The sequence below is a fragment of the Streptomyces sp. NPDC053048 genome (genome assembly GCF_044547045.1).
Taxonomy (GTDB): Bacteria; Actinomycetota; Actinomycetes; order Streptomycetales; family Streptomycetaceae; genus Streptomyces.
Window position 1 is genome coordinate 173014 of sequence record NZ_JBITZS010000007.1, and the last position, 227354, is coordinate 400367.

Below are 227354 nucleotides of genomic sequence, written 5' to 3' on the forward strand. Positions count from 1 at the left end.
TCGTCGACATGACGGCGGGCAGCGACTCCTTCGCCTCCGGGATGTTCACCCGCTTCGACATGACCTTCCTGGTCGCCGAGCCGACCCGCAAGGGCGTCTCGGTCTACCGTCAGTACAAGGAATACGCCCGGGACTTCGGCGTCGGCCTGAAGGTCGTGGGCAACAAGGTCCAGGGCCCCGACGACCTCGACTTCCTGCGCGCCGAGGTCGGTGACGACCTGCTGACGACGTTCGGCCACTCCGACTGGGTGCGCGCCATGGAGAAGGGGCGCCCGCCCCGCTTCGAGCTCCTGGAGGAGGCCAACCGTCAGGCGCTGCACACCCTGCGCGGCACGGCGGACCGCTCGTACGAGGAGCGGGACTGGCACCGCTACACCCGCCAGATGGTCCACTTCCACCTCAAGAACGCGGAGAGCTGGGGCAACGCGAAGACGGGCGCCGACCTGGCGGCCCAGGTCGATCCCGCCTTCGTCCTGGACGAACGACTGCTGGCCGCACCCCAGCCGGCCTGACCGCCCGCTTCGGTCGCCTCGACAGACCCGACCGCCTCGACGGACCCGACCAGCCGGTCGCCCCGGTCACCACGTACCTGCAGGACGAACAAGCCCCAAGGGGGCCAAGCAGACAAGAAGACGTATTCACTCGATGGAGGGAAGCCTCTCCCTCGCCCCTCGGTCGTTTCTTTACTCTCCATTACGATTCATTTACCGAGAGTTGAGAAAGCCCCGCCTCGCAGCCACGAAGACGGGAAACGACCATGCACGCTCAGCCCACCCGGACGGCCCCGGCACGACAGGCCTGGCGGCAGCACCTCACCGCCTCCGCCGCCGTCCTCCTGACCGCCGTTCCCCTCTCCCTGGGGATCGCGCTCGCCTGCGGCGCGCCGCTGTGGGCCGGGCTGGTCGCGGCGGCCGTCGGCGGCCTCGTCGCCGGCGGGCTGGGCGGCGCGCCGCTCAGGGCGAGCGGCGCGGCCGCGGGGCTGACCGTGGTGACGGCGGAGCTGGTGCAGCGCTACGGCTGGCGGGCCACCTGCGCGATCACCGTGCTGGCCGGCGCGACCCAACTCGCCCTCGGCGCGGCCCGTATGGCGCGTACTCCCTGGGTCACCAGAGCGGTCACGGAGAACGGCCCGCCGATCGCGCGGGGAATGCTCGCCGGGATCGGCGCGACGATCGCCGTCAGCCGGCTGCATGTCGTCCTGGGCGGCCGTCCGGGCGACTCGGCCCTGGAGGATCTGGCGGCAGTGCCTTCGCAGCTGATCCATCCGAACGTGCCAGTGCTGGTGGTCGGCGCGGCCACTGTGGCGGTGCTGCTCGCCTGGCCGCGTCTGCCCGTACCCGTGGCCCGCTGGGTCCGGCCGGTCCCCGCGCCCTTCGCGGCAGTGGCCGTCGCCTGCGCGGTGGGCCTTGCCGTGGGCGCGCCCCGAGTGTCGTTCACCCCATGGGAGTTGCAGCCGGTTCCCACGCTCCCGCACGGGCCGGTCGCGGAGGTGCTCGCGGCCGTGGCCACGATCACGCTCGTCGCGAGCGTGGAAACGGCCGCGATGCCGGCTCGCGCACTGGCCGCTCAGGGTGCGGCGAACATGGCGTCCGGCCTCCTGGGCGGGCTGCCGGTCGCAGGTGGCACGAACGACCGTTGGCGTCCCGACCGCCCCTTGCCCGAGGGCGACGCGGCGGCAGAGGGCGGCTCCCCACTGCCGGCCGTCCTCTACGGGACGGGAGCGCTGCTGTGCGCGGCGCTGTTCATGGCGGCCTTCACGGTCGTCCCGGCCGCCGCCCTGGCCGCGTTGGTCATGGCGGTCGGTGTGGAGATGGTGCGCCACGCGCACCGCGCGCGACCGCAGGGCCAGGGCGAGTTGGTGGTGTACGCGGCCACGCTGGGGGCCGTGGTGCTGTTCGGCGTTCTGGAGGGGGTCACCGTGGGCATCTCGATCACAGCGTTCCTCGAGCTGCGGAAGCGCTGGTCCGGCCTGCGCGGCCGGTACGCACAGGCCGTCACCGAGGCCGTCGGCACCCACAGATGCCTTCCCTGGACACCGTGGCGCGACCATCACTGCACGCGCCCCACCGAGACGACGCAGGACGACGCGGCGGCGGGCGGCAGCGGGCGGCAATTGCTGGGTGGGGTGAGCGCCTTCCAGCGCAACACCGCCCCGCTCGTCCGTGACGAGCTGGCCCGGCTCGCCCGCGAGGGCCAGCGGCCCAGCCAGCTCTTTCTCACCTGCGCAGACTCCCGCCTGGTCACCAGCATGATCACCTCCAGCGGGCCGGGCGATCTGTTCACGGTGCGCAACGTCGGCAATCTGATGCCGCCGCCCGGCAGCGACAGCAGCTGCGATTCGGTCGGCGCGGCCGTGGAGTACGCGGTCGACGTGCTGAAGGTCGGCAGCATCACCGTGTGCGGGCACTCCGGGTGCGGTGCGATGCAGGCGCTGCTGGACCTCGCCGCCTCCCCCGCCGGCCACGGCCTCACGGCCGGCGAACAGACCCCGCTCACCCGCTGGCTGCGGCACGGCCGCCCCAGCCTGGCCCGTATGCAGCGGATCGGGCGGCTGGGGCGCGGCGAGGTGGCCCTGGCGGAACGGCTCGTCACGGACGACGTGGAGCGGCTGGCGCTCGTCAACGTGGTGCAACAGCTCGACAACCTGATGGCCCACGCCTGTGTCGCCCGACGAGTGGCGGAAGGATCACTTCAGCTGCAGGGCATGTACTTCCATGTGGGCGAGGCCCAGGCCTATGTCCTGGACCGCCGCTCGCGTACGTTCTCCGCCGTCCGGCCCGAAGTCCTCGACGCCGTCTGACCGGTACGCCACACGCCGGACCGGTACGCCACACGCCGGACGCACTGCCCCGCCCGGACGGCCCAGCGCACGGACGCGGCCGCACCACCCCCTCTGACCTCGTTCAACCACCGGCGCAAAGGTCTAAACCAGTTTTTACCAACACCCCTTGTCAGGGTGTGCCCCGGACTGATGAGCTATGGCCGGGACGCAACGGACCCCCTGGGAAAGGGAGATGTCGTGAGCAACGAAAGCCTGGCCAACCTCCTGAAGGAGGAGCGCCGCTTCGCACCGCCTGCCGGTCTGGCCGCCGAGGCCAACGTCACCGCGGAGGCGTACGAGCAGGCGAAGGCTGATCGGCTGGGCTTCTGGGCCGCGCAGGCCCGCCGCCTGAGCTGGGAGACCGAGCCCACCGAGACCCTCGACTGGTCGAACCCGCCGTTCGCCAAGTGGTTCGCCGACGGCCGGCTCAACGTGGCGTACAACTGCGTCGACCGCCACGTGGAGAACGGCCTGGGCGACCGGGTGGCCCTGCACTTCGAGGGCGAGCCGGGCGACAGCCGGTCCATCACCTACGCCGAGCTCCAGCGCGAGGTCTCCAGGGCCGCCAACGCCCTGATCGAGCTGGGCGTCCAGGCCGGCGACCGGGTCGCCATCTACCTGCCGATGATCCCCGAAGCGGTCGTCTCGATGCTGGCCTGCGCCCGCATCGGCGCTCCGCACTCGCTCGTCTTCGGCGGCTTCTCCGCGGACGCCCTCGCGACCCGCATCAACGACGCCGACGCCCGCGTGGTGATCACCGCCGACGGCGGCTACCGCCGCGGCAAGCCCTCCGCCCTCAAGCCCGCCGTCGACGAGGCCCTCACCCGGCCCGGCACGGAGAACGTGCGCAGCGTGCTCGTGGTCCGCCGCACCGGCCAGGAGGACATCGCCTGGACCGAGGGCCGCGACGTCTGGTGGCACGACCTGGTCGAGCGGCAGTCCGACCAGCACACCCCCGAGGCGTTCGACGCCGAGCACCCGCTGTTCATCCTCTACACCTCGGGCACCACGGGTAAGCCGAAGGGCATCCTGCACACCACCGGCGGCTACCTCACCCAGGCCTCGTACACCCACCACGCCGTCTTCGACCTCAAGCCGGAGACGGACGTCTTCTGGTGCACCGCCGACGTCGGCTGGGTGACCGGCCACTCGTACATCGTCTACGGGCCGCTGAGCAACGGCGCGACCGAAGTGCTCTACGAGGGCACCCCCGACAGCCCCCACCAGGGCCGCTGGTGGGAGATCGTCCAGAAGTACGGCGTGACGATCCTCTACACCGCCCCCACCGCGATCCGCGCCGCCATGAAGTGGGGTGACGACATCCCCGCCAAGTTCGACCTGTCCAGCCTGCGCATCCTCGGCTCGGTGGGCGAGCCCATCAACCCCGAGGCCTGGGTCTGGTACCGCAAGCACATCGGCGCCGATGCCACACCCGTCGTGGACACCTGGTGGCAGACCGAGACCGGCGCCATGATGATCAGCCCGCTGCCGGGCGTGACCGAGACCAAGCCGGGCTCGGCCCAGGTGCCGCTGCCCGGCATCGCCGCCACCGTGGTGGACGACGACGGCCACGAGGTGCCCAACGGCTCCGGCGGCTACCTCGTCCTGACCGAGCCGTGGCCGTCCATGCTCCGCACCATCTGGGGCGACGACCAGCGCTACATCGACACCTACTGGTCGCGCTTCGAGAACACCTACTTCGCGGGCGACGGCGCCAAGAAGGACGAGGACGGCGACATCTGGCTGCTGGGCCGCGTGGACGACGTCATGCTCGTCTCCGGTCACAACATCTCCACCACCGAGGTGGAGTCCGCCCTCGTCTCGCACCCCAAGGTCGCCGAGGCGGCGGTCGTCGGCGCGACCGACCCGCAGACCACCCAGGCCATCTGCGCCTTCGTCATCCTGCGCAGCGGCGTCGACGCCGAGGAGGAGGGCCTGACGGAGGAGCTGCGGGCGCACGTCGCCAAGCAGCTCGGCCCGATCGCCAAGCCCAAGCGGATCCTGCCGGTCGCGGAGCTGCCCAAGACCCGGTCCGGCAAGATCATGCGCCGCCTGCTGCGCGACGTGGCCGAAAACCGCACCCTCGGCGACGTCACCACCCTGACCGACTCCTCGGTCATGGACCTCATCCAGGCCAAGCTCCCGGCCGCCCCCAGCGAGGACTGACCCGGACGAGAACCCCCTGCGAGTGAAAGGCACCCGGCATCCCACCGGGTGCCTTTCACTCTTTCCGGCTAAAGTAAGTAGATGTCGCGTAAAGATCGCGACAAGAATCAAGGGCGCGCCGGGAAGTCTGGTCGGCACACAGCACACGTGTACCCACGTGTTTTCAGTCGACTGCCCAGGAGGTCCACCACCGTGGCCGCGCCCAAGAACCGCCGTTCCGTCTTCCTCGGCAGGCTTCCGCTGCCCGAGCGGAACTATCTCGCGGACGCGCTGCGTACCGAGACCGTCGGCGGTGTGCTGCTGCTCTTCGCCGCCGTCGCGGCACTGGTGTGGGCGAACACCCCCCTGCGCGACAGCTACGAGTCCGTCCGTTCCTTCCACCTCGGACCGGGCAGCCTCGGCCTGGACCTCTCCCTGCAGCACTGGGCGGCCGACGGCCTCCTCGCCGTCTTCTTCTTCGTCGCCGGCATCGAGCTCAAGCGCGAACTGGTCGCCGGCGAGCTGCGCGACCCCAAGGCCGCGATCCTCCCCGTCGTCGCCGCCGTCTGCGGCATGGCCGTCCCCGCGCTCGTCTACTTCACCGTCGCCTCCAGCGGCGGCGGCTCACTGGCGGGCTGGGCCGTGCCCACCGCCACCGACATCGCCTTCGCCCTCGCCGTGCTCGCCGTCATCGGCACCGCCCTGCCGTCGGCCCTGCGCGCGTTCCTGCTGACCCTCGCCGTCGTCGACGACCTCTTCGCGATCCTGATCATCGCGGTCTTCTTCACCTCCGAGCTGAACTTCACCGCCCTCGGCTTCGCCGTCCTGGGCCTGGCCGTCTTCTGGCTGCTGCTGCGCAAGGGCGTCCGCGGCTGGTACGTCTACGTGCCGCTGGCGGTCGTCAACTGGGCGCTGATGTACAACAGCGGCGTGCACGCCACGATCGCGGGCGTCGCCATGGGCCTGATGCTGCGCTGCACCCGCCGTGACGCCGAGGAGCGTTCCCCCGGCGAGCACATCGAGCACCTCGTGCGCCCCCTGTCGGCGGGCCTGGCCGTTCCCCTGTTCGCGCTGTTCTCCGCGGGCGTCGCCGTCACCGGCGGCGCGCTGTCGGACGTCTTCACCCGGCCCGAGACGCTCGGCGTCGTCCTCGGCCTGGTCCTGGGCAAGGCGGTCGGCGTCTTCGGCGGCACCTGGACGGCGGCCCGCTTCACCCGGGCGGAGCTGAACCCGGACCTCAAATGGCCGGACGTCCTGGCCGTGGCCTCACTGGCCGGCATCGGCTTCACCGTCTCGCTGCTGATCGGGGAACTCGCCTTCGACGGCGACCCCGTCCTGGTCGGCGAGATCAAGGCCGCCGTGCTGGTGGGTTCGCTGATGGCGGCCATCATCGCCGCCACCCTCCTCAAACTGCGCGACAACAAGTACAAGAGGCTGTGCGCGGAGGAGGAGCGGGACGACGACGAGGACGGCATCCCGGACATCTACGAGCAGGACAACCCCGACTACCACCTGCGCATGGCCGCGCGGTACGAGGCGAAGGCCGCCGCACACCGCAAAATGGCGCAAGTCGCCTCGGAGCGCACCACCCTGGACGAGGGTCCGGCATGATCTGAGAGTCTTTACACCTGAGCTGATGACGATGAGGGAGCAGCCGATGAGCGCAGCCGACGACGGCGCGAACCGCAGCCTCGGCCAGCTGGTGGCGACGGCGACCACCGAGCTGTCCGCGCTGGTGCACGACGAGATCGCGCTGGCCAAGGCCGAGCTGCGGCAGGACGCCCGGCGGCTGGGCATCGGCGGCGGCGCCATCGCCGCGGCGGGTGTCCTGGCGCTCTTCTCGCTGCCGGTCCTGAGCTTCGCGGCCGCGTACGGGATCCACAACCTGGGTCTCGGCCTCGCCTGGTCCTTCCTGATCACCGGCGGCGCGTACCTGCTGCTCGCGGGCATGCTCGGGCTGATGGCCATCGCCAAGTTCAAGAAGATCAAGAAGCCCGAGAAGAGCATCGCCTCGGCGAAGGAGACCGCGGCCGTGCTGGGCACCGTCAAGCCGCACCCGCGTCCGGTGGCCGACACGAGCCCCGCGGACGCATCTGTGACACGCTCGTCCGTATGACGGTGCCCGAGACTCCCGCAGCGCCCGCGTCCCCCGACCCCGACCGGCCCGGAACCTCCCCGGCGCCCCCGGCCCCGGGCGCGCCGGGAGTCTCGTCGGCCGCGGTCGTACGACCGGACGGCCCCTGGACGCACCGGGAGGTCGCGGCGAACGGGGCGCGGTTCCACATCGCCGAGATGGGCGAGGGGCCGCTGGTACTGCTGTTGCACGGCTTCCCCCAGTTCTGGTGGACGTGGCGGCACCAGATGCCCGCGCTCGCGGAGGCCGGATTCCGGGCCGTGGCCATGGACCTGCGCGGAGTGGGCGGCAGCGACCGCACCCCCCGGGGCTACGACCCGGCGAACCTCGCCCTCGACATCACCGGCGTCGTCCGTTCCCTCGGCGAGCCGGACGCCGCGCTGGTCGGCCACGACCTGGGCGGCTACCTCGCCTGGACCGCGGCCGTCATGCGCCCCAAGCTCGTGCGCCGCCTGGCGGTGTCCTCGATGCCGCACCCGCGCCGCTGGCGCTCGGCGATGCTCGCCGACGTCAAGCAGAGCGCGGCGGGCTCCCACATCTGGGGCTTCCAGCGGCCCTGGCTGCCCGAGCGCCGGCTGGTCGCGGACGACGCGGCGCTGGTCGGACGGCTGATCCGGGACTGGTCGGGCCCCAGGCTGCCCGACGACGAGGTCGTCGAGGTCTACCGGCGGGCCATGTCGATCCCCTCCACCGCGCACTGCTCGATCGAGCCCTACCGCTGGATGGTGCGGTCGATGGCGCGCCCGGACGGCATCCAGTTCAACCGTCGGATGAAACGACCGGTCCGGGTGCCGACGCTGCACCTGCACGGATCCCTCGATCCGGTGATGCGGACGCGCAGCGCCGCGGGCTCCGGCGAATACGTCGAGGCGCCGTACCGCTGGCGGCTCTTCGACGGGCTGGGGCACTTCCCCCACGAGGAGGATCCGGCGGCCTTCTCGGCGGAGCTGATCAGCTGGCTGAAGGACCCGGAGCCCGACCGCTAGACCGTCCCCCTACCCGGCCGCGCGGATCGTCCCTCTGCCCCAGCCGCGCGCCCGTGCCGCACCGGTCAGCGGGTCGACGTGTCCGCCCACCGGACGGCCACTTGCCCCGCGCATAGGCCAATTGCCGGACCCACGGGCGATTACCGACCTTTGGGCACGGGCAGAGCTTTTGGTATGGGCTGGACGCACGACTACCGCGACGTGACCGACGTGACTCAGGAGCGCGGCGAGGGTGATGCCGCGCTGGCCGTGACGGGCGTACCCGCGCGGGGCGAACACCGGCCGCCGGCCGGCCCCGGCCCCCGCATCGGCATCCCGCGGATCATCCGCCGTCGCGCCCGCTGGGTGTCGGCCCGGCTGCGGCACCCCCGCGGCCGCTGACCGCCCGGGGCCGGGTCACAGGGCGCACCCCTGGGTGTCGGCCCGGCCCGTGGCCGTACGGCCGTACAGGGCGTCCTCACGCACCTCGTCGGCCGTCAGGGCGTATCCCGTGTCGGCGTCGTCGAGGGACTTGGCGAACACCACCCCGTAGACCTTGCCGTCCGGTGTGAGCAGTGGTCCGCCGGAGTTGCCCTGACGCACGGTCGCGTAGAGCGAGTAGACGTCACGGCGGACGTTGCCCCGGTGGTAGATGTCGGGCCCGTTGGCCTGGACCCGGCTGCGGACGCGGGCGGCGCGCACGTCGTACGAGCCGTTCTCGGGGAAGCCCGCGACGATCGCGCTCTTGCCGCTCTCCGCGTCGGGGCCGGCGAACTGCAGGGCGGGCGCGTCGAGCGTGGGCGCCTCGAGCACGGCGATGTCGCGCTTCCAGTCGTAGAGCACGACCTTGGCGTCGTGCAGCCTGCCCTGGCCGCCGATCTGCACGGTGGGCTCGTCGACCCCGCCGACGACGTGGGCGTTGGTCATCACCCGGTTGGGCGCGAAGACGAAGCCGGTGCCCTCCAGGACCTTGCCGCAGGCGGGGGCGTTGCCCACGACCTTGACGATGCTGCGTTGGGCGGCCACCGCGACCGGGCTGCCGGCGAGCTCCGGGTCGGGCGCGGGCACCGAGGTGATGGGCTCGTTGGAGAACGGGGCGAAGACCTGCGGGAAGCCGTTCTGGGCGAGGACGCTGCTGAAGTCCGCGAACCAGGTGTTGGCCTGCGCGGGGACCACGCGGGCGACGCCGAGCAGCACCTTGGAGCTGCGGACCTCCTTGCCGAGCGTCGGCAGGGTCGTACCGGCGAGGGCCGAACCGATCAGCCAGGCCACCAGCAGCATCGCCACGACGTTGACGAGCGCGCCGCCCGTCGCGTCGAGCGCGCGCGCCGGGGACCAGGTGATGTGGCGGCGGAGCTTGTTGCCGAGGTGGGTGGTGGCCGCCTGGCCCACGGAGGCGCAGACGATGACGATGGCGACGGCCAGGATGGCCGCGATGGTGCCGGGCTCGGCGTCGCCGGTGGCGGCACCCCAGATCACGGGCAGCGCGTAGACGGCGGCGAGGCCGCCGCCGAGAAAGCCGATCACCGAGAGCACGCCGACGACGAAGCCCTGGCGGTAGCCGATGACCGCGAACCACACGGCGGCGATCAACAGCACGATGTCCAGCACGTTCACCGAAAGATGCCTCGCATTGCAGTCGTCGTGGCCCGCGGGGGCCACCGTCTCATGCCGGTCAGGACCGCCAGCTCAGCGGTACCTCCCGCTCGCGGTCCCAGGGCCGCTCCCACCCGGCGTAATGCAGGATGCGGTCGATCACCCCGGCGGTGAAACCCCACACCAGCGCCGGGCCCACCTGGAAGGCGGGGCCCCGGTGACCGCTGGGGTGCACGGCCGTCGCCCGCTTCTCCGGGTCGGTGAGATCGGCGACCGGAACGGTGAAGACCCGGGCCGTCTCCTGCTCGGAGACCGGAGCGACCGGGCTGGGCTCGCGCCACCAGCCGAGCACGGGCGTCACCACGAAGCCGCTGACGGGGATGTAGAGCCGGGGCAGCACCCCGAAGACCTGCACGCCGGAGGGGTCGAGACCGGTCTCCTCCTCGGCCTCGCGCAGCGCCGCCCGGACCGGACCACCGCCCTCCGGGTCGCCGTCCTCGGGGTCGAGGGCGCCGCCGGGGAAGGACGGCTGCCCGGCGTGCGAGCGCAGCGTGCCGGCCCGCTCGAGGAGGAGCAGCTCGGGGCCCCGGTCGCCGTCGCCGAAGAGGACCAGGACGGCGGACTGCCGACCGCCGGACTCGGGCGGCAGAAAGCGGCTGAGCTGGTGCGGCTCGACCGTCCGCGAGGCGCGCGCGACCGGCTCGAGCCACCGCGGCAGCCCGTCGGCACTCACCGCGATCTCCCCGGCCGCCCCGCCGTGGGTCCTCGTCATCCGTTCCCCCTGCTCTTCGTCGGCGTGCTCTTCCTCGGCCCGGTCGTTTTCGGCCAGGTATTCCCCGTCCGGCGTGCGGTCGTTCGGCGTGCGGTCGGTCCGCGGGCGGTCGGTCACTCGGCTCCCAGGGGACGCGCGGGCAGGCCCGGGTAGTCCGGCGGGGGCTTGAGCCGCTGGCCCGGCTGACCGCCCATCTCGTACTTGAGCAGCTTCTTCGCCTTCTCCGGGTCCGTCTCGCCCTCCCCGTACGACGGGCAGAGCGGGGCGATCGGGCAGGCGCCGCAGGCGGGCCTGCGCGAGTGGCACACGCGCCGGCCGTGGAATATCACGCGGTGCGAGAGCATCGTCCACTCGCTCTTGGGGAAGAGCGCGCAGACCTCCGCCTCGATCTTCTCCGGGTCCTCCGCGGTGGTCCACTTCCAGCGCCGCACGAGCCGGCCGAAGTGGGTGTCGACGGTGATGCCGGGAACGCCGAAGGCGTTGCCCAGCACAACGTTGGCCGTCTTGCGGCCGACGCCGGGCAGGGTGACCAGGTCGGCTATGCGGCCGGGCACCTCACCGCCGAAGCGGTCGCGCAGCGCGGCCGAGAGGCCGATCAGCGACTTGGCCTTGGCGCGGAAGAAGCCGGTCGGCCGGATCAACTGCTCCAGCGTCTCCGGGTCGGCCGCCGCCATGTCCTCGGGCGTCGGGTAGGCGGCGAACAGCGCGGGGGTGGTCTGATTGACCCGCAGGTCGGTGGTCTGGGCGGAGAGGACCGTGGCCACCAGCAGCTGGAACGGATTGTCGAAGTCCAGCTCGGGGTGCGCGTACGGGTAGACCTCGGCGAGCTCCCGGTTGATCCGTCGCGCACGACGGACGAGCGCGGTACGCGTCTCCGCCTTCGCGGCCGCCCCAACCCCCTCCGGGGATTTCTTCCTATTTGCCGCTTTCGTCTTCTTCGCCGCAGGGCGTTCGCCCACAGCGGAATTACCGTTCGACGTCACCCTCCCGGCCCCCTTGCCCTGTGCTCTCACCGGCGTATTGGACACCCGGCCAGACTAAAGCCCAGCACTGACATCCGCCCCGACCGCAGGAAAACCACAGCCCAATCGGACCCCTGCCGTAGGGCTCCGGGCGACGATGCGCCACACTTGTGTTTGATCACACAGTTTTACCGACGGGCATCATGGGGACCACGGTCCTCTGTGCATGTCGACAAGGAGAGAACTCGTGGACGACGTTCTGCGGCGCGCCCCGCTTTTCGCGGCGCTCGATGACGAGCAGGCCGCTGAGCTGCGCGCCTCCATGGGCGAGGTCACCCTCGCGAGGGGCGACGCCCTGTTCCACGAAGGCGACCCGGGCGACCGCCTCTACGTGGTGACCGAGGGCAAGGTGAAGCTCCACCGCACCTCCCCCGACGGCCGCGAGAACATGCTGGCGGTCCTGGGCCCCGGTGAGCTCATCGGCGAGCTGTCCCTCTTCGACCCGGGGCCGCGCACCGCCACCGCCACCGCGCTCACCGAGGTCAAGCTGCTCGGCCTCGGCCACGGCGACCTCCAGCCCTGGCTCAACGCCCGCCCGGAGGTGGCCACCGCCCTGCTGCGCGCCGTCGCCCGCCGGCTGCGCCGCACCAACGACTCGATGTCGGACCTCGTCTTCTCCGACGTGCCCGGCCGCGTCGCCAAGGCCCTGCTCGACCTGTCCCGCCGCTTCGGCGTGCAGTCCGAAGAGGGCATCCACGTCGTGCACGACCTCACCCAGGAGGAGCTCGCCCAGCTCGTCGGCGCCTCCCGGGAGACCGTCAACAAGGCGCTCGCCGACTTCGCCGGCCGCGGCTGGCTCCGCCTGGAGGCCCGCGCCGTGATCCTCCTCGACGTGGAGCGCCTCGCCAAGCGCTCCCGCTGACGCGGACGCACCGACGTCAGGGCCCCGCCTGCGCGCCACAACGCGCGAGCGGGGCCCTGACGCGTACCGGCCGCGGACACGGACCGGACGCTGACGGTCGTACCGGACGCCCGTACCGGACCGGCCTCAGATCAGCCCGTGCTCGTCCAGGTAGTCCAGCTGCGCCCGTACCGACAGTTCCGCCGCCGGCCACAGGGCGCGGTCGACGTCCGCGTAGACGGCCGCCACGACCTCCTCGGCCGTGCGGTGGCCGTTCTCGACGGCCGTCTCGACCTGGGCCAGGCGCTTGGCGCGGTGGGCGAGGTAGTACTCGATGGCGCCCCGGGCGTCGTCCAGCACTGGCCCGTGACCGGGCAGCACCACCGTCACGTCCTCGTCGACCGTGAGGGCGCGCAGCCGGCGCAGCGAGTCGAGGTAGTCGCCGAGCCTGCCGTCCGGGTGGGCGACGATCGTGGTGCCACGGCCCAGCACCGTGTCGCCCGTCAGCAGCGCGCCGTCCGCCGGAAGGTGGAAGCACAGGGAGTCCGCGGTGTGGCCGGGCGTGGAGATCACGTGCAGCTCCAGCCCGCCGGTGGTCACCACGTCGCCCACGCCCAGCCCCTCGCCGCCCAGCCGCAGCGCCGGGTCCAGCGCCCGTACGCGTGTACCCGTCAGCTCGGCGAAGCGGGCAGCACCCGCGCTGTGGTCGACGTGGCCGTGCGTCAGCAGGGTCAGGGCGACACGCTTGCCCGCCGCCTCGGCCGTGGCGACGACGTTCGCCAGGTGGGCCTCGTCCAGCGGACCGGGATCGACGACGACGGCGGCGTCGGAGCCGGGCTCGGCCAGGATCCAGGTGTTGGTGCCCTCCAGCGTCATCACGGACGGGTTGGGGGCCAGCACACAGGTGGCACGGGCGGTGGCGGGTCCGCCGGCGGCGCCCGGCCGCGGCCGTCCGGGCAGATCGGTGGGGTACGTCATGCGTCGGCTCCAGCGGGTCCTGAGGCGTGAGAGGCGATGTGCTTGGTGAACTCGTCGTGTCCCGGCCAGCTCAGCACGATTTCTTCCCCGTCGAGCCTGGCCTGTGCGAGGACGGGCGTGAGATCCCGCTCACCCGAGGCCGCCAGGGCCTCGGCGGGGGTGGCGTACGGGGACAGGGAGCGCAGGGTCGAGATGGTCGGCGGCATCATCAGCAGCTCACCCCGGTCGTAGCCCGCGGCGGCCTCGGCGGGCGCCGTCCACACCGTCCGGTCGGCCTCCGTGGAGGCGTTACGGGTGCGCTGGCCCTCGGGGAGGGCGGCCACGAAGAACCAGGTGTCGTAACGGCGCGGCTCGAATTCGGGGGTGATCCAGCGGGCCCAGGCGCCCAGCAAGTCGCTGCGCAGCAGCAGGCCGCGCCGGTCGAGGAAGTCGGCGAAGGACAGCTCACGGCCGACGAGCGCGGCCCGGTCGGCCTCCCACTGCGCGCCCGTGGTGTCGGCGACGACGGTGTCCGGGGACGGCCCGGCCAGCAGCACGCCCGCTTCCTCGAACGTCTCGCGGACGGCCGCGCAGACGATGGCCTGCGCCGCGGTGGCGTCCGTCCCCAGCCGCGCCGCCCAGTCGGCCCGGCTGGGCCCCGCCCAGGGGACGTCGCGCTCGTCGCGCGGGTCCACGGATCCGCCCGGATACGCGTACGCGCCTCCGGCGAAGGCCATGGAGGCGCGTCTGCGCAGCATATGGACGTGGAGCCCGCCGCCCGTCCCGGCGCGCAGCAGCAGGACGGTGGCGGCACGCCGGGTCGCCACCGGCCGCAGCTCGCCGCGCGAGAGCGCTCTGATCCGGTCCGGCCACTCCGGCGGATACCACTGACCGTTCGCAGTCGACATGGCCGGATGCTATGCGCTCACGCGCGGATGTTCGAGAGGACCAGGCCAGGAGCGCGGCTCACCGGGACGGCACCCGGCGTGACGGACCCGCCGGGGCGGCGGCGGTCAGTCCCGGACCTCCACCAGGATCTCGACCTCGACCGGCGCGTCCAGCGGCAGCACCGTGACGCCCACGGCCGAACGGGCGTGCACGCCCCTGTCGCCGAGCACCTCGCCCAGCAGCTCGCTGGCGCCGTTGAGGACGCCCGGCTGACCTGTGAAGTCCGGGGCGGAGGCCACGAAGCCCACGACCTTGACGACCCGCTCGATCCTGTCGAGGTCACCGATGACGGACTTCACGGCCGCCAGCGCGTTGAGCGCGCAGATCCGCGCCAGCTCCTTGGCCGTCTCCGGGCTGACCTCGGCACCGACCTTGCCGGTCTCGGAGATCGAACCCTGCACCATGGGCAGCTGGCCGGCGGTGTACACGTACGCGCCACTGCGTACGGCCGGCTGGTAGGCGGCGATCGGCGGCACGACGTCCGGCAGGGTCAGCCCGAGCTCGGCGAGCTTCTCCTCGACCGTGCTCACGGCTTCTCCCGCTTGAGGTAGGCCACCAGCTGCTCGGGGTTGTTCGGACCCGGCACGACCTGGACGAGCTCCCAGCCGTCCTCGCCCCAGGTGTCCAGAATCTGCTTGGTCGCGTGCACCAGAAGCGGCACCGTCGCGTATTCCCACTTGGTCATGGGCCCGACTGTAATGCCTCCCACCGACAGCCTCGTGCGTAGCCCGCGCGGGGACTGGTTAGGCTCCGAATCATGAGCAGGCTCCATGTCGTCAGCGGCAAGGGCGGTACCGGCAAGACCACGGTCGCCGCGGCCCTCGCGCTTGCCCTCGCCGCCGAGGGCAAACGCGCCCTGCTGGTCGAGGTCGAAGGCCGGCAGGGCATCGCGCAGCTCTTCGAGACCGAAGCGCTGCCCTACGAGGAACGGAAGATCGCCGTCGCCCCGGGCGGTGGCGAGGTGTACGCGCTCGCCATCGACGCGGAGCGGGCGCTCCTGGACTACCTCCACATGTTCTACAAGCTCGGCAGCGCCGGACGGGCCCTGAAGAAGCTGGGCGCGATCGACTTCGCGACGACCATCGCGCCCGGCCTGCGGGACGTGCTGCTGACCGGCAAGGCGTGCGAGGCGGTGCGCAGGAAGGACCGTACGGGCCGCTTCGCCTACGACTACGTCGTCATGGACGCGCCGCCCACCGGCCGCCTCACGCGCTTCCTCAACGTCAACGACGAGGTGGCGGGGCTGGCCAGGATCGGTCCGATCCACAATCAGGCGCAGGCCGTCATGCGGGTGCTCAAGTCACCGGAGACGGCGGTGCACTTCGTGACGCTCCTGGAGGAGATGCCGGTCCAGGAGACCGCCGACGGCATCGCCGAGCTGCGGGCGGCCGGACTGCCGGTGGGCGGGGTCGTCATCAACATGGTGCGGCCCGAGATACTCGACGAGGCGGCCGTCGAGGCCGCCTCGAACGGCCGGCGCGCGGATGTGGCGCGCGCCCTCGAACACGCCCTGGAGCGCACGGCCGTCGGCGGCGCACGGCGCGCGGGCCTCGCCGACCAGCTCGTCGGCCCCCTGCTGCAGCAGGCACGCGAACACACCGAGCGGCTCGCGCTCGAGCACCGCGGCCGCGCCGAGGTGGCCCGCTTCGGCCTGCCCACCTACGAACTGCGGCTGCTCGGCGACGGCGTGGACCTGGCGGGGCTGTACCGCATGGCACGCGCACTGCGGAAGCAATTCACCGACCAAGGAGTGTCCGCGTGACCCTCGATCCGGCGGAACCACTCGACATAGACCCGATCCTGGACAACCCCCGCACCCGCATCGTGGTGTGCTGCGGCTCCGGCGGCGTCGGCAAGACGACGACCGCGGCCGCCCTGGGCGTACGGGCCGCCGAGCGCGGCCGGAAGGTCGTCGTGCTGACCATCGACCCGGCGCGCCGCCTCGCGCAGTCGATGGGCATCGACGAGCTCGACAACGTGCCGCGCCGGGTACCCGGCATCGACGGCTCCGCGGGCGGCGAGCTGCACGCCATGATGCTCGACATGAAGCGGACCTTCGACGAGATCGTCGAGGCGCACGCCGACAAGGAACGCGCGCGGGCGATCCTGGAGAACCCCTTCTACCAGTCCCTGTCGGCCGGCTTCGCCGGCACGCAGGAGTACATGGCCATGGAGAAGCTCGGCCAGCTCCGCGCCCGCGACGAGTGGGACCTGATCGTCGTCGACACCCCGCCGAGCCGGTCCGCGCTGGACTTCCTGGACGCGCCGGGGCGCCTCGGCTCATTCCTGGACGGCAAGTTCATCAAGGTGCTGATGGCACCGGCGAAGATCGGCGGCCGGGCCGGGATGAAGTTCCTGGGCGTCGGCATGTCGGTGATGAGCGGCCCCCTGAACAAACTGATGGGCGCACAGCTGCTGCGCGACGTACAGACGTTCGTCGCAGCGATGGACACCATGTTCGGCGGCTTCCGTACCCGCGCCGACGCCACCTACCGGCTGCTGCAGGCGCCGGGCACGGCCTTTCTGGTCGTCGCCGCACCCGAGCGGGACGCGCTGCGGGAGGCCGCCTACTTCGTGGAGCGGCTGGCAGCGGAGCGGATGCCGCTGGCCGGGCTCGTACTGAATCGGGTGCACGGCAGTGGGGCGGCGGAGCTGTCGGCGGAGCGCGCGCTGGCCGCGGCCGAGGCACTGTCGAGCGGAACATCCGAATACACAGAAAATCTTGACGGCACCGGCATTGTGGATCGTGGCAGCGGGCAGGCTGGCTCACGTACCGCTGACGACCCTGGCATCGTCACTCCCACGGACACGTCCTCTCCCGAGAGCGGCTTCCCCCGGCCCGCGTCCTCCGGAGCGACAGCCTCGGACGCCACAGCGGAAACCTCCGCACGGCTCACCGCCGGGCTGCTGCGGCTGCACGCCGAGCGTATGCAGGTGCTGGCCCGCGAGCGGCGCACGCGTGACCGCTTCACCGCGCTGCACCCCGAGGTACCGGTGGCGGAAGTGGCCGCACTGCCCGGCGATGTGCACGACCTCGCGGGACTGCGCGCGATCGGTGACCGTCTCGCCGACCGGACGTACGGCACAGGGGACGAGGCCGGCGCCGCGGAGGCGGAGGGCATGGAGGCGACGGATGGCGGGGACGAGAGCCGCGCCGTGCGGGCTGCGGCGAAGGGCGCCGAGGGCTGACATCGAAGCCGTCGAGGGCTGACATCGAAGCGTGACATCGCGGCCTGACGCCGTGGTCTGGCATCGCGGCCTGGCATCGCGGCGTGACGCACGAACTCGCGAGGGATGGCCACGAAGAATCATCGAAGAGTCATCGCGAAGGACGCGCGGAAACAACCGTGCCGACGAGCCCGAGTACTGCGAGTACGGCTCGTGCTCCGGCGCTCCGGCCGTCGGCCGGCCCGGCTAGCCCACGGCCGCGTACTCGTCGTACTCCGGCTCGCCCAGCGGCAGGAGCCCCGCACCGCGCTCGTACTCCGTCCGCGCGGTCTCCAGGAGCCTGCGCCAGGACGTCACCGTCGGACGGCGCCGCAGCAGTGCCCGGCGCTCGCGCTCGGTCATTCCGCCCCAGACACCGAACTCGACGCGGTTGTCGAGCGCGTCGGCGAGGCACTCGGTACGCACCGGGCAGCCGGTGCAGACCGCTTTCGCCCTGTTCTGCGCTGCGCCCTGAACGAATAGTTCATCCGGATCGGTCGTGCGGCAGGCGGCCTGCGCACTCCAGTCGGTTACCCAGCCCATGCTGGCGCCGTCCTCTCCCGAATCGAGGCTCCCCCACGGCGGCAGCGGCATATTCACCGTTGCCAGTTGAGGACGTTACGGAAGGCGGACAGGGGGCAACACCCCCTTCGGGCCCAATCTTGAATGGCCCGAACGGACTATGCGTACGCGGCAGATCACCCAACGGAGTGAGCTGACGACATCACGGACCTTCCCCTCCATAGAGGGGCACTTCGCCCGCGCCGCGACGACCAGTCAGTAACAGAGGCGGCAATACGGACACATCTCATCACTCACAAGAGTGATGACAGAGGTGATGCGGAAAGGCATCGCAGTGACTGGCGTGAAACAGCGTAGGCGAACACACCTGCGCCTGTCCGCCGAATGAGAACGTAGGCTTCGCCTATGGCAATAAAGCGCTCCGGCGGGGGTCCCACGGCGACCCGGCAGGCCGCGAAGTTCCTTGGCGTCAGCGTCCTCTCCGGAGTGGTCCTGGCAGGTCTCGCCCTGCCGGGCATCGGCGCGTTCGGCCTGGTGGCCAAGGGGACGGTCGAGGGGTTCGACGAGATCCCCGCCAACCTCAAGACACCGCCGCTCAGCCAGCGCACCGTCATCCTGGACTCCGAGGGCGGCGAGATCGCCAAGGTCTACTCCCGTGACCGTACGGTGGTCCCGCTGGACGGGATCTCGCCGTACATGCGGAAGGCGATCATCGCAATCGAGGACGCGCGCTTCTACGAGCACGGCGCGATCGACCTCAAGGGCGTGCTGCGCGCGCTCAACAAGAACGCCCAGTCCGGCAGCGTCTCCGAAGGCGCCTCCACCCTCACCCAGCAGTACGTCAAGAACGTCTTCGTGGAGGAGGCCGGCGACGACCCCGACAAGGTTGCCGTGGCCCAGCAGCAGACCCTCGGCCGCAAGGTCAAGGAGCTCAAGTACGCGATCCAGGTCGAGAAGGAGCTCGGCAAGGACCGCATCCTCAACAATTATCTGAACATCACCTTCTTCGGGCAGCAGGCCTACGGCGTCGAGGCCGCCTCCCAGCGCTACTTCAGCAAGCACGCCAAGGACCTCACCCTCGGCGAGTCCGCGCTGCTGGCCGGCATCGTCCAGTCGCCGAGCCGCTACAACCCGGTGCTGGCCCCCAAGGAGGCCACCAAGCGGCGCAACACCGTGCTGGCGCGCATGGCGGAACTGAAGAACATCACGCCCGCCGAGGCCGCCGCCGAGCAGGCCAAGCCGCTCAAGCTGAACGTCAGCCGGCCCAAGAGCGGCTGCATCACCGCCGTCGACGGCGCCGGCTTCTTCTGCGACTACGTGCGCGAGACCTTCCTCAACGACCCGGTCTTCGGCAAGACGAAGGAGGCCCGCGCCAAGCGCTGGAACGAGGGCGGCATGACGATCCGCACCACCCTCGACCCGCAGACGCAGAAGTCCGTCCAGAAGTCGATCACCGATCACGTCAACCAGGACGACAAGGTGGCCACCGCCATCTCGATCGTCCAGCCCGGCAGCGGCAAGGTCCTCGGCATGGGCCAGTCGCGCCCGTACGGCTTCGGCCAGTACCAGACGCAGATCAACCTCTCCGCCGACAAGGCCATGGGCGGCTCCAACTACGGCTTCCAGGTCGGCTCGACCTTCAAGCCGATCGTCGCCGCGGCGGCCCTCGAGGGCGGCATGTCGCCGTACAAGTCGTACTCCTCGCCGTTCCGGATGCCGTATCCGGAGGAGGTCGAGACGTGCGGCAAGCCGTGGAAGAACAGCATCGGCGAGACGGTCAACAACGAGAACCGCAGCGAGGTCGGCCCCTACGGGATGCGGGAGGCGCTGGCGAAGTCGGTCAACACCTACTTCGTCCAGATGGTCGGTGACATCGGCCTCTGCCCGGTGATCAAGATGGCCGAGAAGATGGGCGTGAAGCCCGCGGCGGGCGGCGAGCTCGACGAGAACCCCTCGCTCACCCTCGGCGGGTCCGCGGCCGGCATGTCCCCGCTCACCATGGCCGCCGCCTACGCCACCTTCGCCAACCGCGGCACCTACTGCACCCCGGTCCTCATCGAGGAGGCCACCGGCCCCAACGGCAAGAAGCTGCGCGTCCCGAAGGCGAAGTGCTCGCGGGCGATGTCCGAGCAGACCGCCGACACCGTCAACACCCTGCTGCAGGGCGTCGTCGAGGACGGCACCGGCAAGGAGGCCGGACTGAGCGGGCGCGACAGCGCCGGCAAGACCGGTACGACGGACGAGCGGCGGGCCGCCTGGTTCGTCGGCTACACCCCGAACCTGGCCGGCGCGGTCTGGGTCGGCGGCCCCGGCGACAAGGTCGAGATGGAGAACATCACCATCGGCGGCGTCTACCACGACAAGGTCTACGGCGCCGACACCCCCGGCCCCATCTGGCGCGACGCCATGGCGGGCGCCCTGGAGGGCCGGGACGCCCCGTCCTTCGACACCGTGCCGGTCCCCGGCGCCGACAAGGGCTCCGGCAACAAGGGCGACAAGAACGGGACGGGCCGGGGCCAGCGCAAGCCCGGCAAGCCCGCCGGCGGCAAGCCGGGAACCAACAAGCCCGGCAACACCAAGCCGGACCCGGCCCTGCCCGGCGGCATCACCATCCCGGGCATCACGGGCGGGAACGAGCAGTAGCGCGGTAGGAAAGAGCAGTAGCGCGGTAAGAAAAAGGGGCGCCCGGACCGAAATGGTCCGGGCGCCCCTTTCCTGTACGCGCCGTGGGCGCCGTCCGCACTTGCGTGCCCCGTACGCGCTTGCGCGCCGCGCGTGGGGTCAGCCCGCGAGCAGGGACTTGACCGCGGCGGCCACCCGGCCGCCCTCGGCCCGGCCCGCCACCTTCGGGTTCACGATCTTCATGACGGCGCCCATGGCCTTCGGCCCCTCGGCGCCGCCGGCCTTGGCCTCGGCCACCGCCTCCGCGACGATCGCGGTCAGCTCCTCGTCCGACAGCTGCTTCGGCAGGTACTCGGCCAGCACCTCGCCCTCGGCACGCTCGCGCTCCGCGGAGTCGGCCCGGCCGCCCTTGTCGAAGGCGTCCGCGGCCTCACGGCGCTTCTTCGCCTCGCGCGTGATCACCTTCAGCACCTCGTCGTCCGAGAGCTCACGGGCGGCCTTGCCGGCGGTCTCCTCGTAACCGATGGCGGAAAGGGTGAGGCGCAGGGTGGAGGAGCGCAGTTCGTCGCGCGCCTTGATGGCGGCCGTGAGGTCGTCCTGGAGCTTGGACTTCAGCGTGGTCATGCCGCAATCTTCGCATCCCGCCCCGGCGCGCGCCCGGCATTAACCACCCGCACGACCCGCGGCCACCCCGGGCGGCGGCAACTCCCTTGCACGCGGCGGCCCGTACCTTCGCACCCCCCGCGGTCTGCGACGATGGACACCATGCGTGCGCGATACGGAGTACCCCTGGGAATCACCGCGGTCGGCGCGGCGGGCCTCGCCTATGCCGCCGGCTTCGAAGTCCGTTCCTTCCGGCTGCGACGGGTCACCGTGCCCGTGCTGCCGCCGGGCATGCGGCCGCTGCGGGTGCTCCAGGTCTCCGACATCCATATGGTCGGCGGACAGCGCAAGAAGCAGCGCTGGCTGCAGTCGCTGGCCGGGCTGCGACCCGACTTCGTCATCAACACCGGCGACAACCTCTCCGACCCGGAGGGCGTACCCGAGACGCTGGACGCCCTCGGCCCGCTGATGCGCTTCCCCGGCGCCTACGTCTTCGGCTCCAACGACTACTACGGGCCCAAGCTGCGCAACCCCGCCCGCTACCTGATCGAGAAGGCCACCGGGCGGCACGGCCTGAACGGGAACGCACCCGTCGTCGGCGCGATCCACAACCCGTGGGAGGAGCTGCGCGACGGCTTCGACACCGCGGGCTGGATCAACCTCACCAACACGCGCGGCTCCCTCAAGATCGACGGGATCGAGATCGCCCTCACCGGCCTCGACGACCCGCACATCAAACGCGACCGCTACGCCCATGTGGCCGGCGGCCCCCGTCACGACGCCGACTTCTCCCTCGCCGTCGTGCACGCCCCCTACCTGCGGGTTCTCGACGCCTTCACGGCCGACCGCTACCCGCTGATCCTCGCCGGGCACACCCACGGCGGCCAGCTGTGCATCCCCTTCTACGGCGCGCTGGTCACCAACTGCGACATCGACGCCAAGCGGGTGAAGGGCCTGTCCACCCACCGCGCGGGCGGCCACCAGTCCTACCTCCACGTCTCGGCGGGCTGCGGCACCAACCGCTACACCCCCGTCCGCTTCGCCTGCCCGCCGGAGGCCACCCTCCTCACCCTGGTCGCCCGCGACTGACGGGGTGGGGGCGTTTCCGGAGCCCACCCGTACGGTGGGGGGATGCTCGACCCGACCTCCCCCACCACCCGGCCCGGCACGTCCGACTCGACGGGCGCGCCCGCGTCCGCCGCCCCGGAAGGCCGCCGCCCCTTCGCGGCGGCCTTCCGCGCGCTCGTGGCCCTGGCCGCGCTCACCGGCATCGTCCTGGACACGATCGACTCCGACGACCTGGGCAGGCTCTTCAGCTACTTCACGATCCAGTCCAACATCCTGGTGGCGGTCACCTTCGCCTTCTCCGCCCACCGCGCCTGGACCGCACGCCCCGCCCTGTCCCCGCGCTTCACGGGCGCGGCGCTGCTCTTCATCAGCATCACGGGGCTCGTCTTTCACTTCGTCCTGTCGAACGACGCCAGCGGCTTCTCCATGACCAGCGAGCGCACGCCGCTCGAATCGATCGCCAACCAGCTCCTGCACACCGTGACCCCGCTCGCGGCCGCCTTCGACTGGCTCGTGATCACCGCGCCCGGCGGTTTCCTCCTGCGCCACGCCGTGCAGTGGCTGGTCTACCCCCTCCTCTACCTCCCCTTCGCCCTGATCCGCGGCGCCCTCCTCGACCCCGGCACCGACGGCCGCTACCCGTACCCCTTCCTGGACGTCGACCTCCACGGCTACGCCGGCATCGCCACCAACGCCGTCGTCTTCGGCCTGGCCTTCTTCGGCCTGGCCCTGTCCCTGGTCCTCCTCGACCGAGTACGGCCCCACCTGCGCGGCCCCTGGAACCGGATTTCGTCTACGGGCAGCAGTCCGCTAAAGTAGACCTCGTTGCGCCGGAAGCCTGCGAAACGCGGGAACACGGGGCACATCGGGGTGTAGCGCAGCTTGGCAGCGCGCTTCGTTCGGGACGAAGAGGTCGTGGGTTCAAATCCCGCCACCCCGACAGCGGTAACACCAGCTCAGGGCCGGTCTTCCTTCATGGAAGACCGGCCCTGAGGCGTTTCTGGATCTTTCGAGTGCCCCGCTTGGAGTGGGATTGGAGTGGATCTTGAAAAGCGGAATCTCGGAGGGGCCGCTACAGGCGGGCCTTCAGCAGCGCGTCGAGCGCACGCACAGGTGACGTAGGACACATCGCCCGCCGTGCGTCCAGCGCAGCTTCCCAGACCTCGGTGAGCCCCTCCATCAGGCGCCGACGCATCCCGGGGCTGATGTGGTCGTACCGGGCCTGCACCGAACCGTCCAGGTGGCCGAGACGCCGGAGCCCGTGCGGGGTCAGCCCCCTCACGATCGGCACCCAGCACACCTCGGCCCGGTCGGAAGCGTTCCTCCCCCGCGCCGGCACCCCCGGCCACGGCTCAGCCAGCAGCGGCACCGGCCGCGCCTCCTGGGGAGCCTTCTTCGGGTACCGCCCCGTGGCAGCCGGCTGGAACAGCCACGTCGCGAAGCCGGACCTGCGCCAGTGAGCCGCGTGTTCCGCCGGCGCTCTGCCCCGCACGTAGCCAAGCTCGGCCAGAGCCGCCTCGACCCGGATCCGCGTTTCCTCCCTCACGGCTCCTGGCCCGTTCAGCACGTTCGACGCCGGAGACGTCGGCGCGGCGTGCCGCGTCAGCCAGCGACTCGGCCGCTCCGGCATCAAGCAGATGGTGCGGCTGGAGTCGGCGGTGATCGCCCCGTTCGGCGCGGTGCTCGGGGTCGGCGTGAGGCACCGACCCTGACTCGTCGGCGAGTTGTTCCTGGTCACAGCTGTGCCGCGCTGGCGATGCCGACCGCCGCCATCGCCCGCTGCGCCAATCATCGCCGACCGTGTCGCGCCTCTGACTCGCCGTCAACTCGCCGAGCACACTGACCGGATCGCCCGGCCGGTCATGCCCGGACGGGTGCGCGCGTCCCGGCCCACACCCTCCACATAGGCGATGACATGTCCAAGCCATACGTATATGGTTTCGCCCATCGTTACCCGCAGTAAATCTGTGGCCAACGATAGTTCGTCGCAGCACCAGCACCCCTGGGCCCAGCGCCCTCAACCCCCCTCACAGCTCTGCCGGTGTGCACCGAAGTCGGTCGTGCGCGCCGCAGAAAGGCATGACCATGTCCCGAATACCCCTCCGGAGACCCGCGGTTCTGGCCGCGCTGGCAGGTATCGGCGCCTGTCTGGCGACCTTCGCCGCGCCCTCCGCGTCCGCGGGCACGTCGGCTCAGGCCGGCACCTGCACGATCCGCTCCGCGGACAAGAAGTCCGAGACCCCGCTCGGCTGTCTCGGCGTCACCGCATCTCTCGACCGTCTGCCTGCCGCCGGCGAGCAGGCCACCCTCACCGTGGACGTCACGGCGCAGACCGCCGTCAAGCGCGCCGGACTGTCCGTACAACTGCCGCCCGCGCTCCAGATGGCAGGCAAGGGCTCCGGTCTTGCCGCGCCCACGACGGACGCCTTCGGCCAGCGCACCAGCCGGACGCTCACCCTCACCCCCGGCACCCGCACCATCAAGCTCAAGGTCCAGGCCGTCGCCACCGGACCCGCCCAGATCCAGGCCGACATCAGCGACATCGACAGCCCCGACCCGCGCCGCGCCGGGCACGACTCGGTGGAGCTCACCATCGGCAGGAGCAAGGGGTCCTCCACCAAGGGCATCTCGGTCACCAAGGCCGGCACGACCCCGGCCACCAGCCCAGCGCCCGGCATCCGGCCTGCGCGCCCGGCCGCCCCCAAGGCCCCGGCCCCGGCCGCCTCCGGCCCGGCTTCCCCACACACCACCGCGCCGGGCGTCGCCTCCGCCCAGATCTGCGTCAGCGGCACCTACCGCAACCGCTTCCAGTCCGCCGAGGGCGGCAGCTGGAACGGCAAAGCCAACCGGGACGAGCCGGTCAGCAACGCCAACATCACCCTGTGGGGCAAGCCGACCGCCAACAGCGGTACACAGAAGCTCGCCACGGGGATGACCGGCAACGGCGACGGCAGGTTCAACCTCTGCTACACCCCGAGCACCTCCGTCACCTCCAAGCTCTGGGTGGAGTTCCAGACGCAGGCCGGTGCGATGTGGTCGGTGGTCGACGGCAGCGGTCGCTTCTACTCCACCGCCACGTACTCGCAGGACAACGTCTCGCGCAGCATCAGCTTGGGCAATGTGTACGCCAACAGTGGCCAGAGCCGTGCCTGGCACGCGCTCGACACCCTCAACAAGCTGTGGTGGAACCGCGGTTCGACGAGCTCTTGCTGGTCCAGCAACCAGAGCGGCGGCCGCTGCACCCCCATCACCGTGCAGTGGTACCCCGGCTCCACCGACGGCACGTACTGGACCACCAACGAGGACAAGATCCACCTCGCGGACAACGACCCCGACTCCGAGCACACCACGGTCCACGAGGCCGGGCACGCCCTCATGGGCAAGCTCTACAACGGGTGGTGGCCGAACGTGACCAACTGCTCGCCCCACTACGTCAACCGCGCTTCCTCCACCAGCTGCGGATGGACCGAGGGCTTCGCCAACGCGGTGTCGTTCCACACGTTCAACGACACCACCTACTACTGGGGCAACGGCAACTCCATGAACCTCGCCAATGACCGCACCACCACCGGCATCGACCGGGGCGACGCCTGCGAGGCCCGCGTCGCCACCGCACTGCTCGACCTGTGGTCCCAGGTCGACGGCGGCTGGACCAGGAGCAACACCATGATGTCCAAAACCTGGCAGTCCAGCTTCCGCGAGTACTTCCTCACCGACCGGCCCGATTACGGCCTGGACAGCGGCGCCAAGGCCCGGAACATCCTCTACAACCACACCATCCAGTACTGACCCTCCCGTCATCTGCCGTATGGAACGGGCCGGCCGACGACCGGCCCGTTCCGGCTACCCGCCTGCGCCACGGCCGCGCGCAGGGCCGGCAGTGGGGCTCCTGAAGGGGGGCCAGGTCACGCAACGCCGCTCCCCGACTCGTTGCCATGCCGGCCGTCACCCCGAAGGGTGACCGGGATATGCACAACCGGCCGGTAATCCACAGGCCGAGGCGCTCTCCGCCAGGGTGTCCGTCTTCCGGCGCAGAATGGGGGGCATGACTGAGAGCAACGGGCTCCTGCGGGGAGATACGGGCGTGCCGGCAGGGCGCTCCACCACGGCGATGCCGGACTGGGAGAAGCGCTTCCGTGCGCCACGAGTGGGACTGCCGAAGTGGGCCAAGGACGCGCCGGACCGGTCGCTGTTCACCTCGAACGCGACAGGGACCTTCGAGCTGTACGCCTGGGACCGCACCACCGGCAAACAGCGGCAGGTCACGAACCGGCCGAACGGAACGACGGGCGGGGCGCTCTCACCGGACGGCGAATGGATCTGGTGGTTCTCCGACACCGACGGCGACGAGTTCGGCGTCTGGGTCCGGCAGCCGTTCCACGGCGGCGAGGACCTGCCCGCGACACCGGGGCTGGAACCCTCGTACCCCGACGGGCTGGCGCTCGGCCGCGACGGCACGGCGGTGGTCGGCCGGTCCACGGACAAGGGCGGCTCCACCCTCCACGTCGTACGCCCCGGGCACGAGCCCGTGGAGATCTACCGGCACCAGCAGTCGGCGGGAGTGGGTGACCTCTCCCACGACGGCTCGCTGATCGCGATCGAGCACACCGAGCACGGCGACGCCATGCACTCCGCGATCCGGGTCGTGCGCACGGACGGCACCGTCGTCGGCGAGCTGGACGACACCCGGGGCGGAACGGAGGAGCTCGGCCTGGCGGTGATGGGCTTCGCACCTGTCGACGGCGACTCCCGGCTGCTCATAGGGCACCAGCGGCGCGGCCGCTGGGAGCCGATGCTGTGGAACCCGGTGACCGGTGAGGAGACCGCGCTCGCCATCGCCCTGCCCGGCGACCTCGACGCGGACTGGTTCCCGGACGGCGGCGCGCTGCTGATCGGCCACAGCTACCAGGCACGCAGCGAGCTGTGGCGGTACGAGCTGGACGGCGGCGGGCTGACCCGCCTCGACACGCCTCAGGGCACGGTGTCCGGGTCGCTGCCCCGCCCCGACGGGACGGTGGAGTTCCTCTGGTCGTCCGCCGCTGAACCGCCGGTGGTGCGGTCTACTGCCGGGCATGTCGTCCTGACCCCGCCCGCGGTGCCCTACGGGGTGACGCAGGCACCCGCGTCGGTGCCGGTGACCGACATATGGGTGGAGGGACCGGGCGGCAAGGTGCACGCGCTGGTGCAGAAGCCCGCGGGCGAAGGGCCGTTCCCGACGGTCTTCGACGTCCACGGCGGCCCGACCTGGCACGACAGCGACAGCTTCGCCGCCGGGCCGGCGGCCTGGGTGGACCACGGGTTCGCGGTCGTCCGGGTCAATTACCGAGGCTCCACCGGCTACGGGCGGGCCTGGACGGACGCGCTCAAGCACCGGGTGGGGCTGATCGAGCTGGAGGACATCGCGGCGGTGCGCGAGTGGGCCGTGGCCTCCGGGCTCGCCGACCCGGCGCGCCTGGTGCTGGCCGGCGGCTCATGGGGCGGCTATCTGACCCTGCTGGGTCTGGGCACCCAGCCCGAGGCGTGGGCCGTGGGTCTGGCCTCGGTGCCGGTCGCGGACTACGTCACGGCGTATCACGACGAGATGGAGGCGCTGAAGGCCCTGGACCGCACGCTGCTGGGCGGCACCCCGGAGGAGGTGCCGGAGCGCTTCGCCGCCTCGTCACCGCTGACGTACGTCGACCAGGTGCGGGCCCCGGTCTACATCTCCGCCGGGATGAACGACCCGCGTTGCCCGATACGCCAGGTGGAGAACTATGTGGAGCGGCTGGAGCGGCGCGGCCACACGCATGAGGTGTACCGGTACGACGCGGGGCACGGCTCCCTGGTGGTGGAGGAGCGGATCAAGCAGCTCCGGCAGGAGATCGCTTTCGCTGAGCGTCATCTGGGCCGTCCGGGCCCTCGGGGGTGATGCCGAGCGCCACGTCCCGGGCGGCCTCGGCCTCGCGACGGAAGAGCCGGAACCACATGAACAGGACGAAGCCCGCGAAGACGAACCACTCGCCGGTGTAGCCCAGGTTCTGGAAGGCCTTGAGGTCCAGGCCGCTGTTGGGAGGCGCGGCCGGGGGCACGGCGGTCAGCGGGCCGGTCGCCTTGGACACCGTGATCCACGCGTCGTACACCTCGAACGGCACGAGGTTGACCAGCGAGGCGGCGCTGATCACGCCGAGCTGGCCGGCCGGCAGGCCACCGGACGTCCGGACGCCCTTGGAGGAGGCGCTCTCCGAGGACTGCAGGGCTCCAGTCACGGTGATCTCGCCGGACGGTGGTGCGGGGATCCCGGCGGTGTCGGCCTTGGAGCCGGCGTCGCCGGGCAGCCAGCCGCGGACGACGGGCAGCGCCTTGCCTCCGTCGGTGCGCAGCAGGCTGAGGACGTAGAAGCCGTCGCGGTCGTCGAGACTCCGGTCGGGTACGAGCAGTTGGTGCTCGGTGTCGTAGCGGCCCGTGGCGGTGGCCTGGCGGCCGGTGGTCTTGGTGGTCACCGGGAGCAGGTCCCGCAGCGGCGTGGCATCCGCTGCCCTGGCCTCGTCGGCCTGGGTCTGCTGATCGCGGTGCGAGTCGACGCGCGTCTCGAAGCGGCCGAGCTGCCAGCTGCCCATGAACAGGCACACAGGGATGACCAGCACGGCGAACACGTTGATCCCCCACCACCGGGGAGTCAGCAGGAACCGATACACACCACCACGGTACGGGCACGGTGACGAACACCGTGCCCCGGGGCCGGGTGTGAGGCACGGCGGGTGGCGGCGGGGTGCGGGTGGGGTGGGCAGGGGGCGGGGAGGGGTGGGGGCGGGGCCCCCGGGGGGGCGGGGGGGGGAAGCCCCCCTAGGCAGTCGGTGCCGTAGACAGCGGCCCCGTGCGGTACACCGTCCCCGCGCACGCGTCCGGGATCGTGGCGTCGGCCGCCTTGGGTTCGCCCGAGTCCGGGGTGTGGCTCAGGGTGACGCTCGCCGGGGGCGGCTGGGGGGCGGTGTTCTCCTGGGCCGCCTGGGGCTTCGCCTCGGTCGTGGTGTCGGTCGTGCCGGGGGCCGCGGAGGGTGTGGGCTGCGGGCCGGTGGTGGGTTTGGTGGGCCTGGCGCAGCCGCTGGGGCCACCGTCGGCGGCCGGGATCCAGGCGAACTGGATCTCGTAGGCCTGGCCGGGCTGGAGGATCACTTGGCTGGGTTCGGTGGACGGGTCGGGCAGTCCGACAGCCGCGTCACCCGGTGTGTGGTCCACGACGGACACCCTGGAGCTCTCGGCTCCGCCCTGTGCGTGGGCGGCGACCTCGCCGGCGCCGGTCACCGCGCAGACGGTGCCGGAGACGTTGACGACCCGGAAGGCGCCGTAGACGCGGCCCTCCTTGTCGGCGGCGCCGACGGTGCCCACGCCCTTGCCGAGCTGGACGCGGTCGCAGGTGGGCGAGGACGCGGCCAGTGTGGGCGCGGAGGCGGGCGGTGTGCCGCCGGTCGAGCCCGTGGGGCCGGTGGTGCTGCCGTCCTTCCTGCCTCGCTCGTCCTTCCCCTGGTCCTTGTCCTTGCGTGCGTCCGGTCCGGCGGTGCCGCCGCGGGTGCTGCCGTTCTCGCCGCCTGCGTCACGCGGTCCGCCGGCGTTCTGGTCGTGGGTGCGCTGGCGGCTGCTGGCCGCGTTGGTGGAGCGCTCGTCGGCGGTGGTGTCGGCGGTGGCGACGTGGATCAGCAGAGGCAGGGCCGTGGCCCCGAGGATCACGGCCGCCGCGGCGCCCACGACGGCCTGACGCCTGCGGGTACGCCGGGCGGGCACGGCTCGGCGCAGGTGGTCCAGCGCGTCCGCGGAGGGCTCGAGGTCGCCGACGGCGCCGTGCAGCAGTCGCCGCAGCGCCTGCTCGTCGAGGGCTCCGTCGCCGTCGCCGTCCGGCATCCGCGAGGGGCCCTGCCCGAACACTCCGACCTCGCCGAACCGGTCGTCGTGACCATCTCGGCTGTTCTCCCCGAACCGGTCATCGTGACCGTCCCGGCTGTCCTGCCCGAACGCTCCGTCCTCGCCGAACCGCTCGCCGTGACCGTCCCGGCCTTTCCGGCCGTCCCGGCCATTCCGTCCGAACCGGTCGCCGTTGTGGTGGCTCATACCGGCGCCTCCATGGCGATCCGGAGCGCCGCGATCCCCCGCGAGCCGTACGCCTTCACCGAGCCCAGGGACAGGCCCAGGGTCTCGGCGACCTGGGCCTCGGTCATGTCGGCGAAGTAGCGGAGGACGAGGACCTCACGCTGGCGGCGCTGCAGTCCACGCATCGCTTTGATCAATTGGTCGCGCTCCAGCTGTTCGTACGCCCCTTCTTCCGCGCTCGCCATGTCGGGCATCGGCTTGGACAGCAGCTTGAGCCCGAGGATGCGGCGGCGGAGCGCGGAGCGGGACAGGTTGACCACGGTCTGCCGCAGGTAGGCGAGGGTCTTTTCGGGGTCACGGACCCGGCCGCGCGCGGAGTGCACGCGGATGAATGCTTCCTGCACCACGTCCTCGCAGGACGCGGTGTCGTCGAGAAGCAGGGCGGCGAGGCCGAGCAGGGACCGGTAGTGGGCCCGGTAGGTCTCGGTGAGGTGGTCGACGGTGGTGCCCGCTGCCATCGCCTCGTCAGCGTCCCCGCGCTGCGGCGGCGTCTGCGAGGGGAGCTGGGGCGGTATCTGTGCGGGGCGGGCGGCCGACCAGGGGGCTATCACCGGCATACCGCCCGGCGAGCCGGTACGCGGGCGTGCCGGGGCGCTGCCGCGCCTCGGGACGGTTGCGATGCTGATGACCTCTGCCACGCCTGTTGGACACGCTTCCCCCCGTCAGGGTTGTACGCGCGGGGCATGACGTGGGTCGGGGCGCCCGGTGTGATGCCCGAGTGGGCGTCCGGCGAGGCGTCCGGCGACACGTCCGCTGACACGTTCTTCGGCAACGCGCCACATGCCCTCATGCGTACCAACTCTTCCTCAATGCCCCTTTTTTGGTACCGCCGCGAGAGACGGCAACGAAGACGCTCCCCGCCTCAGCCGCGGTTGCGGTGGGCGGGGAGCGAATCGTCGAACAGTTCGTCTGCCCAGTTCAAGAGGTCCGTACCAATAAGTTGATCACAGCCGGATGGCAGATGATCACAGGACCTTCACACTTCTCCCAAGTATTGCGGAGCTGTCAGCTCCGCCGCCACGGATTCGGCGATCTGAGCGCTGTTCAGGGCCGCGCCCTTGCGTAGATTGTCGACACAGACGAAGAGTTCGAGCGCCCTGGGGTCGTCCAGCGAGCGCCGCACCCGCCCCACCCACGCCGGGTCGGTGCCCACCGCGTCGGCGGGCGTGGGGAACTCGCCGTGCGCCGGGCTGTCGCACAGCACCACCCCCGGCGCGTTCGCCAGGATCTCGTGGGCCCGCTCGACCGTCACCTCGTTCTCGAACCGCGCGTGCACGCTCACCGAGTGCGTCGTGACGACGGGTACGCGCACACAGGTGGCGTTCACCCGCAGGTCCGGCAGCCCCAGGATCTTGCGCGACTCGTCCCGCAGCCCGAGCTCCTCCGAGGACCACCCGCCGACCGCCGGCGAACCGGTCCACGGCACCACGTTCAGCGCCACCGGCGCCGGGAACGGGCCCGTGCCGTCGCCGACCGCGCGTCGTACGTCACCGGGCTGCGTGCCCAGTTCCGTGCCCACGACGGCCGCGAGCTGCGCGCGCAGCGCGCCGACGCCCCTGCGGCCCTCGGCCGACACCGCCTGGTAGGTCGAGAGCACCAGCTCGCTCAGCCCGAACTCGGCGTGCAGCGCGGCCACCGCGACGATCACCGACAGCGTCGTGCAGTGCGGGGTGGCGATGATCCCGCGCGGGCGCACCCGCGCCGCGGGCGCGTTCACCTCGGGCACCACCAGCGGAACGTCCGGGTCCATCCGGAACGCGGCGGAGGTGTCCACGACCACCGCGCCCTTGGCGGCGGCGATCGGCGCCCAGCGCGCGGCGATGTCGTCCGGCACGTCGAAGACCGCGACGTCGACGCCGTCGAACGACTCCTCGGTCAGCGCGACGACCTCGGTCTCCTCGCCCCGCACGGCCAGCCGCCGTCCCGCCGAGCGCGCGGACGCGACGAGACGGATCTCGCCCCAGATGTCCGCGTGCTGCGACAGGATCTCCAGCATCACCGCGCCCGCGGCGCCGGTGGCGCCGACGACGGCGAGGGTGGGCCCGGCGGTACGGGCGTCCGGTTCCGGACGGGCTCCCGTACCGCCGAGGCCCGCGGCCGTCATCGGCCGGTGCCTCCGTACACGACCGCTTCGTCGCTCTCGGTGTCCAGGCCGAAGGCCGTGTGGACGGCCCGGACGGACTCGTTGACGTCGTCGGCGCGGGTGACGACCGAGATGCGGATCTCGGAGGTCGAGATCAGCTCGATGTTCACGCCGGCGTTGGACAGCGCCTCGAAGAACGTCGCGGTGACGCCCGGGTTGGTCTTCATGCCCGCGCCGACCAGCGAGATCTTCGCGATCTGGTCGTCGTAGCGCAGCGAGTCGAAGCCCACGCCGGCCTTGGTCCGCTCCAGCGCCTCGATCGCCTTGTGGCCCTCGGTCTTGGGGAGGGTGAAGGAGATGTCGGTCAGACCGGTCGTCGCGGCGGACACGTTCTGGACGACCATGTCGATGTTGATCTCGGCGTCCGCGATCGCGCGGAAGATGGCCGCGGCCTCGCCCGGCTTGTCCGGTACGCCGACGACCGTGACCTTCGCCTCGGAGGTGTCGTGCGCGACGCCCGAGATGATCGCCTGCTCCATCGGCTGGTCCCCTTGCGGTTCGTTGCTGACCCAGGTGCCGCGCAGCCCGGAGAAGGACGAGCGGACGTGGATCGGGATGTTGTAACGGCGGGCGTACTCCACGCAGCGGTGGAGCAGCACCTTGGAGCCGGAGCTCGCCAGCTCCAGCATGTCCTCGAACGAGATCCAGTCGATCTTGCGGGCCTTCTTCACCACCCGCGGGTCGGCGGTGAAGACGCCGTCGACGTCGGTGTAGATCTCGCAGACCTCGGCGTCCAGCGCGGCCGCCAGCGCGACGGCGGTGGTGTCGCTGCCGCCCCGGCCCAGGGTGGTGATGTCCTTCTTGTCCTGGGACACGCCCTGGAAGCCGGCCACGATCGCGATGTTGCCCGCCTCGACGGACTGCTGGATGCGGCCCGGCGTGACATCGATGATGCGCGCCTTGTTGTGGACCGAGTCGGTGATGACTCCGGCCTGGCTGCCGGTGAACGACTGCGCCTCGTGACCGAGGTTTTTGATCGCCATCGCCAGCAGCGCCATGGAGATCCGCTCTCCGGCGGTCAGCAGCATGTCGAACTCACGCCCGGCAGGGATCGGCGAAACCTGCGCGGCGAGATCGATCAACTCGTCCGTCGTGTCGCCCATCGCGGAAACCACGACGACCACCTGGTGGCCGTTCTTCTTGGCTTCCACGACTCGCTTGGCGACCCGCTTGATGCCCTCGGCATCGGCAACGGAGGAGCCTCCGTACTTCTGCACGACAAGGCCCACGTGCGCTCCTCGCAGCTATACGTAATGCGGTCGGCTCAGTCTAACGAGGGACAGGAATCGGCCATGCCGGTATCACATGGTGAGACCGGCGGGCCTGCGGCGCGCTGCGGGTCCCGCCGGCGTGCCGGAGACTGGTCCTGCCGGGTCGCGCTCGTACCGGCGGTCGTACCGGCGTGCGCTCCCGGTCGCGCATCCGCACGCTCCCTCCGGTCCTCTCCGGTCGGAGGCCCGGCGGGAACGCTGACAGCAACAGCAGGGGGGCGGCTCGCGGGAGGCGACGTGTTCGATCGCAAGGCTGAGGCGGACATGCGGCTGTACTCGGAGAAGAAGGCCGCGGAACTCGCGCGCAAGCGCCGCGAGGAGGCCGCGAAGGCCGGAGAGACGGCCGAGGAGAGCGAGGAGAGCTCCGCCGAGGGCGCGGCGGACGCGGCCGACGCGACGGGCGAGACAGGCGCGACGGGCGCAACGGGCGCGAAGGACGCCGGGGAGCACTCCCGGGAGTCCTCCCGGGAGGACTCCCGCAAGGAGCGCTAGGGCGTGTCCGAGCCGCGCGCCGCCGGCCCGCCGCGGGGCCGGCCGCGGCTCAGGGCCCCAGGCTCCTGGTCCTGAGCCCCAGCGGGCCGGCGATCTCCGCCGCCATGACCCGTCCCGCCTCCTCGGCCAGCTGCTCGTCGGCCACCGCGTCCGTGTCCAGGCCGTCGAGCTCGTCCAGCGGCTGGTCGAGCCGGACGTGGGCGACGAGCGACTGCAGGGCGCGCAGGCAGGCCGAGGCGGTGGGGCCCCAGTTGGAGAGGTAGGAGAACTGCCACCACCACAGGGCCTCGCTGACGCGGCCGTCGCGGTAGTGGGCCATGCCGTGCCGCAGGTCGGTGATGATGTCGGCGAGGTCGTCGGAGATGCGGGAGGCGACGGGCGCGCTGCGGGGCACGTAGGGGTCGAAGACCTCGGAGTAGACGTCCACCGGGTCGAGCATCGCCGCGAACCGCTCGCGCAGCTCGTCGACGTCCGGCTCGGGGCCGACGTCCGGCTCGTAGCGCTCGTCCGGCACGAAGTCCTCGTGCGCGCCCAGCCGGCCCCCGGTGAGGAGGAGCTGGGAGACCTCCAGCAGCAGGAAGGGCACCGCGCTGTCGGGCTCGTCGCCGCGTGACACCTCGGCGACCGCCACGATGAAGCTCTCGATCGAGTCCGCGATCGATACGACGAACTCGTCGGGATCGCGCTTGGAGTCGTGCAGCGTTGCGTCAGACATCGAGAAGTCTTCTCCCTTCGAAGGCACGCCCCAGCGTGACCTCGTCGGCATATTCAAGATCCCCACCCACGGGCAGACCACTGGCCAGACGTGTGACCTTCATCCCCATGGGCTTCACCATGCGCGCGAGGTACGTGGCCGTGGCCTCGCCCTCGAGGTTGGGGTCGGTGGCCAGGATCAGCTCGGTGACCGTGCCGTCCGCGAGCCGCGCCAGCAGCTCGCGGATGCGCAGGTCGTCCGGGCCGACGCCTTCGATGGGGCTGATCGCCCCGCCGAGTACGTGGTAACGGCCGCGGAACTCTCGCGTCCGCTCGATGGCGACGACGTCCTTGGGCTCCTCCACCACACAGATGACGGAGGGGTCGCGGCGCGGGTCCTGGCAGACCCGGCACCGCTCCTCCTGCGCCACATTGCCGCAGACGGCGCAGAACCGGACCTTCTCCTTGACCTCGGTCAGCGCGTGCGCGAGCCGACGGACGTCGGCCGGCTCGGCCTGGAGGATGTGGAAGGCGATCCGCTGGGCGCTCTTGGGCCCGACACCGGGCAGCCTGCCCAGCTCGTCGATCAGGTCCTGGACCACGCCTTCATACACGGATCGGGTTCTCCTTCTGCGATGGTCGGTACGGCTTCTGCGATCGCCGGACCGGTTGCGTGCGTGACCGGTCGCCTACGTACCGGTCAGAACGGCAGGCCGGGGATGCCGCTGCCGCCGCCCAGGCCCTGGGCGAGCGGGCCGAGCTTCTGCTCCTGCATCTGCTGGGCACTGGCGTTGGCGTCGCGCACGGCGGCGAGCACCAGGTCGGCGAGGGTCTCGGTGTCCTCGGGATCGACCGCCTTGGGGTCGATGACCAGGCCCTGGAGCTCGCCGGCGCCGCTGACCGTGGCCTTCACCAGGCCGCCGCCCGCCGAGCCCTCGACGAGCGTGCGCGCCAGCTCCTCCTGGGCCCGCGCGAGGTCCTGCTGCATCTTCTGGGCCTGCTGAAGCAGCTGCTGCATGTTGGGCTGGCCACCACCGGGGATCACGGTTTCGCTCCTGGCTGTCGACAACGAATTGCTTCGGTAGCCCGAGCCTACGTGCTCGCCGCGCGGCGCGCCCTACGCCGCAGGAAGGAGACGGGAGGGAGAGGGGGAGCGCCCGGAAGCACCGGAGCTCCGGCCCTTCCGCCCTCTCCCCCGGGCTCCCCGCGCTCCCTCGCGCGTCATTCGTTGGCGATCTCCTCGATGACGGTCGCGCCCAGCTCGCGCACGATCAGGTCGTGCCCGGTCAGGGCGGTGTCGTCGAGGTCGGGGTCGTCCTCGGCGGGCACGTCGTCCTCGATGGAGACGGGCGGCGGCTCCGGCTCCCGGTACTGCTGGGCGGGGGCGGCGGGGGGCGCGGGCGGGCCCGCGGGGGACTGCTGGGGCTCCAGGGCGGGGGCGGGGGCGGGCGCGGCCGCAGGTACCGGCTGGGGGGCGGCGGGCGCGGGCGCGGGGGTGTGGGCCGGTGCGGGGGCGGCGGGCGGCTGGGGGCGGGCGTAGGCGGGGCCGCCGCCGAAGCCGCCGCCGGACGGGGCCTGGCCCGCGCCGCCGGACGGGTCGACCAGCAGCTCGGTCTTCCACTGCAGGCCGAGGTCGCCCAGGGCCTGGCGCAGGACGTCCTCGCTGCCGCTGTTGGCGAAGCTGTCGCGCGCTCCGGCGTTGGAGAAGCCCACCTGGAGGGTGGTGCCGTCGAGGCCGGCGACCTGGGCGTTCTGGCTCAGCAGGATCCAGGTGAAGCGGCGGCGGTTCTTGACCGCCTCCAGGATGTTCGGCCACAGCTGCCGGGCCTGGCCGGCGTCGCCGTGGGCCTGGGGGACGCCGGCTGCCGGGGCGTGGCCGGCGGGTGCGTAGGACGCGGCGGCCGGTGCGGGCGTGGCCGCGGCGGGTGCCGCCGGCGCCTGCGGGGGCGTGGCGGCGGTGGGCCAGGCGCCCGCCTTCGGCGCGGCGGCGGCCGCCGGGGAGCCGGGGGTGGCCGCGGTCGGCCACGCGCCGACGGCCGGGGCGGGAGCGGCGGGCGGGCCGGCGGGGGCGTGCGCGGCCGCGGGCTGGGGCTGTACGGGCTGGGGCTGTACGGGCTGGGGGGCCGGCGCGGCCGGGGCCGGGGCCGGCGGGGCCACGGGGGCGGGGGCCGCCGGGGCCGGGGCACCGGCGACCGCCGCGCGGGCGGCGGCGGGGCCGGCGGGGCCGGCGGCCGGGGCCGCGACGGGAGCGTGGCCCTGCGGGCCCGGTACGTACCCGGCGGCGGGCACACCGGCGGGCGGCCCGGCGGCGAAGCCGCCGCGCTCGAGGCGGTCGAGGCGGGCGCGCAGGGAACGTTCGTCGTCGAAGGCGGCGGGCAGCAGCACCCGGGCGCAGATCAGCTCCAGCTGCAGGCGCGGCGAGGTGGCGCCGCGCATCTCGGTCAGGCCCTCGTTGACCAGGTCGGCGGCCCGGCTGAGCTCTCCGGCGCCGAAGACGGAGGCCTGGGCCTGCATGCGCTCCACGACGTCGGCGGGGGCGTCGATGAGGCCCTTCTCGGCGGCGTCCGGGACGGCGGCGAGGATCACCAGGTCCCGCAGGCGCTCGAGCAGGTCGGCCACGAACCGGCGGGGGTCGTTGCCACCCTCGATGACGCGGTCGACGACCTCGAAGGCCGCGCCGCCGTCACCGGCCGCGAACGCGTCGACGACGGCGTCGAGGAGCGAGCCGTCGGTGTAGCCGAGGAGGGACGTCGCCATGGCGTACGTCACACCGCTCTCGGTGGCGCCGGCGAGCAGCTGATCCATGACGGACATCGAGTCACGCACGGAACCGGCGCCGGCGCGCACGACGAGCGGCAGCACGCCGTCCTCGACAGGGATGGCCTCGCGCTCGCACACCTCGCCCAGGTAGTCACGCAGGGTGCCCGGCGGCACCAGCCGGAACGGGTAGTGGTGGGTGCGCGAGCGGATGGTCCCGATGACCTTCTCGGGCTCGGTGGTGGCGAAGATGAACTTCAGGTGCTCCGGGGGCTCCTCGACCACCTTCAGCAGGGCGTTGAAGCCCGCCGAGGTGACCATGTGCGCCTCGTCGATGATGTAGATCTTGTAGCGGCTGGAGGCGGGCCCGAAGAAGGCCTTCTCGCGCAGCTCACGGGCGTCGTCGACGCCACCGTGCGAGGCGGCGTCGATCTCGATGACGTCGATGGACCCGCGTCCGTTGCGCGCGAGGTCGACGCAGGACTGGCAGGTGCCGCACGGGGTGGGTGTGGGGCCCTGCTCGCAGTTCAGGCAGCGCGCGAGGATGCGCGCGCTGGTCGTCTTTCCGCAGCCGCGCGGCCCGCTGAACAGGTACGCGTGGTTGACCCTGTTGTTGCGCAGCGCCTGCTGCAACGGGGTGGTGACATGCTCCTGCCCGATGACCTCGGCGAAGGACTCGGGGCGGTAGCGGCGGTAGAGCGCGAGGGACGACACACCTACGACGATATCGGGCCCCACTGACAAGTGGCCTCGCTCACAGTTTCCGGGCCCTCACCGGCCCCTGCCGGCCCGGCCGACCCCCGTCGGCCCGGGGAAACAGCCCCGGGAAACACAAGGGCCCCCCACGCACCCGCCAGAGCCCACTTACCCTTGCTGCCTTCCGGCCCTGGGGGAGTTGGGTGAGATAGCGCCACGTGAGGGGCTTGCCCCCACCCTAGCCGATGCCGGGGGGTGCGTGGCCACCCCCGACCCCGGGAACCCCCCGTCGTGATCTTCATTCGCGATCAAGGTCGCGAGCACTGCCCGGAGTCTTGTATTGTTTGCGGCGGAGGATTCGCCTAGAGGCCTAGGGCGCACGCTTGGAAAGCGTGTTGGGGGCAACCCCTCACGAGTTCGAATCTCGTATCCTCCGCCAGTGCCTCACCGGGCACGATGTCGAAGAGCCCCACCGCTTGCGGTGGGGCTCTTCGCGTTCCGTGGTTGCCGTTTTGGTTGCCGTTGCCGCCTGCGGTCGCGAGCGAACCGGGACGCACGGCCCGGATCAGAGGCCGGCCCAGGACGGTCCCTCCGGATGCACGGATCGGACGTGACGTGCGGCACGCCCGCCACGGAGTCTGATCGCGCCGTGGCCAAGGCCCATCGACGGGCGGGCGCGGACAGACAGCGCGTGACGCACCAAGAGCGGAGTGTCGGCGTCGGCGGGCCGCGCCCGCAGCCGGTCGCCCTCGGTACGACGGAGGCGACCTGATCGACGCGCCCCGTGGGCCTCGCTGGGCGAGAACGCCCCGGCGTCCACGGGTCATGCTGCGATCAGCCGGATTCGTCCCTGAGCCGTGGGGCGTCGAGTACGGTGATGCGTCCTCGGGCGAGGCGGAGCAGGCCGCGGTCGGCGAAGTCGTGCAGGACTTTGGTGGTGGTTTCGCGTGAGGTCCCCGCCAGGGCGGCGATCTGTTGATGCGTCAGGGCGATCTGCGGCCGGCGCGGCGCCAGAGGGCGCGGGCGGACTTCGGCCGCGAGGGTGATCAGGGTGGCCGCGATGCGCTGGGGCACGCTCTTGAAGATGCTGTCGGACAGGCGTTGCTCTATGTCGGCGAGGCGGCGGCCGAGGATTTCGGTGATGCGGGCGGCGACGCGAGAGTCGGACAGCAGCAGGCGGCGGACGTCGGCGCGGCTCATCACGCAGACGGTGACCTCGTCGAGGGCTTCGGCGAAGTTGTCGTACATGCGCTGCCCCAGCAGCACCATCTCTCCGAAAATCGTGCCGGGGGAGATGATCGCGGTGGTGAGCGCCCGGCCGTCGGCGGAGACGCGGAAGACGCGGACCCGGCCGCGCTTGAGGATGAAAATGGTCTCGCTGGGCTGGTGGGGCGAGTAGAGGACCTCGCCCGCCAGGTAGCCCTTCATGGGTGCCGCCGCGGCGATGGCGTCCATCTCCCGCTCGCTGAGGTCGCGGAAGATGTCGACATCGGAGATGCACCAGGTGCGGTCGTCGTCCGGACCGCCGGCGGCGTCGGTCACGCGGACGTCTCTTTCGATGCCGGGTCCGATGCCGGATCCGATGCTGGTGGAGGCTTCCCGTCGGCCCGGAGCCCACGGCGGCGGCGCCGTGCCCCAGGCCGGGTGGGCCAGGGCGTCGGCTCCTGCCGCCAGACAATAGGCGGCGGACCGGGTCACGGGTGTGTCGCCAGGCGGTCCGCCGCCCCCGCCCCGCTTTCCTCCCCTGTGGGGGCCGTCGCGCCGGCCCGGGTCATGAGTCGGCAGCCTGGCGGTCATGGTGGACGGCGTGGTGGACAGCGGCGTATGTCAGGCCCAGGAGACCCCGCCGCACCCTGGCCGCCCTCACCAGCCCCGCTCCTCCTCGACCTCGACCGGGCTCCGGAACGCGACGCGATTCTTGATCCGGCGGGCCGGCGGGCCGGGGTGCCGGCGGGCTGGGGTGCGGGTAGTACCACGCCGCACCTGGGATGCTCCGGGCACCGACACGGATCGTCGTTCCCGCGTCGCCGACTTCCCTCCCCGCCGGGGCGACTTGATCCGTTCCGGGGCACGGGGCGTCAGGAAGTGCGGCGTTCGGCCTACCGCAGTTGCACCGGCCGGGCGTGTGGTGCCTCATTGGTTCCAGCGGCCGTCGCCGGCCGGTAAGGAGACCAGGTATGCCACGGGTCGGAGTGAACGGCGTCGAACTCTTCTACGAGGCGGGCGGGGACGGCGATCCGCTGGTGCTGGTGCACGGCTCCTGGAGCGACCACGCCGGCTGGGCCCCGGTGCTGCACGCCCTCGCGCTGAGGTTTCGGGTGCTCGTCTACGACCGGCGGGGGCACAGCCAGAGCGAACGCCCGCCAGGGCAGGGATCCCGGTTCGAGGACGAGGAAGACCTGGCCGCTCTGATCGAGACCTTCGGGTTCGCGCCGGCGTACGTCGCGGGCAACTCCTTCGGCGCCTCGACCGCACTCGGCCTGGCGGCCCGGCGGCCCGAGCTCTTCCGGGGCCTCGTCGCCCACGAGCCACCGCTCATGGGCATCGTGGCCGATGATCCCGAGCTGCGGCCGCTGATGGCGGCCACCGGAGAGAGGATCGAATCCGTCCTCGCCCACCTGCGCGCGGACGAGACCCTCGCGGGTGCGCGCCAGTTCGCGGAGGAGATCGCCCTCGGGCCCGGGGCCTGGGAGCAACTGCCGGAACAGCTCCGCGAAACGTTCATCGCCAACGCCCCCACCTTCATGGACGAGCAGGCCGACCCGGGGTGGGCGGATCTCGACCTCAGCCGCCTCTCCAGCTATACCGGACCGGCCCTGCTGACGAAGGGAACGGAAAGCCCACCGTGGTTCTCCACGATCACCGCCCGGCTATCTCGAGCTCTGCCCCAGGCAGAGACGCACACCTTCGAGGGAGCCGGGCACATCCCCCACATCAGCCACCCGGACGCCTACGCGGAGCGCGTGACCAGCTTCATCGAAGGGAACAACCGGCGTTCATAGTCCCTGCGGTACCTGCCACCCCAGCAGAGGGGCGCGGCGGCGGGGAGGCGGTGCGGATGTCGTACGGATGGTCGGCCGCAGTCTCGAACTTACCCACCCAACCGGCCTGGCCAAGGTCTGGATGTCGTTTCCGATGAGCGTTCGCCTATTCGAGGGATGCGGCGAACACGGTGCCCGCGATGCGCACCATGCTGATGCCTCGGGGTCCCGTGCAGTGTCTCGGGGCCACGTCCAGCCACAGCGGTTGCTCTTCCACAGCGGGGTGTTCGGCATCAGTAAGTCCGAGGGATCAACACTGGCCGCTTGGCTGCACGGTCTCGAGGCCGCGCGGCTGGAGCGGATCCTTGTGATCCGCCCAGATGTTGCCTGTGCGCCGGAGCCGCAGTCGGTCAGCGAAGTGGCGGACCGTCTTCAGCGCTTCGGGTCGGTGGCGCTCGTGGTGCCCCGGCTCGCCCTGCCGCACTTACAGGTGACCGCGGCCCTCGCGGCGCTGGGGCCCGCGCCGCGCGATGCCCTGGCGGATCGGCTGGGGGCGGCGGCCGGGGAGCTCGCCGACGGGCTGGACGCGACGCTGGAGTCCCTGGCCGATCATGCGCTGGTCTGGCAGGACAGCAAGGGGCTGCTGCGCATGGTGGCTCCGCTGCGGGAGGCGTGGGGCGCCCCACCGGAGGTGGAGCCGCCGCCGGACCGGCTACCGGATGGCGCGGCATCGGACGAGCCGAGCCGGGCGCCGGTGGCGCCGGCGAGCAAGCCTGGTGGCAGCACGCGGCGGCGCCCGTTCCAGCCCACCCCACCCGCCGCGGCGTCGGTGTCCGTCACACCGGCGGACGTGGAGAGGGAGGCGGCCGCCGCGGCCATGGTCCTCGGCGCTCACGCCGCCTCGGTCCTGGCGGTGTGCGCCGCCTCTCCACCGGCCCTCCTGAAGGCCGGTGGAATCGGAGCACGCGAGCTGGCCAGGATCGGCAGGGCGGCGCGGTGCGACGACGTCGTGGTGCGCATCGTCCTGGAGACGGCGTACGCGGCCGGTCTGCTGGCCCGCGACGATGACAAGGTCGCGGCGACGGAGGGCTACGACGCCTGGGCCGGCCGGGAGCCTGCCGAGCGGGTCGCCGTGCTGCTTCAGGCGTGGCGGAAGCTGCCGCTCACCCCGACTCGGGCCCGCGACGAGGAGGGCAAGGCCCTGCCCGCCCTCGCCGGGACACCGCCCCGTGAAGGCTGCCTCCTGGCCCGGGACGGGCTCCTGGCCGCCGCGGCACGGCTCCCGGCGGGGCAGGGGGTGAAGAACGTCGCCGCGCTGGGGTCGTTGATCGCCTGGTACCGGCCGCTGGCCGAACAACTCTCTCAGGACGTCACACGGTTCGCCACCGTGATCCGCGAAGCGGAACTGCTCGGTGTGCTCGCCCGCGGCGCCCTGTCCCCCATCGGGACCGCTCTGCTGGACGATGAAGACGATGACACCGGCGCACTGGCCGCCGCCTGTCAGCGGCTGTTGCCCGCCGCCACCGCGGCTGCCCGCTTCGGCGCCGACCTCACGGCCGTCGTCTCGGGCACACCCTCCGCTCGCCTTGCCGCACTGCTGGATTCCGTCGCCGATCGGGAAGCGGTCGGTGCGGCGTCGGTGTGGCGGTTCAGCCCGGCCACCGTGCGCCGCGCCCTGGACACCGGTCGCGACCCCGGCTCGATCGTGGGCGATCTGGCCGCCGTCGCCGTCGAACCGCTGCCTCAGCCGTTGTCCTATCTGATCCATGACACGGCGCGCAGTCATGGCCGGTTGCGCGTCGCAGACGTTGCCTGCGTGATCCACGGCCACGAGCCCGCGCTGCTGGCCGAGTTGGCCGCCCACCGGGAACTCGCCGAGCTCGGACTGCGGCAGCTTGCGCCGACGGTACTGGTGAGTCGAACCCCGTGGGAACGGACCCTGGCGGCGCTGCGGACCGCCGGCTACGCCCCGGTAGCCGAGACGGCCGACGGGGCCGTACGCATCGAGCGTCCCCCGCGTCGCCGCGCGGCCGCCCCTGTCCCACCACAGCGTCCGCCCGGCGGCGCCGCCCTCCGGAGCGCGGGTGGCCGTGCGCCACAGGCTCCGGCGCCGGCCGATCCCAGCGCTCTGGCCGCCCGGCTGCGGGCCGCCCCGCTGGCCACCCCGCGGCCCGACCCGGACAACGACGTACCCTTCGCCACCGACACCGAAGAGATGATCGCCGGCGACGCGCTTCATCTGACCCTCACCGACGTCCGGCAACTGGCCCATGCCGTCAACAAGGGGCACACGGTCAGCATCGAGTACGTCACCGCCTCCGGCAACCGCACCGTACGCACCCTCAGCGGACTCGAACTCGACTGGCCCTACCTGTACGCCTGGTGCCACCTGCGCAACGACGAGCGCGTCTTCGCCCTCTCCCGGATCCACGAGGTCATGCCCGTCCTGTGATCAACGGTCGGACTGGAGGCCGCACGGGAAAGCGCGTTTGAGGGAACCCCTGTTCGGATTTCGTGCCCTCCACGCCACCCTCTGGAGCGCTGCGTCCATTTTGTCTGGATATGCTATGAACCGTGATCAAGCCTGGACGGCCACGGCTCCGTCGTCGCCACGGCCGGGGACCGCTGATTCTGCTGTCCCCGGTGATCCTGACCGTGGTCATCGCCGCCCTGGCGTACACCACTCCCCCGGACATGGCCTTCAGTCGCCTCCTGCCCGCCGCTCCCGCCCTCGCCGCCGCCATGTGGCCCGTGCTGCCCACCGCCCTGCTGGGGACGGTCTGCCTGTTCCTGATGATCGGCCTCGGCACCGTCTTCCCCGACCTGGGGACGGGGTACACGGCGGCGGGGATCGTCGCGGTCACCGTGGCGGCCGCGTACGGAAGCCACGTCCGGCTGCAACGGGAGCAGACCCTCTTCCAGGTCCGGCTCGTCGCCGACGCGGCGCAGCAGGTCGTCCTGAGCCCGATGCCGCGCCGGTTCGGGGGCATCGAGATCGAGTCGCTCTACCTCGCGGCCGCGGCGGAGGCCCGTATCGGCGGCGACTTCTACGAAGTGGTCGACACCCCGTCCGGGGTCCGGCTGCTCATCGGCGACGTGCGGGGCAAGGGCCTGCCGGCGGTGGGGTCGGCCGCGGCGATGGTCAACTGCTTCCGGGAGGCGGCCTACGACGAGGCCGACCTGGACGCCGTCGCGCGTCGCCTGGAGGTCAGCAGCACCCGCTACAGCGCCGCGTTTCCCCCCGAGGATCTGGTGGAGCGCTTCGCCACCGCGCTGCTCGTAGAGATCCCCCACGAGGGCAGCCGGATCAAGATCCTCAACTGTGGCCATCCCCCGCCGCTGCTGCTGAACCGCGGGGAACTGCGCGTCCTGGAGCCCACCGCTCCGTCGCCGATCCTCAACCTCGCGGAGCTGATCGGCGACTGCTACAGCATCGACACCTTCGGCTTCGCCCCCGGCGACCTGCTGCTGCTCTACACCGACGGCGTCACCGAGGCCCGCAACCGCGACGGCGAGTTCTTCCCGCTGGCGGCCTGGATGAGCCGGCAGCCCCCGGCCCGGCCCGGCGATCTCGTCGACTCCCTCCACCGTGATCTCCTCCACCACAGCAGGGGAGACCTCGACGACGACATCGCCGCTCTCGCCGTACGCCTGCGTGAGCCGTGAGGAGCCGTGAGGAGCCGTGAGGAGCCGTGAGGAGACGCACCTGTGCCGCACGCGCGCGTGCCCTGCCGGCCGTACGCGCGCGTGCCTGCCGGTCGTACGCGCCTACGGCCTACGGTCTACGCCGCCGTACGGGCGCCGGCCCCGCGGCTGAGGGCCAGGGCGAACACTCCGGCCGCCAGTGCGGCCACACCGCCGCAGGCGAGGACGCCCGCCCTGGCCCCGTAGTGCTCGACCACCCAGCCCACCACCGGGCCGCCGATGGGGGTGCCGCCCGTGTAGACCAGCATGTACAGGCCCATGACGCGCCCGCGCATCGCGGGGTCGGTCGCCAGCTGCACCAGCGAGTTGGCCATGGTGCTGAAGACGACGCTCAGCAGGCCCACCGCGACCAGCACCAGCCCGAACACCCACAGCGCGGGGGCGAGCGCGCTCAGCATCTCCAGGGCCCCGAAACCGGCCGCCGTGGCCACCAGGAGCCAGGGGCGGCCGCCGCGCCGCCGGGCCGACAGCAGCGCCCCGGTCAGGGCGCCGACGCCCACCGCGGTCGTCAGCCAGCCGTACTCCTTGGCGCCGCCGTCGAAGACGTTGTACGCGAAGCCCGACAGCAGGGTCGGGAAGTTGAAGCCGAAGGTGCAGACGAAGCCCACCAGGACGATCGGCCACAGCAGCCGCGGATGTTCCCGCACGTGCCGCAGGCCGGCCCGGATCTGGCCCTTCTCGCGCGGCTGCGGGCGCGAGGGGTGCAGCTCGGCGGTCCGTACGGCCAGCAGGGAGGCCAGCACGGCCACGTACGACAGGGCGTTGATCGCGAACGCCCAGCCGCTGCCGATCACCGCGATCAGCGGGCCCGCGACGGCCGGGCCGAGCAGCCGGGCGCTCTGGAAGTTCACGGCGCCCAGGCTGACCGCGTTGCTCAGCTTCTCCGGGCCCACCATCTCCACCACGAACGTCTGGATCGCGGGGTTGGTGAAGGTGTTCATCAGGCCGAGGAGGAAGGCGAAGCAGTAGACGTGGACGACGGAGACGACGTCCGTCAGCGTCAGGACCGCCAGCGCGGCGGCGAGGACGCCCATCGTGGTCTGCGTCGCGAGCAGGATCCGCCGCTTGGGGTACCGGTCGGCGGCCACGCCCCCGAACAGGCCGAAGAGCAGCACGGGCAGGAACTGCAGCGCGGTGGTGACGCCCACCGCGAACGTACTGCCGGTGAGGGAGAACACCAGCCAGTCCTGGGCGACGAACTGCATCCAGGTGCCGGAGTTGGACAGGAACTGCCCGATGAAGAAGTACCGGTAGTTCCGCACCCGCAAGGAGTCGAACATGGGACCGGCGCCGGCGGCCGTACCGGCGGAGGCCGGGGAGGCGGCCGCGGCGGTGCGCTGTCCCTTCGGTGCGTCGGTCATGGCGCCCGCCCTCAGGACTCGACGCGCCGCGCCAGCACCAGCAGGTAGGCCAGCCCTGGCAGTTCCCTGCGCACCAGGCGCGTCGTGGTGACGGCGAATCCGGCACCGGACAGCAGCTCCGCCGCCTCCTGCTCGTTGAACCAGCGCGAGAGGCGGCCGTCGTCGGCACGGTTGAGGACGCCTTCGGCGAGCTCCTCGGCGGTGGTGAACAGGCTGATGGCCAGCAGGCCGCCGGGGCGCAGCCGCCGGCGCACGCCCGCCAGGTACGCCGGGTAGTCGGCCGGGTCCTGGTGGTGCAGCACGCCGTTGTCGACCGCCGCGTCGAACACGGCGGGGCCCTCGCCCGGCTCCGGTTCCGATTTCGGTTCCGACTCCGGCCCCTGCCCCCGCTCCGACCCCGCCTCCGCCCCCGACTCCGTGAAGTTGCCGACGACGAACTCGACCCTGTCGCCCCAGCGTTCGGCGAGCGCGTCCCAGTCGGGCAGGCGGACGAGGTCGACGACGGTGACCCGGTGGCCGGCGGCGAGCAGCGCCTCGGCGTCCCGGCCGCGCCCCGCGCCGATGTCGATGACGTGGCTGCCGGGTGCCAGCTCGGCGGTGAGCATGGGCACCAGCAGCCGCATGGCGGGCTCCTCGCTCCACGAGTCCGCGCCGTCCTCGTAGCGCCGGCTGAAGGACTCCCGCAGGACCTCGCGGTAGCCGGGGCCGCCCGGCGTGGTGTTGTCGACGCCTGTGCTGCTGCTCGTCACGCGCTTCTCTTCCTTGTCACGTCCGTAGTTGTCACGCCGGTCGTTCCCTGCGGCACCACGACAGGCCTGTCCTTCTGCTGGACCTGGCTCTTGGCCGCCCACACCCGGCTGCCGGCCGGGACGTCGGAGGTGACCAGGGAGTGCGCGCCCACCATGCTGTCGTCGCCGACGCGCACGGGCCCCAGGACTGAGGCGTTGGCGCCGACCACGACGCGGTCGCCGAGCGTGGGGTGCCGGCGTTCGCCGGGCGCCCTGCGGCGGTCCCGCCACCAGCCGAGTGCGCCGAGGGTGACCTGGTGGTACAGCGTCACGTCGTCACCGATGACGGCGTCCTCGCCGATGACCACGGCCGCGCCGTGGTCGATGAACAGCCGCCGGCCGACGCGCGCGCCGGGGTGGATGTCGACCCCGCCGGACAGGAACCGGCCGACAAGTGACAGCACTCGTGCCGTCACCCGGTGTCCGCGCGCGTACAGGCCGGAGGCGATCCGGTGCAGCCACAGCGCCGGCAGATGCGGGGCGAGCAGGGCCTCGCCCCGGCTGCGGACGGCCGGGTCGCGCTCGACGACGACCTCGAGGTCCTCTCTCATGCGCCGCAGGGGGATGCTCACGCGGCCGCCTCCTCCTTCTTCTCCTCCTTCGGCCCCAGGCGCATGGCCCGGGTGAAGGCGGCCAGCTGGTCGGCCATGGCGGCGCAGCGGTCGTGGACCGCGCCGGCCGCCTCGAGCGCGGGCCGGCCGGCCGCGTCACCGGTGAAGTCCTGGGCGACCGTGCTGACCTGCGCCGGTACGGGCCAGCCGCCCAGCGCCTTGACCACCTGGCGCAGTTGCTCGCACGCGCCGGCGGAACCACGTGGTCCGCCGGCGTTGGCGGCGAGGCCGACGGCCTTGCCGTCGAAGGTGTCGTACGGCAGCAGGTCCAGGGCGTTCTTCAGCAGCCCCGAGTACCCGGCGTGGTACACGGGGGTGCCGAGCACCACCGCGTCGCACGCGCGCGCCGCCTCGAGGAAGCTCCGGGCCCGCGGTACGGGGTGGGGGGCGTCGCTCCAGTAGTGGTCCGGGTGGCTGGGCGGGAGGCCGGCCTCGGCCAGGTCGACGAGGGTGATCCCGAAGCCGCGCTGTTCCAGCAGGCCGGCGATGTGCTGGACGAGGGACCGGGTGTGGGAGCGTGGGCTGGGGCTGCCGACGACACACAGTGCGTGCATCAGCTCACCACTCCCTCCGGCTTCGCCACGTTCACCTCGGTGAGGTCGTGGGCCGCCTCGGCGGCCGCCCGTGCCTCGGGCGCGGTGGCGCCGGTGGTGATGACGAAGCCGAGTCGGTCGAAGTTGTCGCGGGCGGGCCGCACCCGCCGGCCCGGACGGGCGTGCAGCATGATCTCCGCGACGCCGGGGGCGCGCCGGGCGGCGTCGGCGTCGATGCCGGTCAGGACGCCGGTGGCGGGGGCGGTGAGCGCCCGGATGCAGCCGACGCCTTGTGTGGCGGGCGGGGTGGGGCTGCCGCCGAGGGCGAGCTCGATGACGTCGTGGTAGACGTTCCGGCCGAGCACGTAGTTCATCATCGTGGGCACGTAGCCGCCGATGAGCCGTCCGTTGATCTCGATGATCTGCGGGCCGTCGGGGCCGAGCACCACCTCGGTGTGGGTGTGCGAGCGGCGCACGCCGACGGCGTCCAGCGCCTGGGCGCACACCCGCACCACCGCGTCGCGCACCTCGTCGGTGAGCTCGGCGGGGAAGCAGCCGCCCAGCTCCACGGGGTACGGGGGCGGGCTGAGCATTTTGTCGACGCAGCCGTAGGCGTGGTGGACGCCGTCCACGGTCAGCATCTCGCAGCTGACCACGGGGCCGGGGACGTAGCGCTCGAGCAGCACCACGCCGGTGCCGGCGATGCCGCGCCCGTAGGCGCGGGTGCCGATGACGGCCTCGGCGAGCTCGGCCACCTGGCCGGGGCCCTCGGCCACGCCGACGTGGAGGGAGCCGAAGCCGTCGGCGGGCTTGACCACGACGGGGTAGCCCAGCTCGTCGGCGGCCGCCACGGCCTCCTCGGTGGTCAGCGCCTGGCGGAAGCCGGGCTGGGGGACGCCGGCCCGCTCGAGGTGGTGTCGCACCTCGTGCTTGTCGCGCAACCGTTTGGTGGTCTGCGGTGTTTCAAAAGGCAGACCGAGGGCGTGGGCGGCCTCCGCGATTGCGGGGAGGTGGCCTTCGCTGAGGGCGAGCATGCCGTGCACGGGGTGCTCGCGGTGGAGCTGCTCGAGCGTGCCGAGCAGGCTGCCGGCGTCGGCGGTGGTGATCCCGGTGAGCACCCGGGTGGCCGCCTTCAGCGCCTCCTCGCCGCCCTCGGCCGCGAGGTAGGGGTCGAGGGATTCGGCTACGAAGGTCACTTCGTGGCCGAGCGCCACGGCCTCCTGGGCGATCTTGAATCCGGCTGTGGGGGTGGTCTCGACAAGAACCAGATGCGCCATCTCACTCACCCCTGCCTATCCGCTCCCACTCCTCGGGCGTCCCGGCGTCGGGGAGCACGGTGACGACCGTGGCGGACGGCGGGAGGGTCGCCGCGACGGCCCTGGCCGTCAGCCAGTTGGCGGCGGCGGAGCTGCCGATACGGATGCCCGTGAGGTCGAAGAACTCCGCCATGCCCTCGAGGGCGCGGGGGTACGAGACCGTCCGGTGCTCGATCTCATCGTCGTGAAGCGTGACGAAAGGCTGCCTGATGCCATGTCCCATACCACCAGAACCACCGTATTTCGGCAGGCCGTTGGGCGGCTGCTCGCTGCCGTAGGGAAGTTCGTCCGGGGTGACCCCGACGGCCCGTACGCCGGGGAAGCTCGCGCGCAGTGCGCGCAGGACGCCGACGAGCGTGCCGCCGGTGCCGATGGAGGCCACCCAGACGTCCGGGCGGGGGCCGCCGGGCAGTTCGCCGAGCTGGCGGACGATCTCGGCGCCCGTGGTCCGCTCCTGCAGGAGGAGGTTGGCGGTGTTCCTGTGCTGATAGAGCAGCGTCCAGTCGCTGTCCTCGGCGGCGATGCGCAGCGCCGTGCGCACCACTTCGAGGAAGCCGCGTTCCTTGTCGACGAGGTCGACGTGGGCTCCTCGTGCGTCGAGGGTGTCCAGGAGGCTGCGCGGGCTCGCCGAGGACAGCACGAAGCGGGCGGTGACGCCCAGTTCGGCGCACAGGTGGGACAGGGCCTTGGCGAGGTTGCCGCCGGAGTACTCCAGGACGCGGAGTTCGTCCAACGGGCGGTCGCCGTGGGCGTGCAGCGCGCTGCCCAGCAGGGCGTACGCGACCCGGTCCTTGATCGAGCCGACGGGGTTGTGCCATTCGGCCTTGGCCAGGACGGTCGCGCCGCCGTCCGGCCCCGGCAGCGGGATCAGGGGGGTGTCGCCCAGGCGGGCGGCGAACCGTCCATAGGCGGGGTGGCGCTGCTCGAGCGCCGCGTAGTCCACGCCGTCCCCCGGGACCGCCCGGTCGTCGAGGGCGAAGGGTGCCTCGAGTGCCAGCGGGCCGGTGGCGGCGGGGCCGGGGGTGGGGGTCATGGTGTCTCCGCGAGTCGGAAGCCCATGGCGTAGATGGGCTTGCGGTACCAGCCGTGGCGCCGCCGGCAGCGGGCCAGGTCGCCGAAGCGGGTGAAGCTCCCGCCGCGGGCGACCCGGTAGGGGCCTTCGGCCACCAGCAGGTCGTCGTCGATCGGCTCGCCGCCGGGATAGGGGCCGTAGGCGTCGGCGACGTACTCCTCGACGTTGCCCGCCATGTCGTCGTTGCCGAACGGGGACCGCCCGCCGGGGTACACGCCGACCGGGGTGGTGGTCAGCGGGCCCTGCTCGACGGTGTTGGACAGCTCGGGGCGGAAGTCCTCGCCCCACGGGTAGGCACGGCCGTCCCCGCCGGAGGCCGCGTACTCCCACTCCGCCTCGGTGGGCAGCCGGAAGGCGCGGCCGGTGCGCTCGGACAGCCACTGGGCGTAGGCGTCGGCGGCCTCGGGGGGCACGGTCCACACCGGGTGGTTGGCGAGGTGGTCGGGGTAGGCGCCGAACTGCCAGGAGGTGGGCAGCCAGTGGGTGCCGGTCTCCTCCGCGAAGAGCCGGTACTCCGCGTTGGTCACGGGGTAGCGGGCGAGGCGGAAGGCGGGGATGTCCGCCTCGTACCGGGGCGTCTCCTTGGCGATCCACTCGGGCAGGACGCCGACGTGCCGCCAGGCGGCGGTGACGGGCTCGACGCTCTCCTCGGCGAGGCCGAGCCGCACCCGGCCCGCCGGGACGTCGGTCATGACCGGGTCCAGGGGCCGGATGCGGGGGTCGCCCAGCAGGGCGAGGAGGGTGCCGGCCGCGTACCGGTGGGTGAAGGGGCGGCCGGCGTGCTCGGCGACGGCCGCCAGGTCCTCGGCGGGCAGGTGGGCCAGCTCCCGGTGGGCGGCGGCGAGCGCGGCCCGGTCGAGCCGGGAGACGAAGGAACGGGGCAGTCCCATCGCCTCCCGGTCGTCCAGGGTGTTGGGGTTGGCCGTCAGCGTGGCCGGGGGCGTCGGCGAGGCGGTCACGCCTGCCCCGGGGTGATGCGGTGGACGTCGCCGTCGTAGGAGCTGGCGAGGAAGATCTTGTCGTCGGCGTCGTAGTGGAGGGAGGAGATGCCGGCCGTGGTGGGGCGCAGCACGGTGCTCCAGGCCGCGTCCTGGCGGTCGTAGATCGCGACGAGCCCGTTGTAGGCGCCGGTGGCGATGTAGCGGCCGTCGGTGGAGGCGCTGACGCTCTTGATCGAGTGGTCGTGCGGGGTGTCCAGCACCTGGGCCTCGGCGCCGGTCCACACGCGCAGCTTCAGGTCGCGGCTGACGCTGGCGAACTCGCCGTCGGCGAAGCCGACGCAGCCATTGGCGATCCGGTCGTGCGCCTCGGCGACGCGGGAGATCTCGGTGAGGGTGGTGGTGGAGAACCAGGCGGCCTCGGCGTCGGCGCACACGGAGAAGATGACGTCGCCGGAGACGGCGACGCCCTTGACCGCGTTGGTGTGCAGCTGCAGGGTCGCCTCGTGGCGGACGGTGCCGTCGTCGGTGAGGGAGAACACCAGGCCCTCGCCGGTGTAGGTGCCGATCACCACGTGCGGGCGGCCGTCGCGGACGAAGGCTGCGCCGCAGTTGAGCGGGGAGCGGTGCTGGTGCAGGACCTCGCCGGTGAACGCGTCGAAGACGGTGCCCATCTGGCCGCCGGTGACGACGCGGTCGCCGACGGGGGTGAGGAAGTTGCACAGGCTGCCGGTGCGGGCACGCTCGGCGCCGTCCTGCCACAGGATGCCGGCGTCGCCGATGGTCAGGGTGGTGCCGCCGTGCGTGATGACGGCGTTGGCGCCCTGGGTGGCATCGACGCCCGCCAGGTCCCACTGCTCGCTGTCGATGCGGTAGGTCGCGTAGGACGAGCCGAAGGTCGCGAAGACGAGCGTGGTGTCGTCGAGGAAGGCGCACGAGCGGGGCCAGACATCGCTGGGCAGCGAGGAGGAGGCCACGGGGGCGAGCCCGGCGGAGGTGTCCCACACGCGCAGGGTGCGGTCGTAGCTGAGGCTGACCAGCAGCTCGCGGGCGCCGTTGTAGACCAGGCGCTTGATGCCGGCGTCGTGGGCGGGCATGGTGCTGGTGCCCTCGGCGGTGACCACGACGATCTCGCCGTCGTCGTTGCCGGCGTAGACGGTGCCGTTGGAGGCCAGGGCGACGGTGTCGGTCTCGACGCCGCCCAGGTCGATGTCGGCGACCATCGAGCCGGACGCCAGCGACCAGCGCTTGATGGTGCCGTCGTCGCTGGAGGAGACGATCTCGTCGTCGCCGGCCCACACCACGGAGATGACGTCGGCGGTGTGGCCGGTGAAGGTGGCGCGCAGGGCGCCGTCGAAGCCGTAGACGCGGACCTTGTGGTCGCGGGAGGCCGTGGCGATCAGCGGCTGGGAGGGGTGGAAGACCGACATCTCCACGTCGTCCTCGTGGTCCGCGAGGACGGCGAGCAGCTTGAGGTCGGGCAGCGACCACAGGCGGGCGGTGTAGTCGCTGGAGGAGGTGACGAGCAGCTTTCCGTCGGGGCTGAACGTCACCTGGTTGGCGAGGTGGTCGTGCTGGCTGCGGGCAAGGGGGCGCTTGTCCGCGGCGTTCCACAGGATGACCTGGTTGTCGTAGCCGGCGGTGGCCACATAGGTGTTGTGCAGTGCGGCGATGCCGCTGATGGGACCGCGGTGGCGGATCACAGGGTCACCCTTCCGAGATCAATTGCATGGTTCGTTTCGGAGACCTTGGCCTCCAGATACCGGTAATTACTGGGGTTCACATGCGCGCCCGTGGAAATGCTGTCCCGCACCCGGATGCCGAGCCCGGCCAACTGCTCGGCCTTGTCGGGGTTGTTGGAGAGCAGATCGATTTCCTCGGCGTCCAGGCAGCGCAGCATCTGGGCCGCCGAGAGGTAATCCCGCTCATCGGCGCCGCGTCCCAGCCGGATATTCGCCTGATAGGTATCGTAGCCCTCGTCCTGCAGGCGATAAGCGTCGAGCTTGTTGTACAGGCCGATTCCGCGCCCTTCTTGGCGCAAATACAGCAGATAGCCGCCGCGCTCGTGGATCAGCGCCAGGGCCTCGCGGAGCTGCGGTCCGCAATCGCACCGGAGCGAGCCCAGCACATCGCCGGTGAGGCATTCGGAGTGCAGGCGCACCAAGGGCACGCCGCCTTCCGCGTCGCCCAGCCGGATGGCGAGGTGCTCGCGCCCGTCGGCCAGGCCCTCGAACGTGATGAGTTCCGACTCCACCGGCGCGTCGAGGCCGATGTCGAGGGGAACCCGCGTGCTGCTGCGAACGGCGACCAGAGCGGAGGTCGGATACTCCTGCTCTCTTTCGCTGACCTTATTCACTGTCAGTCTCCTACTTTTTCACAGGTCCGACCACCCAAATCCCCGCTGTACACAGCGGGGTTATCCAGACCATGATCACCTTAGGGTCGCCCCCGCAATTCGCAATACCGTTTGTGGCCTGCATCACATCACCGGAGCAACTATGGCTGATTCCCACCGCCTTACCGCCCGACATCGCACACTCGATCACCGCGCGACCAGCGCCGACGCGGCCGCGGATTCGGGGTCGGACACATGAACATTCAGTCGTCGAACGACGAGTTCAAGCCAGGTTCGACTACGCGTCCGTACGCCCGCCCGCACGTGCTACTGAGCGTCGCGGCCTCGATAGACGGCTACATCGACGACGCCTCGGCCGGCCGGCTGATGCTCTCCGGCCCCGAGGACCTCGACCGGGTGGACCGGGTCCGCGCCGGGTCGGACGCCATCCTGGTCGGCGGCGGCACGCTGCGCGCCGACAACCCCCGGCTGCTGGTCAACGACCCCCGCCGCCGCGCGGCCCGGGTGGCCTCCGGCCGGCCGGAACACCCGCTGAAGGTGACCGTCACGGCCGGCGGCGACCTCGACCCGGCGCTGCGGTTCTGGCACTGCGGCGGCGGCAAGGTCGTCTACACCACGGATGCCGGCGCCCCCCGGGCCCGTGCCCGGCTCGGCTCGCTCGCGGACGTCGTGAGCACCGGTCCCGCCGTGGACTTCGGTGCCCTCCTCGACGACCTCGCCGCACGCGGCGTCCGCCGGCTGATGGTCGAGGGCGGCGGCACGATCCACACCCAGTTCCTCGCCCAGGGGCTCGCGGACGAGCTGCATCTCGCCATCGCCCCGCAGTTGGTCGGCCAGCCGGCCGCCCCCCGCTTCCTGGGCCCCGCCGACTACCCCGGCGGCCCCGCCCGCCGCCTCACCCTGCTCGCCGCCGAACCCGTCGGCGACGTCGTACTGCTCCGCTACGCGACCAAGGACCACCACCCCACCAAGGAGACGCCCGCGTGACGACCACGACCACGACCACCCCCCGGCCCCCCGGCCCCGGCGACCACCAGTGGCTCGAGCTGGCCGTCGAACTGGCCCGGCAGTGCCCGCCCTCGCGCACCGCCTACTCCGTCGGCGCCGTACTCGTGGCCGCCGACGGCACCGAGATCGCCCGCGGCCACAGCCGCGAGGACCACCCCCTGTCCCACGCGGAGGAGGCCGCCCTGGCCAAGGTCGCACCCGACGACCCCCGGCTGGCGACCGCGACCCTCTACAGCTCCCTCGAACCCTGCTCCGTGCGCGCCTCCCGCCCCCGTGCCTGCACCCGCCTCGTGCTGGAGGCGGGCATCCCGCGGGTGGTCCTCGCCTGGCGGGAGCCGGCGCTGTTCGTCGCCGACTGCACAGGCGTCGAACTGCTGGAGCAGGCGGGCGTGGAGGTGGTCGAGCTGCCCGCCCTCGCCGACGCGGCGCGCGCGGTCAACGCCCACCTGGACGTCTGACCGCGCGCGCCACGCGCGCGTGCCGCGCTCAGCTCCGGGCGCCGGCCCCCGCGCCGGCCCGGGGCCTGCGGGAGTATGCCGCCGGCCGTGCCGAGGCGTGGGACTCCCGCGCCTGCCGCCGGAACTCGCCCGGCGGCAGCCCGAACGCCTTGCGGAAGGCCAGGTGGAAGCCCACCGCGCTCTGGTAGCCGACGAGTTCGGGAATGGTGTTCTGCGGCACCGAGGTCTCCGACAGGAGCATGGCCGCCTCCTGCATCCGGCGCTTGGTCAGGTGCTGGCCCGGCCCCTCCCCGACCAGTTCCCGGAAAGCCTTGGTGAACGCCGAGCGCGACATGCCCGCCTGGCGGGAGAGCGAGTCGATCGTCCAGGGCTCCGCGTACTCGCGGTAGATGGCCAGCAGGGCCCTGCTGATGCCGGGGTGGCGCAGCGCGGAGAGCTCCGAGGAGCTCTCCGCCAGGTTCTCCAGCGCCACCCGCAGCGAGAGGACGAAGACCATCTCGAACGCGCGGGTGACGATGAGCTGGGTGCCCGGCTCGTCGCGCGCGGTCTCGGCGGTGATGCTCTCCAGGGTGCGCGTCAGCAGCGGTTCCTTCTCCAGGGTGCCGCGCTCGAGGAGGATGACGTCCGGCAGCGCCTGGTAGACCGGCGGCTTGCTGACGGCGTCGTAGTGCAGGCTGCCGCACAGCAGCTCGGTCGCCGGCCCGGTGGTGCCGATGTCGACGATGCCGGACGCGCCCGGCCGCCGGTCCGGCAGCACCGCGTCCAGGGAGGTGCCGTGCGGGATCGCGCGGTCGGCGATGGTGTGGCCGGTTCCGTGCGGAAAGACCGCCAGATCCCCCTCCCTCAGGGTGATGGGGGAGGAATCCTTCGCGAAGCTGACACAGCACTCATTGCGCAGCACGTAATGGATGACCGCACAACTCTCGTCCTCCCCCTGAATCGCCCACGGGCCGCGGGCGCGCCATCTGCTGTGAAAGACGCTGTGCAGTCGCAGCGGCATCAGCAGGTCGCTCAGTGTGTCGTCTACGCCAGTCATGGACGATCCTTAAACGCGGACGGCTTCTTGATAGTTGAATCTTAACTATGGAACCGGACAGACTCCCTACATCGAAGGAAGATTGATCGACGGGGGATCGAATATGGGGTTCCGCTTATGACTTCGCCAAGGTCGGCGCGTCCGTTCGCCGGCCACACGTGAAGATCACCACAGGCATGCGGCCCGGCGTGGAGTCACGGAACCACGCGTAGGGCGGATCTGACGCGTTCAGGTCACGGGGGTAGGGGGATCCGTGGAAATTCTTGTCGCGGGGGCGGGAATCGGCGGACTGACGGCCGCGCTCAGTCTCCACAATGCCGGATTCGAATCGGTACGCGTCGTCGAGGCCGCGCCACGGCTGCGGCCGCTCGGCGCGGGCGTCAATCTGCTGCCCAATGCGGTACGCGAGCTGGCGTCACTGGGGCTTTTCGGGGAACTCGACAGCGCTTCCGTCCAAACGTCACAAGTGCGCTATTACGGCCGCGCCGGCGGCCTCATCTGGCGCGAGGGCCGGGACCGGGCGGCCGGATACCGCTGGCCGCAGCTGTCCCTTCCGCGCGGCCGCCTCTACGCCGTGCTGGTCGACGCCGTGCGCGACAGGCTCGGCCCGGACGCCGTCACCACCGACGCCCGCCTGACCGGCTTCACCGCCTCGCCCGACGGCCGGCGGGTGCGCGCCCACCTGCGGCACGGCGACGGCCGTCCAGGCTCCCCCGTCGAAGCGGACGTCCTCATCGGCGCCGACGGACTCCGCTCGGCCGTACGCGCCACCCTCTACCCGGACGAGGGCACGCCCTCGTGGAACGGCATGACCGTCTGGCGGGGCACGACCGCCGCGCCGCCCTTCCTCGGCGGCACCTCCATGGTCGTCACCGGCGACGGCACCCAGAAGGTGGTCTGCTACCCGGTTTCCCAGGAGCCGGACGGCGACGGCCGGGTGCAGGTCAACTGGGCCGCCTCCCGGCCCGCCAAGGGCGGCCCCGACGCCGACCGCAGCGACTGGAACAAGCCGGTCGACCCCGGGAAATTCCTTCCGCACTTCCGCGGCTGGGATCTCGGATTCCTCGACGTCACCGGCCTGCTGGAGAATTCGTCCGGCGCATTCGAGTACCCGATGCTCGACCGCGACCCGCTGCCGCGCTGGACATTCGGCAGGGTCACTCTGCTCGGCGACGCCGCGCACGCCATGTGCCCGATGGGCTCGGGCGGAACCACCCAGGCCATTGTCGACGCCCGCGCCCTCGCCCATTACCTCGCCACGGCCGGTGACCTCACCACCACGGGCGGCGTGGAAAAGGCCCTGACGGCCTACGAGGACGAACGCCGCCCGGCAATGACCGAACTGCAGCTGGCCAACCGCAATATGGGGCCCGAAATCGTCATCGACATGCTCTACGACCGCGCCCCCGACGGATTCGAGCGCGCATCCGATGTGCTGTCCGCCGCGGAACTGGCCGGCGTGGCCCGCCGCCACGCGCGGATCGGCGCCTTCGATCCCGACTCGGCCAACGCCGCGTCTCCCTACGCCGTCTGAGCGCCGACGGAACGCCTCACGAACGGCACTTCCCCACACGTAGAACACACGTAGAACACACGTAGATCACACGCAGCACCCACGTACATCACACGTAAATCCGCAGAACCCCACCAGGAGAACAATGACTCGCGCCGGACAGGAATACATCGATTCGCTGCGCGACGGGCGGGAAGTATGGATCGACGGCGAACGCGTCGAGGACGTCACCCGGCACCGCGCGTTCCGCAATACCGTCCGTTCCATCGCGGGCCTGTACGACATGACCCACGACCCGGCCTTCCGCGACATCCTCACCGTGCGGCCCGCCGGCTCCGACGTGCGCGTGCACCGGGCGTACGACATTCCGCGCAGCTACGAGGACCTGGTGGCCCGCCGCAAGGCGTTCAAGGCGTGGTCCGAGGCCAGCTTCGGATTCCTCGGCCGCTCCCCCGACTACATGGCCGCCGGCATCGCGGGCTTCGCCGCCCTGCCCGGCCTGTTCGCCGGCAGCACCTTCGACGGCACAGCCAACCTGGACGCCTACTACCGGCGCATGTCCCAGGGCGACCTCTACCAGTCCTTCACCCTCGCCAACCCGCAGGCCGACCGCACCAGGGCGGCCTCCGAGCAGCAGGACGAGGACCTGTACATCCGGGTCGTCAAGGAACTCGACGGGGGCATCGTCGTCCGCGGCGCCAAGATGATCGGCACCGCCGCGATCTTCGGTGACGAGATCATTGTCGGCACCATCGAGCCGCTGCCCGCCAAGGACATCGACTACGCGATCAGCTTCTCGGTCCGCCTGGACACCCCGGGCCTGAAGTTCGTCTCCCGCGCCTCCTACGAGGCCGGCGCGCGCAGCGTGTTCGACAACCCGCTCTCCTCGCGCTTCGACGAGAACGACTCCATGCTCATCTGCGAGGACGTCTTCGTCCCGTGGGAGAACGTGCTGGTCTACCGCGACACCGAGGTCGCCTTCGGCCAGTGGTGGAAGACCCCGGCCTACTGGAACTTCGTCCACCAGGCGGCCACCCGCTTCTGGACCAAGCTGGAGTTCCTGGTCGGCCTGGGCATCCTCATCGCCAAGGCCAACGGCACCTACGAACTCCCGCCCGTCCAGACGCAGATCGGCCGCCTCATGGGCTGGCTGAACATGGCCAAGTCCATGCTGCTGGCGGCCGAGGCCTCCTACGAGCCGGTCCCCGGCGGCGACGGCGCCGTGCAGATCAACAAGGAGATCGCCTCCGCGCACCGCTTCATGGCCGCGGACATCTACCCCAAGGTGCTGCAGGAGATCAAGACGCTGGCCGGCGGCGGCCTCATCCAGCTGCCCGCCTCCGGCTTCGACCTCGGCCACCCGGTGATCGGCCCGCTGGTCGCCAAGTACGTCCGCTCGCCCGGCGCGGACGCCGAGCAGCGGGTGAAGCTGTTCAAGCTGGCCTGGGACGCCCTCGGTTCGGAGTTCGCCGGCCGCCACGAGCAGTACGAGCGCTTCTACCACGGCGCCCCCCACATCTACCTGCCGTCCATGGTCCGCGACGGCAGCCCCGAGCTGTGCGAGCGGCTGGCGCAGGCCTGCCTCGACGGCTACGAACTGGCCGAATCCCCCGCCGGCTTCGGCGCGTAGGGCCGCCGGCCCCCACACGGAAGGTGATCCCCCATGGTGCGCAACCGGTGGCGTGCGCTCGCACTGCTCGCCTGCACCCAGTTCATGCTCATCCTCGACACGGCGATCATCAATGTCGCGGCGCCGTCCATCGGTGACGAGCTGGGCATCTCGCCCGCCGGCCTGTCCTGGGTGGCGAACGCCTACCTGATCACCTTCGGCGGTCTGCTGCTCTTCAGCGGCCGGGCGGCCGACCTCTTCGGGCGCCGGCGGCTGTTCGTGCTGGGCCTGGCCGTCCTGGTGGCCGCCTCGCTCGCCGGGGCCCTGGCCGGCGACGCCGGCTGGCTGATCGCCGCCCGCGCCGCGCAGGGCGTCGGCGCGGCGCTGGCCGCCGCGTCCGCCTTCGCGCTGCTGCTGACGCTCTTCGCCGACGGGCCCGACCGGCACAAGGCGCTGGGCATCTTCGCGGCGATGGCCGGGGCGGGCGGCGCCGCCGGCACCGTGCTCGGCGGGGTCCTCACCAGCTGGCTCGGCTGGCGCTCCACCTTCGCCCTCAACGTCGTGGCCGGCCTGCTGCTGATCGCCCTCGCCGTACGCATGCTGCCCGAGGCGCGGCAGGAGGGCGGACAGCGGTCCTTCGACCTCGCGGGGGCGCTGACGGTGACCGCCGGGCTGGGTCTGCTGGCGTACGCACTGGTGGGCGCCGGCGAGGCGGGCTGGACGGCCGCGGCCACGCTGGTGCCGGCCGCGCTGGCGGCCGCGCTGCTGGTGGCGTTCGTCGTGATCGAGTCCCGGGTGGCGGCCCCGCTCGTCCCGCTGAAGGTCTTCGCCCGCCCGACGCTGCGCCTGGCCAATGTGCTCGGCGGCCTGTCCCAGATGGCGCTGTTCCCGATGTTCTTCCTGGTCAGCCTGTATATGCAGGCGGTGCTCGAGTTCAGCCCGGTGGCGGGTGGGCTGGGACTGCTGCCGCTGTCGCTGGTGGTCGTGGTGGTCGCCGGGTCCACGGACCGGCTGATCGGCCGGTTCGGTCTGCGCCCGGTGATGACGGCGGGCTTCGCGCTGGTGGCGGCCGGACTGGCCTGGCTGGCGCGGCTGACCGCGGACGGCTCGTTCACCGGCGACGTGCTCCTGCCGAGCCTGGTGCTGGGCGTCGGCCTGCCGCTGGTGGCCGTCACCACCAATGTGGCGGCGACCATGGACGCCGACGGGCACGAGACGGGCCTGGCCTCCGGGCTGATCAACACCAGCCAGCAGTTCGGCGCGGTCCTGGGCCTCGCGGTGCTCTCCGGCGTCGCCTCGGCCCGTACCGAGGCGGTCGGGGGCCCGAAGGAGGCGGCCCTGACGGCCGGCTTCCAGGCGGCGTTCTGGGTGGCCGCCGCCGTCTCCGCGGCCGCGGCGCTGCTGAGCCTGGCGCTGCGCGAGCGGACGAACGTTAACCAGCCGCAGTTGGCTGCTAATTGAAGGCTTCAGGGGCACCGGTCAGGCTGGGCCCGACGGATGAATCGGCACAACACGCCACGTCCCCACATCGCAACGTCCCCACATCGCAAGGGAAACCCCATATGACTGACGACAGCCGGAATCACTACCTCGTGTTCGGGGCCACCGGCTTCCAGGGCGGCGCCGTCGCGCGGCTGCTGCTCGAGCAGGGCCACACGGTCCGCGGCTTCTCCCGGAACCCGGCCGAGGAGGGCCGGGGCGTCGAGGGCCTGGCCATGGTCCACGGCGACCTGGCCGACGCCGGCGCCGTGCGCCGCGCGTTCGAGGGCATCACCCACGCGGCCCTCGTCATGCCGCTGGTCTACGACACCGAGACGGTGCTGGCCTACGCCCGCAACATCGCCGACGCCGCCAAGGACGCCGGCGTCGAGCGCCTGGTCTACAACGTCAACACCCCGCTGCCGGAGGCGACCACGCCGTACGCGTCGTTCGAGACGCGCCGCGCGGTGGAGGCCGTCCTGCGCGAGAGCGGGCTGCCGCTGGTCGTCGTGCGGCCGCCGGTCTACCTGGACAACCTCTTCAGCCCCTGGACCGGCCCGGCGCTGGTCAACGAGGGCGTGCTGGCCTACCCGCTGCCCGCCGGCCAGAAGGTGGCGTGGCTCTCCCACGCCGACCTGGCCGCCGCCGTCGTCGCCGCCCTGGGCAACGACGGGCTGGAGGGCCGGACGCTCGACATCGGCGGCGCCGAGGTCGTCACCGGCCCGGAGCTCGCCGAGGCCTTCGCCGAGGCCCTGGGCCGCGAGGTGACCTACCTGCCGCTGCACGCGGAGGACTTCGAGGCCGGCCTCGGCCAGGTGCTCGGGGCCGAGACGGCCCAGGGCGTCGCGGGCATCTACCGCTGGGCGGCCACCGGCCAGGACCCGCAGCTGTTCGCGGCCGACCCGCAGACGACGACGCGCGAGCTGGGCATCCGGCTCACTCCGCTCGCCGAGTGGATCGCCGCCCAGCCCTGGCAGCACTGGGCCAAGGCCGGCGACTGACACACCCGGTGGGTGCGGTACGCGCGCGTGCCGCACCCGGACGGGGCACAACGGGGACACAACGGGGGAAAGAGCATGACCGGTCCGCACACGCGCGGGCCCGGGGGCGGGCAGCCCATCGCCGTCATCGGCATGGGCTGCGCCTACCCGGGTGCGCGGGGACCCGAGGAATTCTGGGAACTGATCACCAACGGCCACGACGCCGTCGGTGACGTCCCGCCGGCACGATCCGGCACGTCGGCATCCGGCACGTCGGCATCCGGCGCCGGGGAGCACCGCACCACCGCCCACCGCGGCGGCTTCCTGGACGCCGGGCATCCCGCGCTCGACGCGGGCGCCTTCGACGCCGCGGCCTTCGGCGTCACGCCGGGCGAGGCGGCCGTCATGGACCCGCAGCAGCGGCTGCTGCTGACGACGGCGCGCGAAGCGCTCGAGGACGCGGGCATCCCCGCCGGGCGGCTCGCAGGCAGCCGCACCGCGGTCTTCGTGGGCCAGTCCCACTCCGACCACTGGGACAACCTGCGCGCGGGGGACCGGGACGGCCTGGGCCTGGACGCCTTCTCCGGCGCCCACCAGCGCGGGCTGCTCGCCGGCCGCCTCGCCCACGCCTTCGACCTGCGCGGCGAGGCCGTCACGGTCGACACCGCCCAGGCCTCCTCGCTGACGGCCCTGCACCTGGCCTGCCGCGCCCTGCGCTCCGGCGACGCCACCACGGCCCTGGCCGGCGGGTGAGCCTGATCCTGGCGTCCACCGCGAACGACATGCTCTCCCGGGCGGGCGCGCTCTCCGCGCGCGGCCGCTGCGCGTTCGGCGACGCCTCGGCCGACGGCTTCGTGCGCTCCGAGGGCGCCGGAGTCCTCGTCCTCAAGCCGCTGGAGCGGGCGCTCGCCGACGGCGACCGGATCCGGGCCGTGGTGCTCGGCAGCGCCGTCGGCAACGACGGACGGTCCAAGGCGAGGCTGACCGACCCCTCCCGCGAGGGCCAGGCCGCCGCCATGCGATGGGCCTACGAGGACGCCGGCGTGCCGCCCGGGGACGTCTCCTACGTCGAGGCGCACGGCACCGGCACCCGCATCGACCCGGTCGAGCTCGGCGCGCTCAACGACGTGCTGGGCGAGGGCCGGCCCGCGGGCTTCCCCTGCCTGGTCGGCTCGGTCAAGAGCAACATCGGGCACACCGAGGCGGCGGCGGGAGCGGCCGGGCTGATCAAGGCGGTGCTCTGCCTCGAGCACGGCACCGTGCCGCCCAGCCTGCACTTCACCACCCCGCACCCGGCGGTGGACTGGGACCGGCTGCCCCTGGTGGTGCCCACCCGGCCGCGGGCGCTGCCCGCCCGGCCCGGCAGGCCACCGGTCGTGGCGGTCAACGGCCAGAGCATCTCGTCCACCAACGTCCACATCGTCCTCGGCCCGGCACCCCGCTCCGGCGACTGACCGCGCCCGCCCGACCGCCGCCCGACCGCCGCGCGAGCGGCGCGCGAGCGGCGCGTCCCTTCGCGACGTCCCGGGGCCGGACCGCGCCCCGTTCACCTCCCCGCACCCGGCAGCGGGGACAGCCATGCCCTTCTGGAGATATTCATGAGCCCGCACACGCTCCCCGGCACACCCGTGTCCCACGGCCCCATGTCCGACGGCACCTTTTCCCACGGTGACCCCCTGCAGAACGAGCGGGTCCGAGCCCTGGACCCGCTCGGCGCGGACCAGGCGCTGGCCACCCTGCCCGAGCTCAACGGCCGGGCCGACGTGCCCGCGCTGGCCGCCATGCTGCGCGAACTCCTGCCCCACGAGCGGGACCTGGCCGGCTACTCGACGGACGAGTGCCTGGCCGTCATGCGCGACCTGGGCATGCTGCTCGGCTCGATCAAGCGCCACGACGAGACCGAACCGGCCGGGCTCGTGCCCGAGGTCGTCCCCGTCCTGCGCGAGCTGGGCCGGCGCACCGGCATGGTGCCCCGCGACACCGTGCACCACTACACGACGTGGAACCCCACCGGCGCCCGGCAGCGCATGTACACCGGTGACCCGCAGGAGTCCTGCCTGCAGGAGTCGGTGCGCATGGTCTTCCCGCGGCTGCGCTCGGGCCTGGAGCTGTGCGACGTCCTGGCGCACACCGACCCGACGGACGGGACGTTCGCGACCGTCCTCGACGAACTCACCGACCTGCTCGGCGCGATGGTCGACTCCATCGACATGGTGGTGCAGGAGGTCAGCCCGGCCTTCTTCGCCCGCGTGCTGCGGCCCTACTACGAGAACGTCACCCTCGACGGCCGCTCCTACCTGGGCCCGGCGGCGGCCCAGGTGCCGCTGTGGCTGATCGACCTGGCGGTGTGGGCCTCGGACCACAGCGAGCCCGGGTACCAGGAGTTCCTGGCCGAGTCGATCCCCTACAGCCTGCCGCGCTGGCGCGAGCTGTACGCGTCCTGGCTGCGCGGCCCGTCGCTGGTGGGCCGGCTGGTGGAGGCGTTCGGCGACGATCCCGGCGAGCGGGAGCGGTCCGCGCCGCAGCTGCTGGAGAGCGCCGAGGCACTGCTGCGCCTGCTCCGCGTGATCATGGTCTTCCGGGGGCGGCACCTGGGCATCGCCCGCAAGGCCTACCAGGAGGACGTGCGGCTCTTCCCCGTCGGCAGCGGCGGGGCGAGCGTCGAGCTGCTCAAGCAGATCCTCGACCTGACCCGTGACAACGCCAACCTCACCCGGGGCTCCGCGCACGCGACGCGCGACGCCGGGCAGAACGCGAAGGCCGCATCGTGAGGATTCTGATCGCCGGCGCCGGCATCGGCGGCCTCGCCGCCGCCCTGAGCCTGCACGCCGAGGGCTTCACCGACATCACCGTCGCCGAGACCGTCCAGGAGATCCGCCCCCTGGGCGTCGGCCTGAACATCCTGCCCAACGCGGTGCGCGAGCTGGACGAACTGGGCGTGTACGAGGAGCTGGTGGCCGCCTCGGTGCGCACCGGCGAGCTGTCGTACTACAACCGGCACGGCCAGCTCATCTGGAACGAGCCGCGCGGCCTCGCCGCCGGCTACAACTGGCCCCAGCTGTCCATTCACCGCGGCCGCCTGCAGATGGTGCTGGCGAAGGCCGTGCGCGAGCGGCTGGGCGCCCATGCGATCGTGACGGACTCCCGGATCACCGGCTTCTCGTCGATGCCCACCGGCCGGCTCCGGGTGTCCGTCGCCCATCCCTCCACCTCGACCGTCTCCGAGACCGAGGCGGACGTGCTGCTCGGCGCGGACGGCATCCACTCCGCGGTGCGCGCCACTCTCCACCCGGGCGAGGGCGCGCCGCGCTGGAACGGCCTGGTCGTCTGGCGCGGCGCGACCTGGAGCAGGCCGTTCCTGAACGGCCGCACGATGGTCATCGCCGGGGACGACCGGCGCCGCGGCGTGGTCTACCCCATGTCGACGGGCGCGGGACCGGACGAGCCGGTGCTGATGAACTGGGCCGTCGCCCGCCGCGCCGAGGGCGAGGAGATCCCCGACCGGGCCGACTGGAACCGCCGGGTGCACCCGGAGGACTTCCTGCACCACTTCGCCGACTGGGACTTCCCCTGGCTGGACATCCCGGCCCTGGTGCGCACCGCCGACGAGGCGTTCGAGTACCCGATGGTCGACCGCGATCCGCTGCCGCACTGGACGCGCGGCCGGGTCACCCTGCTCGGTGACGCCGCCCACGCCATGTACCCGATGGGCTCCAACGGCGCCACCCAGTCGATCGTCGACGCCCGGGTGCTGGCGCACTGCCTGGCCGGGCACGACGACGTCGAGGAGGCGCTCGCCGACTACGAGGAGCGGCGCCGCCCGGCGATGACCGAACTGCAGCTGAAGAACCGGCAGATGGGGCCGGAGGTCGTCATCAACATCGCGCACGAGCGCGCGCCGGACGGCTTCGCCTCCATCCACGACGTGATGTCCGAGGCCGAACTCGCGGGCATCTCCGCGAAGTACGCCCAGGTCGGCGCGTTCGACACCCACACCGTCAACCAGCGGCCGGCCGGGCGCGTGAGCGTAGTGAAGGTGAGCCCGTGAGCACCGTCGTCACCGTCGACATCCACTCGGACATCTCCTGCCCCTGGTGCTACGTCGGCAAGCGGAACTTCGAGCGCGCGCTGGCCGCGTTCACCCGGAACGGGACGGTGGACGTGCGTGTCACCCTGCACCCGTACCAGATCGACGGCGAGCGGCCCGCGACGGCCGTGCCCATGCTCGAGTGGCTGGCCGGCAAGTACGGGGCCGAGCGGGCCGCCGCCATGAGCGAGGAGGTGACGGCGGCGGGCGAGCGCATCGGCATCACCTTCCGCAACGCCTCCGGCTTCGCGGTCAACACGCTGCACGGGCACCGGCTGCTGTGGCTGGCGGGCCGCGAGTACGGCCGGGAGGTCCAGGCGCTCCTGGAGGAGCTGCTGTTCACCGCCTGGTTCACCGAGGGCGGGGACGTCAGCGACACCGCGCTGCTGCTGGACCGGGCGGTGCGGGCGGGCATGGACCACGCGCGCGTGAGCGCCTTCCTCGCCTCCGGCGAGGGCACCGCCGAGGTGCGCGCCGCGATCGCCGCCTCCCACGCGCGCGTGAGCGCCGTGCCCGCCTTCGCCTTCGGCGACGGCACCACCCTGGTGGGCGCCCAGGACGAGGCGACGTTCCTGGGAGCCCTGGAGCAGGCGGCCGCCGCGGGCGAGGGCTCGTGAACGGCACCCGGGAGGCCACCACGGGCCCGGAGCTGCAGCGGGTGCTCGGCAGCCGCCAGGTCCGCATGATCGGCCTGGGCGGCGCGATCGGCACCGGCCTGTTCCTGGGCTCGGGCCTGGCCCTGTCGATGGCCGGCCCGTCGGTGATCATCGCCTACGCGGCCGGCGCCGTGCTCGCCCTGGCGCTCGCCTACGCGCTGGCCGAGATGACCGTCGTCCACCCGCGGGCCGGCGGTTTCGGGGCCGTCGCTCACACCTACCTCGGCCCGTGGGCGGGCTTCGTTCAGCGGTGGATGTACTGGGTGGCCCAGGTGGTCAACATCGGCAGCGAGGTCACCGCGGCGGGGATGTACGTCCGCTTCTGGTGGCCGCAGCTGCCGCTGTGGGTGCCGGTGGTGTTCTTCTCCGTCGCGATGCTGCTGGTCAACGCCGCCTCCGTGCGGTTCTTCGGCGAGTTCGAGTACTGGTTCGCGATGATCAAGATCGTCACGATCAGCGTCTTCGTCCTCCTCGGCATCGCCTTCATCACCGTCGGCCTGCCCGGCAGCGACCCCGTGGGGCTCGCCGCCTGGACCGGCGACGGCGGCTTCGCGCCCGGCGGCATCACCGGCCTGTGGCTGGCCATGACCGTGGTGACCTTCGGCTACATGGGCACCGAGGCGGTCGCGCTGACCGCCGCCGAGTCCCGCGACCCCGCCCGCGACATCCCGCGCGCGGCCCGCGGCATGGTGCTGCGCCTGGCGCTGTTCTACGTCCTGGCCATGGCGATCGTGGTGAGCATCGTGCCGCTCGCCGGGCGCGACGAGGGCGGCGTCGGCGGCAGCCCCTTCGTCCAGTTGTTCGTGACGGCCGGCATCCCCGGTGCCGTCGCCGTGATGAACTTCGTCGTCCTCACCGCGGCGCTGTCCGCCATGAACACCAACCTGTACGTCAGCGCCCGCATGGTCCACTCACTGGCCAAGGACGGCTACGCGCCCCGCCGGCTGACCGCGCTGAACGCCAAGGGGGCGCCGGTCAACGCACTGCTGTTCTCGGCTGCCGGCCTGACCCTGGCCACCGTGCTGGCCGTCGTGGCACCGGACACGGCCTTCGCGCTGCTGGTCGGCATCGCCACCTTCGGCGCCCTGGTCACCTGGCTGCTCATCTTCGCCACCCAGTGGGCGTTCCGCCGCACGCGGCAGGCGCGGGGGCTCGAGCCGTCCCCGATCCGGCTGCCGGGGACGCCCGTCACCACGGCCCTGGCCATGCTGGCCGTCGTGGCCGTCCTGGTGACCATGGCCTTCACCGAACAGTTCGCGCCCGCCCTGTACTTCGGCATCCCCTTCCTCGTCCTGCTGCTGGCCGCCTACGGCGTGCTGCACCGCCGCCGCGCGGCCCGCGCCAACCCGGCCGTCCACCGCACCACCCTCGAACTCAGCACCATGAGAGAGATCAGCGATTCATGAGCCTCGACACCGACGTGGGCACCGCCCGCACCCTGGACCGGGTCGTCATCCGCTTCGCCGGCGACTCCGGCGACGGCATGCAGCTGACCGGCGACCGCTTCACCTCCGAGGCCGCCGAGTTCGGCAACGACCTGGCGACGTTCCCCAACTTCCCGGCCGAGATCCGCGCCCCGCAGGGCACCCTGCCCGGTGTCTCCAGCTTCCAGCTGCACTTCGCCGACCACGACATCCTCACGCCCGGCGACCGGCCCGACGTCCTCGTCGCCATGAACCCCGCGGCGCTGAAGGCCAACCTGGCCGACCTCGCGCCCGGCGGCATCCTGATCGTCAACACCGACGAGTTCACCAGGCGCAACCTCGCCAAGGCCGGCTACGCCGCCGACCCGCTGGCGGACGACTCGCTCGACGGGACGTACCGGCTGCACCGGGTCGCCATGGCCACCCTCACCAAGGGCGCCCTCGAGGCAACGGGCCTGGAGCGCAAGGACGCCGAGCGGGCGAAGAACATGTTCGCCCTCGGCCTGCTGTCGTGGATGTACCACCGGCCCACGGCCGGCACCGAACGCTTCCTGCGCGAGAAGTTCGCCCGCAGGCCCGAGCTGGCCGAGGCCAACGTCCTGGCGTTCCGCGCGGGCTGGAACTACGGCGAGACCACCGAGTCCTTCGCCGTCACCTACCAGGTCGCCCCGGCCCCGCTGCCCGCCGGCACCTACCGGCAGATCACCGGCAACACCGCCCTGGCCTACGGCATCGTCGCCGCCGGACAGCGCTCCGGACTGCCCGTGGTGCTCGGCACCTACCCCATCACCCCGGCCTCCGACATCCTCCACGAGCTGGCCCGGCACAAGAACTTCGGCGTGCTCACCCTGCAGGCCGAGGACGAGATCGCCGGCATCGGCGCCGCGCTGGGCGCGGCCTACGGCGGAGCCCTCGGCGTCACCACGACCTCCGGGCCCGGCATCGCGCTGAAGTCGGAGACCATCGGGCTCGCCGTCATGACCGAGATCCCGCTCGTCGTCATCGACGTCCAGCGCGGCGGCCCCTCCACCGGTCTGCCCACCAAGACCGAGCAGGCCGACCTGCTGCAGGCCATGTTCGGCCGCAACGGCGAGTCGCCCGTGCCCGTCCTGGCCCCCCGCTCCCCCGCCGACGCCTTCGACGCCGTGCTCGAGGCCACCCGCATCGCCCTGACGTACAGCACGCCGGTACTGCTGCTGTCCGACGGCGCCATCGCCAACGGCTCGGAGCCCTGGCTGATCCCCGAGGCCGCCTCCCTGCCCGACCTGAGCGTGGAGTTCGCCACCGAACCCAACGCCCCCGACGGCTCCGGCACCTTCTGGCCCTACCTGCGCGACCCGCGGACGCTGTCGCGCCCCTGGGCGGTACCGGGCACGCCCGGCCTGGAGCACCGCGTCGGCGGCCTGGAGAAGGCCGACGGCACCGGCGAGATCTCCTACGACCCCGCCAACCACGAACGCATGGTGCTCCTGCGCCGCGCCAAGGTCGACGGCATCGCCGTACCGGACCTCGAGGTGGACGACCCGGACGGCGGGGCCCGCGTCCTGGTGCTCGGCTGGGGCTCGACCTACGGGCCCATCGGCGCCGCCTGCCGCCGCGTCCGCGCCACCGGCCGCCGCGTCGCCCACGCCCAGCTGCGCCACCTCAACCCCTTCCCGGCCAACCTCGGCGAGATCCTCTCCCGCTACGACCGTGTCGTCGTGCCCGAGATGAACACCGGCCAGCTGGCGCTGCTGCTGCGAGCGAAGTACCTGGTCGGCGTCCGCTCCCACACCCAGGTGAGCGGCATGCCGTTCAAGGCCGAGGAACTGCAGACCGTGCTGACCGACGTGATCGAGGAGCTCCGGGCATGACAGCGATCGACCTCGGGATGCCGGCCCTCGGCGGGCAGGCCGGCGTGCCGGCCGCCACGGCCCGGCAGAGCGCCAAGGACTTCAAGTCCGGCCAGGAAGTGCGCTGGTGCCCCGGCTGCGGCGACTACGCCATCCTCGCCGCCGTCCAGGGCTTCATGCCCGAACTGGGCCTGGCGAAGGAGAACATCGTCTTCGTCTCCGGCATCGGCTGCTCCTCCCGCTTCCCGTACTACATGAACACCTACGGGATGCACTCCATCCACGGCCGCGCCCCCGCCATCGCCACCGGCCTCGCCGCGTCCCGCTCCGACCTGTCGGTCTGGGTCGTCACCGGCGACGGGGACGCGCTGTCCATCGGCGGCAACCACCTCATCCACACCCTGCGCCGCAACGTCAACCTCAAGATCCTGCTGTTCAACAATCAGATCTACGGGCTGACCAAGGGCCAGTACTCGCCCACCTCCGAGGTCGGCAAGGTCACCAAGTCGACGCCCATGGGGTCCCTCGACGCGCCCTTCAACCCGGTGTCACTGGCGATCGGCGCCGAGGCGACGTTCGTGGCCCGCGCCCTGGACTCCGACCGCAAGGGCCTGACCGAGGTACTGCGCGCGGCGGCCGAGCACCGGGGCACGGCGCTGGTGGAGATCTACCAGAACTGCCCGATCTTCAACGAGGGCGCGTTCGACGCCCTCAAGGAGCCGGGCGCCAGGGAGAACCGGATCATCGCACTGCGGCACGGCGAGCCCGTCCGCTTCGGGGCGGCCGGGGAGTACGGCGTGGTGCGCGGCCGGGACGGCCGGCCGGCGGTGCGGGCGGTGGCCGAGGTGGGCGAGGACGCGCTGGTGGTCCACGACGTCGCCGACCCCGACCCCTCGTACGCCTTCGCGCTCTCCCGGCTCGGCGGGCAGGGCGGCGAGCACACCGTCACCGGCGTCTTCCGCTCGGTCGCCCGGCCTACGTACGACGACCAGGTGCGTGCCCAGATCCAGCACGCGAAGGACGCGGCGCCCGCCGGCCTCGACGCGCTGCTGCGCGGCAAGGACACCTGGACCGTCGCCCCCTGACGGCCCGCCGGGCGGCAACCGGAGGACGGGAACGCGAAGGGCCCCGGCGGCGCGTGCCGCCGGGGCCCCTCGGGCGTTACGGGGCCACGACGGCGTCGAGCGCGCCGCGGTACGCCGCCGCACCGGCCAGCACCCGGCCGACGGCCGTCAGCAGCCGACGGCCCAGCTCCGGCGCGGCGTCCGGTGCCGCGTCCTCGAGCGCCGCGACGCCGTCGACGAGGACGGACCGGGTGCCGTGCAGGAACTCCTGGTCGAGGACCGACACGCGCCGCCACAGCGCGTCGACCTCGGCGAGCGTCGGGTCGTCCTCCTTGCCGGCGGCGGCCTGCTCGAGCGCCGCGTACAGCACGGCCGCCGAGTCGGCCCCGCCCGTGGCACCCGCGTCCGCCACATCCGGCGCGCCCGCCGGGAACAGCCCGCGGGCCGCCTCGGTGAGCTCGTCCGCCATGGGCCGGAGGATGTCGGCGACGGTCCGCTCCACGAAGCGCTCGTGCGCCTCGACGGCCCACTGCAGGGTGTACGGGGTGAGCTCCCCGGCCGCGGTGACCAGGCTGGTGCGGGCCTCGCGCACGCTCAGGTCGGTCTGCAGGACGTTCGCCCGCTCGGTCAGGTCGGTCGCCCAGCGCAGCCAGACCTCGTACGCGCCCGCGAGCGCCCCGTCGCCGGTGACGGCCGAGGACGGCCTGCGCAGCGCGCCGACGCGCATCCGCCGCAGCCGCGCGGCGATGCCGGCGTCCTTGTGGTGGCCCATGTGCTCGAAGGCCCAGGTGGCGTCCGTGCCGAGGTAGCCGGCGAGCGGGGCGACGCCGCCGGGGTGGCGGCCGAGGTACTTCGTCACGTCGTAGACGGCGCCGCCGATGCCGATCCAGCGGGCCTGCGCCGCGCGGTCGTGGCGCAGCAGTTCCGAGACGGTGATCTCCGCCCCGGCCCCGGCCGGCTCGGGCCCCACGGGCCCGGGATCGCCGCCCGCCTCGCGCTCCGCGCGGGAGGCGTCCAGCTCGTTGCCCACCCGGGAAGCCCGGGGGAATCCGGAGATGGTCACGTCACGGCCGACGCGGAAGGAGGTGTTGAGGTATCCGGCGACCTTCAGCCGGTGCCGGCCGAGCAGCCCGTTCTCCCCGGCGTAGACGCTCTTGAGCTCCTCGAACGCCGCGCGCAGCGGCGGGTGGGCGCTGCCCTGCGCGTACTCGCTGATCTCCGCGGCCCGCGCGGCGCCGACGAATGTGCGCCAGTGCGCGGGGTAGTTCTCGCGCAGCCGCTGGGCCTCCTCGCCGATGAACGCGCGGTAGCTGCTGCGGCCGATGACGGAGTCCATCAAGTGGAACATCGGCGAGGCCGTCCCGCTGGGCCCGATGCCGTGCTTGACCAGCGGTACGGCCAGCGGGGCGACGGTCTTGGCCCAGACGACGGGGTCGACGTGGAACCTGCCGCGCACACGCGGGTCGATCTTCGGCAGGCCCGCCCGGGTGATCTCGGTGACGCACTCGCTCATCGCGCGCAGGTGTTCCGTGAGCGCCGGGGCGTCGTCGTGTTCCACGGCGGTCTGCGCCCGGCCGGCGGCGGCCACGAGCGGGGTGCCGCGGTCGAGCATTTCCAGCTGGGTCAGATAGAAGTTCTGTTCCTCTTCCGTGCCGACGGTGGGCACCAGCAGCCGGACGTTCTCGACCCGGACGGAATCCGCCGGCTCCCCGGGTTCATTCCACTTCCAGTTGTAGACGATGAGGTCCATATACGACAGGAATGGCGTCTTCCGGCCCAGTCGCGCGCAGACCTGCAGCCAGGGTTCGTGGACCGAGGCCGGGGTGGGTGTCTCGAAGCGCGGTTCGACCCGGTGGTAGGCGTGCACCAGGATGCCCAGGACGGTGGCCGCGCGCTGCAGCCAGCGGTCATCGAGCGCGGCGGGGCTCGCGTCGAGCACCGGCAGCTCCTCGAGACGGGCGCGCAGCCGCAGATCGGCGTAGAGCCGGGGCAGTTCGGCGGCGACCTCGTCCCACAGCCGGTGGGACGAGGGGAAGGCGAGCTCGGGTGTCAGCGCGGGTATGAAGCCGCGGGCCGCCGACAGCGAGCCGAGGTTCTCGTGCCCCAGTTTCCGGTTGGTGTATTCCGCTTCCCGGACGATCGCGTCCAGGCTTGTTCTCGTCACCATGAATTTCCTCGCAGGTTTTTCAGGACGGTTTTCCGCATACGAAAAACGGGATGCCCCTGCCCGGACTCCCCCCGTTTCGGTGACATACGGATCAACCCTGCCCGGCCCCGTAATTGGCCGCAATAAAGCGGAATCCGCCGGGGGTTAACGTTCGTCCAGAAAGGCGCCCGGTGACACGCCGCGCATTCCGGGCGGCGTGCGGTGCGGGCGGCCGCGGGGGACCATCGGCACATGGACCACGCTCTGCGGCTCGCCCAGCAGCCCGAGGCCGACGCGCTGCTCTCGCGCAGCCCGCTGGCCGCCCTGACCGGGATGCTGCTGGACCAGCAGATCCCCATGGAGTGGGCGTTCACCGGCCCGTACACCATCGCCGAGCGCCTCGGCGGGGACGATCTGGACGCCCACGAGATCGCGGCGTACGACCCCGAGGCGTTCGCCGGGCTGTGCGCGCGCAAGCCGGCGGTGCACCGCTATCCGGGGTCGATGGCCCAGCGCGTGCAGCAGCTGTGCCGGTACCTCGTCGAGCACTACGACGGCGACGCGAGCGCGGTCTGGCGCGACGTCGCCGACGGCAGGGAGCTGCTGAAGCGGCTCGAGGCGCTGCCCGGCTTCGGCAAGCAGAAGGCGCAGATCTTCCTGGCCCTGCTGGGCAAGCAGTTCGCGGTGCGGCCCAAGGGCTGGCGGGAGGCGGCGGGGCCGTACGGGGAGGCGGGCTCCTACCGTTCGGTGGCCGACATCACCGGCCCCGAGTCCCTGGAGAAGGTCCGTGCGCACAAACAGGAGGCGAAGCGCGCCGCGAAGGCGGCCAAAGCGGCCGAAGCCGCCGAGAAGGGCTGAAGTCGGCGCGTCGCGGGGGCCTCGGCGGACACACACCGCAAAACTGTCCCCATGAGCGGTGTCAAAGCTTTCCTCGAAGGTGGCCCCGACGATCTGCCCGAGCGGATCGTCCCGATCACCCCGCCCGGCAAGGAATTGAAGATCAAGTTCCGTGCGGGGTACGAGCACTTCAAGGTCACGTCGCGGCACGCCGACACGGTCGAGGGGCGGCTGCCCGTCTACGAGTGGTGGGAGCGCACCGAGATCGCCGAGTAGCGGGTCAGCGGCGGCGCCGGGCGGCCGTACCGAAGATCGAACGTGTGATCTCCCGGCCCAGCTGCGTGCCCACCGAGCGTGCCAGCGACTTGAACACCCCGCTGCCCACCACCTGTTCGATCAGCGAGGGTTCGTCCGGCGCGGCCCGCCCGGCCCGCTCCGGCTCCCGCCCGTGCTCCGGCTCGCGCTCCGGCCCGGCCTCCGGCGGCGCGGCCGCCGTCAGCTTCTCGTACGCCGACTCCCGGTCCACAGCCTGTGCATAACGTCCGTACAGCCCGGACGCGCGCACCGCGGCGTCCAGCGCCGCCGCGTCGACGGGTCCCATCAGTGAGCACGGGGCGCGCAGCCGCGTGGCCGCGACGGGCGTGGGCGCGCCCTTCTCGCTGAGCACGGTGACCACCGCCTCGCCCGTCCCCAGCCCCGTCAGGACCTCCTCCAGGTCGTAGGGGGAGGCGGGGAAGGTCCGCACCGTGGCCCTGAGTGCCTTGGCGTCGTCCGGTGTGAAGGCGCGCAGGGCGTGCTGCACCCGGTTGCCGAGCTGGCCGAGGACTCCGGAGGGGACGTCCTGCGACGTCTGCGTGACGAAGAAGATCCCCACGCCCTTCGACCGGATCAGCCGGACCGTCTGGGTGACCGCGTCCACGAACGCCTTCGAGGCGCCGTCGAAGAGCAGGTGGGCCTCGTCGAAGAAGAACACCAGCTTCGGCCGGGCGACGTCCCCGACCTCCGGCAGATCGTGGAAGAGGTCGGCGAGCAGCCACATCAGGAACGTCGAGAACAGCCGCGGCCGGTCCTGGACGGCGGGCAGCTCGAGGACGGAGATCACGCCGCGCCCGTCCGGCGCGGTGCGCAGCAGCTCCGCGCCGTCGAACGCCGGCTCGCCGAAGAAGGGGCCCGCGCCCTGCTGTTCGAAGGCGGTCAGCGAGCGCAGGATGACGCCCGCCGTCTGCGCGGACAGGCCGCCGATGCCCTTGAGGTCGGCCCGGCCCTCGTCGGAGGCGAGGAAGGCGACGACGGCCCGCAGGTCCTTGAGGTCGGTCAGCTCCAGGCCCTTGCCGTCGGCGTAGTGGAAGACCAGGCCCAGCGACTCCTCCTGGGTGCGGTTCAGTCCGAGGACCTTCGCCAGCAGCAGGGGCCCGAATCCGGTGACCGTCGCCCGCAGCGGGATGCCGGTGCCGAGCCCGCCGAGGGCGTAGAACTCGGCGGGGAACGCCGCCGGGGCCCAGTCCTGGCCGGTCTCCGCGGCCCGCCGCCGCACCGCCTCGCTCCCGTCGCCCGGCGCGCTGATGCCGGAGAGGTCGCCCTTGACGTCGGCGAGGAAGACGGGGACGCCGTGGGCGGAGAGCTGCTCGGCGATCAGCTGCAGGGTCTTGGTCTTCCCGGTGCCGGTGGCGCCCGCGACCAGTCCGTGCCGGGTGAGCATGGCGAGCGGGATCCGCACGGGGGCGCCGGGCAGGCAGGCGCCGTCCCAGATCAGCGCCCCGAGATCGAGGACGGGGCCGCCGAACGCGTAGCCCGCGGCGATCTCGGCGGCGGGCCCGGGAAGGGCGGGATCCGGCCCCGCGGCGGGCGGGCTGTCGCTCGTAGGTGCCATGCATCACTCCCGGTATGCGGCTGATTGTCACCTTCGCACTACCGCGCCATGGCTGCGCTCGGAGCCGCTCGCCCGGTAGGCTTTCCGTGTGATCTTCAAGCGCATCGGAAACGGGCGGCCGTACCCCGACCACGGCCGGGAAAGCACCCGCCAGTGGGCGGATGTTGCCCCTCGCCCGGTACGCCTTGACCAGTTGGTGACCACCAAGCAGCAGCTCGACCTCGAGACGCTGCTCGCCGAGGACTCGACGTTCTACGGGGACCTGTTCGCCCACGTGGTGAAGTGGCGGGGCGACCTCTACCTGGAGGACGGGCTGCACCGTGCCGTGCGCGCGGCCCTGCAGCAGCGCCAGGTGCTGCACGCGCGCGTGCTCGAGCTGGACTGAACCCCGCGGTCGCCGCGCCCGTTCGCCGACCCCTATGGGCGGTCGTATGCGCGGCTATTGACCCTTTTGGGTTGGCGTCCGCGCAACCCATTGATCATCTAGTAGGCAGCGGGTCCCCCCAGCACTACGCTGCGCCCATGAGCATGCTCACCCCTCCAGGCATGGGTGGTAAGTACCGCGTCACGGGCAACCGGTTCCCGCATCTGCGCCGCCGGCGCGACCGCCGCAGGATCGTGCTCGCCGTGGCCGCCACGGCCGCGGTCCTCTCACTGGCAGGGTGGGGCACGCTGCAGCTCGTCGACGTCTTCTCCGGCGGGCGGCTGGGGGAGCCCCAGGCGGCCACGCAGCAGCGCAAGGGCGGCGGGGACTGCAAGAGCGGCGCCGGCGGCCGGCTGCCCGGCCTCGCGGCCCCCAGGGAGCTGCCCGCACCCGGCGACATCACCGTCAACGTCTACAACGCCACGCCGCGCGGCGGCCTCGCCAAGATCACCGCGGACGAGCTGGAACGGCGCGGCTTCAGGATCGGCAACGTGGGCAACGCCCAGGCCGAGTACGACAAGAAGGTCAGCGGCACGGGACTGCTGCTGGGCCCCCAGGCGGCCGTCGAGGGGGCGCTGAAGGTGCTGGGCACCCAGCTGGCCGGCGCCGAGGTCAAGGGCGACCAGCGCGAGGGCCAGGACGTCGACCTCGTCCTGGGCGACGCCTACAAGGAGCTGACCCCCAAGGACCAGGCCGAACGGGCCCTGGCCGGGCTGAGGGAACCGCCGCGGCCGAAGCCCTCCGCCACCCACTGCTAGGGCGTGTCCGACGGGACACGCCGGACACGCGCAGGAGCCCCGCCGGGACCGGTCCCGGCGGGGCTCCTCCACAACTCGTCCGGGACGGACCGGGTCAGCCCGCGGTGCCGTACATCCGGTCGCCGGCGTCACCGAGGCCGGGGACGATGTAGCCGTTCTCGTTGAGGCGCTCGTCCACGGAGGCCGTCACGACGGTCACCGGCGCGCCCTCGAGCTCGCGCTCCATGACCTCGACGCCCTCCGGCGCGGCCAGCAGGCACAGCGCGGTGACGTCGTCCGCGCCACGGGCGATCAGCTCGTTGATCGCGGCGACCAGGGTGCCGCCGGTGGCGAGCATCGGGTCCAGGACGTAGACCTGGCGGCCCGAGAGGTCGTCGGGCATCCGCGTGGCGTAGGTCTCCGCCTTGAGGGTCTCCTCGTTGCGGATCATGCCCAGGAAGCCGACCTCCGCCGTGGGCAGCAGCCGGACCATGCCGTCGAGCATGCCCAGACCGGCCCGCAGGATCGGCACCACCAGCGGCCGCGGGTGCGACAGGCGCACGCCCGTGGTCGCGGTGACCGGGGACTCGATGCTGACCTGCTCGGTGCGCACGTCGCGCGTGGCCTCGTAGGCGAGCAGGGTGACCAGCTCGTCGCAGAGGCGACGGAAGGTGGGGGAATCGGTGCGCTTGTCGCGCAGGGTGGTCAGCTTGTGAGCCACCAGGGGGTGGTCGACGACGTGGATCCGCATGACATCGACATTAACCGAGCTTGAGCGCCCCAGCGCCCGCCCGGGGCCTGCGGGGGCCCGCGGGGGGCTCCGTCGGCAGTCCTTCGGCAGTCTGTCGCCGCCCTGGCATCAAACCACCACTTAGGGGGAAAGTGGGCACGTACGCCCGGTCTGTCGCCGGGCGAGGACCTCGGCACGAGGTGGTGCTGCCCATGGCCGGCCATGACAAACGCGGATCCACCGAGCCCGAAGAGCTCCGGGAGCGCCGCAGGCGCCCGGAGCCCACGGCGCCGGCGGGAGCGGAAGGCGCCGACGAGAGCGGCGAGGACCGCCGCCGCAGACGCGCCCAGTTCCTCCGGGAGCTGAACGAGGCCAAGGAGCTGCGCGACCGCGTCCAGCCCCGCCGCGCGCGGGCCGCCCGCATGCGCCAGCAGATGCGGATGCGGACCTTCCGCTGGTAACACGCCCGACCGGCACGGGCCCGTACGGACCGCCCCCGCGCCTCACGTGAGCGACATCTCTTCGGACTGCTGCACGACGCAGCGCGGAAGACCTCTCGCAACGCCGAGGTTTCTGCCACGATTCCGAGTGGGCGGGGTGGTCCCCGCCCGACCCGGCACCGCCTATGACCAGTGGGAGAGTCACGGTGTACTTCGCCGCATTGCTCGCGCGCACCGACGACGGGTGGGAAGCGAGCGACACAGAACTCGACAACGTGGAAACGCTGGCCGATCTCGTCGACCTGGCCCGGCTGGACTCGGTCGACGACGACACGGTCCTGGCCCTCATCGAGCAGGAGGGCAGCTGGTTCGCCGTCGTCCGGGTGGACGGTGAGGAGGACCCCCGCGTCTTCGTCTCCGACGCCGCCGCGGCCAACCGCAGCTCCTACGGCTCGATGCTCGTCGACGAGCTGACCGGACGGGAGGAGAACGCCGACGACGAGCTCGACAGCCTCGACCTCGACGGCACCGAGGACGGCGAGCCCGAACCGGACGAGGACGAGACCGACGGCGACGCCGCAGCGGACGCCGGACGGGCCGTGCACGGCCCGCTGGGCGACCCCGGGCTCCTCGAGGACTTCGGGGTGGGCCGCGGTGCGATCCTGGCCCTCGACGGCGACGCCCTCAGCGAGATCGCCGACGCCCTCGGCTGCACCGAGGTCCTGGAGGCCGTCCGCTGACGGCCCCCGGGCGGGGTTCGCCCACACTGGTGCCATGAGCGAAGCCGTCCCCGACCACGGGATTCCCTCCCACGCCGCCGCTGCCGCGGAGGAGCCCGACCCCGTGCGCGACCCCTGGCGCGCGCCCATGCGGGCCGCCCTCGAGGAGGCCGTCCGGGCCCCCGGCACCGGCGACGTGCCGGTGGGCGCCGTCGTGCTGGCCCCGGACGGCTCCGTCATCGGCCGCGGCCGCAACGAGCGCGAGGCCACCGGCGACCCCACCGGCCACGCGGAGGTCCTGGCCATCCGCGAGGCCGCGCGGGCCGTCGGCGAGTGGCGCCTGTCGGGCTGCACACTGGTCGTCACCCTGGAGCCGTGCACCATGTGCGCGGGCGCCATCGTCCTCTCCCGCCTGGAGCGCGTCGTCTACGGCGCCGCCGACGAGAAGGCCGGCGCGGCCGGCTCCCTCTGGGACGTCGTGCGCGACCGCCGTCTCAACCACCGCCCCGAGGTGATCACCGGCGTCCTCGCCGACGAGTGCGCCGACCTGCTCACCCGCTTCTTCCGCTCCCGGTGACGAGGGCCACACCCCTCGGGCCCCCAACCGATTTCAGAGCACGGCCGACCGTCCGCTAAGCTCTCTCTCGGTAGCGTGTCCGAGCGGCCTAAGGAGCACGCCTCGAAAGCGTGTGTGGGGGCAACTCCACCGTGGGTTCAAATCCCACCGCTACCGCTTCAAGAGAACCGCCCCTGACCTGCGGAAACGTGGGTCAGGGGCGGTTTTCGTTGCGGATCTTTGCAACACGTTTGCAACACGGAACCTCCATAGGCTCCTTGGCATGGCATCGATACGACACCGCCAGACCGCCCGTGGCGTGGACACTTACCGCGTCGTCTGGCGAGAGGGCGGCAAGCGCGACGGCAAGTGGCAGGGCGAGAACTTCACGGACGTGAAGAGCGCGGAACGCTTCCGTGATCTCGTCAATGGTCACGGACAGCAATGGCCGACGGGCTGGGTCAAGGGTGTCGGCTTCACTGCCCCTGAGCCGGAGAAGACACCGGCTATCCCTCGGGCGCACATGTTCGTGAGCTTCGCCCGCAACTACATCGAGCACCTGACGGGTGTCGGCATCCAGACGCGGGCCAACTACTACAAGTTTGTAGACACCCACATGGCCCCTTGGTTCCAGGACCTCACGGTTCAAGGGGACACGGACATCACCATCGGGCGCGAGCACATCAGCCGGTGGATCAATGATCTGACCGAAGGCCGGCGTGGGCCGCACCACGACCCGAAGGTGAAGCGCCGGAAGTACGCGCCCAAGACGGTCCGCAACCTGCACGGGCTCCTCTTCGGAATCCTTCAGTCGGCCGTCGACGCCGAGAAGCCCCTGCGGGCGTCCAATCCCTGCGTCCACACCCGTCTGCCCGAGGATGACCACACGGCGGACGACAAGGTGTTCCTGGAGCGCGAGGAGTACGCGCTCATCCGTAAGCACCTCGCGCCGGACGCCAAGGATCTAGTGCACGCCAAGGTGACCACGGGCCTCCGGTGGGGAGAGATCACCGCTCTTCAGGTCCGTGACCTCGTCCTCGTCGGAAACCGGCCCAGGTTGTCCGTACAACGCGCCTGGAAGCGCGGGGAGAACGGAAAGTTCCTCGGCCCGCCCAAGACGAAGAAGAGCCGCCGCACGCTCGTCCTGACGGCGGAGCAAGCCGAACTGTTCAGACGGAACATCATCGGCAAAAAGCCGACCGACCTGGTGTTCACCGCCCCTGAGGGAGGCGCGTGGGATAGCGGAGGCTTCTGGAACCAGCGGTGGAAGCCCGCGCTCGACGCGGCGGCCGCCGACGGCCTCACCAAGCGACCGCGCCTGCACGACCTGCGCCACACGCACGCGGCATGGCTCATCGCCCGTAAGGTCCCGTTGCCCGCCATCCAGGCGCGGCTGGGCCACGAGAGCATCACGACCACAGTGGACCGCTACGGCCACCTGCTCGCCGTCCTGGACGACGAGATCATTGCCGCCGTCCAGTGGAGCATGGAAGACCTCGAGCTGGCCGCGTAGTCGGTCTCACACGACCCGCGAGATGCGCAGATGCCCCCACGACGAAGTGTCGCCGTGGGGGCATCACGCTTTGATCCTCAGGCCGCCTGAGCGAGGGCATCCAGATCAGTGCACTCGTCGGCCGGCACAACGGCCATCAGGCGGTAGCTCGGGTCACGCAGGGGCGACAGGGCTACAAACACAACCTCGAACTCTCGGTCATGGTGATGGGGGAGGTAGACCCGCCGACGCGAGCCGTCAGGGTGGATGTTCCGCAAGCCCTCGTCGTAGATGCGCCGCGCCGTAGGGTCCTTGCGGACCTCGTCCACGACTTCCCGCAAGCGCTCATTGTCCGGGTTCTTGTTCATGGCCAGATGGAGCTGGGCTGCCATGGGGCACGCCCAGGCCTGTTCCCAATCAATGAGCTGAAGACGCGCCTCTGGGTGCGTCAGAGCCCAGAGCATCACGTTGACGCCTTGCGCCATCCACCGCCATTGTTCCGCCGCGGCCTTGTTGTAGATGGGGATGTCCCATCCCTGGTCGGAGACGTAACACGGGTAAGGCTGCATGTGCACGAATCGTGCGAGGGCGGGATCGATGATGCTTGTGTCCACCTTGCGCCCGGCCAGCGGCTGCCTCTGCACCGTATACGTGTAGAGGGTCAGTCGCTCTTCATCACTCAGGGCCAGAACGCGGGAGACGCTGTCCAAGAAAGCGTCGCTATAGGGAGTCGGCACCCCGCGTTCAAGGTTGCTGTACCAGCGTGCCGAGAATCCGATGAGGCGGCTGACATCATCCTGGGTCAAGCCTCGGGCGCTCTTCCGCCCGTATCGCACCGTGAAGCCTGGCAGGTCTTCGCGGTCGACGCGTTCGCGCCACTTCCGCACCATGCGACCGATCGACACCAGATCCTGCTCACACACTTCTGACACCTTCGCAGCTTTTCAAGATCGCTAGCCCGGCTGGAGTCCCCCTCCCAAGTCCACTACCAGCACATGAGCGAACCAGACCCTCCGGTCTGTTCCCTGCCGGTAATTATGCAGGATCTTGGTCAGTTCCGGAAACACGTTTCGCCCGGAAGCGGGCCGTTCCCGACAGGAAGTGCGTTGTTCCGGAACAGGATTGTTCCAACACAAGATCGCAAAAATGGTGCACAGTAAGGGCCATCGCACAGTCCATCTACCTGCGAGGAGTCGGCGTGAGCCGTTCTGTGTTCGTGACCGGAGGGAACCGGGGCATCGGTCTCGCGATAGCCCGATCCTTTGCCGAGGCAGGCGACAGGGTCGCCATCACGTACCGTTCGGGAAAACCGCCTGCCGGGTTTCTTTCGGTGAAGTGCGACATCACCGACTCCGAGCAGATTGAGCAGGCATACAAGGAGATTGAGGAGAAGCAGGGCCCTGTGGAGGTGCTTGTCGCAAACGCCGGCATCACCCGCGACCAGCTTCTCCTGCGCATGGCCGAGGAGGACTTCACGGCCGTTGTGGACGCCAACCTGACCGGGACGTTCCGCGTGGTCAAGCGGGCTTCCAAGGGCATGCTCCGGGCCCGCAAGGGCCGCATCATCGTGATCTCTTCCGCAGTGGCCCTGCGCGGTGAAGCGGGTCAGGCCAACTATGCGGCCTCGAAGGCCGGCCTCATCGGTTTCGCCCGGTCGGTCGCCCGTGAGCTCGGCTCTCGCAACATCACGTGCAACGTGATCACGCCGGGTCTCACCGATACGGCCATGAGCGACGCCCTCAACGATGACCAGCGGGATGGTCTGGTTGCACAAATCCCTCTGGCTCGCGTCGCCCAGCCGGAAGAAATCGCAGGCGCTGCCCGATTCCTTGCCTCTGATGATGCCGCTTACATCACGGGTGCTGTTCTGCCCGTGGACGGCGGCGTGAGCATGGGCCACTAAGGGCCTGATCAGAAGGAACCCCTTCGGGGGTGGGAGGTCAGCCTCCCTTGAACACGGTGCCAGGCCGCTCGATGGCGTAGGAACCTTCGCGACCCGGCACCGCACTGTCACACGACATCGGGATTAGTGACCCGTCGTCGCCCGACCAGTTCCGGAAGCGTGTCCGGACCCATGAGAGGTGATTGTGTCATGAGTTCACCCGTGGACTCATCCGTCCCAGGGCCCCAGTCAACCCATAGTGCAGGGATCGACCTGATCTTGCATCGGGTACTGAGTGAGATCGATACACGACTGCACGTCGACTATCCGGAAGCCGCGCGGCGCCTCGGAGTGCCCGAGCCGTGGCTCCGCCAGCGGATCACCACGCTTCCCCATCGCAAGATGGGCAAGTGGGTGCTCTTCAGTCAACGCGACCTGCAAACGATCTCCGAAATGCATGCCATGCAGCCGTCCGGGCACGACCTCACGCATGTCATAGCCGCCCGTTCGGAATCACTGGCCGATCTCAAGCCAGCCCCGCGCGCCCGCCGTCGCGCCGCCTAACGCTTTCCCCTCCCCCTTGCCTCCCGCGCATCCCACTCCGGTGACGCGGTTCTGAGCATGCTTGGAAAGAAGCACATGACCGTTCACTTCTCCATACGCACGAACTCCCATTGCGCCTGCGGTGATGACGCATGAGCGCGTGGTTCATCATCGGCTTCCTGATCTTCGGCGCTCTGACAGTGGCATGGCTGGTGCACACCGAGGGTGTGCCCGGAAGCCGTCGCGGCCGGCACAAGCACGGTGGCGAACGATGAGCGCGCCGGACGTCACGGGTGCCCGGTTCCTCGGGGCCTTCGCTCCGGGGACACCCGAGTGGGAAGAAGCGCGCTCGGGGTTGGTCGTTACCGCCACCGAGATCGCCGCGATCGTGGGTCTGTCGCCGTGGGCGTCGCCAGTCTCTTTGTGGCACCGCAAGGCCGGGACCGCGAAGGACAAACCGTTCGCCCCTACGGAAGCCATGGTGTGGGGCACCCGCTTGGAGCCCGTCATCGCCGAGGCGTTCGCGGCAGGACACACCGACCTGTTGGTTCACGAGACGGGTACGTGGGCGAACCGTGAGCGGAACTGGCAGCGCGCCACCCCGGACCGGATCGTTACTCCCATGGACGGCGGTCCCGTGACGCTGCTGGAGATCAAGACGAGCCGGTACGGCCATGGCTTCGGCCCCAGCGGAACCGAGACGATCCCCGTTGCCTACCGGTGCCAAGTCGTGTGGCAGCTCGACACGCTCGGGCTGGACGTGGCGCACGTCGCGGTTCTGATAGCCGGCCAGGATTACCGCGAGTACACGATCACCCGCAACGAGGCGGAGGCCGCATTCCTGCGTGCCCAGGCTGCCGCGTTCCTGGACAGCATCACCGCAGGCACCCCACCGACCGGAGACGACCACAGGGTGCCCGGCGAGATCGTCATGCAGAAGGCGGAGGCAGCATAGTGGGCACGCTGCACGAATTCCGCGCCGAACGAGGCGCGAACAAACTGCTGGAGCGCATCCGCGCGGCGGCCGATGCCGAACAGCTCGCCTTGGTGCAGGCGCTCATCCTTGACCACGCCCTGAGCGTGGAGGAGTTCTCCACCAATGACTTCCGCGAGCGGCTCCCTGCTGACCTGCCCCATGGCCTGCTGGGTGCCGCCGTGCGCGGCCTCGCCGCTTCGCGCACCATCACCAACACCGGACGGACCGTCCCGAGCACATCGCCGGACACCCATGGGCACCGCATCGCCGTCTACCGGCTCACGGTCACTTCGGACTGCCTGCCGACAGCGGCGTGACCACACACGACCTGGCTTCGGCCGCTGACCGGCCCTGCGCCACCGACGAGCCCAGAGCCACTAGATGAGACAGGAGATACCGCCGTGCCGTGGGTGCGTCTTGACGACCGTTTCCCTTCGCACCGGAAAGTGGCAACGCTGTCGGATCGGGCCTTCCGTCTGCATGTATCGGCGCTGTGCTGGTGCGCAGCGAACCTGACCGACGGCCGCATCAGCGACAAGGAATTGCGCCTCGTGGCGCACGTGCGCGGCATGAAGGCGACTGCACGACAGCTCGAAGATGCCGGGTTGTGGGTGCGTGATGAGGACGGCTGGGCGATCCACGACTTCCACGACTACCAGCCGAGCGCTGAGCACGTACGCGCCGAGCGGGAGCGCAACGCCGCACGTCAGAAGCGGTTTCGGGACCGCAAGGCCGAGAAGGCCGCCGCCCCGCGACAGCCGGAGGAGCAGCCGCGTGACGGGCGACGTAACGGCGTTACTGACGCTGTTAGTCACGAGGCGAGTAACAGAGCCCCGACCCGTACCCGTCCCGTACCCGGTTCTATCCCTGCCGGGATAGAACCGTCCCCCCTTCACCCCCCGAGAGGGCCGGCGGCGGCCGAGGCGGCCGGCGTGCCCTCCTTCGCGCAGCGGCTCGCCGACCAACTCGCCGACGCCGGATGCCATGTGGGATGGCGGACCGACACCGACGACCGCGAGGCCCTGCGCCGACACCTGGGCCGTATCCCCACCGAACGGCTCGTGGACGCCGCCTGTCGCGCATGGAACCCCGCCAACCCACCCCGCAGCATCCGCTACCTGATCAGGGTGTGGGACGCCCTCCCGGACACCGCTGCCGACGCCCCGGCCACGCCGATACCGACGCCATGGGCCGAACGGCACCAGCAAGCGACGTCCGACTTGTTCGACCGCGCCATGGAACGCGCTCGAGCCCGCACGGCCGCCCTGGGCGCCACCGCAGACGACACCCAACCGAAAGAGCTTGCAGCTTGAACGCCGAAGAGACCGTGGCCCTGACCCGCTACGTCCGCGCCATCTGCCCCGGCCAGCGGATCGACGAGTACACCCCCGATGCGTGGCACGACGTCTTGGCCCCTTACGAGCTGGCCGACGCCCGTGCGGCCGTCGTCGCCCTCGTGGACTCCGGCGCGGTGTTCGTCGGCGTCGGTGAGATCACCACCAAGATCCGCCAGACACGTGCCCACCGCGTCCGCCATATCCACGGCCCCGGACAGTCCCCCGAGATCCCGGACGCCGACCCCGATGACGTCACCGCTTACCTCGCCGCGCTCCGGGCTCAGCGCATCCGTGCCGCCAGCGCCACAACCCACCGCCGCTCGCTGAACGAACTCCTCACCGGAACAGGTCGACGCATCCCGGAGGAAGTGCGCCGCTGAAGGCAGCGATACCGACTCATACGCCTCAACAGCAGCGACAGCGGCCCTTCACGTCGCCCCGTACCCCAGTCCCCGGACTCCAAAGACCTCGGATGCCGGGCACGCGGGCGTACAGCCACTCAGCCCGCTAGTCCAGCCGCACCGCCCCAACCGTAGAACCGGATCTCTTGTGAATCTCGCAATCAAGATCACACCGCCGCCCTACGTCCCCCGCAGCGAAGACGCCCGGCTGCCCTGTACAGACCAACCTGAGCTGTTCTTTCCCCCCGACCGACAAGAGCCGCCGGCCGAGCAAGCCGCGCGAGTCACCGCCGCCAAGGCTCTCTGCTTTCGCTGCCCTGTGCGCGTTGCCTGCCGCGATTGGGCGCTCGAGCACCATGAATGGGGAGTCTGGGGCGGCCGCACCGAGGGAGAACAGGGCTACCGCCCAACCACCCGCCGACTCGACAGCCGCCGACGCGTCGACACCGAGGCAGCCGCCGCATGACCACCCTTAATGCCAGCACCATCACGAGAGCCCCCATGCCCAGCACCGACCGCCTTACGTGCGCCATTTGCCCCCGACCCCTCTGGTCCGACGAACAGCACCGTTACGCGTGCCATCCGTGCGAGCAGCGCATGGCCGATGAACTTGACCAGCTGCCAGGTCTCATCACCGAACTCCACAGCCTGCTGACGCCGGGAGTCCGATCGTCCACGCCGAGGCTCACCACCCGCACCAGCACAGAGCCCCAGGCCCCACTGAACCTCGGCATACTCGACCGCATCACTGCTACCACGGCCACCCTCGACAGCTGGCTCACCGACTGGCATGACCACCTCGGATGGCAAGCACCCACCTACCGCACCGATCCACTCACCGAGGCGGCAGCCGCGCTGCGCAACAACCTTCCCTGGGCCGTCGAACACCACCCGGCTATCGATGACTTCGCATTTGAGATACGCGACCTTCACCGCGACACAACCGGACTCATCAACCCCACCAAGCGGCCACGTCGCGTGGGGCAGTGTCCCGCACCGTCACCCGACAGCCCTTCGTGCGGCGCCGTCCTGCGCTACGTACCCGGCGCAACAAACGTGACATGCCGGTGGTGCCGGACTAGCTGGGATGCCCTCGACCTGGGCGCCGCCCTGGCTCTAGCACTCTGACGGACAGGGGCGTTTGGGGTTTTCCCTGGAGCGTGTCACACTCATTCGCAGCACCCCCCGTATGCCCGCATACCGGTGTGAACAACCAGAAAGCCCCTTCGGCCCTCCCCCCCCTGGCCGGAGGGGCTTTCTCGTAGCGAGGCGGAGGCAGACGCACGTGTCCCCGACACCCACACCGATCATCTGCGACACCGTCGCCGCCGCCCAATACGTCCAGGTCACCCCCGCCGCCGTCCGCCAGTGGATACGCCGCGGCCATGTTCGACGGACCGGCTACGACCGGGCCGGCCGTGCCCTGGTCGACCTGCGCGAGGTTCGGGCCTACGTAACCCAGCGAGGCACCACGGCAGCGTGAGCGCCCGCACGAAAGGCCGTGCCCCTGTCACAACTCGCCCTAATCGACACCGCCGCACCCGTGACCACCGGGCGCGGCCTTCCGGGCATACAGCCCTTCTCTGTCCTGCGGACAGACCTGGGCCCGTGGCGCGACCGGCGCCGCGCCTGGGAAGACCTCGGACTGCACAGCCGCAGAGGGCGCGAGCACGTCACCACGTTCAATACGGAAGACCGCTTCGGCCAGAAGCTGGCGGACGTCAATGGCGGCCTGTCCACCTTCGATCCCGTCCTCGCGGAAGCGTCCTACACCTGGTACTGCCCGGACGGCGGGCAAATCCTTGACCCCTTCGCCGGCGGCTCCGTGCGCGGCCTCGTCGCCGCCAACGGCGGCTTCCGGTACACCGGCATTGACCTGTCTCCCGTCCAGATCGACGCCAACGAGGAAGCCGCCGCCGACTGGCGAACCCGCGACCTGCTCGCCACCGAGCCCCGATGGATTCACGGCGACGCCCTCGAAGAACTCCCCGAACTACCCACGGCTCACGCGGACTACGTCTTCACCTGCCCGCCGTATTACGACCTTGAGCGATACAGCGACCACCCGGCAGACCTATCCGCCATGCGGTGGTGCGAGTTCGCCGAGGCGTACCGCGCGATCATCGCGGAGACCGTCCGCTGCCTTGCCCTCAACCGATTCGCCACCTGGGTAGTGGGCGAGGTCCGCAACAGCACGGGCACCGCCCGCGGCCTCGTGCCACTCACCATCGCCGCACACGAATCGGCCGGAGCCCGCCTCTACAACGACGCGATCTTGGTTAATACCCTCGGCACCGTCCCCATGCGACTCGGCGCCCAATGGCGTGCCTCCCGCAAGATGGGCCGCCACCACCAATACGTGCTCACCTTCATCAAGGGCGACCCCCGCAGGGCCACCGCCGCTCTGCCGACACCCTGACGCCACCGCTGCCCCGGCCCGTCGGGACAGCGAGGACCCGCAGCCATGGAGGCCCCCGCACCGCACCCGGGGAAGCCGGTTCGACTCCGGCCGGGACCACCAGGGAGCTCGCACCGCCCATTAGTAACCGGTCCTCGGCACGGCCGAGGGCGAGCCGAACGGGGTTGAAAGCCCGTGCGACTCCCGACTAGCCCGCCTGACCCAACGGAGAGGTGCGCGGCCAATGCGCAGCCGCAGGGCTGCGGTTATGCCGCAGAGATCCCGGTTCGAACCCGGGGGCGGGCACCAGCAGCATGTCAACCACAGTCTGGAGGTGGCAGGCCTGCCCAGTCAGCCGCCCCAAAGCTCGTCCGGATAACCGTACTTGCCGGGGCCAATGCGACAGGTTGGAGCGCTCACTTCGCACTCGTAGAAGTGTCGATAGCTCCTTTTCTTATGGATTCGGCCAGGGTTCCGGAATGGCTTTCCGGTAGGTGTCCCGTCAGAGCGGACGATCAGCTTGGATTCCTTACCTTCGCTGATCAGGCTCACTACGAGTTCCCACTGGTAGTCCCATGTAAGGCTCGTTACCTCGATATGAAATGTCAGCCTCTCATCGGTCTTTAGATCTACCTGCCGCCTGGCGAAGTAGGGCATCCCTGCCTTTCCATCCTGGTCTGCCTTCCTGAGCCTGCGGTCATCCGAGTCCAGATCGATGACGCCACCCTCAACATCCGCGGCACCACCGTGCGGACCGAGGATGAACCCTTCCCGGGTTGAAGGCTTCGTGGACAGGATTTTCCCCCTGATGTCCGTGACTTCGACAGCGTCCATCCGGTGACCTGTCAGTGTGAGGCGCACGAGCGTACGTGATCCGCAACGGTCAGCAGTCTCACACGTTTGAACCACCTCGATAGCTCCAACGCTTTTAGCGAAGTCTCGTAGGTCTTCCCCGTGTGGTGACAGGTTCGCTAGCTTCCTTTCCGCGCTGGGGCTCAGCGGTTGATCAAGGACCCAATCCGGATCTACCGCTCCCTCCCAGTCTTCGGAGACCCTAGAGAGTACTGGCGGCTTTTTCGCAAGCTCCTTCCGCCTTGCTTGATCCGCGCCTTCTTGCTCCCCAGCGCCCTGTTCCTGGGCCAAGAGGAGCGTCAGGCCGACGGTAAGGGCGGAGATCACAGCAGTGCAGACGAGGACCCAGAAGGTCTTGGATTTCCAAAGCCTTCTGATAAATGGAGCCGGCGGCACTGAAGGTGGCGGAGATGGATCACCTCCGGGCGGATCATCGCCGGGCGGGACTGGTGAAGGATCAGACACGTAGACCACCCCCGTCTAAGGCTAGCCATTTTTGGCTGCCAAGCTGGTCAAATCCCTGCATCCGGCGGGTCCTTGGAGAGGGTTCGCAGTTGGGAGGGTTGGTCGTGGCGTGGAAGATCAGCAACCGCAAGGCCCGGCTACCGTCCTCCTGGTCCACTATTCGGGCGCGCATCCTCGCCCGCGACCCGGTGTGCCGCATCTGCGGCGTTCGCCGTTCGACCCAGGTCGACCACATCAAGGCCATGACCGACGACCACCGCGACCACGCACTCCAAGGGGTCTGCGGCCCCTGCCACGCCCAGAAGAGCGCGGCCGAAGGTGCCGCCGGCCGCGCCCGCCGCCCCGGCCGGCGCCGCCCCGACGACCCTCACCCTGGGCGCCTCGATCACTCCGAGTGATGGTCCTGCCGCCCGCCCCTGGGGGGTGATCCCCCTCCCCCGGTTCCGACCCAGGGCGATGGGCAATGCACCTGTCCGTCTGTACGGGTTTCCGAGCCCGTGAACCGGGGCCCTTCGACTCGTTGCCCGTGCATCACGCACCCCGCCGTTACTCGGGGTGGTCTGCCGAGGTCGTGTGGCAACGCGCAGGAACCGCCCGCCGACGAGTAACCCGCCGCCACGGCGGCCGGCCAACCGGGGCGTCCGGCGGGCGGTCTCCCGCTCTCTCAAAGCATGTGGGAGAAACCCCGGCGAAGGGCCGACGGTGGACTGCATGCGTTGGCTGCGGATCGATCCGCCCGTGGGCGCCCTCACGATTCGCCCAGGCGGTCCCGTGGTTCGTCCTGACCGAGAGCGGCGCCGCAGGAGTAGCAGAGTTTCGGTAGCCCGTCGGAGGCGTTGACCCTCTCGTAGAACACTTGCAGGTAAGCAAGGTCGGTCGCGTACAGACCCTCGATCGTCTCGGCAGTGACGTCCGTGATGGTCCCGAGCCGGGTGATCACTGAGGCCAGCACGAGGACGCCGAGGTAGGCAGGGTTCTTCCGTACCCGGAGATCAACCAAGGGCTCGATCTCGTCGTGGGCGGTGGCCAGCCTCATTGTCCCCTTCCGGTGCAGGGTTCCGTTCGTGTCCATGAACCCGCGGGGAAGTTCGAACTCGAACTCGGTCGGCTGGGGTGTATCGGTCATCGAGATCCCTTTCGCCTTGTGGCAGCGGCATGGACAAACTTCCCCGTAAACGACCTCACAACCGACAGCGCACTGCATCGTCACCCTTCGACCAGGGGTGCCACAACGCGCTCTCGGGCGCACAGCAGCTATCGGAGGTGATCGTGTGGGTTCCCGCGGACCCGTACCGAAGCGTTCCGTCGAACGGCGTCGGCGCAACAAGGACGGCACCGAGCCGGTTCGCGCTGCGTCCGCACGTGGCGTGGTCGAGTGGCCCGAGCCCGAGCCGAGTTGGCACGCCATCGCCCGTGACTGGTACCTCTCCCTGGCCGACTCCGGGCAGGCCCAGTTTTACGAGCCGTCCGACGTGGCCACCGCCCGGTACGTCGCCGAGGCCATGAGCCGAAATCTGGCCGCCGGCCAACGGATCTCCGCTCAGCTCTTCGCCGCCATCACCTCCGCCATGACGGAACTCCTCACCACTGAGGGCGCCCGGCGCCGGGTGCGAATCGAGCTGGAGCGTGCCCCGGCCGAACAGGAGACCCCGGCGGGAGTGACCGCCATCGCGAACTACCGGGCCGCCCTCGGCACCTGAGCCGGACCCCGGAAGGGGGTGGCCACCGTGACCACCCCTGCTGACGAGGATCTCCCCCCGGACGTCATCGAACCGGTGATCATCGGCCCCACCTGGCGCCGCGGCGAGGACGGCCGGTTCGTCCTGCCGGAGTTCTCGCTGGGGTGGCACGTCCTGTCGTGGACCGCCGAGTACCTCCAGCACTCCGCCGGTACGCCCTGGAGGTACACCCCGGAGCAGGCACGCTTCACGCTCTGGTACTACGCCGTCGACCGGGAGACGAATCGATTCCTCTACCGGGACGCGGTGTTCCAGCGGCTGAAGGGCCACGGGAAGGACCCGCTCGCGGCGACCTACGCGGCGGTGGAATTCGTGGGCCCGTGCCGGCCGTCGGGGCGCATCGCCGGCCCGCATGACCCCTCTGGCGTACCGGAAGGCCAGCCCCTGGGCGTGCCTCATCCGGAGCCCTGGGTGATGCTCGCCGCGGTCACGCAGGCGCAGACCCGCAACACCATGATGATCTTCCCCGGGCTCTTCACTCAGAGGGCCATCGAGGGGTACTCCATCGATCTCGGCAAAGAGGTGATCTACGCCCACAAGGGCCGGGCCCGGATCGAGGCCGTCACCAGCTCACCCCGCGCTCTGGAGGGCTCCAGGGCGTCCTGGAGCTTGATCAACGAGCCGCATCACTGGCTGTCGACCAACGGGGGCCATGAGATGGCGGCCGTCCTGGAGAGGAACGCCACCAAGAGCGCCGACGGGTCCGCGCGGAGTCTGGCGATCACGAATGCCTACGAGCCGGGGGAGGACAGCGTCGCGGAGCGGACCCGTGAGGCTTGGGAGGACGCCCAGGCCGGCCGTGCCGTGGACACCGGTCTTCTCTACGACTCCTTGGAGGCTCCGCCTGGCGCGAAGCTGAACGCAGCGTGGGCGCCGAAGGTCATTGAAGCTGTCCGCGGGGATGCCACCTGGCTGGACATCGACCGCATCGTGGCTTCCATCCTCGACGTCCGGAACCCCGCTTCCCGGTCACGGCGCTTTTGGTACAACCAGGTCACGGCTGCCGAGGATGCGTGGTGCGCGCCCTACGAGTGGGATGCCTGCGCCCGCCCCGACCTGGCCCTGTCCGACGGCGACGAGGTCGTGATCTTCCTCGACTGCTCCAAGAGTGACGACGCCACCGGCCTGGTGGCCTGCCGTATGTCCGACGGCCACGTCACCACCCTCGGAGTGTGGCAGCGCCCGCCGCAGGTCGACGTGTGGAACGTCCCGCGCGAGGACGTCGACGGGGTGGTGGACAACGCCTTCGCCCGGTTCCGGGTGCTCGCGTTCTTCGCCGACCCGGGCACCGGTGAGGACCAGGCCGACGGCGGCCGCTACTGGGACCGGTTCATCGATGCCTGGGCGGACCGGTACGGCGCCCGGCTCCTGGTCCACGCGACGACGACCGGCACGCGCCGGCATGCCGTGGAGTGGGACATGGGCGGCGACCGGCGCCGCCAGGAGGAATTCACCCACGCTGTGGAACGCGCCCACGTCGACATCCTCGAACGGCAGTTGACGCACGACGGCCACAAGGTCATGCGCACCCACGTCCGCAACGCCCGGCGGCGCACGAACGCCTTCGGCATCACGATCGGCAAGGAACACCGAGCCTCCTCCCGGAAGATCGACCTCGCCGTGTGCATGGTCGGCGCCCGTATGCTCCGCCGCCTCGTCATCAACAGCAGCAGGTACGGAAAGCGCCCCCGGGCGCGCGGTAAGGGACGCGTGATCGTCCTCGGATAGCAGCGAGGAGAGCACGCACCTTGTCCACCCTCACCCTCACGGACGCCGAGGCCGCCACGTTGTCCCGGCTTGTGGCCACGGTGGCCGAGGACACGTGGCGCCTGCGGACGCTGGACGACTACTTCACCGGCCTGTCCCGCATGGCGAACCTCGGCATCGCCGTGCCGCCGGCGCTCCAGGCGGTCCGTACCGTCACGGGGTGGCCGCGGATCATCGTGGACGCCCTGGACGAGCGCCTCGACATCGACAGTCTGAAATGCCCGGACGACTCCGATGCCGAGGCCGCGGTGGGCGCCATCTGGGACGCCAACGACCTTGCCGTGGAATCGCAGCTCGCGCACCAGGACGCCCTGGTCTACGGCCGCTCGTATCTCGCGGTCGGCGTTGACGAGCAGGGCGATCCGCTGGTGTCGGTGGAGTCGCCGCAGCACATGAGCGTGGACTACGACGTCCGGACCCGCACTGTGCGCGCGGCCCTGCGTCTGATCAGCGCGGGTGTCCAGAGGTCCGCGACCCTCTACCTGCCGGACCAGACGGTCTACCTGGAAGGTGCCGGGACCGGGTGGACGGTGGCCGAGCGGCAGCCGCACGGCCTCGGCGTGGTCCCCGTGATCCGGCTCGCCAACCGGCAGCGGATCGCCGACCGGCGCGGCTCATCCGAGATCACCGAAGAGGTACGTGCCCTGACCGACGCCGCGTGCCGGACCCTTCTGGGCCAGGAGATCGCCCGGGAGTTCTTCGCCGCCCCGCAGCGGTACGTCCTCGGCGCATCCGAGGGCAGCTTTCAGGGTCCGGACGGCACGCAGCGGAGTGCGTGGGAGACCTACATCGGCCGCTACCTCGCGCTCGAGCGCGACGAGGACGGCGCGGTTCCCGAGGTCGGACAGTTCCCGGCCTACGACCCCGGCGTCTACGGCCGCATTGTCGACACCTACGCCCGCCTCGTCGCCGGCGTCACCGCCCTGCCCGCGCACATGCTCGGATACACCACCGACAACCCCGCGAGTGCCGAGGCCATCCGCAGCGCGGAGGCGCGGCTGATCAAGAAGGCAGAGCGGCGCCAACGGAGTTTCTCCGGCCCGTGGTCGCGCGCGATGCGCCTCGCCCTCCAGCTCACCGGCGCCACCGCACCCGTACCCGCCGTCAACGTCCAGTGGCGCGACCCCTCCACCCCGACGGTGGCCGCCCAGGCCGACGCCACCACCAAGTTGGTGGCCGCCGGGGTACTGCCGGCGGACTCGGAGGTCACGCTGGAACGGGCCGGTATCGACCGCGCCCAGCGGCAGCGCATCGCCGCCGACCGGGCCCGCAGTGCCGGCCGGGACGCCCTGGACCAGATCGCCCGCACCCTCACCAGCGACAACCGCACCGGCACGGCTGACCACCCGGCCGCCGCATGAAGATCCTTCGAGCACTCGCCGACGGACACCGCCGCAGACAAGAAGCCCTGTCACGGGCCCTGCGGACGGAGTACCTGACGGCATGGGCGCGCCACCGAGCCGCACCCCCGGTACCTGAGGCCGAACGGGCCTGGTCGGCGACCGTCGCGCGCATGGTCCACAAACACGGACTGGCCTCCGCGTCCCTCGCCGCCGACTACTACGACGAAGCCCGCCGGGCCGCCGACGCGAAGGGCTCCTTCACCGCGACGGTTGCCGAGCCGCCGCCCCTGGCTCAGATCACCGCTGCCCGCAACGCCGTGCGCCGGACCGCCGCATCCCGGCCCCGCGACGAGGACGGGGCGGACGCTGTGGAGGCGTGGCGCCGCACGCAGCAGGAACGCGACCTCGCCGCCGTGCAGCGCCTCGCCGCGCAGGCCGGCCGCCGCACGATCGAGCAGGCGACCCGCGCGGACCCCGGGGCGGTCGGATGGGTGCGCGTGACCGGCGGCAACTGCTGCGCCTTCTGCGCCCTCCTCGCCATCCGCGGACTCATCTACGGCGACCGCACCCGAGCGGTACGCACCAGTACCGGCGACCCGTACCACGACAGATGTGCCTGCACCCCGGAGCCGGTCTTTCGCGGCCGGACGTCCGAGGACGAGCCGCAGGTCGCCGAGTGGGAAGAGCTGTACTACGACGCCTCACACGGCGTTTACGGTATGGATAAGTTCCGCAAGTTCCGGCGCGCTTTTGACGCGAAATATGACAGGATTCGCAGCCGCAACAGCAGCACCGGAACATGACTGGAGCATAACCCAGACTCAAGACATTCCCGGCTCAGGCAAGATCGCCGATAGTGGTTCACTCACATCCAACTTATACTTTCCCGCAATCAAAGCCACCTGGGCGCCAATCGCTTTCCTGAGTTCGATCAGCGCATCGACAAACCTCTCAGAAGTCACCAATGGGACGTAAGAGCCTACAGTATCGAGGAAGTGACGGCATGCCTGCCGCATAACCCCTAAGCGGGCGGACAGGAATTCACTCACATCGTGTTCGATTTGAAACTCTGTGAGCCACATCCGCATCATAAGGACCGAATCGATGCAGAACTGCGGCTGCTCCAACCGGCGGATCTCAGTAACGCGTTGACGTGGATCGCCGATGCCACCAGCGGTGAGAACCCTTCGATCCTCCAAGTAGATCAGAATCGCCCTTGCCGCTGAGACCTGAGATTCCGGCGATTCCCACGATATGCCAGCGACCGGTGTGCTGAAGCCTGTGATGTGCCTCAGCCAGCCAAAGAGCTTCATGCTGCCATGATGTCGTGCCCCACTGTCATTTTTAGGGGATATGCCAAAACTAGGCCCCGCTTCCAACCCCGCTACCGGCGCCCCGTCACAGCAGAGACGGAGCTTTCACATGCCCGGAGGTCATTCCCATGACGCACGTCGATCCCACCCTCGTGGCGGACGTCACTGCCCCGCAGGGTGGTGACCCACATCCGTGGGAAGACCCGGCCACCGCCCGTGCACAGATCGAGCGCCTTACCGCTGAGCTGGCCAGCCATGCCGCGCGCGTCGCCGAACTGGAACCCGCCGCCGCCGAGCTGCACCAGGTCCAGGAGGCCGGTAAGACCGAGGCCCAGCGACTCACAGAGCGCGCGGAGGCCGCGGAACGTCTCGCCGACCAGACCCGCGCCGAGCTGATCCGCGCGCAGGTCGCGCACTCCAAGGGCCTCACCGCCCGACAGGCCGCACGCCTCGTCGGCACCACGCAGGAGGAGCTGGAGGCCGACGCGGACGAGTTGCTGGCCGACCTCACCCCCACCCCGGCCAGCCACCGCCTCATGCAGCCCGACCCCTCGCAAGGCTCCTCCGGCCAGCACACCGCCGCCGACCCCGCCGCGCTGTTCGCCGGACTCCTCCACAACTCCCTCCACCGCTAAGGAAGTCGCACCATCGCCAGTACCACCCCGATACAGACGCGCGGTGTCCCCTCTCAGCTCCTCCCGCCGGAAATCACCGCGCCCATCTTCGATCAGGCCGTAGAGTCCTCGGCCGTCATGCAGCTCGCCCGCCGCGTGCCGCTCTCCCTTACCGCCGAGACCGCGATTCCCGTGTCCGGTGACGTGCCCCTGGCGGACTGGGTTGACGAGGCCGGATCGAAGCCGGTCGGCTCCAGCTCCCTGTCCGTGCGGACCATGCGCGGCAAGAAGGTTGCCGTCCTCATCCCCGTCAGTGCCGAGGTCGCCATGACCAATGCGGCGGGGGTGTACGCGCAGCTTCAGCGCGACCTGCCCACTGCGCTCGGCCGCGCCTTCGACTACGCAGCCATCCACGGCAAGACCATGGCCGGCGGCAAGGGCCCCTTCGAGGACCACCTGACCGCCACTCCCAATACGCAGGTTCTCGGCGCGACCGCGCAGTCCAAGGGCGGCATCTACGCCGACGTGGTGACCGGCCTGAAGAGCGTTGCCGCGGCCGGCTACGACACCACCGGGTTCGTGGCCGACCCCCTTCTGAAGCCCGAACTCCTCCTCGCCACCGACACGACCGGCAGGCCCCTTTTCGTGCCGGACCCGGCCGGGCAGGGCACTGTCTCCCGCGGCTCCCTCATCGGCTACCCCATCGCCTACAACCGCGGCGTCGGCGGCAAACTCAACCGACAGTCCACCACCGCCGACACCGGCCTTCGAGCGGTCGCCGGCGACTGGGACCAGGCCGTCTACGGCGTCGGCATGGACATCACGATCAAGACGACCGATGTCGGCACCTACGTCGACGCGGACGGCCACATGCACAGCGCCTTCCAGGAAAACCTGATCTTGATGCTGTGCGAGGCCCACTACGGCTTCGCCATCGGCGACCGGAAGGCATTCGTCACCTACACCGCGCCCGCCACCCCGCCGGCTCCGAAGGGGTAGGCTGCTTTCTCGGTTGGTGTGATCACCTGCTGTTTTGCTGACCGCCGCCCAACCGGCTTCAGTACCAGTTCCCCTGTATCACCATGTAGGAGCACCACAGTAGGAAGCCGCTGAAGGCGCCTACCTCCAACCGCCAGGGCAACTCCGCTCGCACGTCCGGGCTCGAGGAATCTGTGATGCCTTCGCTAATGGTCTTCCGCCGCCGGTGCCGGACGTAGACCGCAGCGACGAGGCCGCTTGCGATGCCGACCACCACCCCACCGCTGAACCCGACGCGACCGTAGTAGGCCACGTAGGCGCGACAGACGGTGGAGATGATGTGCTCGTGACCGAGCCATTTGGTCACATTGGTGGGCAAGGCGGTCAACAGTGCACCACACCCAAAAATGAACCACATCCACCCGAATCCAATGTTCCGACCGAGGATTCGTAGGCCAGCGAACACCGCAATGGAGACCGAGACAGCTCCAGACAGGACTACGGTGTTCAGGTAGAGGTGGGCGAACTCCACGTACTGTTCCGGCCCGGCTTTTATTCGGCCCTGTTCCCCAGCCTTGACCACCGCAGCATCGAGGCTGGCGTTGAGCGCCACAACTAACAGAACTGCAACACCGACTATCCAGCCGACGTCTTCGGACGGTGACCTTCCATTCGTGGCGTTCACCATTGCATCGCCCCCTCGGTGCAGGCCACCAGGTATATCGCGTCAGCTCAGCGACACAAAGATGCTTTCACGGTGGATCTGATAGGACTTGATGCTGGCGCACGATTCGGGGCGCGTGGGCGTGATGAGGGGCGCTTTGTAGTTTTCGTGCGCCGGTGACAGCCCTTTCTGGCAACCGACATTTCCTGCGAAAACTTGCGGCTCGTCCCGTTCCCTTTTACCTCGCTCAGGTCGTTAAGGCGGTGATCAGATGTGCCGCTCGTAGCGCCTCAGCACCTCGCCGACTTCCTCGGCCAAGATGTTCAGGAAGAGCGCGCTGCGCTGATCATCACGCAGGCCGAGGCCCTGTGCCGGGCCGTGGTGAGCCCCCTTCCCGAGGGTGCCGGAGCCGTCGTGCTCTCCGTGGCCGCCCGCGCCTACGCCAACCCGCAAGGCATCGTGGCCGAGACGGTCGGTCCGTACAGTGTCCAGCGGCCCCAGTCGCAGGCCGGTCTGTACATGACCCGTGATGAGCGCCGGTCCTTGAAGCTGATGGCCGGCCGCGGTGGCGCTTTCTCGATCAACCCCACCCCCGCAACAGCAGGACCACCCCCGGCGCGCCCGGCGTCATGGGATCTGCCCTGGTGGTACGAACAGTGATCAGCGCTCCCGCCCCCGGGTTCGGCGAGCTGGTCACCGTCCTGCGCCCCGGCGCCCCGGTACGGGACGTGTACGGCAACGACGTGCACGGACCGGATGAAGAGCACCCGGTGCCCGGGTGCTCGATCGCCCCGCGGCCCGGAAGCGAAACTGTCGGCGGTCAGGACACCGTGGTCGAACACCTGGTGATCTTCGCCCCGCCGGCGGCGGACATCCGCCCCACCGACCGCCTCCGCATCCGCGGCCTGACCTACACCGTCCACGGGCCCGTGGAGTTCTACCGGTCCCCCCTCACCGGCACCACCGCCGGCATGCAGATCATCGCCCGTCGCGTCACGGGATAGCCCCTTGTCCACAGGCTGTAGAGAAAGGGGGCCGTCGTCGTGCCACCGAAGGTGAAGATCAACCGCGCCGGACTTCGCCAGCTCCTCAACTCCTCCATGGTCACTGCGGCCCTGGTTGCACGGGCGGAGGAGATCAAGGCCGTGGCCGAGGCTACCGCGCCCGTGAACACCGGCACCTACAGGACGTCGTTCGAGGTGTGGGCCAGGCGCCGGATGGGTGTGCGCAAGGACCGCACGGGCGCCGTCGTGATCAACGTTGCGCGCCATGCGCGGTTTGTGGAGTACGGCGGTGACGGCACCCCGGCCCACCACACCCTCCTACGTGCCGCGACCAGCAGCCGGGGCACGTGATGTGGCCGGACGCTGAAGCGGCACTGGTCGCCTGGCTCACCCCCCACCTGGGCGTGCGGGTGTGCACCGAGACCCCCGCCGACCTGGACCATGCCGTCCCCCTTCTGCGACTCCAGCGGATCGGGGGCGGTGACGACGGGTTCCGTCTCGACCTGGCCGTGGTCGACATCGACGCCTTCGCCGCCACCCGGGCCGAGGCCGCCGGCCTGGCCGCCCGTACCCGCGGCGCGCTCCTGGGCAAACTGCCCGGGGCCATCGCGCCGACGGCCGCCGCAGCCTTCACCGCCGCCTCCACCGTCTCCGCCCCGGCTTGGCGGCCGTGGGAGAACCCGGCCGTAACGCGGATCGGCGCCACCTACGCGATCCGCCTGCACCGGCACCCCTGAACCACCGCTGTGCCCCCGCCTCCGCACCTTGGCGGTGGCCTGCCCTTTCGAAGGAAGCCCCCTCTTGATTCAGATCACCCGTGCGGCCGACCTGGCCATGGTCGGTGCGAACGGCGGCGGTTGGGTCGCGCCGGAAGGCACCGCCGGCCCGACCGCCCTCGGCGTCCCCGCCGCCCCCTGGGCGGGCCTGGGCGCCATCTCCGACGACGGCCTGAAGTACGGCATCGACGAGGAGTCGAAGGAGTTCACCCCGTGGGGTGTGACCTCCGCTTTCCGTACCCAGGTCACGAAGTCGGTGCGGACTTTCGGCGTGACGATGTGGGAGACGAAGAGCCCGGTCGTCAAGAGCCTGATGTTCCGCATCCCGGCCGCCGACCTCGCCCCCGGCCCCGACGGCGTGGCGAAGTTCGCGGAGACCGCGTCACCGTCGCCCGACCGTCGGTCGTTCTACTTCATCGTGGCCGACGGCGACTCACTCGAAGGCTTCTACGTGCCGTCGGGGGAGATCACCGACCGGTCGGATGTCACGTACAAGGGCGAGGACATGGTGGGCTACGAGGTGAAGATCACCGCCTACCCGGACGCCGCGAACAACACCGTGTACCACCAGTTCACGGCGAAGGCCCCGGTCGTGCCGAAGGACCTGCCGACCACCAAGAGCTGACCCGCCCCCGGCCTCCCTCACCCGCTTCCCCTCCTCACATCACCCCGGCTCGGCCGGCTGAACTTCTAAGGACCCATGACCGTGACCACGACCGCCCCGTCCCCGACCGACCGCGCCACGGCGGGGCAGGAGACCGACGCCACCACCGACTACGTGACGGTGGAACTGGCCGGCTACCCCGTGCGCGCCCTGCCCTCTCAGCGCTGGCGCGCCTCCCACCTGCGCGCCCTGAACTCCGGTGACCTCGACCGCTTCGCTGAAGGCGTGCTTCACCCGGACGACGTCGACGCCTGGTACGAGGGCGACCCGACGCAGGACGAGATCGGCGCGTGGGTCGCGCAGGTCGCCGAGGCCGGCGGCGAGGCGCTGGGAAAGTCCAGTGGACGCAGCGGGTCCTCGAAGAGCATGCGGAAGCGGTAGAGGCAGACCTGCGGCGGTACTACCCGGGTACGGACCTGCTGGACCTGCACCGGGACCGTCTCACCTGGCGGCAGGTACGTGTGATGATCGAGCACCTGCCGCCTGAGGCAGCGACCGTGACCGCCCTGCGCAACAACGCGCCGTCGGCCGATCTCGACGCGCAGGCCGAGGGCGCCGACCCTTCCCGGGGCCGCTGGTCCCAGACTGACCTGCTCCTCGCACAGACCATCGACGCCGTCAACCGCCTCACGCACTACTACGCCCTGGTCAACACCAGCGGCGGCAAGAAGCCCGACCCGCCCCCGCCGGTCCCACGCCCCGGCGTTCCCCGCACCCGCGACCACCGCCCGCGCATGAGCAATGCGGCGGCGCAGACGCTGGTGCAGATCATCAACGGCACCCCCGACCCGCCACCCGCGTAACGCCCGCCTGATCGGCGGTCACTCCCGCACGTAAGGAGGGCCGCCGTGGCAATCGTCGTCGGCTCCGTCGAGGTCCAGGTCATCCCCAATACCCGGGGAATCGGCCAGCGTTTGCGGACCGCGCTTGCCGAGCCGGCCACGAGTGCCGGGCAGGAGGCCGGGCGCCTGGCCGGGCAGGCGTTCACGCAGGCCATGACCGCCGGTGTCAGTGGCGGCGCGCGGATCGGCACCTCCCTCGGCCGCGACATCGCCGCCGCCCTCGTCCCCGCGATCCGCCGCGCCATCCCCGACGCCGTCCGCGTCGGCGGCACCCGGGCCCGCCAGCAGGCCACCCGCGAGGGCGAGCAGACCGGCGGCGCCTTCGCCCGGTCGCTGAAGACCAAGCTGGAGGCCGCGTTCCGGACGCTGCCGAAGATCACTATCGGCGCGGACACCGACGAGGCCGACGCCGACCTTCAGGCCCTGCGCGTGCGCATGGAGGCCCTGGCCGGCAAGACGGTCGGGGTCGACATCGACGCGGAAGCCGCCCGCGCGGAGGCGGAGGCGCTGGAGGCCGAGCTTCTGCGCCTGGGCGCCGCGCACCCGGACGTGACGGTCCGCGCAGACACCGCCGCCGCTCGGACCCATCTTGCCGCGGTCCGCGAGGAGATCGACCGCATCACCGCCCGCCCCGGCATCGTTCGCCTGGAGACCGACGGCAGTTTCGGCGGACGGTTGCGGGCACAGGTACAGGCCGCACAGGCCGCCCTGCCTGAGATCAACATCAGCGCGGACACCACCCCTGCCCGCGCCCAGCTCGCCGCACTGCGCGCCCAGCTCACCACCCTTGGCACCGCCCGGATCGGCATCGATGTCGACGCCGGCGCGGCCATGGCGCAGATCGACGCCGTCCAGGCCCGCCTGGCCGCCCTGGCCGCCTCGGATGCAGACATCGACGTCCGGGTGGATGCCGCGCAGGCATCCGCCGCCCTGGCCGCTGTCCGCGCGCAGGCCGACGCCCTCGACGGCAAGCGCATCGATTTCGACTTCTCCCCGGCCCTGCTGGGAACGATGGGCCTGACCCTCGCCCTGGCCGGCCTCGCCGCCGTCCCGGGCGCGGAGATCCTCGCAGGGCAGGTCGCCGGCCTCGCCGCGGCCACCGTCGTTGCCGCCTCCGGCTTCGCCGTCCTGGGTGCCGTCGCCGCACCGGCGATCATTGGGATCGCGCAGGCTCTCCAGGCCAAGAAGGCCGCCGAGGACGCCGCCGCGGCGGCCACCGACAACGGGGCCCGCGCCAGCGCCCAGGCCACCCAGCGCGCCTTCCAGCAGGAAGGCGCCGTTCGCGCACTGGCCACTGCGCAACGCAACGCCGCCGACCAGATCGCCGCCGCACAGCGGCAGGTGGCCCAGGCCGAGGACGGCGTCCGCCGCGCCGAACAGCAGCTCACCCGCGCCCAGGACGACGAGCGGCGCGCGCAGCAGGAGCTGACCCGGGCCCGTGCGGATGCCGTCCGGCAGCTCGAGGACCTGAATAACCAGCTTGCCGACTCCGCCCTGACCGAGCGGGCGGCGACGCTGCGCCTGACACAGGCCAAACAGGACCTCGCCAAGGTCCGCGCCGACCCTGCCGCCTCCCAGCTCGAACGGGACCAGGCCCAGCTGACCTACGACCAGGCCGTCCAGGGCCTGAAGGAACAGTCTCTCGCGCACCGCCGCTTGGAGGCAGACGCTCGACGGGCGAACTCGGCTGGTGTCGACGGCGCTGAGGGAGTGCGACGCGCGCAGGACGCCGCCGCGCAGGCCCACGAACGCGTCGCCGATCAGGCCCGCGCCGTCGCCGACGCGCAAGCGCGGGTTGCCGACGCCGTCCGCGGGGTGGCGCGGGCGCAGGCCGCCGCAGCCGACACGATAGCGAACGCCGAGCGTCAGGTGGCCGCCGCACACATGCAGACGGCCGATGCCACATCGGCGGCCGGCACTGCCGCGCAGAAGTACCGCCGCGCACTCGACGAGCTGTCGCCATCCGCGCGTGAGACCTTCGACGCCTTCGTGGCGCTGAAGGAAGCGGCCAAGGAGTGGTCGACGGCTCTTCAGCCGGAGGTGATGCCGCTTTTCACCCGCGGCCTCAACGGCGCCAGGGCATCCCTGCCCGCCTTCACGCCCCTGGTGCGTGAAGCTGCCGCTGGTACCCGGGAGTTGATGGACGCCACGGCAGCGGACTTCAAAACGCCTTTCTGGGACCGCTTCCGCGATGATCTGACGCACGCCATCCGGCCCGCGATCCGCAACACCGGTATCGCGGTCGGGTACTTCTTCAAGGGCTTCGCCGGCGCCCTGGACGCTGCCCTTCCCCACACGGAGAGTTTCACTCAGCACCTGGTCGACCAGGCGAAACGATTCGCCGAATGGGGCGACCGCCTTCGCGACTCACCCGGCTTCGCCGCCTTCCTTGCCCGAGTTCGTGAGAACGGGCCGGTAGTTGGCGGCATCCTCCGGGACATCGGCACGACCCTGGGCAACCTCTGGACCGCCCTTCAGCCGATGTCCGGGGTCACGCTGCTGTTCGTCGGTGACCTGGCCCGCCTCGCCTCCCTCGTCCCCCCGGGAGTCCTGGAGGCCATCGGGGTTGCGCTGATCACCATCAGCCTCGGCCTGCGCGCCGTCGCGCTGGCGGAATGGCTGGTCAACGCAGCCACGGCCGCGCTGGCGCTCCTCGTCCAGGCCACGCCCATCGGCTGGACGATGGACGTGATTCTGCTGGTCATCGGCGCCCTCGTCGCCCTGGGCCTGGCCGTCGTCTACCTCTGGCAGCGGTTCTCGTGGTTCCGCGACGGGGTGATGGCCTGCTGGGACGCCATCAAGGCGGCCTGCCTCCTCGCGTGGACCACGGTCATTCAGCCGGTGTTCGCGTGGATCGCGGGCATCGTCATGGACCGGGTGGTCCCGGCCTTCATGTGGCTGTGGAACTCCACGCTGTCCCCCTTTTTTGCCTGGATAGCGGTCCAGTTTTCAACCATCTGGGCGACGTACGTTCAGCCGGCGTTCTCCTGGCTCGCCGACTTCATCATGACGCGGCTCGTCCCGGCCGTCCTCTGGCTCTGGCAAAACGCGTTCCTGCCCGCCTTCCAGATGATCGGGCAGGTCGTGTCCGCCGTCTGGTCCGGAGTGCTTCAGCCGGTCTTGTCTGCCTTGTGGTCGATCGTCGCGAACACCCTGTTCCCGATCGTCCGCGACTTCGCCATGACGTGCGTCTGGCCGATGTTCGAGTTCATCGGTCAGGTCATCAAAACCGTGTGGCAGACGGTGATATGGCCGACCCTTCAGTTGTTCTGGTCCTACATCAAGAACATCCTGTGGCCGGTCATCGTCCTTCTCTACGACACCGTAGTGAAGCCCGTCTTCGCACTGATCGGCGCTGCGATCGCCGCGGCGTGGACCTACGCCATCCGGCCCGCCGTGGGCGCCTTCACATCCTTCCTGAAGGACACACTCGGGCCCGCGATCTCGTGGCTGTACTACAGCGTCGTCAAGCCGGTGTGGCGCCTGATAACCGACGCCATCACGTGGGGGTGGGAAAGGGGCATCCGGCCCGCCTTTGACCTCCTGAAGGAGGGCATCAACAGCATCTCCAACGCCTTCGCCCACGCGAAGGACGGCATCGCGATCGCGTGGAAGAAGATCGAGGGCGCCACAAAGGACCCGGTCAATTTCGTCATCGGGACCGTGTGGAACACGGGCGTCCTGGACGTCTGGGAAACCTTGACCGGCTGGATACCGGGCATCGGCGACAAGCTGAAGATGGACAAGCTCCCGCTGCTTGCCGCTGGTGGCCCCCTCCCGGCCCGTCCCGGCGTGTTCAACAGGCCGACGGCGATCGTCGGCGAGGGGAACCCCCGCTACCCGGAATACGTGATCCCGACTGACCCGAAGTACCGAACACGGGCCCTCGGTCTCCTCGAGGCCGCCGGCACACAGATGCTCGCCAAGGGCGGCATCCTCGGCTCGGCCCTCGACTGGGGCAAGGAAAGCGCGGGCAAGGCATGGGACTGGACGAGCGACAAGGCCACCAAAACGTGGCGCGGGGTCAAGGGCGCCGCGGACATGCTGGCCAACCCTGCCACGGCCATGGACGCCCTGCTCAAGCCGGTCCTGGGTGACCTGGACAGGCTTGATGCGGCCAAGTGGTCGCAGATGACCGGCCAGGTCTTCCGCGCGCCGGTTGTCGGCCTGAAGGACACCGTCGTGGACTTCGTGAAAGGCTTCTTCTCCGCCGGCGGCACCCCCCAGATGGGAGGGGACACCGGCGGCAGCGGAGTAACCCGCTGGACACCGCAGGTCCTCCAGGCCCTCAGCATGCTCGGGCAGCCGGCCTCCTGGCTCGACACCGTCCTCCGCCGCATGAATGACGAATCCGGTGGTAACCCCAACATCGTCAACACCTGGGATGTCAACTGGCAGGACGGAACCCCATCGGTCGGACTCATGCAGGTAATCGGGCCCACCTTCGACGCCTACGCCGGCCCACTTCGGAATACAGGCCCGTTCCTGTACGGGACCTCTGTAAACCCGCTGGCGAACATCTATTCCGGCTTGAACTATGCGCTGCATAGATATGGGTCACTGTCCGCTCTGGATAGACCGGGCGGTTACGACTCCGGCGGCTACCTACCCCCAGGGCTGTCCCTCGTCTACAACGGCCTGGGGCGCCCCGAGCCCGTTTTCACCCCCGCTCAGTGGGACCTGATCGCCGACTCGAAGGGACTCAACTCCCCGCCTGAGAACGACGCAACGTCCGGGACGGCGCCAGTCATTCACCTGCACGCCGTCCCCGGCATCCCCACGGAGCAGCAGATCGTGTCCGCCCTGAAATTCGCCGACGCCCTGTACGCCTGACCGATACAGCCCACGCGCCAACCCCCATGAGTGAAAGGGGGTTGGCGCGTGAGCTTACTGGCCACGCTGAATTCCCCGTCCGCCGTCGTCTCCACCGGAACCCTCCCCGAACCGGCGCACGCCGCATCCGACGCCCCACCCCGCGTCACCCTCACCACCAGCAGCGGCCAAGAGTTCCTACTGACTGCGGACCTGTCTCACCAAGGGGCCTGTATCGCGATCCTCCCCGGACCCACCGGCATGGACGCCCCGCCGGTACAGGCCACGGTCACGGAGTTCGCGGGGATGGACGGCGGCCGTCTGGTGAAGACCCGCGCCGCCTCCCGCCGCATCCAACTGCCCCTCCTGCTATGGGCGCCCACCCGCCCGGAGCTGCTGGCACTGAAGCGGCACCTCGTCGCCGCCCTCGCCGCCGGACGGGGCCCGTGCGTGCTGCGGGTGGCAGAGGCCGACGGGACCGCCCGCAGCATCCGTGTCCACTACACCGGCGGCATGGAAGGCGACGAAGGCAGCGACGGCGCCGGCCTGACCTTCACCCGGTACGGGCTCCAGCTCACCGCCCCCGATCCCTACTGGTACGGCGACGAGCGAACTGAGACCTTCCGCGTCCACGGCGCGCCTGCGTTCCTGTCCCACCCCGCCGGGTCCTGGACAGTGCTGCTGTCCGACACCATGAACAACCCCTCCGCCTGGACCTCCTCCGGCGCGCCCGGAACAGTCCTCAACGACCGCCGGGGCACCGACGGCCAGTACACCCGCCTCGCCGCCAGCATCCGGGCGGACGCCACAACCGGAGTCCCCTATGACGGGACGAGCCTGTACCGTCTGACCGCCCGGGTTCGCCGCAGCAGCAAGGCCGCGGCCGACGCACAGACGTCCGTATCGGTCGGCGCGGTCGGCCGCACCGCCGCCGATGCACCGGTGCCCGGCGGAACGCGGTTCATCACCGCCGCCGGTCGCACGCTCACAGACGCCGACGGGTGGGTGGACGTCACCGGCTACGCCCGGGGACGGGACCTCGAGGACGCCCCCGCTGTCGACGGTGGCATGGCCTACCCCATGGAATCCGACCCGGGCACGATGCCCACAGGCACGGCCACCGTGCGGCCGGTCATCCAGGCCGACGGCACCCCGCTGGACGTCGACCACCTCACCCTCGCCCGCCTCGATCCCACCACCACCGGCGATCCGCACACCACCCCGTTCTTCCCCCTGCGGATCGCGCCGAGCGTGATCGGCGACGAGGGACTACCGGTCCAGGCCACCACCGACGTGGACGCGTGGCCGGTATGGCGCATCACCGGTCCCCTCGGCCAGCAGGATGCCGGGCAGCCCGTCGTCCCGCTGCGCCTGACCAACCGCACCACCGGCAAGGAACTGACCTTGGCCTACGGCATCCCCGCCGACCGCACGGTCGTGATCGACTCCCGCCCCGGCATCAAGGCCGTCTACCTGGAGAACCCCGACGGCAGCCGCGGCGAAAACCTCTGGCCCCGCCTCGTCGGCCCGGCCTCCCTTTGGCAGCTCGTCCCCGGGGAGAACGTCATCTCCCTCACCGCCACCGGCGCCTCGGAAGCGTCCGCGGTCACCCTGACCTATCAGCCACGACACCTCGGAGCCTGACCCTGCGGCGCTACCGCGTCGACGTCCGCGACGCGGCCCTCCGCCGTGTCGGACAGATCGACTCCTACACCTCCCTGGACGTCATCGTCCGCCACCTCGACGTCGGCGCCTGGACCCTCGTCCTCCCCGCCGACCACCCCCACGCCCACCTCTTCGCCACCGGCGGGCACGGCGTGATGATCTGGTCCGATGACTCCACCGAACCCCTGCTGACCGGCCCCCTCACCAACATCCGTGACAACTGGTCGTCCACCGGCGGGACACTGACCTTCTCCGGTGTCTGCGACAACACCGCACTCGCCGCCCGCCTCGCCTTCCCCGACCCCACTCGCGCACCCGACACCGGCAACGGACGCTACGGCGTCGACTACTGGTCTTCCGCGGGCCCGGCCGGCGACATCATCACCCGCCTCGTCGCCGCCAACGCCGGGCCGACCGCATTGCCGGGCCGACGCGTCCCGGGCCTGGACCCCGGCCCGACCACCGGCCTCGGCGCCCCCACAAAGGTCTCGCTGCGCTTCGACACCCTTCTGTCCGCGACACAGACCCTCGCCTCTACGGCCGGCCTGTCCGTCCGGGTCACGCAGCCCGACCCCACCGTCCCCCGCCTCGCCCTCCAGGTCGGCACCACTCGCGACCTGCGCGGAGCGGTCCGCTTCTCACCCGACCTGGGCAACCTCAGCTCGTACTCCTACCAGCTCACAGCGCCCCGCACGACGCGAGCCGTCGTCGCCGCTCAAGGTCAGGGCAAGGACAGGTTCTTCTGGCAATGGGCCGCCTCCGACATCGAAGCCGAATGGGCCCGGGTGGGGGAGACCTTCGTAGACCAGCGCGACACCGCCATCCCGGGGCGAGCGGACGACACCGACGAGCAGTTCCGGTCCCTGCGCACCTCGGCAACCAACGCCCTCCAGCAGGGCGGAGCTCAAGCCGAACTGTCCCTCGCGCCGATCGATACCGAGCAATGCCAGTACGGGCGCGACTACCGCACGGGCGACACGGTCACCGTCACCACCACCGCCGGCACGGATCTCGTCCACCCCGTCCGCGAAGTGCACCTGACGGACACCGCGGACGCCAGCTCCGTACAGGCCACCGTCGGCACCGAGGCCGCCACCCAAACCCCGGCCCTCTACACCCAGGTGCGGCAGCTTTGGCAAGCCGTTCACAAACTCAACACCCGGTACTGATGTAAGCGCAAGCAGTGCACCTGTGGCATCTTGTTCGAAAAGGGTGGCCGTGAAGAGGCGATCGTGGGCGCAAATTCATGTAATCGACTGGCAATCATTTTTCTGGCACTTTCGTTCTACTGCTGCACTCCTGAGATTATCGGAAAGGATCGGTTGGATAGGTGGGCAACGGCTGCCCGGCGTGGCTTGCATGCGCTAGGTAGGTACGTGGTCGCGTTCGCGGGAGATTCGCGCAGCCAGCCCGCCACCTTCCGGGCGACGGCCCGTAAGGCGGCCCCGCCGTTGGCCTGGTTCACGCTTGCCTGCGCATGCCTAGGTGGCTTGGGGTACCTGCTGTACCGAACATTCCTGCTGCGAATTAATTTGAGTTTGGATCTCTATCGGGAGAAGGTCGGGCTTTTTCGCTTCGTCTGGGTGGGTACAGTTCTTGAGTGGATTCTGAACATTGCCCTGTTTCTGGCTTTGGTGGCATTGTTCTTCGTGTTCATTGAGGGCGCCTTGTCGGCGTGCGTGATTCTGCTATTTGTGTCAACAAAAATGCTCCTCGCCCTCAAGACTCATGACCGGGTACGAAAGCTTTTGCTCCTGACTGGTGCGGCCTTCCTTCACTTCGCTCTAGGGCTGCAATTTTGGGCAACGTTTATTGAGGAACCTTCATAGAAAGGGCAATGTGGCTGAGTACTATTTCCCCTTCGACAGCGGCGCGGGCACGACCGTCACGAGCGAGCAATGGTCACAGATGACGTCCATGTGGCAGACCGACGGCATTCGTGCCCCGCGCATCAGCGACCCCGCTGACCCCCTCGCCACCACGGCCACCGGCCAGGACATGACCGTCAACGTTAACGCCGGCCATGCAACCGTCCAGGGCTTCCACTACTACTCCGACGCCGAACGCCACGTGGTGATCGCCGCCAACACCGGCACCCAGCCGCGCGTCGACCGAATCACCATCCGCCTCACCAGAGCCGGACAGCGCATCTCCATCGCCTACCTCCAGGGCACCCCCGCCGCGCAGCCTCAGCCCCCCGCCCTCAGCCAGGGGCAGGACGGCGTCTTCGACGTCCCCCTGTGCCGAGTGACCGTGGCCCCGCAGGCCGGCGCCATCGCGCCCCGGGACATCACCGACGAGCGGGTGTACGCCCTGACCCAGAGCGTGTACGCCAATGCCGCCGCCCGCGCGGCATCCCCGGAACGAGCAGTGCCCGGGAAGCTCGCCTTCCTCCAAGGCGAGGACCGCATGGAGATCTACGCCAACAGCACCTGGACGCCTCTGTCCCCCGGCCCCTGGCAGCCTCTACCCCTCCCCTCCGATGTCGTCGCACACGGCGGCAATCCCCGATGGCGCCTAGTCAACGGAACGATTGAGCTGTCGGGCAGCGTGGAGCGGAAAGACGGCAAGGATTTCAACGTCGCGTCGGCCTGGCGCCTCGCGGTCCTCCCGCCCGAGGCCCGCCCTCGTTACCTCCGGTCGTTCGTCTGCGCCACATCGCTCAACTACGAGAAGGGCAGCTCGGCCCGGGTCGACGTGCTCTCACGCAGTGACCAACAGGCCGGTGGTGAGCTCCAGGCCGACATTCAGTCGCCGGTCAAGTGGATCTATCTCGACGCCATCCGGTTTGCGCTCGACGCCTGACCCGCCACCGGCAGCCCCATCTCTCGCCCCACGCCCCTCCGGCGTGGGGCTTCCTCATGCCCCCAACAGGAGTTATCGCATGTCTCTTACCCACAACGTGATCAATATTGCCCGCGATGAAGTCGGCTACCACGAAGGCCATTCAGAGGGTCACTGGAACAACGTCCAGCGATACGCCCCCGGCGTCCCCGGCCTGGAATGGGCCCAGGGCGAAGCGTGGTGCGCAACCTTCGTGAGCTGGGTCTTCCAGGAGGCCGGCGCCGCTGACCTCGCCCCCGTCACCGCGTCCTGTGCCGAGGGCGTCGAGTGGTTCCAGGACCGGGGCCGCTACACCGACTACCCCGTGATCGGTGGCGTCGTGTACTACGGCCCCGGCGGCGGCACTCACACCGGAATCGTCATCGCCTACACGGACGACGAGATCACCACGGTGGAGGGCAACACCAACGACGACGGGTCGGCGGAAGGTGACGGCGTCTACTTCAAGACACGTCCCCGCCACAGCTCCTACATCCACGGGTACGGCATCCCCGCCTACCCCGAGGGTGTGGTCGTTGCCGATCCGGCCTGGCGGGGGAAGAAGGGCGTCACGTTCTTCGGGCACGAGGCGAGCACGGACGACATCCCCGAGGGCGGCGACCAGTCCGGCCGCGATCACGACCACGGCGCCGAGTACGAGTCGTTCCCCGGGGAGCGGTGGTTCCGTGACGCGCCGGATTCCCCGATAATCACGGCCATGGGGCGACGCCTGGTTGAGGAAGGCTGCTCCGCCTACCGCGAGGGCCCGGGGCCGCAGTGGACGTCCGCCGACCGCGAGAGCTTCCGGAAGTGGCAGCGCAAGCTCGGCGACGTGCCGCATGAGTGCGACGGCTGGCCCGGCCCGCTCCAGTGGGCCGCGCTGAAGGTACCGCGGACGTCCGACGCCTCGTGAGTCTCGACGCCGCCCCCCTGCGCATCGGATCGCTGTGCAGTGGATACGGCGGCCTCGACATGGCCGTCCAGCACGTGGCCGGCGGCAACCTCACCTGGGTCGCCGATCCTGACCCCGGCCCCGCCCGAATCCTCGCCCACCACTACCCCGAGACACCGAACCTCGGCGACATCACCACCCTGTCCTGGGACGACGTTGAACCGGTCGACGTCCTGGTGGGCGGGTATCCGTGCCAGCCGTTCAGCACCGCCGGCAAGAGGAAGGGAACCGACGATCCCCGCCACATCTGGCCGCACATCGCACGCGCCCTTGGCACACTACGACCCCGAGTCGCATTCCTTGAGAATGTCGCAGCTCACGTTGGTCTGGGCTTCAGCGACGTCCTCGCCGACCTTGCCGCCCTCGGGTGGGATGCGGAATGGGTGTGTCTACGTGCGTCCGACGTGGGCGCCCCGCACCAGAGGAACCGCCTGTTCATCCTCGCGTGGCCTGCCCACCCCAGCAGCCCGGGACTACAAGGGCGGCGGCCAGAAGGGGCAGCTCCCCACGGTCGTAGCGCACCTGGCATCCACGCCTGCAACACCAATCCGGCCCGGCGGACGCACGGCGCGATGTCCCACCGCGCAGGCGCTTCTGCCCACACCATCAGCGTCCGAGGCCACGGGCGCAGGGCACAGCAGCGGCCGGCAGGGGGGTATGAACCTCCGCTCGGCCGTCTCCGCACTCGACACCACCCTGTTGCCCACCCCCCGCGCCTCCCCGAACGAGAACCGGGCGACCCGCCGCACTCCCAGCCAGGAGGCCGGGACGCACGGGAAGAGCCTGGCAGCCGAGGTCTGCTCGCTCCGCCCGGAAGCCAGTGCGACGAACGGCAGCAACCCGCGGCAGACGGGTCACTCGAGCACGCCCCCGGCCGCCAGCGCGAACACCCCTGGGGGCCCTACGCCGACGCCGTCGACCGGTGGACGCCCGTCGTCGGACGTCACGCCCCCCGGGCAACCGACGCTCTGGGACGACTGAACCCCCCTCTGGTCGAATGGATGATGGGCCTGCCCCCGGGCCACGTCACCGCCGTCCCCGGCCTGTCCCGCGCCGCCCAGCTCAAAGCACTCGGCAACGGCGTCGTACCCCTCCAAGCGGTCGTCGCGCTGGAACACCTCCGTGAACGCGCAGTCGCCCGCGGCCACGACCCCCTGGCCTCTCCCACCCCCGACACGTGACCTCCACCCGCGACCGGGGGCGTTCCCGGTGAATGCCTCCGGTCGCCGCACGATCAAAAGGAAGACCCCTCCTTGACCGACGCCACCCGTCGCACCATCCGCACCACCGTGCAGACGGCGATCACCCTCGCCGCCCTCCTGCCGGTCATCGTTGATGCCGCAGGTATCCCTGCGACCCTCCCGTGGGCGGCTGGCGCCCTCGCCATCGCCGCCGGCCTGACCCGGGTCATGGCCGTCCCCGAGGTGCAGGCGCTCCTGCCCCGATGGCTGCGCACCGCCCCGACCGCCCCGCCGGCCTCCACAGAGGGGGGCACTGCGTGACGGACCCGACCCCCTCGGACGTCGCCCTCGAGCTGGAACGGCTCCGGGGCGTCGTCGAGGTCGGTTTCGCCCGCGCCGATGGCGCCCTGGCCCTCTTGGTCCAGAGGGGTGACCAGACCGACCAGCGTCTGACCGACCTCGACACCCGCCTCGATGCCGTCGAGCGCGGCCGGTGGCCCCTGCCGTCCCTCGCCGCCTTGGTCAGCATTGCCGCAGTGATCGTCTCCATTTGGCAGGCAACAGCCGCCCACTGATACACAGCCCCTGGTACCGGCATGCAGCCGGTACCAGGGGCCCTTTGTCGTTGACGCTCACACCGGAGAACCGGCAAGCGTGGGCCTACCATCGGATTTGATGCCGCAGAGTTCTTGCCGACCCCCTGAGGTGAACGTGAGCAGCTGGTCTGATCTGACGAATGGTAAGCGGATCAAGCACCTTCGGGGCTCTGATCTGACCCAACAGGGCCTAGCCGAGGCAGCAGGCGTATCCCTCGCTCTTGTCCAGAAGGCGGAGCAAGATCGCGGCGAGCTGTCCGTCGGTTCGCTACTCAAACTCGCCAGCGCCCTGAACACGGATGTGGGCGTGATCCTCGGCCAGCAGGCACCCCGCCGCGGCATGAACCGCAACGACCGCGCCGCACTCCGTCAGCTGTCCGATGCTGTGCACGAGAGCGCCCTCGGAGAATGGGAGGGCATTGACGACCCGAGCTCGGTTGAAGAACTGGGCAGGGCTCGTGACCTCGCGTGGTCTGCCTTCTGGAAGAGCGACACAGCATCACTCAGCAGCCTTGCCTCGAAAGTCCTCATGGAGGGCCACGTCAGGTACGACAGTGCCACGGGAAGGGAACGCGAGCAGCTCGGACTTATCCTGGCCAGCACATACCGCGTGGCCGCATCGTGCGCCAACGGATTCGGTCAGAGGGACCTCGCGTTGAGCGCGCTCACGTCGGCCAAGCTGCGTGCCCAAGACGTCGACGACCCCATCATGATGGCGCTCCTTGAGTCCACGCTGTCTTGGATCTACCTGCGCGGGGCGAAGGCTCCCCGCGCGGTCGCCGTAGCGGAGCGGGCCGCGCTCGCCATCGAGCCGTCCTTCCGGAAGGCGTCCAGGCCACAACTGCTCGCTTACGGCCGCCTGATGATCTCCGCCGCCGTGGCGGCATCACGCCGGGAGGACGAAGCGGCGGCCGACGACTACATTTCGCAGGCCCACGCCGCAGCCGCCCGGCTCGGCCGAGATGAGAAGCTGTACGGAACCGCGTTCGGGCCAACCGCAGCGAAAACAGAGGCTGTTGGGATTCACGTAGCTCTCAAGAACTACGGACGTGCCCTCAGCTTGGCCAAACAGAAGGACATGGCCGACGTCCCCCGGCAGATGTCCAAGGTGGCAAGGAACCGGTACAAGCTCGACGTTGCCCTCGCCCAGTGTGCTGCCGGCCTCCACGACCAGGCCGCAAACACTCTCATCGAGGTGGGGCTCGACGCCCCCGAGTGGGTTCGGCATCAGGCCCTGCCCGGCGTCATCGGCCAGCGAATCGCGAAGGTCTCCACGGCCAAGGTCCGCCACATCAGCGAGGTTATTGGTGTCCCCTTGATCACGTGAGTCATACGGAGCGTACGAGTCGTCGCCGACAATCTTGCAGGGTCGTACGCTCCGTCACTTCAGCTCGGCCCCCGGAGCTAGCACCATGCCCACATGGTCAGCAACCAGAGGGCCGAACCCCAGCAGCACCCGCCGGCCGCACGCCGGACGGAAGGCGACCGCCAACGACGGCGCACACTTGCAGACGCTGCAACCGGCCTCACGCCGAAGATCGAACGCTTCCGGTGCGTCATTTACCTCTCTGGCGTCCAGGGCGCCGACGCCGAAGAGCAGCATCAAGGGTGCCAGGAAACCGCCCAAGTCTTCGGATGGGACGTGGCAGCGGTGATCGTGGAGGACGAGCCCCACGCCGCCCCGCCGCACAAGCGCGAAGGTCTGACGTCGGCGCTCGGCCACCTTCGCCGCGGGGAAGCCGGCGCGATCCTGACCGCCTGGCGCTCGATGATCTCGCCGTCGGTCGACGAGTACAAACGGACCGTCCGCGAAATCGAAGAGACCGGCGGATTCGTATACGCGAAGCGGCTCGCTAGCCCGGATGAAACGAACGGAGCGGCGCCGTGATCCCTGGACCGAGCAACGCACGGGCCGCCCTCGACCGCGTCGCCACCCGCGGGGCCGGTGGCGTGCTCGTGGTGCGCCGTGACTTGAGGGAGTCGACGGACATCCCAGAAGTGATCTCTCTGCCGCACTCATCCGGCCCATCCGGAATCACCGTAGGCAAGAAGGTGGACGAGTGCCCCGACTGCACCCGCTTGAACGCCGATCGGCGTCGGGCGTGGCTGAGTCGTGACTGGGGCCTTGAGGAGCGGTCCCGCATCGCGTTTCACCGGCACTGGGGGGCGGTGCACCGTGCGTGATGCCGAGGGGTTCCTTGCCGACGATGCGCAGCGTCCGACGTTCGTGGTAACTCGGAGCGGCACCGTGAAGTGGTCTCCGAACATCGGTGACTTGATCACCGACACGTCGTGTGACCGCGTAGGCAGGGCTGTCGGTTGGGACGGCGACGTCGTGAGCATCGCTCCGCTGGACGGCGGCGAGCCGTGGCACACCACCACCTACCGCCCCGCTAACGCGAAGGACCGGCTCAGAGCCCGCGCCACGGTGATCAATCGAGAACGCCGGGGGCGCCCGTGGTGACCCGCGCCGTCATCCGACACGTGAACCACAAGATCACCACGCACCTGGACACCGTGACTTACGGCGCTGACTGCCTCGGATGCACGTGGAAGATCAAAGGCAAGCCGGAGCCCGAACCCGTACTGGACGCATGCATGCAGCACGCCGCCACCAGCGGGCACAAGGAGTTCCGCACGATCTGCCAGGGCCTGTCATACGTGCTCCGAAGGGGGGAGCAGTGAGCCGACGCCCGCGCGCCACCCGCCCCTGGACCGACTGGGGAGACACCACCCAGACGCTCGTTGTCGGCCTCGGAGTCGTGTCCGCATGCTGCGCCGTGATCTGGCTCGCCGTCCGCGAAGGCCCGAGCCACTTCTAGACTCCGCCCTCCCTCGGGTGCCACCTCCCCACATCCCATCCCCGAGAGAGGGCGGGATCCACCCCCGCCCCGGTACTCGGTTGAGGTCCGTTCCGCCTGGGCGGGAACCACCCCCGCCCGGTCGCCCCGTTTAGGTGAGGACGGTCGCGGCCGGGCGGGTCGGCAAGTGCACGACGACGCCGGGAAAGCCCCGCGTTGACCAGGTCAACGAGCGAAAGGGCAAGAGCATGGCGACAGCGTTACCCGTCGAGCAGACCACCACCGGGTTTCTGTGGCTGGACCTGACACGACAGTGTCAGCTCTCGTGCAGCCACTGCTACAACGAGTCCGGGCCGAAGGGCACCCACGGCACCATGACCCGCGAGGACTGGATCAGCGCCCTGGACCAAGCCGCCGGCTACGGCGTCACCGACGTGCAGTTCATCGGTGGCGAGCCGACCATGCACCCCGACTTCTCGGAACTGGTGGACCACGCGCTGACGATCGGCCTGCGCGTAGAGGTGTACAGCAACCTCGTCCACGTCCCGCCGAAGCGCTGGGAACTTTTCCAGCGCGACGGCCTGTCCCTGGCCACCTCCTACTACTCGGCCAAGGCCGAGGAGCACAACGCGCGGACTGGCCGCCGCTCTCACGGCCGCACCCGGGCCAACATCCGCAAGGCCGTGCAGCTCGGCATACCGCTGCGCGCCGGAATCGTCGCCGACTCCGAACAACAGATCACCGAAGCACGCCGCGACCTGGAATCGCTCGGCGTCAAGCGGATCGGCGCGGACCACGTCCGGGAGTTCGGACGAGCGTCCAGTAGCCAGAAGCCGGATGCGGCCGGCCTGTGTGGAGGATGTGGTGACGGCAGGGCAGTGATCGACCCGACCGGCACCGTCGCGCCGTGCGTCTTCTCCACCTGGAAGGGTGTCGGCAACGTCCGTGACGCCTCGCTGGCCTCTATCCTGAGCGGTCCCGCCTTTTCCGAGGCCGTTGACTCCCTCCGAGCCGACTGGGGGAAGAAGGACAAGGACAACGACCAGGGCCAGAACCAGCCGTGTAACCCCGACTGCGTCCCGAAGAACCCATGCGACCCGAGGTGCAGCCCGAACGATGCGTGCCGACCGGGGGCGCCGGGCAGCGAATGCAAGCCCAGGAACTGACGTAACCGAGGAGCCCCGACGTGGATGACCTGCCCGACGGCCACTTCAGGCATCTGATCCTGCCGTACACCGGCAAGGTCACCCACGTTCGGGTTCCGGCCCGGGGGTTCAGTTCCGACTTCGCTGCGATCATCGACAGCGAGAAGGGGCGGTTCTTCGTCAAGGCGATGTTCAACAATCCCGGGGGGCGGAAGGACTCCATCCTCCGGGAACGGGCAATCAACCCCTACGTACAACCTCTCTCGCCCCGACTGCTGTGGAGCGTTGACGGAGACGACGCCGGGTGGATCATCCTCGGCTTCGAGGCCATCGAGGAGCGCGGCCTTGGCTTCGAGCCGGGCTCACCGGATCTCCCCCTTGCCGTTGACCTCCTCAACCGGGCCGCGAGCCTGGGGCTGCCGGACGTCGCACGGGACTGGCGGGAAGACCGGTGGGACGCCTACGTGAGCAGCGAAGACGAGTTGGCGCTTCTCCGTGGTGATGCCCTACTGCACACCGACATCAACCCGTCCAACCTGACGGTAGGAGAAGCGGGTGCGTGGATTATCGACTGGTCGTGGCCTACGCGCGGGCCCGGCTTCATCGACCCGGCCTGTTTCGTCGTGCAACTGATCTCCGCCGGCCACAGCCCCGAGTCCGCCGAGTCCTGGGCCGCCGGCTGCACGGCATGGTCGAGTGCCGACCCGAAGGCGATCGACGTGTTCGCTGCGGCCGATCTGCGCATGCATCGTCGCCTTGCCGAACAAAACCCGGATGAGGCGTGGCTCGCGGCCATGGCCGAAGCGACGCAGGCATGGGTGGACCACCGAGGCATCCCCGACGCCGGGCTGTAAGCGCACCGCTCCGCGCATAAGGCGCCCCGGTACTCCGCTGAGTACTGGGGAGCCTGCCACAGCCACTCGAAGATGCGGAGGCCACAGACTCAGCGGCCAGCGGGACACGCTCTCCGACCGCACCTGAACCGAACGCCACGGCCGCCGCGCTACGGTCGCCTTGATCGGCACCGTGCCGGCAGCGAAGCGGCTTCCGGCCCGGCCACTGGCTCAGTACTGGCGCAACGTGCCCTGGGTGCTGCTCACGTCTCGTCGTTGTCGGCGCGCCTCACGAACGTGCCCTTGCCCCACTCCGTTTCGACGAGCCCGCGTTCCCGCAGCTCGCGCACAGCCCGACGGGCGGTCTCTCGCGCCACGCCGAAGCGCTCGCACAGCTCCGCCTCGGACGGAATCTTGGCACCCGGCGCGTACTTCCCCGCCTCGATCTCCGTGACGAGGGCAGCAAGCACCTTCATGTAGGGGGCACGTGGGGCGTGGGGGTCACTCGGACGCTCAGGCATAGGCAGAGCGTAGACAAACCGGCCATTGATCAATGACTTAGACGTGCAGATAAGGCAGACCAGTAGACAGGTTAGACGAGTAGGAATAGCGTCCCCCTGAAACGAAAAGCGCCCCGAAAGACCGTTGCGACCGGTCTGCCGGGGCTTAGCCGACCAGCTATGTAGGAGCTGACCGACTCATGCGCGATCGTATCGCCCGCACCTTCGAATGGATGCTTCGCCTCTTACTTCCCGCAGCCGGTAAACACCGGGCCGTCTGCCGCAGCACCGCCAGGACCATCCCGCCGCTCGTCCCCGCTGAGCCCCCTTCCGCCCCGGCCGACGGCCGTCACGTCATCTGTGCGCCTCGGACGCCCATCCCCGTTCACGTCCTGGCCAGAACCATGCCCATCCCCCCGAGCACGCGCCCGCTCGTCCCCCTCTACATGCAGCGCTGGCAAGAAGAGCTGGACAAGCACGAACGGCAGCGTCAACGATGCGTGGCCCTCGTGGCGGCCTCCATGGGGTTCGAGTACGGGTACACGTACCCCGGAGCCCATGCCTACTCTGCGGCGGTGGCCGGATGACCGTCGCAGAGGTGGCGGCTGCCACGGCCCCCGATGACTTCGTCGCCACCTGCCGCACTTGCGGCCGCCTCGTGAGCAGACCCGTAGCCTGGTACGTTCACCGGCCGAATGGCCCCAGCCTGACGCTGTATACGTGCCGCGCCGGCTGCTCTGCCCCACATACCCAGCCCGCCCCGGACAACGAGACCCGCAGTAGCTGAACCCCCGCAGCACTCCGCCCCGCCCGACAACACACCGGGCGGGGCTTCCTCATTTTCACCAGCAGAACACTTCGGTGGAGGTTGCGCAGAGTCACGGCGGGGCGCGGGCGTCTGGGCCAGCCGTCGGCCATCACATCGATCGCAAACTCACCACCCATGCCCTTCACGCACCACCCCACGGCGACGGAGCAGCCGTCCACCGCGACCGCCGGACAGCTCGCGAACCCCGTGTTGCACGTGCAACACGGCGCGATTCGGAGCCGTACTCAACAGGGGTCCACCCATATGAAACGACACGTTATGTCCGGTTCCCAGGAAAAACCGCAGGTGAAACGGGTCACAGGTTTAGGTTCAAATCCCACCGCTACCGCTTCAGGGAACAGCCCCTGATCCACGAGAGTGGATCAGGGGCTGTTCTCGTTCGTCAGGAGTCCGCCGTTCAGCGGGCGCGGGCGACGCGTCCCTCGTCCCACACCGGCTCCGGGGTCTCGCGGACGCGGCCGTCCGCGCCGAACACCAGGAAGCGGTCGAAGGACCGCGCGAACCAGCGGTCGTGCGTCACCGCCAGCACGGTGCCCTCATAGGCCTCCAGGCCCTCCTGCAGGGCCTCGGCGCTCTCCAGGTCGAGGTTGTCGGTGGGCTCGTCCAGCAGCAGGGCCGTCGTCCCGGCCAGTTCCAGCAGCAGGATCTGGAAGCGCGCCTGCTGGCCGCCCGACAGCTTCTCGAAGCGCTGGTCGCCCTGCCGCTCCAGCTCGTACCGGCGCAACGCGCTCATCGCACCGCCGCGGTCGCGCGCGTGCTCCGTCCACAGGATGTCGACCAGGGTGCGGCCCAGCAGCTCCGGATGCGCGTGCGTCTGCGCGAAGTGCCCCGGCACGACCCGCGCCCCCAGCTTCCACGTCCCCGAGTGCGCCACGTCCTCGCCCGCGAGCAGCCGCAGGAAGTGCGACTTGCCCGAGCCGTTCGACCCCAGGACCGCCACCCGCTCGCCGTAGAAGACCTCCAGGTCGAACGGCTTCATCAGACCTGTCAGCTCCAGCCCCGCGCACGTCACGGCCCGCACGCCGGTGCGGCCGCCGTGCAGCCGCATCCGGATGTCCTGCTTGCGGGGCGGCTCCGGGGGCGGGCCGATCTCCTCGAACTTGCGCAGCCGGGTCTTCGCCGCCTGGTAGCGGGAGGCCATCTCGTCGCTGCGCGCCGCGTACTGCTGCATGTCCACGACGAGCCGCTTGAGCTGGGCGTGCTTCTCGTCCCAGCGCCTGCGCAGCTCCTCGAACCGCTCGAAGCGCTCCTGCCGGGCCTCGTGGTAGGTGCCGAAGCCGCCGCCGTGCACCCACACGTCCGAGCCGGCGGGTCCGGGCTCCACGCTCACGATCTTCGCGGCCGCGCGCGCCAGCAGCTCGCGGTCGTGCGAGACGAACAGCACCGTCTTGCGCGTCTCGCGCAGCCTCTCCTCCAGCCAGCGCTTGCCGGGCACGTCGAGGTAGTTGTCCGGCTCGTCGAGCAGCAGCACCTCGTCGGGGCCGCGCAGCAGCGCCTCGAGGACGACGCGCTTCTGCTCGCCGCCCGAGAGGGTGCGCACCTTGCGCCACTGGGCCTTCTCGTACGGCATGCCGAGCGCGGCCGAGGTGCACACGTCCCACACCGTCTCGGCCTCGTAGCCGCGCACCTCGGCCCAGTCGGCGAGCGCCTGCGCGTAGTTCAGCTGGGCCGCCTCGTCGTCCACGGTCATGATCGCGTGCTCGGCCGCGTCGACGGCCGCGGCCGCCTCCCGGATGCGCGGCGGCGCCACCGACACCAGCAGGTCACGGACGGTGCGCTCGTCCCGCACGGAGCCGACGAACTGCGGCATCACCCCGAGCCCGCCGCTGGACGTCACCGTCCCGGCGTCCGGGCGCAGATCGCCGGAGATGATCCTCAGCAGCGTCGTCTTGCCGGCCCCGTTGGCGCCCACCAGGGCGGCCACCGCGCCCTCGCCGACGCGGAACGAGGCGTCCGCGAGCAACACCCGCCCGTCGGGCAAGTAGTAGTCCACATGCGCGACTTCGAGATGTCCCATGGGTGTCATCATCACCTTCCGGCGGGGAACGCGGCAAGCGACGCGGCCCGGCCCGGAGCGGACTCCGGACCGGGCCGGCCGGCACGGTCTAGACGTCGGTGAGCGCGGCCTCCCGGCGGCTCACCGCACGCCGCACGGCGGCGTCGACGTCCGCCAGGGCACCGGCGAGGTCGGTGTAGCGCACGTACTCCACCGTGGCCACCGACCGCAGGCCCCGGACGAGGAACGCGTACTCCGCCCCCTCCTCCAGCAGCAGCACGATGGGCTTGCCGAAGGCGCTCGCCCAGCCGATCTCGATGTGGGTGCCGGGAGAGGCCGGCGCGCCCGGCAGAGCCACGAAGACGTCGGCCTTCTCGATCTCCTTCTGGTCGAGGGCGGTGCACTGGTCGGGGGCCATCAGCTCGGCGCCCCACATCTCCCGCCGGTGGGCGTTGTAGACCTCCAGGCCCTGCTGCTCGAAGTGCCGGATCAGCAGGGCGAACGGGGTCCGGGCGGGGTCGGGCATCTCGCCGGTGGCGGGGTCGAGCAGGCCCATGAACGGTCCGGCGAGGAAGACGCTGCGCACGGAGCCGGGGGCCTGCTCGGGGGTGCTGTCGCTGTGGGTGAGGGTCACCTGATTACCTCCGGGGCGGGGGACGCGGCGGCGAGCGCTGTGGAGCCGGGCCACCGGTTGGACATCATGCGCCGGTACAGCGGCGGGAGCCGCGACGGCAGGGAGTCGCCGACGGCCGTCCCGTAGGTCAGCCGGCGGTGCAGTTCGAGCAGGGCCACGACGTCCTGCCAGTAGCGCGGCAGCGGCAGGGCGCGGACGTCATCGGCACCGAGCCGCAGCGCGTCGGCGCGCAACCCTGCCTCCAGGGCGAGGACTTCGCGGACGTGGGGCCAGTTGTCGCCCGGCGGCATGGCGGGGAACGGCTCGTCCGGCGGCGCCGGACGCCTCTCGGCCTCGGCCAGGACCGCCGTCACCTGCCGCAGGTCGCTGTCGTAGACGTGCAGCGAGCCGACCTGGTGCACATAGGTGCCGACGTCCAGGGACAGTTCGCGGGCGAGCAGTTCCTGCAGGAAGGTGAAGGAGAAGATGTCGCTGACCATGCCGCGGTAGGCGTCGTTGGCCCGCATGGAGCCGACACCGTGCAGCTTTCCCTCCCGTATGAGGAACTGCAGCGACAGGGTGCAGGCGACGTCGATGTTGCCGGGCTCGCGCAGCTCGGCGGGGTCGAAGATCTGGATGACGGCACGCTTGCTGTCCGGGTCCTCGGCCAGCACGTCGCGCACCGTCCGCCACTGGTCCAGGTGGGGGCCGGAGCCGCCCCCGGGGTAGCGGAAGATGCGCGGCCCGTACGCCGTGCCGGTCAGCCGGACGCCGTCGGCGGAGTACTTGCGGATGCCGGGTGCGTAGTGCGCGATGAAGTCCAGCGACGCCGAACCGGACAGGTACCAGAGGGCTTCTGCGAAGTTGAACACCAGGTTGGACCGGCGCCGGGCCAGGGCCACCTGGCGCCGTACCGGGTCGCGGACGGTGAAGGAGACACCCAGCCGCTCCCGGCTGGGGAAGCCGCGCGGGGCGTTGAAGAACGACGGGCTGCGGAAGGTCTCGCGCAGTTCCGACAGATACGCTTCCTCGACGCTGCCGTAACCGGCGTTGCTGTGAGCGGCACTGCTGTGACCGGCGTTGCTTTGGCTCGTGTGCACCGCGTTCCTCAGTCCTCAGTCCTTGTGGAAGCACTGGATGTAGGCGTTGCCGCTGGTTCCGTACGTGTATTCGGTGGTGTCGTAGGCCCGGTACCGGTGGCGCTCGACGTGCACGGTGCGGAAGTGGTCGACGTACTGCCAGCGCAGTTCCGGCCGGGTGCTGAAGAACGGGATGAACACGCCCCCGGGGCGCAGGGCGCGCACGATCTCGGGCACGACCCTCGCCCACAGCCCCTCGTCCTTCCACACCTCCATGTCCAGGGCGGGGTCGAAGAACATACCGTCGATGCTCTCGGAGGGCAGTTCGAAGATCCGCTCGAAGAAGTCGCCGCGCTCGATGGACAGGGTGTCCGGCAGCTCGGGGTGCTGCCGCCGGAACAACTCCTCCACCTCGCCGAACAGTTCGAGGACGGTGTGGCTGCGGGTGGCGGGATGGTTGGCGATGCGCAGGGCGGACAGGCCCAGCCCCAGTCCGACCTCGTAGAAGTCCTGTCCGTGCCGGCACAGCAGGTCGGCGCTGGCCCACATCAGGTCGCGCTCCCAGGCCTGCATGGCCTGCTCGCCGCCGATGCTCAGGGTCACCTCGCCGTCGTTCTCGATCAGCTGGATCTCCGGGGAGGCGCCCTCCCCGGCTTCCGGATTGCCCGTGCGCGTCGTGCTCTCCATCAGTGCCATCCTTTTGGTGACGACGTTCGGAGCCGGCGGTCGTCAGCTCCGTCGGGGGACGACTCCGAAGTGCCGCCTGGCGGTGGAGACCGCCAGGTCCTGCACGGCGAAGACGGTGAAGTAGTAGGCCTGCGGCGCGGTGTCCGGGGCGAAGCGCACCCGGAAGGTCACGTCCCCGGCGGCGCGGTCGGTGCCCTTGACCTTGGTGAGCGCCGGTTCGACGGTGGTGTCCTCGCGCAGGTAGGTCGGTACGAACAGGCCCAGCCGCACCGGGCCCGGCCGGGCGGCGGTGAGCTCGGCCCGCACCTCGAGCACCCCGCCCTGCTCCACCTCGTCCGCGGCGTACGCCAGCAGCTCGGGCGCGTCGGGCACCCGGAACGTCACGTCGCCGCAGCGCATGCAGACCACGCAGACGGTGTCCAGGACGTGCGGCAGCAGGCCGCGCCGGACGAACCGCTGGGCGGGGCGGCCGCAGTGGCACACCACCTCGCGCACGTCCTCGTCCAGCCGGCTGCGGTCGCCGAAGTGGGCGGGGTAGTTCATCAGCTCGGTCTCGGGGTTGTCCGCGACCTGCCGGGCGATGACGTGGTCGAGGGACTGCAGGTCCGCCTCAAGGGAGGCCCGGATCGCCGCCGGGGACTCGTCGGCCGCGTGCGTGGGGCGCGCCACCCACTGGTCGGTCTTGCGGGCGAGCTTGGCCAGCCGGGGCCGCAGCGCGTGGTTGTGCGGCAGCAGCTCCCCGGCCAGGAGCGCGGTCAGCCGGTGGCCGACGGTCAGCAGCAGCTCGTCGGGCCGGTGGTCCGAGGGCCGCGGCGCGGGCCGGGACGGGTCGGCCGGGGCGGGCATCCCGAAGCGCATGAACGCGGGGTAGGGGTGGGAGCCGGCCAGGCTGGCGTTGAGGGTGTCCACGGAGTCGGCGCCGGTGGTGGCCGTACGCAGCCAGGCGACGTTCTCGGGGCGGTCGGAGTCGTGGACGGAGACGGCGGAGACGACCGTCCGGGCGGGTCCGTCCAGGGCGTTGAGCAGCAGCTGGTAACGCGGGTCGTACAGGGCGAGGTCGGCCAGCGGGCCGCTGTTGCAGGCGCTGAGGACCACCTCGGCGGCGGCGACCCGGTTGAGCGGCACCAGCTTGTCCTCGGGCTTGTAGCAGGGCAACCCGTAGGCGCAGCGGGGGCCGAGCAGGCGGTCGTCGCGCGGGGCGAGGGCGCTCAGGCCGCAGATGGTGAACTCACCGAGGTTGATGCTGTCGTCCTTGCCGTGGCCCTGGAAGACGAGCTTGCGCCAGGGGTGGGCGAGGATCTCGCTCTGGATGTCGAGGCGTTCGAAGGAACGGTCGTCGTAGACGCGGACGTCGTCGGTGGGCGTGGGACGGTCGGTGTCGGTGAACAGGCCCAGCCGGGTCAGCGCGCTGTCGGTGCGGGCGTACTGCTTGGCCACGTTCCACAGCAGCGAGTCCGCGTCGCGTCCGCTGAGCACGCACAGCCCGGCGTCCTCGGCCCGGTAGGTGGCGAGCAGCAGGGCCCGCACCGGGTCCAGGCGCAGCCGGTCGTACGTCGCCACCAGCAGCGCGGTGCCGCGGCACTCGCGCGGCAGCCGTTCCAGCTCGTCGAGGGTCAGCCAGGTCCTGGCGAGCGGGCGGGCCAGGGCGAGGGCGGCGGGGGGCAGGTCCTCGGGGCCGAGCACCACGCCGTGGTCGACGGGCTCGGGCCGCAGGGTGCCGTCGTACAGCCGCGCGGCCAGACCGACGCTGTGCGCGAGGTCGGCCCGGCCCTCGACGACCACCGGGACCGGCGTGTTCTCCGGTGCGCGCAGGAACGCGGCCACGGCGTCGTCCAATTCGCCGGGCGGGACCGGGCGGAAGACGGACGGCGGCTGGTGGGGGCGTCGCGTGAGGTGGCGCTGATCGGTGCCGGCGGACTGCATCAGGGGTGACCTCTGTCCTTGTTCTGTGCTGGTAGCTGGTACGGACGTTCTGTTTCTCGTGCGGTGGGCTTACGGGTGGGCGGTGCGCTTACGGATTGGGCTTACGGACTGGCGGTGATCTCCGGGGGCCGGCCGCCATGACGGGCTCGGGTGTCCCGGCGAGCAGCCGGCGGCAGGCGAAGGCGCCCAGCGCGGCCAGCAGGGCCGTGCCGGAGGCGATGGCGAAGACGCCGTGCGGCCCCAGTGGGTCGACCAGCAGCCCGCCCGCCTGCTGGCCCACCGCCTCGCCCGCGACGGTTGCCAGCGACGCCCAGGTGAAGGCCTCGGTCAGCAGCCGGCTGTCGGCCAGCGAACTGACCAGGGTCATCTCGGCCGCGGAGACCAGCGCGAGGGGCGCGCCGCCCAGGGCGAGCGCCGCGGCCAGGGTGAGTTCGGAGCCGGCCAGCAGCGGCAGCGCGGTCCCGGCCGCGTAGGCCAGCAGCAGCAGGGGGAAGCGCTGGTGCACCGGCCGGCCACCGGGCCGGGCACGGCCGAGCCACAGCGCCCCCAGCGCGCTGCCGATGCCCCAGCAGGCGTAGACGAGCCCGGTACGGCCGGGCGTGCCGTGGATGTCGACGAACGCCGGGATGGCCAGCGTCATCAGGCCGATCGGCACGGCCGCCGCCGCCATGACGCCGGTGAGCACGAGCATCCCGCGGTCGTGCAGCGGGCCCAGCAACGCGCGCGGCCGGTCGCCGTCCGCCCGCTCGTCCTGGTGCGTGACGCCGCCGGGCAGCGGGGTCAGGGCCAGGCCGACCGCCCCGGCGCCGCCGATCACGGCGACCGTGGTGAGGGCGGCGCCCGCCGAGCCGGTGACCATCAGTGCCGCGAGCATCAAGGGCGCGCCGATGACCAGGAGTTCGGTGAGCAGTGCCTCCCACAGGTAGGCGAGCTCGCGCTCGTCGTCCTCGAGCGGCAGGCGCGCCCACAGCGAGCGCATGCACGCGTTCGCCGGGGGCAGCGCGGCGCCGGCGACGAGCGCGAGCGCCAGCTGGGCGGGTTCGGCCGGACCGGTGGCGCCCACCAGCAGGCCCAGCGACAGCGGGTACACCACTCCGGTGGTGAGCAGGACGACGCGCCGCCCGCCCCGGTCGACGCGGCGGGCGATGACGGGGCTGCCCGCCGCCATGCCGACGGTGTACAGGGCGGACACCAGTCCGGCCTGGGCGTAGCTGCCGCCCTGCTCGCGCACCACCAGGACCATCGCCAGGGACATCAGGTAGACGGGCAGGCGGGAGACCACGCTCCATCCGGCGGGGCCGGCCACGTGCTGCCGGGTGAGCAGGCGCAGGAATCGCCGGGACGTCCCGATCATCGCTGCCGCGTTCTCCGTTCGTCGTCGTCTCGTCGTCGTCTCGTCGTCGCGCGCCGGGGCGTTGCCCGGCGGGGTCTCGTGCGGTTTCGGCGGGGGTTCAGGCGGACGGTCTCATGGCCTCTTCCGCGTCCGGGGCCCGGCGCGCGGGCGGGACGATCTCGATGCTGAACGCTTCCAGCACGTACCGCATGCGCTTTTCCACCTCCGCCGCCGTGTCGCCCTCCACATGGACGTGTCCGGAGGCGTTGTGCGAGGCGCGCCGGGACGCGGCCCGGTCCCCCGGGGCGAAGCGCACCACGGCGTCGATGACGCCCGGCAGGGCGAGCAGTTCCTCGCGCGAGGTGACCCGGGAGACGGTGCCGGAGCGCGGCAGGGGCAGCAGCAGGTCGCCCACGCAGCGCCGCCTGCCGTACGCCAGGGCGGGCCTGCGGCCGGTGTAGACGTCCACGGTGGCGCCGAAGACGTCGAAGCCGTAGGCGTGGCCGTGGTTCGCGGCGATCTCGCAGCCGGCCATGCGCACGCCGACCTCCCCCGCGTAGGCCTCGCCGTCGATCTCGAAGAACTCCATGTGGACGTAGCCGTGGTCGATCCCCATGCCGGTCACGACCCGGCGCACCAGCGCCGCCGTGTCCACTCCCGGCCCCGGTCCGGCGCCGACGCTGATGTTGGCGTTCATCGCACCGCCGACGATGTCCAGCGGCCGGCAGGGCATCGCGCTGGGCCACACGTCCAGCACCTCGCCGCCCAGGACGAGGGCGCACGCCTCCCACTCGGTGCCGCCCAGGTACTCCTCGACCATCCACTCCCGGGCCGTGAGGTCCACGGTCCGCAGGTCCTCGGGGCCGTGCAGCAGATAGGTGTCGACGCAGGCGAAGGAGTCCACCGGCTTGAGGACCACCGGACGGCGGTGGGCGGCAGCAAACCGCTCGATGTCGGCGGGTGTGCCCACGCGCGCGTACTCGGCCGTACGCAGCCCCAGTTCACGGAATCTGTCCTTCATCGCGGCCTTGTCGCGCACCCACCGCACCTGCCGCTCGCTCAGGTGCGGCAGGCCGACGAGCGCGGCGAAGCGCTGGGCGACGTGCTGGCGGGGCTCGGAGGGGTTGCAGAAGCGGGTCGGCGGGACGGGCAGGTCCGCGATCCAGTCCAGGTAGCGGTCCGCCTCGGCCTCCAGGGGCACCCCTTCGCGCACCCAGAAGGCCGGCAGGTGGGCGGTCTCGCGCAGGTAGTCCGGCGCCAGGTCGCCGCGCGCCTCCTCGAACCGCAGCAGCACCAGGTCGCGCGAGCGGTGCCGGGCCGCGTAGCGGGTGAAGGACGACGCCCGGTCGTCCGCCATCAGCAGCCCGGGGCCGGCGGCCGCGCGTGCGACGCTCACAGCCTCTTCTTCGCTCGCTTCTCCGCCCGCGCGGCGCAGAGGCGCGGCTTTCGTCGTCGGCTGCTGCCCGGCGGCCGCGCGTGCGACGCTCACAGCGACTCCAGGACCTGGCGCACGGCCTTGGCGGCCACCGCCTGCTCCTGCTCGGTCAGTTCGGGCGAGAGCGGCACGCACAGCGTGCGGTCGAGCAGGGAGCGGGTGCGGGCGAAGCCGTCGTGGCTGAGGGCCCGCGGCACGCCGTCGGCCAGGTTCCACGGGAAGCCGTCCGCGTACAGGGAACGGCGGCCCTTGAGGACCGGGTGCTCGGGCAGCAGGTACTTGCCCAGCGTCCAGTTGGCGATGCCCTGACCGGTCAGACGGGCCACAGCCGCGTCGCGCAGGTCCCGGTCGGCCAGCCGGAACCGGATGCTGATCTTGGCGTCGCCCGCCGAGCGCGGCATGAGCTCGATGTCCGGCCGGTCGGGCAGCTCCTGCAGGGCGATGGCGTAGTGCCGCTCGAGTCCGGCCAGGATCTCCGGGAGGTGGCGGAACTGCTGCAGCTGGATGGCCGCCACTTCCTCGCTGGTGACGAAGTTCTCGCCCCAGTAGGCGTCCTCGTTCCAGGTGGGGTAGCGGCCGGGCTGCCGGGCGGAGCCGTGGTCGTGGTAGCAGCGCATCACTTCCCACGCCCGCTCGTCGTTGGTGACCAGCAGCCCGCCCTCGCCGGAGGTGAGCACCTTGTTGTGGTGGAAGCTGAAGGTGCCGGCGTAGCCGCGGGTGCCGGCGCGGCGGCCGTCGGGGAAGGACGCGCCGAGCGCCTGCGCGGTGTCCTCGATGACGTAGGGCACTCCCTCCGGCAGCGGCGCCACGGTGCCCTCCATGTGCGCGACGATCACCCGCTGTGCGTCGTCGGGCAGCAGGGAGGCGTCCAGGGAGAAGGTGTCGTCCACGTCGACCGGCACCGGGATCAGCCCGGTGGCCAGCACCGCCCCGGCGACCGCCACGAAGGTGACGGCCGGGATGTGGACGACGTCGCCGACGCGGGGCCTGGTGGAGACCAGGGCCAGCCGCAGCGCCTCGGTGCAGTTGTGCACCGCCAGCACGTGCCCGGCGTCCAGTTCGCGGGCCACCGTGCGCTCCAGCCGGCTCGCCATGCTCTCGGTCTCGGTCTGGTAGCGGAACAGCACCTTGTGCTCGACGGCATGGCGCAGCTCGCTCATGTCGTCCCAGTCGAGGTAGTTGGCGCCGTAGGGAAGGAACCGCAGCCCCAGTCGCTTGTCGAACGTCATCGCCCCTCGTCCCCCTCCGTCTTCCCGACGGGCTCGGACTCCCCGACGGGTTCCGTCTCCCCGACGGGTTCCGTCTCCCGGACGGGTTCGGTCTTCCCGACGGGTTCCGTTTCCCTGACGGGATATGCCGCTTCGTCGACGAGCATCTGCTCGCCCTTGTAGTTGCGCAGCAGCAGTCCGTCCGGCGTCTGCCGGTGGTACGGACGGGAGATGGGTATCTTGCCGAGCTGGGTGGTGAGCACGTACTGGGGCACGCCGAAGCCGGTGATGTGGCCCTGCAGGCCCTCCATGATCTCCCAGCCCTTCTCGACGGAGGTCATGAAGTGCGAGACGCCGGTGACGTTGTCGCAGTGGTACAGGTAGTACGGGCGGACGCGGATGCGCAGCAGCTCCGTCATCAGGGTGCGCATCGTCGCCAGGTCGTCGTTGATGCCGCGCAGCAGCACGGTCTGGTTGCCCACCGGGATCCCGTGGCGCAGCAGCCGGTCCACGGCCCGCTCGGCCTCCGGGGTGATCTCCTTGGGGTGGTTGAAGTGGGTGTTGAGCCAGATCGGGTGGTAGCGCTCGAGCATCGCGCACAGCTCATCGGTGATCCGCTGCGGCAGCAGCACGGGGAAGCGGCTGCCGATCCGGATGATCTCGACGCTGGGGATGGCCCGCAGCGCGGAGACGATCTCCTCCAGCTTGCCGTCGCGGTAGGACAGCGGGTCCCCACCGGTCAGCAGGACGTCGCGGATCTCGGGGTGCTCGGCGATGTAGCGCAGGTCCTCGCCGAAGTCCTCGCCCTCGTTCCGCTCGAAGTACGTGCCGTCGACGGCGGTGGTGTGGAACTTACGGGTGCAGTGGCGGCAGTAGACCGGGCAGGCCTCGGTGATCAGCATGATGACGCGGTCGGGGTACTTGTGCACCACGCGGTTGGTCTTGCGGAAGACCATGTCGCCCACCGGGTCGACCTCCGCGCCGGCGTGCTCCATCAGCTCGCCGAGCGCCGGCACGGCCTGCTGGCGGACGGGGCAGGCGGGGTCGTGCGGGTCCATCAGGGAGGCGTAGTACGGGGTGACCGACCAGCGGTACTTGCCCGCCGAGCCGGCGATCGCCTTCTCCTCGTCGGGGGTCAGGCTGATCCACTGCCGGGCCTTCTCCACGGTGGTGATGCGCTTGCGCATGTGCCAGCGCCAGTCGTTCCACTGCTCGTCGGGGACCTCGGGCCGCAGGGGTGCGGGGGTGGGGGCGTGGGCGGGGGCTTCGGGGGGTGCGGTGTCGCCGTTCTCCGCGAACGTGTGGGACATGAAGGCTCCAGTCTCGACGCGGTGATGGTGGGCTCGGCACGGTCAGTACGGGGGCGGGGGTGCCCGTCGGGCCCGCAGGGCTCGTCAGGGGCCCGTGGGGGCCAGGACGAGCTGGCGGACCGCTCTGGCGACGCGCTGAGCGCCCCGCAGGTCGTCCGTGGCGGGGTCGACGCCGGCCCACAGGTCGTCCCCGTCACCGTCGCCCCCGTACCCGCCCGCATCCGCGTCGTGCCGGTCGTGCCCCTCCTCGCCGGCCACGGGTACCGGCACCACCTGCCGTACGCGCCGGGCCAGGTCGTCCTGGACCGGGCCCAGCGGCGGCAGGAACGCCAGCGGCGCCCGGCGCGCCTGGGCGAGGGAGACGGCGGTGAGCGTGGGGGAGGCGAGGAAGACGCGGGCGGAGGCGTGCAGGGCGTCGGCGTCCGCGTCGGCGGCCCGCAGCAGGGTCACGCCGGGCAGCGGGGCGAGCGCCGCGTGGAGGCGGTCGTGTCCGGCGTCGTACACCACCGTGCAGCCGCCGCTACGGTCCACCGCCCGCAGCACCAGCGGGCGCACCACCTCCTCGGCGTAGGCGCCCAGTTCCGGCTCCGCCGCCTCCCACGCCGACAGCAGCAACAGACATCCGGAGCGCGCCCGGTCGCGGCTCAGCCGCGCGGGCGCGAGGACCCCGGCCGCCCGCACGGAGTCCGCCCGACCGGGGGCGGGGCCCGGCAGCCAGCCCGGCACGTGCGCGTGCCGGGAGGCGGCCGCCGTCACCGGCAGGGCGCCGGTGGTGTGACCGGAGTGCACGTACACGACCGGCACCCCGGCGCCGCTCAGCTCCCCGGCCGCCACAGGGTCGTCGCAGACGAGTGCGGCGTCGGCGGGCGGGGCCTCGTCGCCGGCCTCCCGAGTCTCCCGAGCCTCCCGCACGAGCGCGAGTTCCGTCAGGTGCGCGGCGATCCGCCGCCGGGCCGTCAGCGAGTCGAGCCGGCCGGGACGGTCGACCAGCAGCACCCGGCGTCCGGGCGGTGCGGTGCCGGGCCGCGCGGGGTCGGCGGGGACCGGTCGGGGCATGCGTCCTCCGGGCGCTGGTGGGTGTGATTCCGGCTGGTGGGTACCGGCTCGGGCGGCGGACGTCAGTAGCTCCACGGCGGCACGGCCCCCATCCGGGCGACGTCGTCGCTGTAGCCGGCGGCCGTGGTGGAACAGCCGCCGCACACGCGTGGCCCCTGTTCGCGGAAGTAGTCGGCGTGGGTGCGGAAGGCCGGGGTGTCGAGCAGGACGACACCGCCCTCGCGCAGAGGCGCGCCGCCCGGCTCGTCCCCGTCGCGGTGCGGCAGACAGCTGCAGGCGTACATCCGCCCGTACTTGCCGTCCACGTAGATCACGTCGTCGACGACGTGGCACAGCGGCTCCGCGGCCCGGGGGGTCACCGAGTCGGCGAAGTACCGCTCCTGTTCCCGCGGGGTGTCGCCGTAGAACCGCTTGCCCAGTGGGACGAGCGTCCGCTCCGGGTCCGCGTCGTAGACGGGGTCGCAGACGGCGCGCACATGGTCGGGGTCGGGGTAGCGGACGGTGCGCTCCAGCTTGAGCGCGGACAGCTCCCACTGGCGCACGCCCGCGTCGGTGAGCACCTGCTGCAGGCGCGGCATCTCGGTGTAGTTGTGCGGGCCCACGACGGTGTTGACCCTCGGCAGCACACCGAGCTCGGCGGCGGCGCGCAGACCGCGCAGACCGTTGTCGAACATGCCCGGCGAACGCCGGTAGACGTCGTGGGTCGCGCCGGAGGAACCGTCGAGGCTGACGATGATCTGAGCGAGCCCTGCGTCCGCCAGCTGCTCGATCCGGCGGGGCAGCATCATGCCGTTGGTGATGATCGACATCTTCATGCCGGCCTCGGTGCCGACGCGCACCAGGTCCACCACATCCCGGTGCATCAACGGCTCGCCGCCGGTGAACCGTACGTAGCCGACGCCCGCCTCGCGGGCGCGGGGCAGCAGTTCGCGGAAGTCGTCGAGCGAGAAGCGGAACGAGTCGCGTGAGAGCGCGAACTCGCACATGAAGCAGTCGGCGTTGCAGGCTTCGAGGATCCTGATGAAGAGGTAGCGCTCGCGCCGGGCGGGTCGTAGGGATCGTGCGGATGGTGCGGATCGAGCGGACTTGTCGAACTGCTCGGGCTGCCGTTCGCTCATGGAGGGCGTGCCTTCCTGCACGGGTCGGCCGGTGGCGGTCAGTGGTGGGCCGCTCGTGCCATCAGAGTCAGTACGTGCCGGGCCACCCGGTCGGCTCCGTCGGTGCCGACGGCGTCGGTGAGGCCCTTCCAGTCGGCGCCGTCGCGGGCCCGGCCCAGAGCGGCGAGCAGCGCGCGGGACAGTGCCGGGCGCACCCGGGCGGTATCGGCACCGGCGATGCCGCCGTAGATCATCCGCAGTGCCGTGTCCTCGCTCGCCCGGTTCTCCAGCACGCTCTCCTCGCGGAAGACCTCGTCGGGCCAGCGCACCCGGACGTCCGCGCCGACCGCACTGCTGTGGAAGCGGCCGTTGAAGATCTGGCTGAGGTTCTGCGGCGGCAGGCACACCACGGGTGCGGCGAGGGCGCCGGCCTCCAGCAGGGTGGTCAGGCCGGGCGAGGTGACGAGCACGTCGCAGTCGGCGAGCCGGTCGAGGAACGCGCCGTGGCCCAGCGGCCCGGCCGTCACCCGCAGCGCGCTGCCGGGGCCGCTGCCGGGCCGCAGGCCGGAGACGATCCCGTCCGGCACGTTGCCGGCCACGTGGACCTCCTCCACGCCGAACGCCTCGAGGGCGGCCAGCGCCGCCGGGACGACGAGCCGCGGATAGCGGGTCCAGTCGGGCAGGTGCGGTGAGCGCAGCCCGCCCAGGTTCAGCAGCGCACGGCGCACAAGGCCGTCGGGGGCGCGCCCGGTGGCGGACGGGCCGCCGCCGGACAGCCGATCACCGGACAGCCGGTCGCCCGGCATACGGCTGTCCGGCATACGGCCGTTGGCGACGACCGCGCCGACCCAGTGCAGGTTGGCCACCGAGGCGAGCACGTCCCGGCATTCCGGAGGCAGTTCGACGCAGCGCTGGGCGCAGTAGACGGAGACGTCCAGCGGAAGCCCCGGCAGGTCGCCCTCGGTCCACAGGAACGGCAGGCTGTCGACGAAGACGGTGGGCACCCCGGCGGCCTCCAGGGCCATCGCGGCCGGACCCTCCAGCACCACCAGCCCGGCGGTGACCCCTTCCGCCCGTACGACCTCGGCGACGGCCGCCGGGTCGTCGGCGGGCACGTCGTACCACCGGTCGATGCCGTGCTCCGCCAGCACCGGGCGGCCGAGCGAGGAGGCCAGCCCCACGAAGCGCGGCGGGCGCACCGAGCGCGCCCGCAACGCGGTGACCACGGCGCTCAGTTTGCCCGAGCTGCCCCAGCCGAAGTCGGCGCCCGCGACGGCGACCGTGGGTGCTTTTGAGCCGGTCGGATCCTCAGCCATGGTGCGCACGAACCCCCTGCGTCGAGAGTGACGGTTGCGCCGGCGGCCCGATGGGCGCGGCTTATGCGGAGGAATGCATGGATTGCCCACGTTTCTACGTGAGGTTCCATGGTCCATGAGACCCGGAGAGGGGCGCAAGGTCAGCAGCAAACGCGAATTAGCCAATGTCACTCCGCTGAAATTGCCCCGTAATAAGGAGTGTTGTCGCCACCCTTCCCCTGCTCACGGCGGAACACACCACCCAAGGACCCACCTTCTGCGCATACCGCCCCGCGGCCGTCCGCCAACCGGGTCACCGGCACCACACGAGCCGAATTCGCCCTGCTCACCCGGCAGTTGAACGTCGTACGGAACCACGCCGCACGGCGGTTGGCCGGATCGCACCCTCCGCGGCCGAGGCCGCCACACGGCCCGGAGTCCGGTGGGAGCCGAGCGATTCAGGCCGCGCACGAGGCGGAAGTGCACGGCGAACGCGCCCCGCCGGCACCGGCCGCAGTCAATTCCGGTCGTCTCGTGGTCCGGACCTTCACCCCCACCGCCCGCACACCAATACCCGTGCTCAAGTTTTCGATCACTTTCGGACCTGCGCTCGGATAAGCGCCCTTGTGACCCCGGGCTCCCGACCGGACGATCGGTCCTCGTCGCCCGCGCCGGACCCTTCCGCGCGGGCCCTTCGAGGAGGGGACCTCCATGAACGACCGGCTCAGTCTCGCGCCCGATGCCGCACGGCAGTTGGCCACGACCACCAAGACCACCCCGCAGATGCGCGGCATCACGCCGCGCTACCTGCTGCGCGCGCTCCCCTGGGTCGACGTCGAGTCCGGCGTCTACCGCGTCAACCGCAGGCGGACGTTCATCCTCGGCGACGACCGCATCAGCACCTACAACGAGGGCGGCTCCCACCACGTCGTCCCCGAGGACCTGCGCGAACTGCCCTTCCTCCGCGGCGCCGAGCAGGGCCTGTTAGCGGAGCTCGCCGGCGCGTTCACCGAGGTGCCCTTCGAGGCCGGCCAGGTCATGGCCGACGAGGGGCGGACGAGCGACAAGCTGTGGCTGATCGTCGTCGGCCGCGCCGAGAAGCGGGTGACCGGGCGCTACGGCGAGGACGCGCTGCTCGAGGTCATCGGCGACGGCCAGTTCTTCGACCTCGACGCCTGGACCCGATGTCAGCCCTTGCCGTTCCGGGTCAAGGCGCTCACCGCCGGTGTCGCCCTGACCGTCGGGCTCGACGCGCTCAACGCGCTGGCCGACCGGGACGCCGCACTGCGCGGCGCCCTGGACGCCCACATCGCCGGGGACGGGCCCGTGCCCGGCTCCGAGGTGCCGGTGGATCTCGCGGGCGGGCACGTCGGCGAGGTCGACCTGCCGGGGACGTACGTCGAGTACGAGGACACCCCCCGCGAGTACCACATGAGCCTCGCCCAGACCGTCCTGCGCGTGCACACCCGGGTCTCCGACCTCTACAACGCGCCCATGGACCAGACCCGGGTCCAGGCCGACCTCACCGTCCAGGCGCTGCGCGAGCGCCAGGAGTCGCTGATCCTCAACCACCCCGAGTTCGGCCTCCTGCACAACATCGCCCCCGGCCAGCGCGTCCAGACCCGCACCGGTGCGCCGACGCCCGACGACATGGACGAGCTGCTCTCCCGGGTATGGAAGCAGCCCGGCTACTTCGTCGCCCACCCCAAGGCCATCGCCGCGTTCGGCCGCGAGTGCACCCGCCGGGGCGTGCCGCCGGTGGTGGACACCCGCTTCGGCAGCCCACTGCTGACCTGGCGCGGGGTGCCGCTGCTGCCCTCCGACAAGGTGCCGTTCGCGGGCGCGGGCAGCGCCGGCGTCACCCAGATCCTGCTGATGCGCACCGGCGAGGCCGAGCAGGGCGTCATCGGGCTGCGCCCGGCGGGCGTGCCGGACGAGGTCGAGCCGGGCCTGTCCATGCGCAACATGGGCACCGACCAGAAGGCCATCACCTCGTACCTGCTGACCGCGTACTTCAACGCGGCGGTGCTGGTGGAGGACGCGGCGGCGGTCCTCCAGAACGTCGAGGTGTCGAAGTACCATGACTATTCCTGACGTTCGGGTGTACGAGCACCTGATGCCGGCCCCGCCGACGGGGCAGAGCCCGGTCCCGGTCCAGGCGAACCCGCGGGCGTACGAGCGCCCCGCGGCGCAGGCCGCTCCCGCGACGCCCGCGACGGCCCCGCAGTCCACCCCGCCGCGCGGCGCCGGCGGATTCGACCCGGAGGCCGCCCGCCGGGACGTCCCCGTCCTGCACCGCACCGTCAACGGCCATCCGCTCGTCTGGCTCGACAACGGTGCCACCACCCAGAAGCCGCGCCAGGTCGTCGAGGCGCTCGCCGCCTACTACAGCGCCGCCAACTCCAACATCCACCGCGGCGCCCACACCATGGCCCGCGAGGCCACGGAGACGTACGAGGCGGGGCGCGCGGCGGTCGCGGACTTCCTGGGCGCCGAGTCCCCCGACACCGTCGTCTTCACCCGCGGCACCACCGAGGCGATCAACCTGGTCGCCCAGACCTGGGGCCGGGCCAACATCGGCCCCGGCGACGAGATCCTGGTGCCCCGCCTGGAGCACCACTCCAACATCGTCCCCTGGCAGCTGCTCGCCAAGGAGAAACGGGCGCGGCTGATACCGGTCCCGCTGCTCGCGGACGGCAGCATCGACCAGGCCGCCTTCGCCGACCTGCTCTCCTTCCGCACCCAGCTCGTCGCCGTCAGCCAGGCGTCGAACGTGCTGGGCACCGTGCCACCGGTGAAGCAGATGGCGGCGCTCGCCCACCGCTACGGGGCCAAGGTCCTGGTGGACGGGGCACAGGCGGTGGCGCACTTCCCCGTCGACGTGCGGGAGCTGGGCGCGGACTTCTACGTGTTCTCCGGGCACAAGCTGTTCGCCCCCACCGGCATCGGCGCGCTCTACGGCAGGCCGGAACTGCTGGAGGGCATGCCGCCGTGGCAGGGCGGCGGCAACATGATCGACCAGGTCGACTTCACGGGCAGTACGTACGCGCCCGTGCCGCACCGCTTCGAGGCCGGGACCGGGCACATCTCCGGCGTCGCCGGGCTGCTGTCGGCGATCAACTGGCTCACCGGCTTCGACCGCGAGGCGGTCGCCGCCTACGAACAGGGCCTGCTGGCCTACGCCGAGCAGGCCCTGGGGGCGGTGCCGGGCCTGGAGATCCTGGGCTCGGCACCGGGCAGGATCGCGGTGCTGACGTTCACCCTGGCGGGCCACGACCCGGCGGACATCGCCCATCGGCTCGATCGGGACGGCATCGCCGTCCGCGCCGGCCACCACTGCGCCCAGCCCTCGCTGCGCCACTACGGCGTGGAGAGCGCGGCGCGGGCCTCGCTCGCCCTCTACAACACGGGGGAGGACGTGGACCGGCTGGTGGCCTCACTGCTGCGGATGACGCAGGGGGCCACCTGATCGGAGGACCCGGGCCCGGGGCGCGCTTCGGCGTGGCCCCGGGCCTTCGCTTGTACTGTGCTATTCAGACAATTCCGAGCAATTCGGATTATCGGCCGGTGCAGTGAGGAGCGGAGGGCCCGTGTCCGGTGACGAGGAGACCCAGCACCCGCGCTTCCACCTGCTCGGCCCCGTGCGGGCCGACCGGGACGGCCGGCCGCTGCCGCTCGGTTCCCCCGAGCAGCGGGCGGTCCTGGCCGTCCTGCTGCTGCACGGCGGACGGTCCATCACCACCGCCGAACTCGTCGAGGCGCTGTGGGGCGAGAACCCGCCCGCACACGCCGTGCCGACCCTCCGCGACCACATCTCCCGGCTGCGCGCCACCCTCGAGCCGGAGCACGCACCCGGGGCGCGCGCCCGGCTGCTGGTCTCGACCGGCGGCGGCTACGCCGCGCACGTCGACCCCGGCTCCGTCGACGCCACCGTGTTCGCCGGGCACATGGAGGCCGCGGAGGCGGCCCGCGCGGCGGGCGACTTCGCCGGGGCGCACGACAGGCTCAAGGCGGCCGTCGCCCTCTGGGAGGGCACGCCGCTGTCCGCGCTCCCCGGGCCGTACGCCGCGCGCGAGCGCGCACGCCTGACCGAACTGCGCGTCCGCGCGCGGGAGGACCTCCTCGAGTGCGCCCTCGCGCTGGGGCGCGAGGCCGGAGCCGTCACCGAACTGCGCACACTGGCCGCCGAGCACCCGCTGCGGGAACGCACGCGTGCCCTGCTGATGCACGCCCTGCACCGGGCCGGGCGGCAGGCCGAGGCCCTGGCGGTGTTCACCGAGGCCCGTCGCGTGCTCGAGCGGGAACTGGGCCGCGGTCCCGGCCCCGAGCTCACACGCATGCACGAACAGGTCCTCGCCCGTGACCCCGCCCTTGCCGCCCCCGCGGACCCTCCACCGTCCCCGGCCCCCGCCACCCGGCCGGGCCGCGCCGTCACCATGGCCGACGGCATCGCCGAGATCGCCGACTTCACCGGACGCAACGAACTCGTCGCCCAGGTGCGCGAAGCGCTCACTCCCGGCGCCGGGCAGGGCCCGCCCGTCGTCGTCCTCACCGGCCCCGCCGGCGTCGGCAAGACCGCGCTCGCCGCGCACACCGCCCACGCCCTGCGCTCCCGCCACCCCGACGGGCTGCTCCGCCTCGGCCTGCGCGGCTCCGCCCCGGAACCGCTGACCACCGGCGCGGCCCTCGACCAGCTCCTGCACGCCCTCGGCGTCGGCGACCACGCCCTGCCCGAGGGCACGGCCCGCCGCACCGCCCTCTACCGCTCGCTGCTCGCCGACCGCCGCACGCTCCTCCTGCTGGACGACGCCGCCGACGCCGCACAGGTGACGCCCCTGCTCCCGGGGACGTCGGGCTGCACGGTGCTGGTCACGTCCCGGGCACCCGACCTCGCGCTACCGGGCGCACGGCAGATCGCCGTGAACCTGCCGGAGGAGAAGGAGGCACTGGCGATGCTCGCGGCGATCGCGGGCGACACCGCGCAGGACACCGCCACGCAGGCCGCCCGCGAGGTGCTGGCCGCCACAGGCCCCCTGCCGCTCGCCCTGCGCGTGGCGGGCGCCCGGCTGGCCGCGCGCCCCTTCTGGACGCCGGCCGACCTCGCCGCACGCCTGCGCGAGGAACGCCACCGCCTCGACCAGCTCCACTCCGGCGACCCGCACCCCGGCGACCTCACCACCGAGACCGTCCTGCGCGTCGCCCACGACGCCCTGGACCTCGAACAGGCCCACGCCTTCCGGCTCCTGGCCCTGCCCGACGTCCCCGATCTCGACGCGGCCGCGGCCGCCGCCGTCCTGGACCTCCCCGGCGCGACCGAAGCGGAAGCCCTCCTCGCCGAACTGGCCACGACCGGCCTGCTCGAATCACCCGCCCCGGCCCGCTACCACCACCACGACGTGCTCCGGGAGTTCGCCCTCGGACAGAGCCGGCGCACCGACAGCCCGCCCGTGCGCGACGCCGCACTGCTGCGGCTCCTCGACCACCACCTGGCGACCGCCGTCACCGCCCTGCGCCGCATCCGCCCCGACAGCCCCGTACCGCGCCACCTGCACCACAACCTCGCCACCACCGGCCGCCCCCTGCCCGACGCCGACGCGGCCCGCACCTGGCTGCACCACACCCACCCGCACCTGCTCGCCCTCACCGGCCAGGTCCTGCGCCTCGACATCCCCGACGCGCTGCGCCCGGCCGTGGACCTGCTGACCGTCTGGGACCGGCTGACCACCGGCACCGCGCGCCACCAGGACCTCGCGGACCCGGCGGGCCGGGCCCTGGAGCGCGCGCATGAGAACGAGGACGGAGCGAGCGCCGCCCGCGCCCTGCGCGTCCTGGGAGCGCCCCGCTTCGGCGCCGACACCTACGAGCGCGCCGAGCGCGACCTGCGCGCCTGCCTGCGGTTGGCGGAGGCGGCCGCCGATCCGCTCGCGCTGACCCTGGCCTCCGGCGAACTCGGCGTCGTCCTGCTGTCCCTGGGCCGGCCCGGCGACGCGTTGCCCCTGCTCGTACAGGCGGAGGAGCACTTCCGGTCGGAGGGCGCGACGAGCTGCGCGCTCGAGGCCCTGGCCCACACGGCGCGCGCGTACACCGGTCTGGGCCGTACGGAGGAGGCCCTGACCACCGCGGCCGAGGCCGTCGAACGGGCCCGCGAGCTCGGCGACGAACCGGTCCTGGCCCACGTCCTGCACCAGGCCGCCCGCACCCTGCTGGCGGCCGACCGCGCGGCGGGCGCGACGGACCGGCTGCGCGAGGCGCTGGGCCTGGAGACCGATCCCCGCCGGACGGCCCTGCTGTGGGCGCACCTGGCGCACTGCCGGCTGGACCAGCGCCAGCACCGGGAGGCCGTCACGGCGGCCGACCGGGCGCTGGCGATCGAAGCCGGCCTGGGCGACGCGTACTGCCGGGGCCTGGCCCTGGCCGCCCGCGGCCGCGCCCTCCCGGCCCTGGGCGAGCCCCGCCCGGCCCTGGGCTGCCTACGGGAGGCCCACGAGGTCCTGGACCGCCGCGGCGCCAAGGAGGCGGCGGACGTGCGAGAACTCCTGGACGAGGAGTTCCCTGCCTGGCGCGCGACGCCCTGAGCGCACCGGGTCGGGCCGGGACGCCGACGGCCTGAGCACGCCGTCAAGCCGGGACACTGACGCCCGAGCGCACCGTCATGCCGAGACGCTGACGAGCCGAACGCGCCGTCAGGCCAGGACGCCGACGACCTGGGGACGCCTTCAGGCGGGGACGCCGACGGCCTGAGCGCACCATCAAGCCGGCATGCCGACGACCTGAAGCCGCCGTCAGGCGGGGACGCTCCCGACCGCCGACGGCGGGAACGCGTCCAGCCACGTGAACGCCGGCTCCACGCCGGCGATGCGTATCACCTTCGACACCATCGCCCCGCCCCGCACGACCCGCAGCCGCGCGCATCCCCACACGGCCCGCTGCCGTGCCCTCAGCAGCAGCCGCACCCCGCTCGCGTCCAGAAACGTCACTCCACGCAGGTCGATGACGAGGTCACCCCGGCACCGCCCGACCAGCGCCTCGAGCCTCGGCCCCAGGGTCTGCTCGGCCAAGATGTCGATCTCACCCAGCAGTTCGACGACCACCGCTCCCCCCACCACGCGCTCCCGCATGGTGAAGGCGAGCTCGTACACGCCCATGGCGAACCTCACCGCCCTCCCTCATCGGGCACATCGTGTGCCTTTCTGGTGCCCCGGCAGTGGGCGGAACTCACCTCCGACACGCACCCGTGATGCACCGGAAGCCCCGGCCCCGGACCTGTGCGCGAATCGGTCCGGAGCCGGGGCTTCCGGCGAGTGCAGGTCGGGGGAGGCGGCGTCGGGGGGACATGCCTCCTCCCCCGGCGAGGGCACGGCCTCAAGTTCGGACCGCGGTCGGGGGGAAGCGCGCGGTCCGGACCCCGCAGTGAGGGCCGTGTCCCGGCCCGCGGGATTCCTGCCAGATCCGCGGGCGCACAACCATCCTCCGCCCGGGGCGCGCGCCGCGAGTCCGGCGAAGGGCCCGCGCCGCAGGGCCGAAAGTCCTTAAAGACCGCGTGAGGGCCGTGAAGCGGCGCACACGCCCGCGTCCAGGCAACACGCCCAACCCTTTCGGCCATACATCCGTTCGCACGCACGCACGGATAGACTCTCGCGACCGCACGCGGGACAGCAGCGGACGACAGGGGAGGCAGTGCGTCATGGTGCAGACGAAGAAGGTCGTGCTCTGGGCACTCGGCATCTTCGTGGCCTACACGATCATCCACTCCCCCGCCCGCTCGGCCGAGCTGGTCCAGATAGGGTTCGAAGGGATCTCGGACGCCGCCAAGAACATCGGCGAGTTCATGACCCAGCTGATCAGCTGACGTCCGGTGCCCGCCGCACCGGCCCGGAGCGGCACATCAGCGCGACAATGCGAAGAGGCAGCCAGTGATCCGCCATCTCGTCCTGTTCAAGCTCAACGAGGGCGTCGAGCGCGACGACCCGCGTGTCGTCGCCGGCGTGCGGGCGTTCGAGGAGCTCGGCGAGCAGATCCCGGAGCTGCGCTTCTGGGAGTGCGGCTGGAACGTCTCGGAGCGCCCGATCGCCTACGACTACGCCATCAACTCGGCCGTCGAGGACCCCGAGGCGCTGCAGCGCTACCTCGACCACCCGGCCCACCAGGCGGGCGTCGGCCAGTGGCGCGAATTCGCCACCTGGGTGATCGCCGACTACCCGTTCTGACGGGACGCCGCACAGCCCCTCCGGCTCGCTTCCGGGCTCACTTCCGGCCACCCCTCGCCACCCCGGCGAGGGGTGCTTTTCGACGTCAACACGGCGATATGCGGTGCTTGCACACAGTGCACATGTCTTGTGATGCTATGACCGCTTTTGCCGGATGAGTTGACCGAAAAGGGGTGGTGACCGTGCCGGCCCGTACAGCGCCCGAAGCCCCCCTCCGGAGCGACAAGCCGACCGACGAGCCGCACCGGCCCGACGACGCCGAGGACCCCGGCGACGGCGACCTCGCCGCGGCCGCCGTAGCCGCCGCCGGGGCCGCCCCGCGCTCCCGCGAGAGCCGCGGCGCCGACGCCCGCGCCCTGACCCAGGTGCTCTTCAAGGAGTTCGCCGCCCTGGAGCCCGGCACGCCCGAGCACGCCCGCGTGCGCGCCGCCCTGATCGAAGCCAACCTCCCCCTCGTGCGGTACGCCGCGGCGCGCTTTCGCAGCCGCAACGAGCCGATGGAGGACGTCGTCCAGGTCGGCACCATCGGGCTCATCAACGCCATCGACCGTTTCGACCCCGATCGCGGGGTGCAGTTCCCCACCTTCGCCATGCCCACCGTCGTCGGCGAGATCAAGCGCTACTTCCGCGACAACGTCCGCACCGTGCACGTCCCGCGCCGCCTCCACGAGCTGTGGGTGCAGGTCAACGGCGCCACCGAGGACCTGACCGTGCTGCACGGCCGCTCCCCGACCACCGCCGAGATCGCCGACCGGCTCAAGATCGCCGAGGACGAGGTGCTGGCCTGCATCGAGGCCGGCCGCTCGTACCACGCGACCTCCCTCGAGGCCGCCCAGGAGGGCGACGGCCTGCCCGGACTGCTGGACCGGCTCGGCTACGAGGACCCCGCGCTCGCGGGCGTCGAGCACCGCGACCTCGTACGTCACCTGCTCGTACAGCTGCCGGAGCGCGAACAGCGCATCCTGCTGCTGCGCTACTACAGCAATCTGACGCAGTCGCAGATCAGCGCGGAGCTGGGGGTGTCGCAGATGCATGTGTCCCGGCTACTCTCACGGAGCTTCGCCCGGCTGCGCTCCGCAAATCGAATCGACGCCTAACCCTCCCGGGTGACCCTCCCCCCGGTGTCATGGGGAAGATAAGTCGACTTGACGCTACAGCGTGTTGCCGACATGTGACATTCTGCAGGAACTGCGTTTGCCACAGCGCAGCCTCCGGTATTCAGGTGGAGGCTGAACCCCTCGCTCGAGGGAGTTGCTGTGACCCGTCCGCGACCTCAAGGGGGTGGCATGTCCGTAGACCTGGGCAGCGCGAAGGTGCTCGCCAACGACGCACCGCACGCCGTGCTCGACGACTGCGAAGCCATCGACACCCGCACCCTCTCCCGCTCCCTCTTCCTGCGGCTGGCCACGCTCGAGCGGGACAGCGCCGAGCGTACGTACGTCCGCGACACCCTCATCGAGCTCAACCTCCCCCTCGTGCGCTACGCCGCGGCCCGCTTCCGCAGCCGCAACGAGCCCATGGAGGACATCGTCCAGGTCGGCACCATCGGCCTGATCAAGGCGATCGACCGGTTCGACTGCGAACGGGGTGTCGAATTCCCGACGTTCGCCATGCCGACCGTCGTCGGTGAGATCAAACGCTTCTTCCGCGACACCAGCTGGTCCGTGCGCGTCCCGCGCCGCCTCCAGGAGCTGCGTCTGGCCCTGACCAAGGCCAGCGACGAGCTCGCACAGAAGCTCGACCGCTCGCCGACCGTCCCCGAACTCGCCCTGTGCCTGGGTGTGTCCGAGGAGGACGTGGTCGACGGCCTCGCCGTCGGCAACGCCTACACGGCCAGCTCGCTCGACTCCCCCTCCCCCGAGGACGACGGCGGCGAGGGCTCGCTGGCCGACCGGCTCGGCTACGAGGACACGGCGCTGGAGGGCGTGGAGTACCGCGAATCCCTCAAGCCGCTGCTGGCCAAGCTGCCGCCGCGCGAGCGGCAGATCATCATGCTGCGGTTCTTCGCCAACATGACCCAGTCGCAGATCGGCGAGGAGGTCGGCATCTCGCAGATGCACGTCTCCCGGCTGCTCACCCGGACCCTGGCACAGCTGCGCGAGGGGCTCATCGCCGACTGAGGACCGCCGGCTCCCGGACCCTGTACACCTGACGGACCGTCAGTGACACTGGGCCGATGCGACGGAAGGCGCTCGTCCCCGCCATGGCGCTGTGCGCGCTCTCCCTGGGCCTGCCGCTCACGGGGTGCGGCGGCGGCCACGACGCCCATGTCACCACGGAGGCCGCCGGACGCGGTGCGTCCGGAACGGTGCCGGGGCCGGTGCCGCCGAGGGGCGGCGTGGAGCTCCTACCGCTGAGCGGTACGAGGCCGACGCCCTCTCGAAGCCCGTCCTCCGCGCCGGCGTCCGCATCCCCCTCCCCTTCCGCATCCGCATCCGCTCCCCTCTCCGCTTCCGCGAAGAGCACGAACGGTACGAGCACCCCGCGCGGCCCTCGCCCGGCCCCTGCCACAAGCAAGGGCGCGGCCCTCCCGAGCGGCAGCGGCGGCACACCACCCCCTCGCCCGCCGCACCCCTCGCAGCCCCCCTCCACTCCCTCTCCACCGGGTTCCGGACCGAGCACCGGCACGCCGGCCCCGACACCCCCGCCGCCCGCCGTGACCGGCGTGAGCGAACCGCGCCGCGAGCCCGCCGAGGACCGCTGGTGCGAGCGGGTCACCCTCACCTTCACCAACACGGGCGGCCGCGCCGCGACCGGCGGCACCGTCACCCTGGGCACCCACATCGTCGACGCCCTGGACATCGACTGGTGGACGGCGACCTCCACCCACCCCCTCCCGGCACCGATCGCCCCCGGGAGGGCCGTGGAGGCGACCTGGACCGTGTGCGTCGACGCATGGCGGGTGTGGCCGGGCATGCGCATCGAGACGCGTGATGTGACTGTCGACTGGTCCTGACCGACTGCGGACCTCGACTGACCCTGACCCGTCGGCCGTCGACTGTCCTGACCGTCTCCGGCCGTCGACCGGCCCCGACCGTCCTGACCTGCACCTTTACGGCCGCCCGAGCAAGCCTTGAGGGTTCCTTTACCCGATTTGACGCGATTTCGTTTGCCTTCAGCAACCAACCTTTCCTATGGTTGCCCGAAGCAACCTAACGTCCTGAGTCGAGTCGAATCGAGGAGCCGAAGCCGGTGGCGGCACAGGAGCAGTACGAAGAGCTCGCCAAACAACTCAGCGCGATCGGCGCGGTCAAGCGCGGCCTGGGCCGGGCCCTGCCGCACGACTGCCCGCCGGCGACGGCCATGCTCCTCGCCCTGCTCAAGCAGCACGGCGGCATGCGGATGGGCCGGCTCGGCGAACTGATGGGCATCGACGCCTCGGTCACCAGCCGGCAGGTCACGTACGCCACCGACCGCGGCTGGATCGACCGGCAGCCCGACCCGCTGGACAAGCGGTCGCGGCAGCTGAGCCTGACACCCAGCGGCCTCGACATGCTCCAGGAGGTGAGCGCGCGCTACACCGACGCGCTCGCCACCTGCCTGCGGGACTGGTCCGACGACGACGTCGGCCGGCTCATCGACCTGATGAAGCGCCTGCGCCAGAGCTTCGGCGAGTGCAGGATCACGCGGCCGCCGGCCTGAGCGTCCGCTGCGTCCATCCCCACCCCGCCTGAACACCCTAGGGAGAAAAGGAAGTCCATGGCCAAGTCCACACCGGCAGGTGTGCGGGACGCCGCCGAACCCACGGCACCGGTGGCGCCCGAGGCGCCCGCCGGCGCCCCGATGCCACACCGTCAGATCATGGAGGCGCTCTCCGGCCTGCTGCTGGGCATGTTCGTGGCGATCCTCTCCTCCACGATCGTCTCCAACGCCCTTCCGGAGATCATCCACGACCTCCACGGCAGCCAGTCCTCCTACACCTGGGTCGTCACGGCCTCGCTCCTGGCGATGACCGCGTCCACCCCGCTGTGGGGCAAGCTCTCGGACCTGTTCAGCAAGAAGCTGCTGGTGCAGCTGGCCCTCGTGGTCTATGTGGCCGGATCGGTCGTCGCCGGTCTGTCGCAGAACACCGGCACGCTCATCGCCTGCCGCGTCGTCCAGGGCATCGGCGTGGGCGGTCTGTCCGCCCTCGCGCAGATCGTCATGGCCGCCATGATCTCCCCGCGCGAGCGCGGCCGTTACAGCGGCTACCTCGGCGCGACCTTCGCCGTCGCCACCGTCGGCGGCCCGCTGCTGGGCGGCGTCATCACCGACACCTCCTGGCTCGGCTGGCGCTGGTGCTTCTACGTCGGCGTACCGTTCGCGATCATCGCGCTCGTCGTGCTGCAGAAGACGCTGAAGCTGCCGGTCGTCAAGCGCAAGGTCAAGGTCGACTGGCTGGGCGCCTTCTTCATCACCGCCGCCGTCACCCTGCTGCTGATCTGGGTCACCCGGGCCGGCAAGGGCAAGGACTACGACTGGATCTCCTGGCAGACCGCGGTCATGGTCGGCGGATCCGTCGTGCTCGGCGCGCTGTTCGTCCTCACCGAGACCAAGGCGGCCGAACCGATCATTCCGCTGCGGTTGTTCCGCAACAAGACCATCGCGCTGTCCTCGCTCGCGAGCCTCTTCGTGGGTGTCGCGATGTTCGCCGGCACCGTCTTCTTCTCGCAGTACTTCCAGCTGGCGCGCGGCGAGTCGCCGACGATGTCCGGCGTGCTGACCATCCCGATGATCGGCGGCCTGTTCATATCGTCGACCGTCTCCGGAATGGTCATCACGAAGACCGGCCGCTGGAAGGCCTGGCTGCTCAGCGGCGGCGTCCTGGTCACGGCGGGCCTCGGTCTGCTCGGCACGATGCGGTACGACACCCCGTACTGGCACCTGGCGGTCTACATGGCCCTCACCGGGCTCGGCATCGGCATGATGATGCAGAACCTGGTGCTCGCCGCCCAGAACCAGGTCGAGCCGAAGGACCTCGGCGCCGCGAGCTCCGTGGTGACGTTCTTCCGCTCCCTCGGTGGCGCGGTCGGCGTCTCCGCGCTGGGCGCGGTGCTGGCCACGCGGGTTCCGGACTACGTGCGCGACGGCATCACCGCCCTCGGCCCGAAGGCCGCGGCGGCGATGGGGCACGGCGGTACGGGCGGGGGCGGCATCCCGGACCTGGACGCGATGCCGGCGCCGATCCGGACGGTCGTGGAGAGCGCGTACGGGCACGCCGTCGGCGATGTCTTCCTGTACTCGGCGCCGTGCGCGCTGATCGCGTTCATCGTGACGCTCTTCATCAAGGAGGTCGCCCTGAAGGGGAAGGGCGACTGACGGACTCCGGCCGCCGGAGGTGCGCTACGAGCGGAGACGCGCCTCCTGGTGGCCGGTGGCCCAGGGCCTGAACGGCATGAACGGTTCCTGGGTCGTGGCCCCGGTGGTGGTGCGCGCGGAAGAGGCAGGGGACGGCCTCGCGCGCACCGGCCGCCGGGGCCCTGGCATGTCCCGGCCGCCGGACCGCACGCGTCCTCGGGCGCTGATCAGGAGGTCGGTTTCCGGCCATCGTCACCGGCTGCTGACGAAAAGCCTTCACTTTGCCGGTATTTGACTTCTTCTTGACCGTCAATTGCCGGTAGCGTCCGGCGCGAGATCGTATCGGTGCCCAGGACGCACAGGCGGCCTGGGGATGTCCCCGGAGGATGCATGCCCTCTCGTATCGCCACCGCCATCGCCACGTCCGCGCTGAGTCTCGGCGCCCTGGTCTCGGGTGCGGGGGCCGCCGCAGCGGCTCCGTCGGCTGCCGCCGCCGGCGCGCCGGCGGTCGACGCGCGGGCCGCCGCTGTGGACGCGTGCAGCTACCAGGTGGTCCGCGACGACGACTCCCGCTACGTCTACTCCTTCAGCGCAGTCATAGGTGGTGTCACTCGCGAGCTGAAGGTCCAGAAAGAGGACTTCGTGAGGTTCCCCGGCCCCGGCGTCGACTGGCGCAAGGTCGCCCACGTCGACGTGTGCGCGGGCGGACAGGGCCAGGCCCCCACCGCGCTGCGCGTCACCGGGAAGCTGGACAACCCGGACGGCTACCAGCCGTCCGTGCCGCGGACGATCCGCAGCGCCGACATCAAGCCCGCCGCCGCCTCGGTCATCCCGAAGGCCCCGGCGGTGACGTCCGTCGACCGCCTCGACGCGGCCACCGTCCGCGTCAACTGGAAGCCCGCGCAGGGCAACCCGGACCAGGTCATGCTGATGGAGACCAAGCCCTTCTACAGCAGCGAGATCGGCATCTGGCACCCCTACACCTTCCAGCGGGACGTGAAGGGCGGCGCAACCTCGATGGACCGCAAGCTGGAGCGCGACCCCGACATCAAGGACCGCAGCCACTCCTACTGGATGCGCGTGACCAAGGGCGGCTTCGTCAGCGACCTGCGCGCCGAGAAGCCGGTCACGGTCCAGTCGTAAGCACGGTCCAGTCGTGGGCACGCTCCAGTCGTAGGCGCGCTCCATCGTGCTCGTGATCAATCGCGCTAGTGTGCGGGCGTGAGTCTTTCTGTCGTCGTGGGATTCGGGCCCGCCGGGGCGGCCACTGCTCGGCTTCTGGCCGAGCAGGGTCACTCCGTACGGGTCGTCACCAAGTCGGGGCGGAGCCCGGAACCCGGCATCGAGCACATCGCGTTGGACGCGACGGACAGCGCACGACTGATCGAGGCCGCGCAGGGCGCCGCCGCGATCTACTGCTGCGCCGCGCCGCCCTACCATCGCTGGCCGGACGAATGGCCGCCGCTGGCCACATCGGTCTGTGCGGCGGCCGAGGCGACCGGGGCCGTCCTGGTCATGCTGGGCAACCTCTACGGCTACGGCCCGGCGGACGGTCCCCTGACCGAGGACCTGCCGCTCGCGGCGACCGGCCCCAAGGGCAGGGCGCGCGCCGCCGTCTGGGAGCAGGCACGGAACCTCCACGAACAGGGGCGGATCAGGGCGGTCGAGGTGCGGGCCTCGGACTTCTTCGGGCCCGGCGTGACCGACGGCGGGCACCTGGCCGCACGGGTCGTGCCGCGCGTGCTGCGCGGCAAGCCGGTCTCCGCGCTCGGGGATCCGGACACCCCTCACAGCTGGAGCTACCTTCCCGATGTGGCCGGGGCACTGGTCGAGGTCGCGGGCGAGGAGCGGGCCTGGGGACGGGCCTGGCACGTCCCGACGGAGCCCGCGCTGTCCACCCGGGAGATGGTCGGCAGGCTCGCCGACCGGGCGGGAACGGCACCGGTCGCGGTACGCAGGCTGTCGCCGGCCGTGCTCGGCCTCGCCTCGCTCTTCTCGCCGCTGCTCCGCGAACTGAAGGAGATCCGGTATCAGTTCGACCGTCCGTTCGTAGTCGATTCGAGCGCCTACGAAGCCGCGTTCGCCCTACGTGCCACCCCCGTCGGCGAGCAGGTCGAGGCGACGGTGGACTGGTGGCGTGAGAACGGCTGAGCAGACATCGGTCAGCGACGTGAGGCGGGGCGCTCGGGCGGCGCTATGCGTACCCGCTTCTCGACGGGCGCGCTCTCGATGTCGTCGAGCTGCGCGGTGATGGTGCGGCGCAGGTCCTCGTAGTCCTCGAAGCGGTAGTCGTTGAACAGCGTGTAGCCCGTCCACATCAGGTTGGCGCACACCCGTGCCGGCACGCGGCCGGTCCGGGCGCCCATGCCGACCAGCGCCACCGACTCGATGCTGCCCGGCGCCTCCTGGTTCTGCCGGTGGATCGCCTGGAACGCGGCGGCGCAGGCCAGCGCCACATTCAGGGTCTCGCTCACATTCTCCGAGGACGTTTCCATCGTCGGCGTGGAGATCAGGAACTTCGGGTTGGTCGCGCCGGACGGAACGCACACCGCGCTTCCCACCGGGAGGTTGCCCGCGAACTGGTCGCGTATGGCCCGCTGCACCCGCAGCTGGATGCCGGCGCCGAGGTGGCGCTTGATGACGGCGTCGACGCCGCCGTTCATCAGTCCCCGTGAGTTGGTGGGGCTCACCCAGGCGTCGACGCTCTCGTCGAGGATCGAGCCCTTGCGGATCTCGATCCCGGGGGTGTCGGCGAACGCGGCCCGCCATGCCCCCACCACATGGGTGTTGGTGTCGGTCAACACCACCTTGAGCGGCGCCTGCTCGTGGTTCACGGCCATAGTGCTCTCCCATCGGGAACGGTCCTTCCAGCGATCCCGAAGCTACCGCGCCCCACTGACAACCAGTCGGGCGCTCGATTGTCGTACCCCGTTGCTAGCCTCCCGGCCATGATCGATGCCAACGCCCCCGCCCAGCCCGACCCGAACGACCCGCTGGCTCTTGCCGAGCTGTTCCAAGGCGGCGGTGAACCGTGGCTTCCGCTACTGCGGCCGGTCATCGAGGCGCAGCCGGGCGCGGCCTCGTTCATCGGCCCCGGGCGCGGCCCGGATGTCGTCCCCGTCCGCGAACTGACCTTTCAGGCGCTCAAGCCCCATCCGCCGCACAAGTGGAAGGTCGTCATATTCGGCCAGAACCCCTATCCGCGGCCGGAGAGCGCCACCGGCATCGCCATGTTCGACAACACGTTCCACGACTGGAAGGACAGCCAGTTCGGCAGGGCCGTCAGCATCCGCTGCATCATCAAGGCGGCGGCCATGTGGAAGTACGGCATTCCCAAGAAGACCCCCATCGCCGACATTCGCGCGCTGCTGAGGAAGCAGGACACCGTCCAGCCGCCGGAATGGTTCCAGGCGATGCTCACGCAGGGCGTTCTGCTGCTGAACGCGGCGCTCACCGCCAGCAGTGACGGCCCGAGGGGAGCCGACCCGCACACCGCGTTCTGGCGCCCGGTCGCCGAGCGGATCGTCGAGGAGATCCTCAAGGCCAAGCAGAATGCCGACGAGGAGGACCGCGGCGTCGTCTTCGCGTGGTGGGGAGCCCACGCCCGCAATCTGAAGAAGGTCGTCCTCGAGCTCCAGAAGAAGTACCCCGAGGTCGAGGTCCGGCACATCGACCACGCCAATCCCGCGGCGCAGGGCGACATCTTCTGCGACGGCGACCATTTCGACATGGTGAACGACGCCCTGGCCTCACTGGGCGCCGATCCTGTCGACTGGCTGCCGAGCAAGGGCTGGAACGAAACGAAGACCGGCGGGACGGACGAGAACATCTCCGAACGCATGGGTGCGTTCATCACGTCCACGATGGAGCTGCATCAGCTCTACCTCGAACGGCTCGCGAGCGTAAAGGACGAGGGGCTCGCCCTCCCCTCCATCACCGGTGTCTTCGACACCCCGCTCATGGACTTCGGCGACGCCGTCGCCCCGGTCGCCGCCCTGCTGCCCGGTCTCGACCGGCACGTCAGGCAGTCACACGAATTCGGCAAGAGGCGGGCGGACGAATCGGCCGCCGGCCTGTCCGCCGAGGCGATCGCCGCCCTCTACCTCTATACCTGCGAATCCGCCTTCTACCGGGAGATCAATTCCGTCCTCCGCTCCCCGGACCGCACCAGGCTCGTCCCGTACCTGCCGTACCTGCGGCTGCTGTTCTCGGCGGTCTCGGCGCTTCCCGCCCGCACGGAGCCGTTGTGGCGCGGGGTGTCGCTGGACCTGCGGGCGCAGTATCCGCTCGGCCGGACCGTGACCTGGTGGGGCGTTTCCTCGTGCACGCCGAACCTCGGCGTGGCTCGGGCGTTCCTCGGCAGCCGCGGCAAGCGGACGCTTTTCGAGGTGGTCCCCGCACGGGCGGTGGGCATCAGCAGTTTCTCCGCGTTCAGCGGCGAGGAGGAATTCATCCTCGCGCCCGGAACACAGCTCAAGGTGACGGACGTGAGGACCGAACGCGGCGGCCTGTGCACCGTGCGGCTGACCGAATCGGAGGAGCAGCCCCTGGTGTCCTGACCCGGACGGCGTCAGGGATTCACCGACTGCCCATGGCCTCGATGCCGGCGATCATCATGTCGAGGGCGTAGGCGAAGTCGCGTTCACGCATGGTGGCGACGGAGTCCGCACTGCGCGCCTCCATGAGCTCCGCGGCCTCCTTGTAGGTGTCCGAGAACTCCGGGCGGTCGGAGACCACGCCCATGACCTGCTCGAGGTACTCGTCCTCGGTCATACCGGCGTCCCGGCAGCGCTGCCGGTAGAGCACCTCGATCGTGGCGAATCCGTAGACGAACTGGAAAATGGCGTTGAGGGTGCCGGTGGCCCCCTCCGGCGGCACGCCGATGCGGCGCACGACCTTCAGCGCCGCTTCGGCGAAGGCCATCGAATGCGGGCCGATATTGAGGAACCGGCCCACCAGCTGGGCCACCCACGGATGGGTGACGAGCATCTTGCGGTACTCGGTGGCCAGCTCCCGCACCTGGTCGCGCCAGTCGGCGCTCTCGTCGGACACGTCGGGGACCGTCATGTCGGCGCACGCCTGGTCCAGGGCCAGCTCGAGGAGATCGTCCTTGGTGTCGACGTACCAGTAGACCGACATGGCGGTCACGCCGAGCTCGGCGGCGAGCCGGCGCATCGAGAACTTCGCCAGCCCGTCGGCGTCGAGCAGCCGGACCGTGGCGGCGACGATCCGGTCCCGGTCGAGAGCACCCTCACCGGCGGGCTCCGCCTTCCGCTTGGGAGCCTTCACCGCCGCCCCCTCCCCGCCCAGCCACACACTGGTCCGCAGGCTGCCTGCCATGGTGCGTTCTCACTTTCCGCCGGCTGTCTACGTACCCGAATGCTAGTTGGACCCGCGGTACGGGCCCGGTGAGCACTGCTCATCCCTGCGCCTTTCCGTTTCCACGGTGGGGGCAGCCCCCCGGCCCCTCGCACCGGTTCGTCGGCTACCCGACTCCACTACCGGTTTGTGGGCAATCGTTCCGCAGGGCTGGGGGCACCTCCCAGCGGTAGCTGGGAGGGTGGGCACAAACCCGGCCACCGGGCCGCACCTCAGCGACCAGCCCGCTCGGACACCCCCTAGGCCTGCGCAGCCCGCTCAACCCGCTCGGCCCGCCACAGCAGCACCGCTGCCACCACACCACCGGCGAGCACGGCCCCCGCACCCACCAGCTGGCTGGCCTGCACGCCCGACGCGAACGCGTCCGAGACGGCCTCCCGCTCCCCCTCCGTCCGCACGCGCGCCAGCGCGTCCGGCAGGGAACCGGCTCCCGCCGCCACCCCCGGCAGCAGCGCCGCGAACCGCGAGTTCAGCACCGCACCCAGCACCGCCACACCGAGCCCGTTCCCGCACTCCTGCAGCGTGCCGTTGACCCCGGCCCCCACACCCGCCTTCTCCGGCGGAATCGCGGACATGACCGCGGTGGCCATGGCCGGCATCGACAGCGCGATACCGATGCCCATCAGGATCAGCCCCAGCAGCATCCCCCCGTACCCGTCCGCACCGAGCACGGCGATCGCCGCGAGGCCCGCCGCCAGCAGCCCCATGCCACCGGCGATCGCACCGGGCGTACCGATCTTCGGCAGCAGCCGCGCCCCGACCCCGGTGAAGTTGAGGACGACGATGACCAGCGCGAGCGGCGTCATGCGCAGCCCGGTCTCGAGCGGGTCGTAGTGCAGCACCGACTGCAGGTGCTGACCGAGCAGGAAGAACGATCCGCCCATGCCGAAGGCGACGAGGATGCCGCCGGAGACGGCGCCCGTGAACCGGCTGTTGCGGAAGAAGTGCATGTCCAGCATCGGGTAGGGGCAGCGGCGCTCCCACACGGCGAAGAAGGCGAGCGTGAGCACGCCGACCGCGGCGGAGACGAGCACCCGGCCGGAGGTCCAGCCATGGCCCGGACCGGAGATGATCGCGAAGACGACGCCGGTCATGCCGACGGTGGACAGCAGTGCGCCGAGCACGTCGGGCCGGTCGCCCGAGGGGTTCTTGGACTCGGGCACCCACTTGGCGACGGCCAGCAGGCCGATCAGCGCCACCGGCAGGTTGATGAGGAAGATCGAGCCCCACCAGTAGTGGTTGAGGAGCGCGCCCCCGATCAGCGGCCCGGCCGCGAAGCCGAGCGCGCTCACCGCGCCCCACAGGCCGATGGCCTTGGGCCGCTCCTCCTCGTCGAAGACCTGGACGACGACGGCGAGCGTCGTGGTCATCAGCAGGGCACCGCCGATGCCCATGCCCGCTCGGGCGGCGATCAACTGCCCGGCGGTCTCGGAGAGGGCACCACCGAGCGAGCCGATGCCGAACAGGGCGAGCCCGGTGGCGAGCAGCTTCTTGCGCCCGTAGCGGTCGGCGGCGCTGCCGGCGGTGAGCAGCAGACCGGCCTGCACCAGCGAATAGGCGTTGATCATCCACTGGATGTCGGAGGTCGACGCTCCCAGGTCCTCGGTGAGGGAGGGGATCGCGACGGTGAGGACGGTGTTGTCCAGCAGGACGGTCAGCTGGGCGAGGCAGATGACGGCGAGGACCAGCCACCGCGTGGGAAGACGGTGCCGCCCGGCCTCGGCGGCGGTGTTGTCGGGTGGTGAATCGGTGGTCGGCGATGCCATGGGAGCCCCCCTGTACGGTGTACGGCTGCTTGCGCTGTACACCGTACAAGATCTCCTCTACGCCGTACAACAGTTTTTCGGAGGAGCCGCCTTGATCAGATATCCGGCCCCCCGCTGCGTGTGGATCATCGGCGGCCGGCCGGCGTCGATCTTGCGGCGGAGATAGGAGATGTAGAGCTCGACGACGTTGACCCGCCCGCCGAAGTCGTAGGACCAGACCCGCTCGAGGATCTGCGGCTTGCTGAGCACCCGGCGCGGGTTGCGCATCAGGAAGCGCAGGAGCTCGAACTCGGTGGCGGTCAGGTGGATGTCCGTGTCGCCACGCCGCACCTCGCGGCTCTCCTCGTCGAGGACGAGGTCACCGACGGTCAGCCGGGAACCGCCGCCGCCGGGGGCCGCCGCCCGCGCCCGGCGCAGCAGCCCCCGCAGCCGGGTGACGACCTCGTCCAGACGGAACGGTTCGGTGACGAAGTCGTCGCCGCCGGCGGTGAGCCCGGCGACACGGTCGCCGACGGAGTCCCCGGAGGCGAGGAAGAGCACCGGCACGCCGGGCCGCTCCCGCCGCAGCAGCCCGAGCACGGCAAGCCCGTCCGGGGCGGCCGGGGCCAGACCCAGGACGGCGACGTGCGGCCGGAAGTCCCGGACGGCGCGCACGGCCTCGACGCGGTCGGCGGCCGCCCGCACGCCCCAGCCCTCGGGCCGCAGCACCAGGGAGAGCCTTCCGGCGAGCGAGGCGGCCTCGTCGTCGACGACCAGGACGCGCACGGTACTTGAGTGATCGTGCGGCAGCTGGGTGGTGCGCCCGTAGGGCGAGAGGGTGGTCATGGTGCCGATGGTGGGAGCGGCGGCTGAGAGGGCCCTTTCGGCGCCCTGTGAATCGTCTGAGAATCGGAATAAGCGGACGCCACCTCCGGTTACTGTTGATCATGACACTCACCGAACACCTCGGCCCGATCGGCCTCTGGAGTGCGGGGCTGCGCTCCGACGACCCCGCACACCACGGCGAAATCCGTGAAGCGGCGGCCGAGTTGGAGGAACTGGGCTTCTCCGCCCTGTGGATCGGCGGCAGCCCCCGCTTCGCCCAGGCCTCGCTCGTCCTGGAGGCGACGGAACGCGTCGTCGTGGGCACCAGCATCGTGAGCATCTGGCAGGACGCGGCAGCCGACGTCGCCGCACAATTCGCCGCCCTCGACCCGGGGCTGCGGGAGCGCGTCCTCCTGGGCCTGGGGGTGAGTCACACAGCGCTGGCCCCGCAGTACTCCCGCCCGTACACCGCGATGCGCGAATACCTCACGGCACTGGACGAGGCCCCCGTACCGGTGCCCGCCGGGCAGCGGATGCTGGCCGCCCTGGGCCCCAGAATGGTCCGGCTCGCCCGCGACCGGGCGGCCGGCGCGATCCCCTACCTCGTCACGGCCGAGTACACCGCGCAGGCCCGCGAGCTGCTGGGCGAGGAGGCCTTCCTCGCGCCGGAGGTGAAGATCGTCCTCGACACCGACCTGTCCCGCGCCCGCGAGACGGCCCGCGACTTCCTCTCCTTCTACCTGCCGCTGCCGAACTACACGAACAACCTGCTCCGGCTCGGCTTCACGGAGGCGGACTTCGAGGGCAACGGCAGCGACCGCCTCGTGGACGCGCTCTTCGCCCTGGGCGACGCGGACCGGATCCGCGCGCGCGTCGACGAGTACCTGGCGGCCGGCGCGGATCACCTGGCCGTCCAGGTCGTCCTGCCGAACGCCAAGGAGCGGGTCTTCACCCTGGCCCGCCCGGAGTGGCGCGAGCTGGCGGGGATCCTGCCGCTGTGACCGTGCGGAAATGCCGAAGGCCCGGTACCAGTGGTACCGGGCCTTCGGTCTTAGTAGCGGGGACAGGATTTGAACCTGCGACCTCTGGGTTATGAGCCCAGCGAGCTACCGAGCTGCTCCACCCCGCGACGGTCGAGAGTCGAAACTCTCGGCTGTGCGCTCGGCAGGATTCGAACCTGCAACCTCTTGATCCGTAGTCAAGTGCTCTATCCGTTAAGCTACGAGCGCTCGGCTTCCCGGCGTTTTTCTTGCCGGTCGGCGTTGCGTGGACAACATTACATGACCCGCGCCGCGAGACGAAATCCATTCCCCGGACCGGCCCTGACCTGCAAAAACACCAGGCGCCAAGATCACCCACCGGCGCCGGGGGCACGCCGGGAAGATCAACCGAACCCACCCGAACGCCCCGCCCCCACCGGACGCCCGAAGACCGGAGCGCCCCCGGAAACGCAAAAGCCCCGGTCGCAATGAATGCGACCGGGGCCCGGCTGCGGAGGCGGAGGGATTTGAACCCTCGATGGGCTTTAAGGCCCAAACCGCATTAGCAGTGCGGCGCCATAGACCGGACTAGGCGACGCCTCCAGCACACCCGCGCGAGCGCGAGTGTTGCGTGCAGATGATGACACAGCCTTGCGGCTCCTCACCAATCGCACCCTACGGTACCGGGCTTTGGGTGCCCTGGGCAAAGGCGTTCCCGGCGCGCAACGCGGGGCGCTCAGGAGCGTTAGTTCGGGAAAGGGGCCCGGCCGGTGCCTTCCGGCCCCCGGCCCCGTACCACCGGCCCGTACGGCGGGCCCCGCATCCCCCGCGTCACTCGGCCCGCCGCATCACTCGCACACCGGGAGTACCCGTATGTCGCTCCGCCGCCTCGCCCTCGCCGCAGCGCTCACCCCGGCGCTGCTCGTCGTCCCCGCCGCCTCGGCCGCCCCGCTCCCGCTGGGCGGCGCGGAGGGGCCGGACGCGGGCTCCGACCGCCTCACGATCACCATCGCGGACAGCGGCCCCCACGACGGCACCTACGAGCTGTACTGCCATCCGGCGGGCGGCACCCATCCGCGCCCGAAGGAGGCCTGTGACCAGCTCGACAGCCAGACCAAGTGGGGCAGCGACCTCTTCGCGTCCGTACCGAAGGACGCGAACTGCACCATGATCTACGGCGGCCCCGAGCGCGCCCACGTCTCCGGGACCTGGGCCGGACGACCGGTGAACACCGACTTCAACCGGACGAACGGCTGTGAGATCGCCCGCTGGAACCGTTTCTCCACTCTGTTCGGACAGTCGAAGGGCTTGCCGAAGAAAACCACCGCGGAAACCGGTCAGGGCTGACCGGAAGGTCGCCACGAAGACGGACACGAGGGGCATGTCCGGCCTGCCCGAGACGCCCCGGAGGGGTCCGGCGAGGGGTGTCGCCACACCCGTCATCCGCAGTAGCGCCCGCATCGGCAGCCCGTAGACTTCCCCTCAATGACACGCCGGGTTGCGGTGCGAACCCGCCCGAAACGGTCGGCAAGGTGCGGTAACCAGGGAGGAAGCGTCGTCGTGAGCAGCAGGCCATCCCGAGGCGCTGCTCGCCTCGCAGCCATACTCGACGCCCTGCCCGACGCGCTGCTGCTCGTCAACTGCAACGGCACGGTCGTCAACGCCAATCACATCGCGCTCGAGACGTTCGAGGTGCCCGGCACCGGTCTCGTCGGGCGCGGTCTGCTCGATCTGCTGCCGGAGTTCGACTCCCGGCGCATCCCCGGCGGGCTGCGGCCGCCGCGGGACGACCCGGACGGCGGGCGCACCAAGCCCACCCGGATGATCGCCCGGCGCACGGACGGCACCCAGTTCCCCGTCGAGGTCACCAGCGCCAACCTCGAGGACGGCCGCACCCCGTACGCCGAGCCGCACACGTCGTCCTACGACGACGAACTGCTCATGCTCGTCGTCCGCGACCTGACCGGGACGCTGGACACCGAGGCCGAACTCGCCCGCTCGCAGCGCCAGACCGAGATGATCCTGCGCGCGGCGGCCGAGGGCGTCGTCGGCGTCGACACCGCCGGCAAGGTCGTCCTCGTCAACCCCTCCGCCGCGCAGATCCTCGGCTACCGCGCCAGTGACCTCGGCGGACGCGAGCTGCACCCGCTGATCCACCACTCCCGCGCGGACGGCTCGCCGTTCCCGTACGAGGAGTCCCCCATCGCCGACACGCTGCGCTCGGGGCGCAAGCACCGGGTGCGGGGGCAGGTGCTGTGGGCCAAGGACGGGCGCGCGGTGCCGGTCGACCTGACGACCGCGCCGGTGCGCGACGGCGACCAGCTGGTCGGCGCGGTGATGACCTTCACCGACCGCCGCCCGTACGACGCGCTGGCCGCGCGGCACGCGCAGCTGGTGGCGATGCTGGACGAGTCCCTGCGCGGCCCCCTCGACCAACTCCGCGCCGAGCTGGGCACCCTGGCCGACGACCCGGCGGGGCAGCTGTGGCCCGAGGCGAACCAGATCCTGCACCACCTGGCCGCCGGGTACGCCCGGATGACCACCCTCGTGGACAACGTGCTCGCCTATCAGCGCCTGGACGCGGGGCAGGACAAGCTCGTCCGCGAGAAGGCCGCCCTCGACGAGGTCGTGGCGGCCGGTGTCGAGGGCGCCGTCGAGCTGATCGGGCCGGGGCGGGCGCAGTTCGCCGTCCACGCCCCGGCGATCGAGGCCGAGGTGGACGCGGAGAAGTTCGCCCAGGCGCTGGCCCACCTGATCGCGGACGTGGCCGGCGTCGACGCCACCGGTTCCGCTTCCGGCTCCGGTTCCGCTTCCGGCGACTCGACGATCGTCGTGGCGGCGGCGCAGCGCGGCGAGGTCGTACGGATCGAGGTGCGCGGCCCCTACCCGGGCGGCGACCCGGTGCACGGCCCCCTGGTGCGCGGCATCGTCCGCCGGCACGGCGGCGTGCTGCAGACGCACGATCTACCGGGTGCCTCGGGCGGCAAGGCATACGTGCTCGAGGTGCCGGTCTCGGCCGACGCGGGCCCCGTTCCGCCGTCCGCCGAGCGGCGCGGGCCGGACACCGAGAACCTGACGACGGTCATGCCGATGCCCACCCAGCGCGGCCGGGGCACCGACCCCGGCGCGGCGGCCGACGCCTCCGCGACGCAGGGCGGCGGCCGTCGTGCCCGGCGCGACGGCGCGCCGACGGCCACCACGCCCGCCGAGCAGAGCCCCGCAGACCTGGGCGCCGGTGCCGCCGCCGGTGCGGACCGGCAGCCGACCGGCCGCAGGCGGGGCCCCGCGCGGGCGGAGGAGGGTTCCGGCGAGGAGACGCGGGGCGACCGCCCCGGCTCGGGCCTGGTGCCGGCACAGGCGACGGGCACCACCGCGCCGACCGGCCGCCGGGCACGCCGCGAGGCCGCGCCGGCTCCGGCCGAGGGCGGTGAGGCGCCGCGCACCGCGTTCGCGCTGCCCCCCGGGGACGCCGACCGCTCAGCCGCGCCTGCCTCCGCGCCCGCCGACGCCGGGCAGCCGACGGGCCGTCGCGCGCGGCGCGCGCTGGCCGAGGCCGAGCGGCAGATCCCCGGCCAGTCGACCGACGAACCGTCCGTGCCGCGCACGGCGTTCGCGCTGCCCCCGGCGGATGCCGACCGCAAGGCGGCGCCGGTGGATGCCGACGCCTCCGGTTCTGGTTCCGGTACTGATTCCGTTTCGCCTTCCGTCTCTGCTGCCGACGCCGATCGGCCCACGGTTCCGGCCCAGCCCGGCCCCGAGGCGTACGGCACCCAGGCCGCCGGCGGCTCCCCGGCCGGACCGTACGGCCCGGAGGCCCGCCCGGACGGCGCCGCACCGGCCGCCCGTCGGCGCAAGCCCGACGTCGCCCCCGTGCCCGGCGTGCCCGCCGCGCAGGGCCAGGCGCCCGCCGCCCCGTACGGCACCGGCGGCACGGCCGCCTTCCTCGGCGACGGGCCGCCGCGCCCAGCACCGTCCGACGCCGGCAACACCCCCGCCCCCGGCCCCCAGGGCCGGACGGCGGTGGGCCCGTACGCCCCCGACGGCACGGGCTCCTTCCCCACGGGCGGTACGCACCCGGCACCGTCCGGTGCCAACGGCACCCCTGCCTCCGGCGGCCGGGCGCAGGCGGTGGCCGGCCCGTTCGCCCCCGACAGCCCGCCGGCCCCGCAGGGGCAGCCGACGACGACCGGTCAGTACCCCGGAGTCGCCGGGGCCCCCACGGCCCCCGCCGCCGCCCAGCGGCCGGTGCCCGCGGGCCCATACGTCCCGGACAGCCCGACGCCCGCGCCGGGCACCCCCACCGCCCAAGCACAGGCACAGGCACAGGCGGCGGGCCCGTACGCCCCCGGCACTCCGGGCGGTCACACCGGGCAGGGCCCGACGGCGCCTCTCGGCGCCGAAGGCACGCCCGCGGCGGGCGGCCCCGGCCGCGCCGCCACCCAGGCGCAGCCCTCCCCCGCGCCCTCCGGCGCCGACAACGCCACCCCGGACACCACGCCCGCTCAGGGCACGCCCGTGGTGGCGACGGCTGCGGCACAGACGCAGCAGCCTCAGCCCCAGACGCAGGCGGCCCCGCAGACGGCCCCTCAGGCCGCCCCGGCGGCGCCGCCAGCCGGTGACCCCACCGCCCAGGCACAGGCCGCGCCCACCGGGCGCCGCCGGGCGCGGCGTGCGCTCGCCGAGGAGCCCGGTGCCGCGAGCCAGGCGCAGGCCGAGCCGGCGGCGCGGCCGATCAGCGTGCGCACCCTGGGCCAGCGGCCCGGTGCGAACGACACTCCGCCCGGTGGCACGCCGTCCGCCGGTTCCGGGCGGCGCCGTAAGCTCGCCAACCCCGCCGAGGGGGAGCGCGAGGCACAGGCCCAGGCACAGGCGCAGGCAGCGGCTGCGGCCGTCGCCGCCCGCCCGCATCCGCCGCTGAGCGCTCCCGAGGGGCGCGCGTTCGCCATAGGGGCACCGGACGAGGGCGCCGAGGGGCCCGAGCCGCTCGACGGGCCGAACAGCGCGGTGGAGGTCGTGGAGGCCGTGCGGCCGCCGATGGACGACGAGTTGCCGCCCGAGCCGCTGGACAACCCGCGCCGGCTGCTCGTCTGGCCCGCGCCGGACGAGTCCACGGAGAAGGCGCTGACCGAGCGCGGCTACCGCCCGGTGATCGTGCAGTCGCGCGAGGAGGTGGACGAGCAGATCTCGGCGTCCCCGTCCGCGCTGTTCGTCGATCCGCTGACCGGTCCGATCACACGGGCCGCCCTGCAGTCGCTGCGCGAGGCCGCAGGCGCGGCCGGCGTGCCGGTGCTGCTGGCGGCGGGACTGGGTCAGGCGACGCGGGAGGCGGCGTACGGGGCGGACCCGGCGGTGCTCCTGAAGGCGCTGGCACCGCGCGACAGCGAGATGCACCCGCCGCGCGTACTGCTGATCGAGGAACACGAACCGATCGCGAACGCGCTGACCGCGACGCTGGAGCGGCGCGGCATGCACGTGGTGTGCGGGGCGACGGACTCCGAGGCGGTGACGCTGGCCGCGCAGACCAGCCCGAACCTGGTGGTCATGGACCTCATGCAGGTGCGGCGCCGCCGCGCGGGCATCGTCGACTGGCTGCGCGGCAACGGCGCCCTGAGCCGGACACCGCTGGTCGTCTACACCTCCGCCGACATCGACCCGTCCCAGCTGCCGCGCCTCGCGTCGGGCGAGACGGTGCTGTTCCTGGCGGAGCGTTCGACGAGCGCGGAGGTACAGGGCCGGATCGTCGACCTGCTGGCGAAGATCGGCACGAACTGACGGGCCGGACGGACTGAAGGGCCGGACGAACTGACGGACCAGGCGAACCGACGGACCGGCCAAACCGACGGACCGGCCGGACTGACGGACCGGTGCGAACCGGCGGGGCACGCCCGCCGGTTCGCACCGGTCGCGCCGACCGTACCGCCGGCCGCAGGCCGTCAGGCTTCCTTCGCGGCCTCCTTCACCGGTTCCCGCGCCGACTCCTGCTCCTCCCCCTGCTCCTTCGCCGGAGTGCGGACGGCCGCCACGCCCAGCACGCCGGCCAGCAGTCCGAGCGCCCCGAACACCGGCCACACGTTGTGGCCGATCCGGACGAAGAGCGTGCCGCCGACGACCGGCCCGATGGCCATGCCGAGGGCGAAGACGAACTGGAAGCTGCCGATGTAGCGGCTGCGCAGATGGGCGGGTCCGGCGAGCGCGGGGTAGGCGAAGACGGACGGGCCGCCGACGATCTCTCCCAGCGTCCACAGCAGCGTGGCGCCGATGATCACGGCCGGACCGAGTGGCAGTCCGTACGCGGCGACGCCCAGGCCGACGAGGACGAAGGCCAGTCCGACCGTGAGCTTGATGGGCCACTCCTGCGAGATCTTGGTCAGCCCGAGCTCGAAGGCAATCACGATGAACCCGTTCGCCGACACTGCGACCGTGTACCAGAGGACGGGCACGCCCGCGTCCTTCACGTCCAGCGGGAGGGTGGAGAGGTACTGGACGTAGACGATGGCGTTGAAGAGCGTGGCGGCCAGGTAGAGCAGGTAGCGGCGGTCGCGGAGCAGGACCCCGTAGCCGCCGCGCCCGCCCTCCGCCGCGCCCTCGTCCGTCCCCTCGTCGTCGGCGTCGGCGCGGCGGCCGGCGGCCGGGATGGTGAGGCGGGCGAGCACCGCGTAGGCGAGGGCGATGAGGCCTTCGCCCCAGAACAGCAGGGTGTAGCTCTCGCCGTTGGCGTTGTACAGCGCGAAGCCGACCAGGGGGGCGATGGTCGTCCCCAGGTTCAGGCAGAAGCGGTACATCGCGAAGATCATGACCTGCCGCTTGTCCGGGGTGAGTTCGGACAGCAGCGTGGCCGACGCCGGCCGGTAGAGCTGGGCGGCCATGCTGACCAGCGCGACGGCGGCGAGCAGCAGGCCGTAGTTGGGCAGGTAGAGCAGGGAGGCGGTCAGTACGGCGGTGCCCGCCATGCTGTACACGGTGGCGTTGCGGGCGCCGAGCCGGTCGGCGAGCGTGCTGCCGAGGAAGACGCCGGCCACGCCGCCGACGCCGTAGACGCCGAGCGCGTAGGCGGCCTGCTGGTCGGAGTACCCCTTTGACGTCAGGTACAGCACGATGAAGATGTTGAGGAAGCCGCCGAGGCGGCTCATGAGCACGCCGGCGAGGATCGTCTTCACCGCGAGCGGTGATTCGCGGAAGGTGGCCCAGATGCCGGCCGTCGACTCCTGCGCGGTCCCGGTTCCGGTCCCGTTCTTCGTCGCCATGTCCGTCAGCCCTCGGTGACGACGAGGGCGGCCTCGGCCGCGTCGAGTGCCTTCTCGCAGCCGTCCTCGGTCGGCGCGGCGGCGATCGCGTAGGCGATCCGGCCCCAGACCGTGCCCTTGGGCGGTGGTGAGAACACCGCGCCCGGTGTGGCCAGGACGTGGGTCTCCTCGATCTCGTCGGGGAGTTGGCCCGCGAAGGCGACGGAGCCGATGGTGGTGTCGTCCTCGGCGACGTAGAAGAACCGCACGGCCGTGGCCCGCGCGCGGGTCGGCTCGAGGCGGGGGCGGCGGCCGCAGGCGACGGCGGCGGCGGCCGGGCCGGGGTCGATGCCGGTGGCGAGGAGGCCGAGGTAGGGGATGAGGTCGCCACCGAGGCGGCCGTTGACCTCGATCAGCCTGGGGCCGTCGGCGGTCAGCATGAACTCGCTGTGGGTCCAGGCGTCGGTGACGCCCAGGGCGGCGTGGACGTCGCTCAGGAGGGCGGCGAAGGCGGGGTCGGTGAGCAGCGGGTCCGAGGCGTCGACGAGGTGGCCGGTCTCCTCGGCGTACGGGGGGTAGCCGACGACCTTGCGGCCGATGTAGACGGCGGTGACCTCGCCCCGGTGGACGACCGCGTCGACGCTGATCTCCTCGCCGGTGACGAACTCCTCGACGAGGTAGGGCTCGGCGGAGTCGTAGGTGATGCCGCCGGGCGTCTCGATGGAGCTGGTGAAGGTGAAGCCGGCGCGCAGTCCGGCCGGGTCGGCCGCCTTGATGACGCCGAGGCTGGCGCCCAGGCCGCGGGGCTTGAGGATGACGGGGTAGCCGAGCCGGTCGGCGGCGGCCAGGGCCTCGTCGGCGGTGGCGACGGGCACGGAGGCGGGCTGCGGGACGCCGGCGGCGGCCAGGGCGGCCCGGGTCTGGCCCTTGTCGCGCAGGCGCCAGACGACGTCGGGGTCGCCGTTGGGCAGGCCGAGCGCGCGGGCGACGTGGGCGGTGGCGTGGATGCGGACCTCGTCCCAGCACAGTACGCCGCTGACGGGCACGCGCGCGTGGAGCGAGGCCGCGGCCTCGGCCATCGCGGGGCCGTCGGTGGTGTCCGGCAGCACCGTCCAGCCGTCGAGGTACTGGCGTTCCCAGCCCGGTTCGGCGTCGTGGAAGAGGTGGACTCTGAAGTGCTCGGCTATCGAGCGGAGCAGGTATTCGCGGTAGGGCCGCATACCCGAGGCCACCAGGAGGACTAACGGGAGTTCGGTGCCGGCTCCCTCCGCGCCCTGCGCGCGGCTGTCGCGATCGACCATGGTTCTGACCATTCCTTCCCGGCCCTCCCCGCCCGCTGTGCCCCATGCGCATTGCGGCCAGGTCCGCACAATTAGGGCCCAGTTGACACGGCGACCGAGACTACCGGCGGCGCGAAGAGGCTGTCGAGGGAGTGGCTGAAGGGTGTGCTGTGACGTGCGCGTCAGGGGTGCCGACGGGCGCCGGATGGCTCGAAATCGCTCAATCCGCTTGCTGGGGAGGGGTGGTGAGCCGGACGGCCGCCGCGGAAACGGTCCGGGGCGCCACCACGTTCAATGCGGCGGCGCCCCGGAAACAACGGGCGGTGATGTGTGGTGCGGTGGCGGGGGTCAGCCCAGCGTGGTGACGACGAGCTCGCCGTCCGCGTACTGCCGGCGCAGCACCTTCTTGTCGAACTTGCCGACCGACGTCTTGGGGACGGACGGGATCAGCGTCCAGCGCTCCGGCAGCTGCCAGCGCGCGACGCGCTCGCCGAGGAAGGCACGCAGGCCCTCGTAGTCGGCGGACGAGCCCTCGCGCAGCACGACGGCGGCCAGCGGACGCTCGCCCCACTTCTCGTCGGCGACGGCGATCACGGCCGCCTCGACGACGTCGGGGTGGGCCATGAGGTGGTTCTCCAGCTCGACCGAGGAGATCCACTCGCCGCCCGACTTGATGACGTCCTTGGCCCGGTCGGTGAGGGTCAGGTAGCCGTCCGGGGTGATCGTGCCGACGTCGCCGGTGCGCAGCCAGCCGTCGGGGCTGAACTTGTCCTCCGGGCGGTACGGTTCGCTGCCCGCGCCGCCGTGGTAGGCGCCGGCGATCCAGGGGCCGCGGACCTCGAGCTCGCCGGCGGAGGCACCGTCCCAGGGCAGGACCTCGCCGCCGGGTCCGATCAGCCGTGCCTCCACGGAGACGGGCATCCGCCCCTGGGTGACGCGGTAGGGCCACTCCTCCTCGGGGCTCAGCCCGGTGGGCGGGTAGGCGACGGAGCCCAGCGGGGACGTCTCGGTCATGCCCCACGCCTGGACGACGGTGAGGCCGTGCCGCTCCTCGAAGTCCTTCATCAGCGAGGGCGGGCAGGCCGAGCCGCCGCTGATGACGGTGCGCAGCGACGAGACGTCGCGCGGCTTGGCGTCGAGTTCGGCCAGCAGGCCCTGCCAGATGGTGGGCACGCCGGCCGTGACGGTCGGCCGCTCGGACTCGATCATCTCGGCGAGCGGGGCGGGCTGCAGGAAGCGGTCGGGCATCAGCAGCGACGTCCCCGCCATGAACGCGGCGTGCGGCAGGCCCCAGGCGTTGACGTGGAACATCGGCACGACGGGCAGGCAGGTCTCCGCGGGCGTCAGCCCGAAGGAGGCGGGCGCGCAGACCTCCATGGCGTGCAGGTAGATCGAACGGTGGCTGTAGACCACGCCCTTGGGGTCGCCGGTGGTGCCGGAGGTGTAGCAGAGGGCGGCGGCCTGGCGCTCGTCGATCGCCGGCCAGGTGTAGTGGTCGCCGGGACGGCCGGCGATCAGCTGCTCGTACTCGTGCACCTGGGGGTGGAGTCCGGCGAGGACGGAGGTGTCGCCGGGGCCGGAGACGACCACGTGCTCGACGCAGTCCAGGTGCGGCAGCAGCGGGGCGAGCAGCGGCAGCAGGGAGCCGCTGACGATGACGACGCGGTCGGCGGCGTGGCGCACGATCCAGGCGAGCTGCTCGGGAGGCAGCCGGAGGTTGAGGGTGTGGAGGACGGCGCCCATGGACGGGACGGCGAGGTAGGCCTCCATATGGTCGCCGTTGTTCCACATGAGGGTGCCGACGGGCTCGCCCTCGGCGACGCCGAGGTGGCGCAGGGCGTGCGCCAGTTGCGTCGCGCGGGCGCCGATCTCGGCGAAGGTGCGTCGCTGTGGCTCGGCTTCGCCGGTCCAGGTGGTGACCTGGGCGCTGCCGTGGACCTTCGCCCCGTGGGCCAGGATCCTTGTGACGGTCAGCGGGACGTCCTGCATCGTGCTCTGCACCGGGGGCCTCCCCATTCTGCGCGCGCGTCGTTACGCGAGGGTAGTTCCCGGCGATTCTGCTGGGGTATCCGCTGGTAAGTCACTACCCGGACGAAACGAGTCCGCCACATTTCGGGATGGCCGGCGGGGCGCGTGCGCCGGGGGGCGCGCGGCGTCGGCCATGGTGCGCGCCGAGACACCGCGCGCCGCGCGGCGTCGGTTGTCGCGTAATCAGTCGATTACGTAGAGTGATTGCCATGGAACAGCGGGTGGGCACAGTGGACACAGGGGACAAAGCGGATACGACGGATAGGGCGGTGTCGCCGGGGCCGAGTGGCGCGCCGGACACGGCGGCTGCCCCGGATGCCCCGGATGCGACGGGGACGACGGGCACGGGAGGCGCGGCGGAGCCGTCGGAGCAGGCCGGACGGACGCCGGGTGTCGCCGACAACTACGCGTCACCCGAGCTGGTCGAGGTCGGCAGATTCGGCGAACTGACGCTGGGGGTCGGCGAGGACGACCCCGAGGCGTTCCTGGGCATGGACGACTGAGGCCGCGGTCATGTGTGCCATGCCGGCCGTGTCCGCCGGGCCCGCCTCGCCGGGCGCCCCCTCTCCCGCCACGTCGGTCGACGTGTCCTTCGTGGCCCTGCCGGACAGCGCGGCGGGCAGCGCTGCGGCGGCCGCCGTACCGGCCCCCGGGCCCCGGGTGATCAATCACGCGTCGGGGCGGCCCTGGTTGGTGGGTCGCTGGCCGGTCGACGCGGTGAAGGTCGTCACCGCCGGGCGCACCCGCGTTGTCGTCGCCGGCTTCTGTCCGCTCTCCACCGCCGAACTGGCGGCCTTCGCCGCCCGGTTGACGGGCGTCGCGGGCCTCGACGAGCTCGCGCGGCGGCTGCGCGGCAGCGCGCATCTGATGGCGTCCGTCGGTGGCCGGATCCGGGTGCAGGGCGGCGTGGCGGGCGTCCGCTCGGTCTACCGGGCGCGGATCGCGGGAGTGACGGTGGCCGCCGACCGCCCCGACGCGCTGTCGGGCGCGCTGGGAGCGGCCGTCGACGAACGGCTGCTGGGGCTGCGCCTGTTGACGCCCTTCGTGCCGCATCCGCTGCGGGAGCGCAGCCCGTGGTCCGGTGTGGACGCCGTGCCGCCCGGCAGCTATCTGTCGGTCGAGCCCGACGGCACGGCGCGCACGGTCCGCTGGTGGGCCCCGCCCGAGCCGGCGCTCTCGGTCGCGGAGGGCGCGCCGGCCGTACGGGACGCCCTGACGGAGGCGGTACGGGCCCGGGTGCGCGGCATCGGGGCAGGGGACGAGGAGGGGGCGGCCGTCAGCGCGGCCCTGACCGGCAGCATGGATTCCGGCGTGCTGGCCGACCTGGCCGCCGGTCCCGACCACCGGCTGATCACCGTGCGCCAGGGACGACTGGATCCCGGCGGCGACGACGCGTCGTGGGCCCGCCGTGTCGCCGCCCGGCTGCCGGGCGCGGAGCACCTCGCGCCGGACTACGACCGGTCCCCCGCCCTGTACGCGGGGCTGGAGCGGGGCCTGGGCGTGCTGCCGGCCGAGCCGCCGCACCGCGTCCGGTCGGGGGCCCGGTTCGACCACACCACCGGGCAGTTGGCGGCGCGGGGGTCGCGCCTGCACCTGTGCGCGCACGGCGGGGACGAGCTGTTCGCGCCACCCGCGTCCTACCTGCACACCCTGGCCCGTTCGCACCCGGCGGAGGCCCTGCGGCGCGTCCGGGCCCGCCGCCGGCAGACGCGCTGGCCGCTGGGCGCCACCTGGCGGGCGCTCGCCGACTCCAAGAGCTTCCCGTCCTGGCTCACCCACAGCGCGCTGCGCCTGACCTCGCCGCCGCCCCGCCCCTCCGACCCCCAGCTGGGATGGGCACCCGAGCTGCGCATGCCCGCCTGGGCCACGGCCGACGCGGTGGACGCCGTCCACGAGATGATCACCGACGCCTCCTACGAGCCGCTGGCCCCCGACCGCGGCGCGCACCGCGCCCTGGACGCCGTCCGCCGGGCCGGTGCCGCCACCGGTTACGCGACGCGCCTGGCGGCCGCCCACGGGGTGCACCTGGCGGCCCCCTTCCTGGACGACCGGGTGATCGAGGCCGTCCTCGCCGTCCGCCCGGAGGAGCGCGCCGCGCCCGGCCGTCGCAAGCCGCTGCTCGCCGAGGCCATGCGGGGCGTCGTCGCCGACGACATCCTGGACCGCGCGCCGAAGGGCCACTACGGCGAGGACGTCATGGACGGCGTGCGGCGCCACCGACGGGCGCTGCTGGAGCTGTTCGACGGCTCGGAGCTGAGCCGCATGGGCCTGATCGACGACGCGGCCGTCCGCGCGGCCCTGGGCACCACGCACCCCACGGTCGGCCCGCTGCTCGCCCTGGAACCGACCCTTGCCTGCGAGGCCTGGCTGCGCACGGTCGCGGCCGGCCGCCCCCGCGAGGGGGCGGGGCTGTGACCGCGTTCGCCCTGCGCCGCCATGTGACCGCCACCGACACCGAGCACGCCATGGTTCTCTTCGACCAACGGCGCGGCCGCTACTACCAGTTGAACGCCTCGGGAGCCGTGGCGCTGCGCGCCCTGCTGGACGGCGGGGGGCCGCAGGGCGCGGCGCGGGCCCTGTGCGAGCGTTACGGCATTCCGGCGGCGCGAGCCGAAGCGGATGTGACGGCCCTGGTCGACACGCTCCGCACGACCCGGCTGGCCGAGCGATGACCCCGCCGCTCGCCCTCTGGGATCCCCTGCCGCTGCGCACCCGCGCTGCCGCGCACGTCTCGGTCGCGGCGGCCCGGCTGCTGGCCCTGCTGCCGCCGTGGCGCATCCGCGCCCTGCTCGGCCTGATCCGCCGGGGCGCCGTCCCCGCGACGCCCGCCCAGGCGGGCGCGGCGCGCGACGTGGTGGTGAACGTCAGCACCCGCTGCGCGGGCCGGGCCTGCCTGCAGAGGTCGTTGGCGGTGGTCCTGCTGTGCCGGCTGCGCGGCACTTGGCCGACGTGGTGCACGGGCGTACGCACGTCGCCGTTCCGGGCGCACGCGTGGGTGGAGGCGGAGGGCCGGATGGTGGGCGAGGCCGAACCGCCGGGCTACTACACGCCCACGCTGACGGTGGGGCCGCTGGAGAGGTAGCCCCCGAACGCGACGACCGATTTCTGGAGGCCACGGGCGGCCGGGGCCTCACCGGCGCGGAGATTGCCGTCGACGGGGGCCACGCGGCGTAGCGACGGAGGACCGCCCCTCACCAGGTGGCGCCCGCGGGCTCCTCGATGGTGGCGTTGATGCGGTTGAAGAAGTTGGTGGTGGCGACCATCAGGATGATGGCGGCCAGCTGCTTCTCGTCGAAGTGGTCGGCCGCCTCGTCCCAGACGTCGTCCGGCACCGCCTTGCCGGAGCGGTCGGCGAGCCGGGTGGCCGCCTCGGCCAGCGCCAGCGCGGCCCGCTCGGCATCGGTGAAGAACGGCGCCTCGCGCCAGGCGACGACCGAGTGCAGCCGGTCGTCGCTCATACCGGCCTTCCTGGCACTGGCCACGCCCCCGTACACGCAGGTGCTGCAGCCGTTGATCTGGCTCGCCCGCAGATGGACCAGCTCCATGATCTCCTGCGGCACGCCGCCCGTGTTCATGGCCTTGAAGAGGTTCTGTATGCCCTTCATGGCGTCGGGAAGGACCATGGCGGGGTTCTGCATACGAGCCTTCATGATCATATTCTCCGTTCGATGTGCGGCCGGCGCGCCTGCCGCGCCGCTCGGTCGGTGTCCGACACTGCACTGACGGACCGGAACGCGAGGATGTGACAGGTGAGCGAGAAAGATTTTCTGGCGCGGCGATTCGAGGAACACCGCCCGCACCTGCGGGCAGTGGCCTACCGGCTGCTGGGCTCCCTCAGCGAGGCCGAGGACGCCGTGCAGGAGGCGTGGTTCCGGCTGAGCCGGACGGACGATGAGGCGGTGGAGAACCTGGGCGGCTGGCTGACGACGGTCGTCGGCCGGATCTGCCTGGACATGCTGCGCTCCCGCACCACACGGGGCGAGGAGCCGCTGGAGGACCAGGACGGGCGCGTCCGCCTCCCCGACCCGGTCGTCAGCGGCCCCGACCGGCTCGACCCGGAGCAGGAGATCCTGCTCGCCGACTCGGTCGGCATCGCCCTGATGATCGTCCTGCAGACCCTCGCCCCCGCCGAACGGCTCGCCTTCGTCCTGCACGACATGTTCGCCGTGCCGTTCGACGACATCGCCGCCGTCCTCGGCCGCACCCCCGCCTCGACGAGGCAGCTCGCCAGCCGGGGACGCCGGCGGGTACAGGGGGCGGCGCCCGCCCCCGACACCGATATCGCCCGGCGGCGGCAGGTCGTCGACGCCTTCCTCGCCGCCGCGCGCGGCGGGGACTTCGAGGCCCTGGTCGCCGTCCTCGACCCGGAGATCGTGGCCCGCTCCGACGGCGGCACCCTGCTGCCGAACCTGCTGCGCAGGGGCGCGGCCGAGGTCGCCTCGCAGGCCATCATGTTCGCCCGCTTCGCGGAGGTCGCCCGTCCGGCGCTGGTCAACGGCACGCCGGGCGTCGTCGCGTTCGGCGATGGCGGCCGCCCGATGTCCGTCATGTCGTTCACCATCCAGGGCGACCGGATCACGTCCCTCGACATCCTGACGGACCCGGAGCGGCTGGCACGGCTCGACCTGGCGGTCGTGCTGGGGGACGACTGAGACCTCATCCGCTGTCGCGGAGCTCGAACCAGAAACTCTTGCCGGTGACGGTCAGGCCGTCCCAGGTGAGGGTCATGCCGACGGCATGACAGAGGGCTTGCACCAGCGCAAGCCCTCGACCACGCTCGTCATCGTGCCGGGCCGTGCGGTGCTGCGGAGGTCTGGCCGGGTCGGCGTCGCGGACGGCGATGACGACGCGGTCGGCGTGGGCGGTCAGTTCGATCGACAGCTCGGCTACGCGGGCGTGTTGAACGACGTTGGTGACGGCGTCGGACACGCAGATGCGAGCGTTGTCGATGAGGGACGCGTGGCTGGTCGCCTCGAGGGCGCCGGTGACGAACTGGCGTGCCAGGCGGGGGGTTGAGGGGTCTGCGGGGGCTGAGAGGCGGTGGGTGGTGGGGGTGATGGTGCGGCGGTGACTGCTGAGGATTGCCGATGTCATGGCAGCGTCTCCCGACGGGGTCCGGCTTGGACTTCGCGCAACCCACTGCCGTCCGTGGCTCGGCCACCGATACGCCTCAACGGGCGCACCAATGACTGCACTTCGGGTCTTCCCGGTAAGTGCTGCGCGGTGCTAGCAGGACCGTAGGGTCCAAGAGTGGACCGGTGCAAGCTTGTGGCCAGGAACTGGTCCTAACGGGTGGAACCATGGGACGGTGACACGGAACGCTCTGTGCGACAGGGGAAAGTGACATGCCACCGAGGGACAACCCGAGCGCCCGACAGGTGCGCTTGGGGACAGAACTGCGCAAGCTGCGGGAACGCGCTGGCAAGACGGCCCGCGAAGCAGCAGGTTTGCTGGCGGTCGACCAAGCGAGGATCAGCCACTACGAGTCCGGACGCATCGGCATCAGCGAGGAGCGGGTCAGACGGCTGGCGACGTTCTACTCGTGCCACGACGAAGCGTTGCTCGAGGCGCTGTGCGTGATCGCGCGCGAGCATCGGGGGAAGGGGTGGTGGGACACGTATCGTGGCGTCCTCGCTCCTGGGTTCCTCAACATCGCGGAGCTGGAACACCATGCGACATATCTGCGATACCTGCAGCCGGTGACGTTTCCTGGCGTGTTCCAAACCGAGGACTACGCACGAGCCATGTTCGGCAGCGTCCTCCCGAAGCTGCCGTCGGACGAGCTGGAAGCGCGCGTCGAGCACCGCCTGAAGCGGCGAGTCATCCTCGAGCGTGAGACGCCCCCGAAGCTTGAGGCCGTTGTCCATGAAGCTGCCTTGCGTATGCGGGCCGGCGGCCGCAAGGTGGCACGAGAACAGCTCGAGCACCTCCTGGAGGTGTCCGAATGGCCGTTTGTGACTCTGCGAGTCATCCCGTTCGCGCACGAGGACTTCGTTGAAGCCACTCAGACTGCGCTCTACGCAGGAGGTCTCGTGCCTCAGCTGGACACCGTGCAGCTGGATACACCCATCGGTGGCCGCTACCTCGACGCTGAGGCCGACCTTGAGAGGTATCAGGCCCTTCTGGACTTCGCGAGGCGAGTGTCACTCGAGCCCCAAGAATCACGTGAGTTCATCCACAACATTGCGAAACAACTGTGAGAGCACGAACCATGAGATCTGACCGCACGTGGCAGAAGTCCTCCTACTCCGGAGGGGGAGGCGAGCAGTGCGTCGAAGTGGCGGCACATGCCGACGTGATCTGGGTGCGTGAGAGCGATCAGCCAAACGCGATAGCGGCCACCGGACGCAGCGCATTCGCCGCCTTACTGGCCGGCGTCCGAGCAGGAAGGTTCAACTGAGCATGCCCGAATATCAATGGCAGAAGTCCTCCCTCTCGGGGATGCAGGGCGACAACTGCGTCGAGGTCGCCGCCCACGGCGACACCGTCACCCTCCGCGAGAGCAACGAGCCAGGCGCAGTAGCCGCCACCAGGCGTACCGCGTTCGCCGCCTTCCTGGCCGGGGTCCGGGCGGGCAGGTTCGGCTAGGACTTGTCCGGGCGAGCACTTGGTGCGCGGCCCGCGAGCCAGACGGCGATCCGCTCCTGCAACTCGCGGTCGGGGTTGTCCCTCCACGACGCGAACCATTCCAACTGCCGCAGGATGTTCTCCGAGCGGTCCGGGTGGCCCACCGCGACTACGTCGACGCCTCTCTCACCCGTCGAGCAACTGATGTACACGCTGCTGTCGAGCGCCATCATGCCGAAGCCCGGATGGCCCGCGCGAATGCCGAGGAACGCCGATGCCGCACCCCGGCCCATGATGTCCCAGCGCTCCAGGAGCCGGACCTTGGTCCAGACCGCCGGTGCGGCGCGGCGGCCCCGGTGCAAGTCCTGCAAGAAGGCGCCGTGTGTACGGGTGCCCTCCGGAAGCAGGACGAGGAACTCGCGCTGCTGGTCGAGAAGACCCGAAGAAACCGCCAGGTCGTACCAGTCCTCGTTGAGACGCTCGACAAGCCGTGGGGTCTCGTACCGGTGAGAGAAGCCGGCGACGATGTCCTCGGGACCATATCCGAAGACGAACGGCATCGTGCCGTGCGGCGCGGCGTTCGGGATCACCTCAAGGCCGGCCTGCCGCAGCGGCCGATACATCTTGCGCTCGCGCTCCTGGATACCCACAGGTCAGTGTTCTACCAGGCGCGGTAGCCGCCACGACGCGGAGCACATTCGCCGCCTTCCTGGCCGGGGTCCGGGCGGGCAAGTTCGCCCTGGGCCCGTCACCGGCCAGGCTCACGCGCCCAGGGCCAGCATGGCCGCGAGAGCCGGCCCGAACGCTCCGCCCAGCTGGTAGGCGAGGTTGAAGAGGCCGATGGCGGTGGGGCGGTCGGGGGCGGGGGCGGACTGGGCGGCCCGCACCGCGAGGACTCCGTTGCCGGCCGTCGCGGCGAGGACCGCGAGGGAGGCGGCGAGGAGGAGCAGGGGCGCCCACGGGGTGAGGAGGGCGGTGAGGGGGGCCAGGGCGCCGAGGACGAGAAGGATCGTGATGACCCGGGGGCGGTTCATCCGGGCGGACGCGGCCGCGAGGAGCCAGGAGAGCAGGGAGCCGACGAGCAGGGCGACCATCTGGCCCGTGCCGATGGCCGGGGTCGACCAGTCGGTACGGTCGCGAAGCATTTGGGGAATCGAGAACAGCAGGGTGAAGTACGAGGTCGACAGGGCCATCGCGAGCAGGGCGGACACCGCGAACACCGGGCTGCGGAGCACCGCGAGGGGCGCGAAGCCGTGCGGGACCGCGCGTATGTGGAGGCCGAGGAGTACGGCTCCCAGGACCGCGGCGGGCAGGGCCGCCAGCGGGTAGCGCGGCAGGAACACCAGGGCCGTCGCGGTCAGGACAAGCAGCAGGGCGCCGCGGGTGTCGAAGGGGGTTCGCGTCGTTGGGGCCGCGGTGTCCGCACCGCGCAGTACCGCGGGGACGGCCAGCAGTCCGAGCGCGGACACGGAGAGCGAGAGGCGCCAGGAGACGGCCTCGGCAATGAACGAGCCGAGCAGCGGACCGACCGCGCCCAGGACTCCGAAGCCGGCCGTGATGACGCCCATCCGCCGGGCCGAGCCGGCCAGGCTCATCGCCACGGTCACCAGGCCCGCGCCGCCCACGGCCTGGGCCGCACGGCCGGCCATCACAAGCGGTAGCCAGGGTGAGAGGCCCACCAGCACCGTGCCCCCGCCGACGGCCGCGGCGCTCGCATGCAGGGCGGTGCGCAGGCCGCGGCGGCGCAGCACGTTCGCCATCAGCGGGGTGCCGACGGCCATGGCCCAGGCGAAGGCGGTGACGATCCAGGTGACCGTGGCGGTACGGACGTTCAGCGCGGCCGCCATGTCCGGGAGGATCAGCACCGGGCCGTTGGCGCTCAGGGCGACCGGCGTGGCCAGCAGTGCGAGCCACAGGGCCGGAGGCGGGGACGCCGCCGGGGCAGGCGTTGTCGTAGCGGCCTTCGTGCGGGTGAGCAGGGACATGGCGGCCTCCGTCGCTCGGGTCCTTCAGCATTAATAATCTCAACGTTGAAATAAAAGCAGGGCCACCGTCTCAACGTCAAGTGTCTTAACATTGAGATTGTGCTTGTTGAGATGAAGCGGGAGGAGCCGTCATGAGCGATGCCGTGGACGCGATCGTCGGGCAGTGGGAGAAGGAGCGCCCCGACCTGGGCCCCCACCTGTGGCCGGTGCACGCGCTGGCCCGGATCCAGCGACTCGCGCGCGTGGTCGAGAAGAGCTGCAGGACGACGGCCGCCCAGCACGGCCTGGACTACGGCGAGTTCGACGTGCTCACCACGCTCAAGCGGTCCGGCCCGCCGTACCGGCTGACCGCCGGCGCCTTCCTCAAGGCCGCCATGGTGACGTCCGGCGCCATCACCAACCGCATCGACAAGATGGAGGCAAAGGGCCTGGTCGAACGGGTCAGGGAGGGCAGTGACCGCCGGATCGTGTACATCCGCCTCACCGAGCACGGCGCCGCCGTCATCGACGCCGCGATGCTCGACCACCTGCGCAACTACGAGCGGCTGCTGGCCGACGTCGACCGCGAGACGGTCACACGGGCCGCGGACGCGCTGCGTGAGATGAGCGAGGCCCTCGGGGACACGTCGATCACCTGAGCGCCGGCGACCCGGTGCCTCAGGACGCGTTCCGCGCCCGGCCGAAGAGCCGCCCGGCGAGGTCGATGCCGATGACGGTCCCGTCCTCGTCGCGGCTGAAGTAGCCGAGCTGCCCCCGCAGGCCGCCGTCGGTGACGATGTATTCGTCGCCGTCGCCGGGCAGGAAGCCGATGGTGGCCGGCGGATAGTCCTGCGGCATCTCGACGTCGGACGCCGCCCGTATCTCGGGCTTGATCGCGACCTCGAGGGTGAGCCGGTGCCCGTCCGTGGCGATGTCGACGTCCATCACGTCGATCTCGTACCGGCCGGTGACCTCCCGCGCCCGCGCCTCGTCGAACGGGACCGGCTCGGGGTCGCGGTCGGCCAGGCCGAGGTAGTGCTCGAGCGCCCAGCGGACCACGGACTGGTTGAAGGTGTACCCGTCGGGGCCGACGTTGGCCAGGGCGACCACGGCGAAGTTCCGCTCGGGCACGATGAGGAGCTCGGCGAACTGACCGTTGCCCGAACCGCCGTGCCCGATCGTGCCGGTGCCGTCCACCTCGCGCAGGAACCAGCAGATGCCGATCCCCTCGCCGATGCTGCTGGAACGCAGCTCCACCGTCTGCTCCCGCATGCGGTGCAGGGCCTCGGTGGGCAGCACCCCCTCCCCGGCGCCCAGGTGGAAGCGGGCCCAGCGCAGCAGGTCGCTCACCGAGGAGACGGCGCCCCCGCCCGGGTTGTTGCCGCGCTCGCCGGCGGCGAACGCCCGCCACGGCCGCGCGGCGCGCAGGGTGCCGTCCTCGTCCCGGTTGTAGCCCACGGCGAAGCGCCGGATCATGGCGTCTTCCTCGTCGAAGAAGGTGTTCGACAGCCCCGCGGGCTCCAGGACCAGTTGCGCCACGGCCTTCTCGAAGGGCAGGCCGGTGACCTTCTCGACGACGCGGCCGGCCAGGTTGTAGCCGGCCTGGCTGTAGGAGGCGCGCTCACCGGGCCGGGCGATCAGGCTCAGCCCGTCCATCTTGGCCACGAAGCCGGCCAGCGAGCCGTCCCCGTCGTTGTCGATGAGGTTCCATTCCAGTCCTGCGGTGTGGTTGAGCAGGTTCAGCACGGTGACGCGCTCAGCGGCCGTCTCGTCGGCCAGCACGAGCTCGGGGACGTACCGGCGCACCGGCGCGTCCAGGTCCACCGCCCCCTCGGCGGCCAGGCGCATCAGGGCGGTCGCGGTGAAGGTCTTGGTCACCGAGGCCACCGGGAACAGCGTCACCCCGTCCACCGGCAGGGAGTTGTCGACGCTCGTCACGCCGTGCGAGGCGATGTGCTCCTGACCGTCCATCAGTATGCCGACGCAGACGCCGGGTACGCCGTGCTCCTGAGCGGCGGTGGCGACGAAGTCGTTCAGTTCGCGGTGCGACATGGGATCCCCCCGGGGCAAGTTCTTGAACTAAGTACAAGGGAAGGGTAACGAGCATCTTGAACAAAGTGCAAGACCTCTCGTGAACTTAGTTCAAGTTCTCCGTCCGGAGCCCGCCCCCGGGCGATCTCAGTTCCCCGGCAGGATCTCCAGCAGCGTGGAGCCCGTCACTCCGCGCAGGCCGCCGGCGAGGCATTCCGTGGGGAGCTGACCGGACAGCGCGGTTGTGGTCCGCTGTGCGGACAGCCCCTTGCCGCGCCCCTCGGTGACCCGGCCGGTCACCCTGGTCTCGAGGGCGTTGGCGACACGCACAGTCGCCGCGTGGTTGTAGACGATCACCGATCGCGTGCCGTCGGCGTACCGCACGATCTCCGTGGGGAGGGAACTGGTCTGCTCGAGACAGGACGCGGCCGGGGACACCCCGTCCAGGGTGCCGTCGGCCCGTACGGTCCGGCCGGGTGCGACGGTGCACACGTACGCGGCCTCGACGTGGACGTGTGTCCTGCGTGGCACAAGGGTCAACGGGGGTTCGTGCGTGCCGTGGCTGGTGCCCGTGCACACGACGGTGTCGCCTCTTTCTCCGCCTCCGCCTCCGCGGCCATCGGCCCCACTGGCCGGAGCCCACGCGAGCGAAGTGCCCACGAGGACCAGGGAACTCAACGTCATTGCCGCCCCGCGCCCACCGAACATGTGCCCCTCCAGGTCATCCGGATCCGCCACCGGTCCCTGCCCTACCCGTGGGCGTTTCCCGTCAGCCCCGCTTCCGGAAGCACACCGGAAGCGCAGGTGCCGCCCCTGCGCGGGCCCCGCACCACGCGCACCACACGAGCGTGACGTCACCCGCCCCGACGGCCTTGGGCTCCAAGCAGGCCGGGTAGGGACCGGCGAGCGCACGGCGGCACCGCCGGGCGGGCCTGACAGAAGGGTGCTTCAGTGAACGGAATCGTTGCCAAGCGACTCGTCTTCGCCGTGCTCGACACGGACGGGGACGGGGTCATCTCCAGGGACGACTACTTCACGCGGATCGACCGGTTGACGGTGGCGACGGGACGCGGCGAGGAGGACCCCATGGTCGTCCACGCACGCGCGGCCGGTGAACGGGCCTGGGCGGAGATGGACGCGGACGGCGACGGAAAGATGACGGAGGACGAGTACTTGGCGTGGGTCGGCGTCGAGGCGTTCGACAACATCTGTTCACCCGCGCTGGGCGCACTGTTCGACCTTGCCGACGCCGACAGGGACGGCATCGTGAACCGGCCGGAATTCATCATGCTGCGCACCGCGCTGGGCAACCCGGCCATCAACGCCGAGGCGGCCTTCGACGCGCTCGACGTCGACGGCGACGGACGCGTCAGCCGCCACGACTACCTCATGTCGATCCGCACCCACATCGCGGGGAAGGACTCGCCCGCGGGTGCGGTTCTCTACCGCACGGGGACGCCGGAGACCGCCGGCTGACCCGCGCGCCGCTCAGCGGCCCGGTCGCCGCCGCCCGGTGTTCGGGCGACGGCAACCGGTGTCCGGGCGGCGGCGACCGGGCCTACCGCCAATTGCCGGCGGATCCGGCTCAGTTCCAGGGCTCGGTGAACGACCGGCCCGGGACCGGCTTGGCGATGAGGGCCAGGGGGATGAAGAAGTTGACCTGGCCGATCGCGATCATCAGGGTGGCGAGGGCCTTGGGGTCGTAGTGCTCGGCCGCCTGGGCGTAGAGCTCGTCGGGTACTCGCTCGCCGTGCGCCGACGGCTGGAGCACGGCCTCCACCAGGGCGAGCGCGGCGCGCTCGGGGCCGGTGAAGTACGGCGCGTCCTGCCAGGACGACACCGCCGTGATCCGGTCCTCCGTCTCACCGGCCTTGCGCAGGAAACCCGTGTGCAGGACGGTCAGGTAGGTGTTGCCGACGATCTGGCCGGCGCGCAGCTGGAGCAGGCTGATCGTCGTGCGCGGCACCGAGTGGTTGCCGGTGGCCTTGAACAGCGCCGCCGAGACCTCCGCGAGCTCGGGGACGAGCTCCTGGGGGTCCTGCGCCATCCGCGGGCCCATCGGAACCTGGGCGGTGATCGATCGTGCGTTCATCGTGGTCTCCTTCGGTCTTGCCCGTTGCTGTCACTGCACTGACGGATGCCGTCGGAGGAATGTGACCGATCGAAGGAGTTTTCTGCGTCGAACTGAAGCGACTAGGGGTCAACGCTGTCGCCCGCGGTGACGCCGACCGACGTTCCCTTGAGCGCATCGGAGAGGGAGAGCTTCGGGAGGGCGGCGGCAGGGGCCGTGCGGCGCGTCTTCATTGCCGGCCCAACGGCCGCGCCCGGATGCGGGCACGGCCATGACGCGCGGATCACCGGAACAGCCTCATGGCCTGCACTGAGGCCTAGCCGAAGTACGACCCGGCCGCCGGCGTGGCCAGCAGGACGATGACGAGGGCCGAGCCCAGGGTCGCCAGCGGGAAGCGCAGCAGGACCAGCGGGCGCAGCCAGGAAGGGAATTGGGCACTGGCGGCGGCAATCACGGCTCGGGCGTCGATGGTGCGCACGGCGGGGTCGTCGGACTTCTTGAGGGCCGCCTCGGTGTAGCGGGCCGCGAAGACCTGGCCGGCGGTGATGAAGCCGACGACGAGGAGAACGATCGGTTCGACGATCCACGACAGGGTCCGGCCGGTGGTGCTCGCGGTGAGGTTGAGCCCGGCCAGCGTCAGCAGGATCGCGGCGATGGACAGGGCGAGGGAGAACTCCCAGGCCCGCTCCTTGAACCTGATCCCGTGCCGCGCCAGGACCTCGGCCGGGTAGCCCTGCCGGGCCGTCTCCGCCTCGGCCGCCCGCTGGGCGGCGCCTCCGGTGAACCAGACGGTGACCGGGATGACGAGGAAGGTCGCGGCGAGCAGGAGCTGCAGCGCGATGGCGGTGGCGACGGACAGCGGCATGGTGAACTCCGGGGGAGGTGAGGGACGTTCGGGTTGATCGACGGGCGGTGGTGTGCGCTTGCGATTCGGACTCGTCAGGCGAGGACGGTCATCGCCGCGAGCGCGACGGCGGAAGCGCCGAACACGACCACGTGGCGGGCGTTCTGCAGGACCCACACCCAGCCCGGGAACCCGGCCTCGGCGGCCTTGAGCAGGGCGGCCACGTCGATGCGGGCGAGCATCGGGTCGCCCTTGCGGGCGAAGGCGGCCTGGACGGACTTCACCGCGGTCAGGTTGCTGTACAGGATCACGCAGTTGATCAGCAGGACGATCGACTGGACGACCCAGGTGAGGGGGCCGGCCCAGGAGCTGCCGAAGAGGTTGGCCCCGGCCGCGGCCGCCATCGCCGCGGCGATGGAGACGGGGGCCCAGGTCTCGTGGCCGCCGGCGTCGAAGCGCATCCCGTTCTCGGCCAGCACGGTCGGCCGTACGCCCTGACGCTCGAGCTCCGCCTGTGCGCCGGCCGTCGCGGTGGCCCCGTAGCGGTGGCGGACCAGCGGGATGCTGACGAAGGCGGTGGCGACGAGCAGCTGCATCACGGCGACGAGAACGTTCACGGTAGGTCTCCCCCATCGGGGCGGGCTCCGGCCCGCCGCATCGACTTTCACTAAGTTCAAGAGGACTGTAGAGCGAGACTTGAACTAAGTGCAAGTGGTGGGCGCACTTTCTCCTGAACTTTGTGCAAGTCGGGTTCCGATGCCTATCGTGAGCGCCATGGCGCGCGACACACTGACCAAGGAACAGATCGTCCGGACAGCGATCGAGCTGCTCGACGAGGAGGGCCTGGAGGGCCTGAACATGCGGAGCCTGGGCAAGCGGCTCGGCTCCGCCCCCACGGCCGTCTACTGGCACGTCCAGAACAAGGACAACCTCGTCCGGCTCGCAGGTGACCACGTGTGGGACGAGATCGAACTGCCCGACCACGAGGCGGTCGGCTGGCGCGCGGCGGCCATGTCGATGGCCCTCGGCCTGTACGCGATGCTCACCAGGCACTCATGGCTCGTGCCGGCCTTCGGCACCTACTTCTTCTACGGGCCCGGAAAGGCGCGCCACGACGACCACATCCTGGCCGTCTACGAATCGGCCGGCTTCACCGGCCCGGAAGCGGACCGCGCGGCGGCCACCGTCTTCACGTTCGTCCTGGGCAACGCCCTCGGTACGTCCGCCAACGCGTCCCTGACCAGGCGCATCGCCCGCGAGGGCGGCGACGCGGCGGAGACGTTCCAGGACACCATGGCGAAGGCGGCCGAGGTCGCCCGGCAGTTCCCCCGGCTGCGCGCCCGCATCGAGACCCCGGCGTCCGGGTACACCGCGGCGCCCGAGCAGACCTTCGAGTTCGGCCTCCGCGCCCTCCTCGACGGCCTCGAGTCCGAACGCACCGGCGGTCGCGCGGCGGGCCCCGGCAGGGAATGAGGCGCAGGCCAGGTCGTCGAGGGCGCCTTACGCCCTTACGCCCCTAGGCCCTACGCCGCCTCCGCCAGCTCCGGGTCCTCGCAGAGTTTGCCCAGGGCGCGGGACACGGCGCTCTTGACCGTGCCGACCGAGACGCCGAGCAGCTCGGCGGTCTGGACCTCGGTCATGTCCTCGTAATACCTGAGGACGACCATGGCCCGCTGGCGGGCCGGCAGCCGGTGGACCGCGCGCCACATCGCGTCGCGCAGGGCCTGGGCCTCGGCGGGGTCGGCGGTGGGCGCCGCTTCGCGCTCGGGAAGCTCCTCGCAGGGGAACTCGTCGACGCGGCGCTTGCGCCACTGGGAGGTGCGGGTGTTCACCAGCGCCCGGCGGACGTAGCCGTCGAGGGCGCGGTGGTCCTCTATGCGGTCCCAGGCCAGGTACGTCTTGGTCAGGGCGGTCTGCAGCAGATCCTCGGCGTCGCACGGGTTCGAGGTCAGGGAGCGGGCGGTGCGCTGCAGCGCCTGTCCGCGAACCCGTACGTACGTGGAGAACGACGGGTACACGGCGGCGTTGGATGCGCTGGTGCACACAGGCGTCGTGGTTGCTGTCATGCCTCCACGCTAGGAGCGCGCGCACGCCCGGCGGATCGGCCGGAGGTGCCGAAGCACGGTCCCCCTCAGGTCGTACCCCGGGGGCTGGCCCCACCTCCTGGAGGGGGAGGGGTTTCGACGAACGTCAGCGGAGCACCCGGCGCCCGCCGTCAGTCGCGGATGATCGCAACGGGGGCGTCGACCAGGTTGCGGTCGATCGTCAGCTTCCGGCCGCCGTGGGTCTCGGTCACGTTCCCCGCGTACTGGTGGATCCGGCGGTGCGGCGACCAGGAGCCGGCGGAGAGCACCTGCTCGCGCTCGGTCGACGCCGGCACGCGCCAGCGGGCGAACCACAGGATCTCCGGCAGGTCCCGCTCGCCGGCCCGGCGCGCGATCTCCATGTGGCGCACGCCGGACGCGGCGCTGCTGTAGAAGCCGGGGATGTAGCCGTGCCGCTTGACGGTCGAGTTCCAGGCCTGGATGAAGGTCAGGGTGATGTCGGCGCAGTCGTAGTCGCCGTAGTCGTAGGCCTCCATGTCGTAGTAGAGCGGGCTGCCGGACGCGATGCCGAGGTTGGTGGCGGTGCGGACGGCCTCGCGGCCCTCGTCGACGCCCTGCCCCCAGGGGTCGTCGCCGATGGGGTAGCCCTGCTTGGAGGAGGCGAGGACGCACGGCGACTGCGAGCCGACGAAGACGGGCAGCACCCGCCAGCCCAGGTCGCGGGCACCGGTCAGCCAGCGGTGGCTGAGGTAGCGCTGATTGGGACAGGCCCGTGCGCGGCCGGCGTAGTAGACGCCCACGGCCCCGTACGTCGTGGCCGACCCCCACGCGCTGAGGGTGGTGAGGGGCGGGGCCTGGCAGGTGTCGAGACCCCGGCCCCGGTAGACGCTCGCCGCGGCGGCCGCCGCCGACGGGACGGGGAAGGCCGGGGCGGGCAGTGCCAGGATGACCACCTGGGCCAGCGCCGCCATAAGGGCGACGAGATATCCGATGATCTTCTTCCGTGGGTCCATACGGCTGAGTCAAGGTGCCGGAACGCCACCGCTATGCGATGACACGCCCTGGTTTCATCCGTCTGCGCCGAGAATGAGCCCCGAGGTGGGAACCCCGGTACCGGCGGTGACGAGGACGCGCGCGGCGCCGGGCACCTGGTTCACCGATGTTCCGCGCAGCTGCCGGACGGCCTCGGCGATGCCGTTCATGCCGTGCAGGTAGGCCTCTCCCAGCTGTCCGCCGTGGGTGTTGAGCGGCAGTGCGCCGGAGGCGGTGAACGGGCCGCCCTCGCCCGGTCCGCAGAAGCCGAACTCCTCCAGCTGCATGAGCACATAGGGCGTGAAGTGGTCGTAGAGGATCGCCACGTCGATGTCGGCGGGGCGCAGCCCGCCGGACGCTGCCCACAGCTGCCGGGCGACGACGGCCGTCTCGGGCAGACCGGCCAGGCCGTCGCGGCAGCGGCCGTCGTCCCGGCGGAAACCGTCGCGGTAGAAGCTGGTCATCTGCTCCTGGGCGCGGCCCGCTCCCTGCGCCGCCGCGAGGATCACCGCCGGCGGGTGACGGAGCGTGCGGGCGCGCTCGGTGCTCGTGACGACCAGGGCCTGGCCGCCGTCCGTCTCCTGACAGCAGTCGAGCAGCCGCAGTGGCTCGGCGATCCAGCGGGAGGCGGCGTGGTCGGCGAGCGTGATGGGACGGTCGTGGAAGTACGCGGCCGGATTGCGCGCCGCGTGGCGGCGGGCGGTGACGGCGACGTGCCCGAAGACCTCCGGTTCGAGCCCGTACACGTGGAGGTAGCGACGGGCTGCCATGGCCACCCAGGAGGCCGGGGTGAGCAGCCCGAACGGCAGGACCCAGCCGAGCGCCGCCCCCTCGGCGGAGGGCTCCCGGCGCTGCACTCCGGCGCCGAAGCGGCGGCCGGAGCGTTCGTTGAAGGCGCGGTAGCAGACGACGACCTCGGCGATCCCGGCCGCGACGGCGAGCGCCGCCTGCTGGACGGTGGCGCAGGCGGCCCCGCCGCCGTAGTGGACGCGGGAGAAGAAGGACAGCTCTCCGATGCCGGCCGCCGCCGCGACGGTGATCTCGGGGCTGGTGTCCATGGTGAAGGTGACCATGCCGTCGACGTCCGCCGGCTCCAGACCGGCGTCCGCCAGCGCCGAGCGGACCGCCTCGGCGGCCAGGGCCAGCTCGCTGCGGCCGGAGTCCTTGGTGAAGGCGGTCGCGCCGATACCGGCGACGGCGACCCGCCCGTCGTACGCACTCACCGCGCGCCGCCGGGAAGGTGGGAGTCGGGGAGGGCGAGGGTGACCGTTCCCGTGACGTGGCGGCCCAGGCTGTTGGTGCCGGTGACGGCGACCTCGACGACCCTTTCGGCGGTGCGTTCGTCGACACATATGGAGGTAACGATTCCGGCCAACTTCAGCTCGTCTCCGGGATAGTTGGGCACCCCGAGCCGGATGGCGACCTTGCGCAGCACGGCGCCGGGGCCGAAGTGATCGGTGATGTAGCGGCCGACGAGGCCATTGGTGGTGAGGATGTTCATGAAGATGTCCGGGGCGCCCTTGGCCCGCGCGGCCTCGGCGTCGTGATGGACGTCCTTGAAGTCGCGGGACGCGACGGCACCCGCGACGATCAGGGTGCGGGTGACGGGGACGGTGAGGGCGGGGAGCTCGTCCCCCGGGGCCGGGAGCTCGTCGCCGAGGTTCATGCCCTGCTCTCTCCCCTCACCGCGGGCGCCGCGCGGAAGAGCGGCAGCACCTGGCCGCCGTCCATCCGTACGTACTCCAGCTCCACCGGCATCCCGACGCGCACCTCCTCCGGCTCCACCCCGGTGACGTTGCTGATCATCCGTACACCCTCGGCGAGTTCGATCAGCCCGACCACGTAGGGGGGATCGAAGGCCGGGAACGGCGGATGGTGCATGACGACGTACGAGAACACCGTCCCGGCGCCCGAGGCCTCGACGGTCGTCCAGCGCGGCGATCCACAGCCGCCGCACCCCGGCAACCAGGGAAAACGTAGTCGTCCACAGGCCGTGCAGCGCTGGATGAGCAGGGTGCGGGCGGCGACGCCCTCCCAGAAGCCGGCGTTGTCGCGGTTGATCACGGGGCGGGGGCGCTCGGGACGGTCCCCCGTCGTCGTGGGCGCGGGCGCCGCCGGGGCGTACTTGAGGATGCGGAAGAGGTGCGTTCCGGCGAGCTCGCCGTTCGCCCGGATCTCGGTGCGCGTGGTGATGAAGTGGCCCGTGCCCAGCCGGGTGGTCCTGCGGGGCGAGACCGAGGCGATGACCGCGTCGAAGGTGATCACGTCTCCGGGGCGCAGCGGCCGCAGGTACTCCTGCTCGCAGTCGGTGGCGACGACAGCGGTGCAGCCGGCGGCATCGAGCAGGGCCAGCAGCTCGTCGTAGGCGGGCGTCCGGCCCGTCGGGCCCGTCCGGCTCGTCGGGCCCGTCCGGCTCGTCGGGCCCGTACGCCCGGCGGGACTGGGGAGACCGGCGGGACCGGGGAGACCAGCGAGACCGGCGGGACCAGCGAGACCAGGGAGGGTCCAGGCCTGGAGCATGGTGGGCGGGGCGACGGGGTGCGGGCCGGTGTAGGCGGGGTGGGCGTCACCCATGGCCTCGCACCAGTGCCTGATCATGGCCGAGTTGACGGGATCGGGGCCGCGGCCGGAGACGACCGCGGGGCGGCCTTCGTACGTCTTGAGGCGGTCGTGGAGATCCTCACTCACATTTTCTGACTGTCTGTCAGTTCTCCTGCGAAGTCAACGTCCACGCACACACAAACGCCGAGCGGCGGCACCGGAGTGCCGCCGCTCGGTCCGTACAGACCCAGTCCACATCTCACCACGTCACCTGTGGGGCTGCCCCGGGGGGGCGGGGTTCCCTCACAGGTCCAGGCTCACCAGACCTGGGTGAAGGTGATCCGGATGTTGTCCTGCCTGATCTGCGTATGGCCGGATCCGTTGACACTGGCGGTATTCGCCTGGTTCGTTGCCGCGCTGCCTGTGGCCTGCTGCAGCGTGGTGGTGCTGTTGCCGTGGTTCTTGCCCGTGATGCCGCTGCCGACGATGCCGGCCGCGGCGGCGTTCGAACCCCTGTTGGCCAGCTGGCCGCCGTCGTCGGCCGTGGCGACGCCGGAGAAGAGCATGGCCGCCATCGGAAGGGCCACGAGGGCGGCGAAAACGCGGGCGGCAGTGCGGGTGCTTGCCATGACGATCCTCCAGTGGGAACTACCGGTTCTTGCCAGGCGGTTGGCCGACCGCCCCGGCGCTTCTTTCGACGTCGCGCCTCCAGACTTGCCCACGGAATCTCCACCGAACCCCCCTTCTGTCCTCATTCCCTCGCAAGCATGATGTCTCGGACTTAAACCACCACCTCATAGAAACAGGGCGTATCGAACGCAACCGCCTTCGCTCAACGCCCTCGAGTCCCATGCGCCCCATGCGGCGAACCGTTTCAGCAGAAGCGCGGGTTTTCGGGGCCTCCGCACCCTCCGTCCCGCTCCCGCCCACCGGAAACGGGGGACGTCCTTGCTTGACGGCCCGATCCACCGCCCGAGCCCGCCCGGCCCGACCGCCGGGCGGAACCACGGCGGCGCGATCGGGCCGCCGCTCGGCCACGGCCGCCCCACCAGTCGCTGCTGTCACGAACCCACCTGAAGCAAACAGGACAACCACAGCGACCAACCTTCCCAGCGGCCTCAACTGCCCATAGAGCCACCGGAATCACAGGAAGGTACGCAATGAACCTCATACTCCAGGCCCTTCCCGTCGCCGCCCCCGCCCTCGGCTGGGCCACCCACGCCTTCTTCCTGCTGCGCCGGCTGCGTGCCGCCCGTACCGACCGGCTGACGGGCCTGATGCGACGCGAGGAGTTCACCGCCCGTGCGCCGCGGGCGATCCGGCACCCGCACTCCGCCGTCCTGCTGCTGGACCTCAACGGCTTCAAGCAGATCAACGACACCCATGGGCACGAGGCCGGTGACCTCGTCATCGCGGCCGTCGGGCGTCGGCTGGCCGCCTGGAGCCGGGAGCGCGGCGGCTTCGCCGCGCGGCTGGGCGGCGACGAGTTCACGGCGCTGGTGCGCCTGGCGCCGGAGGCCGACGCGGACGCGGAGATGACGTACCTGTCGGCCCGGCTGTCCACGCCGCTCGACGCGGGCCGGGTGACCCTGACGCCCCGGGCCTCGATCGGCCTGTGTCACACCGGCCACCACCCCGGTGCCGGGCTCTCGGACCTGATGCGCGCCGCCGACGAGGCCATGTACGCGGCGAAGCGGTGCGGCGACCACTGGCGCCCGGCCGGGGCCGTCGGATCCGCCGCCACCGGGGCCGCGAGCACCGCCGGAGCCACCAGGACCACCGGCACCGCCGGCATGCGCCGCAGCCCTCAGGTCGTACGCGGCACGGCACGCCGCACCGGACGGCAGGTTCCGCACCTGACCCTGCTCACGCCGGTACGACGGAAGGCCTCATGACCACCGTGACCGCCGTGACCACCATGACCGCCGTGACGACCGTGACGACCGTGACGACCGGGTGACCCTGATGCGCGTTCGAGGCGGACGGTGAAGTCCGAGGCAGAAGCGGAACGTTCCGCCTCGATCGTCAAGCCCGCGCCACCGGACGCCCGAGTTCGATATCCGGTCATACGCATCAGACATTCCGGGCATCGCGTTGACGCCCCGAACCCGCGGGCCCGAGCCTGGCGCCCGCATCCACGGAACTTCCCCTCCTGAGGAGGAAGAAATGGCCCGTACCGGACGAAGCAGAATCCGATTGGCGTTCGCCGCACTCGGCACCGCCGCCACCCTGGCGGCAGGAGCCGCCCTCACACCGGCCACAGCCGCCACGCCCCAGCCGCAAGCGCAAGCACAACCCCTGGAACGGACCCAGCGCTACGTCGCCCTCGGCGACTCCTACGCCTCCGGGCCCGTCATCCCCCGGCAGAACGACCTCACCTGCCTGCGCTCCAACGCCAACTACCCCTCCCTCATCCGCAACGAGCTCGGGCTGACGGACTTCCGCGACGTCACCTGCATGGGCGCGAAGACCGACGACATGTTCCAGCAGCAGCGCGACACCCGCAGGCCACCGCAGCTCGACGCCGTCGACCGCGGCACCCGCCTCGTCACGCTCAGCGTGGGCGGCAACGACATCGACTTCGCCGACATCCTCAAGCGCTGCACCCACCCCTTCCAGCCCGTCCCCGAGGGCAACCCCTGCCAGCGGTACTTCTCGCAGCGCGGCACCGACGATCTCGACCAGCGGATCAACGACACCGCACCCAAGGTCGCGGCCCTGCTGAAGGCCATCCACAAGAAGGCCCCGCGCGCCCGGGTGGCGGTCGTCGGCTACCCGGCGATCATCGGGGACGACGCACAGGCCTGCCGGAAGTCCCTGCGGGTCGCCGAGGGAGACGTCCCCTACCTGCGCGGCACGCTGCGCCGACTGAACGCGATGCTGCGCCAACAGGCCGTCGCACAGGGCGACCTCTACGTCAACACCAACGCCAGGACGGCCGACCACGACGCCTGCCGGCCCTGGAACGAGCGCTGGATCGAGGGCATCGCCCCGGTCAACCCCTGGACGGCCGCGGCCTTCCACCCCAACGCCAGGGGCGAGAAGGCGATGTCCGAGGCCGTGCTCGACGCGCTGATCTTCGGGCCGAGGCGCTGACGCACGTCTCGACCGCCGGCACTCCGGTCAATCACCGCATTTCCGGCACGCCGGGATCCGGGTGACGCTCCCCGCCAGGGGTTCGGTCACCCGGTATCCGTTGGCGTGTGATCAGAAGTAACCGGTGGCTGCGAGCCACCACCGCCACCACCGCGGCCCTGTGCCTGTGGACCGTCACCACGCCCACCGCCACCCCGGCCACCGTCCCCGCGCAGCCGACTGCGCCGCGACGGGACCTGCCCGAGCCGCCCCCGTCGTCCGTGGCCCGCGAGGAGCTGGCCGAGCTGGTCGTCGAGGCACCGCACTCGATGGACGGCTACAGCCGCGCCAAGTTCCCGCACTGGATCAAGCAGATGGGCACCTGCGACACCCGCGAGGTGGTCCTGGCGCGCGACGGCCGGGACGTGAAGACGGACAGCGAGTGCCGGGCCCTGTCCGGCGCCTGGACCAGCGCCTACGACGGCAAGGTGCTCAACGCCGCGAGCCAGGTCGACATCGACCACATGGTCCCGCTGGCCAACGCCTGGCGCTCGGGCGCCGACGGCTGGGACACCGAGAAGCGCAAGGCGTTCGCCAACGACCTGCGGCACTCCCAGCTGATCGCGGTCTCCGCCGCCTCCAACCGCGGCAAGGGCGACCAGGGCCCCGACAAGTGGCAGCCCCCGCTGACCTCGTACTGGTGCACCTACTCCCGCGCCTGGACGCATGTGAAGCACTTGTACAAGCTGCGCGTCACCCAGGCCGAACAGGAAACCCTCAACTCCATGCTCGACACCTGCGACCAATGACCGAAGGCCGCGGTCCGAACGGAGGCGTGACGTGAACGAAGGCCGCGGTGTGGACGAGGGCCGCTACATGGACCAGGTCACCGCCGGACCCGGCGGCGCGATGACAGACGAGGTCGGCGTCATCACCGGTGACGTCACCGTCGCCACCATCGCGCTGCCCGGCAACAGCCAGGCCCGCATCCACATCCAGTACACGGGCGCCGAGGAGTGGTACACCCTCACCGGCAGCCCCACCGCCCTGCCGCCCGGCGGCCTGGCGGCCCTGCACGACGACGTGCTCGGGCGCGTACGCGAGGGCGGTGCGGCGGAAGCGCCCCACTGAACGCCCCTGAGCGCCCCTGAACGGCCGGGGCACGCCCCCGTGGCGTGCCCCGGCCGGAGACCGTCCCTATGCCAGCCGCAGCGCCTGCTGGGCGGCGCGCTTGCCGGACTCCATGGCGCCCTCGATGTAGGCGCCGTGCCAGCCCTGCGCGATGTCGGCGCCGGCGAACAGGATGCGGCCGTGCGGCTGTTCGATCTGCGGGAAGAGCTGCAGCAGCTGACCCGGCCGGCGGAAGCCCCAGGAACCGGCGGAGTACGGGTCCTTGCCCCACTCCATGGCCCGGGACTTGAGGACCTGCGCCCCCGGAATCCACTGCTGGACGGCTTCCTGCACCTTGACCGGGTTGTTGACGTCGAGCGAGGGGTGCGGGAAGGCGACCATGAGCCGGCCGTCCGCGAGCTGCTTCTGAGGCACCATCATCAGGATCGGCGAGCCCTCGGCGGCCGTTCCGCTGGTCGCCTCGACGTTGCCCTTGATGTGCAGCCACATCTTGGTGCCGTTGGGCAGGCCGATGCCCTGGGTGGTGGCCTGGGTGTGCGCCTTGGGCAGGCCGGGGGCGAAGGTGATGTTCTTCCAGACGTTGGTGGGCGTCGCCACGACGACCGTCCGGCCCACGAACCGCTTGCCGTCCACGGTCTGCACAACGACCCGGTCGCCGGCGTCGGTGACCTTGGCGACGGGGGAGTTGAGGCGGACCCTGGCACGGGAGTCGTCGAGCATCGCGCGCAGCAGCGCGGTCATGCCGCCGACCGGACGGGTGCCGATGGTGGTGCCGTAGCTCTCGTACGTACCGCCGGCGAGCTGGTACCACTGGGCCATGCCGGTCAGCGAACCGGTCGTCATCGAGCCGCCGGCATAGACGGCGGCGTCGCCGCTGAGCAGGTCGAACTCGGCGGGCGAGAGGTTCATCTGCTTGAGACGGTCGGCCAGCGACAGCGGGTCGACGGCCGCCAGCAGGTCCTTGCGGTAGAGCGGTTCGGCGGGACGCTCGAAGTACTGCTCGGAGCCCTTGTAGAACTCCTTCCACAGGGGTTCCAGCAGCGCCTGCGCCTCGGCGGGCGTGACGGGCTCGAGCTTGCCGCCGCGGGGGACGACGACCCGCTCGGGGGCGGGGTCGCCGTAGACGCCGATCTTGTACCGGCTGAGCTCGGCCTGGACCAGGCGGTGGCTGGGCGCGACCCACTGGCCGCCGAGCTCGATCTGCTCGCCGGCCCACGATCCCGTCCAGATCCGGCCGCCGATGCGGTCCCGGGCCTCGAGGACGAGCGTGGTCAGTCCCTTGGCGGCCAGTTCACGGGCCGCCATGCCGCCGGCGTAGCCGGCGCCGATGATGATCGCGTCGACCACCGCTTCTTCCTCGGCGTGGGCGACGCCCGCACCCAGGGTGCTGAAGGAAGCGGCAGCGGCGCCCGCGCCGATCGCCTTGAGCAGAGAGCGGCGACCGACGCCGTTGCCGGACGGAGAGCTCGAGTCATGAGAGCGCATGAATGTCCTCTGTGATCGGGTGACTGCGACCACCGGGTACGACACGACACCAGTCCCGGAAGCGACGTGACTGTACTGACCGGACTCTCACCGCCAGGTCATCGAACGGTCAGCGACCGCTCACCACCACCCCGGCCGCACAGGGCCCGGGAAACGCGGAAGGGGTGCTCCTGAATCAGGAGCACCCCTTGCCGTTCTGTGCGCCGCCAGGGACTCGAACCCCGGACCCGCTGATTAAGAGTCAGCTGCTCTGACCAACTGAGCTAGCGGCGCGGGAGAAATATTACACGAGTACGAGGTGTACTCCGAACCGGTCGACCCCTGCCACCTGCGCGTCCCTGCTCGCTGCCGGGGGCGGCGAGCAGGGCGCAGCGCAGTTGGACGGAGACGTCAGGAAGAGGCGGCGAAGTTCTGCGTCCACCAGGGACCGTTGGAACTGAAGTTGACGCCTACGCCCATCTCCTTGAAGGCGCAGTTGAGGATGTTGCTGCGGTGACCGGGGCTCTTCATCCAGCCGTCCATCGCCGTGCGGGCGTCCTTGGGGCTCTTGAAGATGTTCTCGCCGTACGTGCTCCAGCGGTATCCGGCGGCGGATATCCGGTCGCCGGGCCCGCGGCCCTCGGGCGAGGTGTGGTCGTAGTAGTCGCGGGCGGCCATGTCGTCGGAGTGGCCCTGGGCCGCCGCCTGCAGCTTCGCGTTGACGGTGACGGGCGAGCAGCCGTGACGGGCACGCTCGGCGTTGACCATGTCGACGACCTGCTGCACGTGGGAACCGTTCCCCTTGCCGCGGGGGGCCTTGCGGACGGACTGCCCGCTGGTGGGGGCGCTCTTGGCCGCGGCCTTGGAACGGTCCTCGGCGGTGACGCCGGACGCGGCCCCGGCCTTGGCATCGGCCCGGGATCCGGTGCCGGCGGACGTGTCGGCGGACTTGTCACCGGACTTGTCAGCGCCGGACTTCTTGCCGGACTTGCCGGACGCGGCCGCATTCGCATCCACGCTCGCGTTCGCACTCGGGGACGCGCTGCGCGGGGTGCCGCTCGGGTTGGCGGCGGGCGCGGCGGACCCGCCGGCGGCGGGCGGCACACCGGGCTCGCCGGACGTCTGCTCGGCGGCCCGCACGGAAGCCGCCTCGGCGGCCGAGCCGGTGTCACCGCTTCCGCCGCCCATCGACTGGGCCACGCCGTAGCCGCCGCCCACGACGACGGCGAGGGCGACCGCTCCTGTCACCACCACCGCACGCCGGGGCCGCCTGCCGCCGCGTCGGCGCGCGCGGCGCGTCCCGTCGGGGGCCGGGTCGAACGTCGAGGTCTCGGGCTCACGGTTCACGCGGATCACTTCCGGTTCGGGTCTGCTGAGTACTGCGTCCAACACTCAGGAGACGCGGGGTCCGGGAGCGGATAACAAAAATCCGCCGGGCAACGAGCGCACTGTCCGCGGGCGACGCTCACCGACCTCAACGGCCAAGGAGGGCCTGCGCCATGCCGATGACGCCCGCACACACGAAAGGGGCGCCCCGAACCGGGGCACCCCTTCTGACCAGCGCCTTCGCTGGGACGGCGGAGGCTGAGGGATTTGAACCCTCGGTGACATCGCTGCCACGACGGTTTTCAAGACCGTTCCCTTAGGCCGCTCGGGCAAGCCTCCCCGCGCCGTCCTCACCAGGACAGCGCGAGAACAGCGTACCCGGTGCGGGCGGCGCGGGCGGTGGGGGTGAACTCTCGTATCGCTCCCTGCTGCAGACGAACGTGACGTCCACAGCGGCACCCGGGCCGGCGGCCGTCAGGAGAGGTTCGCCGTGACGCGTTCCGCCGCCTCGCTCTCGGCGGCCGAGGGGGAGAGTTCGCTGAGGGTGTCGAGGTCGGTGTCCTCGGCCAGCTCGGTCTCCCACGCGTCGGCCAGCTTCCGCTGGTCGTCCTGCGGAAGCCGGCGGACCTTCTCCCGGGTGGCCGGCGTGAGGGCGTTCAGGAACCGCGTCAGGGGGTCGGTCTGCATGGGGCAGGGCCTTCGTTCGTCGTCGGGGGGATCCACGGTGGTCCACCCGTACGTCTTCCAGCCCGGCCCGCCGGAGGATCGCCCGGCGGGCCGACGTCACCTGAACGCCGCACGTGGACGCGAACGCACGTGGACACGACGCATGTGGACACGACGCATGTGGACGCGCCCCACGTGCACGCGACGCCCGTCAGCCGTTGTCGCCCCGGCGCTCGCCCAGGACGATCTGTGCCGTGGCGGTCTTGCCGTCGCGGATGTAGGTGACGGTGACCTTGTCGCCGGGGCGGTGCGTCCAGATCTCGCTGATCAGGGTCGGACCGCTGTCGATCTTGGTGTCGTCCAGCTTGGTGATCACGTCGCCCGCCTTCAGGCCGGCCTTGTCGGCCGGGCCGCCCGGGGTGACGGCGTCCGAACCGCTGCCGTCGATCCGGGCGCCGGAGCCGGAGTCCTTCATGTTCACCGTCGCCTGGATCACCGGGTAGACCGGCGTCCGGAACTTGATCAACTGCTCGGCGACGTTCTTCGCCTGGTTGATCGGGATCGCGAAGCCGAGGCCGATGCTGCCGGACTGGCTCTGGCCGCCGCCGAAGCCGCCACCGCCGCCGCCCGCCGACTGGATCGCGGAGTTGACGCCGATGACCGCGCCCTGCGCGTTGAGCAGCGGGCCGCCGGAGTTGCCCGGGTTGATCGAGGCGTCCGTCTGGAGCGCGCTCATGTACGAGGCCTTGCCGTTGCCGCCGCCGTCGCTGGAGGCCACCGGGCGCTTCTTGGCGCTCACGATGCCCGTGGTGACCGTCCCGGACAGGCCGAACGGCGCGCCGATGGCGACCGTCGCGTCGCCCACCGCCGTCCGATCGGAGTTGCCGAGCGGCAGCGGGTTGAGCTTCGCCCCGGAGGGGTCCTTCAGCTTGATGACCGCGACGTCGTAACCCTGCGCCCGGCCGACGACCTCGGCGTCGTAGCTCTTGCCGTCCGAGAACGTCACCGCGAGCTTGCCGCTCTCGGCGGCGGAGGCCACCACGTGGTTGTTGGTGAGGATGTGGCCCTGCTTGTCGTAGACGAAGCCGGTGCCCGTGCCGCCCTCGCCGCTGTTGCTCTGCGCCTCGATCGTCACGACGCTCGGCAGCGCCTTGTTCGCGATGTCCGCGACCGAGCCGGGGCTGCGGCTCTCGGTCTTGGGGTCACCGGACGAGGAGACGGTGGTCGAGCTCTCCCCGACACCCTTGTCCGCGGCCCAGTAGCCGACGCCACCGCCGACGCCACCGGCGATCAGCGCCGCCGCGACGACGGCCGCCACGAGCCCGCCGGCGCGCTTGCGCTTCGGCGGCACGGGCGCGCCCCACGGTGCGGCCGGCCCGCCCGGGGCACCGGCGTAGGGCGGGGGCGCGTCGGCGCCGCCGTACCAGCCGGCGGGCGCGGCACCCGGCGCACCCGGGGCCGGGGCACCGGGAGCCGCGAAGGCGGCGGAGGGCTGGGACTGGGGCTGGTGGGCGAGCGGGGCCGCGGGGAACTGTGCCGTCCGGCCCGCCTGCGCGTACTGCGCCGCCGCCTGGCCGTGCGGATCGACGGCCGGTCCCGGTGCCGGCGTCTGTGCCGGTGCCGGCGTGACCTCGGGGGCCGCGGCCGGCGTGACCTCCGGGGCCGCGGCCTGCGGGGCGGGCGGCGCGACCGGAGGCTCGGCCGGAACGGCCGGAAGCTGCGCCGTCTGATCGGCCGCGGGCGCCTGTGGCGATGCGCCCTCGGACGGAGCCGCCTTGTCCTGCCCGGCGTCAGCCGGACGGGCGGCGCCCTCGTTCTCGGTGCTCACAGTCGTCGTCTCCTCAATCAGGTGCACGTCAGGTCGGTCGCGATTTCCGGCCACGTTGACATATGTACGAGGCCAGCCTTTCCCATGGCGCGTCAGACCACCGTAAGCGGAGCCTGTGACCTCGGCGGCCCGTCCTTACTACAGGACAAATTGGACCGCATGCGCGATTGTGCCAGCCGGTGGCACGATAACGCGGTGACTTACGCACAGCCGGGCGGCCGGGACGATCGTCCCGGCCGCCGTTCCGTCGACGTCATCGCCCACCGCGGAGCGTCCGAGGACGCCCCGGAACACACGCTGGCCGCGTACCGCAAGGCGATCGAGGACGGCGCGGACGCGCTGGAGTGCGACGTGCGGCTGACCGCCGACGGGCACCTGGTCTGTGTGCACGACCGCCGGGTCAACCGCACGTCCAACGGCCGCGGCGCCGTCTCCACGCTCGAGCTGGCCGACCTCGCGGCCCTGGACTTCGGATCGTGGAAGGCGCCGGCCGGCGAGCGCGAGGCGCCCGACCGCGACCCCGAGCGCGACAACCGCGAGCGCACCTCCGTCCTCACCCTCGAGCGCCTGCTCGAGCTCGTCGCCGACTCCGGCCGCCGCGTGGAGCTCGCCATCGAGACCAAGCACCCGACCCGCTGGGCGGGGCAGGTGGAGGAGCGGCTGCTGGCCCTGCTCGGCCGCTTCGGCCTCGCCGATCCGCCCCCGGACGGCCCCTCGCCCGTGCGGGTGATGAGCTTCTCGGCCCGTTCCCTGCACCGGGTCCAGGCGGCGGCGCCCGCGCTGCCGACCGTCTACCTGATGCAGTTCCTCTCGCCGCGCTACCGCGACGGCCGGCTGCCCGCCGGCGTGGGCGTCGCGGGGCCGAGCATCCGGATCGTGCGCAACCACCCCGACTACGTGGCCCGGCTGCACCGCGCGGGCAACCGGGTGCACGTCTGGACGGTCAACGCGCCGGAGGACGTCGAACTGTGCGCCCGGCTGGGCGTCGACGCGATCATCACCAACCGGCCGAAGGCCGTCCTGACGCAGCTGGGCCGCCGCTGACCCCGGCGGCCCGCGGGGTCGTCGCCGGAGCCCCGCGAGGGAAGGGCCCGGCGGGCATTACATGGAGTGCACCGGCGCGTTCGGTACGTATTCGACCCGCGCGAGTGCCCCACGACACGAAGGTTGGCCGGTTTCCGGTCCAGTCCATTGGGGCATTCATCCCCTGACGTGGGGCAAAGGAGGTCTCGGGGGTGGCGTTGGTGGTGGCACAGGAGGTGCCCACGTCGTCGATCATGGCCGTACCCCATGGTCCTGCCGGCGTGGGCGAGGCGAGACACCGGATGCGCAAGGAACTGCGCGCCGGCGGGGTACCGGATTCGGTCATCGACGACGCCGTACTGATCCTTTCGGAGCTGCTCAGCAACGCCTACCGGCACGGGCGCCCGCTGGGCCGGGAGAACGGCGACCGGGGCACGGAAGCGGACGGCGGCGGTTTCCGCGCCGCCTGGCGGGTCGACGAACGCGGCAGGCTCACCGTCGAGGTCACCGACGGCGGGGGCCCCACCCGGCCCTTTCCGGCCACTCCTTCCGTCACCGCCCGCGGCGGCCGCGGGCTGAACATCATCAGCGCGCTCTCCCAGGACTGGGGCGTCCGGGACGCCTCCGGCGAGGTCACGGTGTGGGCCGCGCTCTCCGCGCGCGCCGGATTCGCCGCGCGCGTCACCGTCGACCCCCTCCTCGCCTACACCGACCTCGACGAACCGGCGTGATGACGCGCGTAGAGACGCCGCCCCCACCACCGTCACCCGCCCGCGCTCCCCTTGCACGCCCCTCCCGCGCGTGCCCGGCCTAGGGCCTGTCGCCGGGCGCTAGGCTCGCGCCCGTCAACGAAGTGATGCCGCAGGGCAGCACGAGCCGGACGCACCGATCGGGAGACACGCACACCATGGCCAAGAAGCGCCGCCCCCAGACCAAGGCTGCCGTCAAGCCGCAGGCCGGCGACGCGCCGATCCCCGTCGTCGGCGCCCGCGAGCCCTGCCCCTGCGGGTCGGGCCGGCGCTACAAGGCCTGCCATGGCCGCGAGGCCTCGCACGCGGTGGCCGAGCTGGTGCAGCGCCCGTTCGAGGGCCTGCCCGGCGAGGCCGACTGGGTCGCCCTGCGCGAGCTGGTGCCCGCCGCGACCGTTCCGCTCACCCTCAAGGACGGCCTGCCCGAGGGCGTGCCGTCGGTGACGCTGGCCACCGTCCTGCCGATGGCCTGGCCCGCGCTGCGCCGCGACGACGGCTCCGTGCTCCTGGGCCTGCAGAACGACACCGCCACCGGTGACCTCAGCCGCGACCTCGCCGACACCCTGCTGCGCGCGCTGGAGGCGAAGCCGGGCACGCCGGTCGCCGCCGGCCGCCCCGGGGCGGAGGGTCCACGCCTGCAGGACGTGCTGGACGCGACGGCCCCGTTCGAGCCGGTCGTGCACACGGGCTTCGAGTTCTGGGTCGAGAACGCCGAGAACGCCACCGGTGACGTCGCCGCCTCCCTCGAGCGCGCCAACGCCGCCGCCATTCCCACCGTCCGGCTCTCCGGCGTCGACGCCGCGTACTGGTGCGAGACGCCGGAGAAGAACCACCTGCGCTGGGTGATGACCCACCCCGAGGAGAAGCTGCTCGACGCCCTGGCGCGGCTGCACGCCGCCGGCACCTCCTCGCTGGGCGAGGGCACCCGCCTGGTCGGGTCCTTCCGCGCGCACGGGCTGACCGTGCCGGTGTGGGACCTGCCGAGCGCGATGAGCGCGGCCGACGTGGCGAAGCCGGCCGCCGCCTTCGCCGAGCGGCTGGCCGGGGCGCTGGCGGACGACTCCCCGCTGACGGCCGACGAGCGGCGCGCCCGCGGCGGTCTCACCAGTCGTCAGGTGACCCTGAACTGACGGGGATACCGTCCTCCCGGTTGGGCGATACCCGGCCACACGGACGGCCGCCGCGGCCGTCCGTGAAGGCCATGTGGACCTTCTGTGGACCCGATTCGATTCGGCCGCACGGGCGGACGGGCCACTTCCGCCGTCCCTGACGGGTAAACAGCGGGTCAAACCGCGTGACTCCTGTCACAACTCCCGCTGTCAGCCCGGAAATCGGCGTCCGGAAATCCACGATCGAATTTGCGAACCGCCGATCTCTTGTTACGGTTCTAGAAGCCCGGTCGCTGGTGCATCCCCCGTCGCCAGCGACCGGGCGTTTCCATGCCCGGACACGGTACGGGCACAGGACGGACACCGAACAGGCACACACCGAACGCAGGACCGACCCGCACGGCGGGCGGGCGGCGTTCCGGCCCGGCCGCGGTGCGGGCTCCCGGCCCGTCGTCCCCGGTGAACTCCTTCTCGCGGCCGCCTCGCCGCCGCCCCGCGCACCGCCCGTAAGGCCCCGCGCCGCGGCAACTCCCAGCTCCCGCCCCCGGTCCGGCCACCGGACCGGCCCGCGTCCGGGCCGCCACCGGCCCCGGGCGGTCCGTCCGCCGGGCATGCGCCCGCCGCCCGCTTCCGCCGCCCCGCGAGGGCCCCGGGGGCGCGTGAACGGCTCGGCGGGCGCGCGCGGCGGCCCCTGACGGGGGCTGCCGGCGGGGCGTGCGCCGGGCGTGACGCTAACCCTCCTCGGGCTCCGGCGAGTTGCTGCCGGAGCGGAGCAGCAGCTTCCCATCGGCCGTGGCGATCTCCGCGACCGCTGCATACGAGCCATGTCCGCGCACCGTCGCCTCGTGCGGCGTCTCGCACATGTCCGGATCATCTGTTGCGGCCATCCGGCAGTTCACCTGTACGGTTCGGCCGGCCGGGCCCATGAGGGTGAGGATTCCCGTCAGGGGGGCACCCGTGGCGTTGCGGTAGTACGTCCGGGCCCAGGTGTCGTGCGCCTGCTCGAGGACGCAGGTCTGGGCCTCCACGCCCTCGGGCGCGGCGAGTTCGGGGCCGCAGCGGGCGACGTTGCGGTCCCCGTCGTCCGGCCCGGCGCCGAGCAGGCCGTCGGAGGAGAGGCGGGCGCCCAGCACGTCCGCCGAGCCGTCGCCGTAGGGGGCGGACCCGTCGGCCCCCTCGCCGTGGCGGCCGAGCGGCGCGGCCGCGGCCCCGGGCGCGCGCGAGGCGCCCGGCGTCCGTCCGCCGTCCCCGCCGCCCGGTCCGCTACCCGGCTTCGTCCTCTCCCGGCCGGCGGGGCCGGCCGAGGCAACCGCCAGCGGCAGCACGACGGCCAGCACCACCGCGCTCGCGAGCGCGATCACGCGGAAGTTCACCGCACGCTGCCGGACCGCGCCGGACACACTGGACGCACGCACCATGGGACACACCTGCAATTCGCCTGCACTTCGCCGCGGAAGCCCGCACACCGGCTCGCTCGCGCGGACGGATCGGAAATGATCGCGGGAACGGATTCGTACGTTCATGTTCGGAACGCAGGCACGCATGCCCCGCCGGGCCGTCGGCGTCCCTGTTGACGGCGCCCGATACGGCCTTGCCCGAAAGATACGGGCACGACCGCCCTCCCGAGGCGCTCGCACGCCCGTTTCCTGCGGTTCTCGGAGCGGCTTGCACCCGTACGAGTGAGGAGCGCGGGCGTCTCCCGTCCGTACGCGCCCTCACACACCCGTGCCGGGGCCTGCCGCTCCCATCACCGCCGGGGCGGATCAGTAGGCCAGCTTGCTGCCGTCGCCGCCGGGCGTGCCCGCGCTCTGCTCGACCAGGACGTCGATCACGGTGGCCACGTCGGGCAGCCACGGCCGGGCCAGTCCGTCGACGCGGCGGCCCGCGCCGGGCCGTCCGCCGCGCCCGGCCACGGCCCCCGCCGGCCGGGGCGCGCGCTCCCAGCGGACCCGTCCGGCGCCGGTGGGCGACGGCGGCAGCACGGCGTAGCCGCCCTCGCCGTGGAAGCGCAGCGAGCCGGGCACCCAGTCCTGGCTGTGCAGCAGTTCGCCGAGGACCTCGAGGGAGTAGGGGGCCACCAGCAGCGACCAGCGGGTGGGGGTGGCCACCACCGGGCCGAGCCGCACGCCCGCCCGGTCGAAGGCGGCCAGCGCGCGGGCGCCGGCGACGGCCGGCAGGCTCACCGCGCAGGGCGCCCGGCCGCCGGTGGCGAGCACCACCGGGGCCTCCGGCCGGTTGGTCCACCACCAGCGCACCATCCGGGCGTCGGTGGTCGCCGCCAGCAGGCCGGGGTCGAAGGGGTGGGCGCCGGGGATCACGCAATCGGGGTCGGGGCAGCCGCATTCGCGCACGCGGCCGATGCCGGGCCGCAGGCCCACGCCGGGGAGTACGGGCCACTGCCACTCCGTGGCGTAGGTCAGGGCCGCGGTGAGCACCGCGGACCGGCCGGCCCGCCGGAGGGAGAGCCTGCGTCGCCTTCCGAGGATCTCGCGCATGAGCGCTCGTTCCTTTCCGTGAACGCCGAAGGTGGGTCCTTGCCTGTCGGCAAGGACCGTGTCGCACATACTGAACACGCTGACATGAACTGCAGGGACTGCACGGCCTGCATGGACTACGCGTAGCCCCTGGACCACGGGGACTACATGGCACTACGGGCACTGCTCGGCGCGGTACTCAACGCGCCGTGGCCCCTCGGGCCGGCACACCACGTGGATCTCGAGTCACTGCGTATACAACGCAGCGCATCACGCCGCGGGCCGAGCGTGAAACCTGGCGGGGGGTGGCGCGCGCATGGCGCTTCGTGCTGAGCCGGTGCGCCCCTCGCCCGCGGCATGGGTTGCCCCACGCCGCTCGGGGATGGGCGTGGCCGTCGACCGATAAGACGCTCGGGTCCGCCGCCGGGTTGCGGGGCGGCCCCAACTGCCCCTGCCCTTCTCCGAGTACGTACCCATCGTGCCGGGTGTGACCCCATCGTGCTGGGTGTGACGCGCTGTTGGAGCGACGCCAGTCGACAGCAGAAGCAGGGCCGCGGCACTTTTTTCCGGCCAAACTTCAAGCTATACGGAACCTCACCAGACACCACCAATCCCATTGGTCCAATGCTGGACATCCCCTTGTGCGGGCGTGTACATGTGGAGCACTGATAGCGCGCAACACGACAGGGGGTTTGCGATGCTATTGCGCAGAAATCCCAGGCCAAGCCGCTGGTCGAGAGGGCGCGGCGGGCTGCCCCGCGACGCCCGGCCGCCGGGTCCGCAGGCCTGCCCCGCGCGGGTCGCCCGGAGCGGACGGCCATGAGCACGCCCCAGCTGCCGAAAGTGGCCGGAATCGATCCACCGGTCCCCGCTCCCGCGCACACTTCCGCCCCCGCAGTTCCTCCTCCCCCTTCCGCCCCCGGGCCCTCCTCCCCCGCCTCCGACCCCCGGGTGCACGACCGCCTCGCGGGCTGGGTCTCCGACCTCACCACGCTCCAGGAGCTGACCGAGCGCCTGGCCCGGACCCCCGATCTGGACGCCGCCCTGCGCGAACTGCTGCGCGCCGGGGCCTCGCTGGTGGGCGCCGGCCGCGGCCTGGTCACCCTCCACCCCGACCACCACGACGGACACCCGCTGACCGTGGGCCTGGGCCTGGGGCACGCCGACATCGGCCACATCGAGACCATCCCGCACGACCGCGCCGCGCCCGGCCCCTACGTCCGCCTCCTCGACGACCTGCCGCCCGAGGGCGACCGCTCCGGCCGGATCCACCCCGACATCCCCGGCGAGGACGACCTCGACCCCCGCCACCGCGAGGTCGCCGCCCGCCTCGGCTACGCCGCCAGCTACGCCCTGCCGCTGGAGTCGGCGCCCGCACCCGGCGGCGAGGCCGGCGCCGCCACGGCCGCCGGGCGCATCGGCGCGGCCGTCTGGCTGTACGACGAACCGGCCGAGCCCACCGAGCGCCAGCGTCACCTGGCCGGCCTCTACTGCGGCTACGCCACCGAACACCTCGCCCGGCTGCTGGAACTGACCCGCGCCCGCCGGACCCTGTCCGGCCTGCGCGAGGAGCTGCTGCCCGGACGGCTGCCCCGCGTCCCCGGCGTCCGCCTGGCCGTACGGCACCGCACCGGGCCGCACGGCGGCGGCGACTGGTACGACGCGCTGGCGCTGCCCGAGGGCGCGCTGGGCCTGGCCATCGGTGGAATCACCGGCTCCGGGCCGGGCGCGGCCGCCGCGACGGCGCGGCTGCGGGCCTCGCTGCGCGCGTACGCGGTGATGGAGGGCGAGGATCCGGTCGCCGTCCTCTCCGACCTCGAGCTGCTGCTCAGGCTGACCGAGCCGGCCCGCACCGCGACCGCCCTGTTCGCCTACTGCGAGCCCGCCGCCCGCAAGGTCGTCGTCGCGGGGGCCGGGCACTGCTCACCGCTGATCACGGGCGCGGACCGCACCGAGTACGTGGAGACCTCGCTGTCGGCGCCGCTGGGCATGCTCGCCTGCTGGGAGGCACCCAGCGTGGAAATCGAACCGGCGCCCGGAGAAACGCTCCTCTTCTACAGCGACGGGCTCCTCAACCGCGCCGGCGACGCCATGGACCGGTCCTTCACCCGCCTGCACTCGGCGGCGGCGAGCGTGCCCCGCTCCGCCCGGCACGACCCCGAGGCGGTCGCGGACCACGTGCTGCGCAAGGTCCTGCCGGACGGCCCCGACGGGCCGGAGGACGACGACGTCGTACTCCTGGTGGCGCACTTCGACTGAGCGCGCCCCGGGCCGCGCCCCGCCTTCGATCGCCATCGGACACAGCCTTCTCGGCCACATTCCTCCGCACATACGATGGAAAGCGGCCCCGTTCGAGGAGGAAAGCCAGTGACCGAGCAGCAGCCCGCGCCCGAGAACCCCGAAGGCGACGAGCCGATCAAGCAGCGGAAGAACGGCCTCTACCCCGCCGTCTCCGATGAACTCGCCGAGAGCATGAAGTCCGGCTGGGCCGACACCGAGCTGCACGACCTGCAGCCCATACCCCAGGCCGCCGAGACCGCGCGCCGCCGCGCCGAGCTCTCCGCCCGCTTCCCCGGCGAGCGCCTGGTGATCCCGGCGGGCAACCTCAGGACCCGCTCGAACGACACCGAGTACAGCTTCCGCGCCTCGACCGAGTACGTGTACCTCACCGGCGACCGGACGCAGGACGGCGTCCTGGTGCTGGAGCCGGCCGGGGAGGGCCACGAGGCGACGGTCTACCTCCTGCCCCGCTCCAACCGCGAGAACGGCGAGTTCTGGCTCGACGGCCAGGGCGAGCTCTGGGTGGGCCGCCGCCACAGCCTGACCGAGGCCGAGCGGCTGCTGGGCCTGCCGGCCAAGGACGTGCGCGAGCTGGCGGACGCCCTGCGCGAGGCCACCGGCCCGGTGCGCGCCGTGCGCGGCCACGACGCCGGCATCGAGGCGGCGCTGACGGACAAGGTCACCGCCGAGCGCGACGAGGAGCTGCGGGTCTTCATCAGCGAGCAGCGCCTGGTGAAGGACGCCTTCGAGATCGGCGAGCTGCAGAAGGCCGTCGACTCCACCGTCCGCGGCTTCGAGGACGTCGTGAAGATCCTCGACAAGGCCGAGGCGACCAGCGAGCGCTACATCGAAGGAACGTTCTTCCTGCGCGCCCGGGTCGAGGGCAACGACATCGGCTACGGCTCCATCTGCGCCGCCGGCCCGCACGCCACCACCCTGCACTGGGTGCGCAACGACGGCCCGGTCCGCTCCGGCGAACTGCTCCTGCTGGACGCGGGCGTGGAGACCCACACCCTCTACACCGCCGACGTCACCCGCACGCTGCCCATCAACGGCACGTACACCGAGCTGCAGCGCAAGATCTACGACGCGGTGTACGAGGCCCAGGAGGCCGGCATCGCGGCGGTGCAGCCCGGCGCCAAGTACCGCGACTTCCACGACGCCGCCCAGCGCGTGCTGGCGGAGAGGCTCGTCGAGTGGGGCCTGGTCGAGGGACCGGTCGAGCGCGTCCTGGAGCTCGGCCTGCAGCGCCGCTGGACCCTGCACGGCACCGGCCACATGCTCGGCCTGGACGTCCACGACTGCGCGGTCGCCCGCACCGAGACCTACGTCGACGGCGTCCTGGAGCCCGGCATGGTGCTGACCGTGGAGCCCGGCCTGTACTTCCAGGCCGACGACACCACCGTGCCCGAGGAGTACCGGGGCATCGGCGTCCGCATCGAGGACGACATCCTCGTCACCGAGGACGGCAACCGGAACCTCTCCGCCGGCCTGCCGCGCACGTCCGCCGGCGTCGAGGCCTGGATGGCGGACCTCAAGGGCTCGGCGAGCTGACCTTCCACGCAAGAGAGCCGCGGTCCGCACGGGCGGGCCGCGGCTCCTTCGCGTCGCGTCGGGGATCCCCCACCGTCGCCGGACCCCTCACGACGCCTTCAGCAGCGCGGCCGCCGGTGGCCCGCCCTCTCTCCATTTGAGGATCTTGTCGAAGCTGACCACCGCGCCCTGCCGCCCCGGGCGGTTGCGGACGCGGACGTGGTCGGTGAGGGAAGCGATCAAGAAGAGACCCCGGCCGTGTTCGTCCTGGACGGAGGCCGGGGTCCTTTCGTACAGCGTGCGCGCCGGGCGGCGGCGCGCACGCCGGGCGCGTTCGGCGAAGCCCGGACCGGAATCGGTGACCTCGATGCGGCAGGTGTCGCCGTCGATGAGGGCGGTGACGTGATAGCCGGTGGAGGCGTCACCACCGTGCTCGACGGCGTTGGCGCACGCCTCGCTGAGCGCGACCGCGAGGTCGTAGGACGTTTCGGGGTCGACGCCGGCCGTCTCCATCGCACCGATCAGAAGCCGCCTGGCGAGCGGAACGCTCGCGGCTTCGCGCCGCAAGTGGAGTGACCACCAAATGCTCATGCTCAGCCTCCTGGCTGCGGCTCGACATACCGATACGTATAGCCGGGTGAGGCGCGCGGTAAGCGTGCCGGATGTGTGAGACCGCTCATTCGGCCGACGCGCCGTGCGGCCGGGGACGTGTATGGGGACGAGGTGACGAACCGGACCATCGGGGCGCGACGATCAAGCCCCTGCCGTAGGGACCTGGTAAGGGCGGTGGGATGATGGCGCAGCCATGCCTCACCCCGTCGCGCGCGCCGGCGCCGATCTGCGACTGATCCGGGCCGCGGTGTTCACCGCGGTCTGCGTTCTGCTGTCCGCGTGCGGGCATGTGCTGGCGTCCTGTGCGGGCGTTCCGCCGTGGACGCTGGGCGCGGCGTTCGTGGCCGTCCTCGCGGTGACCGTGCCGCTGGCCGGCCGGGAGCGCTCGCTGCCGCAGATCGCCGCCTTCCTGGCCGTCGCGCAGCTCGCGCTGCACTCGCTCTTCGGGCTGGCGCAGCGGGGCGCGGGAACGTCCGGCGGCAGCGGGCCCTCCGAGGGCCATCTGGTCCACTTCGCCGGGCAGCTGGTCTGCGACCAGCGCCCGATGTCCGCCGCCGAGGCGCGCCGGATCATCACCGACGCCGGGCTGGACCCCGCCGTGCACGCGACGGGTGCCACGGCCGCGCCCGCGGACGCCGGCGCGGGGTCGTTCGCGCACGCGCTGCTGCCCTCGCCGCTGATGCTGCTCGGCCACCTGCTCGCGGCGCTCGTCCTCGGCTGGCTGCTGCGGTGCGGCGAGGCCGCTCTGTGGCGGCTCGCGCGGCTGTCGGAGCGGTCGGCGCACGGCCTGGCCGGGCTCGTCCGGGCGCTGGGCGCCGCCCTGCTGCTCGTCCGCCTCCGGGCTCCCGAGGCGCCCGCCGCGTCACTGGGCCGTACGGGCGGTGCGGACGACGAACGTCCGCTGTGCGAGCCGGAACTCCAGCACTCTGTGATCAGGCGGGGCCCGCCGCGCTGCGTCCTCGCGGCCTGACGACGCGACGCACCACCGCCCGGACGGGGCGGAAGGAGCGGTCGCGGCGCCGCCGCACGCGCGCCACCCCCGTCTCGTCCCCTCCTGCCAGTGGAGTGCTTTCCATGAACGCATCGCGTATCCGCGCCGCCCGTACCTCCCTCGTCGCCGCCCTCGCCGCCGGTGGCGTGCTGCTGCTCGCCGGCCCCGCCTCGGCCCACGTCAGCGTGCAGCCCGGCACCGCCGAGAAGGGCGGCTACAGCACCATCGCCATCAAGGTGCCGAACGAGAAGGACGACGCGTCGACGGTCAAGCTCGAGCTGAGCCTCGACCCCAAGCACCCGCTGGTCTCGGTCATGCCGCAGGCGGTGCCGGGCTGGGAGGTGAAGGTCGAGAAGACCAAGCTCGACAAGCCGGTGCAGATGCACGGCAAGACGATCAATGAGGCCGTCAGCAAGGTCACCTGGAGCGGCGGCAAGATCGAGCCGGGCCAGTTCCAGCAGTTCCCGCTGTCGGTCGGCAAGCTGCCCACCGACGCCGACGAGTTGGTCTTCAAGGCCCTGCAGACGTACTCGGACGACGACGTCGTCCGCTGGATCGACGCGTCCAAGCCGGGCGGCCACGAGGCCGAGCACCCGGCCCCCGTCCTCAAGCTCATCGACAAGGCCGCCGCGCCGGGGAGCAAGGACGCGGCGGACGCCAAGGGCGACAAGGGCACCGAGGCCGAGGCGGCCGCCGCCACGACGGAGACGTCCGCTGACGCGGGCGGCGGCTCCGACACCACCGCGCGCGTCCTCGGCGTCGCCGGCATCGTCGCCGGCGTGGCGGGCGTCGCCTTCGGCGTGCTCGCCGGCCGCCGGCGCGGCTCCGGTCCGTCCGACGCCGTCCGCTCCGCCTGACGTCCGTTCCGCCTGACGTCCGTTCCCGCTGACGTCCGAATCCGGCTGACGTCCGTTCCGGCTGACGTCCGAATCCGCCTGACGTCCGTTCCACCGGCGTCCGCTCCACAGCACGGAAAGTTCCGCTCCGGCGGGCGCGTGTCCGTACGCGTCCGCCGGGCCGGGAGCACCGACCACCCCTGGAGAAGCACTCCATGCGCACCAAGTTCACGGGCGCGGCCTTGGCGATAGCCGCCGCGCTCACCCTGACCGCCTGCGACGGCTCGGGCGACGCGGCCGACAAGCCCGCCGCCGACGTCTCCGCCGAGCCCAGGAAGGCCGGGGCGATCGTCCTCGACTCCCCCAAGGCCAAGCCCGACCTGGTCCTGAAGGACACCTCGGAGAAGCAGTACGAGCTGGTCAAGGAGACCAAGGGCCGCCCGGTCCTGCTCTACTTCGGCTACACCTACTGCCCCGACGTCTGCTCGACGGTCGTCTCCGACATCGCCGCCGCCGAGAAGAAGCTGTCCAAGAACGAGCAGGACAAGCTGCAGGTCGTCTTCGTGACCACCGACCCCGAGCGCGACACCCCCCAGCGGATGCGCGAGTGGCTCGACGCCCAGGGAGGCAAGGACATCGTCGGCCTGACGGGCGACTTCGCCACGATCCAGGCCGCGGCCAAGCCGCTGGGCATCCTCGTCGAGCCGCCGAAGAAGGAGAAGGACGGCTCCATCACCGTCAGCCACGGCGCCGAGGTCGTCGGCTTCTCGCCGAAGGACGACGGCGGCCACTGGATCTACACCGCTTCCACCACGTCCGAGCAGTACGCCAAGGATCTCCCGAAGATCGTCAAGGGGGAGAACCCGTGATGCGCCCGAAGAAGATGAACAAGGTCACCGCCGCCACCGCCACCACCCTGCCGCTGCTCCTCGCCGGGGGTCTGCTGCTGGTCACCGGCTGCCAGTCGGAGAAGAACGCCCTGTCCTCCGGCAGGGCCGAGCTGTCCGTCAGCGGGGCCTACCTGCCGCAGCCCGCGATGACCGACATGGCCGCCGCCTACTTCACCGTCACCAACGACGGCGGCAAGGCCGACCAGCTCACCAAGGTCACCAGCCCGCTGTCGCGCGACGTCACCCTGCACACCACCGAGGGCGCGCAGATGAAGCACGCGGCGAAGCTGGAGGTGCCCGCCAAGGGCAAGCTCTCGCTCACCCGCGGCGGCACGCACCTGATGCTCGGCAAGCTCGACCACAAGCCGAAGCAGGGCGAGAAGGTCGAGTTCACCCTGCACTTCGCCACCTCGGCGCCGATCAGGATCCAGGTGCCCGTCGAGAGCACGACCTTCCGTCCCGAGGGCTGACATCGCGATGAAGTCCCCGACCGCCGCCCGGCGAACGGTGTCGCTCCTGGGCACCCTGCTCGCCGCGCTGCTGTGCACGCTGACGTTCGGCGCGGGCACCGCGTCGGCACACGCCGCGCTCACCTCCACCGACCCGGCCAACGGGTCGGTGGTACCGGGCGCGCCCCGGAAGGTCACGCTCACCTTCTCCGAGGGCGTGCTGCTGAGCGCGGACTCGGTGCGGGTCCTCGACCCGCGCGGCGAGCGTGTCGATGCCGGCGCCCCGGAGCACGTCGGCGGCAGGTCCGAGACGGCCGCCGTGGCGCTGCGCGCCGGGATCGCCGACGGCACCTACACCGTGGCCTGGCAGGCCGTCTCGGCGGACAGCCATCCGGTGGCCGGGGCCTTCACCTTCTCCGTCGGGGCGCCGTCGAGGACCACGGTCGCCGTGGACTCGGCGGCCGCCGGCGTCGACCCGGCCGTCGGTGCCTTCTACGGCATCGGCCGGTACGCGGCGTACGCCGGCTTCGTCCTGCTCGTCGGCGGCTGCGTATTCGCCGGCGTGTGCCGCTCGTCGCGGACGGTGCAGCGGATCGCGGTGGGCGGCTGGGTCGCCCTGTTCGTCTCGACGACCGCCCTGTTGCTGCTGCGCGGCGCCTACACGGCCGGCAAGGGGATGGGGTCGGTCCTCGACCTGTCGCTGCTGGGCGACGCGCTGTCCACCAAGCCGGGCGCCGCGCTGCTGTCGCGGCTGCTGCTGCTGAGCGCGGCGGCGGTGTTCCTGGCGGTGCTCTTCGGCACGCACGCGCGCGTGGCCGACGGGACGGAGACGCGGCGGCGCGAGGTGGCCTACGGGCTGGGGATCGGCGGCACGGTCGTCGCGACCGGGTTGGCGGCGACGTGGGCGGTGGCCGAGCACGCCTCGGCGGGCATCCAGCCGTGGCTGGCGATGCCGGTCGACGTGGTCCACCTGGTGGCCGTGGCCATCTGGCTGGGCGGACTCGCGGCGCTGCTGGCCGCGTTGTGGTCCGGCGAGCCGGTGCGGCGGTCGGAGGCGGGGCGCTTCTCCCGGCTGGCGTTCGCGTCGGTGTGCCTGCTGGTGGCCACCGGGCTCTACCAGGCCTGGCGGCAGATCGGCTTCTCCTGGAGCACGCTGACGGGCACGGAGTACGGGCGCTGGCTGCTGCTGAAGGTGGCGCTGGTCGCCGTCATGCTGGCGGTGGCCTTCTTCTCGCGCCGGTGGACGGGCAGGCTCTCCGAGATCGCCGCCGGGCCGAAGGCGTCCGCGCGGAAGGAGCCCAGGGCGTCCGGCAAGGCGGCCGCCGGGGATCCCGTGCGCGCAGCCCAACTGGCCCGGCAGCGGGCCGCCCTGGACAAGGCCGCCGGACGCCGTGCCCGCGACGCCGACGAGAACCGCAGCGGCCTGCGGCGGTCGGTACTGGCGGAGGCGGCCGTCGCCGTCGTCCTGCTGGCCGTCACCACCCTGCTCACCGGCACCCAGCCGGGCCGCGCCGAGGCCGAGCAGAAGCGGGCGGGCGGTGCCGCGAGCGCCGCCCGGGAACCGGCCGAGGTACGCATCGCCTACGACACCGGCGGCGCGAACGGACGCGGCACCGCCCGTGTCACCGTCGCCCCCGCGCGAACAGGCGCCAATACCCTCGACGTCACTCTGACGGACGTCTCCGGCCGCCCCGTGGACGTACCTGAGCTCACACTGGCCATGACCGAGAAGGAAAAACAGATCGGTCCCCTGCGGGCCGCCCTCGTGCGGCAGTCCGCCGGTCACTGGCAGGCCACCGATTTCCGGCTGCCCATGGCCGGCGACTGGCAGCTGTCCCTGACCGTACGGACCTCGGACATCGACCAGGTCACCGAGATCGAGAACGTGAAGATCAATTGATGGCTGACAAGACTGACACCACGTCCGGCGGAACCGCCGGCGACATGCCGGACAGCCCGGCCTCCGTCTCCCGGCGGCGGTTGCTGGGCACCGCGGGGGCCGCCGGTGCGGCCGCACTCGTCGTGGGCGGTGCCGCCGGTGCCGCCGGCGGCGCGGCGGTGCGCGAAGGGCCCGACCCCCTCTCCTCCGTCGGCTCGGGCAGCGTGCCCTTCCACGGCACCCACCAGGCCGGCATCGTCCAGCCCGCGCAGGCGCACGGCCACCTGGTGGCCTTCGACCTCGTGCCGCAGGCCGACCGCAAGGCGGCCGCGGCGCTGCTGCGCCGCTGGTCGGACGCGGCGGCGGAGATGACGCAGGGCAGAGTCCCGCAGGGCGACGAGTCGGGGGTCGCCCTGGACGCGGGGCCGTCGTCCCTGACGATCACCTTCGGCTTCGGCCACTCGTTCTTCGACCGGACGGGGCTGACGGCCAAGCGGCCCACCGCGCTCGACCCGCTGCCCGCCTTCACCGCCGACGCGCTCGACGCCAAGCGCAGCAACGGCGACCTGTGGGTGCAGATCGGCGCGGACGACGCGCTCGTGGCCTTCCACGCGCTGCGGCTGCTGCAGAAGCTGGCGGTGGGCACGGCCAAGCCGCGCTGGCAGATGAACGGCTTCAACCGCACGCCGGGCGCCACCGAGCAGCCGATGACCGGCCGCAATCTGATGGGCCAGATCGACGGTACGAACAACCCGAAGCCGTCGGACGCGAACTTCTCCACGCGGGTCTTCGTGCCGGAGGACCGCTCCGGTGCCGACGCGTGGATGGCGGGCGGCTCGTACGCCGTCTTCCGGCGCATCCGGATGCTGCTCGACAGCTGGGACAACCTGTCGCTGGAACGCCAGGAGAGGGTGATCGGCCGCCGGAAGTCGGACGGCGCCCCCCTGTCGGGCGGTACGGAGAGCACGCGCGCGGACCTCAACAAGGTGGGTCCGGACGGTGTGCTGGCGATCGCGGGCGACGCGCACATCCGGGTGGCCTCGGCGGCGACGAACCGGGGCGCGGCGATGCTGCGGCGCGCGTTCTCGTACCACGACGGCTTCCTGGACGACGGTGCCCCGGACGCCGGGCTGCTGTTCATCGCCTGGCAGGCGGACCCGCTGAAGGGCTTCACGCCGGTGCAGCGCAAGCTCGACCGGGGTGACGGCCTCTCGCGCTTCCTGCGGCACGAGGCGAGCGGCCTGTTCGCGGTGCCGGGCGGCTGCGAGCCGGGCGAGTACGTGGGCCAGCGGCTGCTGGAGGGCTGACCCCTCCGCTCCGGAACGATCACCCGGTGCCCGCCGGCGGCGGCCGGGACCGGTACGGATCCGGCCGTGGCCCGGCCACGGCATGGGTATCGTGGCGGCGAAGCCAAGTGATCGTTCCGGAGGAGAATCGCGTGAGGTCGGCAACCCGCTACACCTACCTCGGCCCGGAGGGCACCTTCACCGAGGCCGCCCTGCGCACCCTGCCGGAGGCGGCGACGCGCGAGCTCGTCCCCATGGTGTCGGTGCCGGCCGCGCTCGACGCGGTGCGCGCCGGCGAGGCCGCCGCCGCGCTGGTGCCGATCGAGAACTCCGTGGAGGGCGGCGTCACCGCGACCCTCGACGAACTCGCGACCGGCGAACCGCTGATGATCTACCGCGAGGTGCTGCTGCCGATCGCCTTCGCGCTGCTGGTGCGGCCCGGCACGCGCATGGAGGACATCAAGACGGTGACGGGCCACCCGGTGGCCCAGCCGCAGGTGCGCAACTGGCTGGCGGCGAACCTGCCGGACGCGGTGTGGGAGTCGTCGGCGTCGAACGCGGACGGGGCGCGCCTGGTGCGCGAGGGCCGCTACGACGCGGCGTTCGCCGGGGAGTTCGCGGCGGCAACGTACGGGCTCGAGCCGCTGGTGACCGACATCCACGACGCGCGGAACGCGCAGACCCGCTTCGTCCTGGCCGGCCGCCCGGCGCGGCCGGCGGCGCGCACGGGCGCGGACCGGACGTCCCTGGTGATGTGGCAGCGCGACGACCACCCGGGCGCCCTGCTGGAGTACCTGCAGGAGTTCGCGGTGCGGGGCGTCAACCTCATGCGGATCGAGTCGCGGCCCACGGGTGAGGGCATGGGGCGCTACTGCTTCTCCGTCGACTGCGAGGGGCACATCAGCGACCGCCGGGTGGCCGAGGCGCTGATGGGGCTCAAGCGGACGTGCGCGAAGGTGCGGTTCCTGGGCTCGTATCCGCGTGCGGGTGTTGACCCGGACGACCGGTCGGGCGCCCCGGGCACGGTGCGCGCGGGGACGTCGGACAGCGATTTCGTGGCGGCGGCGGACTGGCTGGCGCGCTGCCAGGACGGCCGGGCCTGAGCGAACCGCCCGGCCCTGTGGACTTACCCACAGGGTTATCCACAGGCTCGTCTCGACCTGGGGATAAGTCGACACGACCAGGTGTCGACGCTCAGAACGAAACGGTCAAGGTCGACAAATCTCTCTAGCCATCCATCCGACCATCCACAGCCCCGCCCAGCCGTCCACTGCCGCCCGGTCCATCGAAAAGCCTCGAACAACCCTTTAGGGGGAGTGAATACCACCCGAAAGAGCGGGAGAACGAGGTTTGCCCCAAGAAACTCCGGCGAATGACAGAGCAGGCGGAATCCTTCATTCCGACATCCACAGATTTCACGCACACCCTGTGGACAAAGAACCGGAAGCCATTGTTCCTGTGGACAACGAGCCAGGGGCGCCAAGGATCGACCGCTCTGCGCCCCTTTTCCGGAATTTCCGGTGATCGCCTTTCGTTCGTTTCCGCATCGGGCTTTTCCGAATCCCCAAAACAGGACATATCGCCACGGATAGGAATATCGCGTCGAGCGGGCGCGGTGCACGACGGTAGCCTGGAGGGGTGATTGACCTTCGCCTGCTTCGTGAGGACCCCGACCGTGTGCGCGCGTCCCAGCGTGCCCGTGGAGAGGACGTCGACGTCGTCGACGCGCTGCTCTCCGCCGACGAGCGGCGCAGGTCCTCAAGCGTCCGCTTCGACGAGCTCCGTTCCGAGCAGAAGTCGCTCGGCAAGCTCATCCCCAAGGCCTCCGGTGACGAGAAGGCAGAGCTGCTGAAGCGGGCCGGCGAGCTGTCCGCCGCCGTCAAGGCCGCCGACGCCGAGCAGGACGAGGCCGCCGCCGAGGCCCAGCAGCTGCTGCTGCGCATCGGCAACATCGTCCACCCCGACGTGCCGCGCGGCGGCGAGGACGACTTCGTCGTCCTCGAGACCGTCGGCACCCCCCGCGACTTCGCCGCGGAGGGCTTCGAGCCCAAGGACCACCTCGAGCTCGGCCAGGCGCTGGGCGCCATCGACGTCGAGCGCGGCGCCAAGGTCTCCGGCTCGCGCTTCTACTACCTGACGGGCGTCGGCGCGCTGCTCGAGCTCGCCCTCGTCAACGCCGCCATTGCCCAGGCCACCGCCGCCGGCTTCACGCCGGTCCTCACGCCCGCGCTGGTCAAGCCGCGCGCCATGGAGGGCACCGGCTTCCTCGGCCAGGCCGCGCAGGACGTCTACCGCCTCGACAACGACGACCTCTACCTCGTCGGCACCTCCGAGGTCCCCCTCGCCGCGTACCACATGGACGAGATCATCGACGCGGACCAGCTGCCGCTGCGCTACGCGGGCTTCTCCCCGTGCTTCCGCCGCGAGGCCGGTACGTACGGCAAGGACACCCGCGGCATCTTCCGCGTCCACCAGTTCGACAAGGTCGAGATGTTCTCGTACATCGCACCGGAGGACTCCGAGGCCGAGCACGCCCGCCTGCTGGAGTGGGAGAAGCAGTGGCTGACCGCCCTGGAGCTGCCCTACCAGGTGATCGACGTCGCCACGGGTGACCTGGGCTCGTCCGCCTCGCGCAAGTTCGACTGCGAGGCCTGGATCCCCACCCAGGGCAAGTACCGCGAGCTGACCTCGACGTCCAACTGCAACGAGTTCCAGTCCCGCCGCCTGTCCGTACGCATGCGTGACGGCAAGAACGTCCGCCCGCTGGCGACGCTCAACGGCACGCTGTGCGCGGTGCCGCGCACGATCGTGGCGATCCTGGAGAACCACCAGCAGGCCGACGGCTCCGTGCGGGTGCCCGAGGTGCTGCGCCCCTACCTGGGCGGGCGCGAGCTCCTGGAGCCCGTCGCCAAGTGACGGACCAGGTGACGGACCACGACCTGCCGTACCGGCTGATCGCGACCGACCTCGACGGCACGCTGCTGCGCTCCGACCACACGGTCTCGGAGCGCACCCGCGCCGCCCTCGGGCTGGCCACGGCGGCGGGCGCCGCCCACATCGTGGTCACCGGGCGGACGGTCGCCTGGACCCGGCACATCCTCGACGCGCTGGACTACCGGGGCCTGGCGGTCTGCGGCCAGGGCGGACAGGTCTACCACGCCGGTGAGCACCGGCTGCTGACGTCGGTGACGCTGGACCGGCAGCTCGCCGCGCTGGCCGTCGCCAAGATCGAGGCCGAGGTCGGCCCGCTGTACCTGGCCGCCAGCCTCGACGGCATGGACGGCGACGTCCTGGTCGGCCCCGGCTACCGCGTCCAGGACGGGCCCCTGCCGGCCGTCCCGATCACGGACGTGGCCCAGCTGTGGGCGGCGCCCCTGAACAAGCTCTACCTGCAGCACCCCGACCTCGACGACGACGCCCTGGCGGACGTCGCGCGGACGGTCGCGGGCGGCCTGGTGGGCGTGACGATGGCGGGCGCCGGCATCGTCGAACTGCTGCCGCTGGGCCTGAGCAAGGCCACCGGGCTCTCGCTGGCGGCCCGTCGGCTGGGCCTCAAGGCGGCCGGGACGATCGCGTTCGGCGACATGCCCAACGACGTCCCGATGTTCGGCTGGGCCGCACACGGTGTGGCGATGGCCAACGCGCACCCGGAGCTGCGGGCGGTGGCCGACGAGGTCACCGCCTCCAACGAGGACGACGGGATCGCGCTGGTTCTCGAGCGGCTTTTCGGCCGGTAGGCCGGCGCCACGTCGGCCGGCCGCGCGTGAGCGGCCACAGGGCCAGTCCCAGCGCGAGCGCGATCGCGTGGCCGATGTCGGTGTACGTGCCGCCCGTCGTCAGCGGCACGGCGAAGAAGAGCACGGCTCCCGCCAGGTACGCCCAGCGCCACGGCCGGGGCACCCGGTAGGCGAGGACGCCGACCGATCCGGCGAGCCCGTACGAGACGCCGATGTCGACGACGTGCTTCATCGAGCGTGGGGCGGAATGGCTCTCGATGGCCAGCAGCAGGATCTCCTGGCTGATGAGCGTTGCCGCGATGTGGGCGACGGCGACCACGCACAGCCAGCGGGCGGTGCCGAGCCAGCGTTCGACGTTGGCGTGGAAGACCTCGAAGAGCACGGCGTAGAGCAGGAACGAGGACGGGTTCACCATCCAGAAGCCGCTGATCAGCAGCGACTGCAGCGGGTGCTGATCGAGCTCGTGGATGTTGCTGCTGGTGCGGTGCAGCAGGAAGGCCTCCAGCCCCTCGCTGGCCGACGCGATGACGAGGCTGGTGATGCCGATGACGAGCAGCCAGATGTGTGTGCCGGGAGTGGAACGGACCCAGGCACGGACCTGGGCGCGAGTGGCCGACCCCAGCGACCGCATCCCGTCCAGGCTCACCTTTCGACGGTAGCCGGGGGCGCAAGAGGGCGCAGCGGCCGGCGAGGCGAGTTGTAGGATGACTGGGCAACCGGGCGAATCAAGGAGTTACGGCCATGGCCCTTCGTGCGGCGGGACGCCGGTCCCTCGTCGACACCGTCGTGGAACAGCTGCGCGCGCAGGTCGCGGCCGGTGAGTGGCGGGTGGGCGAGCGCATCCCCACCGAGCACGCTCTGGCCGAGCAGCTGCAGGTGGGGCGCAATACGGTCCGCGAGGCCGTCCGCGTGCTCGTGCACGCCGGAATGCTGCGCTCCAGGCAGGGCGAGGGCACCTTCGTGGTCTCCACGGCCGACCCCGGCGAGATCATGCGCGGTCTGCAGCGCGCCGGCGTACGCGATGTGCTGGAGCTGCGCATCGCGCTGGAGGCGGAGGCCGCCCGGCTCGCCGCGCTCCGCCACGAGCCCGCCGACCTGGACCGGATGCGGGCCGCGCTGGACGCGCAGACGGCGTTCGAGGACCCCGACGGCCAGCCCGACTCCGGCAGCCTCGAGCTCTACGCGGACCACGACGTCGAGTTCCACCGGGCCGTCGTGGAAGCCGCGCACAACACCGCGCTGACGGCCGCCTACGCCTGGTTCAGCAGCTCCGTGCGCGAGGCGCTGGTCACCGCGCTCGGCGACCGGGACATGCCGCGCATCATCCACGGGGACCACCACGCCCTGATGGAGGCCATCGCCTCCGGCGACCCGGACGCCGCCGCGCGCGCCGCCCGGACGCTGCTCGAACGCCCCAAGCAGGCCGTCGAGTCGCTGCTCGCGGAAATCTGACGCCCACCACCGACGGCCCCTTCTCACCCCTCATCACCCACTTTGGAGAGCACCCCCATGCCGGAATCGAGGCCGTCCGCACCACTGATCGACACGAAGCCGGAGGGGAAGAGACCGGCTCCCGGCCCGGCGCCCGCCGCCGCGCGCCGGGGCCCGCGCGCCCACCCGGCGCTGGTCATGCTCGGCATCGTGCTGGCCTCGCTCAACATGCGGGCCGCGCTCGCCGGGGTCTCGCCCCTGATGGGCGAGATCGGCGACCACTTCCACCTGGCCGCCGCCGCGAGCAGCCTGGTGACCACGATTCCGCTGGTGTTCATGGGCCTGGGCTCGATCGTCGCGCCCCGCCTCGCCCGGCGCTGGGGCACCGAGGCCGTGCTGTGCGGCGCGCTCGTCCTGCTGGGCTGCGGCATCCTGCTGCGCGTCGCCCCGCCGGTCGTCGCCCTCTTCGTCGGCTGCGCGCTCGTGGGCACCGCGATAGCCCTGCTGAACGTGCTGATGCCCGGCCTGGTCAAGCGGGACTTCCCGGACCGGGCCGCGAGCATGACCGCGCTGTACTCCACCACGCTGATCCTCGGCGCCACCGGCGCGGCCGCCTCGTCCGTACCGCTGGAGCACGCCCTCGGCGGCTGGCAGGGCTCCCTCGCCTCCTGGGCGCTGCTCGCGGCCGTCGCGGCCCTGGTGTGGCTCCCGCAGGCCGTCCTCGCCCGGCGGGGACGGGACGGCGGCGCACCGGCCGCCGCGCCCCGCCAGGACGCCACGGCGGGCCCGGACCTCCTGCGCTCGCCCATCGCCTGGCAGGTCACGCTGATGATGGGCACTCAGTCGCTCATCGCCTACGTGTGCATCGCCTGGATGCCGACGGTCTTCACCGACAACGGCATGAGCAGGAACGAGGCCGGCATGGTCTACGCGTTCTACACGCTGGTGCAGATGGCCGGTTCGTTCGTCGTGCCGCTGCTCGCCGGGCGGATGCGCGACCAGCGGCTGCCGGCCGCCGGTGTGGTGCTGCTGATGGCGGCGGGCGTCACCGGCCTGCTGACCGCTCCGGTGGCCGGGGCGTGGGTCTGGGCGACACTGATGGGCGTAGCCCAGGGCGGCCTGCTCGGCCTCGCGCTGACGCTGATGGTGCTGCGCACGCGCGACGCCCACACGGCCTCGCGGCTGTCGGGCATGGCACAGACGTGGGGCTACCTCCTCGCCTCCGTCGGTCCGTTCGCGATCGGTGCCGTGCACCAGGCGACGGACAGCTGGACGCTGCCGATCGCCTTGCTGCTCGTGGCCTGCGCGGCGCTGTTCCTGCTCGGGCTGGGCGCCGGGCGCGACCGGAAGATCTGAGGCGCCGGTACACGTTGAGGACGTGTACCGACGCCACAGGAGGAGTCGCCGCATGCGCACCGCACCCCGGATCACGGTCCCGGCCGGCCTGATCGCGAACCACGACGACATGCCGGAGGGGGAAGGCGGACCGGAGTGGATCGCCGGGCTGCCGGACCTGGCGGCGCGCTTCCTGGACCGGTGGGGGCTGCGGCTCGACGGGCCGGGCGCGCACGGTGCGGTGGCGCTCGTCCTGCCCGTACGCCGCGAGGACGGCTCCCCCGCGGCCCTGAAGCTGCAGCCGGTCACCGAGGAGAGCGTGGGGGAGCCGCACGCGCTGGACGCGTGGGGCGGCGCCGGCGCGGTCGCCCTCCTCGACCACGACGCGGCGACCGGCACGCTGCTGCTGGAGCGGCTGGACTCCGGCCGCTCGCTGATGGACGTCCCGGACGTGGACTCCGCGCTGCTGACCATCAGCGAGCTGCTGGGGCGCCTGCAGCGGTCCCCCGCCCCCGCCGGGATGCGCCGCCTGGGGGACGTTGCGGAGGCGATGCTCGCCGACGTCCCGGAGGCGCTCGCGGAGTTGACCGGGGCGGACGACCGGCGGCTGCTGGCCTCGTGCGCCGCGGCCGTGCGGGACGTCGCCGGCGAGCCGGGCGACCGTCTGCTGCACTGGGACCTGCACTACGAGAACGTCCTCGCCCCGCTGCCGGGGTCCGACCGCGAGCCGTGGCTCGCGATCGACCCCAAGCCGCTGGTCGGCGACCCCGGCTTCGACCTGCTGCCGGCGATCGGCGACCGCTGGGACGAGGTGGTCGCGACGGGCGACGTGGAGCGGGCCGTACGCCGCCGGTTCGACCTGATGACGGACGCCCTGGGGCTGGACCGGCGGCGGGCGGCGTGCTGGACGCTGGCCAGGGTGCTGCAGGACTCCCTGTGGGACGTCGAGGACGGGGAGAGCGCGCTCCAGCCGCGGCTGATCGCCGTCGCGCGGGCACTGCTGTGAGGCGAATCCGGGGGGCCGGGCTCCGGCCCCCCGGACCCGTTACTCCTCGCCCGCGAGCGTGAGCGTGCGGAGCTTGCGGGCGGCGAACCACGTCGCGCCGATGGTGGCGCCCAGCAGCAGGGTCGCGCCCAGCGGCAGGCCGACGTCCGCCGTGATCGCACCCTCCCCGGCGATCTTCTGGGCCAGGGCCAGCGCCCACTGCTGCACGCTGAGGGTGCGGGCACCGGCCACGAGGCTGCCGAAGAGCGACTCCCACACCAGGGCGTAGACCAGGCCGGCCACGACCGCGTGCCGGGTGACGGTGCCCAGCAGCAGGAAGATCGCGCTGTAGGCGACGGACGCCACGGCGGCGGCGACCGCGTAGGCCACCGCGATCTGCTGACTGTTGCCGTTGAGGATGAAGCCGGCCAGCAGCGTGGGGATCGCGGAGAAGGCGACGGTGACGCCGATCGCGACGACCAGCTTGGTGATGATGATGGTCGTCCGGTCGATGGGCTTGGCCAGGAGGTAGACGACCGATCCGTCGTCGATCTCCGGGCCGATGGCGCCCGTACCGGCGATGACGCCGATCAGCGGCACCATCGTGGCGAGCGCGAAGCCGCCCAGGACGGTGGTGGCCGTCTCGTCGTCGGCGCCCGTCAGCACGCGGATGGCGGCCGAGATGACGAGCAGCAGGGCCGGCAGCGCGAAGAGGACGAGGGCCCGGCGCCGGCCGAGGAGACCCCGGTAGGTGAGCCGGGCGACAGTCGGGTTGTACATGGGCTGTTACCGGTCCCTTCAGGCCGCGACGAGGTAGGAGAACACCGATTCCAGGGACTCGTCCGAGGGCGAGACCGTCAGGAGCCGGATGCCGTGCGCGCGGGCGACGCGCGGCAGGAGTTCGGTGAAGCGGCCGAAGTCGACGGCCTGGACGCGCAGGACGCCTTCCCGCACGTCCACCTCGATGCCGGACGTCGAGGGGTCGGCGATCAGCGCGGCGGCCAGGGCGCGGTCGTCGCTGGAGCGCACGAGGTAGCGGTGCGGGCGGTCCGTCATCAGGCGGCGGATCTTGCGGAAGTCGCCGGAGGCGGCGTGCCGTCCGGCGACGACGACCTCGATGTGGGCGGCCAGTTGCTCGACCTCCTCCAGGATGTGGGAGGAGAACAGCACCGTGCGGCCGTCGGCGCCCATGGCCCGCAGCAGGTCCATCAGCTGCATCCGCTGGCGGGGGTCCATGCCGTTGAAGGGCTCGTCCAGCAGCAGCACGGACGGCTCGTGGACGAGGGCGGAGGCCATCTTGACGCGCTGCCGCATGCCCTTGCTGTACGTGGAGATCTTGCGGTCCTGCGCGTACTCCATCTCGACGGTGGCGAGCGCCCGCTGGGCCTCCGCGCCGCCCAGGCCGTGCAGTTCGGCGTTGGCCAGGACGAACTCGCGGCCGGTCAGGAAGTCGTACATCGCCTCCCGCTCGGGGACGACGCCGATGTGGCGGTAGACGCCCTCGTTGCGCCAGATGGTCTGCCCGTCGAGGGTGACGGTGCCGGCGGAGGGGGCGAGGAAGCCGCCCATCATGTTGATGAGGGTGGACTTCCCGGCGCCGTTGGGGCCGAGCAGGCCGGTGACTCCGGGACCGATCGTCATGGAGACGTCGTTGACGGCGACCACGTTGCCGAACCAGCGCGAGACGTTGTCGATGCGAATGCTTGTCACAGCCCGGCCTTTCGGTAGCGGCGCATCAGCAGCCCGTACGAGCCGGCGATCAGGGCGAGGACGACGAGGAGGTAGACGGTGCCCGTGCCCGCCCCTGGTCCGTGGCCGCCGGGGAAGGCCGTGCGGGCGGACAGGAAGGCGGTCTGGACGCCGTCGACGAGGGTGATGGGCGAGAAGAGGCCCAGCCACTCGACGGCCGTGGTGTTGTCGCCGGCCAGGGCGATGTTCTGGACGGTGCTGACGGCTCCGTAGGAGATGGTGAACACGGCGATCACGGCGGCGACGCCGAAGCCCCGGCGCGGGGTGAGCGCCGCGACCACCAGGCCGATGCCGGCGAAGAGCAGGGAGAGCAGGGCCACGGAGACCAGTCCTTGTGCGAAGCCCTTGGTCTGGGCGGCGAATCCCATCTTGGCGAGCAGCGCGCCCGCGTAGAGGATCAGCAGGGGCGTGGCGGTCAGGACGAACATCGCCGAGGCCATCGCGGCGAACTTGGCCGTCACGTAGTCGACGCGCTCGATCGGCCGCGAGAAGTACAGCGGCACGGTCCTGAACCGCAGGTCCCGCGAGACCGACTGCGGCGCCTGCGCGGCGAGGTAGAGGCCGATGACCAGCTGCAGCCAGATGGCGTAACGGGTGTAGTCCACCGGCAGCTTGTTCATCTTCGTGGTGACGGCGACGGCCACGGTGATCGCGGCCGGCAGGCACATCACGCCGAGGAGGACCATCGGCAGCACCTTGGACTTCGCCGAGCGGCCCAGGCCGTAGGCGCCGCGCAGGCTCTGGGAGTACAGCGAGCGGCGGGCGTAGCCGCGGCCCAGACGGGGGCCGTCGTAGGTGCGGTAGCCGATGTTGTGGATGACGTCCTGGGCGGCCGGCGGCCGACCGGACGTCGCGGTGGTGCCGGTCTCAGGCGGCATCGGACGTGCCTTTCTTCTGCTGCTCGCGCGGCGTGCCGGGAGCCGTGCGCCAATCGGCGCCCCAGGCCGGTGCGGGGGCGGTGGTGTCGTCGTCGCGGAAGACCTCGGCGATGCGGTGGCGGCGCTGTTCCATACGGACCAGGCCGAGGCCGAGGCCGGCGACGGCGTCGCGGACGAGGTCGTAGGTGCTCTCGCCGGCCACGTCGACCAGCAGCTCGCGGCCGGAGGCCGGCGAGCCGTCGGCGGCGCGGCCCGCGCGCCGGGTGGTCAGCCCCGCCCCGGCGAGGGCGGCGAGCAGCGCGCTGGTGCCGTCCGGGCAGGCGTCGGTGTCGGTGACCTCGACGGCGAGGGAGCCCGTGGCCTGGGTGAACTCGTCGGTGGACGAGGAGCGCAGGAGGCGGCCGCCGTCGATGACGACGACGTGGTCGCAGGTGCGCTCGAGCTCGCCGAGCAGGTGCGAGGTGACCAGGACCGAGATGCCGAAGTCGCTGTGGACGCGCCGGATGAGCCCGAGCATCTCGTCCCGGCCGACGGGGTCGAGGCCGTTGGTGGGCTCGTCCAGGAGCACCAGTTTGGGGTCGTGGACGAGTGCCTGGGCCAGCTTGACCCGCTGCTTCATGCCCGTGGAGTAACCGCCCATGGGGCGGTAGCGCTCCTCGTAGAGGCCGACGTGCCGCAGCGTGTCCGCGGTGCGCTCGCGCGCGGCGGCGGGCGGCAGGCCGGACATCCGCGCCATGTGGACCACGAACTCGGTGGCGGAGACGTCGGGCGGGAGGCAGTCGTGCTCGGGCATGTAGCCGACGTTCTCGCGGATCTCGGCGCCCCGGGTGGCGACGTCGAGGCCCAGCACCTCGGCCCGGCCCTCGGTGGCCGGGGAGAGCCCGAGCAGGATCTTGATCAGCGTGGACTTGCCGGCTCCGTTCGCGCCCACCAGACCGGTGACCCCCGGCGTGATGTCGACGGAGAGCCGGTCGAGAGCGGTCACCCGGGGGAACCGCTTGCTGAGGCTTTCGGTGGCGATCACAGTCACACCTTCGACGGTAGTGGCGCGGACCACAGCGGTCGTCAGACCAGACGGCTGGATGTCCGTAGTCCTCGGGTCTGACACGCCCGTAGGGGATGGGGCCGAAGGGACGAGGGGAAGGCTCCGGGACTGGGGTGGCCGGTGGGGTGGTGGGTGGGGCCGGCGGGGCGGCGGGTGGTGGGCGGTCGGGGCGGGCGGCGGTTTTCCACAGGGTGTGCGGTGACCCTTGACGCCGCCTCCGGACATTGTCACAGTCACCCATGTCAACTTGCGGGCATGGCTGGGGCCTTGGTCGGAGGGATGAGCATGACGACTGGCGTGCCGGACGAGGCCGATCTGCACGGTTTCCGGGAGGTGCAACGCCTGGCCTACGCGTGCGCGGAGGCGGTCGCGGCGCGGCTCGTGCCGGGGGTGACCGAGCGGGAGGCCGCCCGGATGCAGCGGGAGTGGCTGCGCGAGCGCGGCGTGCGCGACTGGTTCCATCTGCCGTTCGCCTGGTTCGGCGACCGCACGGCCTTCGCGGGGTTCCGGATACCGCTGCAGTTCTTCCCCACGGGGCGGCGCCTGGAGCCGGGGATGCCGTTCATCCTCGACCTGGCCCCCCTGCACGGCGGCTTCACGGCCGACGTCGGCTACGCGGGCTGCCTGGGGCCGAACCCGCTGCACGACCGGATGGCGGCCGACCTCGAGGAGCACCGCGCGCTGATCCTGCGCGAGGTCCGCGAGCGCCGCCCGCTGCGGGAGATCTACGAGGACGTGGACCGGCTCATGGTCCGCCAGGGCTACGCCAACCGGCACCGCGCCTACCCGTTCGGGGTGATCGCGCACAAGGTGGGCCGCGTCCGCGAGCGCCGCTTCGCGCCGCACCTGTTCGGGTTCGGCACCCGGGCGCTGCGGGGCCTGGCGTCGGACGCCGTGCACGGGCACCGGGAGGGCTGGTCGCCGCTGTGGAGCCCGTACCGCTTCTCCGACCACCCGCCGCGGCCGGGCCTGTGGGCGGTCGAGCCCCACCTGGGCTTCCGGGGGACGGGCGTGAAGTTCGAGGAGCTCCTGGTGGTGACCGACTCGAGGGATCCGCAGGAGAGCGCTTTCTGGCTGGACGACGATCTGCCGCATGTGCGGCGCTGGCGGGAGGAGAGGGCGGCGGCATGAGCGGGGACGCGGCGGGAATCGAGGGGGCGCGCGAGCGCCGGGTGCGCACGGGCGGGGTCGACCTGTGCGTGGTGGAGCTGGGCGACGCCCGGCAGCCGACGGTGGTGCTGCTGCACGGCTACCCCGACAGCAAGGAGGTCTGGTCCGAGGTGGCCGGGCGGCTGCGGGACCGCTTCCACGTGGTGCTCTACGACGTGCGCGGCCACGGCCGCTCCACGGCCCCGCTCCCGCTGCGCGGCGGGTTCACGCTGGAGAAGCTGACGGACGACTTCCTGGCGGTGGCGGACGCGGTGAGCCCCGGCGCGCCGGTGCACCTGGTGGGGCACGACTGGGGGTCGGTGCAGGGCTGGGAGTTCGTGACCGTGGCGCGCACCGAGGGCCGCGTCGCGTCGTTCACCTCGATCTCGGGGCCGTCCCTGGACCATCTGGGGCACTGGGTGAAGGAGCGGGTGAGCCGGCCCACCCCACGCCGCGCGCTGCAGGTCCTCGGCCAGGGCGCCCGCTCCTGGTACGTGTACGCGCTGCACACGCCCGGCCTGCCGGAGGCGGCCTGGCGCGGGCCCCTGGGCAAGCGCTGGCCCGCCATGCTGGAGCGGCTGGAGAAGCTGCCCCCGGGCGTCTCCGGAGGCTACCCGACCGCCTCGCTGCCGGGCGACGCCGCGCACGGCGCCTGGCTGTACCGGGACAACGTCCGTGCCAGGGCGCTGCGTCCCCGCACCGACGCCTACGCCCACGTGCCGGTGCAGCTGATCACGCCCACCGGTGACGCCTATCTGTCGCAACGGCTCTACGACGACCTGGAGCGGTGGGCGCCGCGCCTGGTGCGGCGCACGCTGGCCGCCAAGCACTGGGTGCCGCGCACCCGGCCGGACCAGGTGGCGGCCTGGATCGGCGAGTTCGTCACCGCCCAGGGCGACGCCGAGCGGGCGGGCACGGCGGTGGCCCCGCCACCGGCGGCGCGGAGCCCGTACGCCGAGCGGTTCGGGGGGCGGCTGGTGCTGGTGACGGGGGCGGCGAGCGGCATCGGCCGGGCCACGGCGTTCGCGTTCGCGGAGGCCGGGGCACGGGTCGTGGCCGTCGACCGGGACGCGGCGGGCGCGGCGCGCACGGCCGAGCTGGCCCGCCTGACCGGGGCGCCCCAGGCCTGGGGCGAGTGCTGCGACGTGTCGGACGAAGGCGCGATGGAGAAGCTGGCCGTCAAGGTCGCCGCCGAGTACGGGGTGGTGGACGTGCTGGTCAACAATGCCGGAATCGGGCTGGGCGGCACGTTCATGGACACGACGGCGGAGGAGTGGAAGAAGGTCCTCGACGTCAATCTGTGGGGCGTCATCCACGGCTGCCGGATCTTCGGCCGGCAGATGGCCGAGCGCGGTCAGGGCGGCCACATCGTCAACACCGCCTCCGCCGCGGCCTTCCAGCCGTCCAGGACGCTCGCCGCCTACAGCACGTCCAAGGCGGCCGTGCTGATGCTCAGCGAGTGCCTGCGCGCCGAACTGGCGGGCCAGGGCATCGGCGTGACCGCCATCTGCCCCGGTGTCGTCAACACCGGCATCGTCGCCGCCACCCGCTTCGCGGGCCTGGATCAGGAGGAGGAGCGGCACCGCCGGGAGAAGGTCGGACGCGCCTACGTCAGGCGCAACTACCCGCCGGAGAAGGTCGCCGACGCGATCCTGCGGGCCGTGCTCCTCGACCGGGCCGTGGTGCCGGTGGCGCCCGAGGCCCACGCCCTGCGCTTCGTCTCGCGTTTCGCGCCCCGGCTGCGGCGCACGATCGCACGGCTCGATCCCCCGCTGTAGACCCGCCCGCACGTTCTGCTGCGGCTTCGCAAGTGCTTGCCGCTTCACAGTGCTTGCCGCTTCACAAGTGCTACGGAGGAGACCCACGATGACCGACAGCCACCACTACCGAATAGCCCCGCGGCGGGTGTCGTTCGACTGGCGCGACACGCCGCTGCACTGGATACCGGACGAGCCCACCGCCACCCACGTCATCAACGTCCTGCACCTGCTGCTGCCGGCGGGCGAACGCTGGTTCGTCAAGGTCTTCAAGGAGGCCCTGCCGCTGGTGCGGGACGAGCGGCTGCTGGCGGACGTCAAGGGGTTCATGGGCCAGGAGTCCACCCACAGCGTGCAGCACTCCTATGTGCTGACGCACCTCGCCACCCAGGGCCTGGACACCGGCCCCTACCTCCGGCGGGTGGACTTCCTCTTCGACGTCCTGCTCGGCGAGAAGCCCCCGTTCGGCATGCCGGTGAGCGAACGCGAGTGGCTGCGCTTCCGGCTGTCGGTGATAGCGGCGGTCGAGCAGTTCACCGCCGTGCTCGGCGACTGGGCACTGCGGGAGGACGGCCTGGACCACGCCGGACCGGACCCGGTGATGCTGGACCTGCTGCGCTGGCACGGCGCCGAGGAGGTCGAACACCGCTCCGTGGCCTTCGACATGTACCAGCACTGCGGCGGCGACGACCCCGGCCGCTACGCCCGCCGGCTGCTGGGCATGGCGGTCACCGCGCCATGGCTGATGTACCTGTGGTCCACGGGCG

The 227354-nt window shown here is 71.5% G+C and carries 217 protein-coding genes, 9 tRNA genes, 1 other RNA gene and 4 pseudogenes (2 of these 231 only partly in view); 138 read left to right on the plus strand and 93 right to left on the minus strand.

Annotation, left to right across the window (positions count from 1 at the left end; all coding sequences use genetic code 11):
* From ACIG36_RS20045 to ACIG36_RS20075, 7 genes are all read left to right on the plus strand, one after another.
* Window positions 1-512 carry the 3' portion of an ATP-binding protein gene (locus ACIG36_RS20045; RefSeq protein ID WP_399929305.1) on the plus strand. 481 nt of this gene lie to the left of the window's left edge, so the window shows 512 of its 993 coding nt (coding positions 482-993); its start codon lies beyond the left edge, outside the window; its stop codon occupies window positions 510-512.
* 245 nt (window positions 513-757) lie between these two features.
* The gene (locus ACIG36_RS20050) at window positions 758-2800 is read left to right on the plus strand and encodes a carbonic anhydrase (RefSeq protein ID WP_399929307.1); all 2043 of its coding nucleotides are present in this window, start codon (window positions 758-760) and stop codon (window positions 2798-2800) included.
* 219 nt (window positions 2801-3019) lie between these two features.
* Window positions 3020-4987, plus strand: a complete 1968-nt coding sequence (acs, locus tag ACIG36_RS20055; RefSeq protein WP_399929310.1) for an acetate--CoA ligase — start codon at window positions 3020-3022, stop codon at window positions 4985-4987.
* A gap of 192 nt (window positions 4988-5179) precedes the next feature.
* Window positions 5180-6577, plus strand: coding sequence for a Na+/H+ antiporter NhaA (gene nhaA, locus ACIG36_RS20060; RefSeq protein ID WP_399929313.1), 1398 nt, complete (start codon window positions 5180-5182; stop codon window positions 6575-6577).
* Between the two features lie 46 nt (window positions 6578-6623).
* A complete protein-coding gene (locus ACIG36_RS20065; RefSeq protein ID WP_399929316.1) occupies window positions 6624-7082 on the plus strand; it encodes a phage holin family protein in 459 nt (152 codons plus the stop codon).
* Window positions 7079-8086 carry an alpha/beta fold hydrolase gene (locus ACIG36_RS20070; protein ID WP_399929319.1) on the plus strand — a complete coding sequence of 336 codons (1008 nt, stop codon included), beginning with the start codon at window positions 7079-7081 and terminating at the stop codon, window positions 8084-8086. The genes ACIG36_RS20065 and ACIG36_RS20070 overlap by 4 nt, the downstream gene beginning before the upstream one ends.
* Window positions 8087-8260: 174 nt before the next feature.
* Window positions 8261-8467: a hypothetical protein gene (locus ACIG36_RS20075; RefSeq protein WP_399929322.1), complete on the plus strand. Its 207-nt coding sequence runs from the start codon at window positions 8261-8263 to the stop codon at window positions 8465-8467.
* A gap of 15 nt (window positions 8468-8482) precedes the next feature.
* Here the strand turns inward: ACIG36_RS20075 and ACIG36_RS20080 are convergent, their stop codons facing one another.
* The 3 genes from ACIG36_RS20080 to nth all read right to left on the minus strand — a co-directional run bounded on the left by ACIG36_RS20080 (window position 8483) and on the right by nth (window position 11392).
* Window positions 8483-9682, minus strand: a complete 1200-nt coding sequence (locus tag ACIG36_RS20080; protein ID WP_399929326.1) for a MarP family serine protease — start codon at window positions 9680-9682, stop codon at window positions 8483-8485.
* Window positions 9683-9740: 58 nt separating this feature from the next.
* A complete protein-coding gene (locus ACIG36_RS20085; RefSeq protein ID WP_399930086.1) occupies window positions 9741-10433 on the minus strand; it encodes an NUDIX hydrolase in 693 nt (230 codons plus the stop codon).
* A 113-nt stretch (window positions 10434-10546) separates the two neighbouring features.
* On the minus strand, window positions 10547-11392 hold the full coding sequence (nth, locus tag ACIG36_RS20090) for an endonuclease III (protein WP_399929328.1): 846 nt from the start codon (window positions 11390-11392) through the stop codon (window positions 10547-10549).
* A 250-nt stretch (window positions 11393-11642) separates the two neighbouring features.
* Here nth and ACIG36_RS20095 point away from each other — a divergent pair, with 250 nt between their 5' ends.
* On the plus strand, window positions 11643-12317 hold the full coding sequence (locus ACIG36_RS20095) for a Crp/Fnr family transcriptional regulator (RefSeq protein WP_004939715.1): 675 nt from the start codon (window positions 11643-11645) through the stop codon (window positions 12315-12317).
* 126 nt (window positions 12318-12443) lie between these two features.
* Here the strand turns inward: ACIG36_RS20095 and ACIG36_RS20100 are convergent, their stop codons facing one another.
* The 4 genes from ACIG36_RS20100 to ACIG36_RS20115 form a co-directional block, all read right to left on the minus strand.
* The gene (locus ACIG36_RS20100; RefSeq protein WP_399929330.1) at window positions 12444-13274 is read right to left on the minus strand and encodes an MBL fold metallo-hydrolase; all 831 of its coding nucleotides are present in this window, start codon (window positions 13272-13274) and stop codon (window positions 12444-12446) included.
* Complete coding sequence (locus ACIG36_RS20105) at window positions 13271-14161, minus strand: NUDIX hydrolase (protein ID WP_399929333.1); 891 nt, start codon at window positions 14159-14161, stop codon at window positions 13271-13273. Before ACIG36_RS20105 ends, ACIG36_RS20100 begins: the two co-directional genes overlap by 4 nt.
* Before the next feature lie 105 nt (window positions 14162-14266).
* Complete coding sequence (locus tag ACIG36_RS20110) at window positions 14267-14731, minus strand: RidA family protein (RefSeq protein ID WP_399929335.1); 465 nt, start codon at window positions 14729-14731, stop codon at window positions 14267-14269.
* A complete protein-coding gene (locus tag ACIG36_RS20115; protein WP_019992579.1) occupies window positions 14728-14886 on the minus strand; it encodes a DUF4177 domain-containing protein in 159 nt (52 codons plus the stop codon). The genes ACIG36_RS20110 and ACIG36_RS20115 overlap by 4 nt, the downstream gene beginning before the upstream one ends.
* 72 nt (window positions 14887-14958) lie before the next feature.
* Between ACIG36_RS20115 and ACIG36_RS20120 the strand changes: the two genes are divergently transcribed.
* Together ACIG36_RS20120 and ACIG36_RS20125 are read left to right on the plus strand one after the other, a co-directional pair.
* Window positions 14959-15963: an ArsA family ATPase gene (locus ACIG36_RS20120; protein ID WP_399929337.1), complete on the plus strand. Its 1005-nt coding sequence runs from the start codon at window positions 14959-14961 to the stop codon at window positions 15961-15963.
* Window positions 15936-17390: an ArsA family ATPase gene (locus ACIG36_RS20125; RefSeq protein ID WP_399930089.1), complete on the plus strand. Its 1455-nt coding sequence runs from the start codon at window positions 15936-15938 to the stop codon at window positions 17388-17390. The genes ACIG36_RS20120 and ACIG36_RS20125 overlap by 28 nt, the downstream gene beginning before the upstream one ends.
* Window positions 17391-17615: 225 nt before the next feature.
* Here ACIG36_RS20125 and ACIG36_RS20130 read toward each other — a convergent pair whose 3' ends face one another.
* Window positions 17616-17951 carry a WhiB family transcriptional regulator gene (locus ACIG36_RS20130; RefSeq protein WP_399930091.1) on the minus strand — a complete coding sequence of 112 codons (336 nt, stop codon included), beginning with the start codon at window positions 17949-17951 and terminating at the stop codon, window positions 17616-17618.
* Window positions 17952-18335: 384 nt separating this feature from the next.
* On the opposite strand from ACIG36_RS20130, the gene ACIG36_RS20135 reads away from it, so the two are divergent.
* Entirely contained in the window at window positions 18336-20573 is a 2238-nt protein-coding gene (locus ACIG36_RS20135; protein ID WP_399929340.1) for a transglycosylase domain-containing protein, read from the plus strand.
* 138 nt (window positions 20574-20711) lie between these two features.
* Here the strand turns inward: ACIG36_RS20135 and ACIG36_RS20140 are convergent, their stop codons facing one another.
* Entirely contained in the window at window positions 20712-21176 is a 465-nt protein-coding gene (locus tag ACIG36_RS20140) for a GatB/YqeY domain-containing protein (protein WP_399929341.1), read from the minus strand.
* 141 nt (window positions 21177-21317) lie between these two features.
* On the opposite strand from ACIG36_RS20140, the gene ACIG36_RS20145 reads away from it, so the two are divergent.
* The 3 genes from ACIG36_RS20145 (at window position 21318) to ACIG36_RS20155 (ending at window position 23163) form a co-directional block, all read left to right on the plus strand.
* On the plus strand, window positions 21318-22244 hold the full coding sequence (locus ACIG36_RS20145; protein WP_399929344.1) for a metallophosphoesterase: 927 nt from the start codon (window positions 21318-21320) through the stop codon (window positions 22242-22244).
* A gap of 42 nt (window positions 22245-22286) precedes the next feature.
* Window positions 22287-23042, plus strand: coding sequence for a Pr6Pr family membrane protein (locus tag ACIG36_RS20150; protein WP_399929347.1), 756 nt, complete (start codon window positions 22287-22289; stop codon window positions 23040-23042).
* A gap of 47 nt (window positions 23043-23089) precedes the next feature.
* A tRNA-Pro gene (locus tag ACIG36_RS20155) sits at window positions 23090-23163 on the plus strand.
* Between the two features lie 132 nt (window positions 23164-23295).
* On the opposite strand, the pseudogene ACIG36_RS20160 reads toward ACIG36_RS20155, so the two are convergent.
* Window positions 23296-23823, minus strand: a pseudogene (locus ACIG36_RS20160) (LacI family DNA-binding transcriptional regulator); the annotation flags it as partial.
* 485 nt (window positions 23824-24308) lie between these two features.
* Here ACIG36_RS20160 and ACIG36_RS20165 point away from each other — a divergent pair.
* Both ACIG36_RS20165 and ACIG36_RS20170 read left to right on the plus strand, forming a co-directional pair.
* Entirely contained in the window at window positions 24309-26012 is a 1704-nt protein-coding gene (locus ACIG36_RS20165; RefSeq protein WP_399929350.1) for a mycolysin, read from the plus strand.
* A gap of 256 nt (window positions 26013-26268) precedes the next feature.
* Window positions 26269-28131, plus strand: a complete 1863-nt coding sequence (locus tag ACIG36_RS20170; protein WP_399929352.1) for a prolyl oligopeptidase family serine peptidase — start codon at window positions 26269-26271, stop codon at window positions 28129-28131.
* Here ACIG36_RS20170 and ACIG36_RS20175 read toward each other — a convergent pair.
* The 5 genes from ACIG36_RS20175 to ACIG36_RS20195 form a co-directional block, all read right to left on the minus strand.
* The gene (locus ACIG36_RS20175) at window positions 28064-28897 is read right to left on the minus strand and encodes an SURF1 family protein (protein WP_399929355.1); all 834 of its coding nucleotides are present in this window, start codon (window positions 28895-28897) and stop codon (window positions 28064-28066) included. The two genes, ACIG36_RS20170 and ACIG36_RS20175, sit on opposite strands and share 68 nt — an antisense overlap.
* 148 nt (window positions 28898-29045) lie before the next feature.
* Window positions 29046-30305, minus strand: a complete 1260-nt coding sequence (locus ACIG36_RS20180; RefSeq protein ID WP_399929357.1) for a hypothetical protein — start codon at window positions 30303-30305, stop codon at window positions 29046-29048.
* Window positions 30302-30901, minus strand: coding sequence for a SigE family RNA polymerase sigma factor (locus tag ACIG36_RS20185; RefSeq protein WP_399929360.1), 600 nt, complete (start codon window positions 30899-30901; stop codon window positions 30302-30304). Before ACIG36_RS20185 ends, ACIG36_RS20180 begins: the two co-directional genes overlap by 4 nt.
* A 419-nt stretch (window positions 30902-31320) precedes the next feature.
* On the minus strand, window positions 31321-32448 hold the full coding sequence (locus ACIG36_RS20190; protein ID WP_399929363.1) for an aspartate-semialdehyde dehydrogenase: 1128 nt from the start codon (window positions 32446-32448) through the stop codon (window positions 31321-31323).
* Complete coding sequence (locus tag ACIG36_RS20195) at window positions 32445-33716, minus strand: aspartate kinase (protein ID WP_399929366.1); 1272 nt, start codon at window positions 33714-33716, stop codon at window positions 32445-32447. The genes ACIG36_RS20190 and ACIG36_RS20195 overlap by 4 nt, the downstream gene beginning before the upstream one ends.
* A gap of 279 nt (window positions 33717-33995) precedes the next feature.
* On the opposite strand from ACIG36_RS20195, the gene ACIG36_RS20200 reads away from it, so the two are divergent.
* On the plus strand, window positions 33996-34250 hold the full coding sequence (locus tag ACIG36_RS20200) for a hypothetical protein (RefSeq protein ID WP_399929369.1): 255 nt from the start codon (window positions 33996-33998) through the stop codon (window positions 34248-34250).
* A gap of 49 nt (window positions 34251-34299) precedes the next feature.
* Here ACIG36_RS20200 and ACIG36_RS20205 read toward each other — a convergent pair whose 3' ends face one another.
* From ACIG36_RS20205 to ffs, 5 genes are all read right to left on the minus strand, one after another.
* Complete coding sequence (locus ACIG36_RS20205; RefSeq protein WP_399929372.1) at window positions 34300-34965, minus strand: DUF5063 domain-containing protein; 666 nt, start codon at window positions 34963-34965, stop codon at window positions 34300-34302.
* Entirely contained in the window at window positions 34958-35557 is a 600-nt protein-coding gene (gene recR, locus ACIG36_RS20210) for a recombination mediator RecR (RefSeq protein WP_399929375.1), read from the minus strand. The genes ACIG36_RS20205 and recR overlap by 8 nt, the downstream gene beginning before the upstream one ends.
* 86 nt (window positions 35558-35643) lie before the next feature.
* The gene (locus tag ACIG36_RS20215) at window positions 35644-35988 is read right to left on the minus strand and encodes a YbaB/EbfC family nucleoid-associated protein (RefSeq protein ID WP_399929377.1); all 345 of its coding nucleotides are present in this window, start codon (window positions 35986-35988) and stop codon (window positions 35644-35646) included.
* A gap of 176 nt (window positions 35989-36164) precedes the next feature.
* Window positions 36165-38414: a DNA polymerase III subunit gamma and tau gene (locus ACIG36_RS20220; RefSeq protein ID WP_399929380.1), complete on the minus strand. Its 2250-nt coding sequence runs from the start codon at window positions 38412-38414 to the stop codon at window positions 36165-36167.
* A gap of 117 nt (window positions 38415-38531) precedes the next feature.
* An RNA gene (gene ffs, locus ACIG36_RS20225) (signal recognition particle sRNA small type) lies at window positions 38532-38626 on the minus strand.
* A 121-nt stretch (window positions 38627-38747) separates the two neighbouring features.
* Between ffs and ACIG36_RS20230 the strand changes: the two genes are divergently transcribed.
* Window positions 38748-38835 (plus strand) — tRNA-Ser (locus ACIG36_RS20230).
* A gap of 395 nt (window positions 38836-39230) precedes the next feature.
* Here the strand turns inward: ACIG36_RS20230 and ACIG36_RS20235 are convergent.
* A complete protein-coding gene (locus tag ACIG36_RS20235; RefSeq protein ID WP_399929383.1) occupies window positions 39231-39938 on the minus strand; it encodes a Crp/Fnr family transcriptional regulator in 708 nt (235 codons plus the stop codon).
* Between the two features lie 635 nt (window positions 39939-40573).
* On the opposite strand from ACIG36_RS20235, the gene ACIG36_RS20240 reads away from it, so the two are divergent.
* The 3 genes from ACIG36_RS20240 to ACIG36_RS20250 all read left to right on the plus strand — a co-directional run bounded on the left by ACIG36_RS20240 (window position 40574) and on the right by ACIG36_RS20250 (window position 45043).
* A complete protein-coding gene (locus tag ACIG36_RS20240; protein ID WP_399929385.1) occupies window positions 40574-41398 on the plus strand; it encodes an alpha/beta fold hydrolase in 825 nt (274 codons plus the stop codon).
* A gap of 397 nt (window positions 41399-41795) precedes the next feature.
* Window positions 41796-43829 carry a helicase-associated domain-containing protein gene (locus ACIG36_RS20245; protein ID WP_399929389.1) on the plus strand — a complete coding sequence of 678 codons (2034 nt, stop codon included), beginning with the start codon at window positions 41796-41798 and terminating at the stop codon, window positions 43827-43829.
* A 122-nt stretch (window positions 43830-43951) separates the two neighbouring features.
* Entirely contained in the window at window positions 43952-45043 is a 1092-nt protein-coding gene (locus ACIG36_RS20250; RefSeq protein ID WP_399929392.1) for a PP2C family protein-serine/threonine phosphatase, read from the plus strand.
* A 116-nt stretch (window positions 45044-45159) separates the two neighbouring features.
* On the opposite strand, the gene ACIG36_RS20255 is transcribed toward ACIG36_RS20250, so the two are convergent.
* Genes ACIG36_RS20255 through ribA form a run of 9 tightly spaced genes read right to left on the minus strand, consistent with a single transcriptional unit; the run spans window position 45160 to window position 54057 of the window.
* Window positions 45160-46443, minus strand: a complete 1284-nt coding sequence (locus ACIG36_RS20255) for an MFS transporter (RefSeq protein ID WP_399929395.1) — start codon at window positions 46441-46443, stop codon at window positions 45160-45162.
* Between the two features lie 11 nt (window positions 46444-46454).
* Entirely contained in the window at window positions 46455-47192 is a 738-nt protein-coding gene (locus tag ACIG36_RS20260) for an SAM-dependent methyltransferase (RefSeq protein ID WP_399929398.1), read from the minus strand.
* Window positions 47189-47803 (minus strand): serine O-acetyltransferase EpsC, encoded by a 615-nt coding sequence (gene epsC, locus ACIG36_RS20265; RefSeq protein WP_399929403.1) that lies wholly within the window; start codon window positions 47801-47803, stop codon window positions 47189-47191. The genes ACIG36_RS20260 and epsC overlap by 4 nt, the downstream gene beginning before the upstream one ends.
* The gene (locus ACIG36_RS20270; RefSeq protein ID WP_399929406.1) at window positions 47800-48396 is read right to left on the minus strand and encodes an NADPH-dependent FMN reductase; all 597 of its coding nucleotides are present in this window, start codon (window positions 48394-48396) and stop codon (window positions 47800-47802) included. The genes epsC and ACIG36_RS20270 overlap by 4 nt, the downstream gene beginning before the upstream one ends.
* A complete protein-coding gene (locus ACIG36_RS20275; RefSeq protein ID WP_399929409.1) occupies window positions 48396-49652 on the minus strand; it encodes an ATP-grasp domain-containing protein in 1257 nt (418 codons plus the stop codon). Before ACIG36_RS20275 ends, ACIG36_RS20270 begins: the two co-directional genes overlap by 1 nt.
* A 1-nt stretch (window position 49653) precedes the next feature.
* The gene (locus ACIG36_RS20280; protein WP_399929412.1) at window positions 49654-50724 is read right to left on the minus strand and encodes a PLP-dependent cysteine synthase family protein; all 1071 of its coding nucleotides are present in this window, start codon (window positions 50722-50724) and stop codon (window positions 49654-49656) included.
* On the minus strand, window positions 50721-51722 hold the full coding sequence (locus ACIG36_RS20285; protein WP_399929415.1) for a formylglycine-generating enzyme family protein: 1002 nt from the start codon (window positions 51720-51722) through the stop codon (window positions 50721-50723). Before ACIG36_RS20285 ends, ACIG36_RS20280 begins: the two co-directional genes overlap by 4 nt.
* Complete coding sequence (locus ACIG36_RS20290; RefSeq protein ID WP_399929418.1) at window positions 51719-53404, minus strand: WD40 repeat domain-containing protein; 1686 nt, start codon at window positions 53402-53404, stop codon at window positions 51719-51721. The genes ACIG36_RS20285 and ACIG36_RS20290 overlap by 4 nt, the downstream gene beginning before the upstream one ends.
* Window positions 53401-54057, minus strand: a complete 657-nt coding sequence (gene ribA, locus ACIG36_RS20295) for a GTP cyclohydrolase II (RefSeq protein ID WP_399929422.1) — start codon at window positions 54055-54057, stop codon at window positions 53401-53403. Before ribA ends, ACIG36_RS20290 begins: the two co-directional genes overlap by 4 nt.
* A 234-nt stretch (window positions 54058-54291) precedes the next feature.
* Between ribA and ACIG36_RS20300 the strand changes: the two are divergent.
* Window positions 54292-55523, plus strand: a pseudogene (locus tag ACIG36_RS20300) (dihydrofolate reductase family protein).
* Between the two features lie 28 nt (window positions 55524-55551).
* On the opposite strand, the gene ACIG36_RS20305 reads toward ACIG36_RS20300, so the two are convergent.
* Complete coding sequence (locus tag ACIG36_RS20305; RefSeq protein WP_399929425.1) at window positions 55552-56559, minus strand: AraC family transcriptional regulator; 1008 nt, start codon at window positions 56557-56559, stop codon at window positions 55552-55554.
* A gap of 253 nt (window positions 56560-56812) precedes the next feature.
* On the opposite strand from ACIG36_RS20305, the gene ACIG36_RS20310 reads away from it, so the two are divergent.
* The 12 genes from ACIG36_RS20310 to ACIG36_RS20365 all read left to right on the plus strand — a co-directional run bounded on the left by ACIG36_RS20310 (window position 56813) and on the right by ACIG36_RS20365 (window position 71224).
* On the plus strand, window positions 56813-58093 hold the full coding sequence (locus ACIG36_RS20310) for a flavin-dependent oxidoreductase (protein ID WP_399929428.1): 1281 nt from the start codon (window positions 56813-56815) through the stop codon (window positions 58091-58093).
* Window positions 58094-58217: 124 nt separating this feature from the next.
* Complete coding sequence (locus ACIG36_RS20315) at window positions 58218-59702, plus strand: 4-hydroxyphenylacetate 3-hydroxylase family protein (protein ID WP_399929431.1); 1485 nt, start codon at window positions 58218-58220, stop codon at window positions 59700-59702.
* A 33-nt stretch (window positions 59703-59735) separates the two neighbouring features.
* Window positions 59736-61142, plus strand: coding sequence for an MFS transporter (locus tag ACIG36_RS20320; RefSeq protein WP_399929434.1), 1407 nt, complete (start codon window positions 59736-59738; stop codon window positions 61140-61142).
* Between the two features lie 101 nt (window positions 61143-61243).
* Window positions 61244-62161, plus strand: a complete 918-nt coding sequence (locus ACIG36_RS20325) for an SDR family oxidoreductase (RefSeq protein ID WP_399929438.1) — start codon at window positions 61244-61246, stop codon at window positions 62159-62161.
* Window positions 62162-62236: 75 nt separating this feature from the next.
* Window positions 62237-62893 carry a polyketide synthase gene (locus ACIG36_RS20330; protein WP_399929441.1) on the plus strand — a complete coding sequence of 219 codons (657 nt, stop codon included), beginning with the start codon at window positions 62237-62239 and terminating at the stop codon, window positions 62891-62893.
* Window positions 62890-63594: a polyketide synthase gene (locus ACIG36_RS20335; protein WP_399929444.1), complete on the plus strand. Its 705-nt coding sequence runs from the start codon at window positions 62890-62892 to the stop codon at window positions 63592-63594. Before ACIG36_RS20330 ends, ACIG36_RS20335 begins: the two co-directional genes overlap by 4 nt.
* Window positions 63595-63738: 144 nt before the next feature.
* Entirely contained in the window at window positions 63739-64911 is a 1173-nt protein-coding gene (locus ACIG36_RS20340; protein WP_399929446.1) for a monodechloroaminopyrrolnitrin synthase PrnB family protein, read from the plus strand.
* A complete protein-coding gene (locus ACIG36_RS20345; RefSeq protein ID WP_399929449.1) occupies window positions 64908-66188 on the plus strand; it encodes a flavin-dependent oxidoreductase in 1281 nt (426 codons plus the stop codon). The genes ACIG36_RS20340 and ACIG36_RS20345 overlap by 4 nt, the downstream gene beginning before the upstream one ends.
* A complete protein-coding gene (locus tag ACIG36_RS20350; RefSeq protein WP_399929452.1) occupies window positions 66185-66844 on the plus strand; it encodes a DsbA family oxidoreductase in 660 nt (219 codons plus the stop codon). The genes ACIG36_RS20345 and ACIG36_RS20350 overlap by 4 nt, the downstream gene beginning before the upstream one ends.
* The gene (locus tag ACIG36_RS20355; RefSeq protein ID WP_399929455.1) at window positions 66841-68289 is read left to right on the plus strand and encodes an amino acid permease; all 1449 of its coding nucleotides are present in this window, start codon (window positions 66841-66843) and stop codon (window positions 68287-68289) included. Before ACIG36_RS20350 ends, ACIG36_RS20355 begins: the two co-directional genes overlap by 4 nt.
* Entirely contained in the window at window positions 68286-70160 is a 1875-nt protein-coding gene (locus tag ACIG36_RS20360; RefSeq protein WP_399929458.1) for a 2-oxoacid:acceptor oxidoreductase subunit alpha, read from the plus strand. Before ACIG36_RS20355 ends, ACIG36_RS20360 begins: the two co-directional genes overlap by 4 nt.
* Window positions 70157-71224 (plus strand): 2-oxoacid:ferredoxin oxidoreductase subunit beta, encoded by a 1068-nt coding sequence (locus ACIG36_RS20365; protein ID WP_399929461.1) that lies wholly within the window; start codon window positions 70157-70159, stop codon window positions 71222-71224. Before ACIG36_RS20360 ends, ACIG36_RS20365 begins: the two co-directional genes overlap by 4 nt.
* A 76-nt stretch (window positions 71225-71300) precedes the next feature.
* Here the strand turns inward: ACIG36_RS20365 and ACIG36_RS20370 are convergent, their stop codons facing one another.
* A complete protein-coding gene (locus ACIG36_RS20370) occupies window positions 71301-73370 on the minus strand; it encodes a cytochrome b5 domain-containing protein (protein WP_399929466.1) in 2070 nt (689 codons plus the stop codon).
* A 231-nt stretch (window positions 73371-73601) separates the two neighbouring features.
* On the opposite strand from ACIG36_RS20370, the gene ACIG36_RS20375 reads away from it, so the two are divergent.
* Both ACIG36_RS20375 and ACIG36_RS20380 read left to right on the plus strand, forming a co-directional pair.
* A complete protein-coding gene (locus tag ACIG36_RS20375; protein ID WP_399929469.1) occupies window positions 73602-74207 on the plus strand; it encodes an HhH-GPD-type base excision DNA repair protein in 606 nt (201 codons plus the stop codon).
* A gap of 51 nt (window positions 74208-74258) precedes the next feature.
* Complete coding sequence (locus ACIG36_RS20380) at window positions 74259-74462, plus strand: DUF5988 family protein (protein WP_399929472.1); 204 nt, start codon at window positions 74259-74261, stop codon at window positions 74460-74462.
* A gap of 4 nt (window positions 74463-74466) precedes the next feature.
* Here ACIG36_RS20380 and ACIG36_RS20385 read toward each other — a convergent pair whose 3' ends face one another.
* Window positions 74467-76056 (minus strand): helicase HerA-like domain-containing protein, encoded by a 1590-nt coding sequence (locus ACIG36_RS20385; RefSeq protein ID WP_399929475.1) that lies wholly within the window; start codon window positions 76054-76056, stop codon window positions 74467-74469.
* Window positions 76057-76144: 88 nt separating this feature from the next.
* On the opposite strand from ACIG36_RS20385, the gene ACIG36_RS20390 reads away from it, so the two are divergent.
* Window positions 76145-76441, plus strand: a complete 297-nt coding sequence (locus tag ACIG36_RS20390; RefSeq protein WP_004929488.1) for a type II toxin-antitoxin system VapB family antitoxin — start codon at window positions 76145-76147, stop codon at window positions 76439-76441.
* Between the two features lie 137 nt (window positions 76442-76578).
* A complete protein-coding gene (locus ACIG36_RS20395) occupies window positions 76579-77238 on the plus strand; it encodes a LytR C-terminal domain-containing protein (protein ID WP_399929478.1) in 660 nt (219 codons plus the stop codon).
* Window positions 77239-77332: 94 nt separating this feature from the next.
* On the opposite strand, the gene upp is transcribed toward ACIG36_RS20395, so the two are convergent.
* Window positions 77333-77968, minus strand: coding sequence for a uracil phosphoribosyltransferase (gene upp, locus ACIG36_RS20400; protein ID WP_399929481.1), 636 nt, complete (start codon window positions 77966-77968; stop codon window positions 77333-77335).
* Window positions 77969-78159: 191 nt separating this feature from the next.
* Here upp and ACIG36_RS20405 point away from each other — a divergent pair, with 191 nt between their 5' ends.
* From ACIG36_RS20405 to ACIG36_RS20425, 5 genes are all read left to right on the plus strand, one after another.
* On the plus strand, window positions 78160-78408 hold the full coding sequence (locus ACIG36_RS20405; RefSeq protein ID WP_399929484.1) for a hypothetical protein: 249 nt from the start codon (window positions 78160-78162) through the stop codon (window positions 78406-78408).
* 185 nt (window positions 78409-78593) lie between these two features.
* Window positions 78594-79127, plus strand: coding sequence for a hypothetical protein (locus ACIG36_RS20410; protein ID WP_399930094.1), 534 nt, complete (start codon window positions 78594-78596; stop codon window positions 79125-79127).
* 34 nt (window positions 79128-79161) lie between these two features.
* Complete coding sequence (gene tadA / locus ACIG36_RS20415) at window positions 79162-79683, plus strand: tRNA adenosine(34) deaminase TadA (protein ID WP_399929486.1); 522 nt, start codon at window positions 79162-79164, stop codon at window positions 79681-79683.
* Between the two features lie 69 nt (window positions 79684-79752).
* Window positions 79753-79839, plus strand: a tRNA-Ser gene (locus tag ACIG36_RS20420).
* A 106-nt stretch (window positions 79840-79945) separates the two neighbouring features.
* Window positions 79946-81175: a tyrosine-type recombinase/integrase gene (locus tag ACIG36_RS20425; protein WP_399929488.1), complete on the plus strand. Its 1230-nt coding sequence runs from the start codon at window positions 79946-79948 to the stop codon at window positions 81173-81175.
* Between the two features lie 77 nt (window positions 81176-81252).
* On the opposite strand, the gene ACIG36_RS20430 is transcribed toward ACIG36_RS20425, so the two are convergent.
* Window positions 81253-82077 (minus strand): helix-turn-helix domain-containing protein, encoded by an 825-nt coding sequence (locus tag ACIG36_RS20430; RefSeq protein ID WP_399929489.1) that lies wholly within the window; start codon window positions 82075-82077, stop codon window positions 81253-81255.
* 275 nt (window positions 82078-82352) lie between these two features.
* Between ACIG36_RS20430 and ACIG36_RS20435 the strand changes: the two genes are divergently transcribed.
* From ACIG36_RS20435 to ACIG36_RS20490, 12 genes are all read left to right on the plus strand, one after another.
* Window positions 82353-83057, plus strand: a complete 705-nt coding sequence (locus ACIG36_RS20435) for a beta-ketoacyl-ACP reductase (protein ID WP_399929492.1) — start codon at window positions 82353-82355, stop codon at window positions 83055-83057.
* A gap of 258 nt (window positions 83058-83315) precedes the next feature.
* Entirely contained in the window at window positions 83316-83600 is a 285-nt protein-coding gene (locus ACIG36_RS20440) for a hypothetical protein (RefSeq protein ID WP_399929495.1), read from the plus strand.
* A 131-nt stretch (window positions 83601-83731) separates the two neighbouring features.
* The gene (locus ACIG36_RS20445) at window positions 83732-83854 is read left to right on the plus strand and encodes a hypothetical protein (RefSeq protein ID WP_399929498.1); all 123 of its coding nucleotides are present in this window, start codon (window positions 83732-83734) and stop codon (window positions 83852-83854) included.
* Window positions 83851-84534 (plus strand): lambda-exonuclease family protein, encoded by a 684-nt coding sequence (locus tag ACIG36_RS20450; RefSeq protein WP_399929501.1) that lies wholly within the window; start codon window positions 83851-83853, stop codon window positions 84532-84534. Before ACIG36_RS20445 ends, ACIG36_RS20450 begins: the two co-directional genes overlap by 4 nt.
* Entirely contained in the window at window positions 84534-84872 is a 339-nt protein-coding gene (locus ACIG36_RS20455; protein WP_399929504.1) for a hypothetical protein, read from the plus strand. Before ACIG36_RS20450 ends, ACIG36_RS20455 begins: the two co-directional genes overlap by 1 nt.
* A 93-nt stretch (window positions 84873-84965) precedes the next feature.
* Window positions 84966-85868: a hypothetical protein gene (locus tag ACIG36_RS20460; protein WP_399929507.1), complete on the plus strand. Its 903-nt coding sequence runs from the start codon at window positions 84966-84968 to the stop codon at window positions 85866-85868.
* Complete coding sequence (locus ACIG36_RS20465; RefSeq protein ID WP_399929510.1) at window positions 85865-86272, plus strand: hypothetical protein; 408 nt, start codon at window positions 85865-85867, stop codon at window positions 86270-86272. The genes ACIG36_RS20460 and ACIG36_RS20465 overlap by 4 nt, the downstream gene beginning before the upstream one ends.
* 169 nt (window positions 86273-86441) lie before the next feature.
* Window positions 86442-86759 (plus strand): WhiB family transcriptional regulator, encoded by a 318-nt coding sequence (locus tag ACIG36_RS20470; protein WP_399929513.1) that lies wholly within the window; start codon window positions 86442-86444, stop codon window positions 86757-86759.
* Between the two features lie 35 nt (window positions 86760-86794).
* Window positions 86795-87421, plus strand: coding sequence for a hypothetical protein (locus ACIG36_RS20475; protein ID WP_399929516.1), 627 nt, complete (start codon window positions 86795-86797; stop codon window positions 87419-87421).
* 157 nt (window positions 87422-87578) lie between these two features.
* Window positions 87579-87776 (plus strand): hypothetical protein, encoded by a 198-nt coding sequence (locus tag ACIG36_RS20480; RefSeq protein WP_399929519.1) that lies wholly within the window; start codon window positions 87579-87581, stop codon window positions 87774-87776.
* A 60-nt stretch (window positions 87777-87836) separates the two neighbouring features.
* Complete coding sequence (locus ACIG36_RS20485; protein WP_399929522.1) at window positions 87837-88712, plus strand: class I SAM-dependent methyltransferase; 876 nt, start codon at window positions 87837-87839, stop codon at window positions 88710-88712.
* Between the two features lie 190 nt (window positions 88713-88902).
* Window positions 88903-89000 (plus strand) — tRNA-His (locus ACIG36_RS20490).
* 42 nt (window positions 89001-89042) lie between these two features.
* Here the strand turns inward: ACIG36_RS20490 and ACIG36_RS20495 are convergent.
* The gene (locus tag ACIG36_RS20495; protein ID WP_399929525.1) at window positions 89043-90008 is read right to left on the minus strand and encodes a hypothetical protein; all 966 of its coding nucleotides are present in this window, start codon (window positions 90006-90008) and stop codon (window positions 89043-89045) included.
* Window positions 90009-90112: 104 nt separating this feature from the next.
* On the opposite strand from ACIG36_RS20495, the gene ACIG36_RS20500 reads away from it, so the two are divergent.
* On the plus strand, window positions 90113-90406 hold the full coding sequence (locus ACIG36_RS20500) for an HNH endonuclease signature motif containing protein (protein ID WP_399929528.1): 294 nt from the start codon (window positions 90113-90115) through the stop codon (window positions 90404-90406).
* Window positions 90407-90756: 350 nt separating this feature from the next.
* On the opposite strand, the gene ACIG36_RS20505 is transcribed toward ACIG36_RS20500, so the two are convergent.
* Window positions 90757-91134 (minus strand): hypothetical protein, encoded by a 378-nt coding sequence (locus tag ACIG36_RS20505; protein WP_399929530.1) that lies wholly within the window; start codon window positions 91132-91134, stop codon window positions 90757-90759.
* A gap of 241 nt (window positions 91135-91375) precedes the next feature.
* Between ACIG36_RS20505 and ACIG36_RS20510 the strand changes: the two genes are divergently transcribed.
* The 4 genes from ACIG36_RS20510 (at window position 91376) to ACIG36_RS20525 (ending at window position 95660) form a co-directional block, all read left to right on the plus strand.
* Window positions 91376-91708 carry a hypothetical protein gene (locus ACIG36_RS20510; protein ID WP_399929533.1) on the plus strand — a complete coding sequence of 111 codons (333 nt, stop codon included), beginning with the start codon at window positions 91376-91378 and terminating at the stop codon, window positions 91706-91708.
* A gap of 27 nt (window positions 91709-91735) precedes the next feature.
* Complete coding sequence (locus ACIG36_RS20515) at window positions 91736-93475, plus strand: terminase (RefSeq protein ID WP_399929536.1); 1740 nt, start codon at window positions 91736-91738, stop codon at window positions 93473-93475.
* A gap of 20 nt (window positions 93476-93495) precedes the next feature.
* On the plus strand, window positions 93496-94875 hold the full coding sequence (locus tag ACIG36_RS20520; protein ID WP_399929539.1) for a phage portal protein: 1380 nt from the start codon (window positions 93496-93498) through the stop codon (window positions 94873-94875).
* Window positions 94876-95027: 152 nt separating this feature from the next.
* Entirely contained in the window at window positions 95028-95660 is a 633-nt protein-coding gene (locus ACIG36_RS20525; RefSeq protein ID WP_399929542.1) for a hypothetical protein, read from the plus strand.
* 18 nt (window positions 95661-95678) lie between these two features.
* Here ACIG36_RS20525 and ACIG36_RS20530 read toward each other — a convergent pair whose 3' ends face one another.
* On the minus strand, window positions 95679-96170 hold the full coding sequence (locus tag ACIG36_RS20530; RefSeq protein ID WP_399929545.1) for a DUF6650 family protein: 492 nt from the start codon (window positions 96168-96170) through the stop codon (window positions 95679-95681).
* 128 nt (window positions 96171-96298) lie between these two features.
* Here ACIG36_RS20530 and ACIG36_RS20535 point away from each other — a divergent pair, with 128 nt between their 5' ends.
* On the plus strand, window positions 96299-96805 hold the full coding sequence (locus tag ACIG36_RS20535; protein ID WP_399929548.1) for a hypothetical protein: 507 nt from the start codon (window positions 96299-96301) through the stop codon (window positions 96803-96805).
* A gap of 30 nt (window positions 96806-96835) precedes the next feature.
* Entirely contained in the window at window positions 96836-97783 is a 948-nt protein-coding gene (locus ACIG36_RS20540; protein WP_399930097.1) for a phage major capsid protein, read from the plus strand.
* Window positions 97784-97841: 58 nt separating this feature from the next.
* Here ACIG36_RS20540 and ACIG36_RS20545 read toward each other — a convergent pair whose 3' ends face one another.
* Entirely contained in the window at window positions 97842-98450 is a 609-nt protein-coding gene (locus tag ACIG36_RS20545; protein WP_399929549.1) for a hypothetical protein, read from the minus strand.
* A gap of 249 nt (window positions 98451-98699) precedes the next feature.
* Here ACIG36_RS20545 and ACIG36_RS20550 point away from each other — a divergent pair, with 249 nt between their 5' ends.
* The 7 genes from ACIG36_RS20550 (at window position 98700) to ACIG36_RS20580 (ending at window position 101673) form a co-directional block, all read left to right on the plus strand.
* A complete protein-coding gene (locus tag ACIG36_RS20550) occupies window positions 98700-99086 on the plus strand; it encodes a hypothetical protein (RefSeq protein ID WP_399929552.1) in 387 nt (128 codons plus the stop codon).
* The gene (locus tag ACIG36_RS20555; protein ID WP_399929554.1) at window positions 99083-99430 is read left to right on the plus strand and encodes a hypothetical protein; all 348 of its coding nucleotides are present in this window, start codon (window positions 99083-99085) and stop codon (window positions 99428-99430) included. The genes ACIG36_RS20550 and ACIG36_RS20555 overlap by 4 nt, the downstream gene beginning before the upstream one ends.
* A 39-nt stretch (window positions 99431-99469) precedes the next feature.
* On the plus strand, window positions 99470-99781 hold the full coding sequence (locus tag ACIG36_RS20560; RefSeq protein WP_399929557.1) for an HK97 gp10 family phage protein: 312 nt from the start codon (window positions 99470-99472) through the stop codon (window positions 99779-99781).
* A complete protein-coding gene (locus tag ACIG36_RS20565; protein WP_399930100.1) occupies window positions 99781-100167 on the plus strand; it encodes a hypothetical protein in 387 nt (128 codons plus the stop codon). Before ACIG36_RS20560 ends, ACIG36_RS20565 begins: the two co-directional genes overlap by 1 nt.
* A 64-nt stretch (window positions 100168-100231) precedes the next feature.
* Window positions 100232-100831, plus strand: coding sequence for a phage tail protein (locus ACIG36_RS20570; protein ID WP_399929560.1), 600 nt, complete (start codon window positions 100232-100234; stop codon window positions 100829-100831).
* A gap of 75 nt (window positions 100832-100906) precedes the next feature.
* The gene (locus ACIG36_RS20575; protein ID WP_399929563.1) at window positions 100907-101251 is read left to right on the plus strand and encodes a hypothetical protein; all 345 of its coding nucleotides are present in this window, start codon (window positions 100907-100909) and stop codon (window positions 101249-101251) included.
* An 83-nt stretch (window positions 101252-101334) separates the two neighbouring features.
* A complete protein-coding gene (locus tag ACIG36_RS20580; RefSeq protein ID WP_399929566.1) occupies window positions 101335-101673 on the plus strand; it encodes a hypothetical protein in 339 nt (112 codons plus the stop codon).
* A gap of 18 nt (window positions 101674-101691) precedes the next feature.
* Here the strand turns inward: ACIG36_RS20580 and ACIG36_RS20585 are convergent, their stop codons facing one another.
* Window positions 101692-102255 carry a hypothetical protein gene (locus ACIG36_RS20585; protein WP_399929569.1) on the minus strand — a complete coding sequence of 188 codons (564 nt, stop codon included), beginning with the start codon at window positions 102253-102255 and terminating at the stop codon, window positions 101692-101694.
* 6 nt (window positions 102256-102261) lie between these two features.
* Between ACIG36_RS20585 and ACIG36_RS20590 the strand changes: the two genes are divergently transcribed.
* The 17 genes and pseudogenes from ACIG36_RS20590 to ACIG36_RS20670 all read left to right on the plus strand — a co-directional run bounded on the left by ACIG36_RS20590 (window position 102262) and on the right by ACIG36_RS20670 (window position 118541).
* Window positions 102262-106545 (plus strand): hypothetical protein, encoded by a 4284-nt coding sequence (locus ACIG36_RS20590; RefSeq protein ID WP_399929572.1) that lies wholly within the window; start codon window positions 102262-102264, stop codon window positions 106543-106545.
* Between the two features lie 48 nt (window positions 106546-106593).
* Complete coding sequence (locus ACIG36_RS20595; RefSeq protein ID WP_399929575.1) at window positions 106594-108168, plus strand: hypothetical protein; 1575 nt, start codon at window positions 106594-106596, stop codon at window positions 108166-108168.
* Window positions 108063-109358, plus strand: a complete 1296-nt coding sequence (locus tag ACIG36_RS20600) for a siphovirus ReqiPepy6 Gp37-like family protein (RefSeq protein WP_399929577.1) — start codon at window positions 108063-108065, stop codon at window positions 109356-109358. The genes ACIG36_RS20595 and ACIG36_RS20600 overlap by 106 nt, the downstream gene beginning before the upstream one ends.
* Before the next feature lie 207 nt (window positions 109359-109565).
* Window positions 109566-110018, plus strand: a complete 453-nt coding sequence (locus ACIG36_RS20605; RefSeq protein ID WP_399929579.1) for a hypothetical protein — start codon at window positions 109566-109568, stop codon at window positions 110016-110018.
* 10 nt (window positions 110019-110028) lie between these two features.
* The gene (locus ACIG36_RS20610) at window positions 110029-110994 is read left to right on the plus strand and encodes a hypothetical protein (protein ID WP_399929582.1); all 966 of its coding nucleotides are present in this window, start codon (window positions 110029-110031) and stop codon (window positions 110992-110994) included.
* Window positions 110995-111073: 79 nt separating this feature from the next.
* Window positions 111074-111925 (plus strand): peptidoglycan-binding protein, encoded by an 852-nt coding sequence (locus ACIG36_RS20615; protein ID WP_399929585.1) that lies wholly within the window; start codon window positions 111074-111076, stop codon window positions 111923-111925.
* Window positions 111922-112398 (plus strand): annotated as a pseudogene (locus ACIG36_RS20620) (DNA cytosine methyltransferase); the annotation flags it as partial. The gene ACIG36_RS20615 and the pseudogene ACIG36_RS20620, both read left to right, overlap by 4 nt.
* A gap of 567 nt (window positions 112399-112965) precedes the next feature.
* Entirely contained in the window at window positions 112966-113145 is a 180-nt protein-coding gene (locus ACIG36_RS20625) for a hypothetical protein (RefSeq protein ID WP_399930127.1), read from the plus strand.
* Between the two features lie 72 nt (window positions 113146-113217).
* Entirely contained in the window at window positions 113218-113466 is a 249-nt protein-coding gene (locus tag ACIG36_RS20630; protein WP_399929588.1) for a hypothetical protein, read from the plus strand.
* Window positions 113463-113720 (plus strand): hypothetical protein, encoded by a 258-nt coding sequence (locus tag ACIG36_RS20635; RefSeq protein ID WP_399929591.1) that lies wholly within the window; start codon window positions 113463-113465, stop codon window positions 113718-113720. The genes ACIG36_RS20630 and ACIG36_RS20635 overlap by 4 nt, the downstream gene beginning before the upstream one ends.
* A 136-nt stretch (window positions 113721-113856) precedes the next feature.
* Complete coding sequence (locus ACIG36_RS20640; RefSeq protein WP_399929594.1) at window positions 113857-115068, plus strand: helix-turn-helix domain-containing protein; 1212 nt, start codon at window positions 113857-113859, stop codon at window positions 115066-115068.
* A 93-nt stretch (window positions 115069-115161) separates the two neighbouring features.
* Window positions 115162-115629 (plus strand): hypothetical protein, encoded by a 468-nt coding sequence (locus ACIG36_RS20645; RefSeq protein ID WP_399929597.1) that lies wholly within the window; start codon window positions 115162-115164, stop codon window positions 115627-115629.
* A 288-nt stretch (window positions 115630-115917) separates the two neighbouring features.
* A complete protein-coding gene (locus tag ACIG36_RS20650) occupies window positions 115918-116205 on the plus strand; it encodes a hypothetical protein (protein WP_399929600.1) in 288 nt (95 codons plus the stop codon).
* 20 nt (window positions 116206-116225) lie between these two features.
* Window positions 116226-116426 carry a hypothetical protein gene (locus ACIG36_RS20655; RefSeq protein WP_399929603.1) on the plus strand — a complete coding sequence of 67 codons (201 nt, stop codon included), beginning with the start codon at window positions 116226-116228 and terminating at the stop codon, window positions 116424-116426.
* On the plus strand, window positions 116423-116563 hold the full coding sequence (locus ACIG36_RS20660) for a hypothetical protein (protein WP_399929606.1): 141 nt from the start codon (window positions 116423-116425) through the stop codon (window positions 116561-116563). Before ACIG36_RS20655 ends, ACIG36_RS20660 begins: the two co-directional genes overlap by 4 nt.
* 227 nt (window positions 116564-116790) lie before the next feature.
* The gene (locus ACIG36_RS20665; RefSeq protein ID WP_399929608.1) at window positions 116791-117708 is read left to right on the plus strand and encodes a radical SAM protein; all 918 of its coding nucleotides are present in this window, start codon (window positions 116791-116793) and stop codon (window positions 117706-117708) included.
* A 20-nt stretch (window positions 117709-117728) separates the two neighbouring features.
* Window positions 117729-118541, plus strand: a complete 813-nt coding sequence (locus ACIG36_RS20670) for a protein kinase (RefSeq protein ID WP_399929611.1) — start codon at window positions 117729-117731, stop codon at window positions 118539-118541.
* 242 nt (window positions 118542-118783) lie between these two features.
* Here ACIG36_RS20670 and ACIG36_RS20675 read toward each other — a convergent pair whose 3' ends face one another.
* On the minus strand, window positions 118784-119041 hold the full coding sequence (locus ACIG36_RS20675) for a GntR family transcriptional regulator (RefSeq protein WP_399929614.1): 258 nt from the start codon (window positions 119039-119041) through the stop codon (window positions 118784-118786).
* A 383-nt stretch (window positions 119042-119424) separates the two neighbouring features.
* Between ACIG36_RS20675 and ACIG36_RS20680 the strand changes: the two genes are divergently transcribed.
* Window positions 119425-119607, plus strand: a complete 183-nt coding sequence (locus tag ACIG36_RS20680; protein WP_399929617.1) for a hypothetical protein — start codon at window positions 119425-119427, stop codon at window positions 119605-119607.
* A gap of 639 nt (window positions 119608-120246) precedes the next feature.
* On the opposite strand, the gene ACIG36_RS20685 is transcribed toward ACIG36_RS20680, so the two are convergent.
* The 12 genes from ACIG36_RS20685 to ACIG36_RS20740 all read right to left on the minus strand — a co-directional run bounded on the left by ACIG36_RS20685 (window position 120247) and on the right by ACIG36_RS20740 (window position 134902).
* Complete coding sequence (locus ACIG36_RS20685) at window positions 120247-121866, minus strand: ABC-F family ATP-binding cassette domain-containing protein (RefSeq protein WP_399929620.1); 1620 nt, start codon at window positions 121864-121866, stop codon at window positions 120247-120249.
* A gap of 88 nt (window positions 121867-121954) precedes the next feature.
* The gene (locus tag ACIG36_RS20690; RefSeq protein ID WP_399929623.1) at window positions 121955-122479 is read right to left on the minus strand and encodes a nucleoside 2-deoxyribosyltransferase; all 525 of its coding nucleotides are present in this window, start codon (window positions 122477-122479) and stop codon (window positions 121955-121957) included.
* A complete protein-coding gene (locus tag ACIG36_RS20695; protein WP_399929626.1) occupies window positions 122476-123558 on the minus strand; it encodes a thymidylate synthase in 1083 nt (360 codons plus the stop codon). The genes ACIG36_RS20690 and ACIG36_RS20695 overlap by 4 nt, the downstream gene beginning before the upstream one ends.
* A 15-nt stretch (window positions 123559-123573) precedes the next feature.
* The gene (locus ACIG36_RS20700; protein ID WP_399929629.1) at window positions 123574-124224 is read right to left on the minus strand and encodes a class I SAM-dependent methyltransferase; all 651 of its coding nucleotides are present in this window, start codon (window positions 124222-124224) and stop codon (window positions 123574-123576) included.
* 42 nt (window positions 124225-124266) lie between these two features.
* Window positions 124267-126147, minus strand: a complete 1881-nt coding sequence (locus ACIG36_RS20705) for a hypothetical protein (protein WP_399929632.1) — start codon at window positions 126145-126147, stop codon at window positions 124267-124269.
* Window positions 126148-126235: 88 nt separating this feature from the next.
* Complete coding sequence (locus ACIG36_RS20710) at window positions 126236-127501, minus strand: MFS transporter (RefSeq protein WP_399929635.1); 1266 nt, start codon at window positions 127499-127501, stop codon at window positions 126236-126238.
* A 97-nt stretch (window positions 127502-127598) separates the two neighbouring features.
* The gene (locus ACIG36_RS20715; RefSeq protein WP_399929637.1) at window positions 127599-128876 is read right to left on the minus strand and encodes an ATP-dependent carboxylate-amine ligase; all 1278 of its coding nucleotides are present in this window, start codon (window positions 128874-128876) and stop codon (window positions 127599-127601) included.
* An 89-nt stretch (window positions 128877-128965) separates the two neighbouring features.
* Window positions 128966-130144, minus strand: a complete 1179-nt coding sequence (locus ACIG36_RS20720; protein ID WP_399929638.1) for a DegT/DnrJ/EryC1/StrS family aminotransferase — start codon at window positions 130142-130144, stop codon at window positions 128966-128968.
* Window positions 130141-131433 carry an arginine 2,3-aminomutase gene (gene blsG / locus ACIG36_RS20725; RefSeq protein ID WP_399929641.1) on the minus strand — a complete coding sequence of 431 codons (1293 nt, stop codon included), beginning with the start codon at window positions 131431-131433 and terminating at the stop codon, window positions 130141-130143. The genes ACIG36_RS20720 and blsG overlap by 4 nt, the downstream gene beginning before the upstream one ends.
* 84 nt (window positions 131434-131517) lie before the next feature.
* Window positions 131518-132489, minus strand: a complete 972-nt coding sequence (gene blsF, locus ACIG36_RS20730) for a CGA synthase-related protein (RefSeq protein ID WP_399929644.1) — start codon at window positions 132487-132489, stop codon at window positions 131518-131520.
* 62 nt (window positions 132490-132551) lie between these two features.
* Window positions 132552-133607 (minus strand): cytosylglucuronate decarboxylase, encoded by a 1056-nt coding sequence (gene blsE / locus ACIG36_RS20735; RefSeq protein ID WP_399929647.1) that lies wholly within the window; start codon window positions 133605-133607, stop codon window positions 132552-132554.
* A gap of 38 nt (window positions 133608-133645) precedes the next feature.
* Window positions 133646-134902 (minus strand): hydroxymethylcytosylglucuronate/cytosylglucuronate synthase, encoded by a 1257-nt coding sequence (locus tag ACIG36_RS20740; RefSeq protein ID WP_399929650.1) that lies wholly within the window; start codon window positions 134900-134902, stop codon window positions 133646-133648.
* Window positions 134903-135592: 690 nt separating this feature from the next.
* On the opposite strand from ACIG36_RS20740, the gene ACIG36_RS20745 reads away from it, so the two are divergent.
* From ACIG36_RS20745 to ACIG36_RS20755, 3 genes are all read left to right on the plus strand, one after another.
* Window positions 135593-136975 carry a family 2B encapsulin nanocompartment shell protein gene (locus tag ACIG36_RS20745; protein ID WP_399929653.1) on the plus strand — a complete coding sequence of 461 codons (1383 nt, stop codon included), beginning with the start codon at window positions 135593-135595 and terminating at the stop codon, window positions 136973-136975.
* Window positions 136962-138350 (plus strand): SufS family cysteine desulfurase, encoded by a 1389-nt coding sequence (locus ACIG36_RS20750; RefSeq protein WP_399929656.1) that lies wholly within the window; start codon window positions 136962-136964, stop codon window positions 138348-138350. The genes ACIG36_RS20745 and ACIG36_RS20750 overlap by 14 nt, the downstream gene beginning before the upstream one ends.
* A 121-nt stretch (window positions 138351-138471) precedes the next feature.
* Entirely contained in the window at window positions 138472-141456 is a 2985-nt protein-coding gene (locus tag ACIG36_RS20755) for a BTAD domain-containing putative transcriptional regulator (RefSeq protein ID WP_399929658.1), read from the plus strand.
* Window positions 141457-141663: 207 nt separating this feature from the next.
* On the opposite strand, the gene ACIG36_RS20760 is transcribed toward ACIG36_RS20755, so the two are convergent.
* On the minus strand, window positions 141664-142038 hold the full coding sequence (locus ACIG36_RS20760; RefSeq protein WP_399929661.1) for an STAS domain-containing protein: 375 nt from the start codon (window positions 142036-142038) through the stop codon (window positions 141664-141666).
* 527 nt (window positions 142039-142565) lie between these two features.
* On the opposite strand from ACIG36_RS20760, the gene ACIG36_RS20765 reads away from it, so the two are divergent.
* The 9 genes from ACIG36_RS20765 (at window position 142566) to ACIG36_RS20805 (ending at window position 150516) form a co-directional block, all read left to right on the plus strand.
* Complete coding sequence (locus ACIG36_RS20765) at window positions 142566-142730, plus strand: hypothetical protein (RefSeq protein ID WP_190108055.1); 165 nt, start codon at window positions 142566-142568, stop codon at window positions 142728-142730.
* 64 nt (window positions 142731-142794) lie between these two features.
* Entirely contained in the window at window positions 142795-143088 is a 294-nt protein-coding gene (locus tag ACIG36_RS20770; RefSeq protein WP_399929664.1) for a Dabb family protein, read from the plus strand.
* A 182-nt stretch (window positions 143089-143270) separates the two neighbouring features.
* On the plus strand, window positions 143271-144185 hold the full coding sequence (locus tag ACIG36_RS20775) for an RNA polymerase sigma factor SigF (protein ID WP_399929666.1): 915 nt from the start codon (window positions 143271-143273) through the stop codon (window positions 144183-144185).
* 189 nt (window positions 144186-144374) lie between these two features.
* Window positions 144375-145208: an RNA polymerase sigma factor SigF gene (locus ACIG36_RS20780; protein WP_071964858.1), complete on the plus strand. Its 834-nt coding sequence runs from the start codon at window positions 144375-144377 to the stop codon at window positions 145206-145208.
* A 545-nt stretch (window positions 145209-145753) separates the two neighbouring features.
* Complete coding sequence (locus ACIG36_RS20785) at window positions 145754-146044, plus strand: hypothetical protein (protein WP_399929669.1); 291 nt, start codon at window positions 145754-145756, stop codon at window positions 146042-146044.
* A gap of 236 nt (window positions 146045-146280) precedes the next feature.
* Window positions 146281-146730: a MarR family winged helix-turn-helix transcriptional regulator gene (locus ACIG36_RS20790; RefSeq protein WP_399929671.1), complete on the plus strand. Its 450-nt coding sequence runs from the start codon at window positions 146281-146283 to the stop codon at window positions 146728-146730.
* 57 nt (window positions 146731-146787) lie between these two features.
* Window positions 146788-148386: an MDR family MFS transporter gene (locus ACIG36_RS20795; RefSeq protein WP_399929675.1), complete on the plus strand. Its 1599-nt coding sequence runs from the start codon at window positions 146788-146790 to the stop codon at window positions 148384-148386.
* Window positions 148387-148755: 369 nt separating this feature from the next.
* Window positions 148756-149508 (plus strand): hypothetical protein, encoded by a 753-nt coding sequence (locus tag ACIG36_RS20800; RefSeq protein WP_399929677.1) that lies wholly within the window; start codon window positions 148756-148758, stop codon window positions 149506-149508.
* A gap of 78 nt (window positions 149509-149586) precedes the next feature.
* A complete protein-coding gene (locus ACIG36_RS20805; RefSeq protein ID WP_399929680.1) occupies window positions 149587-150516 on the plus strand; it encodes an NAD-dependent epimerase/dehydratase family protein in 930 nt (309 codons plus the stop codon).
* Window positions 150517-150527: 11 nt separating this feature from the next.
* On the opposite strand, the gene ACIG36_RS20810 is transcribed toward ACIG36_RS20805, so the two are convergent.
* On the minus strand, window positions 150528-151205 hold the full coding sequence (locus ACIG36_RS20810) for a macro domain-containing protein (protein WP_399929684.1): 678 nt from the start codon (window positions 151203-151205) through the stop codon (window positions 150528-150530).
* Between the two features lie 108 nt (window positions 151206-151313).
* Here ACIG36_RS20810 and ACIG36_RS20815 point away from each other — a divergent pair, with 108 nt between their 5' ends.
* Window positions 151314-152924: an ADP-ribosyltransferase domain-containing protein gene (locus tag ACIG36_RS20815; RefSeq protein ID WP_399929686.1), complete on the plus strand. Its 1611-nt coding sequence runs from the start codon at window positions 151314-151316 to the stop codon at window positions 152922-152924.
* A gap of 19 nt (window positions 152925-152943) precedes the next feature.
* On the opposite strand, the gene ACIG36_RS20820 is transcribed toward ACIG36_RS20815, so the two are convergent.
* From ACIG36_RS20820 to ACIG36_RS20830, 3 genes are all read right to left on the minus strand, one after another.
* Window positions 152944-153705 carry a TetR/AcrR family transcriptional regulator gene (locus ACIG36_RS20820; protein WP_399929689.1) on the minus strand — a complete coding sequence of 254 codons (762 nt, stop codon included), beginning with the start codon at window positions 153703-153705 and terminating at the stop codon, window positions 152944-152946.
* A 278-nt stretch (window positions 153706-153983) separates the two neighbouring features.
* Window positions 153984-155510 carry an MFS transporter gene (locus ACIG36_RS20825; protein ID WP_399929693.1) on the minus strand — a complete coding sequence of 509 codons (1527 nt, stop codon included), beginning with the start codon at window positions 155508-155510 and terminating at the stop codon, window positions 153984-153986.
* A 57-nt stretch (window positions 155511-155567) separates the two neighbouring features.
* Complete coding sequence (locus ACIG36_RS20830) at window positions 155568-156335, minus strand: response regulator transcription factor (protein WP_399929696.1); 768 nt, start codon at window positions 156333-156335, stop codon at window positions 155568-155570.
* Window positions 156336-156436: 101 nt separating this feature from the next.
* Between ACIG36_RS20830 and ACIG36_RS20835 the strand changes: the two genes are divergently transcribed.
* Entirely contained in the window at window positions 156437-157315 is an 879-nt protein-coding gene (locus ACIG36_RS20835; protein WP_399929699.1) for a TIGR03620 family F420-dependent LLM class oxidoreductase, read from the plus strand.
* 54 nt (window positions 157316-157369) lie between these two features.
* Here ACIG36_RS20835 and ACIG36_RS20840 read toward each other — a convergent pair.
* The 3 genes from ACIG36_RS20840 to ACIG36_RS20850 form a co-directional block, all read right to left on the minus strand.
* Window positions 157370-157443 (minus strand) — tRNA-Met (locus ACIG36_RS20840).
* Between the two features lie 27 nt (window positions 157444-157470).
* A tRNA-Arg gene (locus ACIG36_RS20845) sits at window positions 157471-157543 on the minus strand.
* A gap of 263 nt (window positions 157544-157806) precedes the next feature.
* Window positions 157807-157897, minus strand: a tRNA-Ser gene (locus ACIG36_RS20850).
* Window positions 157898-158167: 270 nt separating this feature from the next.
* On the opposite strand from ACIG36_RS20850, the gene ACIG36_RS20855 reads away from it, so the two are divergent.
* Window positions 158168-158641, plus strand: coding sequence for an SSI family serine proteinase inhibitor (locus ACIG36_RS20855; protein ID WP_399929702.1), 474 nt, complete (start codon window positions 158168-158170; stop codon window positions 158639-158641).
* A gap of 213 nt (window positions 158642-158854) precedes the next feature.
* Entirely contained in the window at window positions 158855-163066 is a 4212-nt protein-coding gene (locus tag ACIG36_RS20860) for a PAS domain-containing protein (protein ID WP_399929705.1), read from the plus strand.
* A 161-nt stretch (window positions 163067-163227) separates the two neighbouring features.
* Here the strand turns inward: ACIG36_RS20860 and ACIG36_RS20865 are convergent, their stop codons facing one another.
* The 3 genes from ACIG36_RS20865 to ACIG36_RS20875 all read right to left on the minus strand — a co-directional run bounded on the left by ACIG36_RS20865 (window position 163228) and on the right by ACIG36_RS20875 (window position 167798).
* Complete coding sequence (locus ACIG36_RS20865; RefSeq protein WP_399929708.1) at window positions 163228-164538, minus strand: MFS transporter; 1311 nt, start codon at window positions 164536-164538, stop codon at window positions 163228-163230.
* Window positions 164539-164543: 5 nt separating this feature from the next.
* On the minus strand, window positions 164544-165818 hold the full coding sequence (locus tag ACIG36_RS20870; RefSeq protein WP_399929710.1) for an ATP-grasp domain-containing protein: 1275 nt from the start codon (window positions 165816-165818) through the stop codon (window positions 164544-164546).
* Between the two features lie 327 nt (window positions 165819-166145).
* Window positions 166146-167798 (minus strand): long-chain fatty acid--CoA ligase, encoded by a 1653-nt coding sequence (locus ACIG36_RS20875; RefSeq protein ID WP_399929713.1) that lies wholly within the window; start codon window positions 167796-167798, stop codon window positions 166146-166148.
* Between the two features lie 296 nt (window positions 167799-168094).
* Here ACIG36_RS20875 and ACIG36_RS20880 point away from each other — a divergent pair, with 296 nt between their 5' ends.
* Genes ACIG36_RS20880 through ACIG36_RS20895 form a run of 4 tightly spaced genes read left to right on the plus strand, consistent with a single transcriptional unit; the run spans window position 168095 to window position 170907 of the window.
* Window positions 168095-168328 carry a lasso RiPP family leader peptide-containing protein gene (locus tag ACIG36_RS20880; protein ID WP_399929717.1) on the plus strand — a complete coding sequence of 78 codons (234 nt, stop codon included), beginning with the start codon at window positions 168095-168097 and terminating at the stop codon, window positions 168326-168328.
* A 28-nt stretch (window positions 168329-168356) separates the two neighbouring features.
* On the plus strand, window positions 168357-170240 hold the full coding sequence (locus tag ACIG36_RS20885) for an asparagine synthase-related protein (protein ID WP_399929720.1): 1884 nt from the start codon (window positions 168357-168359) through the stop codon (window positions 170238-170240).
* Window positions 170237-170497: a lasso peptide biosynthesis PqqD family chaperone gene (locus tag ACIG36_RS20890; RefSeq protein WP_399929723.1), complete on the plus strand. Its 261-nt coding sequence runs from the start codon at window positions 170237-170239 to the stop codon at window positions 170495-170497. The genes ACIG36_RS20885 and ACIG36_RS20890 overlap by 4 nt, the downstream gene beginning before the upstream one ends.
* Window positions 170494-170907: a lasso peptide biosynthesis B2 protein gene (locus ACIG36_RS20895; RefSeq protein ID WP_399929725.1), complete on the plus strand. Its 414-nt coding sequence runs from the start codon at window positions 170494-170496 to the stop codon at window positions 170905-170907. The genes ACIG36_RS20890 and ACIG36_RS20895 overlap by 4 nt, the downstream gene beginning before the upstream one ends.
* 109 nt (window positions 170908-171016) lie before the next feature.
* Here ACIG36_RS20895 and ACIG36_RS20900 read toward each other — a convergent pair whose 3' ends face one another.
* Window positions 171017-171475, minus strand: a complete 459-nt coding sequence (locus ACIG36_RS20900) for a carboxymuconolactone decarboxylase family protein (protein ID WP_399929727.1) — start codon at window positions 171473-171475, stop codon at window positions 171017-171019.
* A 99-nt stretch (window positions 171476-171574) separates the two neighbouring features.
* Here ACIG36_RS20900 and ACIG36_RS20905 point away from each other — a divergent pair, with 99 nt between their 5' ends.
* Window positions 171575-172477, plus strand: a complete 903-nt coding sequence (locus ACIG36_RS20905) for a sigma-70 family RNA polymerase sigma factor (protein WP_399929730.1) — start codon at window positions 171575-171577, stop codon at window positions 172475-172477.
* Between the two features lie 4 nt (window positions 172478-172481).
* Here ACIG36_RS20905 and ACIG36_RS20910 read toward each other — a convergent pair whose 3' ends face one another.
* Window positions 172482-172919: an ATP-binding protein gene (locus tag ACIG36_RS20910; RefSeq protein ID WP_399929733.1), complete on the minus strand. Its 438-nt coding sequence runs from the start codon at window positions 172917-172919 to the stop codon at window positions 172482-172484.
* Window positions 172920-173170: 251 nt separating this feature from the next.
* Between ACIG36_RS20910 and ACIG36_RS20915 the strand changes: the two genes are divergently transcribed.
* Genes ACIG36_RS20915 through ACIG36_RS20925 form a run of 3 tightly spaced genes read left to right on the plus strand, consistent with a single transcriptional unit; the run spans window position 173171 to window position 174413 of the window.
* Window positions 173171-174025, plus strand: coding sequence for a helix-turn-helix domain-containing protein (locus ACIG36_RS20915; RefSeq protein ID WP_399929736.1), 855 nt, complete (start codon window positions 173171-173173; stop codon window positions 174023-174025).
* Between the two features lie 11 nt (window positions 174026-174036).
* Window positions 174037-174225, plus strand: a complete 189-nt coding sequence (locus ACIG36_RS20920) for a DUF397 domain-containing protein (protein WP_399929738.1) — start codon at window positions 174037-174039, stop codon at window positions 174223-174225.
* Window positions 174226-174227: 2 nt separating this feature from the next.
* On the plus strand, window positions 174228-174413 hold the full coding sequence (locus tag ACIG36_RS20925; RefSeq protein ID WP_399929740.1) for a DUF397 domain-containing protein: 186 nt from the start codon (window positions 174228-174230) through the stop codon (window positions 174411-174413).
* On the opposite strand, the gene ACIG36_RS20930 is transcribed toward ACIG36_RS20925, so the two are convergent.
* Window positions 174410-175042, minus strand: a complete 633-nt coding sequence (locus ACIG36_RS20930) for a hypothetical protein (RefSeq protein ID WP_399929742.1) — start codon at window positions 175040-175042, stop codon at window positions 174410-174412. The two genes, ACIG36_RS20925 and ACIG36_RS20930, sit on opposite strands and share 4 nt — an antisense overlap.
* Window positions 175043-175153: 111 nt before the next feature.
* A complete protein-coding gene (locus ACIG36_RS20935; protein ID WP_399929745.1) occupies window positions 175154-176377 on the minus strand; it encodes an MFS transporter in 1224 nt (407 codons plus the stop codon).
* Between the two features lie 131 nt (window positions 176378-176508).
* On the opposite strand from ACIG36_RS20935, the gene ACIG36_RS20940 reads away from it, so the two are divergent.
* Window positions 176509-177015: a MarR family winged helix-turn-helix transcriptional regulator gene (locus ACIG36_RS20940; RefSeq protein WP_399929747.1), complete on the plus strand. Its 507-nt coding sequence runs from the start codon at window positions 176509-176511 to the stop codon at window positions 177013-177015.
* Between the two features lie 19 nt (window positions 177016-177034).
* Here ACIG36_RS20940 and ACIG36_RS20945 read toward each other — a convergent pair whose 3' ends face one another.
* Together ACIG36_RS20945 and ACIG36_RS20950 are read right to left on the minus strand one after the other, a co-directional pair.
* A complete protein-coding gene (locus tag ACIG36_RS20945) occupies window positions 177035-178408 on the minus strand; it encodes a serine hydrolase domain-containing protein (RefSeq protein ID WP_399929748.1) in 1374 nt (457 codons plus the stop codon).
* Between the two features lie 126 nt (window positions 178409-178534).
* Window positions 178535-178927: a hypothetical protein gene (locus ACIG36_RS20950; protein WP_399929751.1), complete on the minus strand. Its 393-nt coding sequence runs from the start codon at window positions 178925-178927 to the stop codon at window positions 178535-178537.
* Window positions 178928-179338: 411 nt separating this feature from the next.
* Here ACIG36_RS20950 and ACIG36_RS20955 point away from each other — a divergent pair, with 411 nt between their 5' ends.
* Window positions 179339-179863, plus strand: coding sequence for an EF-hand domain-containing protein (locus ACIG36_RS20955; RefSeq protein ID WP_399929754.1), 525 nt, complete (start codon window positions 179339-179341; stop codon window positions 179861-179863).
* A gap of 109 nt (window positions 179864-179972) precedes the next feature.
* Here ACIG36_RS20955 and ACIG36_RS20960 read toward each other — a convergent pair whose 3' ends face one another.
* The 3 genes from ACIG36_RS20960 to ACIG36_RS20970 all read right to left on the minus strand — a co-directional run bounded on the left by ACIG36_RS20960 (window position 179973) and on the right by ACIG36_RS20970 (window position 181919).
* Window positions 179973-180479, minus strand: a complete 507-nt coding sequence (locus ACIG36_RS20960) for a carboxymuconolactone decarboxylase family protein (protein WP_399929757.1) — start codon at window positions 180477-180479, stop codon at window positions 179973-179975.
* A 295-nt stretch (window positions 180480-180774) separates the two neighbouring features.
* Window positions 180775-181323 carry a hypothetical protein gene (locus tag ACIG36_RS20965; RefSeq protein ID WP_399929761.1) on the minus strand — a complete coding sequence of 183 codons (549 nt, stop codon included), beginning with the start codon at window positions 181321-181323 and terminating at the stop codon, window positions 180775-180777.
* 74 nt (window positions 181324-181397) lie between these two features.
* The gene (locus tag ACIG36_RS20970; RefSeq protein ID WP_399929763.1) at window positions 181398-181919 is read right to left on the minus strand and encodes a hypothetical protein; all 522 of its coding nucleotides are present in this window, start codon (window positions 181917-181919) and stop codon (window positions 181398-181400) included.
* Window positions 181920-182076: 157 nt separating this feature from the next.
* Here ACIG36_RS20970 and ACIG36_RS20975 point away from each other — a divergent pair, with 157 nt between their 5' ends.
* Window positions 182077-182775 (plus strand): TetR/AcrR family transcriptional regulator, encoded by a 699-nt coding sequence (locus ACIG36_RS20975; RefSeq protein WP_399929766.1) that lies wholly within the window; start codon window positions 182077-182079, stop codon window positions 182773-182775.
* A gap of 50 nt (window positions 182776-182825) precedes the next feature.
* On the opposite strand, the gene ACIG36_RS20980 is transcribed toward ACIG36_RS20975, so the two are convergent.
* From ACIG36_RS20980 to ACIG36_RS21005, 6 genes are all read right to left on the minus strand, one after another.
* Entirely contained in the window at window positions 182826-183368 is a 543-nt protein-coding gene (locus ACIG36_RS20980) for a SigE family RNA polymerase sigma factor (RefSeq protein ID WP_399929768.1), read from the minus strand.
* 149 nt (window positions 183369-183517) lie between these two features.
* A complete protein-coding gene (locus tag ACIG36_RS20985) occupies window positions 183518-184360 on the minus strand; it encodes a DUF1906 domain-containing protein (protein ID WP_399929771.1) in 843 nt (280 codons plus the stop codon).
* 54 nt (window positions 184361-184414) lie between these two features.
* Complete coding sequence (locus ACIG36_RS20990; RefSeq protein ID WP_399929773.1) at window positions 184415-185602, minus strand: lipid-transfer protein; 1188 nt, start codon at window positions 185600-185602, stop codon at window positions 184415-184417.
* Window positions 185599-186045 (minus strand): MaoC family dehydratase, encoded by a 447-nt coding sequence (locus ACIG36_RS20995; protein WP_399929775.1) that lies wholly within the window; start codon window positions 186043-186045, stop codon window positions 185599-185601. The genes ACIG36_RS20990 and ACIG36_RS20995 overlap by 4 nt, the downstream gene beginning before the upstream one ends.
* Complete coding sequence (locus ACIG36_RS21000; RefSeq protein WP_399929776.1) at window positions 186042-187067, minus strand: bifunctional MaoC family dehydratase N-terminal/OB-fold nucleic acid binding domain-containing protein; 1026 nt, start codon at window positions 187065-187067, stop codon at window positions 186042-186044. Before ACIG36_RS21000 ends, ACIG36_RS20995 begins: the two co-directional genes overlap by 4 nt.
* Before the next feature lie 170 nt (window positions 187068-187237).
* On the minus strand, window positions 187238-187549 hold the full coding sequence (locus ACIG36_RS21005; RefSeq protein WP_399929779.1) for a hypothetical protein: 312 nt from the start codon (window positions 187547-187549) through the stop codon (window positions 187238-187240).
* 531 nt (window positions 187550-188080) lie between these two features.
* On the opposite strand from ACIG36_RS21005, the gene ACIG36_RS21010 reads away from it, so the two are divergent.
* The 4 genes from ACIG36_RS21010 (at window position 188081) to ACIG36_RS21025 (ending at window position 191126) form a co-directional block, all read left to right on the plus strand.
* Window positions 188081-188815: a GGDEF domain-containing protein gene (locus ACIG36_RS21010; protein ID WP_399929781.1), complete on the plus strand. Its 735-nt coding sequence runs from the start codon at window positions 188081-188083 to the stop codon at window positions 188813-188815.
* Window positions 188816-189116: 301 nt separating this feature from the next.
* A complete protein-coding gene (locus ACIG36_RS21015; protein ID WP_399929784.1) occupies window positions 189117-190016 on the plus strand; it encodes an SGNH/GDSL hydrolase family protein in 900 nt (299 codons plus the stop codon).
* Between the two features lie 110 nt (window positions 190017-190126).
* Window positions 190127-190804: an HNH endonuclease family protein gene (locus ACIG36_RS21020; protein ID WP_399930102.1), complete on the plus strand. Its 678-nt coding sequence runs from the start codon at window positions 190127-190129 to the stop codon at window positions 190802-190804.
* 67 nt (window positions 190805-190871) lie between these two features.
* Entirely contained in the window at window positions 190872-191126 is a 255-nt protein-coding gene (locus ACIG36_RS21025) for a hypothetical protein (protein WP_399930105.1), read from the plus strand.
* Between the two features lie 66 nt (window positions 191127-191192).
* Here the strand turns inward: ACIG36_RS21025 and ACIG36_RS21030 are convergent, their stop codons facing one another.
* The 6 genes from ACIG36_RS21030 to ACIG36_RS21055 all read right to left on the minus strand — a co-directional run bounded on the left by ACIG36_RS21030 (window position 191193) and on the right by ACIG36_RS21055 (window position 196410).
* Complete coding sequence (locus tag ACIG36_RS21030) at window positions 191193-192611, minus strand: flavin monoamine oxidase family protein (RefSeq protein WP_399929787.1); 1419 nt, start codon at window positions 192609-192611, stop codon at window positions 191193-191195.
* 199 nt (window positions 192612-192810) lie between these two features.
* A tRNA-Lys gene (locus tag ACIG36_RS21035) sits at window positions 192811-192884 on the minus strand.
* A gap of 117 nt (window positions 192885-193001) precedes the next feature.
* Window positions 193002-193937: a CAP domain-containing protein gene (locus tag ACIG36_RS21040; RefSeq protein ID WP_399929789.1), complete on the minus strand. Its 936-nt coding sequence runs from the start codon at window positions 193935-193937 to the stop codon at window positions 193002-193004.
* A gap of 231 nt (window positions 193938-194168) precedes the next feature.
* Window positions 194169-194255, minus strand: a tRNA-Ser gene (locus ACIG36_RS21045).
* Window positions 194256-194390: 135 nt separating this feature from the next.
* Window positions 194391-194603 (minus strand): hypothetical protein, encoded by a 213-nt coding sequence (locus ACIG36_RS21050; RefSeq protein WP_399929792.1) that lies wholly within the window; start codon window positions 194601-194603, stop codon window positions 194391-194393.
* A 190-nt stretch (window positions 194604-194793) separates the two neighbouring features.
* Window positions 194794-196410, minus strand: coding sequence for a trypsin-like peptidase domain-containing protein (locus tag ACIG36_RS21055; protein ID WP_399929795.1), 1617 nt, complete (start codon window positions 196408-196410; stop codon window positions 194794-194796).
* 195 nt (window positions 196411-196605) lie between these two features.
* On the opposite strand from ACIG36_RS21055, the gene ACIG36_RS21060 reads away from it, so the two are divergent.
* The 3 genes and pseudogenes from ACIG36_RS21060 to ACIG36_RS21070 all read left to right on the plus strand — a co-directional run bounded on the left by ACIG36_RS21060 (window position 196606) and on the right by ACIG36_RS21070 (window position 199312).
* Window positions 196606-197454, plus strand: a complete 849-nt coding sequence (locus ACIG36_RS21060; protein WP_399929798.1) for a glycerophosphodiester phosphodiesterase — start codon at window positions 196606-196608, stop codon at window positions 197452-197454.
* Between the two features lie 104 nt (window positions 197455-197558).
* Window positions 197559-198164 (plus strand): annotated as a pseudogene (locus ACIG36_RS21065) (ATP-binding protein).
* A 176-nt stretch (window positions 198165-198340) separates the two neighbouring features.
* Entirely contained in the window at window positions 198341-199312 is a 972-nt protein-coding gene (locus ACIG36_RS21070) for a DUF5926 family protein (RefSeq protein WP_399929800.1), read from the plus strand.
* 710 nt (window positions 199313-200022) lie between these two features.
* On the opposite strand, the gene ACIG36_RS21075 is transcribed toward ACIG36_RS21070, so the two are convergent.
* On the minus strand, window positions 200023-200709 hold the full coding sequence (locus tag ACIG36_RS21075) for a hypothetical protein (RefSeq protein ID WP_399929803.1): 687 nt from the start codon (window positions 200707-200709) through the stop codon (window positions 200023-200025).
* A gap of 345 nt (window positions 200710-201054) precedes the next feature.
* A complete protein-coding gene (locus ACIG36_RS21080) occupies window positions 201055-201786 on the minus strand; it encodes a bifunctional DNA primase/polymerase (RefSeq protein WP_399929807.1) in 732 nt (243 codons plus the stop codon).
* A 798-nt stretch (window positions 201787-202584) separates the two neighbouring features.
* On the opposite strand from ACIG36_RS21080, the gene ACIG36_RS21085 reads away from it, so the two are divergent.
* Both ACIG36_RS21085 and ACIG36_RS21090 read left to right on the plus strand, forming a co-directional pair.
* On the plus strand, window positions 202585-204024 hold the full coding sequence (locus ACIG36_RS21085; protein WP_399929810.1) for a PP2C family protein-serine/threonine phosphatase: 1440 nt from the start codon (window positions 202585-202587) through the stop codon (window positions 204022-204024).
* Between the two features lie 108 nt (window positions 204025-204132).
* Entirely contained in the window at window positions 204133-205599 is a 1467-nt protein-coding gene (locus tag ACIG36_RS21090; protein ID WP_399929813.1) for an aminopeptidase P family protein, read from the plus strand.
* Between the two features lie 87 nt (window positions 205600-205686).
* Here the strand turns inward: ACIG36_RS21090 and ACIG36_RS21095 are convergent, their stop codons facing one another.
* Window positions 205687-206169 (minus strand): ATP-binding protein, encoded by a 483-nt coding sequence (locus ACIG36_RS21095; protein WP_399929816.1) that lies wholly within the window; start codon window positions 206167-206169, stop codon window positions 205687-205689.
* Window positions 206170-206383: 214 nt separating this feature from the next.
* Between ACIG36_RS21095 and ACIG36_RS21100 the strand changes: the two genes are divergently transcribed.
* The 9 genes from ACIG36_RS21100 (at window position 206384) to ACIG36_RS21140 (ending at window position 216258) form a co-directional block, all read left to right on the plus strand.
* Window positions 206384-207160, plus strand: coding sequence for a hypothetical protein (locus tag ACIG36_RS21100; protein WP_399929819.1), 777 nt, complete (start codon window positions 206384-206386; stop codon window positions 207158-207160).
* A gap of 104 nt (window positions 207161-207264) precedes the next feature.
* Window positions 207265-208038 (plus strand): YcnI family protein, encoded by a 774-nt coding sequence (locus ACIG36_RS21105; protein ID WP_399929821.1) that lies wholly within the window; start codon window positions 207265-207267, stop codon window positions 208036-208038.
* Between the two features lie 194 nt (window positions 208039-208232).
* Window positions 208233-208886 carry an SCO family protein gene (locus ACIG36_RS21110; protein WP_399929824.1) on the plus strand — a complete coding sequence of 218 codons (654 nt, stop codon included), beginning with the start codon at window positions 208233-208235 and terminating at the stop codon, window positions 208884-208886.
* Window positions 208886-209377, plus strand: a complete 492-nt coding sequence (locus ACIG36_RS21115; protein ID WP_399929827.1) for a copper chaperone PCu(A)C — start codon at window positions 208886-208888, stop codon at window positions 209375-209377. The genes ACIG36_RS21110 and ACIG36_RS21115 overlap by 1 nt, the downstream gene beginning before the upstream one ends.
* Before the next feature lie 7 nt (window positions 209378-209384).
* On the plus strand, window positions 209385-211256 hold the full coding sequence (locus ACIG36_RS21120) for a copper resistance CopC/CopD family protein (RefSeq protein ID WP_399929830.1): 1872 nt from the start codon (window positions 209385-209387) through the stop codon (window positions 211254-211256).
* Window positions 211257-211300: 44 nt separating this feature from the next.
* Window positions 211301-212542, plus strand: coding sequence for an iron uptake transporter deferrochelatase/peroxidase subunit (efeB, locus tag ACIG36_RS21125; RefSeq protein WP_399930107.1), 1242 nt, complete (start codon window positions 211301-211303; stop codon window positions 212540-212542).
* Window positions 212543-212673: 131 nt separating this feature from the next.
* Window positions 212674-213624 (plus strand): prephenate dehydratase, encoded by a 951-nt coding sequence (pheA, locus tag ACIG36_RS21130; RefSeq protein WP_399929833.1) that lies wholly within the window; start codon window positions 212674-212676, stop codon window positions 213622-213624.
* 535 nt (window positions 213625-214159) lie between these two features.
* Entirely contained in the window at window positions 214160-215437 is a 1278-nt protein-coding gene (serS, locus tag ACIG36_RS21135) for a serine--tRNA ligase (protein WP_399929836.1), read from the plus strand.
* A complete protein-coding gene (locus tag ACIG36_RS21140) occupies window positions 215434-216258 on the plus strand; it encodes an HAD family hydrolase (protein ID WP_399929839.1) in 825 nt (274 codons plus the stop codon). The genes serS and ACIG36_RS21140 overlap by 4 nt, the downstream gene beginning before the upstream one ends.
* Here the strand turns inward: ACIG36_RS21140 and ACIG36_RS21145 are convergent.
* Window positions 216197-216889, minus strand: coding sequence for a rhomboid-like protein (locus ACIG36_RS21145; protein WP_399930109.1), 693 nt, complete (start codon window positions 216887-216889; stop codon window positions 216197-216199). The genes ACIG36_RS21140 and ACIG36_RS21145 overlap by 62 nt on opposite strands.
* 110 nt (window positions 216890-216999) lie before the next feature.
* Between ACIG36_RS21145 and ACIG36_RS21150 the strand changes: the two genes are divergently transcribed.
* Genes ACIG36_RS21150 through ACIG36_RS21160 form a run of 3 tightly spaced genes read left to right on the plus strand, consistent with a single transcriptional unit; the run spans window position 217000 to window position 220030 of the window.
* Window positions 217000-217710, plus strand: coding sequence for a FadR/GntR family transcriptional regulator (locus ACIG36_RS21150; RefSeq protein WP_399929842.1), 711 nt, complete (start codon window positions 217000-217002; stop codon window positions 217708-217710).
* Between the two features lie 57 nt (window positions 217711-217767).
* On the plus strand, window positions 217768-219045 hold the full coding sequence (locus ACIG36_RS21155; RefSeq protein WP_399929845.1) for a CynX/NimT family MFS transporter: 1278 nt from the start codon (window positions 217768-217770) through the stop codon (window positions 219043-219045).
* 52 nt (window positions 219046-219097) lie between these two features.
* A complete protein-coding gene (locus ACIG36_RS21160; RefSeq protein WP_399929847.1) occupies window positions 219098-220030 on the plus strand; it encodes an aminoglycoside phosphotransferase family protein in 933 nt (310 codons plus the stop codon).
* A gap of 39 nt (window positions 220031-220069) precedes the next feature.
* Here ACIG36_RS21160 and ACIG36_RS21165 read toward each other — a convergent pair whose 3' ends face one another.
* From ACIG36_RS21165 to ACIG36_RS21180, 4 genes are read right to left on the minus strand one after another with little or no spacing between them, the layout of a single operon-like run.
* Window positions 220070-220789 (minus strand): ABC transporter permease subunit, encoded by a 720-nt coding sequence (locus tag ACIG36_RS21165; protein ID WP_399929850.1) that lies wholly within the window; start codon window positions 220787-220789, stop codon window positions 220070-220072.
* An 18-nt stretch (window positions 220790-220807) separates the two neighbouring features.
* A complete protein-coding gene (locus ACIG36_RS21170) occupies window positions 220808-221719 on the minus strand; it encodes an ABC transporter ATP-binding protein (RefSeq protein WP_399929853.1) in 912 nt (303 codons plus the stop codon).
* A complete protein-coding gene (locus tag ACIG36_RS21175; protein WP_399929856.1) occupies window positions 221716-222636 on the minus strand; it encodes an ABC transporter permease in 921 nt (306 codons plus the stop codon). Before ACIG36_RS21175 ends, ACIG36_RS21170 begins: the two co-directional genes overlap by 4 nt.
* On the minus strand, window positions 222626-223693 hold the full coding sequence (locus tag ACIG36_RS21180; RefSeq protein WP_399930111.1) for an ABC transporter ATP-binding protein: 1068 nt from the start codon (window positions 223691-223693) through the stop codon (window positions 222626-222628). Before ACIG36_RS21180 ends, ACIG36_RS21175 begins: the two co-directional genes overlap by 11 nt.
* A gap of 273 nt (window positions 223694-223966) precedes the next feature.
* Here ACIG36_RS21180 and ACIG36_RS21185 point away from each other — a divergent pair, with 273 nt between their 5' ends.
* From ACIG36_RS21185 to ACIG36_RS21195, 3 genes are all read left to right on the plus strand, one after another.
* Complete coding sequence (locus tag ACIG36_RS21185; RefSeq protein WP_399930114.1) at window positions 223967-224812, plus strand: M24 family metallopeptidase; 846 nt, start codon at window positions 223967-223969, stop codon at window positions 224810-224812.
* On the plus strand, window positions 224809-226608 hold the full coding sequence (locus tag ACIG36_RS21190) for an SDR family oxidoreductase (protein WP_399929859.1): 1800 nt from the start codon (window positions 224809-224811) through the stop codon (window positions 226606-226608). Before ACIG36_RS21185 ends, ACIG36_RS21190 begins: the two co-directional genes overlap by 4 nt.
* An 88-nt stretch (window positions 226609-226696) precedes the next feature.
* Window positions 226697-227354 carry the 5' portion of a metal-dependent hydrolase gene (locus ACIG36_RS21195; RefSeq protein ID WP_399929862.1) on the plus strand. 251 nt of this gene lie beyond the right edge of the window, so 658 of the gene's 909 nt are visible here — the first part of the coding sequence; it begins with the start codon at window positions 226697-226699; its stop codon lies off the right edge, out of view.

Bases quoted from the DNA above. Each gene is read 5' to 3' on its own strand.
- ACIG36_RS20935 (WP_399929745.1), bottom strand. From the start codon at position 176,377: ATGTCCCTGCTCACCCGCACGAAGGCCGCTACGACAACGCCTGCCCCG.
- ACIG36_RS20720 (WP_399929638.1), bottom strand. From the start codon at position 130,144: ATGACGTTCGACAAGCGACTGGGGCTGCGGTTCCTTCCCTACGGCGCC.
- ACIG36_RS20665 (WP_399929608.1), top strand. From the start codon at position 116,791: ATGGCGACAGCGTTACCCGTCGAGCAGACCACCACCGGGTTTCTGTGG.
- ACIG36_RS20910 (WP_399929733.1), bottom strand. From the start codon at position 172,919: ATGACATCGGCAATCCTCAGCAGTCACCGCCGCACCATCACCCCCACC.
- ACIG36_RS20615 (WP_399929585.1), top strand. From the start codon at position 111,074: ATGTCTCTTACCCACAACGTGATCAATATTGCCCGCGATGAAGTCGGC.
- ACIG36_RS20375 (WP_399929469.1), top strand. From the start codon at position 73,602: ATGGACCACGCTCTGCGGCTCGCCCAGCAGCCCGAGGCCGACGCGCTG.
- ACIG36_RS20050 (WP_399929307.1), top strand. From the start codon at position 758: ATGCACGCTCAGCCCACCCGGACGGCCCCGGCACGACAGGCCTGGCGG.
- ACIG36_RS20075 (WP_399929322.1), top strand. From the start codon at position 8,261: ATGGGCTGGACGCACGACTACCGCGACGTGACCGACGTGACTCAGGAG.
- ACIG36_RS21025 (WP_399930105.1), top strand. From the start codon at position 190,872: ATGGACCAGGTCACCGCCGGACCCGGCGGCGCGATGACAGACGAGGTC.
- ACIG36_RS20085 (WP_399930086.1), bottom strand. From the start codon at position 10,433: ATGACGAGGACCCACGGCGGGGCGGCCGGGGAGATCGCGGTGAGTGCC.
- ACIG36_RS20070 (WP_399929319.1), top strand. From the start codon at position 7,079: ATGACGGTGCCCGAGACTCCCGCAGCGCCCGCGTCCCCCGACCCCGAC.
- ACIG36_RS20645 (WP_399929597.1), top strand. From the start codon at position 115,162: ATGGTCAGCAACCAGAGGGCCGAACCCCAGCAGCACCCGCCGGCCGCA.
- ACIG36_RS20270 (WP_399929406.1), bottom strand. From the start codon at position 48,396: ATGCACGCACTGTGTGTCGTCGGCAGCCCCAGCCCACGCTCCCACACC.
- ACIG36_RS20995 (WP_399929775.1), bottom strand. From the start codon at position 186,045: ATGAACCTCGGCGACGAGCTCCCGGCCCCGGGGGACGAGCTCCCCGCC.
- ACIG36_RS20280 (WP_399929412.1), bottom strand. From the start codon at position 50,724: ATGACCCCCACCCCCGGCCCCGCCGCCACCGGCCCGCTGGCACTCGAG.
- ACIG36_RS20315 (WP_399929431.1), top strand. From the start codon at position 58,218: ATGACTCGCGCCGGACAGGAATACATCGATTCGCTGCGCGACGGGCGG.
- ACIG36_RS20275 (WP_399929409.1), bottom strand. From the start codon at position 49,652: ATGGCGCATCTGGTTCTTGTCGAGACCACCCCCACAGCCGGATTCAAG.
- ACIG36_RS21145 (WP_399930109.1), bottom strand. From the start codon at position 216,889: ATGCGGTCGCTGGGGTCGGCCACTCGCGCCCAGGTCCGTGCCTGGGTC.
- ACIG36_RS20745 (WP_399929653.1), top strand. From the start codon at position 135,593: ATGAACGACCGGCTCAGTCTCGCGCCCGATGCCGCACGGCAGTTGGCC.
- ACIG36_RS20130 (WP_399930091.1), bottom strand. From the start codon at position 17,951: ATGGGCTGGGTAACCGACTGGAGTGCGCAGGCCGCCTGCCGCACGACC.
- ACIG36_RS21080 (WP_399929807.1), bottom strand. From the start codon at position 201,786: ATGCGCGAGATCCTCGGAAGGCGACGCAGGCTCTCCCTCCGGCGGGCC.
- ACIG36_RS21165 (WP_399929850.1), bottom strand. From the start codon at position 220,789: ATGTACAACCCGACTGTCGCCCGGCTCACCTACCGGGGTCTCCTCGGC.
- ACIG36_RS20135 (WP_399929340.1), top strand. From the start codon at position 18,336: ATGGCAATAAAGCGCTCCGGCGGGGGTCCCACGGCGACCCGGCAGGCC.
- ACIG36_RS20915 (WP_399929736.1), top strand. From the start codon at position 173,171: ATGCCACCGAGGGACAACCCGAGCGCCCGACAGGTGCGCTTGGGGACA.
- ACIG36_RS21095 (WP_399929816.1), bottom strand. From the start codon at position 206,169: ATGAGCATTTGGTGGTCACTCCACTTGCGGCGCGAAGCCGCGAGCGTT.
- ACIG36_RS20530 (WP_399929545.1), bottom strand. From the start codon at position 96,170: ATGAAGCTCTTTGGCTGGCTGAGGCACATCACAGGCTTCAGCACACCG.
- ACIG36_RS20150 (WP_399929347.1), top strand. From the start codon at position 22,287: ATGCTCGACCCGACCTCCCCCACCACCCGGCCCGGCACGTCCGACTCG.
- ACIG36_RS20575 (WP_399929563.1), top strand. From the start codon at position 100,907: ATGACCGTGACCACGACCGCCCCGTCCCCGACCGACCGCGCCACGGCG.
- tadA (WP_399929486.1), top strand. From the start codon at position 79,162: ATGAGCGAAGCCGTCCCCGACCACGGGATTCCCTCCCACGCCGCCGCT.
- ACIG36_RS20580 (WP_399929566.1), top strand. From the start codon at position 101,335: ATGATCGAGCACCTGCCGCCTGAGGCAGCGACCGTGACCGCCCTGCGC.
- ACIG36_RS20985 (WP_399929771.1), bottom strand. From the start codon at position 184,360: ATGGACCCACGGAAGAAGATCATCGGATATCTCGTCGCCCTTATGGCG.
- ACIG36_RS20740 (WP_399929650.1), bottom strand. From the start codon at position 134,902: ATGGCTGAGGATCCGACCGGCTCAAAAGCACCCACGGTCGCCGTCGCG.
- ACIG36_RS20205 (WP_399929372.1), bottom strand. From the start codon at position 34,965: ATGTCTGACGCAACGCTGCACGACTCCAAGCGCGATCCCGACGAGTTC.
- ACIG36_RS20975 (WP_399929766.1), top strand. From the start codon at position 182,077: ATGGCGCGCGACACACTGACCAAGGAACAGATCGTCCGGACAGCGATC.
- ACIG36_RS20940 (WP_399929747.1), top strand. From the start codon at position 176,509: ATGAGCGATGCCGTGGACGCGATCGTCGGGCAGTGGGAGAAGGAGCGC.
- ACIG36_RS20425 (WP_399929488.1), top strand. From the start codon at position 79,946: ATGGCATCGATACGACACCGCCAGACCGCCCGTGGCGTGGACACTTAC.
- ACIG36_RS20365 (WP_399929461.1), top strand. From the start codon at position 70,157: ATGACAGCGATCGACCTCGGGATGCCGGCCCTCGGCGGGCAGGCCGGC.
- ACIG36_RS20325 (WP_399929438.1), top strand. From the start codon at position 61,244: ATGACTGACGACAGCCGGAATCACTACCTCGTGTTCGGGGCCACCGGC.
- ACIG36_RS21075 (WP_399929803.1), bottom strand. From the start codon at position 200,709: ATGGTGCGTGCGTCCAGTGTGTCCGGCGCGGTCCGGCAGCGTGCGGTG.
- ACIG36_RS20445 (WP_399929498.1), top strand. From the start codon at position 83,732: ATGAGCGCGTGGTTCATCATCGGCTTCCTGATCTTCGGCGCTCTGACA.
- ACIG36_RS20830 (WP_399929696.1), bottom strand. From the start codon at position 156,335: ATGACCACCCTCTCGCCCTACGGGCGCACCACCCAGCTGCCGCACGAT.
- ACIG36_RS20800 (WP_399929677.1), top strand. From the start codon at position 148,756: ATGCCCTCTCGTATCGCCACCGCCATCGCCACGTCCGCGCTGAGTCTC.
- ACIG36_RS20115 (WP_019992579.1), bottom strand. From the start codon at position 14,886: ATGACCAAGTGGGAATACGCGACGGTGCCGCTTCTGGTGCACGCGACC.
- ACIG36_RS20810 (WP_399929684.1), bottom strand. From the start codon at position 151,205: ATGGCCGTGAACCACGAGCAGGCGCCGCTCAAGGTGGTGTTGACCGAC.
- ACIG36_RS20925 (WP_399929740.1), top strand. From the start codon at position 174,228: ATGCCCGAATATCAATGGCAGAAGTCCTCCCTCTCGGGGATGCAGGGC.
- ACIG36_RS20960 (WP_399929757.1), bottom strand. From the start codon at position 180,479: ATGAACGCACGATCGATCACCGCCCAGGTTCCGATGGGCCCGCGGATG.
- ACIG36_RS20625 (WP_399930127.1), top strand. From the start codon at position 112,966: ATGATGGGCCTGCCCCCGGGCCACGTCACCGCCGTCCCCGGCCTGTCC.
- ACIG36_RS21085 (WP_399929810.1), top strand. From the start codon at position 202,585: ATGAGCACGCCCCAGCTGCCGAAAGTGGCCGGAATCGATCCACCGGTC.
- ACIG36_RS20825 (WP_399929693.1), bottom strand. From the start codon at position 155,510: ATGGCATCGCCGACCACCGATTCACCACCCGACAACACCGCCGCCGAG.
- ACIG36_RS20065 (WP_399929316.1), top strand. From the start codon at position 6,624: ATGAGCGCAGCCGACGACGGCGCGAACCGCAGCCTCGGCCAGCTGGTG.
- ACIG36_RS20865 (WP_399929708.1), bottom strand. From the start codon at position 164,538: ATGGCGACGAAGAACGGGACCGGAACCGGGACCGCGCAGGAGTCGACG.
- ACIG36_RS21155 (WP_399929845.1), top strand. From the start codon at position 217,768: ATGCCGGAATCGAGGCCGTCCGCACCACTGATCGACACGAAGCCGGAG.
- ACIG36_RS20535 (WP_399929548.1), top strand. From the start codon at position 96,299: ATGACGCACGTCGATCCCACCCTCGTGGCGGACGTCACTGCCCCGCAG.
- ACIG36_RS20305 (WP_399929425.1), bottom strand. From the start codon at position 56,559: ATGACTGGCGTAGACGACACACTGAGCGACCTGCTGATGCCGCTGCGA.
- ACIG36_RS20680 (WP_399929617.1), top strand. From the start codon at position 119,425: ATGCCCATCCCCCCGAGCACGCGCCCGCTCGTCCCCCTCTACATGCAG.
- ACIG36_RS20240 (WP_399929385.1), top strand. From the start codon at position 40,574: ATGCCACGGGTCGGAGTGAACGGCGTCGAACTCTTCTACGAGGCGGGC.
- ACIG36_RS20100 (WP_399929330.1), bottom strand. From the start codon at position 13,274: ATGACGTACCCCACCGATCTGCCCGGACGGCCGCGGCCGGGCGCCGCC.
- ACIG36_RS20320 (WP_399929434.1), top strand. From the start codon at position 59,736: ATGGTGCGCAACCGGTGGCGTGCGCTCGCACTGCTCGCCTGCACCCAG.
- ACIG36_RS20360 (WP_399929458.1), top strand. From the start codon at position 68,286: ATGAGCCTCGACACCGACGTGGGCACCGCCCGCACCCTGGACCGGGTC.
- ACIG36_RS20140 (WP_399929341.1), bottom strand. From the start codon at position 21,176: ATGACCACGCTGAAGTCCAAGCTCCAGGACGACCTCACGGCCGCCATC.
- ACIG36_RS20340 (WP_399929446.1), top strand. From the start codon at position 63,739: ATGAGCCCGCACACGCTCCCCGGCACACCCGTGTCCCACGGCCCCATG.
- ACIG36_RS21110 (WP_399929824.1), top strand. From the start codon at position 208,233: ATGCGCACCAAGTTCACGGGCGCGGCCTTGGCGATAGCCGCCGCGCTC.
- ACIG36_RS20380 (WP_399929472.1), top strand. From the start codon at position 74,259: ATGAGCGGTGTCAAAGCTTTCCTCGAAGGTGGCCCCGACGATCTGCCC.
- ACIG36_RS20705 (WP_399929632.1), bottom strand. From the start codon at position 126,147: ATGCAGTCCGCCGGCACCGATCAGCGCCACCTCACGCGACGCCCCCAC.
- blsG (WP_399929641.1), bottom strand. From the start codon at position 131,433: ATGTCCCACACGTTCGCGGAGAACGGCGACACCGCACCCCCCGAAGCC.
- ACIG36_RS21050 (WP_399929792.1), bottom strand. From the start codon at position 194,603: ATGCAGACCGACCCCCTGACGCGGTTCCTGAACGCCCTCACGCCGGCC.
- ACIG36_RS20545 (WP_399929549.1), bottom strand. From the start codon at position 98,450: ATGGTGAACGCCACGAATGGAAGGTCACCGTCCGAAGACGTCGGCTGG.
- ACIG36_RS20450 (WP_399929501.1), top strand. From the start codon at position 83,851: ATGAGCGCGCCGGACGTCACGGGTGCCCGGTTCCTCGGGGCCTTCGCT.
- ACIG36_RS20820 (WP_399929689.1), bottom strand. From the start codon at position 153,705: ATGGCAGGCAGCCTGCGGACCAGTGTGTGGCTGGGCGGGGAGGGGGCG.
- ACIG36_RS20765 (WP_190108055.1), top strand. From the start codon at position 142,566: ATGGTGCAGACGAAGAAGGTCGTGCTCTGGGCACTCGGCATCTTCGTG.
- ACIG36_RS20685 (WP_399929620.1), bottom strand. From the start codon at position 121,866: ATGGGACATCTCGAAGTCGCGCATGTGGACTACTACTTGCCCGACGGG.
- ACIG36_RS20145 (WP_399929344.1), top strand. From the start codon at position 21,318: ATGCGTGCGCGATACGGAGTACCCCTGGGAATCACCGCGGTCGGCGCG.
- ACIG36_RS20835 (WP_399929699.1), top strand. From the start codon at position 156,437: ATGACACTCACCGAACACCTCGGCCCGATCGGCCTCTGGAGTGCGGGG.
- ACIG36_RS20185 (WP_399929360.1), bottom strand. From the start codon at position 30,901: ATGCCGGTGATAGCCCCCTGGTCGGCCGCCCGCCCCGCACAGATACCG.
- ACIG36_RS21005 (WP_399929779.1), bottom strand. From the start codon at position 187,549: ATGGCAAGCACCCGCACTGCCGCCCGCGTTTTCGCCGCCCTCGTGGCC.
- ACIG36_RS20780 (WP_071964858.1), top strand. From the start codon at position 144,375: ATGTCCGTAGACCTGGGCAGCGCGAAGGTGCTCGCCAACGACGCACCG.
- ACIG36_RS21190 (WP_399929859.1), top strand. From the start codon at position 224,809: ATGAGCGGGGACGCGGCGGGAATCGAGGGGGCGCGCGAGCGCCGGGTG.
- ACIG36_RS20870 (WP_399929710.1), bottom strand. From the start codon at position 165,818: ATGGTCGATCGCGACAGCCGCGCGCAGGGCGCGGAGGGAGCCGGCACC.
- ACIG36_RS21070 (WP_399929800.1), top strand. From the start codon at position 198,341: ATGGCCAAGAAGCGCCGCCCCCAGACCAAGGCTGCCGTCAAGCCGCAG.
- ACIG36_RS21185 (WP_399930114.1), top strand. From the start codon at position 223,967: ATGACGACTGGCGTGCCGGACGAGGCCGATCTGCACGGTTTCCGGGAG.
- ACIG36_RS20165 (WP_399929350.1), top strand. From the start codon at position 24,309: ATGTCCCGAATACCCCTCCGGAGACCCGCGGTTCTGGCCGCGCTGGCA.
- ACIG36_RS20170 (WP_399929352.1), top strand. From the start codon at position 26,269: ATGACTGAGAGCAACGGGCTCCTGCGGGGAGATACGGGCGTGCCGGCA.
- ACIG36_RS21175 (WP_399929856.1), bottom strand. From the start codon at position 222,636: ATGCCGCCTGAGACCGGCACCACCGCGACGTCCGGTCGGCCGCCGGCC.
- ACIG36_RS20710 (WP_399929635.1), bottom strand. From the start codon at position 127,501: ATGATCGGGACGTCCCGGCGATTCCTGCGCCTGCTCACCCGGCAGCAC.
- ACIG36_RS20395 (WP_399929478.1), top strand. From the start codon at position 76,579: ATGAGCATGCTCACCCCTCCAGGCATGGGTGGTAAGTACCGCGTCACG.
- ACIG36_RS20675 (WP_399929614.1), bottom strand. From the start codon at position 119,041: ATGCCTGAGCGTCCGAGTGACCCCCACGCCCCACGTGCCCCCTACATG.
- ACIG36_RS21115 (WP_399929827.1), top strand. From the start codon at position 208,886: ATGCGCCCGAAGAAGATGAACAAGGTCACCGCCGCCACCGCCACCACC.
- ACIG36_RS20900 (WP_399929727.1), bottom strand. From the start codon at position 171,475: ATGAAGGCTCGTATGCAGAACCCCGCCATGGTCCTTCCCGACGCCATG.
- blsF (WP_399929644.1), bottom strand. From the start codon at position 132,489: ATGCCCCGACCGGTCCCCGCCGACCCCGCGCGGCCCGGCACCGCACCG.
- ACIG36_RS20700 (WP_399929629.1), bottom strand. From the start codon at position 124,224: ATGGAGAGCACGACGCGCACGGGCAATCCGGAAGCCGGGGAGGGCGCC.
- ACIG36_RS20405 (WP_399929484.1), top strand. From the start codon at position 78,160: ATGGCCGGCCATGACAAACGCGGATCCACCGAGCCCGAAGAGCTCCGG.
- ACIG36_RS20895 (WP_399929725.1), top strand. From the start codon at position 170,494: ATGACCCCGCCGCTCGCCCTCTGGGATCCCCTGCCGCTGCGCACCCGC.
- ACIG36_RS20525 (WP_399929542.1), top strand. From the start codon at position 95,028: ATGGTCCACAAACACGGACTGGCCTCCGCGTCCCTCGCCGCCGACTAC.
- ACIG36_RS20980 (WP_399929768.1), bottom strand. From the start codon at position 183,368: ATGACAGCAACCACGACGCCTGTGTGCACCAGCGCATCCAACGCCGCC.
- blsE (WP_399929647.1), bottom strand. From the start codon at position 133,607: ATGAGCGAACGGCAGCCCGAGCAGTTCGACAAGTCCGCTCGATCCGCA.
- ACIG36_RS21160 (WP_399929847.1), top strand. From the start codon at position 219,098: ATGCGCACCGCACCCCGGATCACGGTCCCGGCCGGCCTGATCGCGAAC.
- ACIG36_RS20795 (WP_399929675.1), top strand. From the start codon at position 146,788: ATGGCCAAGTCCACACCGGCAGGTGTGCGGGACGCCGCCGAACCCACG.
- ACIG36_RS21120 (WP_399929830.1), top strand. From the start codon at position 209,385: ATGAAGTCCCCGACCGCCGCCCGGCGAACGGTGTCGCTCCTGGGCACC.
- ACIG36_RS20385 (WP_399929475.1), bottom strand. From the start codon at position 76,056: ATGGCACCTACGAGCGACAGCCCGCCCGCCGCGGGGCCGGATCCCGCC.
- ACIG36_RS21105 (WP_399929821.1), top strand. From the start codon at position 207,265: ATGAACGCATCGCGTATCCGCGCCGCCCGTACCTCCCTCGTCGCCGCC.
- upp (WP_399929481.1), bottom strand. From the start codon at position 77,968: ATGCGGATCCACGTCGTCGACCACCCCCTGGTGGCTCACAAGCTGACC.
- ACIG36_RS20945 (WP_399929748.1), bottom strand. From the start codon at position 178,408: ATGTCGCACCGCGAACTGAACGACTTCGTCGCCACCGCCGCTCAGGAG.
- ACIG36_RS20475 (WP_399929516.1), top strand. From the start codon at position 86,795: ATGCCCAGCACCGACCGCCTTACGTGCGCCATTTGCCCCCGACCCCTC.
- ACIG36_RS21030 (WP_399929787.1), bottom strand. From the start codon at position 192,611: ATGCGCTCTCATGACTCGAGCTCTCCGTCCGGCAACGGCGTCGGTCGC.
- ACIG36_RS20965 (WP_399929761.1), bottom strand. From the start codon at position 181,323: ATGCCGCTGTCCGTCGCCACCGCCATCGCGCTGCAGCTCCTGCTCGCC.
- ACIG36_RS20505 (WP_399929530.1), bottom strand. From the start codon at position 91,134: ATGACCGATACACCCCAGCCGACCGAGTTCGAGTTCGAACTTCCCCGC.
- ACIG36_RS20120 (WP_399929337.1), top strand. From the start codon at position 14,959: ATGAGCAGGCTCCATGTCGTCAGCGGCAAGGGCGGTACCGGCAAGACC.
- ACIG36_RS20105 (WP_399929333.1), bottom strand. From the start codon at position 14,161: ATGTCGACTGCGAACGGTCAGTGGTATCCGCCGGAGTGGCCGGACCGG.
- ACIG36_RS21010 (WP_399929781.1), top strand. From the start codon at position 188,081: ATGAACCTCATACTCCAGGCCCTTCCCGTCGCCGCCCCCGCCCTCGGC.
- efeB (WP_399930107.1), top strand. From the start codon at position 211,301: ATGCCGGACAGCCCGGCCTCCGTCTCCCGGCGGCGGTTGCTGGGCACC.
- ACIG36_RS20180 (WP_399929357.1), bottom strand. From the start codon at position 30,305: ATGAGCCACCACAACGGCGACCGGTTCGGACGGAATGGCCGGGACGGC.
- ACIG36_RS20190 (WP_399929363.1), bottom strand. From the start codon at position 32,448: ATGACGGCCGCGGGCCTCGGCGGTACGGGAGCCCGTCCGGAACCGGAC.
- ACIG36_RS20855 (WP_399929702.1), top strand. From the start codon at position 158,168: ATGTCGCTCCGCCGCCTCGCCCTCGCCGCAGCGCTCACCCCGGCGCTG.
- ACIG36_RS20330 (WP_399929441.1), top strand. From the start codon at position 62,237: ATGACCGGTCCGCACACGCGCGGGCCCGGGGGCGGGCAGCCCATCGCC.
- ACIG36_RS20565 (WP_399930100.1), top strand. From the start codon at position 99,781: ATGTGGCCGGACGCTGAAGCGGCACTGGTCGCCTGGCTCACCCCCCAC.
- ACIG36_RS20255 (WP_399929395.1), bottom strand. From the start codon at position 46,443: ATGACCGACGCACCGAAGGGACAGCGCACCGCCGCGGCCGCCTCCCCG.
- ACIG36_RS20815 (WP_399929686.1), top strand. From the start codon at position 151,314: ATGATCGATGCCAACGCCCCCGCCCAGCCCGACCCGAACGACCCGCTG.
- ACIG36_RS20750 (WP_399929656.1), top strand. From the start codon at position 136,962: ATGACTATTCCTGACGTTCGGGTGTACGAGCACCTGATGCCGGCCCCG.
- ACIG36_RS20920 (WP_399929738.1), top strand. From the start codon at position 174,037: ATGAGATCTGACCGCACGTGGCAGAAGTCCTCCTACTCCGGAGGGGGA.
- ACIG36_RS21100 (WP_399929819.1), top strand. From the start codon at position 206,384: ATGCCTCACCCCGTCGCGCGCGCCGGCGCCGATCTGCGACTGATCCGG.
- ACIG36_RS20370 (WP_399929466.1), bottom strand. From the start codon at position 73,370: ATGGTGACGAGAACAAGCCTGGACGCGATCGTCCGGGAAGCGGAATAC.
- ACIG36_RS21150 (WP_399929842.1), top strand. From the start codon at position 217,000: ATGGCCCTTCGTGCGGCGGGACGCCGGTCCCTCGTCGACACCGTCGTG.